Annotated in this window: 188 protein-coding genes, 2 tRNA genes and 4 pseudogenes (2 of these 194 running past the window's edge); 74 read left to right on the top strand and 120 right to left on the bottom strand. The window is 68.7% G+C overall.

Features of this window, described 5'->3' with window-relative positions; genetic code table 11:
• Positions 1 to 528 carry the 3' portion of a demethylmenaquinone methyltransferase gene (locus HW274_RS10215; RefSeq protein WP_075254326.1) on the top strand. 198 nt of this gene lie to the left of the window's left edge, so the window shows 528 of its 726 coding nt (coding positions 199-726); its start codon lies off the left edge, out of view; the stop codon is at positions 526 to 528.
• Between the two features lie 34 nt (positions 529 to 562).
• A complete protein-coding gene (locus HW274_RS10220) occupies positions 563 to 1,924 on the top strand; it encodes an isochorismate synthase MenF (RefSeq protein WP_075254327.1) in 1,362 nt (453 codons plus the stop codon).
• A gap of 23 nt (positions 1,925 to 1,947) precedes the next feature.
• On the opposite strand, the gene HW274_RS10225 is transcribed toward HW274_RS10220, so the two are convergent.
• The 3 genes from HW274_RS10225 to HW274_RS10235 all read right to left on the bottom strand — a co-directional run bounded on the left by HW274_RS10225 (position 1,948) and on the right by HW274_RS10235 (position 6,854).
• The gene (locus HW274_RS10225; RefSeq protein WP_185988735.1) at positions 1,948 to 3,648 is read right to left on the bottom strand and encodes a S1C family serine protease; all 1,701 of its coding nucleotides are present in this window, start codon (positions 3,646 to 3,648) and stop codon (positions 1,948 to 1,950) included.
• A gap of 211 nt (positions 3,649 to 3,859) precedes the next feature.
• Positions 3,860 to 5,629, bottom strand: a complete 1,770-nt coding sequence (gene menD, locus HW274_RS10230) for a 2-succinyl-5-enolpyruvyl-6-hydroxy-3-cyclohexene-1-carboxylic-acid synthase (protein WP_075254328.1) — start codon at positions 5,627 to 5,629, stop codon at positions 3,860 to 3,862.
• Between the two features lie 124 nt (positions 5,630 to 5,753).
• Positions 5,754 to 6,854 carry an o-succinylbenzoate synthase gene (locus tag HW274_RS10235; protein WP_185988736.1) on the bottom strand — a complete coding sequence of 367 codons (1,101 nt, stop codon included), beginning with the start codon at positions 6,852 to 6,854 and terminating at the stop codon, positions 5,754 to 5,756.
• 215 nt (positions 6,855 to 7,069) lie between these two features.
• Here HW274_RS10235 and HW274_RS10240 point away from each other — a divergent pair, with 215 nt between their 5' ends.
• Positions 7,070 to 7,642: a hypothetical protein gene (locus tag HW274_RS10240; protein WP_256692480.1), complete on the top strand. Its 573-nt coding sequence runs from the start codon at positions 7,070 to 7,072 to the stop codon at positions 7,640 to 7,642.
• A gap of 102 nt (positions 7,643 to 7,744) precedes the next feature.
• The gene (locus tag HW274_RS10245; protein WP_185988737.1) at positions 7,745 to 8,329 is read left to right on the top strand and encodes a hypothetical protein; all 585 of its coding nucleotides are present in this window, start codon (positions 7,745 to 7,747) and stop codon (positions 8,327 to 8,329) included.
• Between the two features lie 282 nt (positions 8,330 to 8,611).
• Here the strand turns inward: HW274_RS10245 and HW274_RS10250 are convergent, their stop codons facing one another.
• The 3 genes from HW274_RS10250 to HW274_RS10260 all read right to left on the bottom strand — a co-directional run bounded on the left by HW274_RS10250 (position 8,612) and on the right by HW274_RS10260 (position 11,661).
• Positions 8,612 to 9,487: a glycine betaine ABC transporter substrate-binding protein gene (locus HW274_RS10250; protein WP_075254332.1), complete on the bottom strand. Its 876-nt coding sequence runs from the start codon at positions 9,485 to 9,487 to the stop codon at positions 8,612 to 8,614.
• A gap of 66 nt (positions 9,488 to 9,553) precedes the next feature.
• Positions 9,554 to 10,432, bottom strand: coding sequence for a proline/glycine betaine ABC transporter permease (locus HW274_RS10255; RefSeq protein ID WP_075254333.1), 879 nt, complete (start codon positions 10,430 to 10,432; stop codon positions 9,554 to 9,556).
• Complete coding sequence (locus tag HW274_RS10260) at positions 10,432 to 11,661, bottom strand: glycine betaine/L-proline ABC transporter ATP-binding protein (protein WP_075254334.1); 1,230 nt, start codon at positions 11,659 to 11,661, stop codon at positions 10,432 to 10,434. Before HW274_RS10260 ends, HW274_RS10255 begins: the two co-directional genes overlap by 1 nt.
• 645 nt (positions 11,662 to 12,306) lie before the next feature.
• Here HW274_RS10260 and HW274_RS10265 point away from each other — a divergent pair.
• The 8 genes from HW274_RS10265 (at position 12,307) to HW274_RS10300 (ending at position 22,777) form a co-directional block, all read left to right on the top strand.
• A complete protein-coding gene (locus tag HW274_RS10265) occupies positions 12,307 to 13,518 on the top strand; it encodes an ROK family transcriptional regulator (protein WP_256692481.1) in 1,212 nt (403 codons plus the stop codon).
• Positions 13,519 to 13,615: 97 nt separating this feature from the next.
• The gene (gnpA, locus tag HW274_RS10270; RefSeq protein ID WP_075254335.1) at positions 13,616 to 15,826 is read left to right on the top strand and encodes a 1,3-beta-galactosyl-N-acetylhexosamine phosphorylase; all 2,211 of its coding nucleotides are present in this window, start codon (positions 13,616 to 13,618) and stop codon (positions 15,824 to 15,826) included.
• Positions 15,827 to 15,971: 145 nt separating this feature from the next.
• A complete protein-coding gene (locus HW274_RS10275; protein ID WP_081376237.1) occupies positions 15,972 to 17,264 on the top strand; it encodes an extracellular solute-binding protein in 1,293 nt (430 codons plus the stop codon).
• A 66-nt stretch (positions 17,265 to 17,330) separates the two neighbouring features.
• Positions 17,331 to 18,284, top strand: a complete 954-nt coding sequence (locus tag HW274_RS10280; RefSeq protein ID WP_003787199.1) for a carbohydrate ABC transporter permease — start codon at positions 17,331 to 17,333, stop codon at positions 18,282 to 18,284.
• The gene (locus tag HW274_RS10285) at positions 18,281 to 19,144 is read left to right on the top strand and encodes a carbohydrate ABC transporter permease (protein ID WP_075254337.1); all 864 of its coding nucleotides are present in this window, start codon (positions 18,281 to 18,283) and stop codon (positions 19,142 to 19,144) included. Before HW274_RS10280 ends, HW274_RS10285 begins: the two co-directional genes overlap by 4 nt.
• Positions 19,145 to 19,228: 84 nt before the next feature.
• On the top strand, positions 19,229 to 20,647 hold the full coding sequence (locus HW274_RS10290; protein WP_075254338.1) for a phosphoglucomutase/phosphomannomutase family protein: 1,419 nt from the start codon (positions 19,229 to 19,231) through the stop codon (positions 20,645 to 20,647).
• Positions 20,648 to 20,669: 22 nt separating this feature from the next.
• A complete protein-coding gene (locus HW274_RS10295; RefSeq protein ID WP_075254339.1) occupies positions 20,670 to 21,515 on the top strand; it encodes a nucleotidyltransferase family protein in 846 nt (281 codons plus the stop codon).
• Positions 21,512 to 22,777, top strand: a complete 1,266-nt coding sequence (locus HW274_RS10300; protein ID WP_256692482.1) for a galactokinase family protein — start codon at positions 21,512 to 21,514, stop codon at positions 22,775 to 22,777. The genes HW274_RS10295 and HW274_RS10300 overlap by 4 nt, the downstream gene beginning before the upstream one ends.
• A gap of 15 nt (positions 22,778 to 22,792) precedes the next feature.
• On the opposite strand, the gene HW274_RS10305 is transcribed toward HW274_RS10300, so the two are convergent.
• Complete coding sequence (locus tag HW274_RS10305) at positions 22,793 to 24,136, bottom strand: arginine deiminase family protein (protein ID WP_075254341.1); 1,344 nt, start codon at positions 24,134 to 24,136, stop codon at positions 22,793 to 22,795.
• A 195-nt stretch (positions 24,137 to 24,331) separates the two neighbouring features.
• Between HW274_RS10305 and HW274_RS10310 the strand changes: the two genes are divergently transcribed.
• The 4 genes from HW274_RS10310 (at position 24,332) to HW274_RS10325 (ending at position 27,649) form a co-directional block, all read left to right on the top strand.
• The gene (locus tag HW274_RS10310) at positions 24,332 to 24,526 is read left to right on the top strand and encodes a hypothetical protein (protein ID WP_075254342.1); all 195 of its coding nucleotides are present in this window, start codon (positions 24,332 to 24,334) and stop codon (positions 24,524 to 24,526) included.
• Positions 24,527 to 25,120: 594 nt separating this feature from the next.
• A complete protein-coding gene (locus tag HW274_RS12850; RefSeq protein ID WP_260679060.1) occupies positions 25,121 to 25,840 on the top strand; it encodes a hypothetical protein in 720 nt (239 codons plus the stop codon).
• A complete protein-coding gene (locus HW274_RS10320) occupies positions 25,833 to 26,504 on the top strand; it encodes a response regulator transcription factor (RefSeq protein ID WP_003787214.1) in 672 nt (223 codons plus the stop codon). The genes HW274_RS12850 and HW274_RS10320 overlap by 8 nt, the downstream gene beginning before the upstream one ends.
• A gap of 65 nt (positions 26,505 to 26,569) precedes the next feature.
• Positions 26,570 to 27,649 carry a 1,4-dihydroxy-2-naphthoyl-CoA synthase gene (locus HW274_RS10325; RefSeq protein ID WP_075254344.1) on the top strand — a complete coding sequence of 360 codons (1,080 nt, stop codon included), beginning with the start codon at positions 26,570 to 26,572 and terminating at the stop codon, positions 27,647 to 27,649.
• 384 nt (positions 27,650 to 28,033) lie between these two features.
• On the opposite strand, the gene HW274_RS10330 is transcribed toward HW274_RS10325, so the two are convergent.
• The 3 genes from HW274_RS10330 to HW274_RS10340 are packed head-to-tail and all read right to left on the bottom strand — an operon-like array spanning position 28,034 to position 31,356.
• Positions 28,034 to 28,981, bottom strand: a complete 948-nt coding sequence (locus tag HW274_RS10330; RefSeq protein WP_075254345.1) for an anti-sigma factor — start codon at positions 28,979 to 28,981, stop codon at positions 28,034 to 28,036.
• Positions 28,978 to 29,610: a sigma-70 family RNA polymerase sigma factor gene (locus tag HW274_RS10335; protein ID WP_081376238.1), complete on the bottom strand. Its 633-nt coding sequence runs from the start codon at positions 29,608 to 29,610 to the stop codon at positions 28,978 to 28,980. The genes HW274_RS10330 and HW274_RS10335 overlap by 4 nt, the downstream gene beginning before the upstream one ends.
• A gap of 39 nt (positions 29,611 to 29,649) precedes the next feature.
• Positions 29,650 to 31,356, bottom strand: a complete 1,707-nt coding sequence (locus HW274_RS10340; RefSeq protein ID WP_075254346.1) for a cytochrome c biogenesis protein CcdA — start codon at positions 31,354 to 31,356, stop codon at positions 29,650 to 29,652.
• Between the two features lie 224 nt (positions 31,357 to 31,580).
• Here HW274_RS10340 and HW274_RS10345 point away from each other — a divergent pair, with 224 nt between their 5' ends.
• The 3 genes and pseudogenes from HW274_RS10345 to HW274_RS10350 all read left to right on the top strand — a co-directional run bounded on the left by HW274_RS10345 (position 31,581) and on the right by HW274_RS10350 (position 33,398).
• Positions 31,581 to 32,114 (top strand): hypothetical protein, encoded by a 534-nt coding sequence (locus tag HW274_RS10345; protein WP_075254347.1) that lies wholly within the window; start codon positions 31,581 to 31,583, stop codon positions 32,112 to 32,114.
• A 246-nt stretch (positions 32,115 to 32,360) separates the two neighbouring features.
• Positions 32,361 to 32,531, top strand: a pseudogene (locus HW274_RS12855) (DUF1440 domain-containing protein); the annotation flags it as partial.
• Between the two features lie 105 nt (positions 32,532 to 32,636).
• A complete protein-coding gene (locus HW274_RS10350) occupies positions 32,637 to 33,398 on the top strand; it encodes an SDR family oxidoreductase (protein ID WP_075254348.1) in 762 nt (253 codons plus the stop codon).
• Positions 33,399 to 33,445: 47 nt separating this feature from the next.
• Here HW274_RS10350 and HW274_RS10355 read toward each other — a convergent pair whose 3' ends face one another.
• Positions 33,446 to 34,201 (bottom strand): hypothetical protein, encoded by a 756-nt coding sequence (locus tag HW274_RS10355; protein ID WP_260679061.1) that lies wholly within the window; start codon positions 34,199 to 34,201, stop codon positions 33,446 to 33,448.
• Between the two features lie 45 nt (positions 34,202 to 34,246).
• Complete coding sequence (locus HW274_RS10360) at positions 34,247 to 35,227, bottom strand: 1,4-dihydroxy-2-naphthoate polyprenyltransferase (protein ID WP_185988739.1); 981 nt, start codon at positions 35,225 to 35,227, stop codon at positions 34,247 to 34,249.
• A gap of 177 nt (positions 35,228 to 35,404) precedes the next feature.
• Between HW274_RS10360 and HW274_RS10365 the strand changes: the two genes are divergently transcribed.
• Together HW274_RS10365 and HW274_RS10370 are read left to right on the top strand one after the other, a co-directional pair.
• Entirely contained in the window at positions 35,405 to 36,466 is a 1,062-nt protein-coding gene (locus tag HW274_RS10365) for an ADP-ribosylglycohydrolase family protein (RefSeq protein WP_075254351.1), read from the top strand.
• On the top strand, positions 36,463 to 37,395 hold the full coding sequence (locus HW274_RS10370) for a PfkB family carbohydrate kinase (protein WP_075254352.1): 933 nt from the start codon (positions 36,463 to 36,465) through the stop codon (positions 37,393 to 37,395). The genes HW274_RS10365 and HW274_RS10370 overlap by 4 nt, the downstream gene beginning before the upstream one ends.
• On the opposite strand, the gene HW274_RS10375 is transcribed toward HW274_RS10370, so the two are convergent.
• A complete protein-coding gene (locus tag HW274_RS10375) occupies positions 37,379 to 38,740 on the bottom strand; it encodes an AMP-binding protein (RefSeq protein WP_185988740.1) in 1,362 nt (453 codons plus the stop codon). The genes HW274_RS10370 and HW274_RS10375 overlap by 17 nt on opposite strands.
• Positions 38,741 to 38,848: 108 nt before the next feature.
• Between HW274_RS10375 and HW274_RS10380 the strand changes: the two genes are divergently transcribed.
• On the top strand, positions 38,849 to 39,292 hold the full coding sequence (locus HW274_RS10380; protein WP_075254354.1) for a PLD nuclease N-terminal domain-containing protein: 444 nt from the start codon (positions 38,849 to 38,851) through the stop codon (positions 39,290 to 39,292).
• Positions 39,293 to 39,338: 46 nt separating this feature from the next.
• Here the strand turns inward: HW274_RS10380 and HW274_RS10385 are convergent, their stop codons facing one another.
• Both HW274_RS10385 and HW274_RS10390 read right to left on the bottom strand, forming a co-directional pair.
• Positions 39,339 to 40,109, bottom strand: a complete 771-nt coding sequence (locus tag HW274_RS10385) for a hypothetical protein (protein ID WP_260679062.1) — start codon at positions 40,107 to 40,109, stop codon at positions 39,339 to 39,341.
• Positions 40,106 to 40,828 carry a histidine phosphatase family protein gene (locus tag HW274_RS10390; RefSeq protein ID WP_185988741.1) on the bottom strand — a complete coding sequence of 241 codons (723 nt, stop codon included), beginning with the start codon at positions 40,826 to 40,828 and terminating at the stop codon, positions 40,106 to 40,108. The genes HW274_RS10385 and HW274_RS10390 overlap by 4 nt, the downstream gene beginning before the upstream one ends.
• Before the next feature lie 60 nt (positions 40,829 to 40,888).
• Here HW274_RS10390 and dapD point away from each other — a divergent pair, with 60 nt between their 5' ends.
• The 4 genes from dapD (at position 40,889) to HW274_RS10410 (ending at position 45,543) form a co-directional block, all read left to right on the top strand.
• Positions 40,889 to 41,872, top strand: a complete 984-nt coding sequence (dapD, locus tag HW274_RS10395; RefSeq protein ID WP_075405026.1) for a 2,3,4,5-tetrahydropyridine-2,6-dicarboxylate N-succinyltransferase — start codon at positions 40,889 to 40,891, stop codon at positions 41,870 to 41,872.
• A 181-nt stretch (positions 41,873 to 42,053) separates the two neighbouring features.
• Positions 42,054 to 42,833 (top strand): succinate dehydrogenase cytochrome b subunit, encoded by a 780-nt coding sequence (locus HW274_RS10400; RefSeq protein WP_185988742.1) that lies wholly within the window; start codon positions 42,054 to 42,056, stop codon positions 42,831 to 42,833.
• Entirely contained in the window at positions 42,830 to 44,791 is a 1,962-nt protein-coding gene (locus HW274_RS10405; RefSeq protein ID WP_185988743.1) for a fumarate reductase/succinate dehydrogenase flavoprotein subunit, read from the top strand. The genes HW274_RS10400 and HW274_RS10405 overlap by 4 nt, the downstream gene beginning before the upstream one ends.
• Positions 44,788 to 45,543: a succinate dehydrogenase/fumarate reductase iron-sulfur subunit gene (locus HW274_RS10410; protein ID WP_185988744.1), complete on the top strand. Its 756-nt coding sequence runs from the start codon at positions 44,788 to 44,790 to the stop codon at positions 45,541 to 45,543. Before HW274_RS10405 ends, HW274_RS10410 begins: the two co-directional genes overlap by 4 nt.
• A gap of 125 nt (positions 45,544 to 45,668) precedes the next feature.
• Here HW274_RS10410 and HW274_RS10415 read toward each other — a convergent pair whose 3' ends face one another.
• Together HW274_RS10415 and HW274_RS10420 are read right to left on the bottom strand one after the other, a co-directional pair.
• Positions 45,669 to 46,496: a class I SAM-dependent methyltransferase gene (locus HW274_RS10415; RefSeq protein ID WP_185988745.1), complete on the bottom strand. Its 828-nt coding sequence runs from the start codon at positions 46,494 to 46,496 to the stop codon at positions 45,669 to 45,671.
• A gap of 172 nt (positions 46,497 to 46,668) precedes the next feature.
• Entirely contained in the window at positions 46,669 to 47,028 is a 360-nt protein-coding gene (locus tag HW274_RS10420; RefSeq protein ID WP_185988746.1) for a MerR family transcriptional regulator, read from the bottom strand.
• 104 nt (positions 47,029 to 47,132) lie between these two features.
• Between HW274_RS10420 and HW274_RS10425 the strand changes: the two genes are divergently transcribed.
• Positions 47,133 to 48,287 (top strand): MFS transporter, encoded by a 1,155-nt coding sequence (locus HW274_RS10425; protein WP_260679064.1) that lies wholly within the window; start codon positions 47,133 to 47,135, stop codon positions 48,285 to 48,287.
• 10 nt (positions 48,288 to 48,297) lie between these two features.
• Here HW274_RS10425 and HW274_RS10430 read toward each other — a convergent pair whose 3' ends face one another.
• Together HW274_RS10430 and HW274_RS12935 are read right to left on the bottom strand one after the other, a co-directional pair.
• Positions 48,298 to 48,948 carry a YafY family protein gene (locus tag HW274_RS10430; protein ID WP_260679229.1) on the bottom strand — a complete coding sequence of 217 codons (651 nt, stop codon included), beginning with the start codon at positions 48,946 to 48,948 and terminating at the stop codon, positions 48,298 to 48,300.
• 180 nt (positions 48,949 to 49,128) lie between these two features.
• Positions 49,129 to 49,254, bottom strand: a pseudogene (locus tag HW274_RS12935) (DeoR family transcriptional regulator); the annotation flags it as partial.
• Between the two features lie 80 nt (positions 49,255 to 49,334).
• Here HW274_RS12935 and HW274_RS10435 point away from each other — a divergent pair.
• Positions 49,335 to 49,736: a VOC family protein gene (locus HW274_RS10435; RefSeq protein WP_185988748.1), complete on the top strand. Its 402-nt coding sequence runs from the start codon at positions 49,335 to 49,337 to the stop codon at positions 49,734 to 49,736.
• Positions 49,737 to 49,792: 56 nt separating this feature from the next.
• On the top strand, positions 49,793 to 50,641 hold the full coding sequence (locus HW274_RS10440) for a VOC family protein (protein WP_185988749.1): 849 nt from the start codon (positions 49,793 to 49,795) through the stop codon (positions 50,639 to 50,641).
• Positions 50,642 to 50,870: 229 nt separating this feature from the next.
• Here HW274_RS10440 and HW274_RS10445 read toward each other — a convergent pair whose 3' ends face one another.
• The 18 genes from HW274_RS10445 to HW274_RS10530 all read right to left on the bottom strand — a co-directional run bounded on the left by HW274_RS10445 (position 50,871) and on the right by HW274_RS10530 (position 75,946).
• Positions 50,871 to 52,292 carry a citrate synthase gene (locus tag HW274_RS10445; protein ID WP_144020825.1) on the bottom strand — a complete coding sequence of 474 codons (1,422 nt, stop codon included), beginning with the start codon at positions 52,290 to 52,292 and terminating at the stop codon, positions 50,871 to 50,873.
• 248 nt (positions 52,293 to 52,540) lie between these two features.
• A complete protein-coding gene (gene dapC / locus HW274_RS10450; protein ID WP_185988750.1) occupies positions 52,541 to 53,749 on the bottom strand; it encodes a succinyldiaminopimelate transaminase in 1,209 nt (402 codons plus the stop codon).
• A gap of 54 nt (positions 53,750 to 53,803) precedes the next feature.
• Positions 53,804 to 54,154 carry a ferredoxin gene (gene fdxA, locus HW274_RS10455; protein ID WP_009394099.1) on the bottom strand — a complete coding sequence of 117 codons (351 nt, stop codon included), beginning with the start codon at positions 54,152 to 54,154 and terminating at the stop codon, positions 53,804 to 53,806.
• Positions 54,155 to 54,440: 286 nt separating this feature from the next.
• On the bottom strand, positions 54,441 to 57,005 hold the full coding sequence (locus HW274_RS10460; RefSeq protein WP_075254364.1) for a VanW family protein: 2,565 nt from the start codon (positions 57,003 to 57,005) through the stop codon (positions 54,441 to 54,443).
• A 15-nt stretch (positions 57,006 to 57,020) separates the two neighbouring features.
• Positions 57,021 to 58,943: a translational GTPase TypA gene (typA, locus tag HW274_RS10465; protein ID WP_075254365.1), complete on the bottom strand. Its 1,923-nt coding sequence runs from the start codon at positions 58,941 to 58,943 to the stop codon at positions 57,021 to 57,023.
• Positions 58,944 to 59,151: 208 nt separating this feature from the next.
• The gene (locus HW274_RS10470) at positions 59,152 to 60,354 is read right to left on the bottom strand and encodes an MFS transporter (RefSeq protein ID WP_075254366.1); all 1,203 of its coding nucleotides are present in this window, start codon (positions 60,352 to 60,354) and stop codon (positions 59,152 to 59,154) included.
• Between the two features lie 74 nt (positions 60,355 to 60,428).
• Positions 60,429 to 61,136, bottom strand: coding sequence for a hypothetical protein (locus HW274_RS10475; protein ID WP_081376241.1), 708 nt, complete (start codon positions 61,134 to 61,136; stop codon positions 60,429 to 60,431).
• 61 nt (positions 61,137 to 61,197) lie between these two features.
• Entirely contained in the window at positions 61,198 to 62,865 is a 1,668-nt protein-coding gene (locus HW274_RS10480) for an ABC transporter family substrate-binding protein (RefSeq protein ID WP_075254367.1), read from the bottom strand.
• Between the two features lie 106 nt (positions 62,866 to 62,971).
• Positions 62,972 to 65,179, bottom strand: a complete 2,208-nt coding sequence (locus HW274_RS10485) for an ABC transporter ATP-binding protein (protein ID WP_075254368.1) — start codon at positions 65,177 to 65,179, stop codon at positions 62,972 to 62,974.
• Entirely contained in the window at positions 65,176 to 66,162 is a 987-nt protein-coding gene (locus HW274_RS10490) for an ABC transporter permease (protein ID WP_009747860.1), read from the bottom strand. Before HW274_RS10490 ends, HW274_RS10485 begins: the two co-directional genes overlap by 4 nt.
• A 30-nt stretch (positions 66,163 to 66,192) precedes the next feature.
• Positions 66,193 to 67,152 carry an ABC transporter permease gene (locus tag HW274_RS10495; protein WP_009747777.1) on the bottom strand — a complete coding sequence of 320 codons (960 nt, stop codon included), beginning with the start codon at positions 67,150 to 67,152 and terminating at the stop codon, positions 66,193 to 66,195.
• Between the two features lie 240 nt (positions 67,153 to 67,392).
• Positions 67,393 to 69,285 (bottom strand): ABC transporter ATP-binding protein, encoded by a 1,893-nt coding sequence (locus HW274_RS10500; RefSeq protein WP_075254369.1) that lies wholly within the window; start codon positions 69,283 to 69,285, stop codon positions 67,393 to 67,395.
• On the bottom strand, positions 69,282 to 70,241 hold the full coding sequence (locus HW274_RS10505) for an ABC transporter permease (protein WP_075254370.1): 960 nt from the start codon (positions 70,239 to 70,241) through the stop codon (positions 69,282 to 69,284). The genes HW274_RS10500 and HW274_RS10505 overlap by 4 nt, the downstream gene beginning before the upstream one ends.
• Positions 70,234 to 71,163, bottom strand: coding sequence for an ABC transporter permease (locus HW274_RS10510; RefSeq protein WP_003787289.1), 930 nt, complete (start codon positions 71,161 to 71,163; stop codon positions 70,234 to 70,236). Before HW274_RS10510 ends, HW274_RS10505 begins: the two co-directional genes overlap by 8 nt.
• Before the next feature lie 17 nt (positions 71,164 to 71,180).
• Positions 71,181 to 72,806 carry an ABC transporter substrate-binding protein gene (locus HW274_RS10515; protein ID WP_185988751.1) on the bottom strand — a complete coding sequence of 542 codons (1,626 nt, stop codon included), beginning with the start codon at positions 72,804 to 72,806 and terminating at the stop codon, positions 71,181 to 71,183.
• Positions 72,807 to 72,970: 164 nt separating this feature from the next.
• Complete coding sequence (locus tag HW274_RS10520; protein WP_185988752.1) at positions 72,971 to 74,086, bottom strand: LLM class flavin-dependent oxidoreductase; 1,116 nt, start codon at positions 74,084 to 74,086, stop codon at positions 72,971 to 72,973.
• Between the two features lie 115 nt (positions 74,087 to 74,201).
• Positions 74,202 to 74,789, bottom strand: coding sequence for a biotin transporter BioY (locus HW274_RS10525; RefSeq protein WP_185988753.1), 588 nt, complete (start codon positions 74,787 to 74,789; stop codon positions 74,202 to 74,204).
• 131 nt (positions 74,790 to 74,920) lie between these two features.
• Positions 74,921 to 75,946 (bottom strand): alpha/beta hydrolase, encoded by a 1,026-nt coding sequence (locus tag HW274_RS10530; RefSeq protein WP_185988754.1) that lies wholly within the window; start codon positions 75,944 to 75,946, stop codon positions 74,921 to 74,923.
• Positions 75,947 to 76,334: 388 nt separating this feature from the next.
• Here HW274_RS10530 and HW274_RS10535 point away from each other — a divergent pair, with 388 nt between their 5' ends.
• Positions 76,335 to 76,901 carry an NUDIX domain-containing protein gene (locus HW274_RS10535; RefSeq protein WP_185988755.1) on the top strand — a complete coding sequence of 189 codons (567 nt, stop codon included), beginning with the start codon at positions 76,335 to 76,337 and terminating at the stop codon, positions 76,899 to 76,901.
• A gap of 2 nt (positions 76,902 to 76,903) precedes the next feature.
• Here the strand turns inward: HW274_RS10535 and HW274_RS10540 are convergent, their stop codons facing one another.
• Positions 76,904 to 77,869: a patatin family protein gene (locus HW274_RS10540; protein WP_075405637.1), complete on the bottom strand. Its 966-nt coding sequence runs from the start codon at positions 77,867 to 77,869 to the stop codon at positions 76,904 to 76,906.
• 89 nt (positions 77,870 to 77,958) lie between these two features.
• Between HW274_RS10540 and HW274_RS10545 the strand changes: the two genes are divergently transcribed.
• The 3 genes from HW274_RS10545 to HW274_RS10555 all read left to right on the top strand — a co-directional run bounded on the left by HW274_RS10545 (position 77,959) and on the right by HW274_RS10555 (position 80,878).
• Positions 77,959 to 79,065 (top strand): NADH:flavin oxidoreductase/NADH oxidase, encoded by a 1,107-nt coding sequence (locus HW274_RS10545; protein WP_185988756.1) that lies wholly within the window; start codon positions 77,959 to 77,961, stop codon positions 79,063 to 79,065.
• 138 nt (positions 79,066 to 79,203) lie between these two features.
• A complete protein-coding gene (locus HW274_RS10550) occupies positions 79,204 to 79,539 on the top strand; it encodes a helix-turn-helix domain-containing protein (protein ID WP_185988757.1) in 336 nt (111 codons plus the stop codon).
• 298 nt (positions 79,540 to 79,837) lie between these two features.
• Positions 79,838 to 80,878 (top strand): zinc-binding alcohol dehydrogenase family protein, encoded by a 1,041-nt coding sequence (locus HW274_RS10555; protein WP_185988758.1) that lies wholly within the window; start codon positions 79,838 to 79,840, stop codon positions 80,876 to 80,878.
• A gap of 49 nt (positions 80,879 to 80,927) precedes the next feature.
• Here the strand turns inward: HW274_RS10555 and HW274_RS10560 are convergent, their stop codons facing one another.
• Together HW274_RS10560 and HW274_RS10565 are read right to left on the bottom strand one after the other, a co-directional pair.
• Positions 80,928 to 81,383: a YchJ family protein gene (locus tag HW274_RS10560; RefSeq protein WP_185988759.1), complete on the bottom strand. Its 456-nt coding sequence runs from the start codon at positions 81,381 to 81,383 to the stop codon at positions 80,928 to 80,930.
• A gap of 2 nt (positions 81,384 to 81,385) precedes the next feature.
• Positions 81,386 to 82,744, bottom strand: a complete 1,359-nt coding sequence (locus HW274_RS10565; protein WP_185988760.1) for a M18 family aminopeptidase — start codon at positions 82,742 to 82,744, stop codon at positions 81,386 to 81,388.
• Between the two features lie 79 nt (positions 82,745 to 82,823).
• Here HW274_RS10565 and HW274_RS10570 point away from each other — a divergent pair, with 79 nt between their 5' ends.
• On the top strand, positions 82,824 to 83,477 hold the full coding sequence (locus HW274_RS10570) for an HAD-IA family hydrolase (protein WP_075255315.1): 654 nt from the start codon (positions 82,824 to 82,826) through the stop codon (positions 83,475 to 83,477).
• 96 nt (positions 83,478 to 83,573) lie between these two features.
• Complete coding sequence (locus HW274_RS10575; RefSeq protein ID WP_075255316.1) at positions 83,574 to 84,137, top strand: GtrA family protein; 564 nt, start codon at positions 83,574 to 83,576, stop codon at positions 84,135 to 84,137.
• 258 nt (positions 84,138 to 84,395) lie between these two features.
• Here HW274_RS10575 and HW274_RS10580 read toward each other — a convergent pair whose 3' ends face one another.
• Positions 84,396 to 85,208, bottom strand: coding sequence for a peptidyl-tRNA hydrolase (locus tag HW274_RS10580; protein ID WP_256692579.1), 813 nt, complete (start codon positions 85,206 to 85,208; stop codon positions 84,396 to 84,398).
• A 289-nt stretch (positions 85,209 to 85,497) separates the two neighbouring features.
• Between HW274_RS10580 and HW274_RS10585 the strand changes: the two genes are divergently transcribed.
• Positions 85,498 to 86,787, top strand: coding sequence for a M48 family metallopeptidase (locus HW274_RS10585; RefSeq protein WP_075255317.1), 1,290 nt, complete (start codon positions 85,498 to 85,500; stop codon positions 86,785 to 86,787).
• A gap of 25 nt (positions 86,788 to 86,812) precedes the next feature.
• On the opposite strand, the gene HW274_RS10590 is transcribed toward HW274_RS10585, so the two are convergent.
• From HW274_RS10590 to HW274_RS10655, 14 genes are all read right to left on the bottom strand, one after another.
• A complete protein-coding gene (locus HW274_RS10590; RefSeq protein WP_075255318.1) occupies positions 86,813 to 88,171 on the bottom strand; it encodes a PAS domain-containing protein in 1,359 nt (452 codons plus the stop codon).
• Between the two features lie 584 nt (positions 88,172 to 88,755).
• Positions 88,756 to 89,736, bottom strand: a complete 981-nt coding sequence (locus HW274_RS10595) for an arsenic resistance protein (protein WP_185988761.1) — start codon at positions 89,734 to 89,736, stop codon at positions 88,756 to 88,758.
• Between the two features lie 48 nt (positions 89,737 to 89,784).
• Positions 89,785 to 90,609, bottom strand: a complete 825-nt coding sequence (locus HW274_RS10600; protein WP_185988762.1) for an LLM class flavin-dependent oxidoreductase — start codon at positions 90,607 to 90,609, stop codon at positions 89,785 to 89,787.
• Positions 90,610 to 90,637: 28 nt separating this feature from the next.
• Entirely contained in the window at positions 90,638 to 92,542 is a 1,905-nt protein-coding gene (locus tag HW274_RS10605) for a cation-translocating P-type ATPase (RefSeq protein ID WP_003780583.1), read from the bottom strand.
• On the bottom strand, positions 92,539 to 92,907 hold the full coding sequence (locus HW274_RS10610) for a helix-turn-helix transcriptional regulator (protein ID WP_003780589.1): 369 nt from the start codon (positions 92,905 to 92,907) through the stop codon (positions 92,539 to 92,541). The genes HW274_RS10605 and HW274_RS10610 overlap by 4 nt, the downstream gene beginning before the upstream one ends.
• A gap of 88 nt (positions 92,908 to 92,995) precedes the next feature.
• Positions 92,996 to 93,451 carry a hypothetical protein gene (locus HW274_RS10615; RefSeq protein WP_260679065.1) on the bottom strand — a complete coding sequence of 152 codons (456 nt, stop codon included), beginning with the start codon at positions 93,449 to 93,451 and terminating at the stop codon, positions 92,996 to 92,998.
• A gap of 37 nt (positions 93,452 to 93,488) precedes the next feature.
• Positions 93,489 to 94,775: a relaxase/mobilization nuclease domain-containing protein gene (locus HW274_RS10620; RefSeq protein WP_075255362.1), complete on the bottom strand. Its 1,287-nt coding sequence runs from the start codon at positions 94,773 to 94,775 to the stop codon at positions 93,489 to 93,491.
• Entirely contained in the window at positions 94,772 to 94,987 is a 216-nt protein-coding gene (locus HW274_RS12865; RefSeq protein WP_009407148.1) for a hypothetical protein, read from the bottom strand. The genes HW274_RS10620 and HW274_RS12865 overlap by 4 nt, the downstream gene beginning before the upstream one ends.
• 278 nt (positions 94,988 to 95,265) lie before the next feature.
• Positions 95,266 to 96,435, bottom strand: coding sequence for a Rep family protein (locus HW274_RS10630; protein WP_256692590.1), 1,170 nt, complete (start codon positions 96,433 to 96,435; stop codon positions 95,266 to 95,268).
• 65 nt (positions 96,436 to 96,500) lie between these two features.
• Positions 96,501 to 96,716, bottom strand: a complete 216-nt coding sequence (locus tag HW274_RS10635) for a hypothetical protein (RefSeq protein WP_060957359.1) — start codon at positions 96,714 to 96,716, stop codon at positions 96,501 to 96,503.
• Positions 96,716 to 96,928, bottom strand: coding sequence for a hypothetical protein (locus HW274_RS10640; RefSeq protein WP_003780572.1), 213 nt, complete (start codon positions 96,926 to 96,928; stop codon positions 96,716 to 96,718). Before HW274_RS10640 ends, HW274_RS10635 begins: the two co-directional genes overlap by 1 nt.
• A gap of 181 nt (positions 96,929 to 97,109) precedes the next feature.
• Positions 97,110 to 97,559, bottom strand: a complete 450-nt coding sequence (locus HW274_RS10645; RefSeq protein WP_260679066.1) for a hypothetical protein — start codon at positions 97,557 to 97,559, stop codon at positions 97,110 to 97,112.
• A gap of 48 nt (positions 97,560 to 97,607) precedes the next feature.
• A complete protein-coding gene (locus tag HW274_RS10650) occupies positions 97,608 to 98,675 on the bottom strand; it encodes an LLM class flavin-dependent oxidoreductase (protein WP_185988763.1) in 1,068 nt (355 codons plus the stop codon).
• Between the two features lie 83 nt (positions 98,676 to 98,758).
• On the bottom strand, positions 98,759 to 99,253 hold the full coding sequence (locus tag HW274_RS10655) for an isoprenylcysteine carboxylmethyltransferase family protein (protein ID WP_185988764.1): 495 nt from the start codon (positions 99,251 to 99,253) through the stop codon (positions 98,759 to 98,761).
• 252 nt (positions 99,254 to 99,505) lie between these two features.
• Here HW274_RS10655 and HW274_RS10660 point away from each other — a divergent pair, with 252 nt between their 5' ends.
• Positions 99,506 to 101,710: a hypothetical protein gene (locus HW274_RS10660; RefSeq protein ID WP_185988765.1), complete on the top strand. Its 2,205-nt coding sequence runs from the start codon at positions 99,506 to 99,508 to the stop codon at positions 101,708 to 101,710.
• Between the two features lie 28 nt (positions 101,711 to 101,738).
• Here HW274_RS10660 and HW274_RS10665 read toward each other — a convergent pair whose 3' ends face one another.
• The 4 genes from HW274_RS10665 to HW274_RS10680 all read right to left on the bottom strand — a co-directional run bounded on the left by HW274_RS10665 (position 101,739) and on the right by HW274_RS10680 (position 108,451).
• Complete coding sequence (locus tag HW274_RS10665; protein ID WP_075253727.1) at positions 101,739 to 103,460, bottom strand: MDR family MFS transporter; 1,722 nt, start codon at positions 103,458 to 103,460, stop codon at positions 101,739 to 101,741.
• Between the two features lie 59 nt (positions 103,461 to 103,519).
• A complete protein-coding gene (locus HW274_RS10670) occupies positions 103,520 to 104,314 on the bottom strand; it encodes a TetR/AcrR family transcriptional regulator (RefSeq protein WP_260679067.1) in 795 nt (264 codons plus the stop codon).
• A 386-nt stretch (positions 104,315 to 104,700) separates the two neighbouring features.
• Complete coding sequence (locus tag HW274_RS10675) at positions 104,701 to 105,150, bottom strand: RpiB/LacA/LacB family sugar-phosphate isomerase (RefSeq protein ID WP_185988766.1); 450 nt, start codon at positions 105,148 to 105,150, stop codon at positions 104,701 to 104,703.
• A 409-nt stretch (positions 105,151 to 105,559) separates the two neighbouring features.
• Positions 105,560 to 108,451 carry an AAA domain-containing protein gene (locus tag HW274_RS10680; protein ID WP_185988767.1) on the bottom strand — a complete coding sequence of 964 codons (2,892 nt, stop codon included), beginning with the start codon at positions 108,449 to 108,451 and terminating at the stop codon, positions 105,560 to 105,562.
• Between the two features lie 797 nt (positions 108,452 to 109,248).
• Between HW274_RS10680 and HW274_RS10685 the strand changes: the two genes are divergently transcribed.
• Both HW274_RS10685 and HW274_RS10690 read left to right on the top strand, forming a co-directional pair.
• Positions 109,249 to 110,214, top strand: coding sequence for an alpha/beta fold hydrolase (locus HW274_RS10685; protein ID WP_185988768.1), 966 nt, complete (start codon positions 109,249 to 109,251; stop codon positions 110,212 to 110,214).
• Positions 110,215 to 110,400: 186 nt separating this feature from the next.
• Entirely contained in the window at positions 110,401 to 111,471 is a 1,071-nt protein-coding gene (locus HW274_RS10690) for an alpha/beta hydrolase (RefSeq protein WP_185988769.1), read from the top strand.
• A gap of 24 nt (positions 111,472 to 111,495) precedes the next feature.
• On the opposite strand, the gene HW274_RS10695 is transcribed toward HW274_RS10690, so the two are convergent.
• The 4 genes from HW274_RS10695 to HW274_RS10710 all read right to left on the bottom strand — a co-directional run bounded on the left by HW274_RS10695 (position 111,496) and on the right by HW274_RS10710 (position 117,578).
• Positions 111,496 to 112,143, bottom strand: a complete 648-nt coding sequence (locus tag HW274_RS10695) for a response regulator transcription factor (protein WP_185988770.1) — start codon at positions 112,141 to 112,143, stop codon at positions 111,496 to 111,498.
• The gene (locus HW274_RS10700; RefSeq protein WP_185988771.1) at positions 112,140 to 113,393 is read right to left on the bottom strand and encodes a sensor histidine kinase; all 1,254 of its coding nucleotides are present in this window, start codon (positions 113,391 to 113,393) and stop codon (positions 112,140 to 112,142) included. The genes HW274_RS10695 and HW274_RS10700 overlap by 4 nt, the downstream gene beginning before the upstream one ends.
• A gap of 42 nt (positions 113,394 to 113,435) precedes the next feature.
• Positions 113,436 to 115,412 (bottom strand): serine hydrolase, encoded by a 1,977-nt coding sequence (locus HW274_RS10705; RefSeq protein ID WP_260679068.1) that lies wholly within the window; start codon positions 115,410 to 115,412, stop codon positions 113,436 to 113,438.
• A gap of 174 nt (positions 115,413 to 115,586) precedes the next feature.
• On the bottom strand, positions 115,587 to 117,578 hold the full coding sequence (locus tag HW274_RS10710) for a hypothetical protein (protein WP_185988773.1): 1,992 nt from the start codon (positions 117,576 to 117,578) through the stop codon (positions 115,587 to 115,589).
• Between the two features lie 412 nt (positions 117,579 to 117,990).
• Here HW274_RS10710 and HW274_RS10715 point away from each other — a divergent pair, with 412 nt between their 5' ends.
• Both HW274_RS10715 and HW274_RS10720 read left to right on the top strand, forming a co-directional pair.
• Positions 117,991 to 120,549 carry a bifunctional lysylphosphatidylglycerol flippase/synthetase MprF gene (locus HW274_RS10715; protein WP_185988774.1) on the top strand — a complete coding sequence of 853 codons (2,559 nt, stop codon included), beginning with the start codon at positions 117,991 to 117,993 and terminating at the stop codon, positions 120,547 to 120,549.
• Positions 120,542 to 122,008, top strand: coding sequence for an alpha/beta hydrolase family protein (locus HW274_RS10720; protein ID WP_081376191.1), 1,467 nt, complete (start codon positions 120,542 to 120,544; stop codon positions 122,006 to 122,008). Before HW274_RS10715 ends, HW274_RS10720 begins: the two co-directional genes overlap by 8 nt.
• Positions 122,009 to 122,066: 58 nt before the next feature.
• Here HW274_RS10720 and ppdK read toward each other — a convergent pair whose 3' ends face one another.
• From ppdK to HW274_RS10755, 8 genes are all read right to left on the bottom strand, one after another.
• Positions 122,067 to 124,772, bottom strand: coding sequence for a pyruvate, phosphate dikinase (ppdK, locus tag HW274_RS10725; RefSeq protein WP_185988775.1), 2,706 nt, complete (start codon positions 124,770 to 124,772; stop codon positions 122,067 to 122,069).
• Positions 124,773 to 124,911: 139 nt separating this feature from the next.
• Positions 124,912 to 125,037, bottom strand: coding sequence for a hypothetical protein (locus tag HW274_RS12870; protein ID WP_256692432.1), 126 nt, complete (start codon positions 125,035 to 125,037; stop codon positions 124,912 to 124,914).
• Between the two features lie 382 nt (positions 125,038 to 125,419).
• A complete protein-coding gene (locus HW274_RS10730) occupies positions 125,420 to 125,866 on the bottom strand; it encodes a universal stress protein (protein ID WP_185988776.1) in 447 nt (148 codons plus the stop codon).
• Between the two features lie 28 nt (positions 125,867 to 125,894).
• Positions 125,895 to 127,307 (bottom strand): MFS transporter, encoded by a 1,413-nt coding sequence (locus HW274_RS10735; RefSeq protein WP_009234308.1) that lies wholly within the window; start codon positions 127,305 to 127,307, stop codon positions 125,895 to 125,897.
• A 202-nt stretch (positions 127,308 to 127,509) separates the two neighbouring features.
• Entirely contained in the window at positions 127,510 to 128,619 is a 1,110-nt protein-coding gene (locus HW274_RS10740; RefSeq protein WP_003785357.1) for a putative glycoside hydrolase, read from the bottom strand.
• A complete protein-coding gene (gene pelF, locus HW274_RS10745; protein ID WP_185988777.1) occupies positions 128,616 to 131,204 on the bottom strand; it encodes a GT4 family glycosyltransferase PelF in 2,589 nt (862 codons plus the stop codon). The genes HW274_RS10740 and pelF overlap by 4 nt, the downstream gene beginning before the upstream one ends.
• A complete protein-coding gene (locus HW274_RS10750; RefSeq protein WP_185988778.1) occupies positions 131,201 to 132,649 on the bottom strand; it encodes a hypothetical protein in 1,449 nt (482 codons plus the stop codon). The genes pelF and HW274_RS10750 overlap by 4 nt, the downstream gene beginning before the upstream one ends.
• Before the next feature lie 587 nt (positions 132,650 to 133,236).
• Positions 133,237 to 135,837 carry an ATP-dependent Clp protease ATP-binding subunit gene (locus HW274_RS10755; protein WP_075404880.1) on the bottom strand — a complete coding sequence of 867 codons (2,601 nt, stop codon included), beginning with the start codon at positions 135,835 to 135,837 and terminating at the stop codon, positions 133,237 to 133,239.
• A gap of 267 nt (positions 135,838 to 136,104) precedes the next feature.
• On the opposite strand from HW274_RS10755, the gene HW274_RS10760 reads away from it, so the two are divergent.
• The gene (locus HW274_RS10760) at positions 136,105 to 136,458 is read left to right on the top strand and encodes a DUF6054 family protein (protein WP_075255276.1); all 354 of its coding nucleotides are present in this window, start codon (positions 136,105 to 136,107) and stop codon (positions 136,456 to 136,458) included.
• Between the two features lie 173 nt (positions 136,459 to 136,631).
• Here the strand turns inward: HW274_RS10760 and HW274_RS10765 are convergent, their stop codons facing one another.
• Positions 136,632 to 136,832 (bottom strand): response regulator transcription factor, encoded by a 201-nt coding sequence (locus HW274_RS10765; protein WP_185988779.1) that lies wholly within the window; start codon positions 136,830 to 136,832, stop codon positions 136,632 to 136,634.
• Positions 136,833 to 136,983: 151 nt separating this feature from the next.
• Between HW274_RS10765 and HW274_RS10770 the strand changes: the two genes are divergently transcribed.
• The gene (locus HW274_RS10770) at positions 136,984 to 139,152 is read left to right on the top strand and encodes an MFS transporter (protein ID WP_260679071.1); all 2,169 of its coding nucleotides are present in this window, start codon (positions 136,984 to 136,986) and stop codon (positions 139,150 to 139,152) included.
• 68 nt (positions 139,153 to 139,220) lie between these two features.
• Positions 139,221 to 140,366: a hypothetical protein gene (locus HW274_RS10775; RefSeq protein WP_256692571.1), complete on the top strand. Its 1,146-nt coding sequence runs from the start codon at positions 139,221 to 139,223 to the stop codon at positions 140,364 to 140,366.
• A 105-nt stretch (positions 140,367 to 140,471) separates the two neighbouring features.
• On the opposite strand, the gene HW274_RS10780 is transcribed toward HW274_RS10775, so the two are convergent.
• Both HW274_RS10780 and HW274_RS10785 read right to left on the bottom strand, forming a co-directional pair.
• Entirely contained in the window at positions 140,472 to 141,455 is a 984-nt protein-coding gene (locus tag HW274_RS10780; RefSeq protein WP_075255272.1) for a ribokinase, read from the bottom strand.
• A gap of 52 nt (positions 141,456 to 141,507) precedes the next feature.
• Positions 141,508 to 142,425, bottom strand: a complete 918-nt coding sequence (locus HW274_RS10785; RefSeq protein WP_075255271.1) for a LysR family transcriptional regulator — start codon at positions 142,423 to 142,425, stop codon at positions 141,508 to 141,510.
• 82 nt (positions 142,426 to 142,507) lie between these two features.
• On the opposite strand from HW274_RS10785, the gene HW274_RS10790 reads away from it, so the two are divergent.
• Together HW274_RS10790 and HW274_RS10795 are read left to right on the top strand one after the other, a co-directional pair.
• On the top strand, positions 142,508 to 143,533 hold the full coding sequence (locus HW274_RS10790) for a threonine/serine dehydratase (protein WP_185988781.1): 1,026 nt from the start codon (positions 142,508 to 142,510) through the stop codon (positions 143,531 to 143,533).
• Positions 143,534 to 143,962: 429 nt separating this feature from the next.
• Positions 143,963 to 144,799, top strand: coding sequence for a DUF559 domain-containing protein (locus HW274_RS10795; protein WP_075255269.1), 837 nt, complete (start codon positions 143,963 to 143,965; stop codon positions 144,797 to 144,799).
• Positions 144,800 to 144,974: 175 nt separating this feature from the next.
• Here the strand turns inward: HW274_RS10795 and HW274_RS10800 are convergent, their stop codons facing one another.
• The 6 genes from HW274_RS10800 to HW274_RS10825 all read right to left on the bottom strand — a co-directional run bounded on the left by HW274_RS10800 (position 144,975) and on the right by HW274_RS10825 (position 149,956).
• A complete protein-coding gene (locus HW274_RS10800) occupies positions 144,975 to 145,481 on the bottom strand; it encodes a DUF3995 domain-containing protein (RefSeq protein ID WP_075255268.1) in 507 nt (168 codons plus the stop codon).
• 24 nt (positions 145,482 to 145,505) lie between these two features.
• Positions 145,506 to 145,934, bottom strand: coding sequence for a D-aminoacyl-tRNA deacylase (gene dtd, locus HW274_RS10805; protein ID WP_185988782.1), 429 nt, complete (start codon positions 145,932 to 145,934; stop codon positions 145,506 to 145,508).
• Positions 145,934 to 146,323 (bottom strand): DUF2516 family protein, encoded by a 390-nt coding sequence (locus HW274_RS10810; RefSeq protein ID WP_075255266.1) that lies wholly within the window; start codon positions 146,321 to 146,323, stop codon positions 145,934 to 145,936. The genes dtd and HW274_RS10810 overlap by 1 nt, the downstream gene beginning before the upstream one ends.
• 169 nt (positions 146,324 to 146,492) lie before the next feature.
• Positions 146,493 to 147,728 (bottom strand): folate-binding protein YgfZ, encoded by a 1,236-nt coding sequence (locus HW274_RS10815; RefSeq protein WP_075255265.1) that lies wholly within the window; start codon positions 147,726 to 147,728, stop codon positions 146,493 to 146,495.
• A complete protein-coding gene (locus HW274_RS10820) occupies positions 147,728 to 148,516 on the bottom strand; it encodes an FABP family protein (protein WP_185988783.1) in 789 nt (262 codons plus the stop codon). Before HW274_RS10820 ends, HW274_RS10815 begins: the two co-directional genes overlap by 1 nt.
• 303 nt (positions 148,517 to 148,819) lie before the next feature.
• On the bottom strand, positions 148,820 to 149,956 hold the full coding sequence (locus HW274_RS10825) for a hypothetical protein (protein WP_185988784.1): 1,137 nt from the start codon (positions 149,954 to 149,956) through the stop codon (positions 148,820 to 148,822).
• A gap of 207 nt (positions 149,957 to 150,163) precedes the next feature.
• On the opposite strand from HW274_RS10825, the gene HW274_RS10830 reads away from it, so the two are divergent.
• The gene (locus HW274_RS10830) at positions 150,164 to 150,835 is read left to right on the top strand and encodes a response regulator transcription factor (RefSeq protein ID WP_075254279.1); all 672 of its coding nucleotides are present in this window, start codon (positions 150,164 to 150,166) and stop codon (positions 150,833 to 150,835) included.
• 232 nt (positions 150,836 to 151,067) lie between these two features.
• On the opposite strand, the gene pstB is transcribed toward HW274_RS10830, so the two are convergent.
• The 7 genes from pstB to HW274_RS10865 all read right to left on the bottom strand — a co-directional run bounded on the left by pstB (position 151,068) and on the right by HW274_RS10865 (position 160,524).
• A complete protein-coding gene (gene pstB, locus HW274_RS10835) occupies positions 151,068 to 151,847 on the bottom strand; it encodes a phosphate ABC transporter ATP-binding protein PstB (RefSeq protein ID WP_185988785.1) in 780 nt (259 codons plus the stop codon).
• Between the two features lie 80 nt (positions 151,848 to 151,927).
• On the bottom strand, positions 151,928 to 153,157 hold the full coding sequence (gene pstA / locus HW274_RS10840; RefSeq protein ID WP_185988786.1) for a phosphate ABC transporter permease PstA: 1,230 nt from the start codon (positions 153,155 to 153,157) through the stop codon (positions 151,928 to 151,930).
• 1 nt (position 153,158) lies between these two features.
• Positions 153,159 to 154,178, bottom strand: a complete 1,020-nt coding sequence (pstC, locus tag HW274_RS10845) for a phosphate ABC transporter permease subunit PstC (protein ID WP_185988787.1) — start codon at positions 154,176 to 154,178, stop codon at positions 153,159 to 153,161.
• Between the two features lie 95 nt (positions 154,179 to 154,273).
• On the bottom strand, positions 154,274 to 155,347 hold the full coding sequence (pstS, locus tag HW274_RS10850; RefSeq protein ID WP_075254281.1) for a phosphate ABC transporter substrate-binding protein PstS: 1,074 nt from the start codon (positions 155,345 to 155,347) through the stop codon (positions 154,274 to 154,276).
• Positions 155,348 to 155,548: 201 nt separating this feature from the next.
• The gene (locus tag HW274_RS10855) at positions 155,549 to 156,577 is read right to left on the bottom strand and encodes an NUDIX hydrolase (RefSeq protein ID WP_185988788.1); all 1,029 of its coding nucleotides are present in this window, start codon (positions 156,575 to 156,577) and stop codon (positions 155,549 to 155,551) included.
• Between the two features lie 12 nt (positions 156,578 to 156,589).
• Complete coding sequence (locus HW274_RS10860) at positions 156,590 to 159,523, bottom strand: RNA degradosome polyphosphate kinase (protein WP_185988789.1); 2,934 nt, start codon at positions 159,521 to 159,523, stop codon at positions 156,590 to 156,592.
• A 338-nt stretch (positions 159,524 to 159,861) separates the two neighbouring features.
• Entirely contained in the window at positions 159,862 to 160,524 is a 663-nt protein-coding gene (locus HW274_RS10865) for a hypothetical protein (protein ID WP_185988790.1), read from the bottom strand.
• A gap of 187 nt (positions 160,525 to 160,711) precedes the next feature.
• Here HW274_RS10865 and HW274_RS10870 point away from each other — a divergent pair.
• Positions 160,712 to 160,788 (top strand) — tRNA-Lys (locus HW274_RS10870).
• 937 nt (positions 160,789 to 161,725) lie between these two features.
• On the opposite strand, the pseudogene HW274_RS10875 reads toward HW274_RS10870, so the two are convergent.
• Positions 161,726 to 162,787 (bottom strand): annotated as a pseudogene (locus HW274_RS10875) (recombinase family protein); the annotation flags it as partial.
• Between the two features lie 999 nt (positions 162,788 to 163,786).
• On the opposite strand from HW274_RS10875, the gene HW274_RS10880 reads away from it, so the two are divergent.
• The 5 genes from HW274_RS10880 (at position 163,787) to HW274_RS10900 (ending at position 169,281) form a co-directional block, all read left to right on the top strand.
• Positions 163,787 to 165,874: an ATP-binding protein gene (locus tag HW274_RS10880; RefSeq protein WP_185988791.1), complete on the top strand. Its 2,088-nt coding sequence runs from the start codon at positions 163,787 to 163,789 to the stop codon at positions 165,872 to 165,874.
• Complete coding sequence (locus tag HW274_RS10885; RefSeq protein ID WP_185988792.1) at positions 165,874 to 166,854, top strand: hypothetical protein; 981 nt, start codon at positions 165,874 to 165,876, stop codon at positions 166,852 to 166,854. Before HW274_RS10880 ends, HW274_RS10885 begins: the two co-directional genes overlap by 1 nt.
• Positions 166,851 to 167,393, top strand: coding sequence for a class IV adenylate cyclase (gene cyaB, locus HW274_RS10890; protein WP_185988793.1), 543 nt, complete (start codon positions 166,851 to 166,853; stop codon positions 167,391 to 167,393). The genes HW274_RS10885 and cyaB overlap by 4 nt, the downstream gene beginning before the upstream one ends.
• 130 nt (positions 167,394 to 167,523) lie before the next feature.
• Positions 167,524 to 168,816, top strand: a complete 1,293-nt coding sequence (locus HW274_RS10895; RefSeq protein ID WP_185988794.1) for a Shedu immune nuclease family protein — start codon at positions 167,524 to 167,526, stop codon at positions 168,814 to 168,816.
• 108 nt (positions 168,817 to 168,924) lie between these two features.
• A complete protein-coding gene (locus tag HW274_RS10900; RefSeq protein ID WP_185988795.1) occupies positions 168,925 to 169,281 on the top strand; it encodes a DUF6907 domain-containing protein in 357 nt (118 codons plus the stop codon).
• Positions 169,282 to 169,300: 19 nt separating this feature from the next.
• Here HW274_RS10900 and HW274_RS10905 read toward each other — a convergent pair whose 3' ends face one another.
• From HW274_RS10905 to HW274_RS10920, 4 genes are all read right to left on the bottom strand, one after another.
• Positions 169,301 to 170,014: a helix-turn-helix domain-containing protein gene (locus HW274_RS10905; protein ID WP_185988796.1), complete on the bottom strand. Its 714-nt coding sequence runs from the start codon at positions 170,012 to 170,014 to the stop codon at positions 169,301 to 169,303.
• A gap of 295 nt (positions 170,015 to 170,309) precedes the next feature.
• The gene (locus tag HW274_RS10910; protein WP_260679073.1) at positions 170,310 to 171,557 is read right to left on the bottom strand and encodes a DUF4041 domain-containing protein; all 1,248 of its coding nucleotides are present in this window, start codon (positions 171,555 to 171,557) and stop codon (positions 170,310 to 170,312) included.
• Between the two features lie 262 nt (positions 171,558 to 171,819).
• Complete coding sequence (locus HW274_RS10915) at positions 171,820 to 172,674, bottom strand: hypothetical protein (protein WP_075255300.1); 855 nt, start codon at positions 172,672 to 172,674, stop codon at positions 171,820 to 171,822.
• A gap of 234 nt (positions 172,675 to 172,908) precedes the next feature.
• Positions 172,909 to 174,477, bottom strand: a complete 1,569-nt coding sequence (locus HW274_RS10920; protein ID WP_185988797.1) for a DEAD/DEAH box helicase — start codon at positions 174,475 to 174,477, stop codon at positions 172,909 to 172,911.
• 341 nt (positions 174,478 to 174,818) lie between these two features.
• Between HW274_RS10920 and HW274_RS10925 the strand changes: the two genes are divergently transcribed.
• Positions 174,819 to 175,184, top strand: a complete 366-nt coding sequence (locus tag HW274_RS10925) for a VOC family protein (protein WP_075255288.1) — start codon at positions 174,819 to 174,821, stop codon at positions 175,182 to 175,184.
• A gap of 64 nt (positions 175,185 to 175,248) precedes the next feature.
• Here the strand turns inward: HW274_RS10925 and HW274_RS10930 are convergent, their stop codons facing one another.
• Positions 175,249 to 176,193: a DMT family transporter gene (locus HW274_RS10930; protein ID WP_185988798.1), complete on the bottom strand. Its 945-nt coding sequence runs from the start codon at positions 176,191 to 176,193 to the stop codon at positions 175,249 to 175,251.
• A gap of 90 nt (positions 176,194 to 176,283) precedes the next feature.
• Positions 176,284 to 177,111: a polyprenyl diphosphate synthase gene (uppS, locus tag HW274_RS10935; RefSeq protein ID WP_075255290.1), complete on the bottom strand. Its 828-nt coding sequence runs from the start codon at positions 177,109 to 177,111 to the stop codon at positions 176,284 to 176,286.
• Between the two features lie 366 nt (positions 177,112 to 177,477).
• Here uppS and HW274_RS10940 point away from each other — a divergent pair, with 366 nt between their 5' ends.
• The 6 genes from HW274_RS10940 to HW274_RS10965 all read left to right on the top strand — a co-directional run bounded on the left by HW274_RS10940 (position 177,478) and on the right by HW274_RS10965 (position 181,951).
• Positions 177,478 to 178,188, top strand: a complete 711-nt coding sequence (locus HW274_RS10940; protein WP_075255291.1) for a hemolysin III family protein — start codon at positions 177,478 to 177,480, stop codon at positions 178,186 to 178,188.
• Positions 178,189 to 178,536: 348 nt separating this feature from the next.
• The gene (locus HW274_RS10945; protein ID WP_185988799.1) at positions 178,537 to 179,022 is read left to right on the top strand and encodes a transcription elongation factor GreA; all 486 of its coding nucleotides are present in this window, start codon (positions 178,537 to 178,539) and stop codon (positions 179,020 to 179,022) included.
• 155 nt (positions 179,023 to 179,177) lie between these two features.
• Positions 179,178 to 179,648 (top strand): hypothetical protein, encoded by a 471-nt coding sequence (locus HW274_RS10950; protein ID WP_075255292.1) that lies wholly within the window; start codon positions 179,178 to 179,180, stop codon positions 179,646 to 179,648.
• 148 nt (positions 179,649 to 179,796) lie between these two features.
• Positions 179,797 to 180,261, top strand: a complete 465-nt coding sequence (locus HW274_RS10955; protein ID WP_256692576.1) for a hypothetical protein — start codon at positions 179,797 to 179,799, stop codon at positions 180,259 to 180,261.
• 92 nt (positions 180,262 to 180,353) lie between these two features.
• Positions 180,354 to 181,070 (top strand): peptide-methionine (S)-S-oxide reductase MsrA, encoded by a 717-nt coding sequence (msrA, locus tag HW274_RS10960; RefSeq protein ID WP_075255294.1) that lies wholly within the window; start codon positions 180,354 to 180,356, stop codon positions 181,068 to 181,070.
• A 152-nt stretch (positions 181,071 to 181,222) separates the two neighbouring features.
• Positions 181,223 to 181,951, top strand: a complete 729-nt coding sequence (locus HW274_RS10965; protein WP_075255295.1) for a hypothetical protein — start codon at positions 181,223 to 181,225, stop codon at positions 181,949 to 181,951.
• A gap of 126 nt (positions 181,952 to 182,077) precedes the next feature.
• On the opposite strand, the gene HW274_RS10970 is transcribed toward HW274_RS10965, so the two are convergent.
• The 3 genes from HW274_RS10970 to ilvA form a co-directional block, all read right to left on the bottom strand.
• Complete coding sequence (locus tag HW274_RS10970) at positions 182,078 to 183,937, bottom strand: ABC-ATPase domain-containing protein (protein ID WP_185988800.1); 1,860 nt, start codon at positions 183,935 to 183,937, stop codon at positions 182,078 to 182,080.
• 145 nt (positions 183,938 to 184,082) lie between these two features.
• Positions 184,083 to 184,637, bottom strand: a complete 555-nt coding sequence (locus HW274_RS10975; RefSeq protein ID WP_003787469.1) for an NADPH-dependent FMN reductase — start codon at positions 184,635 to 184,637, stop codon at positions 184,083 to 184,085.
• A gap of 207 nt (positions 184,638 to 184,844) precedes the next feature.
• Positions 184,845 to 186,410 (bottom strand): threonine ammonia-lyase, biosynthetic, encoded by a 1,566-nt coding sequence (gene ilvA / locus HW274_RS10980; RefSeq protein ID WP_075255297.1) that lies wholly within the window; start codon positions 186,408 to 186,410, stop codon positions 184,845 to 184,847.
• Positions 186,411 to 186,558: 148 nt separating this feature from the next.
• On the opposite strand from ilvA, the gene HW274_RS10985 reads away from it, so the two are divergent.
• The 3 genes from HW274_RS10985 (at position 186,559) to HW274_RS10995 (ending at position 187,928) form a co-directional block, all read left to right on the top strand.
• A complete protein-coding gene (locus HW274_RS10985) occupies positions 186,559 to 186,918 on the top strand; it encodes a type II toxin-antitoxin system RelE/ParE family toxin (RefSeq protein ID WP_313902157.1) in 360 nt (119 codons plus the stop codon).
• Positions 186,915 to 187,238: a helix-turn-helix transcriptional regulator gene (locus HW274_RS10990; RefSeq protein ID WP_003787474.1), complete on the top strand. Its 324-nt coding sequence runs from the start codon at positions 186,915 to 186,917 to the stop codon at positions 187,236 to 187,238. Before HW274_RS10985 ends, HW274_RS10990 begins: the two co-directional genes overlap by 4 nt.
• A 156-nt stretch (positions 187,239 to 187,394) precedes the next feature.
• On the top strand, positions 187,395 to 187,928 hold the full coding sequence (locus tag HW274_RS10995) for a DUF4242 domain-containing protein (RefSeq protein ID WP_009407354.1): 534 nt from the start codon (positions 187,395 to 187,397) through the stop codon (positions 187,926 to 187,928).
• A gap of 169 nt (positions 187,929 to 188,097) precedes the next feature.
• On the opposite strand, the gene HW274_RS11000 is transcribed toward HW274_RS10995, so the two are convergent.
• The 8 genes from HW274_RS11000 to HW274_RS11035 all read right to left on the bottom strand — a co-directional run bounded on the left by HW274_RS11000 (position 188,098) and on the right by HW274_RS11035 (position 198,013).
• On the bottom strand, positions 188,098 to 189,843 hold the full coding sequence (locus tag HW274_RS11000) for an ABC transporter permease subunit (RefSeq protein ID WP_256692577.1): 1,746 nt from the start codon (positions 189,841 to 189,843) through the stop codon (positions 188,098 to 188,100).
• On the bottom strand, positions 189,840 to 191,396 hold the full coding sequence (locus tag HW274_RS11005) for an ABC transporter substrate-binding protein (protein WP_185988801.1): 1,557 nt from the start codon (positions 191,394 to 191,396) through the stop codon (positions 189,840 to 189,842). The genes HW274_RS11000 and HW274_RS11005 overlap by 4 nt, the downstream gene beginning before the upstream one ends.
• 62 nt (positions 191,397 to 191,458) lie before the next feature.
• The gene (locus tag HW274_RS11010; protein WP_185988802.1) at positions 191,459 to 192,487 is read right to left on the bottom strand and encodes an ABC transporter ATP-binding protein; all 1,029 of its coding nucleotides are present in this window, start codon (positions 192,485 to 192,487) and stop codon (positions 191,459 to 191,461) included.
• Entirely contained in the window at positions 192,484 to 193,335 is an 852-nt protein-coding gene (locus HW274_RS11015; RefSeq protein WP_185988803.1) for an ATP-binding cassette domain-containing protein, read from the bottom strand. Before HW274_RS11015 ends, HW274_RS11010 begins: the two co-directional genes overlap by 4 nt.
• 82 nt (positions 193,336 to 193,417) lie before the next feature.
• Complete coding sequence (ilvD, locus tag HW274_RS11020; RefSeq protein ID WP_185988804.1) at positions 193,418 to 195,304, bottom strand: dihydroxy-acid dehydratase; 1,887 nt, start codon at positions 195,302 to 195,304, stop codon at positions 193,418 to 193,420.
• Between the two features lie 247 nt (positions 195,305 to 195,551).
• Complete coding sequence (locus HW274_RS11025) at positions 195,552 to 196,064, bottom strand: DUF2992 family protein (protein WP_313902158.1); 513 nt, start codon at positions 196,062 to 196,064, stop codon at positions 195,552 to 195,554.
• 355 nt (positions 196,065 to 196,419) lie between these two features.
• Positions 196,420 to 196,827, bottom strand: a complete 408-nt coding sequence (locus HW274_RS11030) for an FKBP-type peptidyl-prolyl cis-trans isomerase (protein WP_101559796.1) — start codon at positions 196,825 to 196,827, stop codon at positions 196,420 to 196,422.
• Between the two features lie 211 nt (positions 196,828 to 197,038).
• Positions 197,039 to 198,013 (bottom strand): Bax inhibitor-1/YccA family protein, encoded by a 975-nt coding sequence (locus HW274_RS11035; RefSeq protein WP_185988805.1) that lies wholly within the window; start codon positions 198,011 to 198,013, stop codon positions 197,039 to 197,041.
• Between the two features lie 434 nt (positions 198,014 to 198,447).
• On the opposite strand from HW274_RS11035, the gene HW274_RS11040 reads away from it, so the two are divergent.
• From HW274_RS11040 to HW274_RS11055, 4 genes are all read left to right on the top strand, one after another.
• Positions 198,448 to 199,419, top strand: coding sequence for an ABC transporter ATP-binding protein (locus HW274_RS11040; protein ID WP_185988806.1), 972 nt, complete (start codon positions 198,448 to 198,450; stop codon positions 199,417 to 199,419).
• Positions 199,420 to 199,486: 67 nt separating this feature from the next.
• Positions 199,487 to 200,389, top strand: coding sequence for an ABC transporter permease subunit (locus tag HW274_RS11045; RefSeq protein WP_185988807.1), 903 nt, complete (start codon positions 199,487 to 199,489; stop codon positions 200,387 to 200,389).
• 38 nt (positions 200,390 to 200,427) lie between these two features.
• The gene (locus tag HW274_RS11050; RefSeq protein WP_396027376.1) at positions 200,428 to 202,323 is read left to right on the top strand and encodes a histidine kinase; all 1,896 of its coding nucleotides are present in this window, start codon (positions 200,428 to 200,430) and stop codon (positions 202,321 to 202,323) included.
• A complete protein-coding gene (locus HW274_RS11055; protein ID WP_185988808.1) occupies positions 202,305 to 203,042 on the top strand; it encodes a response regulator transcription factor in 738 nt (245 codons plus the stop codon). The genes HW274_RS11050 and HW274_RS11055 overlap by 19 nt, the downstream gene beginning before the upstream one ends.
• Positions 203,043 to 203,053: 11 nt before the next feature.
• Here HW274_RS11055 and pth read toward each other — a convergent pair whose 3' ends face one another.
• The 3 genes from pth to HW274_RS11070 form a co-directional block, all read right to left on the bottom strand.
• Complete coding sequence (gene pth / locus HW274_RS11060; protein ID WP_185988809.1) at positions 203,054 to 203,656, bottom strand: aminoacyl-tRNA hydrolase; 603 nt, start codon at positions 203,654 to 203,656, stop codon at positions 203,054 to 203,056.
• A gap of 90 nt (positions 203,657 to 203,746) precedes the next feature.
• Complete coding sequence (locus tag HW274_RS11065) at positions 203,747 to 204,358, bottom strand: 50S ribosomal protein L25/general stress protein Ctc (RefSeq protein ID WP_075404923.1); 612 nt, start codon at positions 204,356 to 204,358, stop codon at positions 203,747 to 203,749.
• 326 nt (positions 204,359 to 204,684) lie between these two features.
• Complete coding sequence (locus HW274_RS11070; protein WP_185988810.1) at positions 204,685 to 205,272, bottom strand: hypothetical protein; 588 nt, start codon at positions 205,270 to 205,272, stop codon at positions 204,685 to 204,687.
• Positions 205,273 to 205,532: 260 nt separating this feature from the next.
• Here HW274_RS11070 and HW274_RS11075 point away from each other — a divergent pair, with 260 nt between their 5' ends.
• Positions 205,533 to 206,030, top strand: a complete 498-nt coding sequence (locus HW274_RS11075; RefSeq protein ID WP_185988811.1) for an NTP pyrophosphohydrolase — start codon at positions 205,533 to 205,535, stop codon at positions 206,028 to 206,030.
• Between the two features lie 101 nt (positions 206,031 to 206,131).
• Here the strand turns inward: HW274_RS11075 and HW274_RS11080 are convergent, their stop codons facing one another.
• The 8 genes from HW274_RS11080 to HW274_RS11115 form a co-directional block, all read right to left on the bottom strand.
• Complete coding sequence (locus tag HW274_RS11080; protein ID WP_185988812.1) at positions 206,132 to 207,001, bottom strand: type I 3-dehydroquinate dehydratase; 870 nt, start codon at positions 206,999 to 207,001, stop codon at positions 206,132 to 206,134.
• A complete protein-coding gene (locus HW274_RS11085; RefSeq protein WP_185988813.1) occupies positions 206,998 to 208,017 on the bottom strand; it encodes an exopolyphosphatase in 1,020 nt (339 codons plus the stop codon). The genes HW274_RS11080 and HW274_RS11085 overlap by 4 nt, the downstream gene beginning before the upstream one ends.
• Positions 208,018 to 208,072: 55 nt before the next feature.
• On the bottom strand, positions 208,073 to 208,588 hold the full coding sequence (locus HW274_RS11090) for a DUF501 domain-containing protein (protein WP_185988814.1): 516 nt from the start codon (positions 208,586 to 208,588) through the stop codon (positions 208,073 to 208,075).
• Complete coding sequence (locus HW274_RS11095) at positions 208,585 to 209,277, bottom strand: septum formation initiator family protein (RefSeq protein WP_185988815.1); 693 nt, start codon at positions 209,275 to 209,277, stop codon at positions 208,585 to 208,587. Before HW274_RS11095 ends, HW274_RS11090 begins: the two co-directional genes overlap by 4 nt.
• Before the next feature lie 232 nt (positions 209,278 to 209,509).
• The gene (eno, locus tag HW274_RS11100; RefSeq protein ID WP_009407666.1) at positions 209,510 to 210,796 is read right to left on the bottom strand and encodes a phosphopyruvate hydratase; all 1,287 of its coding nucleotides are present in this window, start codon (positions 210,794 to 210,796) and stop codon (positions 209,510 to 209,512) included.
• Positions 210,797 to 211,006: 210 nt separating this feature from the next.
• Positions 211,007 to 211,876 carry a hypothetical protein gene (locus tag HW274_RS11105; RefSeq protein WP_260679074.1) on the bottom strand — a complete coding sequence of 290 codons (870 nt, stop codon included), beginning with the start codon at positions 211,874 to 211,876 and terminating at the stop codon, positions 211,007 to 211,009.
• A 115-nt stretch (positions 211,877 to 211,991) separates the two neighbouring features.
• Positions 211,992 to 215,747, bottom strand: a complete 3,756-nt coding sequence (mfd, locus tag HW274_RS11110) for a transcription-repair coupling factor (protein WP_185988816.1) — start codon at positions 215,745 to 215,747, stop codon at positions 211,992 to 211,994.
• Between the two features lie 10 nt (positions 215,748 to 215,757).
• A complete protein-coding gene (locus HW274_RS11115) occupies positions 215,758 to 217,131 on the bottom strand; it encodes a hypothetical protein (RefSeq protein ID WP_185988817.1) in 1,374 nt (457 codons plus the stop codon).
• Positions 217,132 to 217,644: 513 nt separating this feature from the next.
• Here HW274_RS11115 and HW274_RS11120 point away from each other — a divergent pair.
• Complete coding sequence (locus tag HW274_RS11120) at positions 217,645 to 219,888, top strand: chain-length determining protein (protein WP_260679075.1); 2,244 nt, start codon at positions 217,645 to 217,647, stop codon at positions 219,886 to 219,888.
• Positions 219,889 to 220,001: 113 nt separating this feature from the next.
• Here HW274_RS11120 and HW274_RS11125 read toward each other — a convergent pair whose 3' ends face one another.
• From HW274_RS11125 to HW274_RS11140, 4 genes are all read right to left on the bottom strand, one after another.
• Entirely contained in the window at positions 220,002 to 221,912 is a 1,911-nt protein-coding gene (locus tag HW274_RS11125) for a hypothetical protein (protein WP_075254902.1), read from the bottom strand.
• Positions 221,913 to 222,329: 417 nt separating this feature from the next.
• Entirely contained in the window at positions 222,330 to 223,322 is a 993-nt protein-coding gene (locus HW274_RS11130) for a ribose-phosphate diphosphokinase (RefSeq protein WP_075254901.1), read from the bottom strand.
• 146 nt (positions 223,323 to 223,468) lie between these two features.
• On the bottom strand, positions 223,469 to 224,461 hold the full coding sequence (locus HW274_RS11135) for a bifunctional N-acetylglucosamine-1-phosphate uridyltransferase/glucosamine-1-phosphate acetyltransferase (protein ID WP_144020845.1): 993 nt from the start codon (positions 224,459 to 224,461) through the stop codon (positions 223,469 to 223,471).
• A gap of 192 nt (positions 224,462 to 224,653) precedes the next feature.
• Positions 224,654 to 224,725, bottom strand: a tRNA-Gln gene (locus tag HW274_RS11140).
• Positions 224,726 to 224,945: 220 nt separating this feature from the next.
• Here HW274_RS11140 and HW274_RS11145 point away from each other — a divergent pair.
• From HW274_RS11145 to HW274_RS11165, 5 genes and pseudogenes are all read left to right on the top strand, one after another.
• Positions 224,946 to 226,166 (top strand): acyltransferase, encoded by a 1,221-nt coding sequence (locus HW274_RS11145; protein WP_075254900.1) that lies wholly within the window; start codon positions 224,946 to 224,948, stop codon positions 226,164 to 226,166.
• A 4-nt stretch (positions 226,167 to 226,170) separates the two neighbouring features.
• On the top strand, positions 226,171 to 226,953 hold the full coding sequence (locus HW274_RS11150) for a TetR/AcrR family transcriptional regulator (protein ID WP_185988819.1): 783 nt from the start codon (positions 226,171 to 226,173) through the stop codon (positions 226,951 to 226,953).
• Positions 226,954 to 227,195: 242 nt separating this feature from the next.
• The gene (locus HW274_RS11155; RefSeq protein ID WP_075254898.1) at positions 227,196 to 227,855 is read left to right on the top strand and encodes a YveK family protein; all 660 of its coding nucleotides are present in this window, start codon (positions 227,196 to 227,198) and stop codon (positions 227,853 to 227,855) included.
• Between the two features lie 114 nt (positions 227,856 to 227,969).
• Complete coding sequence (locus tag HW274_RS11160; protein WP_075254897.1) at positions 227,970 to 229,283, top strand: hypothetical protein; 1,314 nt, start codon at positions 227,970 to 227,972, stop codon at positions 229,281 to 229,283.
• 253 nt (positions 229,284 to 229,536) lie between these two features.
• Positions 229,537 to 230,686: pseudogene (locus HW274_RS11165) on the top strand (IS110 family transposase); it runs 71 nt beyond the window's last position.

Below are 230,686 nucleotides of genomic sequence, written 5' to 3' on the forward strand. Positions count from 1 at the left end.
GGCACCTCCTCGGTGGAGTACGGCGCCGACGGCGCCGAGGTCGTGGCCTGCGACTTCTCCACCGGCATGGTGGCCGAGGGCAAGCGCCGCCACCCCGAGATCGCCTTCGTGGCCGGGGACGCCACGGCGTTGCCCTTCGCCGACGAGAGCTTCGACGTCGTCACCATCTCCTACGGGCTGCGCAACGTGCAGGACACGGCCCGGGCACTGTCGGAGATGCGCCGGGTGACGGTGCCGGGCGGGCGGATCGTCATCGCGGAGTTCTCCACCCCGGTCTGGCCGGCCTTCCGCCGCCTGTACCGCTTCTACCTGGGCAGCGCCCTGCCGGCCGCCGCCCGCCTGGTCTCCTCCAACACCGAGGCCTACGACTACCTGGGCGAGTCGATCCTGGCCTGGCCGGACCAGCGCGAGCTGGCCGGCCTCATGCAGGAGGCCGGCTGGCGGGGCGTGGGCTACAAGAACCTCTCCGGCGGGATCGTCGCGGTTCACCGGGCCACGCGGCCCGTGCCCGTCCGAGGCGATCAGTGAGAACCGGCCTGAGCAGCGGCCTGGGACCGACGTCGTGAGGGCCGAGCACTGCCGGGTCGCGCCGCCACGCCTGTCCTTCCGCACCCACGAGCTGCCCGAGGGCGCACTGGAGGGGCTCGCGCTCATCGACCTGCTGGTAGGCCGCGAGGATGTCAGCTCCTGGGTGCACGAGGGGCACGGACTCATCGGCCTGGGCCGCGCCCTGGTGATCGAGGCCCACGGGGCGGATCGCATCGAGGCGCTGCGGGCCGCGTGGCGGGCCGTCGTCGGCGCGGCCTGGTGGCGCGATGCACTGGTCCGCCCCGGGACCGGGCCGGTGGCGCTGGGTGCGATCACCTTCTCCCCCAGCTCCGAGCAGTCCTCGGTCCTGGTGGTTCCCGAAGTCCTCGTCGGGTGCGACGACTCCGGCGCCTGGCTGACGACCGTGGTGTCCGGGGCTGACGACGGGAGCGAGCCGGAGCACCCGGATCCCGAGATGCTCCTGGGGGCGATGACGGCGCAGGCCCGCGCGGCGGCTGACCGGGCGCCAGCCGGCGACGACGGGGAATCCGGCGGGACCACCGCCGTTGAGGCCGGGGCGCTCAGCGAGGAGCAGTGGTGCCGGGCGGTCTGCGCCACGCAGGAGCGGATGCGTGCGGGGCAGGCCCGCAAGGTGGTCCTGGCCCGCGACGTACTGGCCTACCCGGCCGCGCCGCTGCCCACCGGAACAGTGCTGCAGCACCTGGCCCGCGACTACCCCTCCACCTGGGTCTTCGCCGTCGACCAGATGGTGGGGGCCAGCCCTGAGCTGCTGCTGCGCCTGCGGGATCGGCGCCTCATGAGCAGGGTGCTGGCCGGTACGGCCCGCCGGCACGCCGGCGAGGACGCCCTGGCGACCGCGCGTCTGGCGTCCTGGCTGGAAGGCTCTGAGAAGAACAACCGGGAGCACGAGCTGGCGCGGGACTCGGCGATCACGGCGCTGGATCCGCTGTGCTCGGTGGTGGAGGCCCCGGCCCGTTTCGTCCTGACGCTGCCGAATGTGCTGCACCTGGCCAGCGACGTCACCGGGGTGGTCGCCGGGGACACCGGGGCGCTGGCGCTGGTGGACGCGCTGCACCCGACGGCGGCCGTGTGCGGGACGCCGACTCAGGCTGCGGCGCGCCTCATCGAGGAGGCCGAATCCATGGACCGGGGGCGTTACGCCGGCCCCGTGGGCTGGGTGGACTGGCACGGCGAGGGCGAGTGGTGCATTGCGCTGCGCAGCGCCCAGCTGCCCGAGGCAGGCCCCGGACCACGGTCCCCCGCCAGAGTGTTCGGAGGCGGCGGCATCATGCCGGACTCCGAGCCGGTCGACGAGCTGGCGGAGACGACCGCCAAGATGCGCCCCATGCTGGGGGCGCTCGGCGTGCGTCTCTGAGACGACTCTGGGCGGCTATCGCGTCAGGAATCCTTGCGCTCGGCCAGGGTCACATCGATGTCCTGCTTCTTGGAGTCGCGGATGATCGTGAGCTTGACCTTGTCGTTGGCGGAGTACTGGCGCACGTAGCCGGTGAGAGCCGACCCCTGGGCGGTGGTCTTGCCATCGATGGCGATGACGACGTCGTTCGTCTTCAGGCCGGCCTTGTCAGCCGGCGAGCCGCTTTCGACCGAGGTGATCTTGGCGCCGCCGCGCTTCTCGCCGTCGGCCGTGGCGCCAGCCGTGTCGAGGGTGACTCCCAGGTAGGCGTGCGTGGCCGTCCCGGACTTGATGAGCTGCTTGGCGACCTTATCCGCCAGCTTGACGGGAATGGCGAAACCGATGCCGATGCTCCCCGAGCCTCCCTCGCTGCTGGAGCGGCTCATGGTGGCGATGGAGCTGGTGATCCCAATGACCTGCCCCTTCTCGTCGAAGAGGGGGCCGCCGGAGTTGCCGGGGTTGATGGCGGCGTCGATCTGGATGGCGTTGGTGTAGACCGCGGAGCCACTCGATCCGTCCTCGCTCTGGGAGTTGACGACGGGCCGGTCGAGGGCGGAGATGATTCCGGTGGTGACGGTCGAGGACAGGCCCAGCGGGTTACCGATCGCCATGACGTCCTGCCCCGTGGCCAGCTTGTCGGAGTCACCGAGCTGGGCGACCGTGAGGTTGTCGGGGGCGTCCTTGAGCTGGATGACCGCCAGGTCGGTGGCGGGATCGGTACCGGTGGTCTCAGCGTCATAGACGCGGCCGTCAGCCAACGTCACCTGGATCTTGGAAGCGCCCGCCACCACGTGGTTGTTCGTGATGATGTGCCCCTCCTTGTCGAAGATGACTCCGGAGCCCAGGGCCTCGCCCTTGTCCGTGGCGACGGCGATGGAGACGACGGCGTTGGACACGGCGGCCGAGACGGCCTCCCAGTCGGGGGCCTGGCCGGCGCTGTTGACGGTCTTGGTCGTGCTCCCGGTGGCAATGGCGGTGGGCGCCGTCGAGGAGTGCGATGAGGCGTGTCCACCGCGAGCATCCATGTACCTGACCGCGGTCACAGCCCCACCGGCCCCCAGCAGGGAGGCGACCAGCACGGAGGCGACCAGGGCGAACCAGCCCGGCCCCCGCCGGCGCCTCGTGGTGCCGCTGTCAGCGCCTGTGGCCTTCGAGGCCGCATAGAAGGACTCCCCGGTGGGAGCGCCGGCCGGCGCGTAGCCACCGGGCGTCGTCGGGACGCTCATGTAGGGCGAGCCGACATGTGTCTGCTGCCCCTGGTAGGGCTGCTGGGCGGATGAGTAGCTGGACGGCGCCGCCTGCTGCACCTGAGGAGCGGGGTACTGGCCCTGAGGCTGTTGCTGCGGCTGGTAGGACGGCTGCTGGGGCTGGTACTGCCCCTGGGCGGGCTGCGCGTAGAGCGACGCGGACTGCTCCGCGGGAAGCTGCGAGGTGGGCGGCTCGGCGGGCAGCTGCGAGGTGGGCGGCTCGGGATGGGAGGCGTCGGCGGTGTAGGCCTGGGAGAGATCCGCGTAGCCACCGTGGTCCTCGATCGCGCTCGCGCCCTCGCTACCGGAGGCCGCCGTTGCCGGGCTGGCCTGGCTGCTGGCGGACCAGGAGTCGACACCGGAGTGAGCGCTGTCTGCCGCTGCCTCGGGCTCAGTGGGCCGGTATGCCTCCGGGTTCGTCTCGTCGTATCCGCTCATCTGTGCTCCTCCTCGGGCGTGTCGCCCTCTCAGATCCACGGGTAGCCAACACCAGGGCTCTGTGCCGTTTCCGATGATTCCCTGAGGCTGCGCTGTGGATCGTGTAACCGTTGTATCGCAGCGGGCTGAGAGTCCGGCGGTGGGCTCGGGGTGAGCCGGGTCCACCGCCGCGGGTCCTATCCCGCTGGCTGCCGTCCATCTCTATCGTCGTTCATGTTGTCACGGTGTGAGGACCGTGCCTTGTGGTCTCCCAGACGACGACGCTCACGCCGTCGACCGGTTCAGCCAGGAGTCCCCGGAGGGCCTCGACATCATCGGGGACATGGACGCGGGCCCCCAGGGCTGCGGCCAGCGCAGCGATATCCGCCCGCTGAGGGGCGGTGAAGAGCCGTTCGAACCGACCCGCTGGCGTGGTGCGGGCGTACTCGAGGTGGGAGAAGATCGCGCCCCCGCCGTCGTCGACGACGATCACCTGCAGGTCGGCCTCCTCCTCGCGCACGCCCCGGTTCAAGGACATGGCGTCGTGGAGGAAGGCGAGGTCACCCATGACGGCGCGAACCGGTTCCCCTGAGGCCATCCACAGTCCGATCCCGGTGGCGATGGTGCCGTCGATGCCCGCCAGGCCGCGGTTCGCGACCGCCTTCGGGGCGGCGGCGCCGGGCTGGGCGAGTCGGTCCAGGCGCCGCACCGTCATGGACGAGCCCAGCAGGAGGGTGGGGGCGCCGGGGGCCTGGCTGGCCTCCCACACGGCCCGAGCCAGGGCGTCGCCGCTGCTGGAGCGGTCCGGTTCGGGAAGATCCGCCACGGCCCTACGCCAGGAGTCGGTCCAGGCCGCGTCGGCGCTCTCCAGGCCCAGGGAGGCGACTAGACGGGCCGAGCGGAGGGCGGCGTCGTCTGGCTGGTGATCGGGACCATCCATGGGGACGACCCGTCGAGCCCGCCCGGAGACGTCGGTCCACCGGGCGCACTCGGTCAGGACGGTGACGTTGAGGTCCTCGCGCCCCAGTAGCGCGGTGATGGAGCGGCTGAGGCTGGGGTGGCCCAGAACGAGGAGGTGCTCGGCCTGCTGCGCGAGCGCGCGGCCCGCAGGGGTGCCCAGCAGCTCGGCGTAACGACTCAGGGCCTGCGGGCCGCTGCGGGCCTGGGAGGTGGGTTCGGCCAGGAGTGGCCAGTTGAGGTGCTCGGCCAGAGACCTGGCCATGGAGCCGACGGCGGGGTGGGCGGTGTCACCGGCAACGACGATCCCCCTCCCCTGCGCGGAGGAGCCACTGCCGGCCGGCCGGCCGGCACCGGCCTCCGGGGCGCAGGCCGGTACTGCTGCCGGGGCAGCCGTCGCAGCTGGCGGGGAGGGCGGCGCCGGAGCGAGCGGCACCGCATCCTCCGCTGTGTCCTCCGCTGCGCCCTCCACTGCGCCCTCCGCTGTCAGGGGCGGACGGAAGCGGGCGTTGATCTGTGCCGGCCCGGGATCCCGACTGAGGGTCCCGGTGGCGGCGGCGACGGCGCGGCGCACCTGCCCTGCGATGGCGGCGTCGGCCGCGTGGCCCCCGAGGTCGGCGGCCAAGTCGGCTGGCAGGTCCACACCCAGGCGCAGGGCCGGTACGAAGAGCTTGGTCTGCTCGGTGGTCTGGCTGGCGCCGGTGCCGACCAGCTCGTGGGGCCGGTCGGCGCTGATGACGAGCAGGGGGATACCGGCGGCGTCGGCCTCGCTGACGGCCGGGTGAAGGTTGGAGACGGCCGTACCCGAGGTGGTCACGACGGCGGCGCAGCGGCTGTGCCCGTTCAGGGCGTGGGCGCGGGCGACCCCCAGGGCGATGAAGCCGGCACTGCGCTCATCCAGCACGACGCGCAGCCGTAGGCGCCCGGCGTCGGCGGCGTCGGCCAGGGCCTCCGCCAGCGGGGCGCTGCGCGATCCCGGGCACAGGACGACCTCGCGCACGCCCTCGGCCAGGAGGGCCGCCACGAGGCTGCGCGCGTCGGCCATGGCGGGCGGGAGCTGCGGGCGCTCCGGGGAATCGGTCACAGGGGCGAGGATACGAGAGCGCATCGCCGGTACTGCGCTGCGATTGGTCACAGTACGGTGAGCCCTGCGCACGGCGGGGGTGGGGCTACAGCGGCAGCCCGGCCACGGCCCGGCTGGGGTCGCGGGCCTCGCGCTGGCGGCGGGCGTGCAGGGCGCTGGCCAGGTGCAGCAGGCGCGTCTGCCAGTGCTTGGTGAGGTAGGGCCCGGCCTTGACCTCGTTCAGAAGGCGTTCGGAGACGGGGGCGGCGGCGTCCAGACGCAGGGTCCCGTTATTGGGGTGAACGCTGGGCTCGGCGACGTCCTGGGTCAGCAGGCGCGTGGTCCCCAGGCCGCAGGCGTGACTGAGGGAGGGCAGGCTGAAGGCGAGGGTGGCTCCGGCCATGATACCCACGGAGGTGTCCAGGGCGGAGGAGACGACCGCGGGCAGTCCGAGGCGTTCGGCCATGTCCAGGGCCCGGTGCACCCCGCCCAGCGGGGCCACCTTGAGGATGGCGACGTCGGCGGCGCGCCGGTGGACGATCTCCAGTGGGTTGGCCGACAGCCGGATCGACTCGTCGGCGGCGATGGGCACGTCGACGGCGCGGCGCAGGTCGGCCAGGTCGTAGACGGTGGCGCAGGGCTGTTCGGCGTACTCCAGCCCTCCGGCGGCTCGGTCCATGAGGGGCAGGTTCTCGCGGGCGGTGTCCAGGTCCCAGGCGCCGTTGACGTCGATACGCATCTTGCCGGAACGCCCCAGGGCCGAGCGGACCGCCTCGAGGCGCTCCAGGTCCGCCGAGCGCTTGTCACTGCTGCCGCTGACCTTGACCTTGGCGGTCCTGGCACCCGAGGCCCGCACCAGATCGGAGGCGTCCTGGGCGCCGACCTCGGGGACGGTCACGTTGACGGAGATGGTCTCCCGGTAGCGGGGAAGAAGGGAGTTTCCCAGGGCCTGACACAGTCCGGAGGCGAGCCAGGGCGCGCTGGCCTCCAACCCGTAGTCCCAGAAGGGCGCGACCTCGCCCCAGCCCCCGGGGCCGTGGAGCAGGACGCCGTCGCGGCGGGTGATGCCGCGAAACGGCGTCGTCAGAGGAATGTCCCAGACGACCGCGCGGTCGATGCGATCCAGCAGTCCGGTGGAGTCCTGAGCATGAAGAGAGGCGATGTCGATCTCGCCGTTGGCATGCTGATGGTCCGGACTCACGGGCACAGAATACGCACGATCTTCAATCAAGACGACGAAACCGGGACAAGGGTGGCGGGGCCCACCTCGGCAAACATCCACAGGGCTGCGCACCGGACTGTCCGGCGCCGTCTCGCGCCCCTGTGCCGGCGTCGAGCGCGGCCGTGAGCGCAGGCCCCTGTCCGCAGGCCTTTGTAGAATGGCTCGTGCGGTTGAATTCGCGATCACACCGAGGGGAAGCCATGAACGAGGGCAGCACGGGGGCGGGGGACGCAGGGCGCCGTCATTGGAAGCCCGTCACGCCCGTCTCCGCGATGGTTGTGGGCCGCCTGGTTCTCGGGCTGCCCGGCGCCGTCGGCCTGACGGTCATCGTGCTGGTCTGGTCGGCGCTGACCCGCGCCGGGCTGGGTTTCGGCAGGGCGTGCTTGTTCTCCGTGGTGGCGGTGGCGATTCGCGAGCTCATCGACGCCTCGGCCCACCGGCTCATCATGCGGGCCTGGCGCTCGAGGGATCCGCACGGCCTGCTGCTGACGATCATCGCCGCGACCTGCCCCGCGGTCGCGGGATTCCTGGCCGCTCGCCTCCTCGCCCTGGCGTCGACGACGGCGCTGACGGTTCTCACGTGGCTGCCGTTCATGGCCTTCGTCGCTCTCATTGAGAGGCCGTGGGACGCCTCGCTCGGATACGACGCCCTCCAGGAGCGCATCCATCAGCCCCAGCCGATCCCGCCGGAGTACGTCACCGCCGACTTCCGCGACGCCCGCAAGCACCTGCCCCAGCTCCGCCGCATCGCACTGACCCACGCGGCGCTGTAGCCGTCAGACGGACCCCGACAGCCCTCAACTGCGACGACGATCACAGGCTTGCTAGGGTGAGAGAGCGTCATCTGTGAGCTTGTAGCGTCGGGGGAAGGGCATATGAGCACACGCAACGTCACCAGCACACCAGACCGCCCCTGGAAGCCGGCCGTCCCCCTGTCAGCGGTGATTGGGGGAAGAGTCTTCCTGGGAGTCCTCGAGTCACTCGCTGTCGGAGTCGTGCTGGCCATCTGGTCCGCCCTCACTCGCGCCGGACTCACCTACGACCAAATCTCAGGATTCGCCATTCTGGCGACCGCGGTGAGAGAAACACTCGACGCAGCATCAATGCGCCTGACCATGCGCATCCGACGCACCAACGACATGAGCACGGCGCAACGGATCCTGTCCGCCCTCATCTGCCCGGCCATTTGCGGAGCAGCGGCGGCCATGGTCTTCGCACCGCACCGTCTCACTCACCTGACGCTGCTGACCTGGGCGATCTTCCTGCTCATCTCCTGCGCAGTGGATCGGCCATGGAAGACACCGATGTCCTATGAGGAGATGAAGGAACGCGGCCGCCACACCCGACTGATGACGCGGGAGCACTTCGCCGAGGAGATCGCCGATGGCCGGATGACCTTCCGCCCCATCGACGACGAGGGCTACTACCTCGACGAGGACGGTAACCGCATCGAGGACTGAGAGCCCCCGCTCGCGGTCGCTGCGCCCAGAGCGCGAGTCGCGGCGGCGCCGGTCCTGGCCGGGGACATTCCACGCGCGCGGGTGCGATTTCTTCCGACCGGGGACGTCCTGCGCGCGCGGGGACCGGATTGTGGTCCCCGACGGCGTCGAATGCCCCCGGCTGGAGCAGGCCGCACCCGGCCGCGTGGAATGTCCCTGTCGGTGGGCCCACCCCGTACTGGCCGGCGGGCCCGACCGCACCGCCTGGCGGACACCCCACCCAAACCCTTCGACTCTCCGGCGTCAGGACTTCTTGAAGTCGTACTGCGGGTGCTTCTTCGACCAGGCGATGGCGGCCTCATCTTCCCGGCCCTCGCCGTAGGTGTTGACGACGAGGTCCTCGAGGCTGCCGTAGGTGGCCTCATCCATCTTGATGGAGCCCAGCCACTTCGCGATCTCCGGGTAGTCCTGCACGAAGCCCTCGCGCCCCAGGAAGTGAAGCCCCTCCCCCTTACCGAGCGCGCCCTTGGGATCCTTCAGGTCCCGCATGCCATAGGTGGTGTTCGCCCAGAAGGGGTGCCACAGGGTCACGACGATCTCCTGCTTGGCATCGACGGCCTTCTTGAGCTCGGCCAGCATCCCGGTGGTGGAGGAGGTCAGGAACTTCATGTCCCCCAAACCGTAGGCTGGGATCACGTCCTCCTGAGACACCTTGGTCAGACCCGCACCCGGCTCGATACCGATGATCTTGTTGCCGATCTGCGAGGCGTGTGGCTTGATGTCCTCGATCGACTGCATGGAGGAGTAGTCCGGGACGGACCAGCACAGCTGGGCCGAGTCGTAGTAGGTCCCCAGATCCTCGATGTAGGTGCGGTACTTGTCCATGTAGCTCTTCTGGGTGACGTCCGGCCACGCAGAGGGGAAGAGGTCGACCGCCCCCTGGCTGAGGCCCGCATACAGCGGTCCGGCCTCACTGAGATCCATGAGCTTGATCTGGTAGCCGGCCTTCTCCAGCTGGGTCTTGATCAGGTGGGTCATGGACAGCCCATCGCTCCATGACGGAAGAAACCCGAGACGGAGCCGCTTGCCCCCGCCCGAACCCTTACCGCAGGCGGACAGGGCGCCCGACGCCGCCAGAGAGGCCAGAGCGGCGGTGAAGGTGCGGCGGGAGGTCTGCATGGTGTTCCTTCGATACGTGCCCGACGCCGGTGAGGGCGAAGTGGAAAAGCGTCGTCGAGTCATGGGTCACCGCTTCTTGATGAGTGAGAGCAGCGAGCCCTTCTCCCGCGGCGCCCCGAGGGCCGCGGTCACCCGGTCCAGGTAGATCGCCAGGAACACGATGGACAGACCCGCCTCGGTGCCCTTGGCGATGTCGATCGTCGCGAGCGCCTTGACGACCTCCTTCCCCAGGCCGTCGGCACCGACCATGCCCGCGATAACAGCCATCGACAGGGCCAGCATGATGACCTGATTGACGCCCGCCATGATGGTGGGGACGGCCAGGGGCAGCTGGATGCCCCGCAGGATCTGCCAGTCGGTGGCGCCGAAGGAACGCCCCGCCTCCACGGTCTCCTTGTCCACCTGCTTGATGCCCAGCTCGGTCATGCGCACCCCGGGGGGCATCGCGAAGATGAGCGTGGCGAACATCCCGGGCACCACCCCGATGGAGAAGAACAGGACCGAGGGGATGAGGTAGACGAAGGCCGGCATCGTCTGCATGAGGTCGAGGACCGGACGGATCAGGACGCTGACGTACTTGTTGCGGGCGGCCCAGATTCCCAGGGGGATGGCGAAGATGAGGGCGGTCAGGGTCGCCAGGGTCACCAGGACCAGCGTCTCCATCGCGTTGACCCACTGCCCCAGGGAGATGATGACGAGGAAGGTGATGGCAGTCCCCACCGCCAGCCTCCACGACTTCGCCATCCAGGCGATGAGGACGAAGACCACCACCATGAGCAGCGGGGGAACAGCCAGGAGCAGGTCCACGAGGTTGTCGTTGACCAGGGTTCCGGCCCGGGAGATCGCGCTGAGGAAGCCATGGAGGTGGACCTGGATCCACTCAATGAGGACCTCGACCGCCGAGCCCAGGGGAATCTTGGGAAGAGGAGTGTGTACGGGAATCATCAGGCGTCGGCTCCTTCGGCCTCGGTGGTCTCACTGGCCTCGCCGGCCTCCTGGTTCTGCTCACTGATGGCGGCCAGCAGGGTGACGCGCGGGATGACGCCGGAGATCCGTCCGTCGTCGTCGACGACGACGATGGGGGCGGCGTGCTGCGCGGCGTGGGCGAACAGCTCGTTGACGGGGGTCGAGTGCGACACGACCGGCATCTCGTGGATCGTGGACAGCGGCAGCGCGTCGGAGCCCTCCTTGACCGCCCGGGCGACGTCGTCCTCCCAGACATAGCCGAAGGGCGTGCGGTCGCGGTTCTGGACGAGCAGCCACGGCGGCTGGTTCTCCCGCAGGAGCTTGTGGGCGGCGCGGGGGCTGCGGTCCGAACCCAGGACCGCGTACGGGGGCTCCGCGATGGAGCCGGCCGTCAGGACCCGGGTGCGGTCGACGTCGGCCACGAACCGGGAGACATAGTCGGAGGCGGGGTCGCGCAGGATCTCCTCGGCGGTGCCGACCTGCTCGACGCGGCCGTCGCGCATCATGGCGATGCGGTCCCCTAGGCGCATGGCCTCGTTGAGGTCGTGGGTGATGAAAAGGATCGTCTTGCCGAGCTTGCCCTGCAGGTCGATGAGCTGGTCCTGCATCTCCCGGCGGATGAGCGGGTCGAGCGCGGAGAAGGCCTCGTCCATGAGCAGGATGTCGGTCTCGGCGGCCAGGGCCCGGGCCAGGCCGACCCGCTGACGCATACCGCCCGAGAGCTCACCGGGCTTGTAGCCGCCCCAGCCCTCCAGGCCCACCAGGGACAGGGCCTCCTCGGCCCGGCGCTCGCGCTCGGAGCGATTCACGCCCTGGATCTCCAGGCCGTAGGCGGCGTTCTCCCCCACCGTCCGGTGCGGCAGGAGGGCGAAGTTCTGGAAGACCATGGAGACGCGCTCACGACGCAGCTCGCGCAGCTTCGACTTCGAGACGTGCGCCAGGTCCTCCCCGTAGAGGGTCATGCTGCCGGCCGTGATGGGCAGCAGACCGTTGACCATGCGGATGAGGGTGGACTTCCCGGAACCCGACAGACCCATGACCACGAAGATCTCGCCCTTGTCAACGTCGAAGGTGGTGTCGATGACGGCGGCGGTCTGCCCTGACTTCCTCAGCTGGTCCCGCGTCCTGCCGGCCTTGAGCTTCTTGACGCCGTCGGACGGTCTCCGCCCGAAGACCTTGTAGACATGGTTGGCCTCAATGACTTTCACTGCACTCCTCACGATCTAGCTCCTAGCCTGGCCGCGAGGGTCCGGAAGACGAGTTGTGAGAGCCGCGTCCGGACCCAGCGACGACGGCAAGCCCGTTTTATAGTCCTGCGCAGTGTTCGAGTGGTCAATTTGAGTAGGCGCAGAATCCCGCGATTTCAGGGGACCTCAGGCCTTGACACGCCCGTGGGCGTGTCCAGTGCCACGCCCGCAGAACGGGGCAGGACCCGCCTGCCGCACGCGGCCCGATACCACCGTCCACAAGCACCGAGAATGCTTGAAATCATCACGAACATCGAACCTTCCCCGATGTCCCACACAGCACGCACACAAACGCGTCACATAACCAACAACGTCCGCACACGCAACTGGAACTCCGCAGAGCCCTGAGGTGTGATAATAGTCATATTTACTTCGCAGGCTTACTCCGTCCCTCAGCGGAACAAACATGGCACGCACCCAAACCCCCTCCCCTCTCGTCTGGAATCACTACGCTGAGGGGCACGCCCGCGGTCCGCAGGACCAACCGGGACACCGATGGAGGAGGGAACTGACGTGCCGGCTGCAGGATGGATCCCGGCAGGCGGTCCAGACCTCTGGGGAACCCTCGGGGGCCCGGGCACACACAGACCCAAGGCCCACGCCGACGTGCGCATCTCGAACATGTCGCTCATCCTGCGCCACCTCCAGATGAGTCCCGCCCTGTCGCGCACACGCCTGGCGCGCGAGACGGGGCTGTCCAAGGCGACGGTCTCGACCCTCGTGGCCGAGCTGTGCGCCCGGGGCCTGCTCACCGAGGAGGAGCCGGATCTGTCCGGCAACGTCGGCAGACCGAGCACGGGCCTGCGCCCGGCCCCCCGTACAGCGGCCGGCATCGGCCTGGAGATCAGCGGGGCATCGCTGCTCCTGTCCGTCACGGACCTGACCGGAGAGGTCATCGCGCGCCACTGCGAGCTCGTCGCCGACACCGGCCACAACCCTGACACGATGATCGAGCATGTGGCGGCCATGTTGTCCCAGGCCCTGGAGCAACTGACGCAGCAGGGGACGACAGTGCCGGGCATCGTCCTGGCCCAGCCCGGGATCATCGACTACGCCGACAACACCGTGCGCTACTCCTCCACCCTGGAGTGGCACGACGTCGCCGTGGCGGACCGGGTCCGCGACGCGGTCTCCCGCCGCATCGGCCGTGGCCGGAGCGTCCCCGCCATCACACTGGAGAACGACGCCAAGCTCGCCGCACTGGCCACCTATGAGCGCTACGCGCAGGACGGGGTGCGCAACCTGCTCTACCTGTCGGGAGGTGAGGGGATCGGCGCCGGCATCATCTCCGACGGCCACCTCCTGCGCGGCTGGCTGGGCCTGACCGGCGAGGTCGGCCACATGCCCGTGGAGCCCGATGGCCTGGAGTGCCGGTGCGGGCGGCGTGGCTGCTGGGAGACCCGCTCCGGACTGCAGGCCCTGACCTCGGCCTACCCGCCGGGCGACGCGGCGCGTGACGAGACGACCTCCCTGGATGAGCGCATCGAGCTCCTGCGCCGGCGCTTCGACGCCGGGGACGCCGAGCTCACCCGGAGGCTGGAGCTCTCCCAGCGGGCGCTCGCGCGCGCCCTGGCGATCCTCACGGACGTCCTCAACCCTGAGGTGATCGTGCTGTCGGGGTACCTGGCCACCTTCGCCGACGTGTTCGTCCCCCCCACCGCCTCCGCCCTGAGGGATCGGCTGCTGGACCAGCGCGCCGCCGTGAGGCTGGAAACCTCCCACCTGGGCCAGTGGGCCTCGTCCTACGGGGCGGCCCTGGTGGCGCTGGAGTCCGTGCTCGACAACCCCACCCTGGTGGATCTCAGACCCGCATCCTAGGTGCCACCAGGCATATCGACCGCCTCGCCAGTGGCGGACGGGCGCCGCATGCTGTAGTTTGTTCGGAGTTCAGACTATTCAGCCCGAAGGAGTGCTGATGTCTCTCCAGACCCAGCCCGCGGCGCCGCTCCCCTCTCAGGCGGGGGGACGCCTCACCCTGCCGATCCAGACCGGCATGGATGAGGAGGTCCGCCGCCTCATCGCCCGCCTGGGCGCCGACGCCGTGCGGAACTCCGATGGCACCGAGCTGCCCGGCATCGTCTCGGAGCTGGCCACCAAGGTCTACTCCACCTACTTCGTGGGCCGCGGCGACAACGCCTGGGCCGACGCCCACCCCGATGAGGCCACCCGGATCTTCCTCATGTCCGACCGGGTCGCCGCCACTGCCGACGGCCCCGTGAGCATCGACCTGCTGGCCTCCTGGTTCGCCGACCAGGTCCGCCCCGACACCGCCTGCGACGTGACGCGCTGGTGGCAGGCCCACGACCGCACCACCGGCCAGGAGCTGCCCGCCACCGCGTGGAGCATCGAGGCCGACGGACGTACGGTCACCGTGCACGAGGCCCTCGCCGGGCACGTCTACACCGTCAGCTTCCTGGCGATCCAGACCTGGGACCCCACCCAGATGTACAACTACCTCACCAACGGTTGGGACGAGGACCCCACGCGAGTCAAGGACAAGCCCTTCGACGTGCGCCACGAGGCCACGTGGTCTCACGTGCGCGCCCACCTGAGCGCCTGGCTCACGGAGCACCCCGAGGTGGACGTGGTCCGCTTCACCACCTTCTTCTACCACTTCACCCTCGTCTACGGCGCCGACGCCACCGAGCGCTTCGTCGACTGGTTCGGCTACTCCGCCTCGGTGAGCGTCCCCGCCCTGGAGGCCTTCGAGGAGGAGTACGGCTACCGCCTGACCGCGGAGGACTTCGTCGACGCCGGCTACTACAACTCCCCCTTCCGGGTCCCCACCCGCGCCTTCCGCGACTGGATCGACTTCCAGCAGCGCTTCGTGTGCTCCCGGGTGCGCGAGCTGACCGACGCCGTCCACGCCCAGGGCAAGGAGGCGATGATGTTCCTGGGCGACAACTGGATCGGCACCGAGCCCTATGGCGAGCACTTCGCCACCACCGGTCTGGACGCCGTCGTCGGCTCGGTCGGATCGGGGGCGACCTGCCGGATGATCGCCGACATCCCGCACGTGCGCTACACCGAGGGCCGGTTCCTGCCGTACTTCTTCCCCGATGTCTTCCACCCGGGGGGCGATCCCGTCTCCGAGGCCAACCGCAGCTGGCTGGAGGCCCGGCGCGCCATCGTGCGCTCCCCCCTGGACCGGATCGGCTACGGCGGTTACCTGTCCCTGGCCGTCGAGCACCCCGACTTCATCGACCGCGTCGAGCAGATCGTCTCGGAGTTCCGCTCCATCCACGAGCGCTCCGCGGGGCTGCGTCCGCTGACCCCCGGTTTCAAGGTCGCGGTCGTCAACTCCTGGGGCCGTCTGCGCTCCTGGATGACGCATATGGTCGCGCACGCCCTGTGGTACCGCCAGACCTACACCTACCTGGGGGTCCTCGAGGCGCTGTCGGGGCTGCCGGTGGACGTGGAGTTCCTGTCCTTCGACGACGTGCGCGCCGGCCTGGCCCCGGACGTCAAGGTCCTCATCTGCGTCGGCGCCGAGGGGACCGCCTTCTCCGGGGGCGAGCAGTGGGCGGATGCGGAGCTGGTGGCCGCAGTCAGCTCCTTCGTGGCCGACGGCGGCGGCCTCATCGGGGTGGGGGCTCCCAGCGCCCGCCCCGCCCACGGGGTCACCTTCCAGCTCGCCGACGTCCTGGGAGTGGACCGGGAGATCGGCTGGGGCCTGAGCACGCGCCGTCGTGCTCCCGAGGTGGAGGAGCACTTCATCACCCGGGACCTGACCGGCGGCCTCGACGACGGCGAGGGCACCCCCGACGTCGTCGTCACCAGTCCCGCCACCCGGGTGCTCGACGCCGCGGACGGCCAGGTCCGCCTCGCGGTCCACGAGCTGGGGAGGGGCCGGGCGGTCTACGCCACCGGGCTGCCCTACAGCGCCCAGAACTCCCGGCTGCTGCACCGGGCCATCTTCTGGGCCGCGGGACGCCAGGAGGAGTTCTCCGCCTGGGTGGCCCTCGACCCCCGGGTGGAGGTGGCCGCCTACCCCGATGGCCGCACCACCCTCGTCATCAACAACTCCCTGGAGCCCGTCACCACGACGGTGCCGACGCCCCAGGGCCCCCGGACGGTCCGTCTGGAGGAAGGAGGGCACCAGTGGCTCACCGCTGCCTCGCAGTGAGCACCCCCGTTCCATATCCACGCTCCACTCACAGGCGCGCGCCCACAACACCGACAGCGCCGACAGCTCTCTGTCACCGCCCCGCCGCGCCCCCGCTCCTTCCGGCAGACGCCGGGCCTTTTCAATGACGAAGAAGGAAACTCCCATGAAGAAACACGCACTGGCCGCCTCGCTGCTCGCCTTCGCGATGCTCGCCGCGGGCTGCTCGGCCACGACCGGTTCATCCGGCTCGGCCTCCTCCGGCGGCGTCATCCACTACCTGCACCGTCTGCCCGACGGCGAGGGGATGACGAAGGTCAACGACATCGTGGCCCGCTGGAACGCCGCGCACCCCGACATGAAGGTCGAGGCCACCAAGTTCGACGGCAAGGCCGCGGACATGAACGTCAAGCTGGAGAACGACGTGAAGGCCGGAACCGGCCCCTGCCTGGCCCAGGTCGGCTACGCCGAGATCCCCAAGCTCTATACCTCCGGCCTTCTCACCGACGTCTCCGCCCAGGCCGAGAAGTACAAGGAGCACTTCTCCGAGGGGTCGATGTCGCTGATGACCGTGGGCAAGACCGTCGTCGGTCTGCCGCAGGACTCCGGCCCGCTGGTCTACTTCTACAACAAGGCAGCCTTCGACCAGCTCGGGCTGAAGGTGCCCACGACGAGCGCCGAGCTGGCCGAGGTCGCCAAGAAGGCGGCCGAGCAGGGCAAGTACGCCCTGGCCTTCGAGCCCGACGAGGCCCCCAACACCCTGGCGGGCCAGGCGGCCGCGGCCAATGCCCAGTGGTTCAGCGCTGAGAACGACAAGTGGAAGGTCAACGTCTCCAGCCCCGAGACCGCCAAGGTCTCCTCCTTCTGGCAGGGGGTCCTGGACTCCAAGACGGCCCTCGTGGCCAACCGCTGGGACGACTCCTTCGGCAAGGCGCTGGTCGACCAGCAGCTCATCGGCACCATCGGGGCCGCCTGGGAGGGCGCTCTCCTGGCCGACACCATGAAGGACTCCCCCAATGCCGGGTCCTGGGCGGTCGCCCAGCTGCCCGCCTTCGGCGACAAGGCCATGTCCGGTCCCGACGGCGGCTCGGGCGTGGCCGTCCTCAAGGGCTGCTCCAACCCCGAGGGGGCCATGGCCTTCAACGACTGGTTCAACACCCAGGTCGACGACCTGGCCACCCAGGGACTGGTCCTGACCGCGAAGGCCCCGGTGAAGACCCCGCAGACCATCTCCACCTTCTTCGGGGGGCAGGACGTCTACGCCGAGTTCACCAAGGCCAACGCGGCCGTGAACTCCAAGTTCGGCTTCATGCCGACCTGGCCCTCCCTGGCCGACCCCATGACCAAGGCCGCCGAGGCGGCCGGGAAGGGGACCGGCAAGGTCGATGAGATCTTCCAGGCGGCCCAGAAGACCTCGGTCAGCTCCCTGAAGGACGCCAACCTGCCCGTCGCCGAGTAGGCGGTCGAGCACAGCCCACCTGCAGACACAGGCAGCCACCGGCACCACGATCGAAGTGAGAGCATCATGAGCACGACGACAACGACCACGGGCGCATCCGCCATCCGCACCACCTCGCTGCGAAAGCGTAGGGAGGCTCGGGCGGGCATCGGGTTCGTGGCCCCGTTCCTGGCCATGTTCGCCGTCGTCTTCCTCATTCCGATCGTGGTGTCGGTCTACCGGTCCTTCTTCCGCGACGTCGCCTCCGGCTCGGACCTCTACGGCGGCGGGGAGAAGGTGAGCACCTTCGTGGGCCTGGACAACTACGTCCAGGCGGCGGGACAGCCCGCCTTCTGGAAGGGGCTGGGGAGGGTCCTGCTGTTCGGCGTGGTCCAGGTCCCGGTCATGATCCTGGCGGCCCTCGCCCTGGCGCTGGTGCTCGACTCCCTCCTGGTGAAGCGGGTGACGGTCTTCCGCCTGGGCTTCTTCCTGCCCTACGCGATCCCCGGGATCGTGGCCGCGATCATGTGGCTCTACATGTACAACCCCAGCTTCTCCCCCATTAATGAGCTGCTGGGGCTGGTGGGTCTCAAGGTGGACTTCTTCGGTCGCAGCATCATCCTGTGGTCGATGGCCAACATCACGACGTGGACCTTCACCGGGTACAACATGCTCATCTTCCTGGCGGCGCTGCAGTCCGTGCCCCGCGAGCTCTACGAGGCCGCCCGCATCGACGGGGCCACCGGCTGGCAGATCGTCCGGCGCATCAAGATCCCCATGGTTCGTTCCGCCTCGCTGCTGGCGGTCCTGCTCTCCATCATCGGGACGGTGCAGCTGTTCAACGAGCCCACTGTTCTCTACAGCCAGAACCAGTGGATGGGGCTGGACTACACGCCAATGATGATGGCCTACAACTCGATGACCGGTGCGCTCTCACCGTCCGGCTCGGGGCCGGCCTCGGCGATCTCCGTCCTCATCGCCCTGGTGGCCGGCGTCCTGGCCGCCCTCTACGCCCTCGTGCAGAACAGGATCGACAAGTGAAGCCCACCGACACTCCTCGCTCGCTGCGCCCGTCGGTGCCCGCACGGGCTATGACCATCGCGGTCCTGGTCATCGTCCTGGCCTACATGCTCGGCCCGGTCTACTGGCTCATCGTCTCCTCCACCAAGTCCAACTCCGACCTGCTGACCACCTCCGGGTGGTGGTTCTCCGGACACAACAGCTTCTCCACCAACTACAGCGCGCTCATGAGCTGGACCCAGGGGCTCTTCTGGCGCTGGATCCTCAACTCCCTGCTCTACTCGAGCGTCGCCGGGGTGCTGGGCACGCTCCTGTCGGTGGCCGCCGGCTACGGCCTGGCGAAGTTCGAGTTCGCGGGCCGGGGCGCCGTCCAGGTCGTCATCCTCTCCGGGCTGCTCATGCCCATCGCGCTGCTGACCATCCCGCTGTACCTGGTCCTCGACGCCGTGCACCTGACCAACACCGTCTGGTCGATCATCCTGCCGTGCTCGGTCAGCCCCTTCGGGGTCTTCCTGGGACGCGTCTACGCCGACTCCTCAGTGCCCAACGAGATCATCGACTCCGCCCGCATCGACGGGGCCAGCGAGGTCCGCATCTTCTTCACCATCGTGCTGCGGCTGCTCGCACCGGCGATGGTGACCATCTTCCTGTTCATCTTCGTGGCCACCTGGAACAACTTCTTCCTACCGCTGATGACCATCAACTCCGCCGAGCTCAAGCCCGTCACCCTGGGGCTCTACGGCATGTCGACCTACTTCAACCCCCAGTACGGGGCGCTCCTCCAGGGCGCTCTCCTGGGCGTCATCCCCCTGATCGTGCTGTTCCTGGGCCTGCAGCGCTTCTGGCAGTCCGGCCTGGCGGCCGGCGCCGTCAAGGGCTGAGCCCCAGCAGCGCCCTCCCTTACCACACCCCTATCCACCTCGCCGCCCCGTCCCGGGCAACGGCGCCTCCGCAGAGGAACCCCCATGATCCACTTCGGCACCGGCGGCTGGAGAGCCGTGATCGGCGATGAGTTCACCCGCGCCAATGTCAGGCTCCTGACCCAGGGGCTGGCCCACCGCATCCTGAAGGAGGGCACGGCCGAACAGGGCGTCGTCATCGGCTACGACCGGCGCTTCCTGTCCGACACCGCCGCCTGGTGGGCCATTGAGGTGCTCGTCGGCAACGGCATCCGGGTCACCCTCATCGACCGCCCCTCCCCGACCCCCACCACCATGTGGACGGTGCGCCGCCTGGGGTCCGCCTACGGGATGGCCGTGACCGCCTCCCACAACCCGGCCCTGTACAACGGCATCAAGATCTTCCTGCCCGGCGGCCGCGACGCCGACCAGGCGGTCACTGACGAGCTCACCGCCTCCCTGCGGGGCCTGACCGACGCGGACGTGCGCAGCGTCGAGCCACATGAGGCCCGCTCCAGCGAGCTCGTCACCATCCAGCGCTCCATCAACTGGTACCTGGACGCCATCATCGACAAGCTCGACACCGAGACCATCCGCCACGCCCACATGCACATCGTGCTGGACCCGATGTTCGGGGTCTCCGAGACGAGCCTGCAGACGATCCTGCTGACCGCCCGCTGCCAGGTGGACGTCATCCACGACCGCCACGACCCCCTGTTCGGGGGCCGCATGCCCTCACCCACAGAGGGGACCGTCACCACCCTGCGCAACGCCGTCGTCGATTCCGGTGCGGACCTGGGCATCGCCACCGACGGGGACGCGGACCGACTGGGCATCATCGACGACACCGGCGCCTACCTCACCCCCAACCAGGTCCTGGTCCTGCTCTACGACTACCTGCTGACCCGCAAGGGCTGGTCGGGGCCGGCCGTGCGCAACATGTCCACCACCCACCTGCTGGACCGGGTCGCGGCCGCCCACGGGCAGGTCTGTTACGAGGTGCCCGTGGGCTTCAAGTGGATCAGCGCCAAGATGGCCGAGACCGGGGCCGTCATCGGGGGCGAGTCCTCCGGGGGCCTGACCGTGCGCGGTCACATCCCCGGCAAGGACGGGGTCTACGCCGGCTCCCTGCTGGTGGAGGCGGTGGCGGCCTCGGGCAAGCGGCTCTCCGAGCTCTACGCCGACATCGTGGCCCGGTACGGTGAGCTCGTCATGGTGGAGAACGCCTACGGCTTCACCGCCGAGCGGCGTACTGAGCTTCAGGAGCGCATCTTCGGCGCCCACGACCTGCCCGCCTTCACCCCCGACGTCGAGCGCGTCTCCTGGGAGGACGGCTGCAAGGTCTACTTCACCTGCGGCGGCTGGGTGACGATCCGCTTCTCGGGGACCGAGCCGCTCCTGCGGGTCTTCGCCGAGATGCCCACCGGTGACGAGGCCCGGGCCACCGCGGCCGCCGTCGCGAGCCACTACGGCCTGGATGCCTGAGACGGGCAGGAGGAAGGAACTCATGACAGACGCGATCACTGACACGACGGTGGGCGGCGCGGTGGAGCGCACCCGTGTCGCCGTCGTCCTGGCCAGGGGCCTGGGCACACGCATGCGGGCGAGCAGCCCGGCCGGCTCCGGCCTGACCTCCCGGCAGGCCACGGCCGCGGCCAGCGGCTACAAGGCCCTCATGCCCATCGGCGAGCACCGGCTCATCGACTACAGCCTCTCAGCCCTGGTCGACGCCGGGATCGAGCGGGCCGTCCTGGTCGTGGGGCCCGAGCACGAGGACTTCCGCCGCCACATCGACTCCCTGGAGCTCACCCGGCTCACGATCGACCTGGCCGTCCAGGTCAGCCCCTTGGGGACGGCCGACGCCGTCCTGTCCGCCGAGGCGGCCGTGGACGGGGAGCCCTTCCTCATGGTCAACGGGGACAACTACTACCCCCGTCAGGTGCTGCGCGACCTGGCCCGCCACCGGGGCAACGCCCTGGCCGGCTTCGACCGTGCCACCCTGGTGGCCGAGTCCAACATCCCCGCCGAGCGGATCGCCGCCTTCGCCCTCGTGCGCGCCCGCGACGGGGCGCTGGAGGAGATCGTGGAAAAGCCCCCAACGGAGGTGGTTCAGGCCGCCGGGCCCCACGCCCCGGTGTCGATGAACGCCTTCCGGTTCACCCCGGAGATCTTCGCCGCCTGCCGCCGCATCACCCCCTCGCCGCGCGGCGAGCTGGAGATCGTCGACGCCGTGCGCGCCCTGCCCGGTCCGGTCTCGGTCCTCCCTGCGACCGGCGGGGTCCTGGACCTGTCGCGGCGCGAGGACATCGCCGAGGTCGAGGCCCGCCTGTCCGGGACGGAGGTGTCGCTGTGAGCCGGGGGACGCAGGGGGCGTTGAGTGAGGCGTTCGAGGAGACCGCCTGGCGGGTGCCCGGGCGCGTCGAGGTGCTGGGCAAGCACACCGACTACGCCGGCGGCTCGGTCCTGGTCGGCGCCGTCGACCGGGCGATCACGGCACGGTCGCGCCGCGTGGCGGGGCCGCCGGGGTCCCTGACCGCCACCACGGACTGCGGTGATCCGGTCACCCTGCGCGCCGGGGTGGACCCGGGCCTGGAGCCGGGCCACTGGGGCCGCTACCTTCAGACCGTGCTGGACCGCCTCACCCTCAACTTCGGGGCGGGAGCCGCGGCCCACCTGACCCTCTCCTCGGACCTGCCGCCGGCCTCCGGGATGAGCTCGTCCTCCGCGCTGGTGTGCGCCACGGCCCTGGCCCTGGCCTCCCTCAACGGCTGGGACGAGGATCCCCGGTGGGTCGAGTCGATGCCCGACCGGCTGTCCCTGGCCGGATACCTCGCCGCCGTGGAGGGCGGACGGGCGTGGCGGGACCTGCCGGGGACCAGCGGGGTGGGCACCCGCGGCGGGAGCGAGGACCACACCGGCATGCTGTGCGGCGCCCAGGACCGGCTGCTCCTGGCCGGATTCGACCCGATGCGCATCGAACAGACCATCTCCTTCCCCACCCAGTGGGCGCTCGTCGTCGGCGTGAGCGGGGTGCTGGCCCACAAGACCGGTGCGGCCCTGGAGGACTACAACCGCGGGCCGAGCACCGTCCAGGCGGTGCTGGCCAGGTGGAATGAGACCACCGGACGCACTGACGCCTCCCTGGCTGGCGCGGTCAGGCACCTGGTCGGGGAGGCCACCGGCGAGCAGGCGGCCGGCGCCCCGGCCCTGAAGGAGCTGCTGGGGCTGTGCGAGCCCGGCTACGAGAGGCAGCGCATCGAGCAGTTCCTCATCGAGTCCCTCGTCCTGGTTCCCGCCGGTGCCCGGATGATCGCCGCGGCCGACCCGGGCGTGGGTGAGGTCCTCCGGCGCTCCCAGGAGCTGGCCGACCGCGTCCTGGGCAACCAGGTGCCGCAGACCCGGCTCATGGTGTCGTTGGCCCGCCAGGCGGGCGCCATCGGCGCCTCCTCCTTCGGCGCCGGGTGGGGCGGGTCGGTGTACGCCCTGGTGCGGGCCGACGACGCCGAGGCCTTCGCCGCGCAGTGGCTCGGGGCCTACCGGGACCGCGAGCCGGGCGCGGAGCAGGCCGCGGTGATCGTTACCAGGCCGGGCCCGGGGGCCTGCCGGCTGCTCTGAGCGCCCTGGCCGGCCTCACACCGCGTCGCGGGTGACGGGGCAGGTCATGCAGTGCGAGCCGCCGCGGCCGCGCACGAGCTCGACGCCGGGGGTCTCGACGACCTCGATGCCAGCCTTGCGCAGGGCGTCGTTGGCGCGCTGGTTGTGGGCGTAGCCGATGACGCGCCCGGGGGCCAGGGCCACGACGTTGCAGGAGTCCCGGGCGAGCTCGCGCAGGGCCTCGGCCTCGTCGGAGGCGCCGGGGCTGATGACGCGGAAGGAGTCGATGCCGGCGGCCCGGGCGAGGACCGCATCCATCTGAGAGCCGTCGTGGACCGTCACCTGGAGGGAGCGTCCAGCCGCTGCGGGCTCGATCTCCACGGTGGTGACCTCGGTGAAGCCGGGGAAGCGCAGGTAGGTGTCGGGGCTGACCATTGTCATGAGGGTGTCCAGGTGCATGACGGCCTCGAGCTGGGTGTAGAAGGCGGCGTCGGGCATGTGGACGCCGATGACCCGGTCGGCCACGCCGGAGGCGAAGAGCTGGGAGGCCAGGCGCTCCACGCCGGCGGCGGTGGAGCGGTGGGTCAGGCCCATGACGAGGGTCCGGTTGCCCAGGATCTGGAAGTCGCCGCCCTCGATGGTCGAGGCGGCCGAGACCCGCCCCACCTCGCGCCACAGGCGGGCGTCCGGGGTATCGGAGCCGGTGAGCTCGGCCAGGCGCGGGCCGAAGGCCGGGTGGTAGCGGTAGACGGCCTCGTAGCCGATGGCCTCACGACGGCGCGGCTCCAGGGCCATGGAGTTGACCGAGACCCCGCCGTAGAGCCAGGCCGACGCGTCGCGGGTGAAGAGCAGGTTGGGCAGAGGGGTGACGACGAACGGCCCCTCCAGGGTGGACAGGTAGGTGGAGGAGAACAGATCGCGCCCGTCGGAGGAGCTGAGGCGCTCGCGCAGCTCGGTGCGGGTGATGCCGCTCAGGAGCACCTCGGCGAGGTCGGCCTCGGACAGGGACTGGAAGTAGTCGATGAGCAGCTCGGAGGCGGAGACGCCGACGACATCGGGGCCGACGGCCTCGTCCAGGACCAGCCGGCGGGCCTCGGGGACGGCCAGGACCTCGGTGAACAGCTCGCGGAAGTCGTGGACAATGACGCCCTCGGAGCGCAGGATCGCGGTGAAGGCGTCGTGCTCGGCCTGGGCCCGGGGGATGTTGAGGGCGTCGTCGAAGAGCAGGGAGTCGGCGTTGATGGGGGTCAGGCGGGCGATCTCCCCACCGGGACGGTGGACGATCACCTCGCGCAAGGCGCCGGTCTCGGAGTCGATTCGCCCCCCGCCCTCGGCCACGGGAACGGAGGGACGGCTGGCGGTCGCACCGGTCTGTGTCATGGGCCCAGAGTAGTCGGAGGTCAGGGGCGTCTCAGCCCGGTTACGAGGAATGGTCCGCGCCACCGCCGTCGCCCACCATCGGCCGGTTTTGTTGAGCGGAGAATCAACCGGGCCGGCGAAGAACGCACTTGGCGCAAACCACAGGAATGGTAAGATAAATTGTTCATAACACCCCCTGAGACAGGAGTTCCCTCCATGAAATCCGTTGTCCGCATCTCTCTTGTCGCCCTCCTCCTGGCGGGCTTCGCCGCGCCGGCCAGCGCCGCGCCGACCACCACCCCCGCACGACACGACGATTCAGCAGGCGCCTTCCTGAGGCCCCGTCCCGACTGGTGCATCTTCCCCCCCAGTGCTTGGTGCGACTGGAAGACGAACCGCTGGTACTCCTGATAACTTCACGCGCTGTCACCCCTAAGCTCACCCCTTAGGGGTGACAGCATTTTTCCACCGCCAAGTACTCGAGATAAACCCTCAGCACTCACCTCAAGGACCATGCAGAACGATAGCTTCCTATCACGACTCTGGATGCGACACCAGAGGTTTTTGCCGCGACTGAGGAGAGCTATCCTCATTTCAGTAATAGCCTCCCTCATTCTCCTAGACACTTACACTTACCTCACTTTAAGAGCCAATATAAGCTCTATCATTATTGGGGAAATCTTTCAGATACTCTCATTCTTTCCATATGTCTACGCAAAAGATCGACGACTCGGGATATTCACTTTTTCCACCACACTCCTCATCGTCTTCTACGCATCAGCATCACAGCTATCATGGGCATGGATTCTCACATACGCCATAGTTGCTGATCTCATAGCGGTCAGGAAGCCCAAGCTCGCTCTTGTCCAACTCTCCGTATTCTTTCTGGCGCAGCTCATTGCAGGAATCCCCCTCCTTCCCGTAACGGTCTGGACATTATTCTGGGGAACTCTGTCCGCCTCCCTCGGAATCCTGATCCGCAACACCAAAGACCGCCTGGAGGAGATGCAGCGGGAGGCGGAGCGCTCCAGGGAGATTGCTGCCGAGCTCATTCAACAGCTGCGCCGCGACATCGCCGACAGTCTCCATGACGACCTGGCCGCCGACCTCACCCGCATGCTCATCATCTCCCGCTCCATCAGGCTCCCCCATGGCGATGACCGAGACCGTGTCCTCGACCTGCAGGACCGGACTCAGCAGGCCCTCGCCCACCTGCGCCTGCTCATTCACAACCTCGCCGTCTCGCAGGGGCCACCCAAGGAGGAGCCCACCCTGCAGGAGATCGTCGACTCCAGCGCCTCCACGCTGGCGCAGCGCGAGATCGTCCTGGACGCCGACCTCGACGGCATCGAGAGGATTCCGGCGCTGCACCGTTCCGAGCTCGGCCGGCTCCTGGTCGCCTTCATCCGCGAGAACACCCTCAACGCCCTCAAGTACAACTTCCCCCACGATCTTGTCTCCCTCGTCGTGGAGCAGGAGCGGGACACCCTTTTCATCAGCTTCAGCTCACCCTGGCATGATCAGAAGGTGCCTGAGGAGATGCACGGAGGGTACGGATTATGGGCCCTCCAGGACCGGTTCGAGAATGCCGGAGGTTCCTTGGGCTCGAACCGGATCGGAGCCTCCTGGACCGTTCTCGCCAGTCTTCCCTGGAACGAGATCGCCACACCAACCACTACTGCGAGATCCCTCATGTCGTCACCGGACGGAGCCGCTTATGCCTAGCCACACCCTGCGTTCCCTGCGAGTCCTCATCGTCGATGACGACCCGCTCATTCGCACCACCTTCGCCGAACAGCTCGACTCGCAGCGGGCCATTACCGTCGTCGCCGCCGCCTCCGGCGGACGCCAGGCCATCAGCCTGCTCATGACCGGGCAGCAGCCCATCGACGTCGTCCTGCTGGACAGCGACATGCCGGATATGGATGGCGCCCAGACCGCGAGAGCGATCTATGAGCGCTTCCCCCGGATGCCCATTGTCATGTTCACCGTCTTCAGTCGTGACGAGATGCTCGCCGAGGCCCTGGCCGAGGGCGTCAACGGCTTCATCACCAAGGACGAGAGCACCGAGAACGTCGCTGCGGCGCTGCTGCGTGCCAGCCGTGGTGAGCCTGTCATGTCCTCGCGCCCTACGAAGATGCTCGTCAGCGCCTACCAGTCCGAGCAGAAGCGCGCCACCGCGGAGGCCCGCATCCAGGAGCTGGTCAACGAGCTGCCACCCCGCCTGAGAGACATCTACACCTGCCTCCTGGAGGGGCTGACCAACCGGCGCATCGCCCGCAAGCTCGGCATCTCTGAGAACACCGTGCGCATCTACGTCTCCGAGGTCCTCCACCGCCTCGGCCACACCTCGCGCACCGAGCTCATCGCCGCAGCCCTGGGGAACTAGGGGCGACGGCGACCGCTTCCGGCGCCCTGGGGCGGGACGAGCCCTGGCGGCCCTACGCTGAGACCATGAACGCCTCCACCGCTCACCCGTTGCCGCGCCGAGTCTCAGAGATCTTCTCCCCCGCCCGCTGGCGGGAGGTGCCCGGTTTCCCCCACGCCGAGGCCGGCACGGAGCCCTCCCAGCAGCAGGCACAGGCCCTCACGGACATCACCTACCACAGGGGCTGCGTCCGGGACGAGCACGGCACCTGGCTCCGGGACCTGCCGGTGGTCAGGGTGGCCTTCAACCGGCCCGAGGTCCGTAATGCCTTCCGCCCCCGCACCGTCGATGAGCTCTACCGGGTCCTGGACCACGCGCGCATGAGCGGCGACGTCGGCGCCGTCATCCTCACCGGCAACGGCCCCTCGCCGCGCGACGGCGGCTGGGCCTTCTCCTCCGGCGGCGACCAGCGCATCCGCGGCCGGGACGGCTACCGCTACGAGCGGGAGGCCTCGCCGCAGTCCCCAACGGCTGCCGGCGAGCCTGAGGACCGCGCCTACAGCCACGAGGCCGACGTTGCCGCCGCCCAGGCCCGCCTCGACACCGCACGGGCCGGCCGGCTCCACATCCTGGAGGTTCAGCGCCTCATCCGCACCATGCCCAAGGCCGTCATCGCCGCCGTCCCGGGCTGGGCCGCCGGCGGCGGTCACAGCCTCAACGTCGTGTGCGACCTGTCGCTGGCCTCGATCGAGCACGCGCGCTTCAAGCAGACTGACGCCGATGTCGGCAGCTTCGACGCCGGCTACGGCTCCGCGCTCCTGGCCCGGCAGGTCGGGGACAAGCGGGCCCGTGAGATCTTCTTCCTGGCCCGCACCTACGATGCCATCACCGCCGAGCGCTGGGGCGTCGTCAATGAGGCGGTCCCCCACGCCGAGCTCGAGGAACGGGCCCTGGAGTACGCGGCCACCGTGGCGGGCAAGTCCCCGCAGGCCATCCGCATGCTCAAGCTCGCCTTCAACCTGGCCGACGACGGCCTGGCCGGCCAGCAGGTCTTCGCCGGTGAGGCCACTCGTCTGGCCTATATGACCGACGAGGCCGTGGAGGGGCGCGATGCATTCCTCCAGCGCCGTACTCCCGACTGGTCGCCCTTCCCGTACTACTTCTGACCCGGAGCCGCCATCGCGACCACATATGAGGGGCCAGGCGCAATATGTCGAGGGCATTCAGAATCGTGGCGAGAATTGTGGCGAGTATCGAAATGAAGAATACGATCTCAATGGGGATCACACCTTCGAGATTCTCCACTGATTCCCACCGGAGTCGGAAATAGAAGTGCGCATTGGTGTCCGCTCACCGCCGCCATAACCACCCTCGTCGCCGGCCACATCCGCCCAACCTCAGGAAACCGCGGAATGACGGGAAATCACCCGAGAGGTACTGACGTCCATCAGCATCAGGGTCAGCACCTCGAGAGTGACCTTACTGTTATATACATCACGATTCAGGTGCTCGTGTCGCCCCGGCGCACCGCGCCCCACCCCGGTCCACCGCTAGGCGGAGTCTCCGGTGGGAGCGGCCGAGGACGCGGGGCTCGGCGAACCGGTGGCGGCGCCGGACCGGCCGGCGTCCTCACTCACTCGCAGGGTGACCAGGGGCGGCGTCGTCGGCTGGGCCGACCCTCCGGCCGGCTCCATGGTGATGACGATCTGCTGGCCGGGCTTGGGCATGACGTCCAGGAAGGAGAAGCCGGCCCCGTCACGGGGGTCGTAGACGCCCAGTGAGGTGGTCGTCTCCCCCTCCTTGAGCCAGACCTGGAGGCTGCGCCCACTGGCGGACTCCTTCATGGCAGCCGGGAGGGTCAGCGCGGTCATGCTCATGTCCCGGGACCAGGTGAGGGTCGCGACGTGCCCGTCGGGCATCGTGTCGGTGACCCGCTGGACGTCCTGGGCCTGGTTGAGGTGGGCGTAGTGCTGGGTCGATGCCATGGAGCTCGCCATGGAGTCCATGGCCTCATCGACCGCGCCCCTCACGCTCCAGCGCCCCACACCGATGCCGACACCGAGCAGGACCACGGCCGCGGCCGCCCGCAGCAGGCCGGTGCGCCAGGCCGAGCGGCGACGGCGGTGCGCATCGAGGCTGAGGACCTCAGAGCCCACCAAGTCGCCATCACCGTCGCCGTTACTGTCACGGTCACTGCCACTGTTACTGCCGCCGACAGCGTCGCGGTCGCCGGCTTCCTCCTCCACGGTGCCGGCGACCTGGTCTGCGCGTTCCGTCTGGGGCTCGCGTGCAATGGTCTCCAGAAGGGAGGCGCGGATCGCTGCCGGCGGGTCCACGGGCCGCAGTGCGGCCCCTAGCAGGGCGGCCGTCTCCGAGTCGAGCTCGTCGTCGAAGCGCTCGAGATCGTCTCCACTCTGCGCCCCGTCGAGCCCCTCGGTGCCCTGCAGATCGGCCTCGCCGTTGATGGCGTCCTCGTGAGTGTCGTCGCGGTCGCTCATGACTGCACCCCCAGCTCTCGTCGTAACCGTGCCATTCCGTCCCTGATGCGGGTTTTGACCGTTCCCAGCGGCGTGCCCGTGCGGCGGGCGATCTCGCGGTGGGTCAGGCCCGTGAAGTAGGCCAGCTCAATGGTGGAGCGGTAGGGCTCCCCCACCGCCTCGAGCGCCCGGTGCACCTGCTCGCCCACGAGTCTGTCCTCGACCTGCTGAACCGTCTGGTCGACGTCGGGCATGTAGTCACGCCAGCGGCTCTCCCGCTCCCGGGAGGACTGGGAGGAGCGGACCCGGTCGATGGCCCGGCGCCTGGCCATGGTCACCAGCCAGGCCCGGACGCTGCCCCGCGCCGGGGAATAGGAGCCGGCCGTGCGCCACACCTCGAGGAAGACCTCCTGGAGAACCTCCTCGCTCTGGGCGCGATCAACGACGATCTGGAGGATCAGCGCGAATAGCCGAGAGGACCAGGCGTCGTAGATGCGGGCGAAGGCGTCGGCGTCACCGTCGGCCACCTGCGCGATCCACTCTCCCTCTGAGCCGGCGCAACTGCTGCGTGTCACAGGGGAATGGTAGGCCAGACCGCAGGCGGAGACGGTGCGCGCCCCGGTCCGCGCCTCCAGCGTCGCCAGGCTCATCGCACCGTCTCCTGAGTCATGTCCGCTCTCACCGCCGGGTCACCCGAAGGTGAAGGAGTAGAGCTGCAGTCCGGGCGAGGCCTCCAGCTCGAGCTCGCCCGATCCCACCTCCTCGCTGTGGACCAGCTCCATCCCATTGGGCACGCCGGAGACGTGGGTGGTGCGGGTCTTCCCGTTGACCGTCCAGGTCAGGTCCCCCTCGCCGGAGACGACGAGGTTGACCTGCTTACCTCGGTAGGACAGGCGCAGGCGGCCCTTGCCCTCGGTCGGGGTGATGTACTGCGGCTCCACTGTCCACGTGCCGTCCAGGGCGAAGGTGTCGGCCTGGAGCCGGGAGGGGAAGGAGAAGGTGTGCTGCCCCTTGTCGAGGGTTCCCTGGGCGAAGCCGGAGGCCCGGTCCGAGCCCAGGTAGGTCTCGGGGGTGCGGGGGCTGTTCGTGCCGGCGTCGTCCTTCGCCTCGGAGAAGACGGGGGCGGGGAGGGTCACCTTCGGGTTGGCCTGCATGAGCAACTCGCGGACGAGCTTCTCCGTGGCCGCCTCCCCGCCTTCTCCGACATGGGTCTGACGGACGTTGCCCTGGGCATCGGCCAGGTAGTGGGCGGGCCAGTAGTGGTTGTCGAAGTTGGTCCAGGTGGTCAGGTTGGAGTCGACGGCCACGGGGTAGGTGATGCCGAGGCGCTTGACGCCGCCACGCACGTTGTCCACCTCCTTCTCGAAGGCGTACTCCGGGGAGTGGACGCCGATCACCTGCAGGCCGGAGGCGGCGTAGGTCTCGTAGAGCTTCTCGATGCCGGGGACCGAGCGCTGGCAGTTGATGCACGAGTAGGCGAAGAAGTCGACCAGGGTGACCTTGCCGGCGCGACTCTGCTGGGTCAGGGGCTGGTCGCCGGGCGTGTTGATCCAGGCCACTGCGCCGTCGATGGCGGGCAGGGGGCCGCAGTCACCGAGAGTGGCGGCTCCGGGGCGGCAGGGGCCGGAGGAGGAGTCACCGTGGAGGAGGTCATCGGTGCGGGCCTGAAGGGAGGCGGTGTAGTCGGGCAGGCGGCGCTGGAGAGCGGCCGGGGCGTCCAGGACCAGGGCCACGGCCAGCCCGAGCATGACGACGCCGGCGGTGACGCGGATGGCGCGCTGGCGGGTGCGGAAGGCTTGAATCCTCTCCGTGATACCGCGTCCGGCCAGGGCGAAGGCCAGCAGCGGGATCGCTGTGCCAACGGCGAAGGACACGGCCAGGGCGACGGTATCGGCGCCAATCCTCCCGGTGGCTCCCGCGACAGCGACGGCCGCCAGGACCGGGCCCGCGCAGGGCACGTACGCAGCACCCAGGACCAGGCCCAGAAGGAAGCCGTTGGAGGGGTTCTTCGAGCCGCCGAAGCGCTGGAAGCGCGCGAAGGGGCGCTCGAGGATCTCCATGACCTTCGGGACCATCATGCCCAGGCCGATCAGGGCGAGCATGACGATGCCGATCCAGCGGATGAGGTCCTGCGGCAGGTGGAGCAGGCTCAGCACGGTCGATCCGAGGAGCGTAAAGACCGTGAAACTGACCACAAGGCCGGTTACCACGAGGTAGGGGTGGAAGCGGGAGGCGAAGCCGCCGTCGCCCCCCTTGTCATCGCCGCCATCACCGCGTGCGCCCTGTGCTCCTGCGGAGAGGAGGATGACGGGGAGCACGGGAAGAACGCACGGGGAGATACCCGTGATGAGCCCTCCCAGCAGCCCGATGACCACCAGACTCGAGACGGTTGTCACGATACTTCACCCTTTCGGTCAGTTTCTTGTTGCTAGTCTCGAAAGAGGTTCGGAGCCATCGGCAACGGGGATTGTCGAACAACCACATAGCCGTCTATGACGATCATCACTCGTGACGGGCGTCGTCGGGTTCTTCCTCGAGCTCCATGGACGACGGCGTTCCGGACCCGCAAGAGCGGGCCATCCCGCTCTGACATTGCACCAGCAACCGCATAGGAGAACTCATGCGATTCACCGCTACACGTGCCAAGACCCTCGCCACCTCGCTCCTCATCGTGACCGCCGGCCTCGGTCTGGCGGCCTGCTCGGGTTCCAGCTCGAGTGACTCGACCACTCCCGCCACGAAGCAGACCGCGGGCAAGACCAGCGACGGCGGTGTTGCCACGCCCAGCGCTGACAGCAAGATGACCGGTGGCGCCACCGGTGGAAGCGCCCAGCCCACTGCTCCCCAGGGTCAGCAGCCCGGCGGTGACACCCAGCAGGGTGGCCAGCAGCCCGGTCAGCAGGGCGGTGCGGACAGCAGCGCAGGCACCCAGCAGGGTGGTCAGCAGCCCGGCGGTGACAACCAGCAGGGCGGCCAGCAGGGCCAGCAGCAGGGCGGCGACAACCAGCAGGGTGGCCAGCAGCAGGGCGGTTCCCTTCAGGGCGACAACCAGCAGGGAGGCCAGCAGCCCGGTCAGCAGCAGGGTGGCCAGCAGGGTGGTGCGGACAGCAGCGCCGGTGCCCAGCAGGGTGGCCAGCAGGGCGGCGGCAACTGAGCCGGTAGACCTGCGTTATCCGTCTGGCGAGGGCCTCGTAGCAGCAATGGCTGCGGCGAGGCCCTCGCCGGCTTTTCTCCACGGTTCGACGTCGGCCGTACCACGGCGCAACAGAGGCGAGCGAGGGGATCCTGACGACGTTGCGGCCCGGCTGCCTCCCGTGCCAGGCTTCCGGGAGGCCGGGCCGGTGGACAACGGACGACTAAGACACCGTTCGATCTGCAAGCCGTCCACCGGCCCGGTCTCTCACTCTTCCCGTGGGTCGCCGGTGGACAGACCTGGGCGGAGCACTTCTCCGAGGCACTGGGGCACGTCATCTGGTTGTGGTCGATCGAGCTCGTGCGCCGGGACGTGCGCAACCGCATCACCCACCAGCCCGACCCGTGGGTTCCGCTCGACGCCGAACCGGCCCGCTGAGCCCCCAGGACCCGACTCGTCTCTCGTAGCGTGGGCCGCACCGCACACAGCGGTGCAGCCCACGCTGTTTGGCTATCACCCGCCCGATCACGAGGAGGAGCCCCCATGGTCACGCTCATCACCGGAGCATCGTCGGGAATCGGTGAGGAGTTCTCCCGCCGCTACGCAGCCAAGAAGCACGAGCTTGTCCTGGTGGCCCGCCGGCAGGACAAGCTTGACGCCTTGGCTGAAGAGCTCCGAAAGGAGCACGGCGTGGAGGTCACCACCATCTCCCTGGACCTGTCCGAGCCGGACGCCGCCCAACGGCTGTGGAACGAGACCAACCGCAGAGGTCTGCACATTGACGTCCTGGTCAACAACGCCGGCTTCGGCACTGGGAAGGACGTCGCCGACGACGCCCCCGAGCGCCTGGAACAGGAGGTGCGCCTCAACTGTCTTGCGGTGGTGGGTCTGACGGCCAGGTACCTGCCGGCCATGCGCAAGCGCGGGAGCGGCACGATCATCAACATCTCCTCCGCCGCAGCCTTCCAACCGATGCCCCACATGGCCGTCTACGGGGCCACCAAGGCCTTCGTGCTCTCTTTCACTGAGGCGCTCTGGCGAGAGACGAGGAGGGACGGCATCCGTGTCCTGGCCGTGTGCCCCGGCTCCACAGACACCCCGTTCTTCCAGGTCGCCGACGAGGGCACGGTCGTCGGCAGGCTCCGTTCCACGCGCCAGGTCCTCGATACGACGATGCGAGCCCTGAGAGGGAGCGGGCCCAGCGTTGTCGACGGGCTGGGGAACGCCGTCGTCGCACGATTCCTCACCCGTGTCCTTCCTCAGCGGGCGCTCCTGGCAGCAGTGGACCGGGTGTTCCGTCACTAGGAGGGCTCCGGCTCCGACCGCCGGCACCCGGAGACTTGAGGTCCGGGCTACCAGGGAAGAAAGCCCGGGTAGGACTCGAAGGGGTAGAGGCGCCTGGGCAGGTACTGCTTCTGCTCCGCCCACTCGATGAGGGCGCGCCAATCGCGGGCGATACGCTCCTGAGCCTCCTGACGCCGGTCGTCAGGTCGAGACAGGCGCACGAATCCGGGGATGATCGTCGAAGTTCTGTCCAACCGCCAGAACGTGCCCTGCTTGTCGAATGCCTTGATCAGCGCCATGCGGTCCCTCGGCGGGAGACCCGCCAGCGGATCAGGGCGATCCCCCTGTACCGCCCCGGCCCCAACGAACCTGGCCCACTCCTCCATGGTCGTCAGATGCAACGCCAGATTGTGAGTATCGGGAGGTGTGAAGCCGTGGATGTCATAGGGCGCCTCCTGAAGGTCCACACGCGCCGTCTCGCGAAAGGCCACCCAGGGGATGTCCTTGCGCCACCACCAGCATCCGATGAACCGGAAGATGTGCACGCCCGAGGCGTTGAACACGGTGAAGCTCAGCAGCCGGATCCCCATGAGAGAGGCCACGAGCAGGGCCCCCAACACAAAGGCCCAGATCCCGTTTCCGTCGGGCACCCCCACCAGCTCCAGAAGCACTCCGATAGTGATTCCCACGACAGCCGCCAGAGGCGGGCCCGCAACGAGATGCAGCAGGACGTACCCCGGGTTGCGCAGTGCGGTGAAGATGAGGAATCGCCGCTCGATCCAGCGGGACGGAACCAGCGCCCAGTCGATGTACTTCGTTGACACCCTGAGATCTCCCCGCATGAGATCAACGCTCTCCAGAACCCGGGCTCACAGGGTGATGATGACGGTGGCGGCGGCGAAGACGACGCCGTAGGCCAGCTCCAGCAGGCCGGCGTCACGCAGGGAGGCAATAAGATCGCGCCCCCGGGCGCCGGAGCGCACTGGCGCGGTGGCCCGCCGCACCAGTGGCAGGAGCAGGAGCGGCGCCGCCAGCGCGATGACCAGGGTCAGCAGCGGGCTGATGTGCCCGCCGCCGTCGACGGGGCTGGCCGAACCGGTCTCGCGCGCCCACACCAGGGCGACGGCCCCCAGCAGCAGAGGCACGTGAAGCATGAGGGAGAAGGCGCGCCGGGCGCCCCCCTCCCCCAGGCGGACCGCCAGGGTCATCTTGCCGTGGGCGGGATCAGTATCGATGTCGCGCAGGTTGTTGACCATGAGCAGGGAGCAGGCGAGCAGGCCGATCCCGCAGGCCGAGGGCCACAGCCACCCCGGCACCGTGCCGGCCTGGACGTAGGTGGTGCCCACCGTGGCCACCAGGCCGAAGAAGACGAAGACGAAGACCTCCCCCAGGCCGGCGTAGCCGTAGGGGTGGGAGCCTCCGGTGTAGAACCAGGCGGCCGCGATCGCCGCGGCCCCGACGGCGAGCAGCCACCACTGGCCGCTGAGGACCACGAGTGCCAGGCCCAGGAGGGCTCCAATCCCGAAGCAGCCGAAGGCGGCGAGCTTGACGGTGCGGGGGGCGACCTGCCCGGAGGCGGTCAGGCGCGGCGGCCCGGTGCGATCGTCGTCGGTGCCGCGCACGCCGTCGGAGTAGTCATTGGCCAGGTTGCAGCCGATCTGCAGCGCCAGGGCCACGCCCGCGGCCAGCAGGCTCCGCAGCACCGAGAGCTCCCCCATCGCGGCGGCCGCCCCGGCGCCCAGGATGACGGGGGCGACGGCGGCCGGCAGGGTGCGCAGTCGCACCACCTCCCCCCAGCTGGTGGCACGGGGGCCGCTGTCCTGCGGGTGCTCGCCGTTCTCGCCGCTCACGGCTTCCTCCGATCCTCTCGCAGTCCTCTAGGGTAGGCGGCAGTGACCCTACCAGCGCCGTGGCCCTCACCGGTGCGAGCGCCTGAGCCACACTCGGCCGATGAGGCAGCCGGCACCGCGATCACCACAAGGACCTCCGTGAGACACCCCGATCCCCGCCCTCGCACTCCTTCACCCATGCCTGCGCCCGTGGTGGCTGAGCCCCCGGCACGCGAACGCGCCCTGGGAGCGCTGACCGGGCTGGCCCTCGGCGACGCGCTGGGGATGCCCACTCAGTCGATGAGTCCGGCACGGATCCGCCGGTGCTACGGCACGATCACCGGGCTGCGCGACGCCGTCGCCGAGCAGCCCATTGCCCCCTCAGTGCCTGCGGGCAGCATCACGGATGACACCGAGCAGGCTCTCATCCTGGCTGGTCTCCTCATCGACGGTGGCGGCCGCATCGACCCCCACCAGCTCGCCGATGCCCTCCTGCGCTGGGAGGACGATATGCGCGCTCGCGGGTCCCTGGATCTGCTGGGGCCCTCCACCAAGCTCGCTCTGGAGCGGGTGCGCGCCGGGGCGGACCCGCACTGCACCGGCGGACAGGGCACCACCAACGGCGCCGCGATGCGGGTGGCCCCGGTGGGCATCGCCTTCTCCCTGAGCGCCGACGGCGACGCGCTGGCCCGGGCTGTTCGGGCCTCCTGCCTGGTCACCCACGACACCCGGCAGGGCTTCGAGGCCGCTGGGCTCCTCGCCGCGGCGGTCAGCGCGGCCATCGACGGCGTTGACGCGGCGGGGGCGTTGGAGGCGGCGCTGGACTTCGTGGCCGCCCACCCCGAGGCGGGCCACTGGACGGAGAAGGCCTCCGTTGCCGCCCGCACCCGCCTGGCCCTGGAGACGAGTCGTGACCTGCACGGGGAGGCCCTGGCCGAGCATCTGCGCACCTACGTCGGAACGTCGGTGGAGTCGGCAGAGTCGGTCCCCTGCGCGCTGGTGATCGTGCGGGAGTTCGCGCAGCGGCCCCTGGACGGGCTGTGCTTCGCCGCTGAGCTCGGGGGAGATACTGACACCATTGCCGCGATGGCCGGTGCGGTCCTGGGGGCGAGTGCACCCCATCTTCTTCCCGTCGAGCTGGTCGATCGGGTGCTGGAGCGCTCCGGCCTGCGGCTCGAGCCGGTCTGTGAGGCGCTGCTGGCGCTGCGCGGCGGCAGCGGGCACTGTCAGCAAGACGCTCCGGAGCAGAGGCGGCCATGATGGGACGGGTCATTCACACCGGTCAGGTCGTCATTGACCTGACCTTGCGCATCGAGGCGATTCCCGAGCCCGGCGGGGATGTGTTCGCCGACGAGTCCTCCATGGCCGTCGGCGGTGGTTTCAACGTGCTGGCCGCTGCCCGCCGGATGGGGGTCGAGACCCTGTACGCCGGGCCGCTGGGCGAGGGGCCCTTCGCCCAGGTGGCCCGGCGGGCACTGGAGGAGATCGGGGTGAATCATGTCGGCCCGGTCGCACCCGGCGACCAGGGCTACTGCGTGGCCATGACCGATGCGAGGGCTGAGCGCACCTTCATCTCCACCTGCGGGGCAGAGACTCGTGGCCCGGTGGATGCCTTCGACCACCTGGAGGTGAGCGGCGACGACGTCGTCTACCTCTCCGGCTACTCCCTGGCCGATGATGCCTCCAGGACGGCGCTGGAGCGGTTGGCCGGGAGACTGACCGAAGCCCGAGCGGGGTGCACGGCACTGTTCGACGTCTCCCCCATGGTTGGTTCGGTCCCCATGAGCTCGCTGGAGCGCCTCAGTGCGCTGGGGCCCGTCTGGTCGCTCAATGAGCGTGAGGCCGGGCTGCTCGCCGACCGCCTGGAGTTGCGGGTGGAGGCCGGTGACCACTCCGGCGTCTGCGAGGCGCTGTCGGGTCGGCTCGGCACGGTGCTGGTGCGGGGCGGGGAGCAGGGCTCCTGGTTCTCCGACGGTGGCGCGGCGTGCCATACCCCAAGCATCCCGGTGACGCCGGTGGACACCAACGGGGCCGGTGACGCGCACTCCGGTGTCCTGGCCGCGGCCCTTGCCCGGGGCGTCGACCTGAGGACGGCGCTGCGCTGGGCGAATGTGGCCGGCGCCTTGACCACGACGCACTTCGGCCCGGCCACCTGCCCGAGTGAGGCGGAGATCAGGGCTCTGGCGTAAGGGGCTCCGAGGTCACGTCTGTCGTGGTCGTGGCGAGGAGCCGGGCGACCTCACGCCGGTCGACCTTCCCGCTGGGGCGCAGTGGCAGGGCCTCCAGGACGACGACCCGTTTGGGGGCGTGGGCGCCGTCCAGCCGGGCGCGGGCGGCCTCGCGCAGGGCGGCGCCGTCCAGCCGCTTCGGGCCGCCCGGCTGCCGGCCCGGTTCAAGCACGACAGCGGCGACGACGGTGCTTCCCCACTGCTCGTCGGGCAGGCCGACGACGCAGGCCTCGGCCACGCCGTCGATACCGGTGAGGGCCTCCTCCACGTGGCGGGGCTCGACCTTGACGCCCCCGGTGATGATGACGTCGTCCAGGCGGCCCAGGACCTCCAGGCGCCCGTCGGGGTGCAGCCGGCCGCGGTCGGAGGTGGCCAGGACCCGCCTGGCGCCACTGCGATGGAAGCCCTCGCTGGCGCTGAGGTTGCGGCCGGGGGTGTGGAGGTAGTCCTCGGCCAGGACCGGACCGGAGATGAGGATGCGGCCGGCACCCTCGGCGTCGGGGGCCTGGATGGCGATCTCGACCCCCTCCAGGGGGCGGCCGCTGTAGACGCAGCCCCCGCCGGTCTCGCTCATGCCGTAGGTGGTGACCACGGTGACGCCCGCCCCGCGGGCCCGGGCCAGCAGCGCGGGGTCGGCGGCGGCGCCGCCCAGGAGGACGGCGTCGGCTCCTGCCAGGGCCCGGCGGGCCTGCGGGTCCTGCAGGACGCGCACCAGCTGGGTGGGGACCAGGGAGACGTAGAGCCGGGAGACGGCCGCCCCGGTGGACCGGCGCGCCGAGCGCAGGGCCTCCGCGAGCGCCGTCGGGCTGAATCCAGCGCTCGTGTCGACCACGACGGGCTCGGTTCCTGCCTCCAGGGAGCGGATGAGGATCTGCAGGCCGGCGACGTGGTGGGCCGGCAGGGGCAGGAGCCAGGTTCCCGGGCCGCCGAGGCGTGCGTGGGTGGCGCGGGCGGAGGCCATGAGGGCGGCAGTGCTCATGGCGATGAGTCGGCCGGTGCCGGTGGTGGAGCCCGACGTGCGCAGGATGAGGTCGGTGCGTGCGGGGACGCGGGTGATGCGGCGGGCCAGGTCTGACCGGACCTGCCCCTCGTCCTCCCCGGGGGCGATGGGGACGAGCAGCGGCTGTGGCGAACCCGTCCGGCCCTCCCCGCCCTCGGCGGCGAGGGCGGGGCGACCATCGCGGCCATCGCGGGTGGGGAGCAGGCCGCGCAGGGCCAGGCGCTCGGCGAGGGCGGTGCGCAGGGCGGCGACGTCGTCGGGGGCGGTTCCGCCGGTCAGAAGGCGGAGGGCGGGCGGGGCGGGCACCCCAAGATCGTGCCACGGCCCGGGCCGGCTGGGGATGAGGCGGGGCACCGAGAGGGGTCGAGCAGGTGGGGGGTCTGCGGGGCTCTCCGGCTCGGTTAGGGTTGGCCCATGCGTATCGTCCTCATCGTCCTGGTGTTCGCTCTGACGCTGTACGCCCTGTTGGACTGCGCACGCACGCCGGATGAGAGCATGCCGGCGCGGATGCCGAAGTACCTGTGGATCACTCTGGTCGTGCTGTTCCCGACCATCGGCCCGATAGCCTGGATCATCTTCTCGCGGGTCAAGGCCGCTGAGGAGCGCGGCGGCTACGTCGAGCCCACCGTGTGGTCCTCCAAGGAGGGCACGACCTTCCGTCGTCCGCAGCGCCCCCGGCCCATGGCGCCCGACGACGACCCGGAGTTCCTCAGGGACCTGGAGCAGGACATCCGCCGTCGCAAGCACCACCCGCAAGAGCCCGCAGGCGGTCACGGCGCCAGTAACGACGGAGCTGACGAGGATCCTGAGGCCGGCGAGACGGGCGGGACCGACCGCTCCGGGACCGACTCACACTGACCAGCACTGACCGGGTGCACGCCGGCCCGGCCTCGGCGCTCCGGCCTCAGGGCAGGGCGGGGCGGGCCTGGGGCCAGGGGGTGGTGTCGACGTCGTAGCCGTGGGCGGCGGCGTGGATGAGCCAGTCGCCGGGGATCCAGGTGCGCCCGACGAGCTGGGGGTGCTCGGGCATGTAGCGCACCGACCACAGGATGAGGACGAGCTCGGCCCACTGGGCCCGGATCTTCAGGCGCACCGAGCCGGAGGCGTTGGCGGCGGCGATGACGATCTCACCGGTGGCGGTGAGCTGGACCTCCTGGATGTCGGCGTAGGAGATGGGCATGACGCCCTCCCCCGTGCCCAGGTAGATGCCGTGGGTGGACACAGTCAGGCGGGCGCCGGCCAGGTGGCGCCACCTCTCGACGGCGTCGGCCTCGGCGGCGCGTCGGCGCCGGTGGTTGAGGTAGGCCTGTCCGCCGAAGAAGGCGGCCGTCAGGGCCAGGCCGACGGGGCCGCCGGCCAGGAAGAAGCCCCGGGAGGGGTTGTAGGTGACGTCCCCGCGCCGCCACATGAGCAGCTCGGCGTCGCAGGTGGCCAGCATGACCTCCCCGGATCCCAGGGCTGGGCGCACGGGGTCGATGGTCGGTGAGACCGGGTTGGGGCGGCGGCCCTGGCGGGTGGCGGTCAGGACGGCGGCGGTGTGCCACCACACGAAGTCCTGTCCGGTCCAGGGGCGGCGCGGGGCGGGGCGGGCGCGGCCGGGGCGGCTGACCTCACCGGTCGGGCCGGTGCGCACGACCTCGCCGCCGAGTGGACGCGAGGGCGGCTGCTGGGTCACCGGGCCGCCTCGGCGTGCCCGGCGGGGCTGGTGGGGCCGACGGGGCTGACACTGCCCGCGGTCTGGGCGGAGGAGGTGCCGGGCACCATGTCGCGGGCCTGGCGCAGCAGGTCACCGGCCGGCTCCCAGTAGGCCAGCCCCACCAGGGTGCTGTCCTCGAAGGTCAGGGAGGTCAGGGAGGCCAGGGCGCACTGGCGGCGGCGCGGGTCGTGGGCCAGGGGGCGGCCCTCCAGGAAGAGGCGCAGCGACCAGATGGGCAGCTGGTGGGAGACGAGGAGCGCTTCGTGGCCCTCGGCGAGGTCGAGTGCGGAGACGACGGCGCCGCGCATGCGTTCGACGATCTCCCGGTAGGGCTCGCCCCAGGAGGGGCGCAGCGGGTTGACGTAGCTGGACCAGTAGGTGGGGTGGGCCAGGATCCAGCGGTTGCGATTGACGGCCATACCCTCGAAGGAGTTGCCGGCCTCGATGAGTCGGGGATCCGTCGTCGGCGCCAGACCGAAGGCGGCAGCGGTGGGGGCACCGGTCTCCCGGGCCCGCTCCAGGGGTGAGGTGATGACCCGGGTGATGTCGTGCCCGGAGGCGGACAGGACGTCGGCGACCTGCTGGGCCATCTGGTGCCCCAGGGTGGACAGGTGGTACCCGGGCAGACGGCCGTAGAGGATGCCCCCGGGGTTGTGCACCTCGCCGTGCCGCATGAGGTGGATCGTCGTGCGCGCCATGCGGTGATTCTCGCACGCCCACCGGCAACGGTCAGCCACCGGGGACCGTAGGGTGTTCCCATGACGACTCGCAGTGCATGGGGTCTCGGCCTGGCGACCGTGACCGACGACGGCAACACTCTCGACGTGTGGTACCCCCGACCGGTTCTCGGCGACGAGCCCGAGGACGGGCACGCCGACCTCCTGGCCTCCCTGAGCGCCATGGAGCGGCGCGATGAGGCCCGCGGCGTCCACACCACCGTGGTGCGCACCTGGGCCGACCTCGACGACGCCCCCCAGACCGTAGCCGGCGCCTACCTGCGCTTGCACACGCTGTCCCACCGCCTGGTCCGGCCCAACACCGTCAACCTGGACGGGATCTTCTCCCGCCTGCCCAACGTGGTGTGGACCTCCGCCGGCCCCTGTCGCGCCGAGGACTTCGAGACCACCCGCATGCGCCTGCGCGCCGCCGTGGGGCGCCCCGTCCAGGTGCACTCGGTGGACAAGTTCCCCCGCATGACCGACTACGTACTGCCCTCGGGGGTGCGCATCGGCAACGGCGCGAACGTGCGCCTGGGCGCCTACCTGTCCGAGGGCACCACGGTCATGCACTCCGGCTTCGTCAACTACAACGCCGGGACATTGGGACGCTCCATGGTCGAGGGCCGCATCTCCCAAGGGGTCGTCATCGGTGACGGCTCCGACGTCGGCGGCGGCGCCTCCACGATGGGCATGCTCTCCGGCGGCGGGCGCCAGCGCGTGGCCCTGGGCGAGCACTGCCTGCTGGGGGCGAACTCGGGGCTCGGGATCCCGCTGGGTGACGACTGCGTCGTCGAAGCCGGTCTGTACCTGACGGCCGGAACGAGGGTCTCCCTCATGCCGCAGGGCGGCGTGGTGCCCGGCAACCTCGGCCTGTTCAAGGAGCCACGTGTGGTTCCGGCCCGAGAGCTGGCCGGCGCCTCCAACGTCCTGTTCCGCCGCAACTCCCAGTCCGGTGCCGTCGAGGCCCTGGCCCGCGGCGGCAAGAGCATCGAGCTGGGCTCACCCCAGCACCCCGGCCAGTAGGGCTCTCCTCCGCCTACTCCCCCGCCGCCGCGCTTCTCGTACCGGCCGTCTCCCGCCTCAGCCGCGGGAGGCGGCCGGTCGCGTCGAACGCCCCCGAAGAACAAGGCGCACTCCCCACACCAGCACCACAGTGTTCGTTATCATAGTGATGGGTTGTTCTACGCAATGGAGGGGAGGGCAGATGGCTGCGACATCCACGGCCGCCCGTGTCCCCGAGGCTGCTCAGCCTGTTGGCGACGCGCTTCCTCCCCGGCGCAGGCGCCGCACCCCCGTGTGGGCCTCACAGCGCGCCCTCAAGGTGACGATGGCGATCACCGGCACGATCATGGCCCTGTTCGTCGTGGTCCACATGGTCGGCAACCTCAAGGTTCTCGCGGGCCCGCAGGCCTTCAACGGCTACGCCGCCTGGCTGCGGCAGGTCGCCTACCCGCTCCTGCCGCACGAGGGGCTCCTGTGGGCGATGCGCCTGGCCCTGGTGGCCTGCGTCGTGGCGCACGTCGCGGCGGGAATCGCGCTGTGGCGACGGGCGAGGAGCGCTCGCGGGGCCTTCCGGCGCCGGGCCCTGCCCGCCCGCACCATCGGCGCCCGCTCCATGCTGGCGACCGGCGTCCTCATCGGGGCCTTCGTCCTCATCCACGTCCTCGACCTGACCGTCGGCCGCCTCATCGCTCCTGAGGACTTTCAGGCACCGACGACGTCGAACGGCGAGCTGCAGGTCAGCGCCTACCACAACCTCGTGGCGAGCCTGTCGCGCCCCGGCATGGCGGTCTTCTACAGCCTGGTCATGCTGGCGCTCTCCCTCCATCTGGCGCAGGGCCTGTGGAACGTGGTCATCGACCTGGGCGGCACCGGCCCCAGACTGCGCAAGGCCTGCCGCGCCCTCGCCCTGGCCGTGGCCCTGGCCGTCGCCGTCGTCAACGGCCTGCTGCCCGTCCTCATCTGCACGGGGGTGATCGGATGAGCGCGAGTGTGCCGGGCGCCGTCGGCGGCCTGTACGACGTCGGCGAGGACCTGGATGCGCACCTGCCGGACTGCCCGCCCGAGCATGCCTGGGAGCGCCGGCGCGACGAGTACCGCCTGGTCAATCCCGCCAACCGCCGCAGGCTGACCGTCATCGTGGTGGGCACCGGACTGGCCGGCGCCGGAGCGGCCGCGACCCTGGGACGCCTGGGCTACCGGGTGGAGTGCTTCAGCCTGCACGACGCCCCGCGCCGCGCCCACTCGGTGGCCGCCCAGGGCGGGATCAACGCCGCCCGGGCCCGCAAGGTCGACGGCGACTCCCTGGCGCGCTTCGTCAAGGACACCGTCAAGGGCGGGGACTACCGGGGGCGGGAGGCCGACGTCGTGCGCCTGGGACTGGAGTCCGGCCGGGTCATCGACCACATGGAGGCGATCGGGGCGCCCTTCGCCCGCGAGTACGGCGGCCAGCTCGCCACCCGATCCTTCGGCGGGGTGCAGGTCTCACGCACCTACTACACGCGCGGACAGACCGGCCAGCAGCTGGAGATCGCCTGCGCCCAGGCCCTCCAGGAGCAGGTCGCCGCCGGGAGCGTCCGCATGCACACCCGCACCGAGATGCTCGACCTCATCGTGGCCGACTCCCGCGCACAGGGCATCGTCACCCGGGACCTGCTCTCCGGCGAAGTACGGGCCCACACCGCGCACGCCGTCGTGCTGGCCACCGGCGGCTACGGCAGCGTCTACCACTACTCGACCCTGGCCATGGCCTCCAACGCCACCGCCACCTGGCGCGCCCACCGGCGCGGGGCGGCCTTCGCCTCGGCCTGCATGGTGCAGTTCCACCCCACGGCGCTGCCGGTGAGCTCCCACTGGCAGTCCAAGACGACGCTCATGAGCGAGTCGCTGCGCAACGACGGGCGCATCTGGGTGCCCGTGCGCCCCGGGGACGAGCGGGCCCCGAACGAGATCCCCGAGGACGAGCGCGACTACTACCTGGAGCGCAAGTACCCGGCCTTCGGCAACCTCACCCCGCGCGACGTCGCCTCGCGCAACGCCCGCGAGCAGATCGAGTCCGGCCGCGGCGTCGGGCCGCTGCGCAACTCGGTCTACCTCGACTTCCGCGACGCGCTGGAGCGGCTGGGCAAGGAGACCATCGCCTCGCGCTACGGCAACCTGTTCGAGATGTACCTCGACGCCACCGGGGAGGACCCTTACGAGGTGCCCATGCGCATCGCCCCGGGCGCCCACTTCACGATGGGCGGGCTGTGGGTGGACTTCGACCAGATGTCCACCATCCCGGGACTGTTCGTGGGTGGGGAGGCCTCGAACAACTACCACGGCGCCAACCGCCTGGGGGCGAACTCGCTGCTGAGCGCCAGCGTGGACGGCTGGTTCGTGCTTCCGCTGGCCGTGCCGAACTACCTGGCCGGGCTGGTGGGCAGTAGGCCCCTGAGCCCCGAGGCTCCGGAGGTGCTTCGGGCCGTGGCCGACACCCGCGAGCGCATTGAGGCGCTCATGGCGGTGGGCGGGACCCACCGTCCGGTGTGGTTCCACCGCCGACTGGGCGAGATCCTCTACACCGGCTGCGGGGTCAGCCGCTCCGAGGCGGGGCTGCTGCACGCTCTGGAGGAGGTGCGCGCCCTGCGCGAGGAGTTCTGGGCCGATGTCACCGTGGTCGGTGGCCAGGCGCGCCTCAACCAGGAGCTGGAGAAGGCGCTGCGGGTCGCCGACTTCCTGGAGCTGGCGGAGATCATGGTCCTCGACGCCCTGGACCGGCGCGAGTCCGCCGGCGCCCACTTCCGCGAGGAGTACGCGACGCAGGGCGGCGAGGCCCAGCGCAATGACGAGACCTGGTGCTCGGTATCGGCCTGGCAGACCGGGGACGACGGCGGGCACACGCGCCGCACGGAGCCACTGAGCTTCTCGCTGGTGGCCATGCAGGTGAGGGACTACCGATGAGGATCGAGCTGGAGATCTGGCGGCAGGACGGGCCTCGGGCACGGGGCTTCTTCGAGAGTCACGTGGTGGAGGACGCCGAGCCGCAGATGAGTCTGCTCGAGCTGCTCGACCGCCTCAACGACCAGATCATCGAGGCCGGCGGCGAGCCGGTGGTCTTCGAGTCCGACTGCCGGGAGGGGGTGTGCGGGGCCTGCGGCTTCCTCGTCAACGGGGTGCCGCACGGGCCGCTGGACACGACCCCGGCCTGCCGTCAGCACCTGCGGGCCTTCCCCGGAGTGAGGCGCTTCCGGCTGGAGCCGTGGAGGTCCGCGGCATTCCCGGTCATCCGGGACCTGGTGGTGGACCGCACGGCGCTCGACGAGCTCATCCGGGCGGGCGGAACCGTGGACGTGGCCGCGGGGACCGCGCCGGATGCCGACGACGTCGCCCAGGGGCACCTGCAGGCGGAGCGGGCCCTGGACTTCGCCGCCTGCATCGGCTGCGGGGCCTGTGTGGCGGCCTGCCCGAACGGGGCGGCGGCGCTCTTCGCGGGGGCGAAGCTGGCGCACCTGTCGCTCATGCCGCAGGGGCGTATCGAACGGGGGCGCCGGGCTCGGGCGATGACGCGGGAGCTCGATGCGCTCTTCGGGCCGTGCTCGGAGTACGGCGAGTGCGTGCCAGCGTGCCCGGCCGGCATCCCGATCGAGGCGATCGCGCTGCTCAACCGGGAGGTGCTGCGCGCCGGTCTGCGCGGGGCGATCCGCGACGACTAGGGCCCGTTGCACAGTAGGGACGCATCCGCGAGTTCGTACCTTAGGGCGCGCGTTCGCACCCTTGACCCCTCGAACGCGCGAGCTAAGGTACGACCGCGACGTCGACGACCGGCGAGAAGCGGGGCTCAGGACTCGGGCTTGTGGGCCACGAGGGCGATGCCGACCATGTCCTTCTCGTAGCGCTTGAAGGTGGCGGCCATCTCCTGGACACGCTGGCGCAGCGCCTTGTCGGCGGCAACGTTGCGGGCGATCCGCAGAAAGCCGCCCAGTCCCTCGTCGCGGATATTGCGGCCGACCTTGAGCAGGGCCATGGGGGCGGTGTCGACCCAGTCGACGACGAGTCCGGCCCCCTCCATGAGCTCCTTCCAGGCGGCCGCCGTCATGGGGCGGGCGTTGACGTGGATGGAGCGGGCCAGGTCGCGGCGCAGCTGGGTGTAGTAGTCCTCGTCGATGTCGTCGGGGGTGACGCCGAGCTCGTGGATGGCGTAGCGCCCGCCGGGGCGCAGGACGCGGGCTGCCTCGGCGACGATGGCGGCCTTGCCCTTGTCCCCCTGCATGGTGAGCATGGCCTCGCCGACAACGACGTCGGCGCTGGCCTCGTCCAGGCCAGTGTCGGCGGCCTCGCCCTGGCGGACGGTGCCGAGGTTCCCAACGACGGCGGCCACGCGCCGGGCGGCGTCGGGGTCGCGGTCGATGGCCGTGTAGGAGGCGGGGTGATCCTTGATGATCTCGGCAGCGGTGCGCCCCAGGCCCGGGGCGAGCTCGACGACGTCGGCACCGGCGAGGCCTGCGTGGCTGAGCATGGCGGCGGACAGGGCGGCGCCACCGGGGCGCAGGACGCGCTTGCCGGCGCGGGCCAGGACCCAGTGGCCGGGGGCTGAAGCGATGGGGCGGTCGGAGTGAGGCAGCGGAAGATCGGCGGAGGCGGTGGAGGCAGCGGACTTCTTGCTCATAAGGCCAGCCTAACCGTAGTGGTTCTGCCACGGACAGAGCCAGACATCGATGACTCTACGACGCGAGCAGGGCTCCCGGACGGCTCAGGCCTCAGAAGATAAACGCCAGCGTGGCAGCCAAGTTCGGCTCGCGCCCATCGAGTAAGACACCAGCACGCAGCTATAAGGCGGGCTAGGCAGATGCGACGTCTTGAAGGTTGTCGAGGAGGCTCCTGATGACCTCGGCGCCGCTCGCGAGCGCGTCAATCTGTTCTTCGACGTCGCGGAGCCGACGGCGCAGCTCGGGCGCGACCGAGGGGCATGCCCGCAACGCACCGCTTTCTGTGGCACATGGCAGCACCGTCCTGATGAGCGAGATGGGCAAGCCAGCGCGGGACAGCGCGACGATCTGGCGGGCAGCGAGAACCTCTCCAGCACCGTAGTCACGATAGCCGTTGTCACGACGCACGGGCGCCAGCAGCCCCTCAGCCTCGTAGTAGCGCAGCATCCGTGGACTGGTCCCAGCATGCCGGGCAGCTTCGGTGATGCGCATACGCCCCTCTTCGATCAACTTACTGGACCGCGCCAGCGTCTCTTGACATTGACATCACTGTCAAGGCTTAGCGTTGAGGCGCTCTCAACGGACTGGAGGACGTTATGGACCGAAAACTTTCACTACTCGGGTTCGCGGTCATGTTCCTGATCGGCTCGGACACCTTCGTCGTCGCGCCACTGCTGCCGTCACTGGCCAAGGCATTCGATGTGTCGACGACGCAGAGTGGCTGGCTGGTCAGCGTCTATGCGATCGGGTACGCGCTCACCGGGCTGCTGTCCGGGCCGATCTCGGACCGAGGTAACCGCAGGATCATTCTTACACTTGGGATGGTGGTCTTCGCGTTGGCAACAGCCGCCTGCGCAGTCTCCCCAGGATTCTGGACGATGTTCATCTTCCGTTTCATCACTGGCGGCGCGGCGGCCATCGCCGCACCGCAAGTGTGGGCAATGATCCCCACCCTCGTCGGCCCGGATCAGCAACATGTTCTGCGCGTCATGGGATATACAACCGCCGGACTGTCCATCGCTCAGGTTGTCGGGGTCCCTCTCGGAAGTCTCCTCGCAATCATCGACTGGCGCATCATCTTCCCCATTATCGGGGTCTGCTCGTTGGGGCTGACAGTCACGCTCTGGTACCAGATCCCTGATCTCCATCCCACCGCGGCAGCTAAGAAAGTGCCGTACCTGACCCTGCTCCACGCACCACAAGCCTTCACACGATTCCTGTCCTACCTCGCGTACACGCTGGCATTCTTCACCGTATTTACCTACGCACCGACCTGGTTGGAGGACGGTCTGGGCACCTCGAAAGTCACAGTGGCGCTCATCGTCCTTGCTGGCGGGATCGGTAACACGATCGGCAGCCTTTTCGGCGTCCGCCTGACCGGCCGTATGACCCCTGTCCGAGCCATCTACCTGAGCGCCGTAGTGATGGGCATCGCCTACCTGGTACTCGCCGCCTCCCCAGCTCCGATCGTTGTGGGACTGGTATTCCTGCCTCTCTTCGCCTGCGGAGGCGCAATGCTCAGCGTCCGTATGCTCCACCTGCAGCAACTTGACAGCACAGCACGCGGTACCATCTCCACCCTCACCAGCACGGTAATGTACCTCGGCACAACGGTGGCAGGGCTTATCGGCGGTCCACTTCTCACTCTCACCGACAACTTCGCCGCTATCGGCATCACCGCATTCTTACTGAGCACCGTCAGCGCACTGATGATCCGTCCAAGCCATCTCAGAACTGAGGTCGATGTCTGACACCGATTCATCATCGTGCAGAACCGTGATGCGCAACCAGTTCTGAGCCGATACGGGCGAGTTCAGACCGCAGGCAAGGTGGTGACAAGACGTCGATGCGGTCACCCCACCCCGCAAGCCTCTCAGCCAATCCGACTAGCATGTGGGCGCGAACTTCAACAACGCTCACGTCACCCTCCTCAAGGAGAGTGAAATACCTTCCGAACTGATAACGCAGCACAGGAATGATCGACGAGTGCACCCGCAGCACCGCAGCAACCCCAGACCGCTTTCCCTCAATGACGTCCGCTTGAGCATCCCAGTAGGCGGCGACATCGAAATTTTTCGGAGGGTCGAACACTTCATTCGTCACGACCACCTCCTCAAACCGCGATACTCGATATATCCGCATCCCACATTCACCATCAGCGATGAGGTACCAGACACCTACCTTATTCACCAGCCCCAGGGGAAGCAGACGCCGAACACTACACTCCCCATTTTTTGACTGATAGGAGGCAACCACCACTCGGTGCTGGGCGACGACATCACAAAGTTGACTTAGGCCCGACGTTGCATCAGCCGCCAACTCACCCCAGGCAACACGGTCATCATGAACTGCCGTCATCAACCGTTCAGCCTCATCACGCAGAGAAGATGGTAAGGCCTGGATAAGCTTCATCGTGGGCACCCGAGTTTCTGGGTCCTTCAGTGCCGCCGTTCCTAGCATCCGCGACAGCGCTCGCGCCTCGCCCGCAGACATACCAGTCAGATCAGTTCGAGCACCTCCAACAAGGCGCCAGCCACCACCTCGCCCCGGCTGTGAGTAGACCGGGATTCCCGCCGTCGAGAGGGCTTCGAGGTCTCGTCTGGCAGTAGCTGGCGAGATCTCGAGCTCCGCGGCCACCTGGGAGGCAGTCATCCTCCCACGCGATTGGAGGAGCAACAGGAGGACGATCAGACGGTCTGCACGCACACTAAAGATCATCTCAGACAATGGTGCGCACCGGATGAGCACTTTCAGTTCTAGGTTGGGTGCCACAAGGCATCTCACCGAAAGGACACGCCATGACCATCCTGCAAGGACTCACCACGATGGTTCTTACCGCTGATGACGTCAACGCCGCCTCTCACTGGTACGCAGACCTGCTGGGCATCACTCCGTATTACCGCAGTCCACAAACCGGCCCTTGTGCCTACACCGAGTTCCGCATCGGTCCGGACGAGGACGAACTGGGCATCATGGATCGCTCCTTCATGACACCGTCCCCGGGTTCGACAACATCACCCATCACCTACTGGCACACCGACAATATTCACACAACGTTCACCACCCTCGTCACACACGGGGCACATGCTCATACGCCGATCACCGAGCGCGGGGGCGGATTCACAACAGCATCTATCGTCGATCCGTTCGGGAACACGGTCGGCATCATGCACAGTCCTCACTGGAGGGCGCGCCACTAGAGATGGGGGCCACAACACTTCAGCGGCCCCAACGCATGTCGCGATACGGTGTCCACATGGCTCAGCTCATCACTCCCGCCATCTGGTGCAACGGCAACGCCGACGAGGCCGCCCAGTTCTACGCCGACATCTTCCGCGAGGCCCGCGTCGTCGAGCAGGCACCTGGGCTCGCGGCCACGGTCAGCATCCATGGCTTCCGTCTCTCGCTCATCAACGGCGGCGACCAGTACGCCCCGAACCCGTCGATCAGCTGCATCCTGAACTTCGACCCGCTCCTGTTCGGTGGCGAGGACCAGGCCCGGGCCTACCTCGATGAACTCCACGAGCACCTGTCCACCGGCGGTGTGCTCATGGAACTGGGCGAGTACCCCTTCTCGCCGCGCTACGCCTGGGTTCGCGACCGCTTCGGCATGACCTGGCAGCTCATGCTCACCGACCCGGCCGGCGAGCCGCGCCCCTTCATCCTGCCCTCCTTCATGTTCGGCGGCCCCAACCACGCCAACGCCGAGGAGGCCACCGAGGCCTGGATCAACCTGTTCGACGACGCCCATCGCGGGGCCCTGTACCGCTACGAGGAGGGCGGGCCGATGGAGGCGGGAACGGTGATGTTCACCGACTTCACGCTGCGCGGCATCTGGATGACGGCCAGGGACTCGGGGGCCTCCCAGGACCTCACCTTCACTCCCGGGGTCTCCATGATCGTCTCCTGCCGGGACCAGGAGGAGATCGACCGCTACTGGGCGGGGCTGTCGGCCGTGCCCGAGGCCGAGCACTGCGGCTGGTGCGTCGACCGCTGGGGCGTCTCCTGGCAGGTCGTCCCCCACAACATCGCCGAGCTCATGGCCGACGCCGCCACACGCGACAAGCTCCTGCACATGGGCAAGATCGACCTGGCCGACCTGTAGGCGAGGAGACGCGCTGGACGGCCCAACGCCCTGATCGACGACGTACTTCTGCGTCGGGGACGTACTTCTCCCCCAAACCACTGAGGTCCGCCCGCAGTGGTTTGGGGGAGAACGCAGTCCTCGTCGGGAAAGTACGTTCCCGAACCGCACCGCCCGGCCACAGACAACCGGCCACAGACAATCAGCCCTGGGTAACCGGCGTGGCCCGTGAGCCTCAGAGCCTCGTGATTCAGACCCTGGTGACGCGGTCGAGGCTGGCGACGCCTGCGCGGGTGGCCGGGTACTGTCCGTCGTCGTGCTTGCGGCGATGCATGGCCACGTAGTGGCGCTCGGTGGAGCCGTCGTAGACCTGGCGGGGCCGCCCGATGCGCTTGGCCGGGTCGGCGATCATCTCGCGGTACTGGGCGATCCAGCCCGGCAGGCGCCCCAGGGCGAACAGGGGCGTGAACATCTTCGTGGGGAAGCCCATGGCCTGGTAGATGAGGCCGGTGTAGAAGTCGACGTTCGGGTAGAGGCTGCGCGAGACGAAGTACTCGTCGCGCAGCGCCGTCTCCTCCAGCTCCATGGCGATCTCGAGCTTGCGGTCGCCGTCGTCGGAGCCCAGGCGGGTCAGGACGTCGTGGGCGGTCTCCTTGACGATGGCGGCGCGCGGGTCGTAGTTCTTGTAGACCCGGTGGCCGAAGCCCATGAGCCGCACGCCGTCCTCCTTGTCCTTGACCTTGCGGACGAACTCGGCTGTGGTCATTCCCGAGCTCTGGATGGTGTCCAGCATCCGTAGGACCGCCTCGTTGGCGCCTCCGTGCAGCGGCCCGGACAGGGCGCCCACGCCCGCGGCCACGGAGGCGTACATGTTGGCGTCGGCTGAGCCCACGAGGCGCACGGTGGAGGTCGAGCAGTTCTGCTCGTGGTCGGCGTGCAGGATGAGCAGCATGTCCAGGGCCCGCACCACGGCCGGGTCGATGTCGTAGGACTGGTAGGGCATGCCGAAGGTCAGGCGGATGAAGTCCTCGACGTAGGAGCGCTGCGGGTCGGGGTAGAGCAGCGGCAGGCCGATGGCGCGCCGGGCGATGTAGCTGATCATCGTGGGCATCTTGGCCAGCAGCAGCACGGTGGCGAGCTCGCGCTCGTAGGGGTCGTGCGGGTTGAGGGTGTCCTCGTAGTAGGTGGCCAGGCCCGCGATCCCGGCCTGGAGGATCGCCATCGGGTGGCCCGACGAGGGGAAGGAAGTGAAGAAGCCGCGGAAGTCCTCATGCAGGAGCCGGTGGCGCGAGATGCGCCGCTCCATGCGTGCGAAGGACTCGCGGTCGGGCAGATCGCCGTTGATGAGGAGGTAGGCGACCTCCAGGAAGGTCGAGGACTTGGCCAGCTCCTCGATCGGGTAGCCGCGGTAACGCAGGATCCCGGCCGCGCCGTCGATGTAGGTGATCTGCGAGGTGCACGACGCCGTGTTGGTGAAGCCCGGGTCGAGCGTCACCACGCCGGTAGAGCCCAGCAGCTTGGACACGCCCAGGCCGTCAGCGCCGTCGGTCGCCGGGGTGCGCGGCAGCTCGAGGTTGGTGCCGTCAACAGCCAACAGGCCAGGACCACCGACGGCGCTGGGCCGGCTCTGGTCGGGCTGCTCAGCCGCGGCGGGGGTGGGGGTGCTCGTCATCATGCCTCCTGGGGCTCAGGGCCGCACGCATCGCGACGGCGAGACCTGGACCCACGGGGTTCCGGCGGGCCCAGCGACCACTGTACGGGGTGCGCCGTCACAGCGTTGTTTCATGGGCTCATCACGGGCCACCGGATCGGCCGATCAGGCCGGATCAGCCCGCCGGAGGCAGCAGCCGGACACCCATCCGCGCTTGATAAACTAATCAAGGCGCTGGTCAGCGGCTGATTCGGCTGGCTGTTCCGACCTCAGCCGGCGAAGAGGGCAGCGGCCTCAGGCGAGCGCAGGCGCGCGGCGGCGGCAGCCACTCGCTCGTCAGTGTCGGTCAGGCTCATGCGCACCCGCCCGGCTCCGGCCTCACCGTAGAAGTCGCCGGGGGCCACGACGATCCCCAGCTCGGCGAAGGCCCCCACGAGCTCGTAGGCGCTCATCGACTCGGGCCCCCGGAGCCACAGGTACAGGCCCGCCACGGAGGCCGGGTCGCTGACGAGCCCGGCGGCAGCGGTCGCCTCGACGAGCACCTCGCGGCGCTCCCGGTAGACCTCCTTCTGCACCTCCATGTGCGCCTCGTCGCCGAGGGCGGCCACGAGGGCCGCCTGCACCGGAGTCGGCATGAGCATGCCGGTGTGCTTGCGCACCTCGGTGACGGCGCCCACGAGCCGCGCGTCGCCGGCGAGGAAGGCCGTCCGGTAGCCGGCCAGGTTGGACTGCTTGGACAGCGAGTACAGCGCGAGCAGGCCGCTTCGGCCCTCGGCTCCCCCGACCCGGGGGTCCAGGAGGCTCGGGATCGGTTGGGCGTCCCACGGCGCCTCCCAACCGAGCTCGGCGTAGCACTCGTCGGAGATGACGACAGCGCCCCGCGCCCGGGCCCAGGCGACGATCCGGGCCAGCTGCTCGGCGTCCAGGACGTGCCCGTCGGGGTTGCCGGGGCTGTTGAGCCAGACGACGGCCACGGGCGCGTCCTCGGCGATGCCCCAGGTGGCGGGGTCGGCGTCGGTGTCCACCGGGACGGGGGTGGCCCCCACGAGGCGCGCACCGACGTCGTAGGTGGGGTAGGCGGCTCGAGGGTGCAGAACGAGGTCGCCGGGACGCACCCCCAGGTGCAGCGGCAGGAGGGCCACGGACTCCTTGGAGCCAATGGTGGGGATGACCTCGTCATCGCCCAAGCCGACTACGCCCCGACGTCGTTCCATCCACTCGGTGATGGCGGCTCTCACCACGGGGGCGCCGACCGCCGTCGGGTAGCCGGGGGCGTTGGCAGCCGAGAACAGGGCGTTGCGGGCGATCTCGGGGGTGGGGTCGACGGGGGTGCCCACCGCGAGGTCGACGACGCCGTCCGGGTGCTGGGCGGCCCGCTCCCGGTAGGGGGTCAGCGAGTCCCAGGGGAAGTCGGGCAGGGCGAGTCGGCGGGGCAGGTGGAGGCTGGGGAAGGTCTCAGGTGTCGCACTGGTGGTCACGGGCCCAGATTCTTCCTCACGGGCCGGGGGCGTCTCCACCCCCGGCCCGCCGGCTCAGTAGCCGTTGGCCTCTTTCCACTCCTCGTTCTGCGGGGGCAGAGCGGCGATCATGGGGTCGTCGTAGTCCAGCGCGCCGGTCCTCTGGGCGCCGCCGGGCGAGCCGAGTCCCTTGAGCTCGAAGAAGTCGATGTTGGCGCGGGTGTAGTCCTCCCACTCCTCGGGAACATCGTCCTCGTAGAAGATCGCCTCCGTGGGGCAGACGGGCTCGCAGGCACCGCAGTCGACGCACTCGTCGGCGTTGATGTAGAGGCTGCGTTCACCCTCGTAGATGCAGTCGACGGGACACTCGTCGACGCAGGCACGGTCCTTGACGTCGACGCAGGGCTGGGCAATGACGTACGTCATGGCAGCAGTGTCCTTTCTTCTCAGGGGAATCCTCCCGCGCGGGTGAGCGGGGTCGGGCCAAGTATGGTCCCCCAGTGCCCGCCGGCCCAAGAGGTGAGAGAGTGGCCGTCAGCACGCCGAAAACTCAGGGTTGCCATACCTTGATTACGTTACTGCCGCGGCGCGAATGTCACAGGTAACACCGACGTCGGAGCGCCGAGAAAGGCCTCAGTGTCCATGGCGCTGACATCAACCCCGCACCGGCGCTGCACCCCGGCAGGGCTCCAGGCTGCCGGGGCGCCCCGTCTCAGGAGCAGACGATGTCGTTGTCGGCGGCGTACTGGGTGGTGAGCACGTCGTCGGGCAGGGCCTTGCCGTCGTGCTTGCGGGTGCGGGTGACGGTGATGTCGAAGCCGGGGTTGCCACCCGAGTAGGGCTCGCAGCCGGGGCCGGACTTGCGCTCGGTGGACACCGGGCGGAAGTTGAACCGGTCTGAGGAGGTGATCGACACGTCGTAGTACTTCGTGGACCACATCCGCACGTGGATCTGCTCACCGTCCAGCCAGGCCTGGACCAGCACCGCGTGGGACGTGGAGTTGGTGAACTTCACGTCGAGCTTGCCGGTCCACAAGGTGGCCTCGCGCCCGGCCGGGTAGCGGTCGAAGTAGTACTGGTGGGCGTGGTGCTCGGTGTCGTCCATGCCGGCCTCGAAGCCGGCGTTGAAGACGGTGGTGGCCACCTGGCTCAGCCCGCCGCCCAGGGAGTCGACGTGCTGCCCGTTGGAGATGACTCCGGCGTCGGCGAAGCCATGCTCGTAGTCGACCTCGCCGAGGGTCTTCTCCAGGGAGAAGACCTCGCCGGGCTTGACGACGGTGCCGTTGACGAGCTCGGCCCCGCGGGTGAGGTTCTGGGTGCGCGGCGCGTCCCCGGCGTTGTACGGGGTGGCGAACTCGCCGATCGCCTCGCTGATACCCCACTCGTTCTGCGGCGTCTTCACCGTCGGCTCGGACACGACCATCGGCAGGGTCACGGTCCGGCCGGCGACGTCGGTGGCGGAGGTGCCGGCCTTGAGCAGGCTCGCGGACAGGGCCGCGGTGTCGATGGTCTTCCCCTGAGCGGCGGGGACGTACTGGGGACGCGCCCCGGGGGCGCCGGTGGCGGAGCCGTCGATCTTCCAAGTCGCGTTCTGGGCGGGAGTCTCGACCTGGCCGACCCTGGCGACGATGGCGTCGCGCAGCGCGGTCGGGTCGAAGGTGGCGCTCAAGGTGCCGCCCTCGGAGGAGATCTTCAGCATCTCAGCGGTGTCCTGCGGGGAGAAGGCCGCGGCCGTGCCAGGGTTCTTGCTCTGCGCGCCAGCGTCGGCCGTGTTCACGGTCAGTCCGCTGGAGAGCAGCGGCGTGAGGGTACCGTCAACGAACTCGGAGGCCTCCTCGTCGGTGATGGCGGGGGTCGCGGTGCCCTCGGCCATGGCCAGGGTCTTCTTCCCCAGGGGCCAAGTGCCGCCGATCTGCTTGAGAGAGGCCTCGACGTCGAGTCCGATGCCGTTGCTCGCGGGTGTGGTGACCGGCTTGGTGCCATCGAGGGTCACGGTCGCCGAGACCGCACCATTGGCCATCGTGTCGACCCGGTCCTCCAGGGCGCCGCGCAGCGCGGTGGAATCGACCCGGATGACGGCGTCAGTGTGCTGACCGCCGAGGCGCTGAGCCAGGGTGAGGGGGTTGAGGGTGAATCCGGTGAGCTTCTTGACCGAGGCGTCGGTGTCGACCGAGATTCCCGACTTGGCGGGCACGAGCTCGGAGCTGCCCTGCCCGACGGTGAGGGTGACGGGCTGGGCGAGCTGGTCGCCGACGCCCTTGCCGATGCGCTCGTGGGCCTTCTTGGGGCTCAGGCCGGAGACATCGACGCCGGAGACGGTGGTGCCCGAGGCGATGTGCTGGGTGGTCCACCAGGCGATGCCGCCCCAGGCCAGCAGCAGGGCCGCGGCACCAGCGGCGCAGGCGGCGGGGACGAGGCGCCGACGGAGCGAGCCGCGTGATCCGCCAGCCGCACCATTGGTCTTCTTCGCGACCCCCTGGGCCTTGGTGGGCTTGTGCGTCGTCGCGGCCGCGGCGAGGGTCTCGGGGACGGCGGCGGGGGCGGCGTTGTCCCCCACCGGATCGGCATCGCCCTCGATGGGCTCAGCGGCTCGGGCGGCGTCGACGGCGGGCGTGATCTGCTCGGGCGCCGAGGGCGACGCCCCGGACAGGCTCTTCGGTGTGATCGACGGCGGCATGTCGCCGGAATCGGGGCTCCATGCGGTGCTCCGCCGGGTCTCACCAGCCGCATCGGCGCCGGCCGACTCATAGGGCGAGAGGGCCTCGGCAGGGGTGGCGGCCTCGTCGACAATGCGCGTCGATGCCGGCGTCGCCACCGGTTCGGCGGCTTCAGTGGCGGGAGCCTTCTCCTCAGGCTGCTCGACGGCGGCCGGAGCCGACTCAGGCTCCTCGGAGTGCTCGGCGGACTCGGCCAGCTCACCAGGCGCAGCAAACTGGACCGGCTCGGCCGCCTCCGCGGGCTTCACGGCCTCGACAGCCTCGGCGGGATCCCTCTCCTGGGCCTCGGCGCCGGGCTCCTCGTCCGGATCGTCCTGGGACTCCTCGTCGAGGTTGAGGGTCGGGGTGTCATCGGCGTCTCCGCCCTCAGCGGATTCAGCCGCGGCCGACCTGCCCTCAGGCTGCTCGGCGGCGGGAACCTCCCTAGCCTCCTCGGCCGCTGCAGCATCCTCGGCCTGCTCGGCGGACTCGGCCGGCACAGCAGCCTCAACGGGCTCGACGACGTCGGCTGCGGCCTCGCCGGCGGCGGGCTTCTCCCCACGGTTGACGGACTGGCTCATGGGCGGCGGTTCCTCTCAGGCCTCGGCACGACGACGACGGGCGTTCTCGCGGAAACGCTCCTGGGAGTTGAGGATGACCTTGCGGATGCGCACGGCCTCCGGGGTGACCTCGACGCACTCGTCGTCGGCGGCGAACTCGAGGGCCTCCTCCAGAGTGAGGCGGCGCGGCGGCACAAGGGCCTCGAAGGTGTCCGCGGTCGAGGAGCGCATGTTGGTCTGCTGCTTCTCACGGACCACGTTGACGTCCATGTCCTCACCGCGGGGGTTCTCCCCCACGACCTGCCCCTCGTAGGTCTCCTGGGTGGGCTCGACGAAGAAGCTGCCGCGGTCCTGCAGACGGATGAGCGCGTAGGCGGTCACGGCCCCGGCGCGGTCGGAGACGAGGGAGCCGGTGGTGCGCGAGACGATCTTCCCGGCCCAGGGGGCGTAGCCCTCGGCGATGGAGGAGGCGATGCCGGTGCCGCGGGTCTCGGTGAGGAACTGGGTGCGGAAGCCGATGAGGCCGCGGGCCGGCACGAGGAACTCCATGCGGATCCAGCCGGTGCCGTGGTTGGTCATGGTCTCCATCTGGCCCTTGCGAGCGGCCATGAGCTGGGTGACGGCGCCCAGGTACTCCTCGGGGACGTCGATGGTCATGCGCTCGATGGGCTCGTGGCGCTTGCCGTCGATGGTGCGGGTGACCACCTGGGGCTTGCCAACGGTCAGCTCGAATCCCTCACGGCGCATCTGCTCCACGAGGATCGCCAGCGCCAGCTCGCCGCGCCCCTGGACCTCCCAGGCGTCGGGCCGGGTGGTGGGCAGGACCCGCAGGGATACGTTGCCGATGAGCTCGCGGTCCAGGCGGTCCTTGACCTGGCGGGCGGTGACCTTGGCGCCCTTGGTGCGCCCGGCCATCGGGGAGGTGTTGATGCCGATGGTCATGGCGATGGCCGGGTCGTCCACGGTGATGAGCGGCAGGGGGCGGGGGTCCTCGGGGTCGACGAGGGACTCGCCGATGGTGATGTCCTCGATCCCGGCGACGGCGACGATGTCGCCGGCGTGCGCCTCCTCTGCGGGCTTGCGGTCCAGCCCCTCGGTGACGAGGAGCTCGGAGACGCGGGCGGAGGCCAGCGAGCCGTCGTGGCGGGCCCAGGCCACCGTCTGCCCCTTGCGCAGGGTGCCGTTGTGGATGCGCAGCAGCGCCAGGCGCCCCAGGAAGGGGGAGGCGTCCAGGTTGGTGACGTGGGCCTGCAGGGGGGCGCCCTCCTCGTAGGAGGGGCCGGGGATCCGCTCGATGATGGTGCGGAAGAGCGGCTCGAGGTTGTCATTGGCCGGCAGCTCGCCGTCGGCCGGGGCCTCGGTGTCGGCGCGGCGGGCCTTCGCGGAGGCGTAGATGACGGGCACGTCCAGGACGGCGTCGAGGTCGATGTCGGGGTGCTCGTCGGCCAGGTCGCTGGCCAGGGACAGCAGCAGGTCGGTGGACTCGCCGACGACCTCGTCGAGCCGGGAGTCGGGGCGGTCCACCTTGTTGACCACGAGGATGACCGGCAGGTTCGCAGCCAGGGCCTTGCGCAGCACGAAGCGGGTCTGGGGCAGGGGCCCCTCGGAGGCGTCGACGAGGAGGACGACGCCGTCGACCATGGACAGCCCGCGCTCGACCTCACCGCCGAAGTCGGCGTGACCGGGGGTGTCGATGACGTTGATGACGATGCCCTCGGGGCAGCCGGCGGCCGCGGCCGAGGGACCCGAGTAGTGGACTGCCGTGTTCTTGGCGAGGATCGTGATGCCCTTCTCGCGCTCCAGCTCGCCGGAGTCCATGACGCGCTCGCCGGTGGTCTCCTCGGTGGCCCGGGCCCCGAAGGCCCCCGCCTCCCAGAGCATGGCGTCGACAAGAGTGGTCTTGCCGTGGTCGACGTGGGCGACAATGGCGACGTTGCGCAGGTCCTGGCGCACGCTCATAGGGGGCACTTCTTCCGGTGGGAGGACGCCGCGGGTCAGGCACCGCTCAGGCACCGACCACAGGGCACGAAACAGAGAAAGACTAGAGGACGCCGGTCGCGACCTGCCATGGCCGGGCCAACACCCGGCATGTGCCGCCCCTCACCTCGACCACTCAGGCACCGGCAGCATCAACCGCCTTGCGGAGCCGCGAACCACGAGCTGCCGATCATTCCGCAGCCGATTCGACGTCCTCCACCTCCGGAGAAACGGCATACGCCCACAGGCACCCGAGCAGCACCACGACGCATACCCCAGCGGTCATCAGTACCCCCGTACCCTGCCCCAGCCACACCGCAAGGGCAGGAACAGCCACATAGCCAAGCGGTGCGACGCCATCCCCGGCTAGGTAGTCCAAGGCGAACATAGAAGGCAGTGCGTCACGCTCGACTCGAGACTGAAGAAATGTCTCCCAAGCCACACTCGTCGACGCAATCACGACACTTGATGCAAAGAGGGACACCGCGACCAGCCAAAGAGGCGCACCGAGCACCACACTGACCGGAACCGGAACGAAGCTGAGAAGCGCAACCAGGCAGAGCACTGGGCGCGACAAGCGGGATGGCATACGAACCAAGGACCCCACGATTCCACCGACCGCAAACAAGGACTCGCTGACACCGATGAACCATAACGCCTGATACTCATCGCGCAGCACGACGGGGAATAGCGTCATGTAACTTCCCCACACAGTAAAGTGCCACACCCCGGAGGCGACCAGCACAACGAGAACACCTCGGGAACGTGCAGCGGCCTGCAGTCCCCGCTTCAGCGCGGTCACACGATCCGCACCACCCGTTCTACGCCCCTTCGGCAGGCGGCTCTGGGAGAGCAGGCACACGAGCATCAGTAGGGATACCAGCCACCAAGCATCTGAAACACCTCGCCATGACTGCACCAGCGCAATAGCTCCAGGGCCGGCGACCGCGCACAGGCCGGCGACGACAGCCCTGGCAGAATTCATCCGATCCAGCAGATCCGACCGCACGAGGTCTGCGACATAGGACCCCATCGTTGGATACATGATCGATGCGACAAATTCCAAGGTGAATGACACAGTGACGTACACGCCGAGGCCAACCGAGCCGGTATGACTGAGCATCGCGATCCCGCTACAGATGACGATCCATGCAGCTGCCGCACCGCCGAACATGGTCTTGGGGCTGACGTGGACCAGCATCTGCGGAGCCAGCAACGCACCCAGGATGCCCGGCAGCGCCCCCACGCCGAGAACCAGCCCGACACCGGAGGCGCTGTAACCCTCCGATGCGACAGCTATCGCCAGCAGTACTGGAACTGCCGAGTTCGCCAGAACATACAGGCCTCGCGACACAAGAAACTCAACGACGTAGTCCTCCGCCATCAGCTTCATTCGACTACCCCTCCCCCGCACTCCCAGCGCGTACTAGTCCCTCTCGCCATCTATCAGAGCAGTGGTAGGTCACCTCACAGCAGCACGGTCACGGCCGCGAGCGCGACGGCGAGCAGTCCGGCGGCGGCGACGACCGGGCGGTTGAGGCTACTGGTCACGCCGGCGGCCTCACCGGGCACCGTATCGCCTGCGGCCCGAGCAAGAAGGCTGCGCACCTGCTCGGCGTAGGCCTCAATGAGCGTTCCGGTGTCACCGGTGTCGAGGTTGGTGCGGTGAGTCCCCTCCCCCACCAGGTAGTCCGGGCGCACCGCCGGGGCCGGCTCGGTGTCCCGCAGGCCGTCGCGCCGCTCCTGCTGCTCGCGCAGCTCCTGGCGGCGCCGGAAGGACTCGGCCATGCCGCCGCGGCGGGGAGCGGCCGAGGCCCGCACCTCGACGTCGTCACGGGTGACGACCGACAGCCCCCAACGGGTGCGGCACATCTCGACCTCGTCCCAGCCCAGCACGTGAGTGCGCCAGGCGTTGCGGATGGTGAGGGCCCGCGGGGCCAGGGTGATCTGCGGGGCCCACCACAGCAGCCAGGTGAGAAAGGTGAGCAGCCCCGCCCAGGCCAGGGTGCGCAGCCCGTGGGCAGCACCGTCGGCCAGGCCGATCGTCAGGGACATCCCTGCCGCGGCCAGGCCGATGAGGACGGTGCCCAGGCGGGCCGGCAGGGAGCGGATGACGACGGTCGGCATGACCGGAGGCACAGTGGTGGTCACGGTGGTGGGCACGTCTTCTTGCACGGGCGCATCATGCCGCACCGGCTCGCGTCCGTCGTCATCCGCTCCGGTTGAGGGCACCGGCTCAGCTCTTGACGTAGCCGATGCTCTCGGGCCGGAAGGAGGCCAGCCCCTGGGCGCCGAAGTTGCGCAGCGTCTTGGGCACGGCGGTCAGCTGCATGCGCTGGTAGATCGGGATATTGAAGACGTTCTCCCACAGAATCTTGTCGAGCTCGTTGGCGAGCTTGTTGCGCTCGGAGCCGTCGGGGGTCGAGCCGATCTTGGCGACGTACTGGTCGACCTCGGGAACGGACAGTCCGGTGTAGTTGGACTGGCTGGTCGAGGCGTAGTACTGGCCCACGTTGGCCAGGGGGTACTGGGTGTTCTCGGTGGTGAAGGCCGTCAGCGCGTAGTTCTTCTTGTTGAGGTACTCCGGGAAGTACTTGTCGATCTCGACCGTGGAGACACTGAGCTTGATGCCGATCTCGCCCAGCTGCTTCTGAAGGAGGTTGGCCTCGTTGGTGGCCACCGGCGCGTTGGAGGGGATGGTCATCACCAGCTCGAGCTTCGTGCCGTCCTTGGCACGCACGCCGTCGGATCCGGCCACCCAGCCCGCGCCGTCGAGCAGCTTCTTGGCGGCCTCGACGTCGTGGCCCCAGCTGGTGGAGTTGTCCTGGTAGCCCTCCTGGACAGGCAGGAAGAAGCGGTTGCCCATGAGCGTCTTCTTGGCGTCCACGGGCAGGCCCGCCAGGTCGGAGGCGGCGATGGCCTCACGGTCGCAGGCCCGGGTGATGGCCTGACGCACGGCCTTGTCCGCCAGGGGGCCGGAGGAGGCGTTGAACATGATGTGGCGCCACTGCAGGCCGGTGTTCTGGCGGACCTCGGCGTCGTCACGGCCACTGGCCTGCTGGTAGACGTCGGCGGAGAAGATGTAGTCCAGGACGTCGATCTCCTTGTTGGCGAAGGCCTGTCCCATGGCCGAGTCGTCCAGGACGTGCAGGGTGACGGTCTCGAGCTTGGGGGCGGCCCCCCACCACTTGTCGTTGCGCTCCAGGGTGATGACCTGCTTGGACTCGTCGTAGCTCTTGATCTTGAAGGGGCCGGCGAAGTAGTCGTTGTTGAACTTGGTGGCGCCGGCCATCGACTCGTTGAAGGTCTTGGCGTCGGCCATGAGCTCCCTGGGGGTGATGCCGGCCAGGGCATTGGACCAGTCGGGATAGATCGAGTTGAAGGTGACCTTCGCGGTCTGCTTGTCCACGATCTCGACCTTCTCGACCTTGTCGATTCCCTCGACGGAGGCCCAGGAGTAGCTGGGGTCCTTGACGTGGTCGAAGAACACCTTGATGTCCTCGGAGTCCCACTTGCGTCCGTTGCCCCAGGTGGCCTTCTCGTTGACGGCCACGGTGACCACGGTCTTGCCACCGGCCTCCGCTGCCTCGAGCTTGGTGAGGAAGTCGGGGTTCGGCGTCGCCTTGCCGTCCTCGGCCCAGTCGACGACGTAGGGGGCGACGAACTTCATGACCAGCCGTGTGTCGACGACGTTGCCGTCCACGGTCGCGACGTTCCAGTTCGCCGGCGCCGTGGCGATGCCGAAGCGCAGCGTGCCCCCGTCCTGGAGCTCGTCGGGGGCGGCGGTGGGCACGCCGGCGGTGGAGCCCGAGGAGCCGGAGCCGTTCTTGGCGCAGGCGGCCAGGGCGGTCAGGACGGCCGCGGAGGCCGTCGTGGCAAGGAACATGCGACGGTTGAGCTTCATGGGAATCTCCGTTCACTAAGGGCGCCGTCAGCGGCGCACGGTGGTGGGCAGGATCGGTGGACTGGATCGGTGGACAGTGCGATGGGAGGACTCGGGGCGAGGGACCTCAGAAGACCGCGGTGCGCTCGGGGTAGTAGCAGGCGACGTCGTGGTCCTCGCCCTGGGATCGGAACTCCGGCATGGCTCCCAGGCAGGCCGAGCGCTCGTCGTCGGTGAGTCCTGAGGCGAACTTCGGGCAGCGGGTGCGGAAGCGGCAACCCGAGGGCGGGTTGGCGGGGCTGGGCATGTCGCCCTCCAGGACGATGCGGCTGCGGCCGCGCTCCTTGGCCGGGTCCGGGATGGGGATCGCCGAGAGCAGGGCCTGGGTGTAGGGGTGGGCCGGGGCCTCGAAGATGGTGTCGACGTCGCCGATCTCCACGATCCGCCCCAGGTACATGACGGCGACGCGGTCGGCGATGTGGCGCACCACTGACAGGTCGTGGGCCACGAAGAGGTAGCTCAGCCCCATGGTGGCGCGCAGCTCGTCGAGCAGGTTGATGACACCGGCCTGGATGGACACGTCCAGGGCGGAGACCGGCTCGTCGAGGACCAGGAGGCTGGGTTCGAGGGCCAGGGCGCGGGCGATGCCGACACGCTGACGCTGCCCGCCGGAGAAGTTGCGCGGGTAGCGGTTTGCGTGGCTGGGCTCGAGCCCGACGAGCCTCATGAGCTCCTCGATGCGCGGCCCGATATCGGCCTTCTTCCACCCGTTGGCCCGCAGCGGCTCGGCGATGATGTCGAAGATCGGCAGGCGCGGGTCCAGAGAGGCCATGGGGTCCTGGAAGACGATCTGCAGGTCGCGGCGCACCTGGCGGCGCTGGGCCCGCCCCAGATCGGCCGTGTCCTTGCCCAAGACCACGATCGTGCCCTCCTGGGGCCCCTGGAGGGAGAGGACCTCCATGAGGGTGGTGGTCTTGCCGCATCCGGACTCGCCGACCAGGGCCAGGGTCTCGCCCCGGCGGACGTCGAAGGAGACGCCGTCGACGGCGTGGACGGTGCCCACGCGTCTTTTGAAGACGGCGCCCTTCATGAGGGGGAACTCCTTGACGAGGTCGGCGACGCGCAGCACCTCGGGGCGCTCGGCGTGCGGCAGGCTCATGGTCTCGGGAGTCTTGAGAGCCGGCACGGGATAGATGTGGGAGTAGTCGAGCTGGTCCCGCTCGATCTCGTCTCGGCGGCGGCAGGCCGAGTACTGGGAGCCGGAGCCGGCCTCCTGGCCGTCGGTCCCGTCGCGCTCCACGAGGGCGAGCTCCGGCTCCTCCTGGGCGCACTCGGCCTGGGCCATGGGGCAGCGGGGGATGAAGGGGCACCCTCGGGGCAGCTCGAGCAGGGAGGGCGGGTTGCCCTCCAGGGTGGCCAGGGCCGAGTCCTTGCGCGCGTCCAGACGGGGCAGGGAGCCGAGCAGGCCGATCGTGTAGGGCATGCGCGAGCGGTAGAAGATGTCGTCGACGTCGCCGGTCTCCACGATGCGCCCGGCGTACATGACGGCCACCCGGTCGGCCATGCCGGCCACGACCCCCAGGTCGTGGGTAATCATGATGACGCCGGCACCGGTCTCCTTCTGGGCGGTGCGCAGCACATCGAGGATCTGGGCCTGGATGGTGACGTCGAGAGCCGTGGTGGGCTCGTCGGCGATGATGAGATCGGGGTCGTTGGCGATCGCGATGGCAATGACGGCCCGCTGGCGCATGCCGCCGGAGAACTCGTGGGGGTAGGCCTTGGCACGCACCTGCGGGTTGGGGATGCCCACCAGGTCGAGCAGCTCGATGGCGCGCTTGTGGGCGTCCGCCTCGCTCATCCCGGGCTGGTGGATCCGCAGGGCCTCGACGATCTGGGCACCGACCGTGTACACGGGGGTCAGGGCGCTGAGCGGGTCCTGGAAGACCATGGCGACCTGGGAGCCGCGGATGCGGGACATGTAGCCGTCGGGCCGCCCCAGCAGCTCGGTGCCGTGGAGGCGCACCGAGCCGGTGACCTCGGCGGACTCGTCCAGCAGCCCCATGACCGCCGTCGAGGTGACGGACTTGCCCGAGCCGGACTCGCCGACCAGGGCCAGCACCTCACCGCGGGCGACGGACAGGTTGACTCCGCGCACGGCGTTGACGCGCCCGTCCTCGGAGGGGAAGGAGACCTTCAGGTCGGTGACCTCCAGCAGCGGGGCGGTGCTGGTGGGGTCCGGCAGCGCGTCGTCGCCTCTGCGGGCGTCGACGGCGGGCACGGCCGCGGCACTCTTCGCGGCCTCGGCGGACGTACGGGTGCTGCTCGTGGGGCTCATGCCTTGCCTCCTGACTTGGACGAGGGATCGATGGCATCGCGCAGGCCGTCACCCATGACGTTGACGCACAGGAGCATGAGGACAAGCACGGCGGCCGGAGCCAGGAAGATCCAGGGGTAGGTGGTCGCGGAGCGCTGCCCCTCGGCAATGAGGGTGCCCAGGGAGGTGTTGGGCGACTGGACCCCGAAACCGAAGTAGGACAACGTCGTCTCGCTGATGACGGCGTAGGCCACGTTGATGGTGGCGTCCACGATGAGCAGGGAGGCGATGTTGGGCAGGATGTGCCGGGCGATGATGACGGGACTGGGCACGTTCATGAAGCGGGCGGCATTGACGTACTCCAGGTTCTTCACGCTCAGGGTCAGGGAGCGCACCACGCGGGCCGTGAGCATCCACCCGAAGCCGGCCAGCAGGATGATGAACAGCGCGATGGAGCCCTTGGCGGCTCCGGCCCGCTGGGAGAGGATCGCGATGATGAGGAAGGAGGGCACCACCAGGAGCAGGTCGGTGGCCCACAGAGCGATCTTCTCCCACCAGCCGCCGAAGTAGGCGGCCGAGGATCCGATGACGGCGGCGATGCCCGTCTGGAGCAGGGCGACGAAGACGCCGATCATCATGGACTTGCGGGTGCCCTCCACGACCATCGCGTAGACGTCGCGGCCGCCCTGGGTGGTGCCGAACCAGTGATCGGCACTGGGGGCCTGCAGGAAGGCGGAGGAGTCGACGTCGGTGAAGGTCCAGTGGGTCGCGGCGTCACCGAGGAGCGCGAAGAGCACCATGAGCAGGAAGCCGATCGCGCCGACGACGGCCCCCTTGTTGCGCCAGAAGCGCCGGGTGATGATCTGCCTGCGGGTCAGACGCCGGGAGTCCCTGGGGGTCTCCTTGGTGATGTCGCCCAGGTCCTCGGGGCTCAGCGGGGCCTCCCCGCCCTGCTCGACGGCGGCGTAGCCGCCCACCGTCATCTGCTTGCCGATGGAGGCCATCCCGTTGGGTTCAGCATTGCGCGCCATGGGTCAGCTCACCCTCACTCTCGGGTCGACGATCGCCACGAAGACATCGGACAGGAGCGCGCCGGTGAGGGTGCACAGCCCGGAGAAGGCGACCACGGCCGTCACTCCGTTGATGTCCATGCCGGAGATCGCGCTGATGGAGTACTCGCCCATGCCGTGCCAGCCGTAGACCCGCTCGGTGATGGCGGCACCGGTGAACAGGGTGGCCAGGGCGAAGGCGAAGTAGGTGGCCATGGGGATGAGCGCGGTGCGCAGCGCGTGGCGGGTCAGTGCCTTGCGCTTGATGAGGCCCTTGGCGCGGGCGGTGCGCACGTAGTCGGCGCCCAGGGTGTCGAGCATGAGGTTGCGCTGGAAGCGGGAGTAGGAGGCGATACCGCCCAGCGACATCGACAGGGTGGGAAGCAGCAGGTGCTGGAGGCGACCGAGGGCGCCCTCCCCCTCACCGGTGAACTCGAAGATCTGGAAGCCGGAGCTGCGGTTGATCTGGACGGCCAGGACCTGCAGGAGGATCGCGATGACCATGGCGGGGGTGGAGATGATAATCATGGAGATCAGGGAGGTCACGCGGTCGGAGAAGCGGTACTGGCGCGTGGCGGTCCAGGCCCCCAGGGCCACTCCCCCGACCATGCCGATGGCGGCACCCAGGAAGACCAGCCGCACCGAGACGAAGATCTTGGTGCCGATGAGGGTGTTGATGAGCTCACCCTTGGGGGTGCGCCCCCAGTCCCAGTGGAAGAGCACGTTGCGCAGCCAGGTGACGTAGCGGTCCCACACGGGCAGGTCGTGACTGATGTTGTACTTCACGAGGTTGGCGTGAATGGCGTCCCAGTTGAGGGAAGGATCCTGACGGTTCCACAGGGCCGAGGGATCCAGGGAGGCCGAGGCCAGTAGATAGGCCAACGATGTGGCGATGAACAGCAGGACCGCGTAGTTCGCGATCCGGCGCGCCAGGTACGGGAGCATGCGTTCTCCTCCTTCGGACAACCCACCGGTACGTGGAACACCGGCCTGTGGCACGAGCACCTGACAGCCGTGAAGGTGACACCGTGTACGAACAAATGAACGGGGTCACAATACCCGTTGAGTGAAACTCAATGGATACATTTCCAGCATTCAGGAAATGCCCGACTGGTCGATATTGGAGGGGAAATGAAACACGGCGGTGGATTGAAAGTCCACCGCCGCGTCATCAGATGTCCATCCTCAGCTCTCGGATTTCGGGGGAACCTCATCGCCGTAGAGGTCGATGCCGGCTCCGGGGACGGCCCGGATGAGCTCGCGGGTGTAGTCCTGGCGCGGGTTGGCGAAGAGCTCGTCGGCCGCCCCGGACTCCACGATGCGCCCGTGCTCCATGACGACGACGTCGTCGGCGATCTGGCGCACGACGGCCAGGTCGTGGGTGATGAACAGGTAGGTCAGCTCCAGCTCGGACTGCAGGTCGGACAGCAGGCGCAGAATCTGGGCCTGGACCAGCACGTCCAGGGCGGAGACCGCCTCGTCGAGGACGACGACCTGCGGCTTGAGGGCGAGGGCCCGGGCGATGGCGACGCGCTGGCGCTGACCGCCGGAGAGCTCGTGGGGGTAGCGGCGCATGACCGAGCGCGGCAGGGAGACCATGTCGAGCAGCTCGGCGACGCGCGCCTCGCGCTCCTTGGCGGTGCCGATCCCGTGGACCCGCAGCGGTTCCTCGACGACGCGAAAGATCGAGTACATCGGGTCCAGGGAGCCGTAGGGGTTCTGGAAGACCGGCTGCATGATGCGCCGCAGGGCGAAGAGCTCCTTGGACCCCAGGGTGGACAGGTCCACCCCGTCGTGGAACACCTTGCCGGAGGTGGGGTCGATGAGATTCAGAATGATGTTGGCGACCGTGGACTTGCCCGAGCCGGACTCGCCCACGAGCGCCGTCGTCGTGCCCTTGCGGATACCGAAGCTGACGTCGTCGACGGCGGTGAGGGTCTTGTCCCCACCCTTGGCGCCGCGCACCTCGAAGACCTTGGTGAGGTGCTCCACGCGCAGGATCTCCTCGGTGGCGCTCGATCCCAGGCTGGCGCCCAGGAGCTCGTCGTCGGTGACCTGGATGCCGCGGGCGTGGGCGGACTCGATGCGCCGGGAGGCCAGGGAGGGGGCGGCCTTGACCAGGCGCTGGGTGTAGGGGTGGCGGGGGTCCTGGAGCACCTCGAGGCTGGGGCCGGACTCGACGACCCGGCCGCGGTGCATGACGACGATGTGCTCGGCCCTCTCGGCGGCCAGCCCCAGGTCGTGGGTGATGAAGAGCATCGCGGTGCCCAGCTCGCGCACGAGGGTCTGGAGGTGGTCGAGGATGCGTCGCTGGACGGTGACGTCCAGGGCGCTGGTGGGCTCGTCGGCGATGAGCAGGTCGGGGCGGGCCGCCAGGCCGATGGCGATGAGGGCGCGCTGGCGCATGCCGCCGGAGAACTCGTGGGGGTACTGCTTGGCCCGCCGGGAGGCCTCGGGCAGGCCGGCCTGCTCCAGCAGGAGGGCCACCTGCTCGTCAACATCGATGCGCCCGCCGGTCGAGGTGGCCGCCTTCTGGGCGCCATCGGCGTGCCCAATGCGCCCGGCGTGCCCCGCATGTTCGGCATGTTCAGCCATGAGGTGGGCGAGGCGGTCGTCGGCGACGCCGGCCAGGCCGTTGGCCCGCAGCGCCTCCTTGACCTGGAAGCCGATGGACCACACCGGGTTGAGGTTGGACATGGGGTCCTGAGGCACCAGGCCGATGGAGGAGCCGCGCAGGGCGGTGAGATCCTGGGTGCCCAGGTGGGTGATGTCACGGCCCTGGAAGCGGATCGTGCCGCCGGTGACTCGACCGGTTCCGGGCAGCAGCCCGATGACGGCATGGGCCAGGGTGGACTTTCCCGAGCCCGACTCCCCCACGATGGCGACCGACTGGCCGGGGTAGAGGGTCAGGTTCGCCTTGCGCACGGCCGGGACGAGCCCGGTCGAGGAGCGGAAGGCGACCTCCAGGTCGCTGATCTCCAGGAGGGGATCGCTCTCGGTCTTCCAGGAGGCCGCGGGGGCGAAGGTCTTGTCGGAGGCGCCTGAGGCGGTGGCGGTGGATGCGTTGGAGGGTGTCACTTGCGGGCCTTCGGGTCCAGGGCGTCGCGGACGACGTCGCCGAGCATGATGAAGCCGAGCACGGTCAGGGCCAGTGCGCCGGCGGGGAAGAGCAGGACGCTGGGGTGGCTGTTGAGGGCGTCCTTGGCGGCCGCGATGTCCGCTCCCCAGGAGACCACCGAGGAGGGCAGCCCGATGCCCAGGAAGCTCAAGGTGGCCTCCGAGACGATGAAGACGCCGAGCTCGACGGTGGCGGTCACGATGATGGGGGCGGCGGCGTTGGGCATGACGTGGCGCAGCAGCATGGCCATGCGTCCTGAGCCCAGCGCCCGCGAGGCGGTCACGTAGTCCTCGTTCTTGACGCTCATGACCGAGCCTCGCGTGATGCGGGCGATCTGGGGCCAGCCGAACAGGGCCAGGACCAGGATGACGGTGAGGATCGAGCGGTCGTTGCGGAACATCTGCATGACGACGATGGCCGCCAGGACGAAGGGCACGGCGAAGAAGATGTCGGTGACGCGCGAGAGCAGCGCATCGAAGAACCCGCCGAAGAACCCGGCCAGGGCCCCGACGGCCGAGCCGACGAGAACCACGACGAGGGTGGTGAAGATGCCCACGCTCACCGAGGCCCGAGCCCCGTGAACGGTGCGGGCGAAGATGTCGCAGCCCTGGATGTCGAATCCGAAGGGGTGGCCCCAGGAGGGCCCCTGGTAGGAGTTGACCAGCGTGCAGTAGCCGGGGTCGCGCGGGGCGATGAGCCCGGGGACCAGGGAGAAGGCCACGGCCACGGCGATGAGCACCGAGGCCGCCCAGAAGATGGGCCGACTGCACAGCTGCCTCCAGGCGTCGACCCAGACGGAGGCCGGGGCGGACTCGTCGGCGACGGCGTCGACGGCACCCAGGCCGATCTCGTCGTCGGCGATGACGAAGCGCTCCTGGCCCGGGCGGATAGTGGGGGACGTGGTGTTCTCAGGCATAGCGGATCCTCGGGTCCAGGGCGGCGTAGAGCAGGTCCACCAGGAGGTTGGAGACGATGAAGACGAGCACGAGCACGGTCGTGAAGGACACGACCATGGGGCCGTCACCACGAATGATGGCGGAGTAGAGGGTGCCACCCACGCCCTTGATGTTGAAGATGCCCTCGGTGACGATGGCGCCTCCCATGAGGGCCCCCAGGTCCGCGCCCAGGAAGGTGACAACCGGGACCAAGGAGTTGCGCAGGACGTGGACGATCATGACGCGAGCCCCACTCAGGCCCTTGGCCCGGGCGGTGCGCACGTGGTCGGCGGTGAGGTTCTCAGCCACCTCGGTGCGGGTCAGGCGCAGCACGTAGGCGAAGGAGACGGCGCCCAGCACGACCGCGGGCATGAGGAGCTCGGTGAAACCGGGGCTCTCACCGGCGGTCACAGGCAGCCAGCCCAGCCGCACCCCGACGATGAACTGCAGGACGAAGCCGATGACGAAGGTGGGCACGGCGATGACCACCAGGGAGAGCACCAGGACAGTGGCGTCGAACCAGCCGCCCTTCCTCACCCCGGCGATGAGGCCGAAGCCGATACCTGCGATGGCCTCGAAGGCCAGGGCCATGAGGGAGAGCTTGATGGTGATCGGATAGGCCCGCACCAGCACGTCGAGGACGGACTCGGTCCCCCGCAGCGACTGGCCCAGATCCAGGGTGAACAGTCCCTTGAGGTAGAGCAGGTACTGGACGATGAAGGGCTTGTCGAGGTGGTAGCTGGCCTTGATCTGGTCGATCACCTCGGGGCTGAGCGAGCGCTGGCCCCCGAGCGCGGCGATCGGGTCGCCCGGCAGGGCGAAGACCATGGCGTAGATGAGCAGCGTGGCACCGAAGAACACCGGGACCATCTGCAGCAGCCTGCGTGCGACGTAGCGAAGCATGTCTCCTTCTTCCTCCCTCAGAACTTGGAGATGGCCTCGGCCTTGGCCCACAGGCGTCTGGCCTCGTCCGGGTCGTAGGTGAGGACCTCGTTACCCGGGACATCCGGCGTCCAGCCCACAACGGTGGGGGCGGTGAAGTCCTTGGCGGGCGTGCGGGTGCCGTAGTAGAGCTTGTCGCAGATGAGCTTGCGGTCGATGGCCCGGCAGATGGCGGCACGGCGGGCGCGTCCCTCCTCGTCCATCTTCCAGTGCTCGTGGGTGACGTCGATGGCGAGTCCCTGGAAGTATGCGGCCGGCTTGTTGATGGCGCGCTCGCCCAGCTGCTTCTGGAAGATCGGCAGGAAGGAGTCGGGGATGGAGTCGGCGATGTCGATGGCATCGGCGAGCAGGTCGTTGTAGACCGAGTCGTAGCTCGTGTACAGCTTGAAGGTGATGCCCTTGTTCGCCACCGTGCGCCCGCCGGCGTAGGCGGGGTTGGGCTCCAGGACCATCCGGCTGTCGTGGTCCCAGGAGACGAGCCGGTAGGGGCCGTTGCCCACGGGCTTGTTGCCGTAGGCCTTGATGTCCTTGAAGGCGGATTCCGGCATCGGGTAGTAGGCGTAGTGGCCCAGGCTGATCTTGAAGTCCGACGCCGGGGCGTTCAGCTCGACCGTGAAGGTGAGGTCATCGACCTTGGTCAGCCCGGTCAGCTCGGAGTCCTCGTCGTAGGAGAAGCCCTTGATCCGCTCGAAGAAGGAGGAGCCGAGCTGGGCGTTGGACAGCAGAGCGCCGAACTTCCAGGCCTTGATAAAGGAGTCGGCGGTCACCGGGCTGCCGTCGGAGAAGGTCCAGCCCGGTTTGAGAGTGATCGTGAAGTGCTGGTTGTCCGTGGTCTCGATGGAGGAGGCCACTTCGTTGATGACGTTACCGTCCTTGTCGTAGCGGATCAGACCGGCATAGATCAGGTCGAGGACCCGCCCACCACCGAACTCGTTAGTGTTGGTGGGCAGCAGCGAGTTCTGGGGCTCGGTGTTGTTGGCCAGGATGACGCCGCCGTTGGCGCTGGAGCGGGCCTCCTCGTAGACCGGGATGGCCCTCCAGTCGAAGTCGACGTTGGAGGCGTTGCGGGAGTAGCCGCCGAAGCCGTTCTGGTACCACAGCGGGATGCCGGGCAGGTCGGCGAAGAGCTGGGACTGGGCCTGGCGGAAATAGCCGTAGGCGGTCTGGGGGTCGGTGGCGGCCGCCGCCTGGGCCAGGAGGTCGTCGAAGGTCTTCGAGGAGTACTGGTAGTCGTTGGCGCTGGCGCCGGTCTGGAAGGTGGCGTTGAGGAAGTTCTCCAGCGAGGGATAGTCGGCCGACCAGCCGTTACGGAAGGCGCCCAGAAGGGTGTGCTTGGTGATGGCCGAGCGCATCTCGGAGAACTGGGCCACCGGCAGGGGCTCCATGGTGATGCCCAGGACGTTGGACACCGAGTGGCACACGGCCTCGGCCCAGGTCTTGTGGGGGCCGTCGGAGTTGTAGGCCAGGGTCAGCTTGCCGCTGCCGCTGCCCAGCCCGCCTCCTTCCGAACCCGATCCGCGCGAGCATCCTGAGACCAGGAGCAGGCCGAAGGCGGCCGCGCCGAGCCCGAAGCCACGGCGCGACACTGTCAGGACGTTGTTCATGCGACCTCCATGGGGCATGGAACCGACGGGGATTCGTCACTGGGACAGAGGGTTGCCGGCGCACTGAGGGGCTCAGGCGCCGCCCACAGGCGGGCATACTACGCCCGCCATGGAAACAGGACCGTCACGTAGCACGGGAGTCAAACCGTGAGATACCAGCGCATTCAGGCGTTCCAGGCCTGGGCGAGCAGCTCGTAGGAACGGCGCCGCAGGGCCGGGTCGTGGGCGTAGGTGACCACGAGGATCTCGTCGAGGTCCCACCGGGCGGCCTGCTCACGCAGGCGGGCGGCGACGTCATCGGCCGTGCCCACGAAGGACAGGGACATGGCCGCCTCGACGGCGTCCTCCCGGCCGGGCGCGTAGGCGCGCCAGGCCTGGGGGTCCTGGCTGGGCGGGTCCAGCGGCCCGGGCCGGTTGCCGACGATGCGGGCGGCGGCGGCCATGGCGGTGCTGAACAGCAGGCGGGCCTCCTCCTGGCTGGGGGCCACCATGACGTTGACGGCGGCTGCGACCCGGGGGACATCCGGCGCGCCCTGAGGGCCGGGAGCATCTTCGGTACGGGACTCCAGGACGGAGCGGTAGGTGGCGATCGCCGCCTCGGCCTGGACCGGGGCGAAGTGCGAGGCCACGGCGAAGGGAAGTCCGAGCCGGCCGGCCACGCGGGCGCCGTTGACCGAGGAGCCGAGTACCCACACGGTCGGGCGGGTGCCCTCCCCGGGGATGGCCCGCACGCGGGGGCCGCCGGGCTCAGGGGCGTGGAGGGCGTCGTCGGGATTGCCGGGGGAGCCCAGGAGGAGGGATCCGGGGACCCGTTCCGGCACGGGCTCGTCACCGAGGTAGGTGAGGATCTCCAGGATCTCCTCGGCGAAGCGGCCCGGTTCGGATGCCCGCCGGCGCAGTGCGGCGGCCGTGCGCCGGTCGGTGCCTGGGGCCCGCCCCAGTCCCAGGTCGACCCGGCCGGGGTAGAGGGTGGCCAGGGTGCCGATCTGCTCGGCGACGACGAGCGGGGCGTGGTTGGGCAGCATGATCCCGCCGGAGGCGACGCCCAGGCGCTCGGTGGCGGCCAGGACCTGCCCCATGAGGACGATGGTCGCCGAGGACAGGTAGGTGGTGGAGCCGTGATGCTCGGCCAACCAGTAGCGCTCGTAGCCGGCGGCGTCGGCGGTACGAGCGAGGGCGACCATGTCGGTGAGGGCGTCGGTGCGGCTGCATCCGGCGCTGACGGGGACCATGTCCATGACGGACAGGACGGGTACGGCCCGCCTTTCGGGCTGACTCATACAGGCACTTTAACCCGCGCCGACCACCCGGAAGCGGGCCTTGAGACCCGAGTGCCCCGCCGAGCACAGAGCCCGACGGGGCACGGGGAGGGTCAGACCCCTACGATCAGGGCGGTCAGCGAAGGCGGCTGCGCGCGGGCAGCAGGCCGGTGGCGACCACGGACTTGAGGATGTCTCCCACGATGAAGGGCACCAGGCCCAGATACAAGGTCGTACCCCAGCCGGCGCCAGTGGCGACCTTGAGCCAGATGAGGCCCGGGATGTAGACCGAGGCCGAGGCCAGCAGCATGAGGGCGACGCCGGTGGCGACCCGGGCGGCCGTGGAGCCGGAGTGGCGCGACCACACGGTGGCGGCGCGTCCGGCGATGGCGGCGATGAGGATGTAGCCGACGACGTACCCGAAGGTGACGACGGTGCCACCGCTCCAGCCGGCCAGAACCGGAGCCCCGACAGCGGCCAGGGCACCAAGGAGCAGCGCGGACAGGGCGCCGCGGCGCGAGCCGAGCACCGCACCGACACCCAGGGCCGCGAAGGTTCCCATGGAGATCGGCACCGGAGTGAAGGGCAGGGGGATCGTGATCTGACCGATGAGGATCAGGGCGAGCGTGCCGGCCAGGACCAGCCCGGCGTCACGAACGTAGGCGAGCGCGGAACTGTGAGTGAGGCTGCCGGCGATTGACGTGGAGGAGGGTTTGGTGACCATGGCTCCACCCTACGGGGATCGCCGAGATGACGAACGACCGGTTCCCACCGAAGAGCCACCACGCAACTTGTAGGATTCCTACAAGGATGACGCGGTTAACCGCCTTGAAACCCGCGATTACCCGTTGGTTCTCACAGTTCGGGCAGGTGTCCGTCGATCCAGGTGAGGATGTCGCCGGTGACCTGGTCCCGGTTGGTCTCGTTGAGCAGCTCGTGGCGCCCGCCCGGGTAGAGGATGACGCAGACCTCCCGCACGCCGGCGCGGCGGTAGAGGGTGGCGGACCGCTGGACGCCCCGCCCCATGGCGCCGACCGGGTCCCGGTCACCGGAGGCCAGGAGCATGGGCAGCTGGGCAGGCACGGCCGCGGCGTGGGAGGCCGTGTTGACGGCCCTTCCTCCCGTGACGAGGTCGCGGAAGAAGCTGGCGGTGCACACGAATCCGCACCAGGGGTCGGCGACATAGCGGTCGACCTCGTGAACGTCCCGGCTGATCCAGTCGGCCTCGGTGCGGTTGGGGGCGAAGTGGCGCTGGTAGGGGCCGAAGGCGAGCGCGTTGAGCAGCCGGGAGGGGCGGCGCGGGCCGCGCAGCCGGGACTCACCGGCGCAGATCGCGGCGGCGGGGCGGGTCAGCGCACCGGTTCCTGAACCGGTCCCCAGCAGGATGAGGCCGGCCAGCTCACCGCCACGGCGCGCAGCCAGGTCGCGAGCCAGGAAGGAGCCCCAGGAGTGACCCATGAGGAAGACCGGCACATCGGGCCAGGCCCGCCGGGCTGCGTCCAGCACGGTGCCCATGTCCGCCACGACCCTCTCCCAGCCGTCCTTCTCGGCGACGAAGCCGAAGCCCCCCGGGGCAGCGGTGGCCCCGTGGCCGCGGTGGTCGCCGGCCAGGACCGCATAGCCCTCCTCCACAGCGGAGGCGGCGAAGCGGGCGTAGCGCGAGGCGTGCTCGGCCATGCCGTGGGCGATGACGATGATGCCCCGGGGGCGGGCGGCGCCGGGTACCTGCGGGCGCGTAGCGGCCGGGGTGCGCGCTGGGGCGCCGGCCTCGGGGGCGTCGGCCACCAGGAGGGAGCCGTCGATGAGCCACTCGGGGAGCCAGATGTGCACGACCAGACGCGTTCCGTCGTCGGCTGTGAGCCGAGTAAGGCTGGTCTGCATCGGGTCCTCCTCAGGCAGCGTCGTCAATCGACGTCAACGGGGCGTCGGTCGGGCTCAGGTCGGCATCGGTCATCATTGATCGTGTCGACGACTGGCGGTCGGCGGCGACGTCGGGTCCGCGGGCTGGGTTCGAGATCTCCCGTCACCCCAGGGTGGATCCTAGTTGTCCGACGTCGAGCCGGCAGCGTTACCGTCGAGGTGATTCTCAGATGCCCCAGGACGGGCACACTGTGAAGCTGCCGCAGACGGCCACTGATGACTGACTGCACCGGAGCATCGCCTACATTCCTGATGGTTTCATGAGTCCCCGTCTCCCGTATCCCGACCGCTCTCCGCATATCCCCCGCCCATCCGGCTCCGCTCCGGCACCTGGTCTACGGTGGTCGCCATGGCCGCCCACTCCTTCACCCTCGTTCCCGCCGCCTACGTCTACCTCCTGCGCCCCGATCCGGGTTCCATGAGCGGGAAAGCCGGGGCGGCGAGCAGCGCGACCCAGGTGCTCCTCCAGCTGCGGCGGAACACCGGATACATGGACGGGCACTGGGCCTGCGGCGCCTCGGGGCACGTCGAGGCCGCAGAGAGCGTCCTGGAGACGGCTGTGCGCGAGACCGACGAGGAGCTGGGGATCGGCGTCGAGGCGACGGACCTCGACGCGCTGACGGCGATGCACCGCACCAATGACCTGGGCGGCGCGGCCCTGGAGCAGCGCATCGACCTGTTCTTCACGCTGCGGACCTGGGCGGGCACGCCGGCCGTGCGTGAGCCGGCCAAGAACGCGGGTCTGCGTTGGTTCTCACTGACCGACCTGCCCGAGGCGGTCCCGCCGCACGAGCGCCACGTCCTGGAGCTGCTGGCCGCCTCCCTCGACGGCGGTAGGCCGGTGCCCCCGATCATCACCTTCGGCTTCGATGAGGGCCAGGACATCGCCCGTTACGGCGTCGCCCTGCCGCACTGAGCTCAGCTCGCCAGGAAGGCCTCGATGGCGGGCAGCTCGCGGCGGGCCTGGGCCAGTCCGGCCTCGAAGGCGGTGACGATGCGGTCATAGCGCAGCTCGCCGTTGGCGATGGGCATGCGCTCGGGTCGGAAGAGGTAGACGCGCCCCTGGCTGCGCAGGTGCTCCAGCTCCTCGACGGTGCGGTTGTAGTTCTCGGGGCGGTCGATGATGGCCTGGACCAGGGCCGGGTAGCGGGGGTAGAGCCGCTGGAGGATCTCGATCTCGTGGCGTCGCATGGGCGGTTTGCGGTAGCCCTCGGGGCGGGTCATGACCACGAGCAGCTTGTCGTAGCCGTCGGCACGGGCGGCGTCGATGGCGAAGCCGCCGGTGGGTCCGACGGCGCCATCCACGTAGGGGGCGCCGTCGACCTCGACCATGGGCATGAGCACCGGCATCGACGACGACGCCCGGGCCCGCACCAGCAGGTCGCCCATGGTGGGCATGTCCTCCAGGCCCCAGTAGACCTCCTCGCCGGTGTCGCAGCGGAAGGCGCCCAGGCGCACCGTGGCGGGCGAGGCGGCGAAGGTCTCCCAGTCGAAGGGGATGGACTCGTCGGGGGCGGAGGTGTGCAGGTAGATGTGCTCGGAGTTGAAGTAGCCCTTGCCGGTCACGAAGCTGCCCCAGCCGCCGGCCTGGGGGTCGGTGGTCAGTCCCAGGTAGGCCTCGCGGGTGCGCCAGGTGTCCCGGGAGACGAAGTTGCAGGTGTTGGTGCAGCCCGCTGAGATGCCCCCGACCCAGGGGAAGGACAGCCCTGCCTCCAGCATGACGCGCACGAGGCCGGCCGTGTAGGCCCCGCGCATGCCGCCGCTCTCGAAGACGAGGGCGACGTCGTCGGGGCCGTGGGTGACGGGAGCGGGCCGGTGGTTGGGGTCGGAGACGGGGACGGGCCGTTGAACAGGGTCGGTGACGGGGACAGGACGCGAGATCACGCCCGGGAGCCTATGGGGTCCATGGGGGTCATCGCACGGGTGATTCCCGCCCCATGTCGGCCAAGCGGTCGGGAGAGTAGCGTGAGGCCATGAGCACCTCCAGCGCGCTACGCATTCTTGAGCCAATGACCATGCGCGGGCTCACCGCCCGCAACCGCCTGTGGCTGCCGCCGATGTGCATGTACACGGTCGAAGCGCAGGACGGCGTCGTCACCGACTGGCACGTGGTTCACTACGCCAGCCGCGCGGTGGGCGGTTTCGGCACGGTCATCGTGGAGGCCACGGCGGTCACCCCGGAGGGGCGCCTGTCCCCCAACGACCTGGGGCTGTGGTCGGATGAGCAGGTCGCCGGCCAGCGCCGCCTGGTGGAGGCGATTCACGCCGGCGGGGCTCTGGCGGGTATCCAGATCGGGCACGGCGGACGCAAGTCGGGGACCCCTCCGTGGCGCCCCAAGGTGGAGGGCGCACGCACCGGCACCCTGGAGGGCTGGGAGCTGCTGGCCCCCAGCGCGATCCCCTTCCCCCATCACGCGGTTCCCAGCGAGCTGGACGAGGCCGGGATCGGTCGGATCGTGGAGGCCTTCGCGGCGGCCGCGCGGCGCGCCGTCGAGGCCGGCTACGACGTCGTCGAGATCCACGGCGCCCACGGCTACCTCATCCACGAGTTCCGCTCCGCCCTGTCCAACCAGCGCACCGACTCCTACGGCGGAAGCGTGGAGAACCGGCAGCGCTTCCCGCTCGAGGTGGTGCGGGCCGTGCGCGAGGCCATCGGGTCGCAGACGGTGCTCGACATCCGCCTGTCGGCCTCGGACTGGGCCGAGGGCGGCGTCACCGGCGGGGAGACCGCCGCTTTCAGCCGCGAGCTGGTGGAGGCCGGCGTTGACGTCCTGCACGTCTCCAGCGGCGGGAACGTCCCGGCCGCGGTGCCGGTGGGACCCGGTTACCAGCTGCCGCTGGCCCAGCAAGTCAAGCAGGCCGTCGCCGGTAGCGACGTCCCGGTGGTGGGTGTGGGTCTCATCGAGGAGGCGGCCCAGGCCGAGCAGGCACTCATCTCCGGGCAGGCCGACGCGATCGCCGTGGGCCGGGCCGCCCTGCGCGACCCCTACCTGCCGCTGCGCTGGGCGGCCGACCTGGGGGTCCGCTCCTGGGACGAGGCCCCCTGGCCCATCCAGTACTGGCGCGGCACCTGGAGCTGAGCGAGTCCTCGGTCTGCCCTCCACCAGTACTATCTCCTGGGAAGTCCTCAGTCGCATGCGACGTATCCATCTTCTGGAGGTAGAGCCTTGGGCAGCAGCGATTCGACGGTTCCCAGCACGCAGAGGCACCGCGGGGACGTGTACTCCTCGCAGTGCCCGTGCCGCGATCTTCTGGACGTCGTGGCCAACAAGTGGTCTGCGCTGGCCATCGGCGCACTGGCCGAGGGACCGTTGCGCTTCGGGGAGCTGCAACGGCGCCTTCAAGGAATCTCGCCGAAGGTACTGACCGCTACGCTGCGCCGGTTGGAGGACCACGGACTCGTGCACCGCGAGGTGATCCCGGAGGTTCCTCTTCACGTGGAGTACTCCCTGACGGAGGTCGGCCGGAGCGCCGTCGAACCGGTATTCGCGCTTCGGGAATGGGCCGAGTCCCGATACGCGCATGCGCTGACTCACGCGAGGTCGACGACGTAGGTCGCGTGTCGACGTGAAGACGACTCCCAGAGCAATGCCCCGGGGAATCGCCACTGCGCACAGTTCGTCGGGAATGCACCTGAGCCCTCGGCATCGGACTCTAGGGTGCCGAGGGCCTACGGCGCGCCCACGAGTCCCTGGGCATTCGGACGTCGTCACGGCTGACACACCAGCACCCCACTATCTTCCTGATAGTAGGGGTCATTGCGGGTAACCACTTTCTTCTGATTACGGTCTGTGCTCGTTGACGGTGCACTTCCGTCGAACCTGGCACAAGCCGATGAGCAAGGAGCTATCGATGCCCTCAAGCAGCCCCGACACCCAACGCACCATGACCGCTGTCGTCACTCGATCCGGTGGCTCCGTGGACATCCCGGATGTCCTGGTCGATGCCACCGTCCCCGCCCCGGCGGCTCCCACTGGCCACGACATCCTCGTGGAGGTCAAGGCACTGTCCGTCAACCCCGTTGACGTCAAAGTGCGCGCCGCCCTCAACCATGCCGGCGGTGAGGAACGCATCCTGGGATGGGATGCAGCGGGGACAGTCATCGCGGTCGGCGAGCAGACCACTCTCTTCCAGCCCGGCGATGACGTCTACTACGCCGGAGCACTGGAGCGTCCCGGCTCCTACGGACAGCTGCAGCTCGTGGACGAACGCATCGTTGGACCGAAGCCGAGCTCGTTGGACTATGCAAGTGCGGCGGCACTGCCCCTGACCTCGCTCACCGCGTGGGAGGCTCTTTTCGACAAGCTCCACCTGAGCAGCGACTCCGCAGGCGCGATCCTCGTGCTGGGAGCCGCAGGAGGGGTGGGCTCCATGGTGATCCAACTGACCAAGGCCCTCACTGATGTCTCCGTCATCGCCACTGCCTCACGTGAGGAGTCCCGCGACTGGGTCCGGTCGCTGGGTGCCGACGCAGTGGTGGACCACTTCGCCGAGGACCTCGCGCAGCAGGTTCTCGCCATCGCACCGGACGGCGTCGACTACGTCTTCACCCCGCAGAGCCGAGGGCGCGTGCCGCTGCTGACCACGGTGGTTCGTCCTTTCGGGGAGATCGTCGCCATCGACGACGAGCGGGACCTGGACCTGTACGCGCTCAAGGACAAGGCCATCTCATGGCATTGGGAGTTCATGTTCGCCCGCCCCAGGCACGGCTACGACCTCATCACCCAGCACCACATCCTCTCCACCGTCGCCGAGCTCATCGACAGTGGAAGGATCCGTGGCACTGCGTCCCAGACGCTCACGCCTCGCAATGCTGCACAGATACGGGCAGCTCACCGCCTCATCGAGAGCGGGCGCACGGTGGGAAAGATCGTTGTGACCGACGCCGGCTGAGTCGACCGAATCGAAACCGAAGCGGGCCCCGATCGCCATACGCAGCGGGCTATCCGACGGCGTCGAGGTAGAGCCAGCGGCCGGCGCGGCGGGTGAAGCGAGAGCGCTCACGCAGGGCGTCGTCCACCACTCCCCCGCGCCCGTCGCCGCTGCGGTAGGTGGCGGTGAACTCCACGATGCCGGTCTCGTCGTCCGCCCCGCCGTCGACGGTCTCATGGATGGTCAGTCCCGTCCACCGGGTCCCGGGGTGGCAGTAGGGCCCCTCGGGGCGGGTGCGCGGGTGCCAGGTGCGGAAGAGATAGTCCTCGTCGCCGACGACGAAGGCCGTGTAGCGCGAGCGCATGAGGGCCTGGGCGGTGGGCGCCGGGGCGCCGTCGTGGAGCGGCTCGCAGCACTGGGCGTAAGTGCGTCCGCTGCCGCAGGGGCAGAGGTCGGCGCCGTGCACGCCGGCGGCGCGGATCGGCGAGTCCGACCGGCCCCTGCGGCCGGCTCGCTTCCCCACCACGCTCAGGCCCCCTGCCAGTAGGCGTGCAGGGCCTGGGCGAGCCAGGGGCCGTCCTTGACGCCGCCCATCTCGCGGGCCGAGTGCATGCTCAGCAGGGGCACGCCGACGTCGACCGTGGTGATGCCGAGGCGGGTGGCGGTGATGGGGCCGATGGTGGAGCCGCAGGGCACGGCGTTGTTGGAGACGAAGTTCTGACTGGGCACGCCCTCCGCGGCACAGGCTCGCGTCCAGATCGCGGCGCCCGCGGCGTCGGTGGCGTAGCGCTGCTGGGCGTTGATCTTGAGCAGGGGTCCGTGGTTGACGAGCGGTTGGACGGCCGGGTCGTGCAGGTGGGCGTAGGCGGGGTGGACGGAGTGCCCGGCGTCGGCGCTCACGCAGGTCGAGCGGGCCAGGAGGGCCTCGAGGCCGTCACCGCTGACGCCCAGGACCCGGGCCAGGCGCCGCAGGAGCGTCTCGAGGAAGGGGCCGCCCGCCCCGGAGCGCGTGTCCGAGCCGACCTCCTCGTGGTCGAAGGCGACCAGGATGACGGGCTCATCGGGCTCAACCCGCTCGGCCGCGAGCGCCTCGAGGGCGACCAGTCCGGCGTGGACGGAGGAGAGGTTGTCCAGGCGGGAGGAGGCCAGGAACTCGCCGTCGCGGCCGAAGCGGGCGGGCGCCTGAGTGGGGTAGGTCAGGACGTCGTGGCCGGCGAGCTCGGCCGGGTCGATGCCGGCGATCTCGCACAGGTGGGTCTCGACGGCGTCGGGGGCGGCGTCGGGTCCGGCCAGCGACCACAGGGGCAGCAGGTGGGTCTGGCGGTCCAGGTGGAGGGTGTCGTTGACGCTGCGGTCCAGGTGCGGGGCGATCTCGGCCACGCGGGCGATGGGGCCGGTGCGCACGAGGTGGACGGCGCCGTCACGGGTGGTCAGGCGTCCGGCCAGGCCCAGCTCGCGGTCGAGGAAGGAGGCGAGCAGGGGGCCGCCGTAGACCTCGGCGTTGATGAGCTGCCAGCCGGAGCGGACGAGGGCGGCGGCGGGCTTGAGCTTGAGGGCCGGGGAGTCGGTGTGGGCACCGACGATGCGCAGGCCCGCCCCCGGGTTGAGCGCCTCGGGAAGCGCCCAGGCGGCGATGGCACCGTCGCGGATGAGGTAGCCGCGCCGCGGCAGGCCCTCCTCCCAGGTGACGGTCTCGTCGGCGCGGGTGAAGCCGGCCGTCTCCAGGCGGCGGGCGACCTCGGCGGCGGCGTGGTAGGAGCTGGGCGAGGCGGTGACGAAGTCGATGAGCGAGGCGGTGTAGGCGTCGTCGTCGCGCAGGATCGCGGCGGCGCCAGCGGCGAGGGCACTGGAACGGGGGCTGGGCGGGGCGCTGGCGGCATCAGTCATGACCCCAGTCTTCCACCGGTGCGCCCTGACCGACCGTCCTCCCAAGAGAACCCACCGTGAGGTAGGGCAGAATCGGGGTGTGAGCATCTCTCAGCCGGTTATCCCGCCCGCCTCGTCCACACCCGTGCGCGCCGTCCTGCTCGATGCCGACGGCGTCCTGCAGCTCATCGGCACCCCGTGGGGCGAGGCGCTGACCCGCGGCGGCGGACCCGCCTTCGCCCAGGCCATGATCGACGGTGAGACCGACGCCCTGACAGGTCGGGAGACCCTCACCGAGCTGCTGGAGCGGGTGGTGAAGAGCCTGGGGCTGGAGCTGCGCGCATCGGACCTGTTGGAGATGTGGCACCGGGCCACGCCCGACCCCGTGGCCTGGCAGCTGGTGAGGGACCTGCGCGAGGCGGGTTACACCACGGTCCTGGCCACCAATCAGCAGTGGGAGCGTCGGGCCTGGATGCGCGAGCAGCTGGGCTATGACGGCCTGTGCGACATCGACGGCTACTCCTGCACGCTGGGGGTGGCCAAGCCGGATACCGCCTATTTCCACCGGCTGCTGGAGCTCGCAGGGGTGGAGGCGGACCAGGCCCTGTTCGTCGATGACAGCGCCACCAACATCGCCGCGGCCCACGAGGTGGGCTTGCGCACTATCCACCACCCGGCCGACGCCGGCGGCGAGCTCCTGCACCGCGAGGTCGCCCAGGCCCTGACGCCGGCCGCCTCTGCGCCGCAAGGATGACCCAGCGGGCCACTGTTCCTCCTTTCGGAACTTGCCCATCCGGCGCGGTCGGGGAAGACTCCCCCTGACAGAAGCCATCACAGGGAAGGACACCTCATGGCAGGAACCGCGACGGACGACCGGACCCCCGGGACCACCACCGCTGAAGGGGCTGCGTCCACCGTCGAGTCCTCCGCCTCCACGACCCGCCGCGCCCCGGAGGTCTTCCTGCGCCTCATCACGGCAATCCACTCCGTCCTGCCGGGCTTCGTGCGCCGTCGGCTGCCGGTGACCTTCATCGGCTACGCGATCATCAACGGCTCCGCCTTCCTCCTGGACATCACCTGCCTGTGGGTGTTCTACAACCACCTCCACTGGTTCTACCCGGTGGCGGTCACGGTCGGCTACGCCATCGCGGCCGTCTACTCCTTCCTGCTCAACCGGTGGTTGAACTTCCAGGCCCACGGACACGTCGTCCAGCAGGGGGCGGGCTACATGGCCGGGGTCGTCAGCCAGTACGTCATCTTCATCCTGGGCCTGTCCTCGCTGCTGCACTGGTTCGGGGTCAACGCCGAGCTGGCGCGCGTCATCTCGGCCTGCTGCGAGGGCATCTACCTCTACGTGTTCATCCGGCTGTGGGTGTTCCGCGGGGTGCCGGAGCCCGAGAAGCAGCCCCAGTAGATACCCGATCGGGGGCGTACTTCTTCGACGACGACTGCGTTGTCCTCCAGATGACTGGGGTCTGGCCTCAGTCATCTGGAGGAGAAGTACGTTCTGGGCGGGAAACGCAGTTCCCGATTCAGGGTGCCACGGCTCCTGAGACGCTCGTCCGGGTGGGAGTCCGGGGACCGGCCGCCCTGGCGGCGATGGCGGGCTGATGGAGGATACCTGGCGGGTCGCCGGTGCCCCTGCGCGAAGGGACACGCAGGCGCCGCACCCTCACCAGAAGGCGCGGGTCGTCTCGGTGGGGCCGTCGAGCTCGGTGAAGCCGGCGTCGGTGACGCTGACGGGCCGGGTGGTGGTCTCCCACTGCTCCCGGCTGGGCACGACGACGCGCACCCGGTAGCCGTCGTCGGCCCAGGCCCGCCTCAGGGCGGGCGGCATGGCGCTGCTCTCCCAGGCCAGCTGGGCGGCGTGGCCGCACTGGGCGGCCAGCTTGCCCGAGGTCATCTCGTGCAGGGGGGTCACCTCGATCGTCACGAGGGCCCCGGTGGATGCCGACGCCGCCGTGAGCGCGATCTGCGCGGCCGCAGCCGGGTCCTGGGCGACGCGCGCGGTGATCTCAGCGGGCGGCGGGGGCAGCTCGTCACCGGGCGGGAAGTGGGTGCCCTCCACCTGGGTCTTGGCCAGGGCCCCGGGCAGGGGGCGCACCGGCCCGGGCACGAAGGCGCGGGCGGCCGCCTGCCCCCAGCCGGCCGGGCCGTCCTGGGTGACAGTGACGCCGTCGATGTCCTGGACCTCCTCCCAGCGCTTGCCGCGGGCCCGACGCACAAGCTTGCGGATGCGCCCGTCGCGCCAGTAGTCGACGGCCGGGTTCCACGGTCCACCGGGGGCGGCGGCGGGCGAGGCCAGGAGGGAGACGACGGCGCGGGCGGCCGCCTCGGCGACGTCGATCCTCCGGGGCGGGTGGACCTTGTCGTAGCGCACGGCGATCTGCATGCCCCAGGGCACGGCGTGGTCCGGGTTCCCGGACAAGGAGGGCAGGGGCTGCGACGACGAGAACGGCGAGGACGGCGAGGCGGAGTGCGGCACGGACAGGAGCCTACGGGGTCGCGATCGGCGGCGTCGGATTCCGCCTGCTCCCGACCCCTGCGGGACAGCTGGTGCCGCAGGGACGTTCGAGGGGGACGTTCAAAGGCACGATTGAGCGCCACCTTTTCCTGCCAGACGGCTGATACGCCACAGGCGAAGATCCTCCTGGGGCAGGAGATGAATCCAGCGGCGAGTCGTTTAGGTTGCCGTCATGCCACCAGATGTTCCACCCACCGTCCCCGGTTCCCTCGGCTCGACGCCGCCAGCCGTGCCGCCCTCGCGCCCCCGGATGTTCAACGGCGCGACTGTTCACGGCTTCAGGGGAATCCGCACGCTGCGTCACCCCGCCGAGATCCCGCTCCTGGTTGCGACCAGCATGGCGACTGCACTGGCCTACCTGTCGTGGATCGCCCTGGTGATCTGGCTGGTCGCCGTGCCTGAACCGACCGGCCTGGGGGCTCAGGTTCGCGACTTCTTCCTCAGCCAGGAGAACAGCGGCGCACAGTTCCTCCTGCTGGTGCCCCTCATCCCGATCATCCTGTGGGTGGCGCGCGCGATGCTGTACGCCAAGCTCCGCGCGACCGCGGTCCAGATGAGTCCCACCCAGTTCCCGGAGGGCTATCGGATGGTTGTCGAGGCGGCCCAGCAGTTCGGCCTGCGCCGGGTCCCCGATGCCTACGTGACCATGGGCAACGGTCAGATCAACGCCTTCGCGGCCGGCCACGGCTACCGGCGTTTCGTGGTCGTCCACTCCGACATGTTCGAGATCGGTGGCCGGGCCCGCGACCCTGAGGCGCTGCGCTTCGTGATCGGGCACGAGGTCGGGCACCTCGCCGCGGGCCACATCTCCATGCTGCGCCTGCTGTTCGTCACCCTCGGCCTCAACGTCCCGCTTCTGGGCAAAGCGCTGGTTCGGGCCCAGGAGTACACGGCGGACAACCACGGCTACACCTACGCGCCTGCGGGCGTGCCCGGGGTCGTGGGGGTGCTCTCCGGCGGCAAGTACCTGGGTGCCGAGGTCAACACCCACGCCCTGGCGGATCGCGCCACGCGGGAGAAGGGACTGTGGCTCCACATGACCGTCTGGCGGTCCACGCACCCGGTCATCACCTGGCGTGCCCACGCCCTGCGCGACCGCACCCGCCCGGGGCGGATCATGATCCGTCCGCCGGAGTTCACGGCGTGGTTCCCGCCGCCGGCTCCCAGCGGCAGCGGGCCGTCCGGTTCGTGGCCGACGCCGGAGCAGATGCTCGCGGTGCTGGACTCCACCTCCTCGGCCGTGCCCAGCGAGGAGCAGTTCGGTCGCTACCCCGGTGTGGTCTATGAGGTCCCTCGCGATGAGCTGCGCTGGGCCTCCCCCGTTCCCGTGCCCGTTCCGGTGGCAGCCGCGTCTGTCGGACAGGGCGCCCTCTCAGCACCCCCGAGCGCGGCCGGTTCCACCGGGCCGCAGCAACCCGGCCCCTACGGGTATGCCTCACCGGCAAGCCCCGTGCAGGACCGACACGTGGACTACCCGGGGGCGACGCCCACTGAGGCAACGGCTCAGGACACCCCGCGCTCCGAGACCGACTCCTACTGAGCCCGGTCGGGCGGGGCGAGCCCTTTCAGTTCGGGGCGACAGCTCCGGCCGCCGTCGTGAAGGAGTCCAGGGCCTCCCCCAGCTCCGCGAAGTTGTCGGCGACCTGAGTGGCTTGGCAGCGGGCGGCGAGGTCGTCGAGCTCGGCCAGGCGACGCCCCACGGACTCGACCACGCCGGAGGCGGCACTGGAGAGCTCTGCGGCCGTGGCGGGCAGCTCCGGGTCGCTCGACGCGGCCGAACCGGTCCACAGCATGAGGAGCTGGTTCGGGATCGTCATCATGCGGCTGGCCTCGCCGATGTAGGCGACCGCCTGGGCTGCGAGGGCGCGGTGGGCCTGAGCCTGACGCTCCATCTCGGCGATGCCCTCACGCAACGACTCGATGAGGTCGGGGATGGCCTGCGCCGAGTACTGCGGGTCTCCGACGCCGTCGATGAGCTCGACGGTGAACAGGGAGGTGATGGTGGTGTGCAGACGGGCCAGGGCGATGCGGAAGCGGGTGCGGGCGCCGTTGGTGTCGAGCTGGGCCAGGGTGTCGACGAGCCTCGCCACGAGGGGGCTGACCAGAACCTGCATCTGGGTCCACAGGTCCAGCAGGTCGGCCAGGGGCTTGACCCTGGGGTCGGAGCGGTCCAGGGCGGCGATGTGCTCGACACTCAGGCGAGGGTCCTCCAGGGTCCGGGTCAGTCCCTTCCCCGCGGCCTTGAGTGAGGCGGAGAGCTCGGCGAGCTGCTGCTGACCGGACATCCACGAGTCGAGCCCGGCGGCGATCCTGGTGACCGAGTCGAGCATGACGCGCAGGTCCCCGGTGGCGTCGGGGCGCACCGGGATGCCGTCGGAGAGCTCCTCACGACGCGCCACCTCCGCCGGCAGGGCCGTGTTCTGGAACTCCTCGTAGGAGGACAGGCCCGCTCCGGCCAGCATCTCGGCGATGCGGCCCAGCCCCTCCTCGGCCGCCGCCCGGCGGTTGGCCCCGCCATCGATGGCCTGGTCCTCTGTGGCGCGGGCGTCGCGGTAGATGGCACAGGCGGTGTCGAACAGGTCGGAGCACACCGGTCGGGTGCGCACCGAGAGGTAGCCGCCGTCGGACAGCGGGGTGACGGTGGCGAAGACGTCGTACTCGCTGCCGTCGGCGGCGAGGTTGCGCACGTAGGCGGCGAAGGGGCTGCCGGCCTTGAGGGTGTCCCACATGGCCTTGAAGGCACCACCGGGCATCTCCGGGTGGCGAATGATGTTGTGCGGGGCGCCGGAGAGCTCATCACGCCGGTAGCGCGAGAGCTCGATGAAGACGTTGTTCGAGTGGCGGATGACACCACGCGCGTCTGTGGTGGAGAAGAAGAGCTGGTCAACACCCACCTCATGAACGGCTCCGGTGACCTGCGGCATAGGCAACTGCTCCTTGGAGAGATCGGGGGCTGGCGGCATCCGGCGCCCTGAGCCGGACAACCACCACCTTCCGCCCGTTGATTAACGGTTGGACGGCTGAACAATACATGGCACTTCGGGGACAACACCCGAGGGGAATCAACACAAAAGGATTGCCTATATGTTTAAAATGCGTCAGAAATTAACATTATTTTCCCTCTTGAGAATAGAGTTTCTCCAGCCTCGGAAAAACGAAACAAATTCCGCAACTAGATTCCCAGAATATTCTCAGGTACATTGAAGTGCTCCCTCAGGAGCAGTGGGTTACATAGTGACCGCCGCCGGACGGAACTGGTCGCGAGGGTTGGGGAGCCCAATGACCGATCGGATTTCGAGGCCGCCCGAGTTGATAGGGAGCTCGGCGCGAGCCGCTCTGGCGAAGGAGGGTTGATTCTCCTCTGGAATATGGGATCCAGGGGCGATGCCACCCTCAACGACAGGGGCCTGTGGGGCTCGGAGCAGTCCGAGACCCACAGGCCACGTCGTTCTTCTGCATCATTGACATCAATGCATCATCATTGCATCGGTTTCTTCCCCACACTCCCCTATCGAATAAGGCGGGGAAGCAGACGGACACCGATTGCCATGACGACGAGCTCCACCAACGTCTGAGCCACCACCACAATCGGCGCCATCCCCATGGAATCGGGCAGCGCGAGAGCCAACGGCAGAACCACCAACGAGTTACGGGTGGTCCCGGAGAAGGCGAGAGCCAGGCGCTCCTGGCGTCCCTGGTGAGCCATGCGCCCGGCGACATCTCCCACAGCCGGCATCACCAGAGCGAAAGCCACGAAGAGGGGAACAACCCGGGCGACGACGTCGGGCCGGGAGGCGACGTGGGGAACCTGGGAGGCGACGACGAGCAGCAGGGTCGCCATCATGAGTGGAACCATGAGCGCCGTCGCCGCTGAAGCGAGCCGGTCGGCGGACCGGACCCGGGGTGCGGCGCGCCGTGTGAGGATCGATAGCCCCATGGGCAGTGCAATCATGAGGACGAAGGCCTGCGCGAAAGGCCGCCAGCTGATACCGCCGCCCTGAGCCCCGGGTGAGCCGGCAGCGAGGGCCAGCCACAGCGGCAAGACGAGGGCCTGGAGGAGCATGAGCACCGGAGATGCCGCCAGGATGCGTGACCATGCGCCGCCGGCCAGTCGGGTGAAGACCATGACGTAGTCGACGCAGGGCGCCAGGAGCACCAGGAGGGTGCCGACCAGGAGCCCCGACTCATCGGCGACCAGTCGGGACAGAGGCAGGACCACCGCCGGCACCACGAGGAAGTTGACCGCCACAAGCGCCGCCATGAACCGGGCATCGGCGAAGGCGGCCCGCAGGCGATGGAAGGGGACACCGAGAAAGGTCGTGTACAGCAGCGCGACCAGCACCGGGGAGACAGCCGCCTCCAGAAGGCTGCTGGCTGCGGGAGCCGCCAGCCCCAGGACGGCGCCGGCCACGAGCGCACCCAGGTACAGGACCACCTGGTGGTGCTCCATCCACGCGACCACCGGGGCCTGATCGCCTGCGCCCTCCATGACGGAACCGTATCGCGACCAGACGGGACGGTGACCGCTGCCGGAGGTCTACACCTCCAGGGAATAGCCCGTCACCGGTCCGGCGGTATTGGGCTGCCACCCCAGTGCCGGGGCGACATGCTCGGCGAAGGCCTGCAAGATGTGGAGGTTGAAGTCGACGCCGAGCTGGCTGGGAATGGTGAGCATGAGGGTGTCGGCGGCATGGAGCGCCTCGTCCCGGGCGAGCTGCTCGATGAGGACGTCGGGCTCGGCGGCGTAGGTGCGCCCGAAGGTCGACTGCAGGCCGTCGATGACGCCGATCTGGTCGTGGGAGTCCTCGCCGCGCAGCGCGAAGAACTTCCGGTCGACCTCGGAGACGATCGGGAAGATGGAGCGCGAGACGCTCACGCGCGGGGTCCAGTTGTGGCCGGCCTCCTTCCACGCCTCGCGGTAGCGGCGGATCTGCTCGGCCTGAAGGTGGGAGAAGCCCTCGCCAGTGGCCTCGGTCAGGAGGGTCGAGCTCATGAGGTTCAGACCCTGGCGGGCGGTCCACTCGGCGGTCTCCCGCGAGCCGGCGCCCCACCACAGGCGGCGGTCCACGCCGGGGGCGTGCGGCTCGATACGCAGGCGGGAGCTGGCGCCGGGTGCCATGCCACCGCTGGTGTCGAGGTCCGCCTGCGGGACGCCCCGGACGGCGTCGAGGAACTGGGCGGTGTGGGCGTGGGCGACGTCAGCCCCGCGCGGGTCGACGCCGCCGGTGTAGCCGAAGGCCTCCCAGCCGCGGCGGGCCTGCTCCGGCGAGCCGCGGGAGATGCCAATGGCAATGCGCTGGTCGGTGAGCAGGTCGAGGGCGGCAACCTCCTCAGCCAGGTAGAGCGGGTTCTCATAGCGCATGTCTGAGTTATGGCGTTGGACGGAACACCTATTGCTTGCGGGCACGCGCAGCCCGCAGTCCGTTGGCGATGACGACGACTTCGGCGACCTCGTGCACGAGGACGACCGCTGCCAGGCCGAGCACGCCGGTGATCGCCAGCGGCAGCAGCACAGTGATGATCGCCAAGGACAGCACGATGTTCTGGTTGATGATCCTGCCGCCGCGGCGGGCGTGGCGCAGAGCCTGCGGGATGAGGCCGAGGTCGTGGCCGGTGAAGGCGACGTCGGCGGACTCGATCGCGGCGTCGGAGCCGGTCGCGCCCATCGCGATGCCCACGGTCGCCCCGGCCAGGGCGGGCGCGTCGTTGATGCCGTCGCCGATCATCGCGGTCGGCGACGTCTCCGAGAACCCGGCGACGATGCGAGCCTTGTCCTCGGGACGCAGCTCGGCGTGCACGTCGCCGATCCCGGCCAGCTTCGCCAGCGCAGCAGCGGTGCGGGAGTTGTCGCCGGTGAGCATGCTCACCTCGACGCCCTGGTCGCGCAGGGTCCGCACGACCTCGGGGACCTCGGGGCGCAGCTCGTCGCGGACGCCGATCGCCCCGGCCAGGAAGCCGTCGACGGTGACGAGCACGCAGGTCTGCCCCTCGGCCTCCAGGTCCTCGACCCGGGCCTTGAGCGGACCGGCGTCGATCCAGCGCGGACTGCCCACCGCCACCCTGCGGCCGTCGACCAGGCCACCGATGCCGTGCCCGGCCTCCTCGGCCACGTCCTGCGCGGCGGGGGTTCCCCGGCCCGCGGCGGCGATGGCGGCGGCGAGTGGGTGCGTCGAGTGCTGCTCCACGGCGGCAGCCCAAGCAAGCACCTGCGCATCGTCGAACCCATGGGCGGCGACGATGGCGGTTACCTCGGGCCGGTTGCGGGTCAGAGTGCCGGTCTTGTCCACGGCCAGGTGCCGGATGCCGCCGAGGCGCTCGAAGGCGGCCCCGCTCTTGATGACGACGCCGAACTTGGTCGCCGCGCCGATCGCGGAGACCACGGTGACGGGCACCGCGATCGCCAGCGCGCAGGGGCTGGCCGCGACGAGGACGACCAGGGCGCGGGTGATCCAGGTCTCCGGGTCGCCGAGCAGGGACCCGAGCACGCCGACGAGGACGGCGAGGACCATCACGCCGGGCACCAGCGGGCGGGCGATCCGGTCAGCGATCCGGGCTCGGTCGCCCTTCTCGGCCTGGGCCTGCTCTACCAGCTCCACGATCGTGGTCAGCGAGTTGTCGGTGCCCGCGGCGGTCGCCTCGACCTCCAGCACGCCGGCGCTGTTGATCGCGCCCGCCGACACCGCTTCTCCGGGCGCGACCTCGACCGGGATCGATTCACCGGTGATCGCCGAAGTGTCCAGGCTCGACCGGCCCGAGCGGACCAGCCCATCGGTCGCGACCCGCTCGCCAGGGCGGACCAGCAGCACGTCGCCGACGGCGATCTCCCTGGCCGGGACCGAGGCGGAGGTCCCGTCGCGCAGCACGGTCGCGGTCTCCGGCACGAGCTTCAGCAGCGCGCGCAGCCCGCCGCGGGCGCGGTCCATCGCCTTGTCCTCCAGGGCCTCGGCGATCGAGTAGAGGAACGCCAGCGCGGCCGCCTCCTCGACGTAGCCGAGGATCACCGCGCCCACGGCGCTGATCGTCATCAGCAGCGCGATCCCGAGCTTGCGCTTCACAACGAGATTCCGGATCGCACCGGGCACGAACGTGTACGCGCCCAGCAGCAGGCCCGCCCAGAACGCGACCAGCGCCGCGATGTGCAGCCCCGACCACTCCAGCGCCAGGCCGGTGCCGAACGCGACGCCGGAGAGGATCGGCACGACCAGGCCGGGATCACGCCACCACGGGCGCTCTGCCTCCTCTGCCTCGTCCGCGGGGCTGGTCGTCGGCTCGTCGCAGCCGCAGGCGGCGCTCACGAGGCGTCCCCCGAACTGCTCGCGGCGCAGCAGCCCGGCACCGAGCAGGCCGGGTCGATGCACGGCGCGCTCTCGTCCACGGCGAGGGTCACATCGACCAGTGCCGTCAGCGCCGCGGCCAGGTGCGGGTCGGCGATCTCGTAGCGAGTCTGGCGGCCCTCGGGCTCGGCGACCACGATCCCGCAGTCGCGCAGGCAGGTCAGGTGGTTGGACACGTTCGAGCGGGTCAGCCCCAGCTCGCGCGAGAGCACCGCGGGGTGGCTCGGGCTGTCGAGCAGGGACATCAGGATGCGGGAGCGCGTCGGGTCGGCCATGGCCCGGCCGAGCCGGTTCATGACGTCAAGACGCGAAGCAATGGTCAGCATGCACTGAACTATACAGCAGCCGCTGACCTAATGTCCAGTTGTCGCGGCTGCCGCACGCGCTGCGCGCGCTTGCCCTCGTGAGGCGTGATCACCTCTTGCGCCAGCGGGGCCACTTCGGCATCCCGCGGCCCTTCCAGGTCTCCACGAGACCCGCAACCCAGCGGACGGACGCGAAGAGCCCGTAGCCGGCCCCGGCGAGGCCAGCGCCGACCACGAGCCACCGGCCGATGCCGAGCCACACGCTCCCGTCCACGTCCAGCGCCCACTGAACACCCGTGATGAGCCCGGCGATGCCCATCCAGAGACCGGCGACGATCACGGCCACCGGCAGGAGAACGAGGCACATCGCGGCGGCGGCGGACCAGAGCTGTCGCGCCTCCAGCTTCGCCGTCGCGGCGATGATCCGCTCCGCCCGCGCGTTCGAGGCGTCGAGGCTCGCGGTCATCGTGGCCGAAGCCTCCCCGGCGACCTGCTCGACAGCCTTCTCGACCCGTTCCTCGGTGCGCTTCTCGATCCGCTGGACCGCGCCGCCGACCTGGCTCACGAGCTTCTGGTTCGCTGTGACCTGCGCCTTCAGACCCTCAATCGCCGAGGCCGTAGCCGCGCGATTCTTCTGCGCCTCCGCGACCAAGCTCCGCGACGCGGCGTTCAAGCTCTCGCCGTTGAGACTCTGCGCGAACTCGCCGAGCGTGCTCGCGATCTCGTTCTGCCTGCTCTCGATACTCGCGATCCTCGCGGACACGTCGCTGGAGGGCGAGGAGGTCGACGCCGGGGCCGTGATCCGCTCCAGCCGCCTCGTCGTCTCCTCGTCCATGACCTTCACGAACCCCGCGAGCTTCTTCTGCTGTTCGGTCAGCGTGGCGATCCTCGTGTTCTGCGCCTCGACGGCGGCGAGGATCGAGGTCAACAGCTCCATCGTCTCCGGACTGCCGAGCTGCTGCTGCGACTGCTCGGGCTCGTTCTGCTGCTTCAGCCTGTCGAGCGCTGCGCTCATGTTCCTTCTCCTTCTGCTGCTGGTGGTAGTCGAAGAACGCCTGCGCGCCCTCCGGGGTGAAGTCCGCCGAGAGGGCGCTCGCGCGCTTGCGGCGCTCGGCGCGGCCGGACTCGCCGCGGCGATCCTCGATGTAGAGCGTCCAGGTCTCTTGCCCGGCGCGCTTGCCCTTCTTGCTGACGGGGCTGTGCAACCGCATCCGCGGCACCCGCTCCCCGTCATCGCCGAGCCGCTGGTTCTGCTCCTCGATCACCGAGACCAGACCGGCCTTGTCCACCGCCCGGGGATCGGCCAGCGCCGCGCTCATCCGGTCGCCCATCTCGCGGTCGAGCGATCCCTCGGCGAAGTCCTCGCGGCGCAGCTCCCAGTCCTTCGGTGCGTGCTCCAGCCGCTTCACGACCGAGAGCCCGTGTTCTCGCATCAGCTGGTCGTTCGCCGACTGGACGCCCCGCTGATTCCCGGCCTTGCGGTCGTGGAACGTGCGATAGTCCGAGAGCGCCTTCCCCGTCCGGTTGTTGTGGTTGATGACCAAGATGTGGTTGTGCGGCTTCTTGCCCCGCCCATCCACATGACTGACTACGAGGCAGTCGGAATCCGGGTGCATCTTCTTCGCGAGCTGATAACCGAGATCATTCACCCGCTGCACGTCCTCCGGACTCTTCGGGTCGAACTCCTCGTCGCTGAACGACTGGCGGTAATGCACCGCCTCGACCTCGCGCGTCGTGTTCTGCGTGAGCGACCGAGCGCGCGCCGAGAACGCGCCGGGGCCTCCCGGCACATCGCACGTGATCGCGATGCCCCGCTCGTCCTCCTTGCCACGGATATAGCGCTCCGTGTCGGCGGCGCTGGCGCTCGCGCTGTAGTGCGTGGTGCTCATGAGGCCGCCCGATCCCCGAGCAGGGCGCGGACCTCGCGCAGCAACTCGATCAGCTCGGGCACCTCCGCCGACAGCGCCACTGACTCACCAGCCCGCGCCCGGCGGTCGAGGTCGTTGACGTTGATCGCCAGCGGGCGAATCTGCGCGGCTAGCTCGCGAGCATCCGCCGACGCCTGCACCCGCGCCTCGACCCCGAGCAGGTGCGCGGCCACGGCGGCGTCCAACTCCTCGCTCCGAGAGGCGTGGAGGGCATCCCGGACGACGGTCCGCACCCACGTGCTCGGAGCCAGCCCGAGCCGCTTCGCACGAGTGCGAAGCGCCGCGAGCGTCTCCTCTCCGAAGTCGGTATCGAGCTTCGCGCGGCCCCCTCGACCCCCTGGAAGAGCGCATCGCGTTCGGTGCTCATGCGGCACCTCCGATCAGCGCCAGCGGCACGTCAGGGCTCCGCACCGCGAGCCCGCCCAGCAGCTCAGCAACCGCGCCCTCAGCGTCATGTTCCGCCGAGGTCTCCGGACCGTAGGTCAGTTCCCGCGACCCGACGTTCTGGTGACTGGTCCAACGCCTCGTCCACGTTGCCCTTCTGGCGGGCGTAGTAGAAGAACTCGACAGGCTCGATCGTCGCCGTGATGACGATAAGGCGCGGGGCCACCTCGCCCTTGTTCTTGTACCGAGCCTTCGCAGGCGAGGCGTTGTACGGATCAAGCAGCAGCAGCCAGTCGTTCGCATCCATCGCCGAGGCCCGCAGATCGTCCAGCAGCAGCACCTCCTCGCCTCGCCAGTCATCAAGCGGGTTCCCCGTCGCGGCCCGGTAGACCTGCCACCGCTCGCCGTGCGCGTTCACCGCGTTGATCGCCTCGGTGATGAAGTCCGTGGCGAACCGGGTCTTGCCGATCCCGGCATCCCCATGGACGAACACCACGTGCGTCGAGAACTCACCGGCGCGGAGCTTCGCCGCCGCCCGGTATGCGCGGCGCTGGCCGTAGGCCGACAGCGCGTCGTCGATCTCCCGCTGATGCCGCAAGTAGATGTCGAACAGCTCGTCCGTGAGCATGATCTGATCCCGCGTGAACTCGCCCTGGAGCACGCGCTCGCGCATGTCCTCGAAGTTCTCGGCGACGACCTTCTTCTTCACGTGCGCGCGCCCCTTGAGCCAGGTCTCCCGACGCTGGGCGTCGATCCCGAGGTAGTCAGGCCCACGCACCGTAGCGACCTCCGAAGGCGCGTATTGGTGCTTGTCCGCGTACTTCACGTGCGTCAGATACGACAGCATGTTGTCGTAGGCGTACCGCCCGCGGCCCGGCTTCTCGACGTACTGGGGCTCGACGCCGATGCCGAACGCGAGCCGATCCAGCGGTGCGCTCTTCGCACGGCTGGCGAACTTGATGACCGCGTGCAGGTGATCGGGCTTCGGCTCGATCACCAGAGCCTTCTCCATGTCGCTCCAGACCTCGCGCTCGTCCTTGTCATGCACGATGCCGTAGGCCTCGACGACCTCGCAGCCGGTGGCCTCGAGCCGCTGCACCACGTAGGCGAGGATCGCTTCGGCTCCCTGCTGGAGCAGCGCGGCCCCGTTCGGGTCCTCGGCAGCCCAGGTCCAGTACGACGGATCGAGGTACTGCGTGAGCCCGATGCTCGTCGGGTTGTTCTCCTGCTTAGCCACGGCGACCACCCCCGCCGCGGACAGCGCGGAGGGCCTCAGAGAGAGTGCGGCGCCTAAATGACCCCCTATTGACCCCCAAATGAGACCCAAAATGATCCCACGAGGCCACGCGACGGAGCGCGGGCGTCGGCGACGGCGACGGCGATCTCGACGGACTCCTCCAGCACGGAGCGGAGCACGCCGAGGTCGTAGAGACGTGCCTCGGACTCGGCGAGGGAGGGGTCGCCCTGTCGCCAGCGGAAGCCGTTCACGTGGTCGAAGGCGGCGGAGTTGGCGCTCATCAGTGACCACCGCCCATCACGGCGGCGACCGCGGCGCGCTGTCGCGGGGTCAGGGGCGTGCGAGCCAGGCGTTCACCGGCCAGACGACCAGCAGCACGAGCGGCGGCGATGACGGGATCAAGGCCGTCTGCCTGCGGAGAAGGAGTGGAGCCCTGATCGAGGCCAGGGCGGTCGAGCGCGGATGCGCGGGGAACGTCGATAACGACAGACATCGGAAGTCCTCAGACATGAGTATCTTCCGGTTCCCCGCCACGGTAATTGGGCTGTTTGACCGGCTACTCATCCGGGAGCAGAACCCCGCGCTTCTAAGTCGCGGCCCCGGTGGGATCTTCTTGTCTGCAACCATTCTCCCACGAGTCGACTCACCATTGCAATGACGAGTCGACTCATGAGTCAGTCGCGACGCGGCTCTATCCGAATCAGGTCGGGGTCGAATTTCACGTGACCGGGCGTGATGGGCTCGATGGTCACCGTCACCAGCTCGTCCACGAGCATCCGGCGGCGGTCCACGTCCAACACCTTCCACTTCGCCTCGACCACCTCGCGGCGCTCCGCGGTGCCGACCGGCTCCTCGACGTCCGCGAGCAGCTTCGCCGCCGCCGACACCGAACGGTCGAGCAGCTCCGCGTCGATCTCGTCGATGCGGGCCTTCACGTCGTTGATCGCTGCCGTTATCTCCAGGACCGGCTGATGGATGTCGCGCAGCAGCGGGCTCAGCTCCTTCACCCGATCGACCAGGGCGTTCCGCTCCGTCAGCAGCTCCTCGCGATCCGGCCCATCGTCCTCCTGTGGCATCACGAGGTCGTGCACGACCACCGGGGCCTGATCGTCTGCGCCCTCCATGACGGAACCGTATCGCGACCAGACGGGACGGTGACCGCTGCCGGAGGTCTACACCTCCAGGGAGTAGCCCGTCACCGGTCCGGCGGTGTTGGGCTGCCAACCCAGTGCCGGGGCGACATGCTCTGCGAAGGCCTGCAGGATGTGGAGGTTGAAGTCGACGCCGAGCTGGCTGGGAATGGTGAGCATGAGGGTGTCGGCGGCATGGAGCGCCTCGTCGCGGGCGAGCTGCTCGATGAGGACGTCGGGCTCGGCGGCGTAGGTGCGCCCGAAGGTCGACTGCAGGCCGTCGATGACGCCGATCTGGTCGTGGGAGTCCTCGCCGCGCAGCGCGAAGAACTTCCGGTCGACCTCGGAGACGATCGGGAAGATGGAGCGCGAGACGCTCACACGTGGGGTCCAGTTGTGGCCGGCCTCCTTCCACGCCTCGCGGTAGCGGCGGATCTGCTCGGCCTGAAGGTGGGAGAAGCCCTCGCCAGTGGCCTCGGTCAGGAGGGTCGAGCTCATGAGGTTCAGACCCTGGCGGGCGGTCCACTCGGCGGTCTCCCGCGAGCCGGCGCCCCACCACAGGCGGCGGTCCACGCCGGGGGCGTGCGGCTCGATACGCAGGCGGGAGCTGGCGCCGGGTGCCATGCCACCGCTGGTGTCGAGGTCCGCCTGCGGGACGCCCCGGACGGCGTCGAGGAACTGGGCGGTGTGGGCGTGGGCGACGTCGGCTCCGCGCGGGTCGACGCCGCCGGTGTAGCCGAAGGCCTCCCAGCCACGGAGGGCCTGCTCCGGCGAGCCGCGGGAGATGCCGATGGCGATGCGCTGGTCGGTGAGCAGGTCGAGGGCAGCGACCTCCTCAGCCAGGTAGAGCGGGTTCTCATAGCGCATGTCGATGACGCCGGTGCCGACCTCGATGCGCCGGGTAAGGGCGCCGGCCGCGGAGAGCAGCGGGATGGGGGCGGCGGCCTGGCGGGCGTAGTGGTGGACGCGCCAGTAGGCGCCGTTGACGCCGATCTCGTCAGCGCCGACGGCGATCTCGACGGCCTCCTTGAGCGCCTGGCCAGCGTCGGGGTCGCCAGGGCCGCGACCGTGTCCATAGTGTCCGAAGCTGAGAAACCCGAATGCTTTCATACAACCTTCAACTACGCGCTCCGTCGGATCATTCCGGCCGACCGCGCGATTCAGGTCACCCCACCCTCATGCGCCGCACACCCTCAGCGCCGGCAGCGCGCCTGACAGTACCCTCGAGCGCACGGCACACCCAGCCAGCGGGGAACGGCCTCCTTGTAGTCGAGGTAGTCCTGCCCGAACCTCTCCTCCAGAGCCTTCTCCTCGGCCGGGATCTGGTGGCGGTCGATGAGCCAGACGAAGCCGGCCAGCGGGATCAACGCGGACGGGCTCCTGCGCGCGATCGCGTGCGAGAGCAGCAGGCCCGTCAGGCCCAGGTACATGGGATTGCGCGTCAGCCGGTTGGGGCCGTCCACAACGAGGTGCTGGGCCCGCTCGACCCTCACTGGGTCGACCGTGGTGCGGTGGCGAAGAAAGTTACCCGCACTTCCGGCAAGCAGGCACAGCGAGCCTCCGACGACGGCGGTGGCCGCCGCCACCGACGCGGGCGTCACTGTCCGACCACGAGCCATGGCGCCCTGCGCCGCGCCCGCCATCGCCAGCAGCACTGCCGGGGGCGGTCGCCTGATGATCTGTTCCATCACCAGGCCATCCTCTCATCCGCAGAGCCCGGCGGCGCACCAGACTCGACCCACGAGAACGCTCAGGACCACCAGAGCACCTCGACCAGCATCCTCACAGTGATTTATCGATCAACTTCACGGTTGGTTTCGCCACCCGTCATCTCTCCCCCGGTGAACAATGGCCAGGCGGTTCCATCCGCTCCGACGGGCTCAGCCCGTCGGACGGCGGCACGCACAGTCCCCTTCCTCCGACACAAGGCGAGAACAGCGATGAAGCAGTCAGCCAGGACAACCATCCTCACCCTGTGGGGCGCACTCGCCACCGCCCTTGCCCTGTCCCTGTCCATCACCGCACCCGCCGTCGCCCTCGACCCGGGAGGCCGGGAGGAGGCCCTGCCCACTACGCCGCCACCCGACCCCAGCGTGCCGAGCATCGGAACCACCGTCCTGAGTGACGGCACCCCCGTCGGCATCGTCGTGGCCGGCGGCAACGGCGGCCTGCTGCACGTCGTGGACCTCAATACCCGCACGCTGAGGTCGCGCGAGCGGCTCGTCCCGGAGAACACCGACGTGCAGCCCTGGGAGTTCGCCACGTTGTCGAACCGGCACGTCATGCTCGCCAGCGGCGGCGGACAGCTCTTCGAGATCGATCCGGACGCCCCCGAGGGACAGAAAGCCACGAATCTGAGCGATCCGTCCCGGCCCGGCTACGAACAGGTCGCCGCCTACAGCACGTTCCTCTGGGACGTCGCCGTCGACGAGCACGACCGGGTCTATGTGGCCACGCAGAGCAATCACGGCGGCCACATCCTGCGATACGACCCCTCCGCCAACCAGGGACGGGGCCAGTGGACCGACCTGCTGCCGGGAGGAGTTCAGGCAGGAGAGAGCGACGTGCGCAGCCTCGCTTACGACAACGGGTTCCTCTACGCCGGGACAGGTACGAAGAACCCCTCCATCGTCCGGATCAACACCTCCACCAACGCCGCCACCAAGCTGGCGGTGCCCAGTCACGTCACCGCCGGCCTCTCCCACCTCGAACGGCTGCAGGTCAAGGCCGGCAACCTGTACGTCGGCACGAATGTCCCGGGCGGCGTCCGGCCGACCTGCGGGGGAACCTGCGTCCTGGACCCGGCCACCGGGGCGCAGAAGATGAAGGACGGCAAGGCGCTTGAGGTGGACACCTGGTCCAGCCAGGTCGTCACCCGCCCCGGCGAGGCTGAGAAGGTCTACTACACCGTCCAGAGCCACAACACACCGACGCTCCAGGAGTACGACCCACGGACCAACACCTCACGGACGCTGGCCCAAGGACTGGTCTCCACGGCCAGGCCGAGCCAGTCGAGCTGGGCGACGCACGAGCACTTCATCTCAGCGGGCAAGGACGACGCCAGCATCGCCATCGTCCACGCCTCCGACGGCAGCGCGACAGGCCTTCCCCAGGACGCGAACGGAGGCAACGCGATCCAGGGGTCACCTCGCGACATCCAGTCCCTGACGGCAGTCCCCGGCGGAGACCTCTACGCCTCCTGGTACATGACCGCCCCGATGCTCCTTCGCACCACCCCCAACGCGCAGGTGGACAAGACGCAGTACAGCCTGCCCCAGGCGCCGCTGGGTCAGGTCGAGGGCTTTGGGCACAGCAGCAAGTGGTTCGTCACGGGCATCTACCCCAGTGGCGAGCTGGTCAGGTACGAGATGGGGGCCTCCGGGCCGATGCTGGAGAATCACCAGTCGGTGAGGATCACGCCTGATGCCCGCCAGGCGCGGCCGTACGCCATCGTGCCGATCAATGACGACGAGTTCGCCGTCGGTGCCTCGCCCAAGAACAAGCCCGGCTCCGGGGCGCTGTCCATCTACGACGCCGCGCACAACAAGATCGATACCTACCCGCTGGACACGATCAGCTATGCGGATCCGTCGCTGAGGGGCTTGTTGAGCGACCGCCGGCCGCTGTCGATCGTCCACCACCAGGGCAAGCTGTACGTGGGGACCAGTGCGAGCGGCAACGGCATGAACCCCGACCAGACGGAGGCGAGCGCGCCCAGGCTCTTCGAGTTCGACCTGAAGACGCGGAAGGTGACCCGCGTGATGACGCCGTTCAAGGACCAGCGTTCCATCACGGCCCTGACCCTGGGCAGCGACGGCACCGTGTACGGGACCACCGGCATGCACGTCTTCGCCATGAGCCCGGCCGACTTCACGATCGGACGCAGCCGGGCGCTGACCAGGCAGGGCTACGCCGACGCCAACCGCAGTCAGCTGATAGAGCGTGACGGCGTGCTCTACGGGATCATGGCGGGGCGCCTGCGAGCCCTGAGCACGTCCCTGCAGGATGAGGGCACCGTCATCGCCGACTTCGCCACCACCCCTCAAGGAAAGGTCTACGTCAACTCCCTGACCCTCGGCGCCGACGGCAGTCTCTACTACGCGCGGGGAAGCAGGATCTACCGCTACCGGTTCCCGGCGGGCTGAGGCGGGCGCCCGGCCACCGGGCCGCCCATCACTCTGCGTCAGCCGCCATCGCCGGCTCCGTCGATTCCCGCTCCGCCTGCTGCGGCGCCGAGTCCGGGTCCTGTGGCGCCATCGGCCCACTGAGCTCATCCTCGGCCTCGGCCTCAGCCTCAGCGACCTGCTCCATGGCCGTCTTCTGGGACAGGGGCACCTCGGGCAGGAAGAGGGCGACGACGGAGGTCGCCACGAACAGCGGGATCATCCAGCCGAAGATCGGCAGGAGGGCGTCGGCGTAGGAGCCGGCCACGGCGTCGTGCAGGGCGTCGGGCAGCTGGTTGACCAGGGTGGGCGTGAGCGAGGAGGTGTCGGCGTCCTTGAACTGGGCCAGTTCCCCCAGGACGGCCGGGTCCGCACTGCGGGCCAGCGCCCCGATCCGATCAGTGAGGTTGGAGGTCAGGCCGGAGGAGAAGGCGGCGCCGATGAGCGAGGCACCCAGGGAGACGCCGACCTCGCGGAAGAAGTTGTTGCCGCTGGTGGCCGTGCCCAAGTGCTTGGCCGGGAGGGCGTTCTGCACCACGGTGACCAGGAGCTGGAAGAACAGCCCGATGCCCGCCCCCATGAGGAAGGTGGCCGCGGAGATCTGCCAGACGGGCGACGTCGTCGACAGGCGGGAGAGCCAGAAGGCGGCGCCGGCGGCGACCAGGGGCCCCGCCACCGGGTAGATCTTGTAGCGGTCGGTGCGTGAGACGAGCACGCCGGAGAGGATCGAGGAGACGAGCATCCCGATGGTGATGGGCACCAGGAGCAGGCCGGAGGTGGTGGCCGAGTAGCCGTAGACCATCTGGAGGTAGGTGGGCAGGTAGCTCAGCACACCGATCATGCCGCCCATCGCGAGCATGCCGACGAGCGTGGAGACGATGAAGGTGCGGCTGGTGAGGATCGTCCAGGGCAGGATGGGGTCGGTGGCGCGCGTCTCGACGAAGCCGAACAGCCCCCAGCAGACCAGGCCGACCACGCCCAGGCCGATGATGACCGGGCTGGTCCACTCGTACTGGTTGCCGCCCCAGGTGGCCATGAGGACGATGGCGATGGCGCCGGCGTTCATGAGTCCGAGCCCCCACCAGTCGATGGGGCTGGTCAGGCGGCTGCTGGGCAGGCGCAGCACCAGGAAGATGGCGATGAAGGCCAGGACGCCCAGCGGCAGGTTGATCCAGAAGGTCCAGCGCCAGGAGACCGAGTCGGTGAGCCAGCCGCCGATGATGGGCCCCAGGATGGAGGCGATGCCGAACATGGCTCCCATGGGGGCCATGTAGGTGCCGCGCACGCGCGGCGGGATGAGGTCGCCGGTGATCGCCTGGGAGGAGATCATGAGGCCGCCGCCGCCCAGCCCCTGGATGAAGCGGTAGATGATGAGCTGGGTCATGGAGTCGGCGGTGCCGCACAGGGCCGAGCCGATCAGGAACAGGGCGATGGCCACCAGGAAGAGGTTCTTGCGCCCCACGAGGTCGCCGAGCTTGCCGTAGACCGGCATGGCCACGGTGATGGCCAGGGTGTAGGCGGTCAGGATCCAGGCCATGTGGGCGGCGCCGCCGAGATCGCCCACGATGGTGGGCAGGGCCGTGCCGACGATCGTCTGGTCCATGGCAGACAGGAACATGACGATCAGGAGCGAGGCGTAGACCGCCCAGAAGCGGCGGTCGGGGTGGAACTCCGCCCCCGGTTCGTGGAGGGCGGTGCCGGCGGAGGCCGGCGTCGAAGTGCGTTGAGTCATCAGTGTGGCCTTGTCGATTGAGGGCGAAGGATGGAAAAGGATGGAAACAGTTGGTTCAGTCAGGTGCGAGAAGAACGAGGCGGGCCGCCCGCATGGCTAGGCGGCGAGCTCGACGGTGTCGGGTCACCGGCAGCGGTGGCGGCTGAGGCATCGGAGCGCGGCGGGGTGACCACCTCGGAGATCGCCTCAACCATGGTGCGGACGGCATCGACTAAGGGGACCTGGGAGCACTGGCCTGAGACCTCGACGGTCGAAGGGCCCTCGGAGGCCCTGGCGGGCTCGGTGAGCTCGGTGCTCTCGGTGCGCGCCGCCATCTCGCGGCGCTCCTCCCAGGGGTGGGAGCGCCCGCACCACAGGTCCAGGGAGCTGCGCTGAATAGCCATGGCCAGGGCGACGACGGCGCGGGTGCGCGGGTCGTCGGACTCGGCTCCCAGGCGGCGGCCGGCGGCCTCCGTCAAGGACTGGGCGACGATGCGCAGCCGCTCGTGGACGGCGCGCTCCACCTCGGGGTTGTCCCGCACGACCTCCGGGAAGGACAGAAGCCAGCCGCGCTCGGACTCGACGGACTCGGCACCGGAGGCGAGCAGGACTCCAAGGTCCTCCAGGAGGCTTCCAGAGCCGTTGACGAAGGCCTCGACAACCTCGGGTGCCGGTGGCTCCAGGCCGACGACGAGGAGGTCGGCCTTGGAGGCGAAGTGGTTGAAGACAGTGCGCCGGGAGACTCCGGCGAGGGCGGCGACATCATCGACCGTCATCGCGGCGTAGCCGCGCTCCCGGGTCAGGGTGAGCGCGGCGGCGCGGATGGCGGCGCGGGTGCGTTGCGCCTGGGTGGCGCGCAGGTCGGTTCCGGTCACGCCACCATCTTGCACTCAGTGCAGACTTGCACTCAATGCAAGTTTGCGCGAGGTTCCTCACGCAGGTCGTCGCGGCGCCACGCGCAGCGCGACCCCACGCGCAGCGCGACCGGCCACGATGTGCTGGGCGGTGTCCAAATCGGATACAAAGGCTCGCCCCAGTTCGGACGCGCAGAAAGAAACCGCGTGATTCCGCGGTTCAGTCAGCGACTATGCCGAACCTTGGACTCGTTTGTATCCGATTTGGACACGGTTGCCTCTTGCAGCACCTGGGCGGCTCTCAGGCACTCCCGTAGACAGCGACCTCGATGAGGTTCCGATAGGGGCCACGCATGTAGAGGCTGCGGACAGCGCCATGGGCACCCGTCTGCTCGACGGGGCAGCCGTCAGGAGTGGAGACGCGCCTCGTAGGCGGCGATCTCGCCGACCTTGGGGCCGTAGCTGCTGGTGGGGTCGTGGCGCAGGTCGAGCCAGATGTCGATGAGCGCCCAGGCGGCGGGGGCCGCGATGACGTTCTGCCCCATGCACAGAATCTGGGCGTCGTAGTTCTCCACCGAGCCGCGCACGGTGAGCAGGTCGTGTGCGGTCGCCGCGCGCACCCCCGGCACCTTGTTGGCCGCGATGGCCGTTCCCACGCCGGTGCCACAGATGAGAAGCCCTCGGTCGACCCGCCCCTCGGCGACTGCCCGGGCGACCTGGAAGGAGACCTCCGGGTAGGTGATCTCCGGTGTGGACAGGTCGAGGACGTCGCTCACGCGCCCGTCCTCGACCAGTCGTTCCTCAAGAGCGTCCTTCAGAAGGGCTCCATTGCCCGGGGCACCGATGGCGATTCGCATGCGCTCAGTCTCTCAGGCCTCGCCGCCCAAGGCGAGCCCTCAGTGCCTCCCAACGATTCAAGGACTCCCGCCATCACGGTGAAGGAGCCTGACTCATCCAGGAAGCACGACGCCCGATGCTCTCATCGAGAGTGCCTCCGGCGATCAAGCAAAGGTACGCGTTACCGAGGACCGGATGAGAGGCGTGTAAGCGATCGAACTACCCTCACAGATCTTCATCTTTCGACCCCGAAGCGCAGCACTTTCCACTCCTACTCAAAGATAACGCCCTCCGCACCCACAACACGAGAGTATAAGTCGACGGCCGTATTCAGGAAATACCGCCGGCATGAGATCTTCGATACTGATCGCACGCAGCCAATTTACCCCTCCATCAATACAGAGCGCGCTCAGCACCTGCAACCAAAACTCAGTGCCGTCGCTCCTCCAGCATCAGAACCCGATCAAGCCTATCTCTCACCTTCGATTCAATGTTGCTGTCATTGGTTCTCAGAACAAGCATGTCAGCGCCATAGATACCAACTATCTGCGCTTTCAATTCATCTCGCACCTGCTGCTCAGGGCTGTCTTCATGAAACCTTGTCCCATTGACCTCAACCGCAAGCAGCATTCGCCTACTTACCTTGTGATATACGGCAAAATCGATGGCCGACACAGAACAGGCAAACTTTTTCTGTCGCTCATTCAACCTGTCAAGGTTGGGGAGCAAGTCACGAAGCCTCACTTGCGAAACTACCTCCAGAAGCCCATAAGCAGGCTCAGCAAGAATGTCATTCAGAAGAGTCCACACGATGTTCTCGGACTTGTACCTACTATCTCCATGAACCCGCGAAGCAAATTCGTTTAGTCGTTCAGAGTATTCTTTATAGAGGAGGTCAAACACCGAGAGCACCCCACTCTCAGTCACTTGACTTGGATTCTGAAACCTAACATAGTCGATGAGCGCTTTGATAATCTTGCTTCGAGGAACCTCATCATGATTGGTTACCAGAATAAACTTCTCCTTAGCCCGAGAAACGGCTACGTTGACCATTCTCGGATCGTCGACGAACCTCAACTTCATATGACCAACGCGAGATTCGTCAACAACCGTACTGAGAATCATCGCCTTAGCCCCGCGTCCCTGAAATTTATGTATCGTCTCACTCTTAACGCTCGTCTCAAGGAGGTCATCTGTACTGTAAATCGCCTCGCCGAGCCTGTCCGCCTGAAGCCTGTAGGGAGTTGCGATGCCTAACATGTAGTCGCTTCCCGATTCTTCACCTCCGAGCAATCCCCTAAAGTCTACACCTTCAACGACGCCACCCATGAGCTCCTCGACAGTATCGATCTCCCGTTGACTGTACGTGCCTTTAGCGAGAGCCCGATGCAAAGTTCGCATGTGATTTCCTGGCGGCGTCTTGCGAACCATCAAGGTGGGCCATGGATCATCCGAACTTTTGGCCTTCATGGCTATCAGCTCACTGTTGTAGAACATTTTATTGCAGAACTCGATGATCTCAGGTGCGCAGCGGTAGTGCTCACGCAGCATCGTTCGAGGAAGTATTTGCCCGTAGAGCTCGGTGACGGATGAGAGAATCGAGTGCTCAGTAACATCGTATACGGGATGCGGAGGGGGAATCGCAGCGTCCTTCAGTCTTTGGTCAATAATCGGTCCGAGCTGCTTAAGATCCCCCACTACCACAACATTTCTCGCCTTGCTCATTGCCAAAACAGCTGCATGCAAGTTCACCTGAGTCGCCTCGTCAATAATCACCCAGTCTAGAAGATGCCTTTCCGGCAGGTTTCTTCGAATCGAATGGCAGGTCGTAAGCACCACCGGATACTCTGATAGAAACTCCGACGTTCGTTTCTGTATCGTGTTTTCCTTTTTATCGAATTTAGGACGCACGCTATTTAAGTAGCGTTGACGCAGAACAAGATCCAAAAGCGAGCGAGAAGCCTTCTGATACTGGGCTCTCACTTCCTCGGAACCACGATTGCCGACCTCACTCCGCCAACGTCTCTCTTCTTGTTTTAACTCCTCAATCCGTTTGGCATAGAATGCCCTTTCCAAACCAAGGATAGTATCGGCGTCGCTCGCATCCACGCCCTTCGTTCTGCCGTACTTGAAGTACCTGCGAACACGTGGAATGACCCCCTTAATGCCTTCAGGAAGATCCGGGCACACAGTAGTTTCAGCCAAATAGTCAAGGATACGCCGAGAACTCTTTCGTAGTAGAGGCAGCTCACTTAAATCAGGGAGAATGCTACTTTCGGCTCGACGCTCCAGATGAGCGGCTTCCAAGGAGTATTCTTCGATCTTACTTCGCACCTTAGCAAGCTCTCGGGAGGATTTCCAGACTCCAAGCAGCCGCTCCTCCATGTGCTTCAAGTAATCCATCTCCTGACTTCCAGAAGACTGCACGGAACCGTTCACAGACGCGTAGCTCAACCAACGAGCGATACCACGTGCACGAGCCTCTTGTTCGGCGATGAAGGAGGTGACACATTTGTCATTTCCCACCCGAGCTGCCACAAATCCATACCCGGCTTCATCAAGTTTGTCCTTGACATTCTCAACGGCAGCGTTACCGAAAGACAGGACTCCGACCGTCGCCCCAGGACTCATCAGAATGTTAGCGATGATATTCAGTATGGTCTCCGTTTTTCCAGTCCCGGGAGGTCCATCAATAACACTGACTCGATGAGAAAGCGCTCTCTCTACCGCTACCTTCTGATCCTCGTTGCTCTGAAACGGTAGAATTACTGGTGACGGAGTTTCCGATACTTGAAAGTTGACTCCCTCCATGTATGCAGACAACGCACTGCCCGGATGGGCGTACTTAATCGACTCAAATGCTGGACGAGTTGGATCATCGGCAGCCAGCATGCGTGCGGTTTCTTTCCAGTACTCAAAGACGCCAGCGCCGCCTCCCGTGGATGCGGACGATACTAGCAGTGTGAGGTCGTCAGGACGATACAGATAGCTTGCCCCTATCACCATGTTGTCGCGATAGAATCGAACTATGGAATACGACCCATCGTAGACATCGGTGAAAGTTGCAATTGCCAGCGGCGGGCGCCACACCTCTCCTCTTGCCTTAATCCGCTCGGTCGGTCTTAGAGCACGAAAACCTGTGACCCTTTTAAGGAAGCGTGCTTTTGGGTGTCGATATCCAAAAGCGCCACCATCTCTGAACTGACCCCTAATGTAACCACTCTCGGGATTACTCCACTTTATGGACTCCGTCCTATCTAATAATACGTCTGCATTATTGTATTTGGGAATCAGGACGCGAAATTCATTACCATCAATCATAGGTCCCCCCTAACACAGGCTCTAGAATGTCTTTACGTTACCCACAGCAGGAGCCTTGCAGCATGCGCTTGACGACCGATCTGAAAGTTCGGGAATACGCACATATCTAGAGGTGATGTTTGTAGGAACCATCAATTTTCCGAACTCAATCCTTCCGGTCACCCACTTCAGATGCAGACCCCCGCTTCATAGATATAGTTCCTCATTCAATGACAGGGTGCGGGCGAAAGACCTCGCTCAAGACTGACTCGATGAGTCGCAGTCAGATCTCACTGGCGGTGGGAAGGACAGACACGGCATGGCGCAGCCGATGAACAGGAACGCCCGCAGTGATGGTGGCGGCGCGTATGAACTCGCCCGCGCCGGAGCCAACGAAGGTGCCCCAGCACGGCGCCTGCCTACCGCTCGACGACGTCGTAGGGGTTGTCTGCGCAGGTCACTGCAGGCTCGGTGGGAGAAGCTCCCGCCCCTGGCTCAGGCGGCCAGGAGGTCGTAGGCAGTCATGGCGCAGACGCCCAGGAGGAGGATGCCAAAGGCAGTCGCCGGGGGCGATGCCGAGGCCCGTTTCGTCAGCGGCCCACCGAGTAGCCCTCCCACCATTGATGTGCCGCCGCAACTGCACCCCACCCGCCTCACTTCGACAGAAACTTCAGAAATGACGCGGCTCCGGGTCGTTTGTGAAGTTTTGGTTGGTGAGTGAGAGTTCGGTCGTGACGCCCTCCCAGCGGGCGGTGCCATCATGGGGGCGTGAACGCAACGAGTGCACACACGCCGCCGGAGGCCTGAGGGGGTCTGCCATGAGACGCGCACTGCTCGCCGCGGGACTCCTCGGCGCCGGGATCGTCATCTGCGGCGCGGCTCAGGCCCTCGGTCTCAGCCGCGCCCGCGCCGCAGCCCGCGCACGGCTGCTCGCCCTTCCGGTGCGAAGGATGGCCCTCAGTCACGGCGAGGTCGCCTACGTCGACTGTGGGCCACAGCCGTCGGGAGGAGGCTACGGCAGCGGCCCCGACTCCGGCTCCGGCTGCGAGACGATCCTGTCGGTTCACGGGCTGTACGGCGGATACGACCAGGCGCTCGACAGCGTCGGGAGCCTGTCCGAGCACTGCCGGGTCATCGCGCCGTCGCGCTTCGGCTATCCCGGCAGCGCCGTGCGAGGCGACGGCTCGCCGGCTGACCAGGCCGCCGTCTTCGCCGAGATGCTCGACCGTCTGGGGATCGAACGGGTATTCGTCCTGGGAGCGTCGGCCGGCGGCACCCCCGCCATCCGCTTCGCCCTGGACCACCCCGAGCGCGTCTCAGGACTCATTCTCTTGAGCTCGGCCGCGCCCTGGCCGTCCCGGCCCGCGACGCCGCCTGGGCGCATGGGGCCGCCGGCGATCATGAATCATGACTGGATCATGTGGCTGCTCTCGCCATTCTTCGGCCCCGTCCTGGGCATGGATCCCCGGACCATCCACGGCATGCTCCCTCTGTCCGAACGCAGGACAGGGGCGGACATCGACGCCTCGATCACCAACCGGGACATGGCGGTGCACTTCGAGGACTATCCGATCGAGGAGCTCAAGCCACCCGTCCTGCTCCTGCACGCCCGGGACGACCGAGTAGCGCCCTTCGCTCCCCCGGCGGGGCACGTGCAGTCCTCCATGCACCGCTACCTGGAGCTGACGACGGCGATCTTCCCCACCGGCGGCCACCTCATCACCGGCCACGGCCGCCAGCTCGAGGAGACGATCCTCCGCTTCATCGGCCAGCACGCCGGCTGACACCGGTCGCCTCACCGGCCCCCACCTTGCTGGCCCCGCTGCACCCCACCCCGCCTCACCGACCCCGCCTCACTTCGACCGAAACTTCACAAACGACGCGGCTCCGGGTCGTTTGTGAAGTTCTGGTTGGTGAGTGAGAGTTCCGTCGCGGCACCCCCTCACGGCGAGCGGTGCCATCATGGGGGCGTGAACGCAACGACCGAGCACGCGCCGGTGGACGCCTGGGGGCCGGACTTCCTGGGTCCGGGCTTCGAGGCCCGCACCCTGGAGCTGCTGCCCGACGACGAGGACGACGGCGCCGTCGCCACCCTGGTGCGCCACCTGCCGGCCCTTGACCCCGGCGCCCTGCCGGGCACCCCCACCACCCCCACCTTCATCTACCTCTACCTGCACGGCTGGAACGACTATTTCTTCCAGACCCACCTGGCCCGCGAGATCTCCCGCCTGGGCGGGGCCTTCTATGCCCTGGACCTGCGCCGCTACGGCCGCTCCTGGCGCGAGGGCCAGATGCTGGGCTGGTGCACCTCGCTGGCCGAGTACGACGAGGACCTGGGACGGGCCCTGTCGGCCATCCGCGCCGATCAGGGTTGGGAGACCGAGCTCGTCCTGTCGGGTCACTCCACGGGCGGGCTCATCGCCTCCCTGTGGGCCGACCGCCACCCGGGGGCCCTGCGCGCCCTGGTCCTGAATTCCGCCTGGCTCTCGCTCCAGGGCTCCGAACTCGTGCGCACCGTCGGCGACCCGGTTCTGCGCACCCTGGCGCTGCGCGACCCGCGCATGTCGATCCTCGACGGCTGGGTCGACCCGGCGCGAGTCTTCTCCATCACCGACGGCTGGCTCCCCGAGCGCGACGGCGAGCTGCCCGATCCCGCCTGGGCCGACGACCCCTACGTGACCGGCTGGGACATCAACCCCGCCTGGTCGATCAAGCCCTCCGCGCCCGTACGTGTCGGCTGGCTCCAGGCCGTCATGGAGGGCCACAACCGCGTCACCCAGGGCCTGGACATCCGCTGCCCGGTGCTGTCCATGGGCGCGGCCTCCACCCGGCTCGGAGTGACCTGGACTCCGGAGTCACGCAGCGCGGACACGATCATCGACGCCGACGCCACCGCCCGCCGCGCCGTCATGCTCGGCAAGCTGGTGACCATCGCCCGCTTCCCCGGCGGCGTCCATGACCTCACTCTGTCCGAGCCGCCCGTGCGCGAACAGGTCTTCTCCGCCATGCGCCGCTGGATGGCCGCCTACGTGCTGCGCTGATCCGGTCCGACGACGGCCGGCACCTCAGACCAGCCCGTTGCGGAAGGCCCACACGACGGCCTGGACCCGGTCGCGGGCGCCGATCTTGGGCAGGATCCGCGTCAGGTGCGACTTGACCGTGCTGGTCTCGACGATGAGCTCGGCGGCGATCTCCGCGTTCGACATGCCGCTGGCCAGGAGCTGGACGACCTCGCGCTCCCGCTCGGTGAGCACACCGAGCGCCTCCCGGTTCTCGACCCGGCCCTGGCGGCGGGCGAACTCGGCGATCACCCGGCGGGTGACGCTCTGGTCCACCAGGCCGTAGCCGGAGGCCAGGCGGCGCACGGCATCGACCAGCTCCTCGGGCTCGCAGTCCTTGAGGATGAAGCCGTCCGCCCCGGCCTCCAGCGCGCCGAAGACGTCGGCGTCCATGTCGAAGGTAGTGACGACCAGGACCGCCGGGCCGCTGTCCTGGCGTTCGGCGACGATCTGGCGCGTGGACGTCAGGCCGTCCCCCTCGGACATCCGCAGGTCCATGCACACGACGTCGGGCCGGGTCGCGCGCACCACGCGCACCGCCTCCCTGCCGCCGGAGGCCTCGCCCACCACCGTGATGTCCTCGTTCTCCTCCAGCAGGATACGGAAACCGGCGCGAATCACCGCCTGGTCATCCACCAGCACCACCCCGATCACGCGTCCTCCTCCCGGGCCAACGGCAGGACCAACCGTACCCGCCAGCCGCCGCCCTCCACCGGGCCGGCGTGGAGAGAGCTGCCAACGGCGTCGGCCCGTTCCCGCATGACCGTCAGGCCCGTACCGCCACCACCGGGGTCGGTCGGCAGTCGGCGGGCCGGGCCGTTGAGCACGCTCAGCTCAAGGGCGGCCTCCAGACGTCTCACCTCCACCGTGATCGGGGCTCCCGGAGCGTGCTGCAGGGCGTTGCTGATCGCCTGCTGCGCCACCCGGAAGACGGCGGTGTCGGCCCGCTGCGACAGGACCGGTATGCACGCGGCGGTATCTCTGGAGGGCGCACCGCTGGAGGTGCTGCGGGTGGTCGCACCACCCGGCTCGTCACCCAGAAGGCCATCGTCGAACAGGTCAATGTCGACGCCGAGCGCCCGGGTGGAGGCCACCAACTCGGGCAGGTCGCGCAGTCCGGGTGTGGACTCCTCGACCTCCTCGTCACTGCGCAGCAGGCCCACCACGGAGCGGAGCCCGGAAAGGGTCTCCTTGGCCTGTCGGCGCAGCTGCTGAGCCGCGTCCCTGGCCGTCTGCGGGTCGCGGTCGATCAGTCGCTCGAGCGCGGCCGCCTGCACGACGATCCCGGCCAGGTGATGGGCGGCGACGTCGTGCAGCTCGCCGGCCAGGCGGCGGCGCTCCTGGATGAGGGCCACCTCCAGCTGCCGGCCGTGCTCGCGCCTGAGGAGCTCCTGACGGGAGTGCTCGTACCTGCGGCTGCTGGCCAGCGCCGCCCCGCCCAGCATCGGTAGCAGGCAGGCCGCCAGGTTCACCAGCACTCTTGTCATGGCCAGCTCCCACTGATTGGGCGGGTCTCGCCAGTTGTCGACCGCCGAGTAGGCCAGGGACAGCGCGGTCAGGGCAGCCGCCGTTCGGCGCAGAGGAAACCGCATCCCCATGCCGAAGGACACCACGAGCTGGCCGTAGCCGCTGGCGACGTAAGTTGCCGGAAGCAACAGCAATGTCACCGCCTCCGCCGACCAGACCAGCGCCTGGCAGACCAGGGGGCGACTGCGCCACAGCACAAGCGCCAATCCCTCGGCCGCAAGCGGAACAGCCGTCGCGGCGAACCACGGCCAAAGGTGAGCCGGCACCGAGCTACTCGCGAGAAGCACCGCCGTTGGCTGGACCACCGCGAAAGCGAGGGCCAGCAGCACATCGTTGCGCCGGATCGAGACCGGGCTGGTGGGATCGGACAGGCTCATGGTTGCATTGTCATCGACGGACACCGACCTCGACGTCCCCGGTCACAGTCCGAGCCTGGGTACCAGGGCGTTGCCGGCCCAGGCCCACCAGGCCAGTGCCACCAGTGCCGTCAGGAGAACGGACGACATGGTGATCCTCCGCCAGCCCGCCCGGCGCCTCAGGGACATCACGAGGTCGACGGCTGCAGGGATGACGGCCACCACCCCCAGGGCCTGAAGGACCTGGGCGCATCGTGCCACCGGGATCAGCCAGGTGAAGGAACCGTCGGTAAAAGTCGTTGAATTAGCCATAATGACGAGCAGCAGCCCGATCCAGGTGAACTGGGCGGCCAGCGCCACGGCCCCGCCGCCCCGCGCCACTCGAGTCAGCCACGACGCCGGAGCGCCGACCTCCTGGCCCCGCTTGAGGGCCCGACGTCGTCGCAGCGCCCCGATCGGCCAGGCCACCGTGGCCACCAGCAGCAGGACCAGGCAGATGCCGAACACGGGAGCAAGCGCCTGCTGAACCGGCGTGGTAGGAAGCAGGGTGTAAGCCGGTCCCGGACTCAGGCTGACGACCTTGCCGTCCTCAACCTGCGCGGCAATGACCCCGGCACCGTCGACCTGGCGCCAGACCCACGGCTCGACCTCAACATACGGAGATTTATTAGGCACGAGATCTCCGTTGAAAATGAGTTTCCCGTCACCCGCATGCTCAATCGTCGCCGAGCCAAGAACAGGTACCCAGGCTGTCGGGAAGGTGGCCCAGAAGCTTCTGCTAACCACATAGGAGCCGGCTACCTGACGGGCGCGGTCGGCGGAGTCCTTACTACCGGATGCCTTGACCGCGTCTCCGGGGAAGTAGCGGTCGGCGAAGCCCTGAGCCAGGTCCTCACGCAGGCTGCTCGACGACTCGTTGCCCTGACCGTTGTAGGAAATGAAGATGCCGGTGTTCTCCTCGGGGTAGAGCTCGAACTTGGAGTGCCAGCCCGACGTAAGGTCGCCGCTGTGCTCGACGATACGCCGGCCGTTACGAATAAGCTCGAAGTAGCCCAGACCCATCTCCCCGGCCTTGGCGCGGTTGCCGAGCCGCTCCTCCCCCAGCCCAGGAGACCACATCTGCTCCCAGGTCTCCTCACGCAACAGCTTCGGCGAGCGACTCAGCTGAGCGTTCATGAAGGCGGCGAAGTCCGGGGCCGAGACAGTCAGCGAACCGGCAGGGAAGTCACCCATGAGCTCGAAGGGAACCTCCTCACCCGTGGACGTATAGCCGGGGCCCAGCAAGTCGGCCATATCCTTGGGCAGGGGCTGCTCATAGGTGGAGGAGGTCATGCCCGCCGGCTCCAGGACGTGCTCACGCACATAGGTCTCAAAAGGCTGACCACTCACCCGCTGCACAATGTAGCCGGCCAGGGCCATGCCGTAGTTGGAGTAGGCCGGGGTAGTGCCCGGCGCGAAGACCTGAGCCGGCGGATCATTCTTGACGTAGGCCTCCAGGTCCGTCGTCGGGACAACTTTCCACCTCTCCTCGAAGCCCGCCGAGTGGGTCAGCAAATGGCGCAGAGTCAGAGGCTCATCGAAACGCCGCTCAATCTCGAAGTCCAGGTAGGCGCTGATATCGGCATCGAGATCCACCTTGCCCTGCTCCACCAGCTGCATCGCCGAGATGGAGGTCGGGATCTTGGAGATCGAGGCCACCCGGAACAGGGACTTCTGCGGGTCCACGGCCACCGGATTCCCACCCGAAGCACCCGTATCGGACCACCCATAACCGCGGGTGGTCACCACCTGACCGTCCTTGACCACGGTCACCACGGCGCCGGGGATGTCTCCGTTCTTGAGGGCATCGGGCAGCTTCCCATCCAACCAGGCGTTGACGTCCTCGGCCGTCAGCTGATGCTCCCCGGACGGAGGCTCACGCCGCGGCAGGCCAGCCGACGACGACGTCGAGCCGCAGGCAGCCAGTAGGGACAACGAGGCCAACAGGACCAGCACAACCAGGGCCTTGGCTCTGCGCATCACGTTGCGCGTCGCGTTCATAGTCATCTCCCCGGCCCGCGTGATCGGGAAAGCCGCGAGCCGCCTCCAGCCTCGCGGCATCGGGCGGCTCTCCTCTACGGGCGGAGGATGTCAGGGCGTTTACGACCTACGACGTAAGGGGACCAACCACACGGACGAGCCGACCGGACAGCCAGGATCGGGGCCAGGGGGATTTCAGAAGCCGCGGTCGGCCAGGTCGTCGCGCAGGTCCCCCAGGTGGGCGCCGTGCACCCCTACGCGCCACACGCGCCAGCCGTCGGCGTCGGTGACGGCCTGGGCGGCGTTGGCGGCCGACGTCGGGTCGGTGAAGGAGCGCCCGTCGGACAGGGTGATGACCCCCTCCACCGACAGGATCGCCTCGTGGTAGATGCCTCGGCGCAGCCGCTGCCAGACGATCTGGGTCGGTTTGCCCAGCGAGGCCGCCACGGCCGCCAGCTCCGCAGTCTCCTGGACCTGGAGGGACTTGGAGGGGTCGCCGCCCAGCGCCTCGGCCACCGGGTCGAGCCCGTCGGCCGAGCCGCGCAGCGGCTCCCAGGACACGAGGGGCACCGCACCGGTGGGCGCCTCTGTGCGGGACTCGTTGGGGGCGACCGTGGACCAGGCCTGCGCGGCGGGCGCAGCCGAGGAGGCGTCGGGCTGAGAGTGCGCCGCCCGCGAGCGCCGTCCCATGCGGGTGCGCGAACCGGCCGGGCTCGGGGCTTCGCCGGCCGAGGCCGCTGAACCACTCCCCCCGGACAGGCTGCTCCCGCCGAGGATGTCCACGCCTCCGGCCAGGGCGGCGACAGCCCGCTCCTCGGCGCTGGATCCATCGGTGGAGTCGGGTCCGCCCGGGTGACCGGCCTCGGCGACGGCGGGCTCCTCGTCCAGGTCGACGACGGCGGGAACAGTCACGGTGTCACCGCTGAGGATGTCGGCCAGGTCCTGACCGACGCTGCTGGCACTGCCGGCGGCGACGTGGTGACCGGCGGCATGGTCGGGGTGGCTGGAGTCGCCGGGGCCGGCCGCGGACTCGGCGGCGGGCGCCTGAGGGGCGCCGTCGGAGCTTTCCGAGCCCGGCTCGGGCCGGCTCTTCGAGACCTCCGGCTCAGCCTCGGCACGGTGCTCAGCCTTGTGCTCAGCCTCGTGCTCGGCCTCGGCACCGCGGTCGGCATCGGTCACGGAGCCATCGGCGGCGTCACCAGGGGCGTCGTCGACGGGACCGTCAAGGGCGTCGGCAGCCCCCTCATCCGGTTCGGGCACGGCCTGCTCGGCAGGCTGGGCGCCGCCGGCCTCCTCGGGGTCCTCGGACGGGGCCTCGTCCCCGCCCTGGGCCGAGAGGGTATGCACCTGGGGCTGCTCGGCGGTGACGGCCACCGGTTCGAACAGCTCGGAGAGCGCATCGGCGGCACCCGTCGCGGCGAAGGCTCCCGCCGGGATCGCGGCACTGGCATCATCAACGCCCCCGGCCTCGGGAGCGGTCACCGGTTCGGCGGACATGACGATCTCGATGGGGCCGGTGACCGGACTCATGTGCTCGGCCTGCTCAGTGGCGTCCATGCCCCGTGAACCGTTCGAGCCGGAGGAGGCGGAACCGGCCAGGGCTGGGCGGGGCGCGCGGGCCACGAGCAGCGGTCCCCCGGCGGCCACGTCCATCCCGGAGATCTTCTCCACCACGACGACGATGCGGGACTCGTCCACGATGCGCACGTCCACCTCGTGGATCTCCAGCCCGGAGGAGGCCAGCACTCCCAGACCTCCGACGACGTCGGGCTCCAGGGAGGCGCTCAGGATCGTCAGCCTCGGCCCGGCCTCGACCTGGGCGGGCATCGCCTCGCGGAACTCGTTCCAGTCCTGGCTGAAGGCCCCCAGCCCGCCGGCGTACCTGCTGGCGATCTCACGGCGGCCCGCGGTGGCGGCCTGGGTCAGACGCGACATGGCGGCCAGCAGCCCCGTGGAGTCGACTCTCTCCAGGACCTCGACGACGACGACCTGCCCGGTGGCGTCCAGGGCAGTCAGGCTCGCCCCGGTCTCGAGCTCCTCCCATGACAGGGGGAAGAGCGGGCGGCGCAGGACATCGACGATCTGACGCTGGATGGCGACCAGACTGTGAGACAGTGTGATGGCATCAGCGGAGCGACCCAGGCGCACGGGCAGGAGGTGGTTGCCGTCGAGCTCGTACATGGCCATGGATGGGGCCGCCTTTCCTCGTCGTCCTGCTCCGCGATGGCCCCCAGCACAGGTGAGCACGCGCGTGGACGGCTCACAGTCGAGTCACCCACGAACACAGTGCCCAGCCATCCTGTCACGACCGCCAGCACACGGCAGACTATCTCATGACGGCAACGAGGGGCGGGCCGTCACCCCATCACATCAGCCCACTCACAGGGAGAAAACCGCGAGAACACGGCTAGATCGAGGTTATCTCCTAGGGTTATCCCCGATTCTTGGAGAGACCGGTCTCATGGTCGCATCCACCTGGAGGTGGATGAGGATGCCCGGGAAGTGGATAAGAATGTCGGCTGGTCGGCTCCCGGCGGGGAGCCCCGACCATCCCCTATCGCATCACCAGCCTCCCATCACCTACCGCTGAGGAGCGTTCATGCCGTCGGCCTCGTCCACCACATCTCCCCCGGACGCATCCGAGCTCGCGCCCTCGCCGGTGCCCTCCTCCACCCCATCGCCCGCACCATCGCCGTCATCGGCGCCGGCGGCCCCCGCGTCTGAGCCCTCGCACCTGAGCGCCTACGCGCACCGAGCCTGGCGGGCCACGCGCGCCTGGCTGGCCCCGGCGCCGGCCGCGACCACCGGTGCCGCACTGACTCTCATCATCGGCATCCTCCTGCTGCCCTGGGGACCCCGGGGACAGATCGTCCTGTCCGCCTACATCCACCAGCCCCAGCGGGTGTGGACCCTACTGACCGCCTGGGCGGTCCCCGGCCACCTGCTGCCGGTGACCGGAAGCCTCGTGCTGCTGTCCATCGGCGTGCTGCTGGAGCGGCTCCTGGGCACGCGACGGTGGCTGGCCACCGCCGTCGTCTCCTGCGCCGGAGGCATCGTCCTGGCCCAGGCGCTCTACCCCCTCATCGGCCGCGTGTGGGACGCCTGGTCCCCCTACCTCATCCACGCCCCGATTCAGGGCATCAGCCTGCCCATCGCCGGCCTGGTGGCGGCCTCCACCAGCGTCATGCGCCCGTCCTGGCGACGGCGCACGCGCCTGGCTGCCTTCGCCGTCCTCATCGTCTCGGCCGCCGTGACCGGAACCGTGGGCGCCCTGGCCCGCCTGGGAGCCGGCGTCATCGGCCTCATCATGGGCATCATCCTGGAGCGCGGGCAGCAGACGGCCCCCTCCCAGGAGCTGCCCCGGCGCGTGGAGCGCGAGCTCGTGGCCTTCCTGGTGGCCTGCTGGGCCGTGAGCTGCGCCCTGGCGGTCGTGAGTAACGCCGCCGGCCCCCTGGCTGACGCCCGCTACGGGCTGACCCCCGCCATCCTGCCCAAGGACGCCGTCATCTACCCCGTCGAGCAGCTCCTGATGTGCATGCCGGCGCTCCTGCAGCTGGTCCTGGCCGACGGCCTGCGCCGAGGGCGTCGCTCAGCGGTCTGCGGCACCATCGCCCTGCAAGTATTCCTGGGGGCGTGCGCGGCCCTGTTCGCCCTGGTGGAGAAGATCGGCGAGCAGGAGGCCGAGTCCGGTCCCACCACGACCCAGCTCCTGCACAGCTGGCTGCGCTCGGGGCACCTGCTGGTGCCGCTGCTGCTCAACATCGTGGTCATCAGCCTGGTGGTGTGGACCAGGAGGCGCTTCACCCTGGGATCGCGCCCCGGCGTCATTCGCCGCGCCGTCGTCGCCTGGATCCTGACCCTCCTGGGCGGGGCGGCCCTGACCGTCGCCGGGGGCCTGCTCATGTCTCATGACTTCACCCCCTACGCGACCTGGCCCGCCCTGCTGGAGACCTACGTGTCCTACCTGCTGCCCATCAGCACCGGCGGCATCATGAGCCTGATCGTCGAGCCCCTGACCCCCCTGGCCTACCTGCTCACCGCGTGGGTTCCGGTCCTAGTGTGGCTTCTGACGATCCTGTGGGTGTGGCTGGCCCAGTCCGCTCCCGCCCGCACCCGGATCTCCGACCGCGAGGAGCTCGTCGAGCTGGTGCGCAGTCGCGGCGCCGGGACCCTGGGGTGGATGCTCACCTGGCAGGGCAACGAGGCCTGGGTCAACGAGGCGGGCACGGCCGGCTTCTCCTACCGGCCCAGCCGCGACGTCGCCCTGACGGTCGGGGACCCCGCCGCCGACGACGCCGACGTGGCCCAGGCGGTGCGCGACTTCGCCGACTTCGCCACCGACGCCGGACTCATCCCGGCCCTGTACTCGGTGCACGCCCCGGCGATGGAGGCCGCCCGTGCCATGGGCTGGACGATCATGCAGGTGGCTGAGGAGGCCGTCCTGGACCTGCCGGACCTGGCCTTCCGCGGCAAGGCCTATCAGGACGTGCGCACCGCCCTCAACCACGCCAACAAGGAGGGCATCGAGGCGGTGTGGACCACCTTCCGCGACTGCCCGGCCGGCCGGCGCGACCAGATCCGGGCCATCTCGCAGGCCTGGGCCAGTGACAAGCCGCTGCCGGAGATGGGCTTCACCCTGGGCGGTCTGGCCGAGCTCGACGACGCCGAGACGCGCCTGCTGCTGGCCGTGGACGCCGAGGGCACCGTCCAGGGCGTCACCTCCTGGCTGCCGGTCTACCGCGACGGGCGCGTCATCGGCCTGACCCTGGACTTCATGCGACGCCGCGAGGGCGGCTTCCGCCCCGTCATGGAGTACCTCATCGGGCGCGCCGCCCAGGACGCTCAGGCCGAGGGGCTGGAGATCCTATCCCTGTCCGGGGCACCACTGTCGCGCTCCGCACCGGCCGACGGCGATGCCTCCTCACGCTTCGACCCACTCCTGAACCTGTTGGCCTCCGTGCTAGAGCCGGCCTACGGGTTCGGCTCCCTGCACGCCTACAAGCGCAAGTTCAAGCCGCGCTCCGTGCCCATGTACCTGGCGGTTCCCGACGTGGTGGACCTGCCCACGGTCGGGATCGCCATCGCCCGGGCCTACCTGCCTGGTCTCAAGCCCTCCCAGACGGCGCGCTTCGCCCATGTGCTGATGAACCGTGACTGAGATCAGCGGTGCTGGCGCGCCCACCGCCGACGCCGCCACTGCCAGCAGCACTGCCGAGGCGCAGGCGTCGGGCGGCGTCGTGGGCGCTCTCAAGGCCGTCCACATCCTCCAGCCCTGGCTGGGGGCGGTCTGCGTGGTCGTGGCCACGGTGGTCATCGCCTGGCTGTGGTGGCGGCGCACCCGCTACCTGCCCTGGCATCGCCAGCTCGTCGTGCCCGCTGTGGCAGCAGTGAGCGCGGTGACCTTCTGGCTGGCCGTGGACGTCATCTGGCATCCCGTCGCCGACGGCGTCGGCTGGTTCGTGTGGACCTGGGTGGGCGTCATCGGCCTCGTCATCGCCCAGCTGGTCACCGGCAACCGCACCGAGGGACGTCACCGGGCGGTGCGTTCACGCAACCGCCGCCTGGTGCGCGCCACGGAGTCCGCCTCCAGCCTCGTGGCCGTGGTGGCCTCCTCCCTGCTGGCCATCAACACCTTCTTCGCCTCCTACCCCACCCTGGCGTCGGTCCTGGGCTACGGGGTGGCGACCACGCCGCTCAACCGTCTGCAGGGCGCCGCGGCCCGGTCACCGGCACCCGTGCGCGGCGGCGGGACGCTGGAGGAGACCTGGAGGCCTCCGTCGGACATGCCCGCCCACGGTGAGGCGGTCACCGCCGACATCCCGGCCGGTGACCAGTCCGGAACGAAGGGCTTCACGCCGAGAGGGGCCTTCATCTACCTGCCGCCGGCCTACCTGGGCTCACAGCGCCCGGCCCTGCCGGTCCTCGTCCTGCTCACCGGGCAGCCGGGAAGCCCGTCGGACTGGTTCGAGCTCGGGAACCTGAAGGACACGATGGACGCCTACGCGGCCGCCCACCACGGCCTGGCCCCGGTAGTCGTCGTCGCCGACCTCCTGGGCAGCCCGTATACCAATCCCCTGTGCTCCGACACCGAGGCCGGCGGCAAGGTGGCCACCTACCTGGAGAAGGACGTCCCGGCCTGGATCAGGGCGAACCTGCAGGTCGACGACGACCCCGCCCACTGGGCGGTGGCCGGCCTGTCCAACGGGGGCACCTGCGCGATGCAGGTCGTCACCCGCTCACCGGGCGTCTACCGCACCTTCCTGGCGATCAGCGCCGAGGAGCACCCCTCACTGGGCAGCGTGGAGCGCACCATCTCCCAGGGCTTCGGAGGAGACCGTGCCGCCTACGAGGCCAACGACCCGCTCTCCCTAATGTCCTCCGCCCCACCCGGCCGCTACGACGGCATCGCCGGCATCGTGTCGGTGGGCCGCCAGGACACCAGCTACCGCGGGGCCGTGCCCGTCCTGGCCGAGGCCGCCACGAGGGCCGGGATGACGGTGAGCACCCGCGAGTACGACGGCGCCCACACCTGGGCCGTGTGGGGGCCGGCGCTGGCCGACCAGCTCGACTGGCTGGGCGGGCGCCTGGGTATCGCCTCGCCGTCGCCGGCCTCCTGATCCCAGCCCGACCCCCACGGCGCTGTTGGTCCGCGGGCCGCGCTACCCGGTTACCCGGTCACTCAGCCTTGTCCGCGACGGCCGCGCGCCCGGCCTCCAGGCGGGCCACCGGCACCCGGAAGGGCGAGCAAGAGACGTAGTTCAGGCCCACCCGGTGGAAGAAGCCGATGGACTCGGGGTCTCCGCCGTGCTCGCCGCACACGCCCATCTTCATCGTCGGCTTGGTGGAGCGGCCGCCCTCGACGCCCAGGCGCACCATGCCGCCCACGCCGTCGGTGTCGATGGTCTCGAAGGGGGAGACCCCGAAGATGCCGTCGTCGGTGTAGTGGCCCACGAAGGAGCCCTCGACGTCGTCGCGTGAGAAGCCCCAGGTGGTCTGGGTCAGGTCGTTGGTGCCGAAGGAGAAGAAGTCGGCCTCCTCGGCGACGTGGGCGGCGGTGACGGCAGCGCGCGGCAGCTCGATCATGCAGCCCACCGGGAAGTCGAGGGCGTAGCCGGAGGCCTGGGAGACCTCCTGCAGCACGTGCTCCACGCGCTCGCGCGCCAGCTGGAGCTCACGCACCGACCCGATGAGCGGGATCATGATCTCAGGGTGCGGGTCGCCCCCGGCCTTGAGGCGCTCGACGGCGGCCTCGGCAATAGCGCGCACCTGGAGCTCGATGAGGCCCGGCATGGTCAGCAGCAGGCGGACCCCGCGCAGGCCGAGCATCGGGTTGGCCTCGTGGCTCTTGCGCACCACGGCCAGGAGCTCCTCGTCGGCCGGGTCCAGCTCGCCGCGCTCGCGGTCCACGGCCACCTTGACGCTCAGCTCGGTCAGGTCCGGCAGGAACTCGTGCAGCGGCGGGTCGATGAGGCGCACCGTCATGGGCTTGCCGTTCATCGTCTCGAACATCTGGATGAAGTCGCCCTTCTGCAGCGGCAGGAGGGCGGCCAGGGCGGCCTCGCGCTCGGCGTCGGAGGAGGCCAGGATGAGGTTCTGGACGAACTGCTTGCGCTCGCCCAGGAACATGTGCTCGGTGCGGCACAGACCCACGCCCTGGGCGCCGCGGTGGATGGCGTGGCGGGCGTCGTCGGGGGTGTCGGCGTTGGCACGTACCTCCAGGCGGCGGACCTCATCGGCGTGGCGCATGAGGCGGTCCACGGCGGTGACGAGCTCACGGGTGTCGTCGTCGCCGGCCGCCTTGAGAGCCTCGTCCAGGCCGCGGCGCAGGTAGGTCATGACCGGGGAGTCGACGACGCCGACCTCACCGAGGAAGACCTCGCCGGTAGTGCCGTCGATGGCGATGATGTCCTCACTGGTGAGGACATCATCGCGCCCCGCGATGCGCAGGGTCTTGGCGGCGGAGTCGACCTCGAGGGCCTCGGCGCCGCACACGCAGGTCTTGCCCATGCCGCGGGCGACGACGGCGGCATGGCTGGTCTTGCCGCCGCGGGCCGTGAGCACGCCGGCGGCCGCGACCATGCCGGGCAGGTCGTCGGGGTTGGTCTCGCGGCGCACGAGGATGACGGAGTCGCCCTTCTCGGCACGGGAGACGGCCTCGTCGTTGTCGAAGGCGATGTAGCCCACGGCGGCGCCCGGGGAGGCGGGCATGGCGCGGGTGAGCAGGTCGCGGCCGGAGTCGTCGTCGAACTGGGGGAACATCAGCTGGGTGAGCTGCTCGCCGGTGACGCGCGTGAGGGCCTCGTCCATGGTGATGAGCTTTTCGTCCACGAGCTGGGTGGCCACGCGGAAGGCGGCCGCGGCGGTGCGCTTGCCCACGCGGGTCTGGAGCATCCATAGCTTGCCGCGCTCGATGGTGAACTCGATGTCGCACAGGTCGCGGTAGTGGGTCTCCAGGCGGCGCATGATGGAGCGCAGCTCGTCGTAGGAGGCCTTGTCCAGGCGCTCGAGATCCGCCAGGGACAGGGTGTTGCGGATGCCGGCGACGACGTCCTCGCCCTGGGCGTTGACCAGGTAGTCGCCGTAGACGCCGGTGCGCCCGGTGGAGGGGTCGCGGGTGAAGCACACGCCGGTGCCGGAGGTCTCCCCCATGTTGCCGAACACCATGGTGCACACGTTGACCGCGGTGCCCAGGTCGTGCGGGATCTTCTCGCGGCGGCGGTAGATGTGGGCGCGCTCGGTGTTCCAGGAGCGGAAGACGGCCTCGGTGGCCATGTCCAGCTGGGAGCGGGGGTCCTGCGGGAAGTCGATGCCCGCGTGCTCCTTGACGATGGCCTTGTACTCCTCCACCAGCTCCTGGAGGGCGTCCACGGGGAGCTCGTAGTCCATGGAGACGCCCCGCGCATCCTTCTTGGCCTCCAGGGCGTCGGAGAAGTGGTCGCCGTCGATGTCCAGGACGGTCTTGCCGAACATCTGGATGAGGCGGCGGTAGGAGTCCCAGGCGAAGCGCTCGTCGGAGCTGGCGGCGGCCAGGCCCTTGACGGAGACGTCGTTGAGGCCGATGTTGAGGACGGTCTCCATCATGCCGGGCATGGAGAACTTGGCGCCGCTTCGCACCGAGACGAGCAGGGGGTCCTCGGCGGCGCCGAGCTCGCGCCCCAGCTCCTCCTCGACTCCACGCAGAGCGGTAGTGACCTGGACCGAGAGCTCCTCAGGGACCTCGCCGCTGGCCAGGTAGGCGCGACAGGCGTCGGTGGTGATGGTGAAGCCGGGGGGAACGGGGAGAGCCAGCCGGGTCATCTCCGCCAGGTTCGCTCCCTTGCCACCCAGGAGATCCTTCTGGTCCTTGTCACCCTCGCTGAAGCGGTACACGTACTTGGGCATCCTTGCCTCTTTCGGTTCTTGTGGAACTAGGGACTCCGTGCACGCGCAGGCGCACGCGAAGCACTCTATGTGACTTCGGTCCCATGTTGCAGGTGACTCATCCAGCCGCGAACAGGGCTGCGCCGGCCGGCCCTAGGGCTTAATGGCGCAGCGCCAACAGGCCGGTGTGTCCCGGCAGGGTGATGCGGGTGGACAGGGGCTCGCCGTCGGGCGCCCCGGTGGGGCCGGGCAGGACCAGGCCGGCGGGCAGCTCCAGCGTCGCCATGCGCCCAGCCCGACCCCACGTATCACAGGAGTTACGACAACTGCTCAAAACGGGTTCTTCGTGTCGTGGGGATGGGGTTGTGCGGGGCTTTCCTCGTCGGGGTCTCGGGGTACGTGGTCGTACGCGATCCCACCCGGTCGTACGTAAAACCGCGCGGTCGTACCTTAGAGCCCCTCTAAGGTACGACCGCGCGACGCCGAGTACGACCGCGCAGGACCCCGAGACGCCGAACCACCGGCACCCGCTCACCCCGACCACGCCCTCACACACGAAGAACCTCAAAACATAGCGGCGGATGCCCGCCACACTTCCGCGTGGCGGGCATCCGCCGCCGGTCCGATCGCGCAGGATCCGACGCGTGCGTCCGACGTCTATCCGGCGACTAGGGAACGACGACGAGGACGTCGCACTTCGACTTGCGGAGCACCTGGACGGAGACGGCTCCGAAGATGCGGCCGAACAGCGAATCGACGCCTTTGGATCCGACGATGACGAGGTCCGCCTCGGTCTCCAAGGCGACGAGAGTGACGGCATCGACCGCCGTGCCCTCGACGACGACGCCCTGGGCGAGGGCGACGCCGCGCTCAACGGCGGTATCACGCGCCTTCTCGACGACGGCGTAGGCCTGGTCCTCGATGAGCCCGACCCGCACATCGGCGACGGGGGCGGACTCGTTGATGCGAGCCTTGTCCCGCGCCGAGACGGGGTCGAAGCCGGCGACGAGGAGAAGAGCGGCGTCGCACAGGCGAGCCATCTCGCAGGCGCGATCGATGACGTGGGTGTTCGCCTCGACATCGCCGACTCCGGCGACAATGGTGGTATAGGTCACGGATGACATCCTTTCGTGGGGCACCCGGTCAGGCCACGGCAGTCTCAGTGGCGGACACGGCGGCGGCGCGCACCCGCGGGTCCGCGTCCTTGACGGTGTCGATCCACTCGATGAGCAGACCGGCGATGACGAGGAAGACTGCGACGAAGAGCATGGCGTTGACCGGGTGATCGCCGAGCAGGTGCTTGTAAATGGGACCGAAGGTGAGGGTCTGGATGAACTGGGGGATGACGATCATCATATTGATAACGCCCATGTAGACGCCTCGGCGCTCCTTGCGGATCATCTCAATGGCCATGATGTAGGGTACGCCCGTAATAGAAGCCCAGGCCACACCAATGCCGATCATGGGCAGGTAGAGGACCGCGGTGTGGCCGGGGCTGCCGATGCGGGTGAGCAGGACCAGGCAGACGGCGGCGAGGCACAGCGCCGCGGTGTGGACGTGCTTGGGGCCGATGCGGTTGGACAGTCGCGCCAGGAAGAGGGCGACGACCGTGCAGGAGACGTAGTAGGCGACCATGAGCCCGGTGGCGAAGCCGGAGGCGTTGTTGAAGGCCTCGGTCTTGGCGTACCCCGGGTCGGACAGGTTCACGCCGAAGTAGGTGACGGCGCACATGAGGCCCAGGTACTGCCAGAAGACGTTCATGGCGTACCACTGGAAGAGGTAGACCAGGGCCATCTTCTTCAGGCCGCGGGGCATCTCGACGATGGCGACGCCGATGTCCTTGACGAAGCCGAAGGGGCCCTCCTCCCGCTTCTTGCGCTCGAGCTCGACCAAGCCCTCCGGCGTGGGCGGCAGCTCCTTGGTGGAGAGCACCGAGATGAGCACCGAGCCGATGGAGCACACCGAGCCCACCATGAAGGCGCCGAAGACCCAGTAGGGGATGCCGGCGGCGGTGGCGCCCGCCAGGGTCTTCTCCAGAACGACGAGGGTCCCGGCGGCCAGGGCCGAGCCGGCGCCGATGAACAGGGACTGGGCGAGGAAGCCCTTGGCGAGCTGCTTGGAGGGCAGGCGGTCGCCGATGAAGGCCCGGTAGGGCTCCATGGCCGTGTTGTTCGAGGCGTCCAGCAGCCACAGGCACAGCACCGCCATCCACACGGCGGTGACGAAGGGCATGAGGAACAGGAACACGGAGCAGCCGACGGCCCCGATCAGGAAGAAGGGCTTACGGCGTCCCCACTTCTCGCTCCAGGTCCGGTCCGAGAGCGCCCCGATGAGCGGTTGGATGAGCAGGCCGGTGACGGGTCCGGCCAGATTGAGGATGGGGATCTCATCAGCGGAAGCCCCGAGGAACTGGTAGATGGGCGACATGGCGTTCTGCTGCATGCCGAAGGAGTACTGGATGCCGAAGAATCCGACGTTCATCAGCAGGATCTGAGCAGTGCTCATCATGGGCTTGTGCGCGATGTCCGCCGCGCTATTCTGGGAAGTCTGTGCCATAGGTCATCCTTGTCCTGGGCCCTGTGGAACTCTGTCGACGCCGCCCGAGACGGACGCCGCACTTCCTGCCCGAGAGAACGCTGTACGGGACGGCGGGGATCTCAGGAAGTCAAGCAGGTCAATGATCCACCCAACATGACTAACGTTTGACAGGTCTTTAGTCCCATTATCGGATCTCGCACAAGCCGGACCGGGTCATGACTCAGGCACGCAGGGCAATCATCCCACGATGCGCACTGAGGCGCACCTCCAGAGCCAGCGCCTCACCGTCCGGGTCCCCGGTGGGCCCCGGTGACCTGAGGCCCGCCGGGAGACGCACGGTGCCGCCTCCCTCCTCGCCGAGCGCGACGGCGGCCACTCCGCCCTCGAACTCGCGCACCCAGGCGCCCGAGGTCCTCCGGGGCCGTCCCAGCGGGCGCCCCAGGTCGGCGTCGAGGGCGGGGAACCAGGGAGTGCGCGAGTAGTCGTCGTGACCGGTGGCCGTGTAGGCGCCCTCCCCTCCCCCGAAGACCCAGAAGGCCGCCAGCCCGTAGAGGCCGGGGGACGTGCGGGCACCGGACATGGAGCCGCCGCCCCCGCCGTCGGGCGTGCGCACGATGGACAGGCCCGGCCCTCGCAGCTCGTGAATCTGGGCCAGGGCCGTGGCCTCATCGAAGAGGTGATGGTCCCCCCAGCCCAGCCAGCACTCGTCGAAGCCACCACCCCAGGCCGAGTGGCGCTCCCAGCGGCCGGGTTCCCGGCGGGCCTCGGCCACGTTCGGGATGAGGATCTTGCCGACGCCGTTGAGGCCGGCACCGGCCTGGTCCACGAAGATGTTCAGCTCGGCGCGCAGGGCGGCGGTGTCGGCGATTCCGTCCAGGGGGAGGTCCAGGCCGTAGTAGTCGTCGAAGACGTCGTTGTCCGCCATGACGCCGTCGAAGGCGGTCTCAGCGGTGGCCTGGCAGACCTCCTCCACCCAGCGGGCGCGGTAGTCGGGGTCCCACACACGGGCCTGGAAGTGGCCGGGGTAGGTGTTCCACTCGACCAGGTCGCCGTTGTCACGCCTGGCGAGCCAACCGCGGCGGAGGGCCTCGCGGTAGGACAGCCCGGAGGCGCGCATGGAGTCCGGCTCGAAGTCCCGCGTGGAGGACAGGCACCGGTAGGCCAGGACCGTCATGTCCGGTCGCGCCTCCTTGAGGCGGGCGGCCGCCTCGGTCTCCCAGGGCTGGAGGATCGCCGCCCGGTAGTGGGCGATGGCGAAGTCCAGCTCCCCGGGCTCGAGCGGGTTGCCGTAACGGATCCAGGCTCCGACGCCGCCGGTGCTGCTCCTCATGCTCCTCCTTGGTCGGCGCGGGCGCCGGTCTGCTCACCGGCGCCGCCCTGACGGTAGATCTTGTTGTAGGAGGCGTTGACCTTGACCAGGTCGTAGGCCGCCTCCACGCGACCGCGGGCGTTGAGGCTCAGACGCTCGTAGAGATCGACGTCGCTGATGACCTCCTGGACCTTGTCCGCCATGACGGTGGGGTCGCCGGGCTCGATGATGATGCCGCAGGGGTCCCAGGTCTGCCCGTCGTCGGTGACGATCATGTCCTCGACGACGGAGCGCACGGCGCCGACGTCGGTGCTCACCGTGGGGATACCGGCCCCCATGGTCTCCAGGGAGACGACCGGCAGGCCCTCGTTGTAGCTGGGCAGGACGAACAGGTCGAACTCGGGCAGGAGCTCGCGGACCTTGACGGTGCCGCGCACGGTGATGACGCTCTCCAGGCCCTGCTCGACGATGCGCGTCAGGCACTGCTCGAAGTAGGAGGGCATGTGCTCGGTGGGACCGCACACGTCCAGGTGGATGTTCAGGCCCCGGTCCACCATGAGGCGCACCGAGTCGATCATGTCCAGCAGCCCCTTGATGGGCACGACACGGGCGATGTACACCAGCTTCCACAGGTGCTTGTCCGCGCCCTCCTTCTTGATCTCCTCGATGGCGGCCAGGCGCGCGGCGTAGGAGGCGTCGAACTCCGAGGTGACGATGCCGTTGGGGATGACGATGGCGCGCCCGGAGTCACCGCCGAGCTCATTGGCCTCGGTGATGGCCCGAGGGTAGAGGTAGGTGGAGGCGTAGGCGTAGGGGTAGCACAGGCGCCCCATCTCCAGCCACCAGGCCATCCACATGCGTTCGCGGCCGGTGACGTCGAAGGTGCGGTAGTCGGTGAGCCTGACGTTGAGGTCCAGCCGGCGTTCCAGGAGGGTGTTGACGGTGTCGCGCACGTAGAGGTTGTGCTCGGTCAGCAGCACCTTGGTGCCGTGCTCGCGGGCGGCGTTGACGCCCAGCAGCATGGCGTAGCCGGTGGTGTGGGCGTGGTAGACCTGGGCGCGCGGGACCGGTTCGGCCAGGACCGCGTAGGCCAGGGAGAAGAAGTCGCGCAGGCACCAGAAGATGTCGGTCATCGACATCCCCAGGTCCGGCATCATGTCGTGATAGGCCTCCATGAACTCGCGCGTGCCCAGGATCGCCCAGACCGGGTAGCGGCGCGAGGCGCTCAGGCCCTCGCTGATGAGGTCCCACAGCGGCTCGGTCTGACCGTCCTGGGCCAGGGCGAGCAGGGCCCCCAGGATGCGCCGGGACAGCTCGCGGCGCTGGCGGCGGTTCATACGCAGGTCGCGCGGGCGGGCGCGCAGGAAGTCCTCCTGGTGCTCCTCCATGGACAGGTAGAGGACCTTCACCCAGGCGACGTTGTCCGGCATGCCGTACAGGTCCTTGAGGGGCGAGTGGGAGTCCCAGGTGATGTGGATGATCCCGAAGGTGAGGTCCGGGTTGCCGGTGATGATGTCGTGGACCACCGCGGAGACCCCGCCCTTGAGGTAGGGGTAGGTGGACTCCATGACGATGGCGACGTCGACGTCCACGTACACGCCGTCCTCGGGGACGCCGTCGGGCAGGACCTGCTCATCGGCCTCGGGCTCGGGCTCCTCGGGGGGCGGGAGCAGCTCGGCCGCGCCGGCGGGGGTCTCCTCGTCCTCGGTCTCCTCCTGGGCGGCCTGCTGCTGGGACAGGGGGATGGCGGCGGCGTGGGAGGCGGCCGAGGCCACGGACTCCCAGGCGATGGCGGTGGGTGCGGGGGGCTGCTGGGCCTCGGGCTGGTCGGGCTGTGGGAGGACGGACTCCTGCGGCGCCGGCTCCGCGGAGGCCGAGGACTTCAGCCTGTTCGACTCCTGCGGGGCCGGCCCGGCGGGGGCCGAGGACCCGCCGTCCACCGGAGGCACGGAGGGCTCAGAGGGCGCTCCGGCTGCGGCGGCGTCGGAGGTCGAGGCGGCGGGGGCGGCGTCGGAGGTCGAGGCGGCGGGGGCGGCAGGGGCTTCGGCGTCAACGAGTGGCGGCGACGCGGCGGAGCGGGGGGCGGCCGGCTCCACCGGCGAGGACGCCGAGGCGCCCGAGGCAGCCGGTGCGGCCGAGCTCACGGCACCGAAGATCGGGGAGTCCAGGGCGTCGGGGCTCTGCGGGGAGGTCGGCTCCGGGCTCTTGGGGCGGGGCTGGACCACTCCGTAGCCGGCCGGCGCCGGGGTCTGGACGACGCCGTAGATCGGCGCGGCTGGGATCTCAGGAGCCGGGACCTCAGGAGTGGAGGCCGAGGCCGCAGCCGAGTCGGCAACCGGTTCGGTGGCGGGAGGGTCGGTGGAAGGAACGGCGGGCGACTCGGCGGAGGGGGTGGCGGCCGAGGGCCCGCTCAGGGCGCCGCCGGTGGTGACGACGACGCCGTATCCGTCGGGGCCTACCTTGATCCTGGGGCCGGCCTCCTCGCCCCGGTCGCCGATGCCGGGGGCGTCGTCGGGACTGGGCATCGGAGCGTAGCCGCCGGCGGGAGCCGAGTAACGCAGCGGAAGGCTCTCCAGGCGGGCGCGGAAGGAGGATGACGAGCTCACCAGGACATGGCCTTTCCCCAGAAGAACGAGTACTCGGGTGCGGCCCACCGCTTGCGGTAGAGCAACAGCCCCAGCGCGCACAGCAGCAGGTCGACGCCGGCCAGCGGCAGGTAGGCGGCGGCGTCGGCCACCTTGAGCAGCACGGCCGCGGCGATCGCCACGTGGATGCCCGACAGGAGCAGGGCGGTGGTCGAGTCACCGATGTGGTCGATCTCGTAGCTCAGGAGCGTCAGCACCGTGAACAGGGTCGAGGCGAGGCACACCTCGAGGACCAGTGGGACCTGCTCGGTGGACATGAGCGCCATGGAGCACACGACGACGATGACGCCGGCGACCCCCACGATGCAGGCGCGGATGAGGCTGGCGTCCAGCAGCCGACGCAGCGTGCGTCCGCGCTCGCGCAGGCTGGCCATGCCCTCACGCTTGAGAACCGTCTGGAACAGGGCGATCTCGGTGTTGACCCGGGGTGCGGTGACCGCGAAGTAGTAGCAGTAGGCGACGACGGCGGGCTGGAGGCACAGGTAGACCAGCGCCACGTCGAAGTCGCGACCGGCGCCCAGGAAGAGGAAGAACTTGTCCGACCACAGCACTCCTCCCAGGATCGCACCGCGCAGCATGTCCTGCACGAGGATACCGGTGGCGACCCCGCGGGGCCGCAGGATCTTTCCCAGAGAGCGCCCCATGGACAGGAGCTGGCTGAGGGCTCCCACCAGCGGGGGCAGGTACCACCAGGTCGGCTCGGCGACGAGTGCGACGGCGTAGCAGAGCCAGCCCACCGACCACAGGCGGCGGCGTCCGGCGACGTCGGCGACGATGAGCGACTGGACAAAGACGACGTGCAGGAGGAGCAGGGCGGTGTGGACGCCCAGGACGTGCAGGTTCCAGCCGGTCACGGCGGCCACGACGAGGATCTCCAGCGCCGTGGGCAGGAGCGCCCACAGGAACAGCGCCGGCCAGATGGAGCAGTAGCGTTCCAGGACCGCCCGCGGGCCGCGGCCGATGGAGTCGCCCAGGAGCCGGTAGACGGGGGTGCCGATGATCTGGCTGAGCCAGGGCACGGCCACTGACACGCTCAGGACGATGACCGGCAGGCCGATGCCGCTCACCGTGCTGGCGGCCATCTTCTGGGAGACGACGGGGAAGCTCAGGCCCAGCAGGATCGCGGGGGACATGCCCAGGAGCATCGCCGCACCCCAGTGCCAGCGGGCCCCCGGGGCGATGCCGCCGCGCTTGAGCGCGCGGGTGGGCGGCGCCGTGACCAGCCCCAGGCTGATGAGGGCCGTGAGGACCAGAACGCCGACGGTGACCTGCTTCGGCCAGCCGACCCATGGCAGCACCGCCGCCACCACGCCGAGGACGCTCAGGGTCGCAGCAGCGTTAGCGGTCCGCAGGCGCGGAAAACGGTGCTGGTGGAAATGTCGCGGTTCGTATCTGAGTTGGGTCATGGGAGTAGCGGCACCAAGAATGCGTGAGCACGCACGGGCGATCCGAGCCGGACATTCCGGCGCCGCGATCGAGGGATGTCGCGGCAGTCTGAATGAGGGCGGACAGGTACGGACAGTGAGGACGAAGAGGCGCGAAGACGGTTGGGACAGCCCCGCGCGAAGCGGGGTGACGACACCGATCGGCCATGTCCGAGGGACGACTTTCGACGGATCGTCACTCCACTGTATCGGGCATAGGACTGACATGAGACGGCCAAGCCAAACTCTCAGAATGTTCTCTTAGTGCATTCAGGCGTCACTCACTTTTCATGTGCTTGCTTCGCAGCACAGCCAGCCGTGAGGCCCGTGCATATTCACAGCCTCGAACTGCACCCCGCACACTCCTGCGTCCACGATCATGGTTGTCACCTGGAAAAATGAGCACGGAGGCAAGGCGGCCCCACCACCTCCTCCGCGGTGCGCGGCAACGCGCCTTGCAGCTTGAGGGCCCCAATGTGCGGCGATGACGATGGGCCACAACCCCAGTGGGGTTGCGGCCCATCGTATGGAACTGATAAGGGGACCGGACCGGGCGGGACCCGGCGAGGTCAGCGCCCGGGCTCGGCGGCCGGCGAGGCGCCGCCGCCGCGACTCATGGGCGGGGTGGAGATGCGCAGCGGACTGGAGGCCCCTCCCCCACCGCCGGCCGCGGCGTCCTCGGCCTCACGCAGTGCGGCTACCTCGGCCTCACCCTGCTCCCAGGGTTCGCCGCGGAAGATGAACTCGCCCAGGATGGACTCGCCCTCGGCGTCGACGATGACCTTCTGACCACGCTCGAGCTCGCCGAAGAGGATCTTCTCGCTCAGGGCGTCCTCGATGTCGCGCTGGATGGCGCGGCGCAGCGGACGGGCGCCGAGCACCGGGTCGAAGCCGCGCTCGGCCAGGAGGTCCTTGGCGGCCTCGGTCAGCTCGATGGTCATCTGCTGCTCGGCCAGGCGCCTGTCGAGGCGCACGATCATGAGGTCGACGATCTGGCGCACCTCCTCCTTGGTCAGCTGCGGGAAGACGATGAGGTCGTCGACGCGGTTGAGGAACTCGGGCCGGAACTGCTGCTTGAGCTCGCGGTTGACGTGTGCCTTCATCTCCTCGTAGTCCATGGCGCCGGACTCGGTGGACTGGAAGCCGGTGGCCACCGACTTGCCGATGTCCTTGGAGCCGAGGTTGGTGGTCATGATGATGACGGTGTTCTTGAAGTCGACCACGCGGCCCTGGGCGTCGGAGAGGTGGCCGTCCTCCAGGATCTGCAGCAGGGAGTTGAAGATGTCCGGGTGGGCCTTCTCAACCTCGTCGAACAGGACCACGGAGAAGGGCCGACGGCGCACCTTCTCGGTGAGCTGGCCGCCCTCGTCGTAGCCGACGTAGCCGGGAGGGGCGCCGAAGAGCCGCGAGACCGTGTGCTTCTCGGCGAACTCGGACATGTCGAGCTGGATGAGGGCGTCCTCGTCGTCGAACAGGAACTCCGCCAGGGCCTTGGCCAGCTCGGTCTTTCCGACGCCGGTGGGGCCGGCGAAGATGAAGGAGCCACCGGGGCGCTTGGGGTCCTTCAGGCCGGCACGGGTGCGGCGGATCGACTTCGACAGGGCCTCGATGGCCTTATTCTGGCCGATGATGCGCTTGTGGAGCTCGGCCTCCATGTTGAGGAGCTTGGCGGACTCGGCCTCGGTCAGCTTGACCACCGGAATGCCGGTGGACATGGCCAGAACCTCGGCGATGAGCGCCTCGTCGACCTCGGCGACCTGGTCGAGGTCGCCGGACTTCCAGGCCTTCTCCTTGGCGGCGCGCTCGTCGGCCAGGCGGCGCTCGTCGTCGCGCAGGGAGGCGGCGCGCTCGAAGTCCTGGTCGTCGATGGCGGACTCCTTCTCCCGCTTGACCTGGGCGATCTGCTCGTCGATCTCGCGCAGCTCGGGCGGAGCCGTCATACGGCGGATGCGCAGGCGGGCGCCGGCCTCGTCGACTAGGTCGATGGCCTTGTCCGGCAGGAAGCGGTCGTTGATGTAGCGGTCGGCGAGCTTGGCGGCGGCCTCGATGGCCTCATCGGTGATGACGATGCGGTGGAAGGCCTCGTAGCGGTCGCGCAGGCCAGTGAGGATCCCGATGGTCTCCTCGATGCTGGGCTGGTCGACGGTCACCGGCTGGAAGCGGCGCTCCAGGGCGGCGTCCTTCTCGATCTTGCGGTACTCGTCCAGGGTGGTGGCCCCGATGGTCTGGAGCTCGCCGCGGGCCAGCATGGGCTTGAGGATGGAGGCGGCGTCGACGGCGCCCTCGGCGGCGCCGGCACCGACGAGGGTGTGGATCTCATCGATGAACAGGACGATGTCGCCGCGGGTGCGCACCTCCTTGAGGACCTTCTTGAGGCGCTCCTCGAAGTCACCGCGGTAGCGCGAGCCGGCCACGAGCGAGCCCATGTCCAGGGAGTAGAGCTGCTTGTCGCGCAGGGTCTCGGGGACGTCGCCGTGGACGATGGCCTGGCTCAGGCCCTCGACGACGGCGGTCTTGCCCACGCCCGGCTCCCCGATGAGGACGGGGTTGTTCTTGGTGCGCCGGGAGAGGACCTGCATGACCCTCTCCATCTCCTTCTTGCGGCCGATGACCGGGTCCAGCTTGCCCTCGCGGGCGGCGGCGGTGAGGTTGCGGCCGAACTGGTCCAGGATGGCGCTGCCCGAGGGCGTGCCCTCCTTGGAAGGGCCGCCGGCGTTGACGGTCTCCTTGCCCTCGTAGCCGGAGAGCATCTGCATGACGGTCTGGCGCACGCTGGACAGGTCCCCGCCGAGGTTGGTCAGGACCTGGGCGGCCACGCCCTCGCCCTCGCGCAGGAGGCCGAGGAGCAGGTGCTCGGTGCCGATGTAGTTGTGGCCGAGCTGGAGGGCCTCGCGCATGGAGAGCTCGAAGACCTTCTTGCCGCGCGGCGTGAAGGGGATGTGACCGGTGGGGGCGGACTGCCCCTCGCCGATGATCTCAATGACCTGGCTGCGCACGGCGTCCAGGGAGATGTCCATGGACTCCAGGGCCTTGGCAGCCACTCCCTCGCCCTCGTGGATGAGGCCGAGAAGGAGGTGCTCGGTGCCGATGTAGTTGTGGTTCAAGGCCCGCGCCTCGTCCTGCGCGAGCACGACGACGCGTCGGGCGCGGTCGGTAAAGCGTTCAAACATCAGTAATTCCTCCTCGGCACGCGCTCAGTGCGGGACCGCTCGTCCGGTGGTGGCGAGGGATGTCGCAGCGCCGCGGAGAGATGGCGCTGAGAGCACGTGCTGACAAGGCTAACCAGGCCGACGCCCGGGCCATGCCCCTGTTCGCGGTAGGCGTGAGTAAGCCTTGAGTCGGGTCGGCTCAAGATGCGGAGCCGCACGCTTGGGCGCACGCACATACCCTGGTGGACACGGAGACAGTTCCAGCGAGGACAAGGAAGGAAAGTACCCATGGCAACGACCACTCGGACCGTCGTCGGACAGCTCAGTGAGGTGGTCCCGTTCCTTGAGGCCGGAGTACTGGGCCGATCCCGCTCGGCCTCTGCAGAGGCCGCTGTGGACCTGGGGACCTCCGCCGGAGGTATAGCGGTCAGAGGTTACGAACGCTTCAGCATGATGGGGAACAACCGTGTGGGAATGTCCGTCACCGCTATCCAGGACGGGCCCTACGTCCACATCGTCGGGATCACTCTGGGTGGCAGTCAGGCGGTGTTCCTCAAGCTCAACACCATCGGCGAGGAGGAGTTCCTGGCCACCCTCAACTCCACGATCTCCCAGTGGGAGGAGGAACACCCCGGCGGGTGAGGGAGCACCTCGCCAACCAGCCCGCCCCGGCCGAACAGAGTTCCTGCTCTCGCCCCGCCACAGTCGCAGGGCAGGTCTCGCGTTCACGCCCTCTGCCCCTCGAACGCGCGCCCTCAGGTACGAACTCGCGGGGTCGCGGCCGAAGTGAAGAGCCCGGGACGCAGCGACGCGGCTCAGTCCAGCTCGAGCAGGCCACGGCGCAGCGCCTCGGTGACGGCGGCCGTGCGCGAGTCGACACCGAACTTGGCGTAGGCGCGCAGCAGATGGGTCTTGACGGTGGCCTCGGTGATGTAGAGCTCGGCACCGATCTGGCTGTTGGACAGTCCGCGTGAAGCCACCTGGAGCACCTGCCTCTCACGTGGGGACAGAGTCACCGGCGCCTCTGTCCAGAGCGTCGCCGCACTGGGAGCGACCGACGCAACACCAGTAGTCCAGCCCGCTGGAGTGCTCCACCTGGCCCGTCCATCCGAGTGATGGCCTCGCAAACACCTGACATAGTCACGGATGGGTCATCACAATAGGCTCATGCCTCCCACGCCCGATACCGACGACAACGGCACCGATCAGCCCGGCATCGATCCCGGCAACCAGCCAGGCGCAACCACCTTCAGCGACGAGAGCTCGAAAGAGCCGGACACGGGGGAAACCGAGGACAGCGCCGACCACGATGCCACTGAGGCCAGCCAGGCCGCGACCGACACCGGCGACAGCGAGGGCGAACCCTTCCCACCGCGCGGTGTCCTCACCCTGCGCGCCCTGCGCTGGGGCGGACTCATCGGCGGCGTCGTGTTCGCAGTGACCACTCTGGTGCTGCGCCGGGGGCTCGTTGGTACTGGCGACCTGATCCCGGACAAGGTCTCAGCACTGACAATCTGCATGATCGTCGGAGGGATACTGGCCTGGCCGTCCCTCACCTTAAGGGACAAGAAGCGCCCCGCCCTGGTGACGATCCTGACCACGATCATGGCGGCCCTGGGCCTGATGACCTCAGCATCCCTGATACTGGCGTGGTGGGACACCTACCAGGAGACAGGATTCTCCGTCCTGTTCCTCCTTACCCTGACTGGAGTGGCGCTCTCAGCCACGCTCTTCCTGAGCATCGGACCACTCCTGCACTACCTGCGCAGCACCGCGGTAGGTAGCAGCGATCCCGATGACCCGAGCCGCTGGGCTCCTCTCCAGCGCAAGACGGGAGAGAAGACCGACAAGGGACTCCCCCGGTACGAGCGCGTTCGGGTACCTCGCCGCACGCGCAGATACCTCGCGGCCCTGGTCATTGCCCCAGCACTGACACTTGGTTCCGTCATCGCGGGAACATGGGCACTCATTAACCCGGTCCACCATGTCATCGCCAAGGCCACCGCCGACGTCTCACTGGCGCCACCCACGTCGCTGGCGCCGAAGGCCTCCTGGAGTAAGGAGATATCCTCCACTGAGCTGACCACCGCCGCGGGCGCCGGCGGCCCCATTTTCCTCAACGACGACGGCATCATGGCGCTCAACTCCAAGGACGGCAGCGTCCTGTGGAGCTACGAGCGCAAGCACGCCACATTCGCCCCCAACAGCTACTCCGACAGCCCTAGACTCATCACCAGTCCTGACAGGAAGTACGTGGCCACTCGAATCAAGTTACCCAGATTCGTTGCATCTCCTCAAGAGGGCGAAGCCGCTATCACCCTGGTCTTCGATTCTCTGACCGGCAGAATCGTCTTCGAGCATCAGAGTACCGCCGGCGATCTTCAGCTGACCGATTCCGCAGTCCTCGACGAGGATACTGCCTTCTCACTGACCGACAGGGCCAAGATGTGGACTCTCCCGGAGAGGTCCGGCATGTACTACTCCGGTCCTGCCGGACACGCCTCATTCATCCTGGAGTACGACGAGGACCACACTGCCGAAGTTACCCCGTCCGGAGTGAAGAAGGCGGCAATAACCATTACGGTCTGCCCTCAGAACGATCCCACCGCCGAGGTCGAAGTTCAACAAATCCTGTCAGAATTTACCTTCGAGGAAGGGGTCGTCAACAATTTCAGTTCCTTCATCGAAGGCTGGGGTGCCCGCTACACCGGCGAGACCGATTCGCCGGGGCACCCTGTGGCTGAGGTGATCAGCCTGGATGCACTAGCCAAGGTCGACGGCGCCGACACCACGACCTTTCCCTTAGGAGCGACCTCGGGGATCAATACGGAGGCATCACGCCTCTCAGACAGCATCGTCACCTACCCCGTTATCACTGCGGATGCAGCTTTCAAGCGTCCCCACGAAAATACACGGGCCGCGGCAGTCTTCGACCCCTCCACTCGCACAGTCACCCCGGCGTCACAGGATCGGAGCCTCGCCAGTGCGCGCACTGGGATCGTTGAAGTATCAGCCAACGACGGCTCCACCTTCGCGACACTCGTCATTCGTCCCAGTGACGACTCACCCGGCACCACCATCCCCATCACACCTGGTTCCACATTCCAGTCACCCCGAGAACTGGCAGACTACTTCAACATACCGGCCCAGCCGCTATTCTCCAGAGGCGTCGACTCCTATAGACGAGTAAAGGCCATACGGACGCCTGGCGCCACCATCGTTACCCTCAACACAACTAGCATAGGTTACGGACACTGCAGTGCCGGAGCAAAGAATGACGGCCAGAGATGCCGAGACACCTATCGGATCTTCGGAGTCGCAGGAGGACAGAAATGAGAGTCGCACATCCTCTGAGTCCCCGCACGTCCTCCATGCTCCGGCGACTGTCAGCACTCACCGCAACTGTGACGCTCGCGCTCACCATCGGTTCATGCAGCATTGGGGAGGACACTCAAAGACTCGTCGTCTCCTCCCTCAATGAGCAGAAAGCAGATGCTGCCAACCCTAAGGATTCAAGTGGCAACATGGACAATAGACCATTGTCAACCGCCAGTGGCGTCGTCACCATGAACACATCATACGTAGCCGGAAGGATAGGCTTCACTTCCGGAGGACTGACGACCACCGTGGTGAGTCGAGATCCTTCCACCGATAAGTTCCAGTGGGCGGTTTCCATCAAGCCCGAAGTCGCCGACCAAGAGAGAACCGAATACAGAAATAGCGCCCAAAATCCGCTTCACAAACACACAGGACGGTCATCGACGGGAAGCACTGTCGTCAGTCCTGACGGACACCATCTGTCATTGATCCTCCTTCCCACCGAGCAGCAGGCAGGAGAGACGGCAGCCGATCAACGCACGCATATCGTTGCCCTTGACACCAAGACTGGCAAGACGGTCAGGGACGTCACGGTCTCCGGGATCATCCTGGGGCAGGCCCTCACCAACAGTACCCTCGCCGTCGAGACCGCTCAGAACTACTTCCCGGCCGGCTCCGGGAAGGGAACCATCACCATCTTCTCCCTGACAGACACGAGCGCTCAGCCCTCCTCCTTCCCTACCGACAAGTGGCTGGTGGGAGCCACCCGGGAGAACCTCATGCTCGCACCCGACCTTCTTCCGGACGACTGCTTCGATAGATGCTGGCTGACGACCATCTCCCTCACCAGCATCGATGGGTCCACGACCGAGAGTGTCTCCGGAGCTACTGCGGTCTACCCCGGCGGCTGGATCCGCCGGTTCGCAAACCCCAAAGCAGCCAGCGATTTTCAGCAACGCTCGAAGGCGGCATCAGAGGACGAGCGGAAGTCACTCAGTCCCTCCCGGGAGGCAGTTGAACAGCAACTCGTCAATCCCAGCATCAAGAAGACAATCGACATCACCGGAAAAACCGTTCTTGAACGCGGCGTATCCACCGGCCCCGGACTGCTCGTCAAACAGGACGTCCCCAACGGGAAGGGCTCCACGGAGTCCAAGCCCGCCTTCTGGCTCAGCGCCGCCGATGACGGCCACCCGCACACCGAGAACCTCGAGCGGTTCGAGAACAACTGACGCGGGTCGGCAGCCCGTGTCCTCACTCCTCCCTGAGGCTCCACAGGCCTCTGCAGCCGCCGCGAGCCGCCGCGGGGCTCTCTCACCTCACTCGTCGAGCCGTGCTTATCCGAAGTGCTGCTCGACTGCGGCGATGTCCCCGTAGGAGGCCTGCGCCCCCACAGAAGTCGTCGCGAAGGCGGAGACGGCTGAAGCCGCACCTGCCGCCTCCTTGAGCCCGGCGCCTGCGGCGAGCGCCGCCAGCAGCGTGCCCAGGAAGGAGTCACCAGCACCGGTGGTGTCCACGACGTCAGCCGGGAAAGGATCGACCGGGGTGATCTCCTCCCCCTCGATCACCATCGACCCACGGCCCCCCAGAGTCACCACCGCGGACGGGATCCCCATGGCGGCCAACCGCCTCGCGCAATCGCCCCAGTCCGTGGCGTCGTCGGCCCGGTCACCCTCCGGCTCGGCCACGGCGTCGCTCGCACCCGGCTTCAGCATGTCGGCGAGCTCATGCTCATTGACGACCAGGACGTCAATGGCCTCCAGGAGCCCGGCGGACAGCACAGGGTGGAACGGGGAGTTGTTGAAGACCACGCGGGTGCCGGCGTCATGGGCGATGCGGGCCGCGGCCTCCACGGCGTCGGGGCTGACCTCCATGCACAGCCCCAGCACGCGGGCCTCGCCAATGACATCCTGGTGCTGCTGCGCCGTCGAGACATCCACTGTCCCGTTCGCACCGGGAGACACCACGATGGTGTTGTCCCCCGCGGAGTCCACGGTGATGATGGCGGTGCCGGTGGCCACGTCCTCGCGTTGAACCGCAGAGGTGTCCACGCCGGCGCGCTGGAGGGACTCGATGAGCAGGTCGCCGTGACCGTCCGCCCCGACAACCCCAATCATCCTCACGTGAGCGCCGAGAAGACCGGCCTGAACCGCCTGGTTAGCGGACTTGCCTCCCGGCAGGATCACCAGGTCCTCCCCGCTGATCGTCTCACCGGGCTTGGGAAAGCGCTCCGTTCGGACCGTCAGGTCAGCATTGAGGGACCCGAAGACGGCAACCTCGCCGGATACGTCACCCAGAACAGCTCGCACACCAGCTCCCATGTCCGTTCCTCTCTGTGTTGCAGCGCGGACGCACGTCCCATCACACCACACCTCACTGTGAGGCAGCACTCCTACCGGTCCTGACCGCCGGGCGGCGCAGGCTCGTGCGGCGAGCCGCTGTCCGGCAGGCCTCCACCAGGACGTCGATGGCCAGCGGGCGGGGCTGCTCGGCGCGGGTGACCACCTCGACGCGCCGCTGCTCACGGGCAAGCGGCCGCACCTGGACCCCCTCGTGCCGGTAGGCGCTCAGCGCCATCCCGGGTAGCAGGGCCGCCCCCACCCTGGCGGCGACGAGCGCCTGCACGGCCACGTAGTCGTCGGAGGCGTAGGCGGTCTCGGGCGTGAAGCCGTTGGCCCGCCCCACGGCGAGGAGCTCCTCGCGGCAGCGCGCACAGCCGGTCACCCACCGGCACTGGGCGCCGTCGGCGATGCGCGTGATGCCGCCGGGGTGGGTGACGAGGTAGAGGACGTCGTCGAGCAGGTGCTCGGCCTGAAGGCCCTCGCCGGCGTCGTCGTCGACGTAGGAGAAGGACAGGGCCGCGTCGACCCGCCCGCGCCGCAGCGCGTCGAGGGCCTCGGGCGGCTCGGCGTCGACGAGCTCGACCTCCAGGCCCGGGTACTGCCGGCCGACGACGTCGAGCACCCCCGGCACCAGGGAGGCCACCGCGGAGGGGAAGGCGGCCAGGCGCACGCGCCCCGTCTCCGCGCGGGCCATGGAGACGACCTCACGCTCGGTACGCTCCAGCAGGTCGAGGACCTCCTGGCCCCGCACCGCCAGCGCCCGCCCCTCCTCGGTGAGCCGCACGCCGCGCCCAGCCCGCGTCAGCAGGACTGCGCCGGTCGCGCGAGACAGGGCGGCGAGCTGGTGGGAGACGGTGGACTGGCTGAACCCCAGGGAATCGGCGGCGGCCGAGACGGTGCTGAGGCGGGAGAGCTCCACGAGGGCCCGCAGCTGCTGCACATCGATCACACCACCAAGTATGTCCTGTATCGATGGGTATTCGTCAAAAGATTCATTGGACCGATACTCCGACTGTCCGCATCATGAAACCATGACCGTCACCGACACCCTGCCCCAGGCTCCCGCCGCCACCCAGTCCGGCCTCGACTTCGACGCCGTCCTGCGCACCTACGAGGCCGTCTCGCGGGTCCTGCCCGAGACTCCCGCCTGGTCCTACCCGCTGCTCAACGCCGCGGCCGGGGTGGAGGTCACGGTTAAGCACGAGAACGTCCAGCCCACCGGCGCCTTCAAGGTCCGCGGCGGGGTGGCGCTCATGGCGGCGCTCAGCCCCGAGGAGCGGCGCCGCGGCGTCGTGACCGCCTCCACCGGCAACCACGCACAGTCCCTGGCCTGGGCCGGAGCCCGCAGCGAGGTCCCCGTGACCGTCGTCGTCCCGCTGGGCGCGCCGGCCCGCAAGGTGGCCGCGGTGCGCGCGCTGGGGGCTCGGGTCGTCGTGGAGGGGGAGACGATGTGCGAGTCGCTGGCCCACGCCGAGGCCCTCGCCCTGAGCGAGGGGATGCGCATGGTCTCTCCAGGGGACGAGCCGGCCATCGTGCTCGGGCACGCCACCGTCTACCTCGAGCTCTTCCGCCGCCACCCGGGCCTGGAAACCGTCTACGCGCCGGTCGGCTCGGGCTCCGGGGCCGCCGGTGCCTGCCTCGTGCGCGACGTCCTGGCCCCCGGGTGCCGGGTCATCGGCGTCCAGTCCAGCGCCGCGCCGGCCGCGCACCGCGCCTGGACCTCCGGGGAGCCGGCCACCGTCCACAGCCGCACGCGCGTGGCGGGGCTGGCCGTTGGGGCGAGCTTCGCCCTCACCCAGTCGGTGCTGGGCCGCAGCCTCAACGACTTCATCCTGGTCGACGACGAGGCGATCCAGGGCGCCGTCGGCCTCCTGGCAACCCACGCCCACACCCTGGCTGAGGGCGCCGGGGCTGCGAGCCTGGCCGGGCTCATGGCCGACCCCACCCGCCAGGCACCCTGCGCGATCGTCTGCACCGGCGGCAACGCCGACGACCACGAGCTCGCCGGCATCTCCGCCGGCTCAGGCGTCGGCACCGACGCGACCCTCAACTGCTGACGCCGTCCACCCCATACGTAATGGCCGGTTGGGTAATACTCCCCGTTGAGCCGGGGACGCCGGCCGAGTGACACTCGGTTGAGGGCCGGGGAGCGCAGTCGGGGGCGCATACCCGGCCCTCTCCTCTGCCCCAGCGGCGCCGACCGGCCCAACCGGGGCGCGCCGCCACAAGCGCTCTTGCGTCACCCCACCACGGCCCCTCCCGCGGCCACGAGTGTCCACAGAAATGACATTAGCCCGCACAAGCCACCCGCCCACCACCTAGAACCGCGGAATCACGCGGTTTTCAAGCCAGCACCAACCTTGTCGGGCATCCAATGTCATTTCTGTGGACGTCAAGCAGGAGACGCGGCTCGTCAACGCCGGAAGTTATCCACAGGGACCAGCCACTTCCTAGCGCCTCAGCTCCGGCAGTCCAAGAATTGTCTCATGGACGACAATGTGCTGACCCGCATCGGCGACGCGCTTGGCGCCGTTGCACAGGCTGATCTACATCTGAACCGCACCGGGCGCCGCCGCCTCCAGGCCCTGGTAGACGCGGGCGAGCTCAAACGGTACCCGCACGGAATCGTAGCGCTGCCCGGCACCGACCGACGCATCCTCATCGCCCGCCTCCACCGAGGTCTTATCACCTGCGAGCATGCAGCCGCCTACTACGGCCTTCCGCTCCCTTCTCCACCGCGCAGTGTCCATGTTCTGACTCCGCAAGGACGTCGATTACCTCCGTTATGGGGTGAGCACAGACACGAGACTCGTGGGCGTTCCGTCCTTCGGCTGGAAGACTTCCCGGTTGTCTCCCTCACCCGCTGCATCGCCGATCTCCTGTGCTGCGCAGAAGAGTGGACGGCTCTGGTCGCCGCCGACACCGCCCTGCATCGGGGCAGAACGACTCGCCAGCAGGTATCCGCATATCTGCGCGGTCCTCGCCGTGTTCTTGGCCGGAATCGCCTGAAGCGCACCAGCGATCGCGCTCGCAGCCCACTGGAGACCCTGGCTAGAGTTCAGCTGCAGGACGCTGGAATAGATGTTTCCGACGGCATGGTCATCTCAGACGTTGGAGAAGTGGACCTGGTGGTGGCCGGGTGGCTTGTCATCGAGCTGGACGGCTACGAGTTCCATTCCGACCGTTGGTCCTTCCAGCACGACCGGGAACGCGATCGCGAACTGGTCCGGCAGGGTTATACACCCATCCGCTTCACGTCCAACAATGTGCGTTCAGGGAGGATCGTCACCGATGTCCAACGGATTCTCTCCACCCACCCATAGGCGATGCATGGAATCGACCTACCTCGCCCGGCCACGCCCAATGTCCACAGAAATGACATTGGATGCCCGACAAGGTTGGTGCTGGCTTGAAGACCGCGTGATTCCGTGGTTCTAGGTGGTGGGCGGGTGGCTTGTGCGGGCTAATGTCATTTCTGTGGACACTTGCCGCGGGAAGTCAGCGTCCAGCAGGTCCTGCATGCACGGCGGAGGCCGCCGCCGCGGGCCGGCTCCAGCGCAGGTAGGCGACCGTCGCGGCCAGCACCAGGATCCCGCCCACCCAGAAATGAGGCATCCACAGAACCAGGCGCCACCAGCCATAGCGGGAGAGCGGCTCCCCCGACAAGATCGTCGGGATCGCAGGCACCGAGCCGGCAATCCCGTAGGCGATGAGCATGGCTCCCGAGACCCAGCCGAAGGCCAGGCGCATCCAGCGCGGCACCCTGATGACGTCCGGGCGCAGGAGGGAGAAGCCGAAGACGACGAACCCCAGCTTCACCAGCCCGGAGACGAACACGACCACGACGAACCAGGTGGGTCGCTCTTGGGCAAGCCGCAGCCCCTCACCCTGAAGGACCGTGTCGACGAGCCACGGGGAGCCCAGCGCCCAGGACACGCTGATACAGCCGAAGACGGCCCACCACAGCATCATGGCGACCACCACAGCCCGCGAGCGCCCCGTCATCTCAGCGGTCCCCGACCGTCCGGCCTACTCGGCCTCGATCAGGATCGTCACCGGGCCGTCGGCCTCCATGTCGATCTTCATGTCGGCGCCGAAGCGGCCGGTGGCCACCTCCAGGCCACGCCCGCGCAGGTCCTCGACCACCGCCTCCACCAGGGGCTCGGCCACCTCGCCGGGGGCCGCCTTGTTCCAGGTGGGGCGCCGGCCCTTGCGGGTGTCGGCGTACAGGGTGAACTGGGAGACGACGAGCACGGGCGCGCTGGCGTCGGTCACCGAGAGCTCGCCCTCCAGGAGCCGCAGGTCCGCGATCTTGCGGGCCACCGTGGCCACCTGGGTGGGGCCGTCGTCGTGCGTGGCGCCCACGAGGACCATGAGGCCAGGGCGGGTGATCTCGCCGACCACCTCGCCGTCGACCCTGACCGCCGCGCGGTTGACTCGCTGAATGACGGCGCGCATCAGCGACCAGCGCTCCTGCCGCGCCCATCGCGCCCCGGCCGGCGCTGCGAGGCCCGCCCCGGGATGCGGATCGAGGAGCGCACCCGCACCGGTGCCAGCGCCTGCAGGGCGGGGCGAACATCCACCAGGTAGACGGCACTGGCCACGACGCCCAGCAGGCCGAACATCGAGGCGGCCCCGAGCAGGCCGACCACTGCCGTGCCCACCGCGTTGACCAGGTTCCAGAATCGCTTGGTGTTCTTGCCGGCCGCTGCGTAGTGCTCGGCGGGTCGCATCAGGGAATCAATCAGCGCCCAGACCCCCATGACGAAGGAGACGGCCTGGGCAGCGATCCAGCTCCACCTGACCGCCTCGGAGAGAAAGAATGACACAGCATAAAGGACGCTCACGCGCCCCAGGCTACCGGTCGCCGGTCACCGATCCCAGACAGGCTGCCACGCCCAGCGAGAAAAGTGCTGGCCTCACGTGGCGGCTGCCAGTCGCTCCATCCGCCTCGGGTCACCAGCCCTCTAGCAGCCGTCCCGGGAGCGCCCGGGATCCGGCGGACGACCGGACGGCTCAGAGCCGCAAGCCCTTGCGCAGCTCGGCGCCGGGACGCTCGGCCGGACTGGCCTGGGCGCGCCCCTCGGGGGAGACCAACACCTCCTGGGCGGCGTCGACCCTCCCGACGGGGATGGTCTCGCCAGTGGCCTCGTCGACCTCGGTGATCTCCACGGTCAGCTGCTCGCCCGCGGGCACGGCGCGACGCAGCAGGGCCAGGGCGATGGGGCCGAGCTCGTGGTGGCGCGCCACGGAGGTCACGGCACCCACGGCCCGCTCCCCCATGCGCACACTCGCCCCCGGCTGGGGCAGGTCGCCGACGAGCCCGTCAAGCTGGAGCACGGTGAGGCGGCGCGGAGGCCGGCCCAGGTTGAGGGTGCGCGCAATCGTCTCCTGGCCCGGGTAGCAGCCCTTCGTCAGGTGCACGGCCGTGCGCAGCCAGTCCAGCTCGTGCGGGATCGCGCGGGCGTCGGCCTCGCGGGCCCAGCGAGGACGGCCGGCCTCAATGCGCAGCGCCTCCCAGGCCAGGGCACCAGCCAGGCGCCGCCCCTCCCCGGCGGCCAAGAAAGCCCCCACCACAGCATTCACGCTCTGTGCGGGCACCAGGACGAAACCGGCCCGGTAGCCCTGGCCAGGATGCGACCAGTCCGCCCCGACGTCGTAGCTCGTGCCGCCGTCGACGACGCCCGGCCACGAATCGCGCCACAGACCGATGAGCGAGCCCTGAGGCTCGGCAGCGGTTTGGTCAGCGTCAGCCTGGGCGTCGGGGGCATCCGGCGCCGTGTCGCGCGCCGCCTGGGCCAGGGCATCGAGGCCCTCCCCCAGGGCGCCCAGCGCCATGACGTCGGGCCGTCCAGTCACCTCGACGCGCAGCATGAAGCGCATGGAGTCCAGGAAGGTCGCCAGCGCCTCACCGTTGCCGGCCTCCGTGACGAGCCAGAGCGTGCGGCCGTCGTCGAGGGCGGCGAGCGCATGGGTGATGTGGCCCTGGGCGTCGAGGAGCAGCGTCTCGGCGCCACCGTCGCCGGGCTCCAGGCCGGTGAGCACCTGACTGGACAGCGTGGTCAGCCAGCTCAGGCGGTCCGGCCCAGTGACGGTGACGACGTCGCGCGCCAGGGCGCAGACCGCGCGCCCCTCGGCCAGGGCGGCCTGCTCGCGGCCGGGGTCGCCGAGGTGGGCGGGGACGGCCTGGTCGGGGTCCTCCGGGGCGGAGGCGACAGCGCCGGGGCGGTTCAGCAGCGGGGAGGGGCGCATCAGGCGGTCGGCTCGGCGTCGTCGGAGGCGGGAGCGGAGGAGGTGGAGGACTCGCCCTCCGGCTCAGCCGGGTCGAGGGCGGAGCCGGGCTGGGCGGCGGGGTCATCTGCGTCCTCGACGCGGCCGAGGCGGCCCGAGGCGTAAGTGGTCACCTCGCTCCGACCGAAGGCGGCCATGTCCTGGGTCCACATGAGGTCGCCGCCCACGAGCCCGAACATGCGGGTCATCTCCTCCACGGGGACGGCAGTGCGGGCCCGGCCCACGGCTTGGGTGCCGACCTGGGCGCGCGGCCCCTGGATCCAGCCCTCCCAGACGGCGACGTGGCCGGCGGGGTCGGCCGAGACGAGCTCGAGCTGGGTGATGGGGATGAGCGGACCGCCGGAGCCCTTGGTGTCGGCGGCGTTGGTGGTGTCAGAGGTGTCAGTGCCGTCCTCGGCGGGCTCAGTGGCGGCGGTGTCGGTCTCGGCGGCGTCGGGTTGCTCCTGGCCGACGGGCCGCCAGTAGGTGGTCTCGGTGGACCAGATCTGAGCGGGGGCGAGGAGGGAGGCGCCCTGGAGGCCGGGCATCTCGAAGTCGAGGTTCTTGGAGCGGGTGGCGTCGACCGTCCAGATAGTGGTGGTCTGGCGCAGGTAGGGGCCGCCGTCGTGGTCGAAGGTCATCTCCTGGTAGACGGCCTGCTCGGGCACGGTCTCGCCGTAGGTGAGGATGCCGTAGCCGCGCCAGGTGCCGGTCAGCCAGGCCAGCGGGTAGAGCTCGGGGGCCAGGTCGTCAGGAAGCGTGAATGCCATGCCCGCAGCCTACGACGTCACCCCGGGCCGCATCACGCGCGCCGCCCGTCCCGGCCGCGCAGATCCGCCGGCGCCCTGAGCCTCCGGCGCGCTCTGGAGCCGCAGATCCGGGCAGGATCGGCACCGCAGTGTCCAAAATGGATACAAAGGCGGTGAGGAGCACTGAGGGCGCCAGACGAAACCGCATGATTCTGCGGTTCCTTCGCGTGACCGCGGAGCTTCGGAGTCTCTTTGTCACCGATTTGGACATTCGGGCGCCGTGACGCGGCGTTCGCAGGGCCTCGCGGGGCCGGTCGGCCGCCCTCAGCCGGCGATGAAGCCGCCCAGGAGGCGGGCGATGGCGTAGACCGGTACGCCGACCGACAGGATCGGCACGAGCGCGGAGGCCACCGCCGCCCGCCCGCCGGGCACCCAGCGGTGGGTCCAGAGGACGCGGTTGCCCGAGGCCATGAGGACCCCAGCCACGAAGCCGACAGCCACGCAGGCCACGGCGCTCTGCAGGGCCGCGGTCGCACTGATGTGGGACAGGCCGAAGAAACCGGCCGAGGCCAGCACGTAGCCGGCAGCCCCGGCGAACAGGGCCGGAACCGTGACGGTGAGGGCCTCCAGCATCCGGGCGCGCACGTTGAGGACCGTCAGGACGGCACCAACGAACAGCGCCAGGCAGGTGGGCACGACGATGGCCGGGTCGGCCAGTCCCGGCTCCAGGGCGCACCAGGCCGAGCCGGAGACCGCCACGAGGCAGCCGGCCACCGTTGAGGACAGATCCTCGACCAGGTTGTGCCGGCCGTCGCGGCGCAGCATCTGGCCGACGAAGGCCAGCAGGATCGAGAAGGCCATGACCAGGCCGGCCACCCCCATGTCGTCGAGGAGGTAGACGCTGGCGGCGGCCGACAGCCCACTGATCGTCATGACGATCGTGCCGCCCAGGTCGTGCCGGGCGCGCACGAGCGCGGGCCAGCCCTGTGCGGCGGCCGGCACCAGGACGGCCACGAGGGCCAGCCTCACCCAGCCGGGCAGCACCGATCCGACCGCCAGCAGCAGCGGCACCACGCCCGCGAAGGCGAGCCGAGTCCAGGCCGGGTCCACCAGGCCCGGTTCCTTAGGACGGTTGGAGGCGCGACGGGTGGCATAGCCCAGGTCCTCGGTGAAGTCGATGCCATTGCCTGAGTCCGCCGAGCGGGCCGCCTCTGGAGCGTCGGAGGAGTCGGCCGGCTCACCAACGGCATCCGAGCCGGTCGGGTGCACGGCTGCCTGCAACCCGGCGGGCTCGGCCGAGGCGTGGGAGTCGCTCACGCCGATGACGCTGGCCCAGTCCGACGCGCCACCGGCGGCCGTCGGAACGGCTGCGGCACGGGAGTCATGGCGCGAGCCGCGGGAGGCTCTGCGGGTGCGCGCGGCCGGTTGGGCTCGTCGGTGGTGGGTAGTCACAGCACGCATCGTCCCACACCCGGGCGGCCGCAGGGCCCACTGTGACCTCACTGCGGCCCCGCCCCGCACTCCTTGCGGACGGTCACTATCCGGACAGTCGTTGCCCCAGGAGATTCCGCCTGCGACCAGGTGTGGTTGACTTGTCCCAACAGTATCGCCGCTGCTCAGTTCGACTGCGCCGGCGGTTCCTGGTCGCGAGCCACGGAAGGAGCAGCCATGCGGATCATCATGTTCACTCGTGAGAGTGACGCCACTGATGTTCTGCCGGCGACCGCTTTCCTCGACTCCCCGGTGGAGTGCCTCCCCCCGATGCCCTCCTCCTACGCGGAGGTGGACAGCGCCGACGTCGTCATGATCGACGCCCGCGGGGACCTGACCCGCGCCCGCGCCCTGTGCCAGCTCTTCACCGGCCCCATGGACTGCCCGCCCATCATCCTCATTGTGGAGGAGGGCGGCGCCGCCGCGGTGCAGATCGACTGGGGCGCCGCCGACTTCGTCATGGCCGGCGCCAAGCCCGCCGAGCTGTCGGCCCGGCTGCGGCTGCTGCGCGCCCACGTCCCGGTCGTGGACGAGGCCGACGACGACCGCATCGACGTGGGCGACCTCGTTATTGACGTCACCGCCTACACGGCCCGACTGCGCGGCACGATCCTGGACCTGACCTACAAGGAGTTCGAGCTGCTGAAGTTCCTGGCCGCCAACCAGGGGCGGGTCCTGACCCGTGACGCGCTCCTGCACGAGGTGTGGGGCGAGGACTACATCGGCGGCTCGCGCACGGTGGACGTGCACATCCGTCGCCTGCGCGCCAAGCTGGGCACCGAGCACGACAACCTCATCGGCACGGTGCGCAACGTCGGCTACCGCCTGGACGCCCCCGAGGACGCCTGAGCACGCCGGCCCGGGCAGACTGGGAAGGCCCGGGCAGACCCCCGGCCAGGAGCAGCCCAGACGTCTCCCCGACCGCCGGTAGGATTCACTGGGTGGACACCGCCGCAGCCCGTAGCCTGGCCCTGTAGACTCGTGGACGGCGTCGGGCCGTGACGGGCCCCGGGCTCCAACTCAAGCCGCCGCGAGCGGCATTCGCGCCGACTGGCGCTCTCCGGCCCGACGTCCTCATTCCTCAGCCGAAGCGGCCGGAGATGTAGTCCTCAGTGGCCTGCTGGCTGGGGGCGGAGAAGATCTTGTCGGTGGAGTCGTACTCGACGAGGTGGCCCGGCTTGCCGGTGGCCTCCAGATTGAAGAAGCCGGTCATGTCGCTCACGCGCGAGGCCTGCTGCATGTTGTGGGTGACGATGACGATCGTGTAGTCCGTCTTGAGCTCGGAGATGAGGTCCTCGATGGCGAGCGTGGAGATGGGGTCCAGGGCGGAACAGGGCTCGTCCATGAGCAGGACGGCGGGCTTGACCGCGATGGCGCGGGCGATGCACAGGCGCTGCTGCTGGCCGCCGGACAGGCCCAGGCCCGGCCGGTCCAGCCGGTCCTTGACCTCGTCCCACAGGTTGGCCCCGCGCAGAGAGGCCTCCACCAGGTCGTCGGCGTCGGACTTCTTGATGCGCCGGTTGTTGAGGCGCACGCCGGCCAGGACGTTCTCGGCAATGGACATGGTGGGGAAGGGGTTGGGCCGCTGGAAGACCATGCCGATGGCGCGGCGCACCTGGACGGCATCGACGCCGGGGCCGTAGAGGTTGACGCCATCGACGATGACCTGACCCTCGACGCGGGCACCGGGGATGGTCTCGTGCATGCGGTTGAGGGTGCGCAGGAAGGTGGACTTCCCGCAGCCGGAGGGGCCGATGAGAGCGGTGACGGACTTGGGCTCGATGACGACGTTGGCGTCCTTCACGGCCAGGAAGTCGCCGTAGTAGATGTTCTCGCCGATGACGTCGATGCGCTTGGACACGTCGGTTCCTTTACCTGAGGTGGACTGCTGAGGGCTCTGGGGTCGCTGCGGGCGCGGTGGTCCCGGCGGCTCGGGCCGGGCTAGCGCCGGCCGCCCTTGGGGCTGAAGCACTTGGAGATGAGGCGGGCCGCGAGGTTGAGCAGCATGACCAGGATGATGAGGGTCAGCGCCCCGGCCCAGGCGCGCTCCATGGCGGCGGCCTCCCCGCGGGAGTACTGGTCGTAGACGAGCACCGGCAGGGTGGACATGGAGCCGTCCAGCGGGTTGGTGTTGGTGCGGATCGTCAGGCCCACGGTGATGAGCAGCGGGGCGGTCTCGCCGATGACCCGGGCGATGGCGATCATGACGGAGGTGGTGATGCCGGCCACCGCGGTGCGCAGCACGACCTTGACGATGGTGAGCCACTTGGGCACGCCCAGCGCGTAGGAGGCCTCGCGCAGATGGGAGGGGACGAGCTTGAGCATCTCCTCCACGCCACGGATGACCACCGGCGTCATGAGGACGCTCAAGGCGACGGCCCCGATGATGCCGGCCTGGTAGCGCGGGCCGGCCGCGATGAGGAAGATCGAGTAGGCGAACAGCCCGGCCACGATGGAGGGGATGCCGGTCATGACGTCGACGAGGAAGGTGATGACCCGGGCGATCCAGCCGCCGTTGTACTCCACGAGGAAGACGGCGGTGAACAGTCCCAGGGGCACCGAGATGAGGGTGGCGATCCCGGTGATCTGAAGGGTGCCGACGATGCCGTGGTAGAAGCCACCGTTGGAGGCGTCGGCGCCACGCATGTTCGTGGTCAGGAAGTCGTAGCCGAAGCGGGCCGAGCCGCCGGACAGGACCATCCACACCAGGGAGACCAGGGGCACCATGACGACGGCGAAGGACAGGTAGATGAGGAGGGTCACCAGGGTGTTGCGGCCCCAGCGCTCGCCCTCGCGCACCCAGGAGACGGCGGTGGCGCCCACCACCCACACCAGGGCGGTCAGGGCGACGACGGCGGCGATGCTCCACCCGGCCAGCAGGCCGATCCCACCGACGACGACGAAGGCGGCTCCCAGCGCCGCCCAGATGAACCAGTCGGGCAGGCGGTAGGAGGTCAGGGGCACGCCCTCGATGGTGGGCGGGTCGGCCAGGGGGTCGACGGGGGCGGCCGGGGCCTCGGCGGCCGCGAGCGCGGCCTTGAGGGACTTGGGCGCGGGGGCGCCGGTCTCGCCTGCGGAACCGGTACCGGTACCGGCTGCCGAGTCGGGGCGGGAGGCCGCGCCGTCGGAGGCGGCGCCGGCGGTGGGCTCGGGGGTGTTCGTGGGTGTCATGTCAGCTGGCTCCTGAGAACTCGGAGCGGCGCGCGATGATCCACCGCGCCAGGGAGTTGACCGCGAAGGTGATGATGAACAGAACCAGGCCGGTGGCGATGAGCACGTTGACGCTCAATCCGTAGGCCTCGCGGAACTGCGAGGCGATGTTGGCGGCGATGGTCTGGTGCTGGCCGGCCTGGAGGATACGCAGGTTCAGCCCCATGCCGGGCGAGAGGATCATGAGGACGGCCATGGTCTCTCCCAGGGCGCGCCCGAGCCCCAGCATGGAGGCGGAGATGATGCCGGAGCGGCCGAAGGGCAGGACGGCCTGGCGGATCATCTCGTATCGGGTGGCGCCCAGGGCCAGGGAGGCCTCCTCCTGGAGGGTGGGCGTCTGGAGGAAGATCTCGCGGATGGTGGCGGTGATGATCGGCAGGATCATGACGGCCAGGACCAGGGAGGCGGTGGTGATGTTCTTGGCCGGGGCCGTGTAGTCGGCGAACAGCGGGATGAAGCCGAGGTGCTCGGTGAGCCAGGTGTTGATGGGGTCGAGCAGGGGCACCAGCCACAGGAAGCCCCACAGGCCGAAGACCACGGAGGGGATCGCGGCCAGCAGGTCCACCATGTAGCCCAGGGCCTGGGCCAGGCGGCGCGGGGCGAAGTGGGAGATGAACAGGGCCACCCCGATGCTCAGCGGCACCGCAACACCCAGGGCGATGGTCGAGGACAGCAGCGTGCCGAAGACGAGCGGGGCCACGTAGCCCCACAGGCTGCGGTCACGCATGAAGGAGACCGACTCCAGGGTCTCGCGCGAGGCCGTCAGGGCGGGCAGCGCCTCCCGGATGAGGAAGGCGGCCACGAGGGCGAGCACCACCATGATGAAGGTGCCGGCGCCGAAGGACAGGCCGGTGAAGATGCGGTTGCCGGTCTGCCCGGGGGCCTTGCCGGGCTGGATGATGGCGTCGTCGGCGCTGCTGGAGGCGGTCGCGGCTCCCGCTGGGGGCGGCGGCGACGACGGCGGTGCGGTGGTGCTGGCCACGGCTGACCCTCCTCGGGGTGTCTGGGGTGGCGGCTGGGCGGGTGGGTGCTGGTTGGTCATGTGGTTGGGTGCGGCGTCGGGCCGGCCGGGCGGCCTCAGGCGGCGATCTTGTCGATGGCGGCGTTGATCTTCTCGCGCATCTCGCGGGTGATGGGGGCGCAGCCGGTGGCCTTGGTGGAGGCGTCCTGCCCCCGGGTGGAGGCGGCGAAGCGCAGGTATGCCTTGACGACGGCGGCGATCCGGGCGTCGTCGTAGCGCAGGCGGGCGGCGAGGTAGGAGACCAGGACGATGGGGTAGGCGCCCACGGCATCGTGGCTGGGCTGGTAGAGCAGGCGGGTCTCGTCGGCCTCGGAGCCCAGGGTGGCGGCATCGAGGGCGGCGGCCGCGGCCTTGGCGGAGACGGGCACGTAGGCCCCGTTGGAGCCGACGGCGACGGTGCCCAGGGTGGCGGGGACCTTGGAGGCGTCGGCGTAGCCGATGGTGCCGGTGGCCGCGGAGACGGTCTGGATCATGCCGGCGGTGCCGTCGCCGGACTGGCCGCCGCGCAGCGGCCAGGTCTCCTCTGGCTCGTGGGGCCAGGCCTTGGGGGCGACGGTGGCCAGGTAGGTGGTCAGGGCCTTGGTGGTGCCGGAGTCGTCGGAGCGGCCCACGACGATGATCCGCAGGTCGGGCAGGGTGGCGCCGGGGTTGAGGGCGGTCAGGGCGGGGTCGTTCCAGCGGGTGATGGCGCCGGAGAGGACCTTGGCGAGGACCTCGCCGGTCATGTTGACGTGGGACTCGCCGGTGAAGCCGGGCAGGTTGTAGGCCACGGCGATCGGGGAGATGTAGAGGGGCAGCTCGACGGCGCCGCCGATCCGGCTGATCTCGTCGGCGGTCATGGGGGTGTCGGTGCCGGCGAAGTCGACGGCGCCCTCGACGAGCTTGGTGCGCCCGGCCCCGGAGCCGCCGCCGGCGTAGTCGACGGTGGCGCGCAGATTGGCGCCCATGAAGGTGTTCATCCAGGCGTCCTGCGCGTCGGACTGGGAGGTGGCGCCCGCGCCGCGGATCTCCCCCACCAGGTCGCTGGAGGCGTTGGGGTCGGCGGCGCCGGCGTCGCGTCCGCAGGCGGTCAGCGCGGTCAGGGTGGCCACGCTCAGGGCGCCCAGGGCGCCGCGACGGGTCAGGAGCACGGGCTCTCCTCGCTCAGTCAGAGGGGGTCGGGGTCCAGTCGGATACCGGGTGATTGTCAGGCAGCGGTCACGATAGGCGCCCCGGATGAAGGTTCCGGGTGACCAGGGTAAACAGTTGGTAAACACTCCCTATGAGGACCGTCACCAGGGGGTCCGGTGCCCCGGCCGGCGGTTCGGCCGGTGCGCAGACCGGTGGTCCGGTCAGCGGCCTTCGGACAGGACGGGGCGCTGCTTCTCGATGGCGACGGCGCGGATCTTGCCGCGGGGGCGGCGGGCCATGTGGACCACGAGGATCTCGCCGGTCTTGAGCCAGGGGTCCCGGTCGGGCACGGAGCGCAGGAGTCGGCCGGGGGCGTACTGGGAGACGACCTCCATGATCGTGGGCAGGACGGGGCGGTGGGTGCACAGCGCCGTCGGCTCCTCGCGCACGCGCAGGACCTTCTTGACCACGGAGCGCACCCCCTTGGGGCTCTCCGCGTGGGCCATCTCGGTCAGCGCCCCGGCCGTCTCCAGGTCCAGGCCCGCGGCCGCGGCGTAGGGGGCGACCGTGTCCACGCAGCGCTTCCAGGGGCTGGTGAGGACGCGCCCCACCCCGTAGGCGGCCAGGATCGGGACGAGGGCGCGGGCCCGGGTCTCGCCCTGGTCGTGGGTCAGGGGGCGGGTGGCCTCGTCGGTCTCCTTGTCCCGCTCCTTGGGGCGGTTCCACACGGAGCGCTTGACGGCGCGACCGTGGCGCACGAGGACCAGGGTCCAGGTGTCGAGCTTGCCGTCCTCCCACAGGTCGACGAGCTCGCCGAGCAGGTCCCGGTCGTAGGAGTAGGTCAGGCGCTTGCGGGCCTGGCCCACGCGCAGCCACTCGACGGCGTCGATCTCCTTGGCCGAGGCGGGCTTGACGGCGCAGCGGGCGGCGACGGCGGCCGAGGCCTCGGGGGCGACGCGGGCGGCCCAGTAGTGGACCTCCTTGCGCGAGCCGTCGGCGATCTTGTAGTGCACGCGGCTGAGGGGCTGGCCCAGGATGACCTGGACGCCGGTCTCCTCGGCGACCTCTCGCACGGCGCAGGTGCGCACCGACTCGCAGGGCTCGACCTTGCCCTTAGGGATGGACCAGTCGTCGTAGCGGGGTCGGTGGACCAGGAGCACCTCGAGGTGCTTGCCGTTCTCACGCCACACGAGGGCGCCGGCCGCCTTCACGGTCTCGCGCGATCGGTTCTTCTTGCTGGACGGGCTCATGGCACGGCCGTCTCAGTGCCGGCCCTTGACGCGCGAGCGCGCCCGGGCCATGAGGCTGTCCTGGATGTCCTCGAGGCGGTTGCCCTCGGCGTCAAGGAGGTGACGCTCCCAGGAGCCGTCGGGCTGGAGGTGCCAGGAGGCGACGTCGTCGGAGGCGCAGTGGGTGACCAGCCACTCGAGGTCCTCGACCATGGCGGGGTCGGTGATGCGCACCAGGGCCTCGACGCGGCGGTCGAGGTTGCGGTGCATGAGGTCGGCCGAGCCGATGAACAGCTCGGTCTGGCCACCGCCGGCGAAGGCGTAGATGCGCGAGTGCTCCAGGAAGCGCCCCAGGATCGAGCGGACGCGAATGTTCTCGCTGAGGCCCTCGACGCCGGCGCGCAGGCCGCAGATGCCGCGCACCACGATGTCGACCGGCACCCCGGCGCGCGAAGCGCGGTAGAGGGCGTCGATGACGGTCTCATCGACGATGGAGTTGACCTTGATGCGAATCCAGGCGGGCAAGCCGGCCTTGCGGTTGGCGATCTCCTGCTCGATATGCTCCACGAGCCCGTCGCGCAGGCCGCGGGGGGCCACGAGCAGGCGGCGGAAGCGGGCGCGCGGGGCATAGCCGGAGAGCTGGTTGAACAGGGTGGTCAGGTCCTGGGCGACGTCGCGGTCGCAGGTCAGCAGCCCCAGATCCTCGTAGCCGCGGGCGGTCTTGGGGTGGTAGTTGCCGGTGCCGACGTGGCAGTAGCGGCGCAGGCCGTCGGACTCCTGGCGCACCACGAGCAGCAGCTTGCAGTGCGTCTTGAGGCCGACCATTCCGTAGACGACGTGGACACCGGCGCGCTCGAGCTTGCGGGCCCAGGAGATGTTGGCCTCCTCGTCGAAACGGGCCTTGATCTCCACGATGGCCACGACCTGCTTGCCGGCCTCGGCAGCCTCGATGAGGGCGTCCACGATCGGGGAGTCGCCGGAGGTGCGGTAGAGGGTCTGCTTGATGGCCAGGACCTTGGGGTCGGCGGCCGCCTGGGCCACGAACTCCTGGACGGAGGTGGAGAAGGAGTCGTAAGGGTGGTGCAGCAGGACATCGTGCTCGCGCATGGCGGCGAAGACGTCCGGCGCGGAGGAGGACTCGTAGGCGGCCAGGCCCGCGGCCGTCACCGGCACGAAGCGCGGGTACTTCAGGTCGGGGATGTCCAAGTCATGGAGCTGGTTGAGGCAGGTCAGGTCCAGGGGCGCAGGGAGCTCGAAGACGTCGTCGCCCTTGAGGCCCAGGGCGCGCACCAGGTAGCGGCGGGTGAAGGAGGAGATGGTGTCCTCCACCTCCAGGCGCACGCAGTCGCCGAAGCGGCGCCGCTCGAGCTCCTTCTCCATGGCCTTGAGAAGGTTCTCGGCGTCGTCCTCCTCCACCTCGAGGTCCTCGTTGCGGGTGACCCGGAAGAGATGGTGCTCCAGGATGTCCATGCCCGGGAAGAGGTGGTCGAGGTGCTGGCCGATGACGATCTCAATGGGGATGACGGCGCAGCCGGCGGCCTTGTCCGCGGCGTCGAGCTCGCGGCCCGGGACCTGGATGAGGCGCGGCAGGGAGTCGGGCACCTTGATGCGGGCGAAGTGCTCCTTGCCGCTGCGCGGGTTGCGCAGGATGACGGCGAGGTTGAGGGACAGGCCCGAGATGTAGGGGAAGGGGTGGGAGGGGTCGACCGCCAGCGGGGTGAGGACCGGGTAAATCTGGTGGCGGAAGTAGCGGGTCAGGCGCTCCTGCTGGTCGGAGTTGAGCTCATCCCAGCCCAGGATCTTCACGTTGCGCTCGGCCAGGGCCGGGCGGATGTCCTCCTGGAAGAGGGCGGCCTGGCGGGCAGTGAGCTCCTTGGTGCGGCTGGTGACCTGGGCCAGGACCTGGTGGGCGTCCAGGCCGGAGGCGCGAACCGGCGTGATGCCGGCCTTGATGCGGCGCATGAGCCCGGCGACACGCACCATGTAGAACTCGTCCAGGTTGGAAGAGAAGATCGACAGGAACCAGGCGCGCTCCAGCAAGGGCAGGGTGTGGTCCTCGGCCTGCTCCAGGACGCGCTCGTTGAAGTCCAGCCAGGTCAGCTCCCGGTCGATGAAGCGGTCCTTGAAGGACTCCAGGGGCGGCAGAAGGTCCTCGGGGTCCACCTGGGCGGCGTCAGCGGAGGCGGCCGAGGCCGCCGCGTCGGCGGAGTCGGCACCGGCCGTGTCAGCCGCGCTCAGTGAGGAGGATGCGGAGGGGGCGATGGCGGAGCCGGCGGAGGGGCCCGCGCTGGGAGCACTGGCGGGAGCAGACAGGCCCCGGCCCCCCGGCACCACGGCGGCCGGCGCCGTCTGAGCCTCAGCGGCCGACGGGGCCGAGTGCGAACTGGCGGAGGTGATGGAGGAGGGGGCGATGGCGGGGGTCGCGGTGCCGATAGGGCCGGGGGCGGGGGCCGCCTCGCCGTCGACGATGTCGTCGAAGTCCTCGTCCTCGTACTGGGGGCCGGAGTCGTCGGCGAAGTCGCGCGGGTCGGCGACCTCGATGACGTGCTCCTCCTCGACCGTCTCCCCTGCACCCTCAAGGTCGTCGGGGTTGGTGGAGTCGGCCAGGTCGGAGGCTTCTTCCGGGGTCTGTGGGCGCTCGGGGACCTCCTGCCCCACGGGGGTCTCGTCGCCGGTGGAGGAGCCGCCAGGGGCAGTCGGGGCGGCGTCGGGCTCGCCCTGGGCGTCGGGGCTGGCAACCTCGGCGGAGACGGCCGGACCGTCGGTGCTCGCAGCCTCGGGCGAGACCGCCGACTCGGCGGCCTCCGTGGCTTCGGCGGCTTCGACAGTTTCGACAGTTTCGACAGCCTCGGGCGCCTCGGCGTCGTCGACCACCTGCTCGGGCTCCTGGGGGCTGGCGTGACGCATCCACCCGCCCAGGAAGCGGGAGAGCGGGGTGGGGGCGGAGTGAGGCGCGTCGTTGGTCATGGCCACATGGTCCCACGTCCGGGCGGCCTTGTGGGGCGGAGGTCCGCCCCAGTTCGGCGATGATACGAGGCGCCGCCGCTCACGCCCGCTCTTTGGGACTCACGGGTGGTAGGCGCCCCCGCTGGGCGCTCCCCCCACGTCTCGTCCAACGAAGCGCGCATGATCTCGCCAATGATGCCGGTCGTGTCCAAATCGGAGACAAAGGAGCTTGCGCACTCTTCACGCCTTCAACAGAACCGCGGAATCATGCGGTTCCGATCTACCTACACATGTCTGCTTCAGGCCTTTGTTTCCGATTTGGACATTCCTCGTCCGGATCGCCCCTGCGCAAGGGCCTCTCAGTCGAGGAGTCCGGCGGCGGCGCGGCGGGCGGCGTCGGTGAGCTCGTCGGCGGTGGCCAGGAGGGCGGAGTCGCGGCGGGTGACGCGGTCGGCGAGCTCGTCGGTGTCGTCCTCGATCCACACGGGGTTGGAGCCGGCTGCCAGGGCGCGCAGGAATCCGGCAGTGGCGCTCAGCAGTGGGGCGATCTCGGTGACGGAGCCCTCGACGCTGCCGGCCAGGACAGCGTCGAGACGCTCGCGCAGGTCGGTGGGGGAAGGTGCGGGGCGCGCCTCGCTAAGGGCGGACTCGAGGCGGGCGTTCGTGGTGTCGTCGGCCTCGGTGAGGTCGATGACGGTGGCGTAGCGGCGGGCGACGAGCTCGGGGTCGCGGCGGATCCACTCGCGCACGAGGAAGAGGCGCCACAGGGTGCCGGGCAGGGTGGTGGCCGGGGAGTCGGCCCACAGCTCGGCGATGTCGTCGATGCCGTTGGTGGCGACCGCGGCGACGATGCCGGAGCGGGTGATGGGGTCGTCCTCGGTCTCGGTGCCGGGGAAGCCGCCGATGAGGGCCTGGGCGGCGCGGTGGGCGAGTTCGGAGGCGACGGCGGTGTCGGTGCTGCCCTCGATCTGTTCGGCGGCCTCGGGGTCGAGTCGGGCGGGGCGGTGGAACTGGCGGGCCATGGGGACTCCTCACGCGGTGCGGGCGCGCCGGCGACGACGCACGGCCCCATTGTCTCGCGGGAGCGTGGGCGCTCCCCCACCGGTTCACTTCCGGCCGACGGCGAGGCCGGTTCGACACCGCGGTCGGTTGTCCGGCTATGCTGGCCCCTGCCGATGGCGTCTGGACTCTGCTTCCGGCCGTCGGCACGCCCCCTTAGCTCAGTTGGTCAGAGCTGCGGACTTTTAATCCGAAGGTCGTGGGTTCGAGCCCCACAGGGGGTACCAATACCCTCGTATACGAACAACAGCCAAGCGGAACGGCCTCATGGGGCAGGTTATGGCGAGGGCTGTGCTTGTTGGCGGGGATGGGTGTGTTTTGCTGGTGCGGCTGTGCGCCAGTTTTTTGCTTGTTGAGCCGGGTGGCATCTCGCTCGGCGGCTCTCCGGAGAGCAGGGCTGGCCAGATAGGTGAAGGGGAAGCGGAGACAAGCGGTCAGGGCTGTCCCGTTGCTGCCGCTTGTCATTCGCGGAAGAGGCGGCGGCGAGCACACCATCGCAGCACGCTCCGTCGTCATATCATCGTCGCCACCATCCTCGGGCACACTCCATACAGCCAATTCATCACTCATACACGGACTGGCGACGTCAGTATGCTGCCGCTCTGCTCGATCGCTCACCTGGCCCACATCATCGGCTGCATTGCTGCTGTCGCTTTGTGAGGGCGACGTGCCTGGCATGATGATCGTGCCGTCGTCATCAACACGCGGATTAACCAAGATGTGCTCGAAGAACACCTGGTTAAGCAGCTTCTTCAGATGAGCGGGAGCGGCACTGTAGAGGCGCGAACAGTCCTGCATGAGGTCAAGCACCGCCTCCATAACGCGTCGAGTTGCCGTCACATCTGCTCGGTAGACGGCTAGTTGGCGTTTAATACGCTCCAGCTCGGCCGTCAGCTGGGCCTGTTCTTCCTTGAGCAAGTCCAGTGGCACAGCACCTTCGTAGTGGGCGTGCAGCAGCCTACGGCGCTTGTCCTCGATGTTGGTGCGCCGGGTGGTCAGGGAACGCACCTCTCTGTCTTTCTCCCCTTCGATTTGCGCCAGCTCGCCCTGGAGATAGCACTCCACCTTGGCTCGATCCTCAGTCGTCAACTGGATACGTTGGTACAGCGCTGCCACCAACTCCTCCACCTCGTCAATAAGCACCGCCTTGAAGGTACAGTCGTGCACCCGGTGCCGTCTGGCACAGACGAAGTACGGATACACCACACCCTTACTGTTCTTGGCTCGCTGGACGAGTAACCGCGCTCCGCACACACCACACATCGCCGTGCTTTTAAGGAAGTGGTTGTGTGTGCGCTGCCGCTCACCCGTGCGCCGCGAAGCGAACACCTGCTGCACGGTTTGCCACGTCTGGCTGTCCACCAGTGGCTCGTGCGCACCGACATAGTCCACCCCTTGAAAGGAGATAACCCCTTTATAGTAGGGCAGATGCAAGATGTTCTGCAGTCTGGTCGCCGTGATCGGCTTGGCTGGTCGCGCTGGCGACGGCGCTGTCGTCAGCCCCAACTCTGCCAAATGCTCCGCTAGCTGTCGCACTGTCCAGCTACCCGTCGCATACTCCGTGAAAGCCAGCCTCACCAGCGGCGCCCGCTCCTCATCCAGCTCAACCGTCCGAACCTCTCTCCCATGCTCATCTCTGGCGCGTACATTCACATACCCCAGCGGCGCCTTACCCAGTGTCCCACCGTTCCTCGCTTTCTCGCCCATCCCCTTGATGACCTCATTGGCTAGGTTACGGGAGTAGAACTCAGCGATGCTGCTCATAATGCCGTGCAGCAGCATCCCACCAGGCGTCTGGTCGATGTTCTCCGACGTCGACACCAACCGCACACCCGCCTCCTCAAACGCCCGGTTGATCTCCACATCGTCCGCCCTATTACGAGCTAACCGATCTAACTTATGGACAATGACATAGTCAATCCCACCATCTTCCTTAAGGTACGCCAGCATCTTCTGCAGCTCAGGCCGGTTCGCACTACGAGCCGACTCACCACGATCAGCGAACTCCTTAACCACCAGCGCTCCCATCGACTGGGCCTTGCGCTTATTCGCCTCCCGCTGGGCCGGGAGGGAGAAGCCCTCCTCCGACCCACCACGCTGAGCCTGCTCACGGGTAGAGACGCGGATGTATGAGACGGCCCGCTTGGGAGTCAATTGCGCCGCCATAGCCGCAAACGGGTCAGCCCCAACTGCCGCTACACCGCCTTGTGTTGATCCTGCTTCCATACACTCAATCCTCCTTTCACTTACCCATTTGTCCAGACATACCAGCCACAACGACCAGCATCTCTTTCCATTGACGCTCAGAATGCCCGCAAAGTCCAGTGCGAAGTTGGGCGAAGCGAAGGGACACAGGGGTGAGGAGCGCACAGGAGAGGCTGCGAAGTACGGTGCGAGCGTGGTGCACCGCTGGCTGGAACGGCCTGCCTACATACCTACTGCCTGCGCAGAGCGATGGCAGACCCGACTCGGAGTGCAACGCGGACAGTATGGAGAGCCTTGCTGGTTCGGCTATTACTCCAGCAGGGGCGGAACCATCAGATGGCTGTGGTGACAGGCGGTGTGGCCAGCAGAGTAGGTGACGTACCGGGCGACAGTGGTACCACCTGGACGCGCAGCCAGCAGAGGAGGGGATCCCGAGAGGGGCTACCAGTCGCCGCCACAAAGCAGCACCAAGCCGCCAGACAGCGCCGAAAGGTATGAATGGTTGAGTGCAGCGATGCGTCTGGCGGGGCGTCTGGCGGGGCGTCTCAGGAAGAGGAAAGCACTGGATGTGAGGATGAGGGTCTACCTATGCAGCAAGCAGCGACAAGCCCAACATATGCCTCCAAAACGAAAGTTTTGGTTATCATCTCAACGTAACTCATGGTACAATATAAATAAATCCGCATGAGCGAAGTAGTTGCAGTATTAACCAGTGACGAGTTGGAGGCTGCGATGCTAGTGTCTGAGTTGACCTGCTTACCCCCTAACTGGCGCCATGCGAGTAGTGAGGAGATAAATAGGACGCTATCTCGTGCGAGCTCACAGCAAAATAGGTTTAGTGCTCTGCGCAGTTGGCATGTGAATCGACTTCGTAGAGGAGCTAGCCACCTCAAGTGTTTTTCCCCTGAAAAGAAACAAGTTACGCATATTGCAACAGCTGCGAGCGTCAGAAACGAGCGGCGATTGAAACATGTAGCCGTGTCAGCACTAGCAATACATGAGATGAGGAGCGATATCACCATGACCGTGACGATCACGGATGACGATACACATCTGCAAGAGTTGATTGGCATTGCGGGTTTGGCTACTCGCACTTTAAAGAGAGAGAAAAGATCGCTTGGCGATTATATTGGTGAGCGAGACGGTCGTAAAATTGTTCTAAAATACGAAGGAGCGTCGATTGATCCTGGTGACGCTACGGATCATATGACCTCCACAGCGTTCTTTCTATCAAGGCTTCAACGATCCGCTAGTGTTGTACCTGACAGATTGTCGAGCACGCTCGACTTCGGAGGCAAGGCAACCCTCCAAGAGTTGTCGACAACGCTAGAGTCTGACTTTAATCACCTTTACGAATCAATTCGCAGAAGTAATACAAGCACAACTAGCTCACGCGAATTATATGAAGGAATGGGACTGCTTGGAGAGAAGTCCGCTGGCAACCCCCAGTACAGCGCTTCGCTTCATTTGCGAGGGTTAACTTCTGCACTTAACGTACAAGCTGATCCAACGGCATTTTTGAATGGTTGTAAGCTGGCGACGGTGCTTGCTCACGATCTCGCGCGGCGAGGCTACTATACGGCAGCAGCGAAAGACGAACCACTTGACGACGAGGTGTCACTGATTATCGAGGGGAAAGTGAATTGGTATGTAACTTACCTTATGGTGGATGCCTTATCGTCGTGGGTGTCTGTATGTCGCAAGGACATCTTGAATGAATCGCCTGAAGCAATTCAAGCGATCGAAACTGCATCGCTATCTCTTAAGACAGCATACGAAAAGTCCATGATTGGACTATCTCGAATGCTCGCACTGCATTCAGCATCTCATGACAAAGACTTCGATGCACTCGATCTTTCTTCTTGTTTATCGGTTCTTTTGAAGTCATCCAGTGCTGATACACTGCTGGATATCCAATCAACGGCGATAACACGTCGCGCCATTGAAATACTTACGAAAGAATTTGTGCACACCGATGGGACATTCTCTCCGAAGAGCCCACCTCTCGTTGATCAAGCACATACGCAGATGTTTGTATCGTCAGCAGAGGTTGCAGAACTTTTGCTTGACGCGGGGAAGGATTTGCTTTCTATCAATGACATTATGGCTCTTTCTACTACAACTAAGTTAGTATGTGAACGATCGAGAGGTCATCGCGGTTGGGGACAGGAAGGGGCGGGATCTTCGACGCGAGCATCTGCATTTGACGCCTGTAGTTCGGCTGCATTTTTGATGAATTTTATTGACGCATGGGAACGTCTCCGTGCAGAATCGGTTGGCAGATCTTTGGGCCTGGGGCTTGCTCCATCAATCAACTCGACGTTTCCACTTCCTAATGCCATCCGGGAGAAGATTACAAGCAAAACTATTGAACCGATTAAAGAAGGACGGCGCGATCTAGCTTCAATGTCGCTTCTCCTCTACGGCCCTCCCGGTACCGCAAAGACGACCATTGCGAAACGAGTTGCCGCAGAGCTTGGTTGGCCGCTGCTGGCACTTGATCCATCGAAGTTAATGTCGTCTGGAGTTGACGGTATCGCAGTCGAGGCAGACTCCCTATTCACATTGCTTCCTGGACTAAGAGATGTTGTTGTTTTATTTGATGAGTTTGAAGGCGTTTTTCTGAAGAGGGCAAATAGTGCCACTGATATGAGCCGATTCTTGACGACGTCGATGCTGCCTAGACTTCATGAGTTGCGTGATGCCAGGCGAATTGTCTTTATCATCGCGACCAATGATAGGAATGCGATAGATCCTGCCGCATATCGGCCAGGTCGGATTGATGAGCACATTGAAGTCGAAGCACCTGATGTGCATGTTGCTGGTGACATCACTCGCACCATAGCAAATGATGTTGTTCCGCTCTCTGGCTCGACACCTAAGTGGAAAGAATTCTGGAAAAACCTTATTGAAGACAAGGAAGTCTCGACAAGAATTGATGGGCTCACGCCAGCATATCTCAACAAATGGGTGCGAACTGTTGCTATACAGTTCCAAGAGCAGGGGTATACTGTTAAAAATGCAATAGAAGAGCTGGATCTGCTTTCGAAGCGACATGAGCAAGAGTTGGAGCAATTTAAGAACAATAGCAGTAAAGGAGGTGAATAATGATGACTCGAACAGGAAGTGTTAGCAAGGCGTTGAGTGCCTTACATAAAGACGTCGGCTCTGTTACTACACTAGACAGTGCCGAGAGCCTTCCGTTGGTTCGGCCTGCTACTACAACAGTATATACTGCTTTCGATGGTGATGACTTCTATTTTACGTCGGCGATGGCGGAACATGCCTCATCTCACGACCGGATCGCGATCAACCCAGAGGCATGCTTGGGGTACAAATCAGCCGTCGATTCACTCATCCTAAAAAAGAATGTTCTTCTTTTCGACGTATCCCTGCTGGAAAAGGCTGATGAGCTGTGGGTGTATACGAGGCAATCTCCGATGTCGCCAGACTGGACGCGCCTCGCCGAAGGTGTCATCATCGAAATAATTTGGTATATACGTCGCTGCCACGATAGGCGGATTACGCCGAGGCTGTCCTTTGTTGATATGAATGCCGTTTCTATTGGCCTTGATCCAGACCCCGTCCCTGTTGATATATCGCTCAACCGTCTTCTCAAAGACGTGAAGTCCGATGCCCCTGAAGCATGGTCGGTTGTGAGCGAGTATCGAGACGGCGGAGCGAAGCCAGTTGCAGTTCCGATCTACGCCTTGCAAGATGCGAAGAATTCTTTTTGGGTACGGGAGTGGTTGATTAATGAAGGCTATGCACCAATCGTCCCGACACTCGCTTTCGAGTCAAGTGCACCCAGCAGACTAACGGTACTAGCTGAAGGCTGGGTTTGGGCGCTGCACAACGCAGATGTGGTCGTAGAGTTTTCTCAGATGAATGGAAATCGCTCTCATCTCCTCGATTACCTTCGAATGCTCTGCACATCGCATGGCATCAAGACAAAACAGGTAGACTGGACGCGGGTTCGGGCACCAAAGGCCATCCAAGGTGCAGACTGGCCTATTACGTCGAGTGAACGCGCCCTCCTGGCGGACACAGCCGCAAGCCAACCAACTGAACGAGAGGCACTCGCATGATCGAGGTAGAGAAGAAGTATCGGCTTCCGGCCGATGCGCAAGATATTATTGAGCGAACTGGGGAGCTTTACTCCTTATCCAAAGCAGTTCGACAAGCTGATCTTGTCTATCTCAATGGGATTTCGTCCTTCAAGGACTTCACGCCAGGCGATCCAGTACTTCGCTGCCGTAGCGTGGATGACGCTGTCACCTTTACAGTGAAACGGAAGCTGCCCGAAGGTGGTGTCTGGGAAGTGGAGTTGCCGGTTAATGATGCTGGGGCTGATCGCGTCGAAGACTTCATTGCCTGCCTTGGCTGGAACCTTGTCACTCGTGTCGTTAAGACACGGCGCTCTACTCAGATCGACGGCATTACGGTTGTTGTTGATGATGTCGAAGGGCTGGGGCAGTTTGTGGAGCTTGAAGTGCTGGTTGCTACTACAGAAGAAGTTGAGCATACACTAAGCAGCATTTATCGGCTGTGCACAAAACTTGGCATCTCAGAAGAGTGGGAGGAGATGCGAAAGTATGATGAGCTCTTGGCGATTGAATCAGTTTAAGTGCCGGTTGACGTGCTTCGAGTTATAACGTTGACGATTGGCTAGACGCTACTTTTCGTTCATACGTACTGGCCACGTCTTTGGTTTTGTAGCGCTCAAAGTTTGTGTTTTTTAAAAAGAAGTGATTAACGTGACACGTGAACGTAGGAAAAAGAGGGCTGCAAAGAAGGCTGCCGAGTTTCCTATAGTTTCTGACAATGAGAGAAAAGAAGCTGTCTATATGGAGGAGAGGAGGGTTGGGCACCTCTATGTGAGCAAAAGGTTTCCCTACCATTCTCGGACGCCAGATAGCATGTACAATGGCGAGCCAGCGCGCCTTGTGTATGAAGTTTTCGACACTTTAGGGTCGACGATTGCCGACTGCGTTTATCATACCACAGTATGGCCTGTCCGCTCCCAGCGAAAAGGTCGAATTCAGGTAAAGTTGGTTGTTGCGCATAAAGGTGACCATGTGAGAGAAGTGCATATTCAGGAGGTTGTCAATAACCGTAAAGACAAATATGTGAATAACATCTTGTCGCTTGAGGGTGACGACGCGTTGGCGCTTTGTCGGCTCTTTCAGTCTCTTCAAGGGATCCCCATGAGTGATGATGTCGATTTCATGAGGTTGGATATCGACAGCGCTCGTGAACTAGTTGCTGCGTCTGCAAAGTTGCCTGGCATTAGCTTAGATCCAGAGGCTGTGCGTGTACTAGTGGAAAGTGACGCTCTGGCGACTGACGTAGTGGCAGTCGCGGGACGTAAAAAAGTCGTCGAGCATTTTGAGGGGTTGCTATCTGATAGAGAATACTTCGAAACAGAAAAGGCGCGTTTGGGTAAAAATGGAGATGAAGCTGTTTGGCAGCGCTTGTTTGAAAGCAATCCTTGGATTCTTGGTGTCGGCCTAGGTCAGCACTTGCTTACTTCGTGGAATGATAGCAAACTTGAACAGGTAGTTTCAGGGAGTTCCATAGCGAGTAAAGGAAAACGCGTTGATGCGCTGATGAGAACTTCGGGTGCTGTGCGTTCGATGGTGTTTGTAGAAATAAAAAAGCCGGAAACAAGCTTACTTTCGGGGAAAGCAGCGGGGTATCGCCCTGGAGTCTGGCAAATTTCGAATGAGTTGTCGGGCGGCGTAAGTCAGGTGCAGGCAACAGTGGCTGCTGCAATGAAGGAAGTTGGAGAGCGTCTTGAGTCGAAACAAAACGGCTACGACATGCCTGGAGACTGGACGTACTTATTTCAACCACGTGCTTTTTTGGTGATAGGCTCACTTGAGCAACTTAGAAGTGAAAGTGGCGGGCATCATCTGGATAAAATACGCTCATTTGAGTTATATAGAAGAAATCTCACTTCTCCAGAGGTTGTTACGTTCGATGAGCTTCTGGAGCGTGCTAAGTGGATTGTTGGAGTATCTGAGAAAGGCTCGGATGTTGCTGAGTAGGTAGATTTGTTCTCCCTCAGCCCTCCCCCTTCCATCTGGTTCGTCCCTCCGCTTCACTCTCCCCCTAACAGCCCCACCACACACAAAAGGGCAAGGAAGGGGAGACTAATGGCAACACCAGCAGACCACGCCGAGGAGAACAAGACACCACCAACCACCGCCTGCCCAGCCTGGTGCGTCGGCCACGACACCGACGCGCCAGATACAGCAGACGACCACGTCCACGAAGCCGCCCCATTCCTCGTGCCCTGCATCGCCCTAGAACGCACCACCGATGAGACTGGCACCATCCACTATCACCCCACCGCCACCGAACTCACCCTAGTGCGCTACCAGTACCCACAGGACAGTGACACCTGGCTCTACATCGGCGATGGCTCCCGCGCTCACGGCCTCGACATCACCCTAGAGAGTGCCCGTCGGCTCTTGAGTGCGCTAGCGCGGTATGTGGAAGATGAGGGGTGAGGGGGTGGCGGAATGAAGCTTACCGGCGAGTCTGGTCGCTATCTGCTGCACGCAAGTAGGCCAGCACCGTCTTGACGTTGACGCCAAACTGCCTGCCGATCGCAGCCGCCGATACTCCCCGTGCGTGCAGCTCTACCGCCTGCGCCTTCTGCTCGTCCGTCATGCCTGCCCGGCGTCGTGGTAGCCCGCGCCGCCGACGGATTCCATAAACCACATCTTTGCTGATGCCGAAGCGCTCACAGATCGTGCGGACTGGCAAGCCATCCTGGTATAGCCGCGCCACCTCATCTCGCTCGGCTGCGGTAAGGTGATGCTGGCGCTGCATGATGGTGCGTGCAACAGCGTTGGCGTCCGTCTTTGCGCGGATAGGGCTGGGGGCGGGTTTCGCAAGGCCATTGTTGCTTGGTGGTTCACTGTCTCCACTAGCAGATAGTTTCAGCGAGTCGCCCGTCACAGAGTGAGGCGACGGGGCAGGGCACTGTCTAGCTCTGGCCTCAACCGGCTCTGCCGTCTGATTGGCCAGGGTGTTGCCCTTCGTCGGTGCCTCGTCAAATGATGATTGGCGTGCTGTGGACGGCGTGGCCTGCACCGCATCTTCGTCGGTCAGCCGCTCCCCCGCACGAGCCAGCACATCAGCCCGCAGCGCGAGTAATGTTTCTAGTTTGTTCTCATTGATCTCGCGGAGGTGTACCCCGCCGGCCTCGGCCCCACCAGGGACCGGGGTCTTTTTCATACCCGGGGCGCCGGCAGCGGCGCTAGCCTGCTGCTCTGTCCCTCGGTGAACTCAGATGGCACTAATCCAGGTGGGGAGGACACCTTGACCAGCGGGAACGGGAGAGAACGCTCGTGTCGAGCCGGGCTCGATCGATGCCAGCCCAGATGGCCGGATACGAGCACAGCTCACGCAGCCACGGCGACAACCCGGCCCCGAGGCCCGCACCACACGGATCGCAGACTGCCCCAAAGACCCATAACTGACGACTAAGGCACAACCCCGACAGCACAAGGACATACCCCTCAGCCTCCCCCTAAACTTGGTCTCCTCCACCGGTAGCGACACCACCATTCTCCGATTCCGCTATCTGAAGGCTTAGGCGATACTGCTCCGCCTCCGGCTCCTCAGTGAATTCCAAGAGATTCCCAGCCACCTCCGAGAGTACATTACGCACCTCAGCGGGAGAGGCATAAAAGAACTCTCGACGGGTGTTGACGCGATTCACCCGCCTATGCGAGAACCTTCGATGCAGATCAGCCTCCACTGTGACCGCATCCTCAGAGAAGAACAACGCATGGACATCAAACCCGAACGGAACGGAAGCATCTCCAAGCTCCCGGACGCGATCCATCGGCTCAAGTCGACGTGTCATGCCAATCTTAACCATTCGATCACCGAACGCCCCAACATTGGAGATAACATAAACATATCCTGCGCGAATATTGGCAGCACGAAAGTCAACTTTCTCGATCTCCCTATCAAGCCCCTCAAGCTGCGACCTAATTTCCTCCGCCTCATCCACTCGCCCCTTCTCCACAAGAGATTGAAGCACGTGCTGATAGTGCTCACGCTCCTTGTCGAGTTTCGATCGACGCTGAGCGAGCTCCTGCTGAGCCTTGCGCTCTTCACGCAGCCTCGCCCTCTCCTCCCGCTCTGCCTCCTTTTCGGCCTTTTTAGCATTCTGATACCTGAGAGATAAATCGAGCTCCTCAAGACGAAGCGTATGGTACCTGCCATCTATCCTCAGGTTGATGAGAGCCCCAAGACGTTCCACCTGGTCGCGAGCGCGCTCCAGTCGCTTACGAGCCGATTCACCATTGCCAGCCTTAACGGTGAGGACGCAATTCTCAACCTCTGCATTATAGGCACGTAGCATCATTTTCGACATATCGGCAACGAACTTACGCCCTTTACTGGCCGAGTTATTGAAAGTGAAGTTGTCGGCCGCCCTGATCGCAGACTTGTTTCTAATCATTTCTTTGACCTGAGAGCGCACATCCGACAGGAGTCCCCCAAGCTCCAGAGAAGACTCAGCAGGATGCTTATAGTTCGTTAACCCACTGTCGACCATCACGGCAGCATCTGAAAGATGCATATCAAGCTGCGCGAGCTGCCGCCTACGATCATCAATTGCAATGGCTACTTCGCGAGCATTACGCTCAAGAACACGAAGATTCTCCTCAGCCGAAGTTGCCTGCCGAGCAAGCTCCAACTTCTGCCGCTCCAGAGCGGCCTGTAGCTCAACCTGCTCAAACCGCATCTGCGCAGCAACTTCTTGCATTTTTACGATATCCCCACCTCCAGCCCGATCAAGCAGTGTCCGGAGTTCCCCAATTGACGCTAGAGCCGCGTTATACTGTTGTTCTCCAACACTGAGCCGCTGTTCGAGAGTTTGAATCCTCCGTTTTTTGTCCCCAAACACAATAAGACCTCTTTGTCCACAGGGAAAATAGGGCAAAACGAAGACTACTACTTCAATCTATCGACAACGTCAGTATAGAGATCACAGTTAGGCAACTCTTGCAGTCCAATCTTCTAAGCAGTCATTTTCCGCTTGCGGCGGCGTCGAGCACGCGCTCGACGTAGCTCCCGAACTTCTCGGTGATGCTGCCGTGGTCGTCGTCGGGCCATTCGCTCCAGATATGGCCGAAGCCCGCCGAGCGGTAGTAGGCCAGGCTGTTTCGGGCGTGCCCGCTGCCATCGAATCCGTCGAGGCTGTTGGCGGGCACATCACGCGTCCCGGTCACCCAGTTCAGCCAGAGCCGTTCCTTAGCGCCTGAGGAGAACGCCGCTTGCTCCTCAGGCGCGTCGCCGCCCCCGAAGAGCAGGAAGCCCCCGCCCGCCATGCGCTCGGCGTAGGCCGGGAAGAACCACTGGCTGATGAATTCCGAGCCGCCGGAGTAGCCCACGAGCCAGACCCGATCCATGGTGGCGCCGCACTCGGCAACCACGTAGTCGAGCGCCTGCTCCAGGTAGCGGACCTTGCCGTCCTGGTCCTCCATCCACCAGGTTCCGTCGTCTCCGGGAGCGCGCACCGAGACCACGTCGTACCCGCGAGCGCTCGCCGCCTCGACGACTCCCCCGGCGCCGGCCAGGCCGCCGCGGGACCTCTCGTCCTGATCCTGGTTCCCCTGGCTGTGAAAGGACTGCCCGTCGCCGTCGAGGTAGACGACCAGTCCGACCGGCGCTCCCGTCGTCGCGTAGAAGATGCAGTCGGAGGTCTCGTCCTCATCGTCGGTGTAGGAGAACGCGGCAGGAACCGACAGGTCTCCCGACGTCGGCCGCAGGCTCGGCGCAGCGCCGGCCCCGCGCGAGCGCAGGTACGGCGGCGGAGTCGAGTGCGTTGCCGCTCGCTGCGGCCCCCGAGAAGCGCAGCCGGCCAGGATGAGGCCCGCCATCGCGCCGGTCAGGGCTCGCCGCGAGAGGTGCGCCGCCACGCTGTCCACCCACCTTCCCGATCGCCATCAGCCACTCGACGGTAGCACCGGCACCCCGGATCCGCTCGGCCGGAGCGAGGGCTGAACCGCCGCACCGCAGGCGTCACCCACCGACACAGACATGGGGCGCGCAACTCGTGACGCGACATCGTCAATGCCCAGGACCTGACACTGAATGCCGCCTCGCACGATGTCTCAGGCGGGAGCGCCCTGACTGGCCTGACCTCCCTTGGCTCCGCGACCGCGGCCTCGACGTCCACGGGAGCCTCCGCTGCGGCCGCCCCGGCCGGAGGGCTGCCCGGCTCCCTGCTCGCCGTTTCCGCCACGTCGTTTCAGACTGCGCCCACCGTTCCCAGCGTTCCCGCCGCGCGCACCGCGCGCTCCCCCGCTACGACCTCCCCGGCCGCCCTGACCGCCCCGGCCGGACCGGCCGCGCGCCGCCTCCCCGTGACCGTGGCCCGGACGCCCGGTGGAGGCCCGCCCGCTGGGGCTGCCGCCCTTGATGGCCACACCCTCGGGCATGTCCTCCAGCGCGACGGCCTCGGCGACCTGCCCCACGAGGGCGGACACAGCGTCGTCGTCGGGCCGGATGCGCTCGATGTCCGCGCGAATCCGCGCCTTCTTGAGCAGGACCTGCACATCGTGCTTCTGCTCGGGCAGGACCAGCGTGATGACGCTCCCGGCGGCCCCGGCGCGCGCGGTGCGGCCCGAGCGGTGCAGGTAGGCCTTGTGCTCGGCGGGCGGGTCGACGTGGACCACGAGCTCGACGCCTGAGACGTCGATGCCCCGGGCGGCGATGTCGGTGGCGACCATGACGTGCACCTGCCCCGTGGAGAAGGCCCGCATGGCGCGCTCGCGGGCGTTCTGGCTCATGTTGCCCTGCAGCTCGACCGCCGGGATCCCGGCCTGGACGAGCTTGCGGGCCAGGCGCCGGGCGAGGTGCTTGGTGCGGGTGAACAGGATGCGCTGCCCCTGCCCGGAGGCCAGGCGCCGCACAATGCCGTCCTTGGCGGTCTTGTCCGCGACCATCCACACGCGGTGGGTCATGGCGTCCACGGGCGAGGTCGAGGGGTCCACGGAGTGCTGCAGCGGGTCGTGGAGGAACTCCTTGACCAGGGTGTCCACGCCGTTGTCCAGGGTGGCGGAGAACAGCAGGCGCTGGCCGCGCTGCGGGGTGGCGCGCAGGATGCGGCGGACGTTGGGCAGGAAGCCGAGGTCGGCCATATGGTCGGCCTCGTCCAGGACGGTGATCTCGACCTCGTCGAGGCTGACGAGTCCCTGCCCCATGAGGTCCAGGAGCCGGCCGGGGCAGGCGACGACGACGTCGACCCCTGCCTTGAGGGCCTTCTCCTGGGGCTTGGCGGAGACCCCGCCGAAGATGGTGGTGACGTCCATGTCAACGACGCGAGCCAGGGGCTCGATGACCTCGGCGATCTGGAGGGCGAGCTCACGGGTGGGGGCCAGAACCAGGCCGATGGGGTGGCCGGGGCGGGCCTTGTCCTGCTGCGCCAGGCGCTGGACCAGCGGCAGGCTGAAGGCCAGGGTCTTTCCCGAGCCGGTGCGGCCGCGGCCGAGCACGTCGCGCCCGGCGAGGGTGTCGGGCAGGGTGGCGGCCTGGATGGGGAAGGGTGCGGTGAAGCCGCGGGCGTCGAGGTCGGCGGCGAGGTCTGAGTCCACGCCGAGCTCGGCGAAGGTGGCCTCACCCGCGGCCGGGGTCTTCCCGGAGGCGAAGCGGCGTGAGGCGGAGGTGCGGTGTGCGGCCACGAGGATCCTGTCGTTTGGGACCGCGAGCACGCCGGCGCGTGTCGCTGGCAGCGTGCGCGTCGGTGCGTGAGGTGCCGGCGTACGCGGCTCGACGGCGCGAGGCGTCGGTGAGTCGACGAGCACCGGGGCCGGGGCACCAGCCAGGCCGGGCGGCGCCCGGACCAGAGATCCATCCTGCCCTAGATCCCGGCAAGCACCAAGGATCCCGCTTGCCAGAGCATCTCTCAGCCGACTGTTTCGAACCAACACGTATGTCTCATCTCATATATGACATGAGACGTCATGTTTGATCTCCAGTATCGGACGAGTCCTACTAGAAATTCGTGAAAGGAGACCACGCCATGCCTGCACCAAACCTGTTCCTGATCTACGTCACTGACGTCGAGCGAGCCACCGAGTTCTACAGCGACTTATTCGACATCCACCCCGTTATGACCACTCCCCGTTACGTGGCTTTTGAAATCGCCCCCGGCGTACTCTTCTCACTGTGGAGCGGAGCCGCGGATGCGATCAGCGCTGCCACCTCACGAACCAGCGAGGTTGGATTGATGATTCCAGCATCAAAGGAATCAGTGGATGCCGTCTACAAGGAATGGGTAGCAAAAGGTGTCACAGTTGTTGAAGAACCCCACAACGATGTCTTTGGCCGAACCTTCATGATCTCCGACCCCGATGGCAACCTCATCCGCGTCTCCCCGGTGGACTGACATGCTCTGAGACATGCGGGTGCGCACATGCTGGGCGCACCCGCTCTCGGGTTGCCTACGCGCCTCAGCGGCACTCCGGGTGCCGCGGGCGTGGCGCGCGGCCGTCCGCGCTGGCCAGGGCAACGGCTACCGATACCAGCACGAGGCCTGCGACCTCCCAGCCGCTGGGCAGCTGGCCCAGCACCACCGCTCCCACCAGCATCGACGTCGCCGGCATGAGCGAGGACAGGAGCGCGAAGGTATCCGCCCCGAGCCGTCTGAGCACCACTTGATCGAGCCCGTAGGGCACCGCGGTCGACAGCAGTCCGACCCCCAGCGCCATCGCTGACGCCCTCATCGACGTCAGGGCAGCGGCCGCCGTGCCGACGGCAAAGGGAGCGTAGACCAGCGCGCCGAACACCATGCCCGCAGCGAGCGAGTCGATTCCGGCCCCGGCCGAGGCCACTCGCCGCCCCAGAAGGATGTAGCCCGCCCAGGCCGTACCGGCTGCCAGCGCGAGCACGACCCCCGTCCTCTGACCGGACTCACACAGGTCGACGCCGAGCCCGGAGATGCACACGACTCCCAGGAGCGCCAGCACCGCGGCCAACCGCGGTCGCCACCCGAGCCCTGTGACGGCGGCGACGGCGACCGGCCCGAGGAACTCCAGGGAGACGACCGTTCCCAGCGGAAGCAGTGAGATCGCCGCGTAGAAGATGACGTTCATGGTGGCGGTGGCCGCCCCGAAGGCGGCCGCCAGCGCCAGAGCCCGATGCGTCCAGCTCCGGCGCCACGGGCGTCGGAGCGCCAGGAGCACGACGGCGCCCACCACCAGGCGCCACCAGGCCACCGTCGTCGAGGGCATGAGCGAGAACAGTGAGACGGCCAGGCCCGCACCGAGATACTGGGAGAAGGCGGAGGCGACGAAGACCAGCGGCGCCGGGACCCTTCCCGCCGCCGCACTGCCCGCACCACCTGCGCCTGCACTGCTGCTCGGGCTGCGGGACGGGTGGGATTCACCGCTCGTCACACCCGTATTGTCACCTGCGCTGCGGCTTCTTCAGACGCTCCCTCCGCGGTTTCGGTGCAGCGCGCCCGGCGCGGAGGGCAGCCGGCCCGGCTACCTACCCAGGCGCCGCTCTCGGCTGGCGAAGTCGCGCAGCGCCCGCAGGAAGTCCACGCGCCGGAAGGCCGGCCAGTTGACCTCGCAGAAGTAGTACTCGGAGTGCACCGACTGCCACAGCAGGAACCCGGAGAGCCGCTGCTCACCCGAGGTGCGGATGACCAGGTCGGGGTCGGGTTGGCCCTTGGTGTAGAGGTGCTCGGTGATGTCCTCCTCGCTGAGCGAGGCGGCCACCTCCTCCAAGCTCGCTCCTGCGGCGGCCCGCTCGCGCAGCAGCTCGCGCACGGCGTCGGCGATCTCCTGACGGCCCCCGTAGCCGACGGCGATGTTGACCTGCATGCGCCGGTCCTCGGCTTCTGCGGTCTCGACGGCCTCATCCGCCGGCCCGTCCGACCCAGAGGCCTCCGCGCTTGACGGCCGGGAGCGGACGACGGCGGTGCGCAGGCGCTCGGCCAGTGGCTCGGGCAGGAGGTCGACGGCGCCCACGAGGCGCAGGCTCCAGCGGTCGGTCTCTGCGAGCTCGTCGACGGCGTGGGCGATGATGTCCAGCAGGGGCGAGAGCTCGGCCGGGTCGCGGGAGAGGTTGTCGGTGCTCAGCAGCCATAGGGTGACGACCTGGACCCCCATCTGCTCGGCCCACCCGAGGAACTCCTCGATCTTGTCCGCGCCGCGCTTGTGGCCCTGCGCGGCCCCGAAGCCCATGGACTTGGCCCAGCGGCGGTTGCCATCGAGGATGACACCCACGTGGTGGGGCACCGTGGCCGGGTCGATGCGCGCAGCCAGCCGGCGCTCGTAGATGTCGTAGAGGAGGTTGTCGCCTGCCATGCCGTTTTCCTCGGGGCTCCTCGGTGGGGTTGCTGGGGGACGGGGCCCGACGGCTCGGGGCCACCTCCAACGCTATCGTGCAAGGCCCCTCCTGCGCTGGACGAGCCGGTTAACAGCCGGGTCAAATCCGGCCATCAGGTTCGCCCAGGGTTGCCGGGGCACAACGGAGGCGTGCCAGGCGGCCGGGCCGCACTGGCGCTGGCAACGGCGGCCGTGGAAGCTGCCGCCGTACGCCACCGTGCCTGCCGCGTCACATCACCGTCCGGATTGCTACCACCACAACCTACGCTCACGTAACCTACGGAGTCGTAAGGTTCAGCATCGACCCGTTCCCACCCCACACCACCTAGAAGGACGCCCACACCCATGTCACCGACATCGCCCTCGACGTCGCAGGCCCCGCGCCGCTCCGCGTCCATGAGCGCCAAGGGCGTCATCGCCTCCGTCAAGCCGAGGCTGCGCGGATGGATCCACGCCGGTACCGCACCGCTGGCCCTGGCGGCCTGCATCGTGCTGACGGTGCTGGCGCCGGGAGCGGGCCTGAAGTGGGCCTGCGCCGTCTACCTGACGTGCTCGCTGCTGCTGTTCGCCAACTCCGGCGTCTACCACATCGGCACCGGGCACTGGCCCGCGAAGGTCGCGGCCACGCTGCGGCGGATCGACCACGCGAACATCTACCTGCTCATCGCCGGCACCTACACTCCCCTGTCGGCGGCGCTGCTGCCGACGCGTACGGCCACCCTGGTCCTGGGGATCGTGTGGGCGGGGGCCGCGATCGGCACGGCCACGAACCTGTTGTGGATGCACGCCCCGCGCTGGTTCACCACCGCCCTCTACATCATCCTGGGCTGGGTGGCGATCTGGTTCCTGCCGCAGTTCTGGCGGGAGGGCGGCCCCGCGATCGTGTGGCTGCTGGTGGCCGGCGGCGTGACCTACACGCTGGGCGCCGTGGTCTATGCCCGCAAGACTCCCGACCCATCGCCGCGCTGGTTCGGCTTCCACGAGATCTTCCACGTGTGCACCGTGGCCGCGTGGGCCTGCCAGTGCGTGGCCTGCTTCCTGGCGGTTCTGCGCTAACGGGGACGTCAGGCTGCGGTGGCCGACCGGCCGAGAGGCGGCCACTGAGGCTGCTGGGACCGGTGGGCGGCCCGCCACGCCGTCGAGCCGGTTGCTTTGTCCACCTCTCTCCCAACCCCTGCGGCGACGTTGATCAGGCGGGCCGGCACGGATTCGCCCACCCCGGCGCCCGGCCGCAGCCCCAGAATATTCCAGCACCTTTCGCCAACCGCACAGCATTCCCTCAGGCTGCGGCGTAGACTCGCGCTTCAAACCCGGTCGGCCCTGCGAGGAGCCACCGGGTGTCGTCGTCGCCAGGCAACCCGACCGGCTGCCAAGCGACCATCACCAGTCATCCAAGGAGGATCCATGTCCGAGCAGTCACAGGGCACCTGGCTCACCCAGGAGGCCTACGACCGGCTGGCCGCCGAACTCGAGCACCGCAAGACGACCGAGCGCAAGGAGATCGCCCAGCGCGTGGAGGCGGCCCGCCAGGAGGGTGACCTGCGGGAGAACGCCGGCTACCACGCCGCCCGCGAGGAGGCGGGGCTCAACGAGGCGCGCATCATCCAGCTCGAGGAGACCCTGGAGAACGCCCAGATCGGCGAGGCGGCCAACGACGGCTCGGTCTCGGCCGGCACCATCGTCACCGCGAAGGTGGCCGGAAAGGAGCAGGTCTTCGCCCTGGGCGGCCAGGAGATCACCGAGGACGTGCCCGACGGCGTCAAGGTCTTCTCCCCCGACGCTCCGCTGGGGCAGGCCCTCATGGGGCACCGCGCGGGCGACACCGTCTCCTACGAGGCCCCCAACGGCCGGAAGATCCAGGCCGAGATCGTCAAGGTCGAGCGGGTCTGAGCCTCTTTTCCGCTCCCCTTCCACCGAGCCGGGCGTTTTTCGCGCAGCCCCTCCGAATTTCCGTCGGGCACCGCGAGAAATGCCCGGCTCAGATCCTAAGGAACCCAAGAAAACAACCACCCCCTGAGATTCTGAGATGACACAAGGAGAGTTCTATGGGTTATGCAATGTATTTCTACAGATTCAGCGATGGACGCAGCATCGGAGGCAACAAGCAGGGGTTGTGGAACTTTCTTGAGCGCCGAGGATTAAGTCTTCAGCGCAGCCCACACTCCAGCGACACGACACACCTGGTGAACGCCGACGGTTCGGTACTATTATTCGCCGACGGCTACCCACGAGATCTCATCCTCTCCGACCCCTCCATTCACGACTCAGAGCTGAGCGCTTTCATTGCACACGCCCATCTCAGCGATGACGAGTGCGAACTACTCTACGACCTGTGCGTCTCGACGAACTTCCTCCTCGTTCACGTGGACGCACCCCTACTATTCGTCATCCCAGACGGGAATCACCGGATCGACCAACTGCCGCAAGAGGTAAGGGATGACGCAGACCGAGGTGAGATTGAGATTGTTGTGGCCAACAGCTGGCATGAAATGCAAGCCGCATTAAAGTACGAGTAACGCGCATTCTGTAAAAACGAGGACTCCAGCCACGGACGGGATGTATCTAATGGGCTTTTCTCTCTATCTGTACAAGATCAACGGAGATCGACTCGTCGACCCGGATCGCGACGGCGTGCAAAAGTTCTTGCGACGGCGTCGAATGCACATGAAGGTCTTCCCGCCCTCCAGCGCAGACCGGTCATCATCCGCGACGCTGCTCAACGAGGACGGAACCGACATCGATGTCGATGGGCTCCAGGACTTCCACTTCTCCAATGTGCTCGAGGAGGATGAGGCGATGACGGCGGGGACCGGGCACGCCCACCTCACTGCCGGTGAGTGCGACTTCATCTTTGATCTGTGCATCTCGGCGGGCTTCATGATCGTCAACCCTCAGGGAGGCCCCAGCTTCATCGTCCCGCACGGGAACCACACGGCCGAGAATCTGCGAGCCATCACGCAAGATATGAGCGCCGAGGATCAGGAGCAGGACATCGTAGCCGTCAACAGCGGTGAGGAGCTTCAGGCGCTACTCACCGGCGGGTTCCAGAACTTCCTCGACTGGCGCGAGAGGGCCTTCACCCAGCTGGGGCTGAACAGCCCCGGTTCGGAGTCCTCACCGAGCGCCTGACCGACACCCGCACCCGCCCCTCCACCCCGGCTGTTCCTCGCGGTCAGTGAAGCGCGGGTGGGAATAGGGGGCGGGCGCAGTAGCGTGTCCTCATGTTCAACGCCTTTCACCACTCGCTCAGCGGATCGGCGCCGGCCGGCCGCGAGACGCCGGTCCTGCCCGACCCCGGAGACCACCCGGTGCTGGGGACTGCCCTGGACGGGCCGTGGCCCGAGGGCAGTCGGGTCATCTACCTGGCGGCCGGCTGCTTCTGGGGGGTGGAGCGGATCCTGTGGCACCAGGACGGCGTCGTCTCGACGTCGGTGGGCTACATGGGCGGCCAGACGCCCAACCCCACGTACCAGGAGGTGTGCACCGGGTCGACCGGTCACGCCGAGACGGTGCGCGTCGTCTACGACCCTGCCGTCTGCGGCGAGGGCGGGGAGACCCTGCTCAAGACATTCTGGGAGAACCACGACTCCACGCACCTGAATCGCCACGGCAACGACGTCGGCACCCAGTACCGCTCGGCGGTGTGGACGACGACGCCGGCCCAGCGCGAGGCGGCCGTGCGGATCCGCGAGGTATTCCAGGGCGAGCTGACTCGCCTGGGCCTGGGCACCTGCGTCACCACCATCGAGGACGCCGCGGACGCGCCGGCTCAGTTCGGCGGCCCCTACTACCTGGCCGAGGACTACCACCAGGCCTATCTGCACAAGAACCCCAGCGGCTACTGCAACCACGGCCCCAACGGCGTGACCTGCCCGGCCGGCCTGACGGACCTTCCCGCCCAGACCGACATCCTGGCCCCCGAAGACGCCCCAGCCTGAGGGCACGACCTCAGCCATTGACGGGTCAATCACCAGCGTTCTCACACGTTGCCTTGAGATGCTGTCCTCCGGCCGCTGGCCAGCACTCCCACCTGCGAGCGCCCGCGACTTCCTGACCTGTTTCCCTGCGCACCACAGGAGGCTCAACCCCTATGAGCAGCCAGCAGACTCGTACCCCGTCGGACCGGTCTCCGACGGGGGCGGAGCCGGAGGCCCACTGGTCTGAGGACACAGACTTCCAGTGGCGCGCCGCAACCGAGCTGCTCATTGCCATGGGGGTCCCGCGCTCCACTGCCCGCCTCACCGGCAACCTGCGCACCTCCGTCGCGCACTTGGAGGAGGTCGACGCGCACCTGCCCCGCGATGGCAAGCCCCTGCCGGAAGCTGACCGCCTCACCCGCAACAACGCCGTCGACGACGTCGCCCGCGCCATCCTGCCGCTGGCGCACGCCACCCTGGAGCGGATCCGGGCCGAGGAGCTGCGCACCGAGGTCGTCGGCGTCGACTACGACGCCCTGTGCGACGCCGTCGAGCAGCTCGAGGCCACCTACCGGGCCGGCTGGTGGCGCGCGGCCGAGAGAGAGGGCGCCGACTTCTTCCTGCGTGAGGTCGAGGCCCTCAACCGTCTCAACGTTCCGGCGGTGCGTGCCAACTGGCGTGACGCCGGCAAGATCGCGGGCATCCTGCGCAAGATGCCCGTCTCGACGCTGCGGCGCGTGGCTCGCACGAGCAACCCCATGGCGCTGCGGCTCATGGTGCTGTTCAACCTCCAGGCCGGCTACCGCGACGGCAGCTTCGACAAGACCATCTCCATCCCCCGCCTCATCCACACCCGCACCAGCGAGTACCGCGCCGAGTACCGAGCCGGCTCAGCCGCTTAGCGCGAACCACGCAGCCCCTGCCAGCCCACTCCTCACCAACAAAAACTTCAGAATCGACGCGGCTCCAGGTCGATTCTGAAGATTCGGTCGAACTGTGTGGGAGGGAGGCAGTTGGGGCTCGCCTCGTCAGTCCTCGTCCGTCCGACCGGCCAGTTCCAGCCTGCGGTAGCGGCTGACGGCCGCGGCGACGTCGACCATGCGGGGGCGTACGAGGAAGGCGGGTCGCTCGCGCTCGTCGGTCAGGGCGTCCAGGCCCTCCTCATCAAGCAGGGCCTCGAGGTCGTCCAGGCACTCGCGCAGTGGGGAGACCCCGTCGAAGCGCTGCTCCAGCAGGGCGCGCAGGGCGTAGGCGATGGCCTCGGCCTGACCCGGGTCGGTGACGCCGCCGACGTCGGAGATGTCGATGTCCTCCCGGTCCAGGACGAGGGTGGAGGTGCTGTGGGCACGGGTGCGCACCGGTCCCCGGCGGGTGCGCGGCGGGGCGGGCTCGGGGACGCGCTGGCGCGGCTCAGCGAAGTCCTCCAGGCTGGTCAGGGGCCGGGGCTGGTCGGCGACGACGCGGCGGGCCTGCTCGGTGACGTCGCGCAGGTGGTAGGCGTCCATGAGCAGGACCCGGTCGGCCACGTCCAGGTAGTCCCCGGAGCCGCCCATGACCATGACCGTGGAGACGCCCCGCCGGCGGAACAGCGCGGTGATGCGGTCCACCAGGGGCGTGATGGGCTCGCGCTCGGCGGCCACGAGCTCGCGCATGCGCGAGTCGCGGATGAGCAGGTTCGTGGCGGAGGTGTCCTCGTCCAGCAGCAGCGTCGTGGCGCCGGCTTCGACGGCCTCGATGATGGAGGCGGCCTGGGAGGTGGATCCCGAGGCGTTGCGGGTGGTGAAGGAGGCGGTGTCGCGCCCGGCCGGCAGGTGGGAGATGAAGGGGGTCAGGTCGACGCCGGTCACGGCGCGCCCGTCGGCGGCCCGCACTTTGACGGCGTCGGGGACCGTGGCGACGAGCTCGCGCCCGTCCCCGGGCACGTGCGGGTAGACACCGCGCTCGATGGCGCTCAGCAGCGTGGACTTGCCGTGGTAGCCGCCTCCGACGATGACGTTGACGCCCGCCTCGACAACGGTGCCGCGCACCGTCCCTGCGTGCGGGAGCTCCACCGTGGCGGCCATGGAGTCGGGGGCCTGGAGGGGGACGCCGCCGTCCAGGGGATCGTCGCTCACCCCGGAGCGGCGCGGCAGGACGGAGCCGTCGGCGAGGAAGGCCACCCAGCCGTTGCGGGCCACCGTCGCAGTCAGAGCGCGGTGGTCCTCAAGGGTGGCGACGTGGCGCACGAGCCGGTCGCCCCGCTCGCCGGTGAGGTCCATGGCCTCCTCCAGCTCGCGCACGAGGTCGCGCCCCACGATCCGGGAGGCCTCGTGGCCCTGGATGGAGCGGCCCTGGGCGGGCAGGGCCAGGCGGGCGCGGATCTCCAGGGTCCAGCCGGTCCTCTCCTTCTTCTCCTCGGGGCGCAGGATGATGCTGGAGCGCTGCAGGATCTCCTGGCCCGGGGAGGCGATGGACAGTGCCGTGCCGCGGAAGCCCGCGTGCAGCTCGCGGGTGAGGAAGTCGCCCACGGCCAGGCGGCGGTCTGCATCGGCCAGCAGGTCGGCCTCATCGAGCAGCTCCAGGCCGTGCAGGTCGGTGGGCACGTCCACGTGGATGCGCGTGGGCGGGGCGTAGGGGTCGGACTGGACGCGGTCGATGTGCAGGAACCAGCCGGCGGGCGCCCGGTAGCGTCCGACGATCGCCTTGTAGGCGGCGTAGGAACGTCCGTCGAGGGCGTGGAGGTGGCCGACGAGGTCCGCCAGGAGGCCGTCGCAGGGCTCGTCGTCGTAGACGCGGCGCGAGCGGCCGCGCTCGCCATCCCGGCTGCCGGAGCCTCCCCGGTAGCCGCGGTCGCCGTATCCGCCCCTGTCGTCCCGGCGGGAACCGTCTCGCTCGCTGCGCTCAGTCATGGGGGAAACCCTACCCACCCACCGAAACACGTCCCGGCACCCCTGGCACGAACGACGTCGCCGCCGGGGCACCCGCAGGTGCCGCCGACGGCGACGCGATGGACTGGCGTCCTCCGGCTCAGTCGAACGGCCGAGCTCGGAGTGCTCAGCGCAGGGAGGCCAGGGCGTCGGAGTGGGCGACGACGTCGCGCACCATGGCCGGGACCTCGGCGTCGTGGAAGGCGGCCGGCGAGAAGGCGCCGTCGGCGAAGTCGGTGTTGAGCGACAGGAACACGTTGGAGGCCACAACGGTGGCGCCCATGCCCTGGAGGATCTGCTGGAGGTGGCTGACGGCGCGGATGCCGACGCTGTAGGAGTAGCCGACCACGCCCACGCCCTTGTTGGCCACGGCTCCGGGCTGGAGGAAGTCGATGGCGTTCTTCAGCGCGCCGGGGATGGAGAAGTTGTACTCGGGGGTGACGAAGATCAGCGCGTCGAAGGACTTCAGGGCCTCATCGAAGGCGGCGCCGGCCGGGTCGCTGGGAACGGCCATGCGCGGGGGGATCTCCTCGGCGAACAGGGGCAGGTTGAAGGAGGCGATGTCGACGATCTCGGCCTCAACGCCCTCGATCTCGTTGGCCTGGTCGACCACCCACTGGGCGATGGTGCCACCCACGCGGTTGGGGCGGACGGAACCGACGACGACGGCAAGACGGGTCATGTTTCTCTCCTGGTCGAGATGAGCCGGGGCGGGGTGTCAGCGTCAGGCGAAGACTCCGATGGCGCACCCGGCCGCGACAATTGATTTACCAACAACCTTATGGGAGTTTCGACAGAACGAACTCCCCCTTATTGCATGATACCGGCCACAACGCCCCCGTGCTCGCCTTTTCGGCGAGGGCGGATGGAGCCGCGAACTCGTCACGGACTATCGGGCCAGGAAGAAGCGGAAGGCGGGGTCGGCGGTCTCCTCGTTGTAGGAGTAGCCGAGGCGGTCCATGTGCTCGGTCAGCTCGACGTCGTCGGGCCCGGCCGCGAAGGCGCACAGGATGCGGCCGTAGTCGGCGCCATCGGTGCGGTAGTGGAACAGGGTGATGTTCCAGCGAGTGCCCAGCACCTGAAGGAAGTGGGCCAGAGCCCCGGGCGACTCAGGGAAGAGGAAGGAGAAGAGGCGCTCGGGCACTCCCGGGGTGGCACGTCCGCCGATCATGGAGCGCACGTGGACCTTGGCGAGCTCGTCGTCGGTGAGGTCGATGACGTCGTAGCCGGCCTCCTCCAGGTCCGCCACGATCTCGGCGCGCTCCTGGCGCCGGGCGATGCGCACGCCCACGAAGATGCGGGCGGGGTCGGCCTCGGCACGAGCCGCGGAGAGCCGGTAGTTGAACTCGGTGACCGAACGGGCTCCCAGGACCGAGGCGAAGCGCAGGAAGGAGCCCTGCTCCTCGGGGATGGTGACCCCGAGGATGGCCTCGCGCTGCTCACCGATCTCGCTGCGCTCGGAGATGTAGCGCAGCTGGTGGAAGTTGAGGTTGGCGCCGGACAGGATGAAAGCGAGGCGCTCGCCGGACAGGTGGTGCTCGGCGACGTAGCGCTTGAGCCCCGCCAGGGCCAGGGCGCCGGAGGGCTCGGAGATGGCGCGCACGTCGTCGAAGATGTCGCGCACGGCGGCGGAGGTCTCGTCGGAGGAGACGGTGACAACGTCATCGAGCAGGGCCCGGCACATGCGGAAGGTCTCCTCGCCGATGCGGCGCACGGCCACCCCTTCGGCGAACAGGCCCACGTGGTGCAGGGTGATGGGCTCCCCGCCCAGCAGGGCGGCCTTGAGGCAGGCCGACTCCTCGTGCTCGACGCCGATGACCTTGATCCCGGGCATGAGCTGCTTGATGAGGACGGCGACGCCGGCGGCCAGCCCGCCGCCTCCCACGGGTACGAAGACGCGGTCGAGGTGGGCGTCCTGCTGGATGAGCTCCAGGCCGATGGTGCCCTGGCCGGCGATGACGCGGGGGTCGTCGAAGGGGGCGATGTAGGACAGGCCCTCAGCCTCGGCCAGGCGGGTGGCCTCGGCCTTGGCGGCGTCGAAGTTATCCCCGTGGAGGCGGACCTCACCGCCCAGGGCGCGAACGGCGTCGACCTTGATCTGAGGGGTGACGGTGGGCATGACGATGATGGCGCTCATCCCCAGCAGGGCGGCGGAGCGGGCCACGCCCTGGGCGTGGTTGCCGGCCGAGGCGGTGACGACGCCGCGCTCGCGCTCGGCCGGGTTCAAGGAGCGCATGGCGTTGTAGGCGCCGCGAATCTTGAAGGAGTGGACGGTCTGAAGGTCCTCACGCTTGACCTCAACGGTGTTGCCCAGGCGGGCCGACAGGGCCGGCATCTCCTGCAGGGGCGTGTGCTCGGCCGCCTCGTAGACGGGGGCCTTGAGGATCTCCCGCAGGTAGCGGGCGCTGTCCCAGGCCGGGGTTCCGTTGCTGCTGACGCTGTCGAGCTCATTCACAAGTGACAGCGTAACGGGCAAGGCGCCACCCGGCTCAAGCCGGTGGTGGCGCGCGCTGATCGCGATGCCGCGGCATCTCCGAGGCAGGTGTCATCGCCAGAACAGGCATCCTCTAGAGAGGATATCATCTTGATGATATAGTCATGGCGTGAGTGTGAAGTGGTCGATTGAGTTCTCCGAGGAGGTGCGCATCTGGTATGCGGGACTGACTCCCGCCGGCAAGGCCTCGACAGACCGGGTCCTCGAACGGCTTGCCCTGCAGGGCAATATGCTCCGCATGCCACACTCCCGACCACTCGGTGACGGGTTACATGAACTGCGGTTCTCCTGCGAGAACGTCAACCGCCGCATCACGTACGTGTTCGACCCGGACCGCCGAGTCGTCACTCTCACGACGTTCCGCAAGCAACGTCAGAACGAGCGAACCGAGGTCCTGCGCGCCAGACGAGCGCAAGCCGCTCACGAGGCCAGTCGGCACGCTGAAGAGAAGAACGGGAGAAGATCATGAGCACCGCCACAAACAGCTCCACCGTCACCACCTCGTGGGAGCAGATCAGGCAGGAGTCGCTGGCCGCCATGACCGAGGCCGAGCGAGCCGAGTACAACCGGGCCGCCATCGAGACCGAGGCCCGCCTCCAACTTGCCGAACTGGTTTACAACGCACGTGCGGCCGCAGGAATCTCCCAGACAGAACTGGCCCGACGCGCAGGAACACGTCAGTCCGTCATCTCTGCGATTGAAAACGGCGCTCAAGCGCCCGGTGGCGTCATGCTCGCACGTATCGCTCACGCCCTCGGTGGAACTCTCGGGATTCACGTCGCCGCCTAATACAGACGTCATGCTCCCACCTCCTCATCGGGTCTCACGATGCTGCGCCATACGATGTGTCCGCAGAGCGAGCAGGTCATCAGTTCACCGGAGCCGGCGGGAATAATTCGGCTGGACCGCAAGGTTGGTATGCACACCCTACGGAAAGGAGCCGCCATGTCGCTCCAGCTCTTCGAGCTCGTCCCCACCACCCCGTCGCGCGAGGCCGCCGAGGCCCTCATCGCGCAGGTCTCCCAGGCTGTTGAGGCCGCCGGTGCCTCCGTCCTGGAGTCGCAGGTCACCGCCAGTCACGAGCGCATCTTCACCATCGTCGAGCTCGGCTCCGACGACGTCGCCGCCCTGACCGAGGCCGTCCGGTCCGCTGCGGCCGACGCCGAGGTCACCGGCCCCGACGAGGTCCGCCTCGTGGGCGCCGAGCTGGAGGACGTGCGCGCCCTGGCCCGCAAGGCCGACTACCTCGTGGAGTGGGACATCCCCGAGGAGATCTCCATGGAGACCTACCTGGCGCGCAAGAAGGCCAACTCCCCCAAGTACGCCCAGGTGCCGGAGGTGAGCTTCCTGCGCACCTACGTGCGTGAGGACACGGTCAAGTGCCTGTGCTTCTACGACGCCCCCGATGAGGAGGCCGTGGTGCGCGCCCGCGAGGCCGTCTCCACCCCGATCGACCGCCTCCACGCCCTGGAGGGCTGAGGTCCCGGTTCGCTGATGAGGCGGGCACCAACCCATCGCGCGGTTGGCGCCCGCCTCGTTGTCTGTGTCCGACGGCGCAGCCCCCTCGCGCCCGGCCTGGGCCGGGCCGGAGCCAGGCCGCTGCCACCGGGCCCTCAACGTCTCAGCGGCTCCAGCGGTCCCTGCGGTCTCAGCGCCGCATGCTGCGGGAGGCGGCGACGGACGTGATCGACAGGACCACGAGGGCGGCGGCGGGCGTGGCCACGGCCCAGGGGGCCCGTTCGATGTAGGGCAGCGCGTCGGACAGGACCAGTCCCCACTCCGGTGCGGGGCTCTGGGCGCCCAGGCCGAGGAACCCCAGGGCGGCCAGGGCCAGGGCCTTGCCGGGGAGCCTCAGTGCCGCGTGGCGTGCCAGCGGGCCGACGACGGCGGGCAGGACCCGGGTGAGGGTGATCCGCACGCGCCCCTCCCCCAGGACCGGGGCGAGGAGGACGTCGGGGCGCTGCCGGTTCTCGGCGACGAGCCCGGCGGCGTGGGAGGCCAGGGGCGCCCAGCCGACGCCGGCCACGGCGACGGCGGCGCCCGTGGCGCTGGGCCCGGAGACGCCGGCGACGATGAGCCCGGCCAGGATCGGCGGGGCGGCGTTGGCGACCTCGATGAAGCCCGTGGCCGCCCGCGGCGCCAGCCCCACCAGGATGGCGATGACGAAGCACACCACCGTGACGATGACGGCGCCGCTCACAGTGGACACGGCCCCGTGAGCCACCCGTGCCAGCACGTCGCGCCCGAGCGAGTCGGCGCCCAGTGGGAGGGCGGCGCTGGGCTGTGCGAGCTTGTCCGCGACGACGGCGTAGGGGTCGCGCCGGATCCCGACGGCCACCATGAGGGCCAGCAGGGCGGCACCGCTGACGGCGATAACGCGGGCAGCCCGCCCCGGGTGCTCCACCGGAGGCGGTGCTGTGAGTCCGCCCGCCCCAGCGGCCCGCCCCATGAGGAGGCGTCGGACCGCTCCGGCGATGACGCCGGTGGTCAGCGCAAGGGCGAGCAGCAGCAGGATCTGGGCCTGGAGGGCCGGCACGTCCTGGGCGGAGGCGGCGTCCAGGAGCTCGCGCCCCAGCCCCGGGATGGCGAAGATCTTCTCCACGGCGACCGCGCCGCCGGTCAGGGCGACGACGACGAGCGCCACCTGCCCGGTCAGTGGTGCCAGGGCCCGCCGCAGGACGGCTCCGGCCAGGGGTCGGCCGCTGATGCCGGCGGTGGACCAGGTGGCCACCCAACGTTCGGAGAAGGCGGCGGTGACGGCGTCGGAGACGAGTCCGCCGAGGTAGCCGCCGGTGGGCAGGCCCAGGCTGAGGGCCGGCATGATGACCTTCTCGGGGCTGCCCCACCCGAAAGGCGGCAGGATCCTGAGGTAGACGGCCAGGACGAGCATGAGGATCGGGGCCAGGAGGTACTCGGGCAGGGAGATGAGGATCGCGGAGGCGGCGCCGCCGCGGGGCCGGGGGCGCCCTCGCAGCCCGTCGCGCAGGGCGGGTAGGACCAGGGCTGCGGCCACAATGACTCCAACACCGAGCGCGGCGGCCATGAGGCTCAGGGAGACTCCGAAGGCGTCCACGGCGTCCGGGCCGACGTCGGCCCCCGAGACCCAGGAGCGGCCCAGGTCGCCGCGGGCCACTCCGGCCAGCCAGTGCCCGATGACGTGGAGGGGGCCGCCGTCGATCCCGATGCTCGTGCGGATGGAGTCCAGGATCTCCGGTGTGGGCTCCCGGTCGGAGGAGGTGGCGCGCAGGATCGTCAGGGCCGGGTCCTTGCCGGAGAGCCACGGCAGCATGCCCACCAGGCCGACGAGGCAGGCCAGGGCGAGCAGGCGCGAGATGCCGGTGACGAGGTCGCCCGTGCGCAGGCGTCCGGCGACCCGGGTGAGCACGCCGTTCACTTCTTCACGGTCGTGGTCGAGGTGATGAGGGCGCGCTCGTTGGGGTCGCGCTCAGCGCCGGTGACGCCGGCGGCCTCGCCCTGGATGACACGCTCGTGGGCGAGCGGGATGGCGGCGCCGGTCACGAGGATGGCCTGCTCGGCGGCCATGATGGCCTTGCGGCGCTCGTCGCCGGGTTCCGCGGCGCCGGCCTTGGAGATGGCGGCGTCGACCGTCTCGTCGTGCAGGCCGCTCATGGAGTAGGAGCCGGAGGAGGAGAAGTCGGCGGTCATGTAGGCGACGGCGTCGCCGGAGTCCAGGACGGTGGAGCGCGACACGAGGACGGCGTGGAACTTTCCGGCCAGGGCCTCGGACTCGATCTGGTTGTACTCGCGCACGTCCTGGGTGACCTTGAAACCGGCGGCCTCGAGCTGCTGAGCCAGGAGGGGGACCATCTCGCCGAGCTCGGGGCGGTCGGTGTAGGAGGCCAGGGTGATGGCGGTGCCGGCAGGGACGGTCCCGGCGGTGGTGGCGCCGGGGACCTTGCCGGTGGCGGCTGCGCCCGTGGCTCCGGGGTAGGTCTCCTTCTTCCAGGCGCGCAGCTCGGCGGCCCAGGGCACGGCCGGCCCCAGGAGTCCGACGGGTAAGTCGGCGTGCCCCTCGAAGACGGTCTTGATGAGGGCGGCGGGGTCGACGGCGTTGCGGGCGGCGGCGCGCAGGGCGGGGTCGGCGAAGGGGTCGGAGCGGGTGTTGAGGTAGAGGGTGGAGGTGCGCGGGGTGGCTATCTCGTGGAGAAGGTTCTTGTCGATGTTGCCGACCTGGGCGATGGGGACGGCTTCGACGATGTCGGCGGTGTCGGTGCGCAGGGCGTTGGCGCGGGCGGCGCCGTCGGGAACGTAGGTGACGTCGATGCCGGGGGCGGTGGCCTTCGTGCCCCAGTACGTGTCGTTGCGCTCCAGGGTGGCGCCGGAGGAGCCGTTGGCCTGCTTGAGGATGAAGGCGCCGGTGCCGTGGCCGACGGGGTCGATGGCACCGTCGGCGGAGCCGGGGTAGGCGGCCGGGGACAGGATGACGAGCTGGGGGCTGGACAGGCGCTGCGGCAGGAGGGGGTCGGGGGCCGCGGTGGTCAGGAGGAGGTCCTTGCCGTCGGCCTTCGCGGTGAGCTTGACTCCGTCCAGGACGCGCGGTGGCTTGGCGGCAGTGGCGGCGAAGGTGAGGGCGGCGGCCGCGTTCTCGGCGCTCAGGGCGGTGCCGTCGTGGAAGGTGACGCCCTCGCGCAGGGTGAGGCGCCAGGTGGTCTCGCCCTCGCGCTTCCAGGCGGTGGCGAGCAGCTCCTGGGCGTCGCCGTCGGCGTTGAGCGTGGTGAGACTCTCGGCGCAGGACCAGCGGACGAGCTTGGAGCCGTCGTTGGTGAGCGGGTTGAGCTTGCTCTCGGGGGCGTGGAACATGGCCAGGCGGATGCGGCCGTCGCCCGAGGAGCTGCGCGAGCAGGAGGCGATGGCGGCGGCGCCGGCTCCGACGCCGAGGGCGGCGAGGATCTGGCGGCGGGTGACGGCGGAGGCGGGCGTGGACATGGATGCTCCTTCGGGCCTGGGTCGGGGTGTCAGCTGTCGGGGGGTCATCGGTCGGGAGGTCGTCAGTCGGTGGCGGTCGGCAGGGTGGGGACGGCGTCGCGCAGGGCGCGGGTGGCCGGGTGGGTGGGGCGCGTGAGGAGGCGGCGCATGGGGGCGTCCTCGACGATGGCGCCGCCGTCCATGACCAGGGCCCGCTGGCAGACGCGGGCGACGGCGGCCAGGTCGTGCGATACCACCAGCAGGGCTGGGGCGGGCACGGCGCAGTAGCCAGCTGGGGCGGGCACGGCGCAGTAGCCAGCTGGGGCGGGCACGGCGCAGTAGCCAGCTGGGGCGGGCACGGCGCCGGACATAGCCGGGGCGGGCACGGCGCCAGACGCAGCTGGGGCGGGCTCCGGCTCACCACTCGCGCCGACCTTCGCAGCGGGCTCCTCCTCATCGCTCATGGCGGCCTTGGCAGCGGGCGCTCCCTCACCGCTCGTGTCGGCGTCGGGGTCGGCCTCGATGGCGGCGAGCAGGTCGAGGGTCTGGCGGCGCAGGGCGGGGTCGAGCCCGGAGACCGGCTCGTCGAGCAGGAGGTAGCGCGGGGACAGGGCCAGGGCCCTGGCGATGGAGACTCGCTGCGCCTGGCCCCCGGAGATCTCGTGGGGCCGGCTCTCCCAGATCTCGCGGCGAATCTCGAGGCTCTCCAGGATCTTCCGGGCTCGACTGGTGGCCTCCTCGCGGTCGCGCACCACCCCCAGGGTACGCAGCGGGGTGGCCACCTGCGCCAGCACCGAGCGGCGCGGGTGGAGGGTGGCGGCGGCGTCCTGGGGCACGTACTGCACCGCCCGCCGGAAGGCCCGCAGCGCCCGGGCTCCGCCTCGGCGCACGGGGCGGCCGTCGAGCAGGATCTCGCCGGCGTCCTCCGGGCCCGGGGAGTCGAGCAGCAGCAGGGCACGCAGCAGCGTCGTCTTGCCGCATCCTGAGCGTCCGATGAGGGCCACGTTCTCCCCCAGCTCCAGGCGCAGATCCACGCCGCGCAGCACCTCTCGCCGCTCGCCGCCCGCCCCCGGGTGGGAGCGCCTCAGTCCACGGGTCTCAAGCCCGCTCATGCGGCGGCTCCCGCTGCGGCCAGGGCCCCGTCGATGGTCTCCTCGGCGCCGGCCTCGCACATGGCGGCCGTGACCGGGTGCTCGGGGCGGGTCAGGACGGGGCGGGTCTCCCCCGACTCGATGATGGCGCCGTCGTGGAGGACGGCGATGTTCTCGCAGATGGCGGCGGCGGGCAGGTCGTGGGTGATGAGGAGCAGGGCGGGGGCCTGGGGCAGGCTGGTCAGGGAGCTCAGGAGCCTGAGGATCTCGGCGCGGGCGACGACGTCGAGGGCGGTGGTGGGCTCGTCGGCGATGATGAGGGCCGGTTCGGCGGCCAGGGCCAGGGCCAGGCTGACGCGTTGGCGCTGACCTCCGGAGAGGCGCCCGGGGACGCGGTCGGCGAAGGACTCGTCGAGTCCGACGGCATAGAGGTAGTCGGTGGCGCGCCGGCGGGCCTCGTCCCGGCTGCGTCCGGCGGTCTGGGAGGCCAGCGCGATCTGGCGGCCGACCGCGATGAGCGGGTGCAGGGCGGTGGAGTGATCCTGTGCGACGAGCGCGATCCGGCTGCCCCGGGGGCGGCGGGCGGCGGGCAGCCCCAGCAGGTTGACGCCGCCGTCCTCGCCTCCCGCTGCGGAGCTCGCGCGCGGGTCGCTGCCTGTGTCGGCGTCGTCGGGCTCAACGGTCAGGAAACCGGCGGCCTCCAGGGAGGCCGGGAGGGTGCCCGCGAGCGCGGCGCAGGTGAGGGACTTGCCCGCTCCGGAGGCGCCGACCAGGGCGGTCCGGCTGGCGGGGGCGAGGCGGAGGGCGACGCCGTTGACCAGCGTCGTGCCGCCCGAGCGCACCACCAGCGATCTGAGAACGATTGTCACACGCAAACCCTAGGTGCGAGTGACAACGATTTTCAAATATGCAGTTGGTCAACCCCGGGTCGCCCCTGACGACCCCTGAGGGCTACTTGATCCCGAGGCGCTTGAGGTCGCGCACGGCGCCCAGGTCGGCGCTGGTGGCGAGCATGGCGTAGGCGCGCAGCGCCGCGGAGACCTTGCGGGGGCGGTCCGCGTGCGGGGTCCAGGCGGCCTCGCCGCGGGCCTCCTCCTCGGCGCGGCGGCGCTCGATCTCCTCCTCGCTCAGGCGCACGGAGATGGCGCGGCGCGGGATGTCGATGTCGATGATGTCGCCGCTGCGCACCAGGCCGATGAGCCCGCCGGCCGCCGCCTCCGGGGAGACGTGGCCGATGCTCAGCCCGGAGGTGCCCCCGGAGAAGCGCCCGTCGGTGAGCAGGGCACACTCCTTGCCCAGGTGCATGGACTTGATGTAGGTGGTCGGGTAGAGCATCTCCTGCATGCCGGGGCCGCCGCGCGGCCCCTCGTGGCTGATGATGACGACGTCGCCGGACTTCACCTGCTTGCCGAGGATCCCGGCGACGGCGTCCTCCTGGGACTCGAAGACGACGGCGGGCCCGGAGAAGGTCAGGATCGACTCGTCCACGCCGGCGGTCTTGACGATGCAGCCCTTCTCGGCAATGTTGCCGAAGAGGACGGCCAGGCCGCCGTCGGCGGAGTAGGCGTGCTCGATGTCGCGGATGCAGCCGGCGGCGCGGTCGGTGTCGAGGGACTCCCAGCGAGAGGCCTGGGAGAACATCTCGGTGGTGCGCACGCCGGCGGGAGCGGCGAGGTAGCCGGTGCGGATCTCCTCGCTGACCTGGGAGCCGGGGACGCCGTCGGGGCCGGGGCGGGCGATGTCGTAGGCGGCGAGCTCCTCACCCAGGGTGGTGCCCAGGACGTTGGGGGTGGTGGTCTCCAGCAGGCCTCCGCGATCGAGCTCGCCGAGGATGCCGATGATGCCGCCGGCGCGGTGGACGTCCTCGATGTGATAGAGGTTCGTCGAGGGTGCGACCTTGGCCAGGTGGGGGACCTTGCGCGAGAGGCGGTCGATGTCGGCCATGGTGAAGTCGACCTCGGCCTCCTGGGCGGCGGCCAGCAGGTGCAGGACGGTGTTGGTGGAGCCGCCCATGGCGATGTCCAGGCTCATGGCGTTCTCGAAGGCGGCCTTGGTGGCGATGGAGCGCGGCAGGACGGAGGCGTCGTCGTGCTCGTAGTAGGCCCGGGTGATCTCGACGATCTGGTGGCCGACACGCTTGAAGAGCTCGCCGCGGTCGGCGTGGGTGGCCAGCAGGGTGCCGTTCATGGGCAGGGCCAGGCCGAGGGCCTCAGTGAGGCAGTTCATGGAGTTGGCGGTGAACATGCCCGAGCAGGAGCCGCAGGTGGGGCAGGCCAGGCGCTCGATGGCGCTGATGGTCTCGTCGGCCACGGTGGGGTCGGCGGCGTCCATCATGGCGTCGATGAGGTCGAGCTTGCGGGTGGTGCCGTCGGCGGCGGTCATCTTGCCCGACTCCATGGGGCCGCCAGAGATGAAGATGGCCGGGATGTTGAGGCGCATGGCAGCCATGAGCATGCCCGGGGTGATCTTGTCGCAGTTGGAGATGCACACGAGGGCGTCGGCGCAGTGGGCGCTGACCATGTACTCCACGGAGTCGGCGATGAGGTCGCGGCTGGGCAGGGAGTAGAGCATGCCGTCGTGTCCCATGGCGATGCCGTCGTCGACGGCGATCGTGTTGAACTCCTTGGCCAGGCCCCCGGCGGCCTCGATCTCGGTGGCCACGAGGCGCCCGACGTCGCGCAGGCCCACGTGCCCCGGGACGAACTGGGTGAAGGAGTTCGCGATGGCGATGATCGGTTTGCCGAAGTCGGAGTCCTTGACGCCGGTGGCGCGCCACAGTGCACGGGCGCCCGCCATGTTGCGGCCGTGGGTGGAGGTGGCGCTGCGGTACTGCGGCATGAGCGATTCCTTCTCGGGCAGACGGACTGGAACGGCGTCGTAAGGAGCCGGCCTCAGGGGGTGGCCAGCGCTTCACGACGCCGTGTTGCCATAGCGTAGCCCTCGTTGGCTTCGAGCGCCGCTTCGCTTCCTGTCCCTGAGACGCGCTGAAACACTCCAAGGCCGCCCCGGCGCGATCTCGGGCCGTCGTCCCGTTCCCGAGGAGGGCCGCGCTCACCGCCGCGATTTGCGGAACGCCGGACTTGCGTCACTGGCCGCGGTGACGGCGCTTGGCCCGCTGACGACGGCGCGCCCAGTCCTCGTCCGCCTTCTGTCGACGCCGCCGGCTCCGGTCACGGGAGGCACGGGTCGCGGTCTCCTCACGGGCAGCGGCCAGGGCAGCCTGCGCAGCGGTGGACGGACGCGCCCGGGCAGCCTCCTTGGCGGCCTGCCGGGCGGCGCGCTTGGGGTTGGGGCGAGAGGCCGACGACGAGCCCACCGGTCTGGACGCCGGTGCCGGAGGACAAGCAGCGGCTCGGTCGATGAGGGCCCCGCCGTGAGTCAGGAGGAAGTCGTAGAGCTCGACGTCGCTGGGTTCGGCCCCGAAGACGTGCCGCGCCGCCCGCACGGTGCCGCCTTTGTCATTCGCCTCGGCCCCACGACGACGTTCGTGGACCTCAAGAACACCGACCCAGAAGCGGCCGTCGAAGAAGAGGGTGAACTGGGCTGAGATGCTGGCGGGGACACCGGCCTGGTTGTCTGAGGCGGGCATATTCGGCATGGAGGCTCCTGCGGGTGCGAGTGATCGCACCCGGTGCAGCAGGAGTCCCCGTGACGGCCGATGACCGGCTTCCCCGAGGTGACGAACGCCTGGTTGTTGCTCGCCCACGACAAGATCGGGGCGGGTCCGGGGTCTGCGGCCCCGACGGCGTCATCCGGACTTCCTCCGGACCGTGCAGTTCGTGCTACCGGGTGTGGCGCGAGCGCGCCGCCCCCAGGCTAGCGCAGTGAACGCCGCCCCGGGGGCACCGCATGCAGACGCGCGTTCGCACTGCAAGGCTCCAGGACGCACTGTCAGGGTGCGGTCCTGGGCGCCTGCCGTGCGAACGCGCGGTCAGCGGCTGAGCGAGGTCTGCTCACATGACGCCGAGGATCTCCGTGACGAAGACGAGGGTGTCGCCGCCGCGGATGCCGGCCTGCGGGACGCCGCGGTCGCCGTAGCCGAGCTCGGAGGGGATGGACAGCAGCAGGCGCGAGCCGACGCGCTGGCCCACGAGGCCGTCGTCCCAGCCGCGGATGACCATGCCGACGCCGACCTGGAAGTTCAGCGGCTGGCCGCGGTCGTAGGAGTTGTCGAAGACGTCGCCGCCCCAGATCTGGCCCAGGTAGTTGGCCACAATCGTGTCGCCGGCCTCGATCACCTGGCCGTCGCCGGCGTCGAGCACCTGGACCTGGAGCCCCTCGGGGGCCTCGGTCCCGGGGAAGGTGAGCGTGGGCTTCGTGCCCTTGGCGCCCTCGACGGAGGGCATGTTGGTGTTAATCATGCGGCGAGCCTACGTGAGGCCCCCGGTTGGACGCCGCAGCGGGCCTCGGCCCAGCGCGAACCCGGCGAGCGGGCCGCGCAGCACCGGGGCGGGAACGGGAGCGAGACCGCCGAGCACGCGGCTGGGGCCGGGACGCATCAGCTGCGTCCCGGCCCCAGCCGAGGTGGTGGCGTCAGGTCGGACCGGACGAACCGGGCCCGACCCCTCGCTCTCAGTCGCGGAAGTAGCTCAGCAGGCGGAGGAACTCCACGTAGAGCCACACGAGGGTGACGACCAGACCGAAGGCCCCCGCCCAGGCGTAGCGCTGAGGCAGCCCGTTGCGGACCCCGTTCTCAATGGACTCGAAGTCGATCGCCAGGAAGAAGGAGGCCAGGATGACCGCCAGGATTCCCAGCGGGACTCCCAGCGGGATCCCCATGATGGTCAGGGAGCGCAGGCCCCAGGCGCCAGTGGTCATGCCGGTCATCATGAGGGCGAAGTTGATGAGGCTGAAGATCATGTAGCCGAAGGTGGCCACGACCACGACTCGACGGAACCTGCCCTGGACCCGGAAGCCGCCGAAGGAGTAGGCCGCCAGCATGGCACCGAAGGTGGCCAGCGTCGCGAGCACGGCCTGGACGACGATCCCCTCGTAGCGGGCCTCCATGATGCCGGAGAAGCCACCCAGCAGCAGTCCCTCGAAGGCCGCGTAGGCCAGGATGAGGGCCGGGGAGGGCTCCCGCTTGAAACTGTTGACCAGGCCCAGGACAAAGGCACCGATGGCACCGGCGAACACCGCCATGGCACCCAGAGCGAAAGTCGCCTCATTGGTCACCAGGTTCCAGCACAGGGCGCCCGTGGCCAGGATGACGGCGAACATACCGGCGGTGCGGATGATGACGTCGTCGTAGGTCATGCGGCGCATGTCCGCGTTGGTGGCCGACGGCGCCTGGTACTGGGCCTCCAGACCGGCCATCTGCTCGGGACTCACCTGGCCGTAACCGGCCGTCTGCTGACCGTACTGGTTGGCGTACTGATTACCGTACTGACCGTACTGCTGGCCGTAGCCGGCGGCCTGCTGGCCGTACTGGCCGGCCTGGTAGCCGGGCATCGTGGGGTAGCCGTTGGGCGTCTGAGCCGGGGCGGCCCCGGGCGCATGGCCGCCTTCCTGGAAGGCGGTGCTTCGGCTGAAGAAGGGGTTGGACATGTTCCTCTCATCCTCTCTGAGGGGGCTGGGACCGTCGGCCCGGAGAGGCCGCCGCTCGCAGTCCGGTCCGGCCGTCGAGGACCGGCACCCGAAACTGCGCATATTATGCGCAGCCCCCGCACGGTCAGGGGAACCCTTTTCCCTCACAACGTAGCCATCTGGGGAGAGATCCCCACTGCGCGTCGGACGCCGTCGACTCCTCAGTGGCCTCCGGCGGCTCGCATCGACCGATCGGTTCTCATCCTCCAGGAGGACCCCCTCCCCCTGACGGACCCGCCCCGGCCGGCCCCGGGTTCCTCACCTCGGCCGATTCACCGACGACGGCGCCTTCCTAGGCTGGAGCCATCCGGTTGCTCCGTGGGAGCAGCCCCTTGGAAGAACCACGGCGAACCACCCACCCCCTGGCCAGAGGCCCACGTCGAAGAGAGAACATCATGATCGAGGCAGTCAATCTCACCAAGCGTTATGGCAAGAAGACGGCGGTGGACAACATCTCCTTCACCGTCGAGCCCGGCACTGTCACCGGCTTCCTGGGCCCCAACGGGGCGGGCAAGTCCACCACGATGCGCATGATTATGGGCCTGGACAAGCCCACCAGCGGCAAGGTCACGATCAACGGGCGCCCCTACCGGCAGCTGTCGGCCCCCCTGTGCGAGGTCGGTGCCCTGCTGGACGCCAAGGGCCTGCACGGCTCGCGCAGCGCCCGCAGTCACCTGCGCCAGCTGGCCGCCTCCAACGGCATCCCCGCCAAGCGGGTCGACGAGGTCCTGGACATCACCGGCCTGACCTCGGTGGCCAAGAAGCGCATCAAGGGCTTCTCCCTGGGCATGGGCCAGCGCCTGGGCATCGCGGCGGCCCTGCTGGGCGACCCCGGTGTGCTCCTGTTCGACGAGCCCGTCAACGGCCTGGACCCCGAGGGCGTCAAGTGGGTGCGAGAGACCTGCCGCCGTCTGGCCGGCGAGGGCCGCACCGTGTTCATCTCCTCCCACCTCATGAGCGAGATGGCCCAGACCGCCGACCACCTCCTGGTCATCGGCCGCGGCCGGATCCTGACGGCCGGCCCAGTCAACGACGTCATCGCCTCGGCCACCACCGACCGGGTGCGCGTGGCCTCCCCCCAGGCCACCCAGCTCGCCGAGCTCATGGCCTCCCGCAACCTGGCCGCCCGGCCCGTGGCCCCCAACGTCCTGGAGACCACCGCGACCACCGCCGCCACCATCGGCGAGCTGGCCGCCCAGGGCGGCATCGTCCTGCACGAGCTCACCACCATCCGCGCCAGCCTCGAAGAGGCCTACATGACTCTGACCAGCGACTCCGTGGAGTACCGCACCGACCCCGCCTCCCAGGCCCAGATGCAGCAGGCCCAGGTGCGCCAGGCCGTGCCGCAGGGCTCCGCCCGGGGCTGAGGCCCGCACGCCAGCGCGCCAAGCCCGCCATCAGAAGCTCCATCCGTCTCACTCCAGAAGGCCAGCCATGAGTACTCACAGCCCCGCACACGCCTCCGCCGCCCCTGCACACCCCGCCCCGACGCGCACCGCCGTCGGGACCGCCCCCGCAGGCCCAGCCCCGCGCCCAGCCGGCCCACACATTCAGGGCCGCCAGACCCTCCTGCGCTCCGTGCGCGCCGAGTGGATCAAGCTCTGGTCCCTGCGCTCGACCTGGATCACCTCCTTCATCGCCATCGCCCTGACCGTCCTGTTCGGCGCCGGTATCGCCATCGCGTCCGGGCAGCGGCCGGAGGGCCAGGAGTCGGCCAAGGACCTCATCACCACCGGTCTGGCATTCGGGCAGATCGTCGTCTCGGTCCTGGGAGCCCTCGTCATCACCGGGGAGTACGCCTCCGGTCAGATCCGCTCCTCCCTGGCCGCCGTCCCCAGGCGCGGGCATCTCCTCCTGGCCAAGGCCGTGGTCCTGGCCATCGTCTCCTTCCTTCTGGGAAGCCTGTCCGTCTTCCTGTCCTGGGCGATCTCCAAGCCCTTCCTCGGCGAGCACGCCGGCTCCCTCACCGACGCGCACTACGCCGGCTACATCTGGGGCTCAGGCCTGGTCTTCGCCGGCATCGCGCTGATGACCCTGGGCATCGGCTTCCTGCTGCGCTCCACCGCCGGCGCCATCACCGTCGTCGTCTCCCTCCTGTTCGTCATCCTGCTGCCGCTTCAGCTCGCGGCCGGTCAGTGGAACTGGGTCAACAAGATCATCGAATGCCTGCCGATCTCCGTCTCCTCGGCTGTGTCCAACCCCTTGCCGGAGGCCGCCCAGTCGAGCGCTGAGGGAGCCCAGTTCCTCACCCACGGCCAGTCCATCGCGGTCTTCGCCGCCTGGGCGCTCATCCCGCTCATCGCCGCCTGGTTCGTCTTCTCCCGGCGTGACGCCTGAGCGGGCGACTCCCCCGCCGTCAGCCGGAGGCGAAGCCCATGTCAGCCCCCGCGTCCTCTCACCAGGCCTCCGGTCCCTCCTCTCCCCACGAGGACCCCGGCGCCCCGCCTGTCTCTTCGGCAGCCGACGCCCCCGGCTGTACAGCCGCATCGGTCGAGAAGAGCCGGGCGGGCGCCGGGCTGCCCGCGGCCCTGACCGACCCCACGGTCCTGCGCAGCCTCATCCGTTCCCTGCCTGCGACGCCCTCCACCGAACCGGCATTCCCCACCTCCGACAACGACAGGAACAGTCCCCGTCGTCGGGACCGAGCCCCTCAGCCGCACAAGTCGACGTCGATCACGACCCCCTGGAATGACACACTGAACCCTATGTCCAGCCAGCTGCCAGTCCCTCAGCCCGGCCGTTCAGCCACCGACACGCCCGCGGACGACGACCTGGAGCCCCAGCCCGAGCCCCGGGGCCCGCTGCGCACGATCAGCCAGTGGTACCACCGCCATCCGACGATCGCCGATATCTCCATCGCTGCCGGCATCGTCGCCTACACCCTCATCATGGGCGTCACGCTTCTCCTGCGGCCGAGCAACCCGGTGAAGGCCTACCCCATCCTGCCCCTGGCATTGATCGCGATCGCGCTGATGGGGACCGCGCTGTCGTTTCGCAGACGCTGCCCTGTGTGGAGCTGGACTGCGATACTCCTGATCCCGGAGATCTATCAGTTCGCAGTCCTGCGAGTCTTCCACCTCACTGCGGAGCAGCTGCTGTACGCGGCCGTCGGCGTCAGTGGCATGGGGCTGATATCAGTCCCCATCGGCTTGGGAACGGTCACCTCGCACCGCCGGCCGGCTGTTGCATGGACCGCGGGGACGGTCTCCCTAGTGGTGCTCGTGCTGGACGTCATCCTGACAAATCCTGGCCTGACACTTGAGGAGATCCTGCGCAACACCGCCATTATCCTTCTCCTGCTCCTGGTCAGCATCCTGGTCGGTTTCAACGCCCGCTCCGCCCGGCTGCGGCTCAAGGCCATGGAGCTCCGCTCGGCCCGCATGGCCCTGGCCAGCGAGCAGGCGGTGCTGCTGGCGGCCGCCGAGGAGCGCAGTCGCATCGCCCGGGAGATGCACGACGTCGTCGCCCACTCCCTGGCCGTCATGATTACGATGGCCGACGGCGCCGCCGCCATCGTGGAGCGCGATCCGGCCACGGCCAAGCAGGCCATGGAGACCCTGGCCGAGGCCGGACGCAGTGCCCTGGCCGACACTCGCCGCCTGGTGGGGGTCCTGCGGGAGGACCCCTCGGTGGCAGCAGAACAGGCCCCGCAGTCCCCGGAGCCGCCTGCACCCTCGGGGGAATCGCCGTCGTCGGCCCGCCAGCACGAGGTCCGCGACCTGCCGGTGCCCGAGTTCGCCCCCCTGGGGACGGTGACACCGGTCGAGCCCAGCGTCCCCATCGCCAACCTGCGCCAGCAGGCCACCGACGGCGCGGGCGACCGCTCCCGCGGAGACCTGCCCCTGGCCCCCTCCCCCGAGCAGGCTGACATCACCGAGCTCGTCAAACGCTTCGTGGCGGCGGGGGTGCCGGTCACCTACCGGTGGGTGGGTGCGGCGCTCCCAGCGGACAAGGCCCTCCAGCTCACCGTGTTCCGCATCGCCCAGGAGGCCCTGACCAACGTGCTGCGCTACGCACCGACGACACCGGCCGTCAGCGTCGACGTCGAGCGGCACATTGGCACCGTGGTCCTCACCGTGGACAACGAGGCCGCCCCCGGCACGCGCCCGATGCACGGATCCGGAAAGGGGCTGATCGGCATGCGGGAACGCGCTTCGGTCTATGGTGGGACCGTACAGGCCGGCCCGACGCCCACGGGTTGGCGAGTCCGCGCGGTCCTGCGCTGGGACGAGCATGACGAAGGGACTTTCTCATGGCAGACGCCCCTGTGAGCAGCGGTGATCCTCTCCAGCCCGACGAGCCTGAGCGCCCCGGCGAGGTCCGCGGCCCGGTCAGCGTCGTGCTCGCCGACGACCAGGCGCTCATGCGCATGGGCTTCCGCATGGTGCTGGAGGCCGAGGAGGACATCACCGTCGTCGGCGAGGCCTCCGACGGCACCTCCGCCCTGGCCCAGGCCAAAGCCCTGAATCCCGACGTCATCCTCATGGACGTGCGCATGCCGGGTATGAACGGCATCGAGGCCACCGAGCGCATTGCCCAGGAATGCCCGGGCACGCGCGTGCTCATCCTGACCACCTTCGACCTGGACGAGTACGCCTTCGCCGGGCTGCGCGCCGGGGCCTCCGGCTTCCTGCTCAAGGACACCCGGCCCACCGAGCTCGCCGAGGCGATCCGCACCGTGGCCTCCGGGGAGGCGGTCGTCTCGCCGCGCATCACCCAGCGGATGCTGGAGATGTTCGCCGGCTCGCTGCCGAGCTCGGAGGCGCCGGCCCAGTCCTCCTCGGATCCGCGGATCGATTCACTGACCCCGCGCGAGAAGGAGATCCTCGTGCTCATGAGTCAGGGCATGTCGAACGCGGAGATCGCCGCGCACCTGGTCGTCTCGGCCACCACCGTCAAGACCCACGTGGGCAACGTGCTCGCCAAGCTCGACGTGCGAGACCGGGTCCAGGCCGTCGTCGTCGCCTACGAGACCGGCCTTATGGCCTGAGGGCCTGGCCCTCAGCGGGGGGCGTGGAGGCGCTGCTGGGCGTCGTCGAAGCCAGCCGTGACGACCTGTTCAACGGCGTCGGCGGCCTGCTCCAGGGTGACGCCGAGGTCGGCGCGCTCACGGCCGGGGAAGTCGGACAGGACGAAGTCGGAGGGGTCCTGGCGGCCCGGCGGGCGGCCGATGCCTACGCGCAGGCGCGCGTAGTCCTTGGTGGAGACGGACTTGCTGATGGAGCGCAGGCCGTTGTGACCGCCTTCGCCGCCGCCGCGCTTGAGGCGCAGCTCGTGGGCGGGCAGGTCGAGCTCGTCGTGGATGACGAGCAGGCGGCTGGCGGGGTCGATCCCGTAGTAGGAGACGAGCCCGGCCACGGGGCCGCCGGAGAGGTTCATGAGCACCGAGGGCTCGGCCAGGATGACGCGGGGGCCGGGGGCTCCGCCGGGCATCATGCCCAGCCTGCCCTCAGCCACGCGGGCACGAGCCTTCTTGTGCTGGGAGAACCGGGACCCGGTGCGCTCGGCCAGGACGTCGAGCACCATGTAGCCGACGTTGTGGCGGTTGCGGGCGTACCGGGTCCCGGGGTTCCCCAGCCCGACGACGAGCCAGGCCTCACTCATGCGCCCCGCCCCGGGGTGAGCCCGGCACGGGTGGTGCGGGAGGCGCCTGCCGGCGCGTCGTCATGGCTGGACATGTCAGTCACGCGCGATTCACTCGGCCTCGGCCTCGGCGTCGCCCTCAGCGGGGGCGGCCTCGGGGACCTCGGAGGCGACGGCGTGCTCGTTGGCCACGTTGACCACGGCGGTCTCGGCGTCGGAGACGGCCTCGACGCCCTTGGGCAGGGCGATGTCGGCAAGGGTCAGGACGGTGCCGGCGGCGACACCGGTGACATCGACCTCGATGGCCTCGGGCACGGAGACGGCCGGGGCGGAGACCATGACGGTGGCGGCCTCGATCATGTGGATGGTGCCGGGGGCGGCCTCACCGATGACGGTGACCGGGACCTCGACGTCGACGCGCTCGTTGCGGTCCACCAGGAGGAAGTCGACGTGCTGCACGCCGGGGCGGATGGGGTGGCGCTGCACGTCCTTGGCCAGGGCCAGGAGGGTCTCGCCGCCGGCGATGTCCAGCTCGACCAGGGCGTTGTCGTTGCTGCGCAGGGCCAGGCGGGTGGCGTGCTCCTCGAGCAGGAGGTGACGGGGCTCGGTGCCGTGGCCGTAGACGACGGCGGGGACCTGGCCGGCGCGGCGGGCCTGGCGGGCCGAGCCCTTGCCGAACTCGGTGCGGTCCTGGGCCTTGAGGGTGATGGCGTTGTTGGCCATGTGGCTCTCCTTGCGGATGAGGCGGGGCCCGGTGCCCCGCGGCTGATGGTGGTCCGGCTGGGCGCGACGACGCGCAGTACCGCCAGGTACCACCACGTCGATCACGGATGCGCGCCATGCTGGCGCGTCCCTCGCCGGGGCAACGTGGGCAAGACTACGGCATGGGCGGGGCGCGCGAACAGTTGCGCAGCCGGTGAGGCGCCCCACCTGGCGGGGCAGGCGGGCTGGCGGGCCAGGCGCAGGCAACGAGCCCCGCAAGGCCGGCCCGGCTCGCGCGGTCGATCCTTAGGTCGCGCGGGCCGCAGGCCTGCGGCCGCTCAGCCGCGTCACGTATGCCATTCCGTCGCGGTGAAGATCAGGAGGTTGGCGTCAGCGCAGATGGCGACCTGCTCGGTGTCAAAGGAGGACGACTCGAAACGACTCGGGTCATCCTGCATCATGTGCTCGATGTCGAGGATCGCATCGGCCTTCTCCTTCGGGACCGTGGTGAAGACCTTTCCCTCGGGGACGTACTGGCGCAGGCCGGGGTAGATCCCCGGGAGCGGATCGGCTTTCCCACTCGATGCCTCAGCGAGGGCCCGGGTGCTGGCGGGATCGAGGGTCATCACTCCGTGTATCCATATCGGGCGGTCCTGCGGGGGCAGAATCTCGCGTTTCTCCTGCCAGTACTGCATGACCCAGTGGGCTGAGGAGATGGTGACGCCCGGCATGCGTCTGTCGAGGCGTCCCAGGTCGGTGCGGATCTCCAGCGTCACGGGGACGTACTCGGTGAAGCTCGCGAAACGGCCATCCGACGTCGGCGTCGCACTCGGCCGCGACTGGTCCTCCTGCGCTGGGGCGCATCCACCCATGGCCAGTGCCGCCCCGCCGGCGAGCCCCATGCCGACGACGCCGCGCCGCCCGTGCTCGGCCATGCCCGCCCTCCTTCGCTCCCGCTCCCGCCTGCGACCAGGCCCGTCGCAAGACACCGCGGGTGCAGCGAAGACTACTCGCGGCGCGTAGCCGGAGTCCCGCGCTCAGGGCGATACGGAGGCGGGCACTTGTCCCCATATCCGGGCCATGTGGGCACTCAACGGGTGAGGAACTGAGATCATCCACGGGACAGCGGCCCCGAGCCCGCCAGCGCTTCACAGTGCTGGCAGCACTCCAGCACCCGACTATCGGAAGGCAGATCATGAGGTACTTCGCCGAGTACATCGTCGGCAGGAACGGTCCCATCGACGTCTTCCTGCAGCCCCAGACCCCGCGGCTCGTCGCCGATGAGGTCGCCCGCAAGCTCACCTCGCCCGCCTACCTGGACGGCGCGCGGCACTTCGCCATCGTGGTGTGGGCGCTGCCCGACGGAATGACGCACATCGACGAGGTTCCGGAGTCCTCCCCGGCGTGGGCCACCTTCATCCAGTGCGGCGGCTCGGCGGCCGCCATGAGCGTTGAGATCCGCGTGACTCATGAGGACGACTCCTACGAGCACTACGCCGTGGCCCGCGAGCCCGTCGCCGACCCCGGAGCGTGGACCACGATCACCTGGGACAACGGGGGTCCCGAGCCCTTCTCGCTGCGTCTGCACCCTGAGGAGGTCTTCACCGGCGAGCAGGCAGCCCCCGTCTTCCGCACCTACATCGAGGACGGGGCCCTTCCACCCGCAGAGCTCCTGCGCAGGCTCGATGTCTAGCCATCGCCGGCTCCGCGCGTTCGTACCGTAGGTGCCGGGATCGTACTCTTACCCCTCGACAGCGCGACCTACCCTACGAACTCGCGGGTGCGGACCATCGTTCAGGCCCGCAGGAGCTCCAGGCAGCGGCGCACGTCCTGGATCGGGAGCTGGCCGGGTGCGGATACCCGGGCCTGTCCCTGCTCGTCGGGGACGACGGCGAAGGTCAGCGCCGACCCGAAGGCCGGCGCCACACGGCTGACCGCCCCGAGCGCCCCCATGGACATGGCGGCCACGGGCACCCCCAGGCCGGTGCCCTCCCCCGCCCCCGCCGTGGCCCGCGCGCACACGCCCAGGAGGCGGGCAACATCATCGACACTGGTGGGCCACACGGCGATCTTGGCCAGGTCCGCGCCCTCGCGGGCCATGCGGGCCATGACCTCCTCGAGGACCTCATCGGCGGGGGTGGCCTCGAAGTCGTGGAAGGAGGCGACGACGTCGATGCCCAGTGCGTGGGCCTGCGCGCAGACCTGAGGCAGGCATCCGCGCTGAACCTCGACGTCGATGGCGGCCGGGCGGCGCTCGGGCGCCCAGTCGGCGAGCCCGTCGAGGACGGAGCGCAGAAAGGCGCCGTAGGCGGTGTCGTCCAGCTGGGCCCGGCCCCCCTCGGCGGCGGTGCGGCAGGTGAGCAGCACCGGAGCTCCGGCATCAGCGCCGTCGGTGGCGTCGATGGCCTCCCCCAGTCCCCACAGGCACTCCAGGACCTGGGCGGCGGCCGTGGCCGCATCCAGTAGGTCGGGGGCGGCCAGGGCACAGGCCTCCTCGAGTAAGTCCACGCGCAGCTCGAGGACGTCGGCACCGGCGTCGACGGCGCTGCGGGCCTGGGTCCGCGCCTGGGCGAGGCTCGGCCCGGTCAGGGAGACGGCCACCGCGGGCAGGCCGCCGGGGCCGGGGATGCTGCGCCCACCCCAGGTCAGCGACGTCGCTCTCACACCCCAGCCCCTTCAACTGGCCCCGGCTCGGGCACGAGCGACAGGGCGATGCCGTCGAGGATGTCGTAGAGGCTGGTGGTGACCCGCGCCAGCGGGCGCCCGGCGGCGGCGGTCCGCTCCACGACGCGGGTGACGACCTCGCTCCACACGAGGGCGCCGGCGGCGATGACGTCGCGGCGGCCGGGAGCCAGGTAGCCCCAGGAGGCGCGCTGCTCAGGCGTGGAGTGGATGATCGCCTCGCAGGAGGCCAGGACCGCCTGCGGGCTCAGCTGAGCACCGTTCAGGGCCTGCGGGTCGAAGGCCTGAAGGTTCAGGGCGTGGGCGGTGACGGTGGTGATGGTGCCGGCCAGGCCGACCAGCCGCCCCGGGGCGGACAGGTCGACGACCCGCTCGGCTTCATCGAGCAGGCCGCGTACCTCGGCCCGGGCAGCGGCCTCGGGGGTGACGCCGTCCGCCAGGAATCGCTCGGTGATGCGCACGCTGCCGGTGTCCAGGCTGATGGCGGCGCAGGGCTCATCCACGCCCAGGACCAGCTCGGTGGAGCCGCCCCCGAGGTCGACGACGAGCCGCGGCGACGCCCCGTACTCCCCCGGCCCCGGCGTGCCCTCGTCTTCACCGGCGCCCAGGAGCGAGCCGGTGAAGGACAGGCGGGCCTCCTCCTGGCCGCTGACGACCTCGGGCTCGATGCCCAGCAGGCTCCTGACCCCGGCCACGAAGTCCTCGCGGTTGCGGGCGTCGCGGGTGGCGGAGGTGGCCACGAAGCGCCGCACGTCGCCCCCGGGGGCGACGCCCAGCTCGGTGCAGTCGGCGGCGTAGGAGGCCACGGCGGCCAGAGTGCGCTCCAGGGCCTCGGGGTCGAGCAGGCCGGTGCGGTCCACGTCCTGGCCCAGGCGCACGATCTCGTTACGCCGGCGCAGCACCTCCAGGCGGGGACGCCCGGAGTCGTCGCGGTCGGCCTCGGCGATGAGGAGGCGGATGGTGTTGGTGCCGCAGTCGATTGCGGCGACGCGGGTCATGGTGGCGGCCTCCTGGGCTCGGTCGGGAAGGGAAGGAGCAGGGCGTCCCTGCCGCTCAGCAGGAGCAGCGCTCAGGATCCCACAGTCCGCGCTCGCGCAGGGCCTCCAGCGTGCGGTCACCGATGGGGTTGACGCCGGCTCCGGCGGCCAGGGTGTGCCCGAGCAGGGCGTGGAGGCACTTGACGCGCGTGGGCATTCCGCCGGCGGAGATCCCCTCGATCTCGGGGACTTGCCCGAGCTCGGCGCGACGGGCCAGGTAGTCGGTGTGGGCGGCGGCGTAGGCGGCGGCCAGCTCGGCGTCGTCGGCCAGCGCGGCGTTGAAGGTCTCCATGAGGTGCTCGGCCTCCAGGGTGGAGCAGCCCTTCACGGCGGCCGGGTGGGTGAGGTAGTAGCTGGTCGGGAAGGGGGTGCCGTCGTCGAGGCGCGGGGCGGTGCGCACCACGGTGGGGCGCCCGCACACGCAGCGGGCTGCGATGGCGACGACTCCGCGCGGCACCCGCCCCAGCTGCTCGGCCAGGGCCTCGAGGTCGGCCGACGACACCGGCTCCTGCGTCTGGGGCGTGGGGCTCACGGGGTCTCCTTCGTCTGCGGGGTGACGGCCGGTTTCGGCGTGGTCTTGGGCGGATCCGACGGCGCCTGGTTGGGTTCCCCGGTCGGCAGCTCCTTCTGGGCGGGGTTGAGGGTCTTGCTGTCCGCCCCACCCTTCGTCCCTGCCGGCGCGGTGCCGTTGGTCTGGCCGGCGGCCCGCGAGGAGTCCCGGAGCTTCTCGTACCAGGGGGCATCCGGGGATCCCGGGGTGGCCCCGCCGCTGGCCTCGCTCTCCTTCATGGAGTCGGCACCGACGACGACGTAGCTGGTGTCTCCGGGCATGACGTAGCCGAGGCGCTCACGGACCTGGGAGCGCACGTAGGTGTCGTCCTTCCACTGGGCCAGCTCGTTCTCCAGGGTGGTGGAGGTGTCGGAGGCCTCCTTGATCCTGTCGACGACGGCGTCGTACTGGGCCTGCTGGGACAGGTAGGCGCGCAGGGAGGTGAAGATGACGACGAAGGCCAGCAGGCACACGACTGCCAGGATGACGACCCGGGGAGGCAGGGTCCGCTCGGGCACCGCCGTCGGCAGGCCCCGCTGCCGGGAGCCGGACGAGCCGGAGCCCGACGCGGCCGCGGAGGCCGCCCGCTCGGCCGGTACCTGGCGGGGCCGGGCGCCGCCGGCGACGCGGCGCGTCCCGGACTGGCTGGAGGAGGGGCGGCGTGGAGTCATACCGGCATCCTGCCTCACCAGGGCACAGGACACAGCGCACGCCACCGGGCGCGTTGCTCACGCTTCGGTCATGGCCCGCCGTACCGGGCGCGCATACAGCACTGCCATAGATGACGCTTCGGGGCAGACGGAAGAACCCGTCTGCCCCGAAGCGGTGGGGTGCGTCGTCGTCGAGTCGCGGCTGAGGCGCCGCGTCAGTCAGCGGCTCGACGTCGGCTGGTCGCCGTCAGGCTCAGGCCTGGAAGCGGGGGAAGGCGCCGGCGCCGGCGTAGACCGCGGCGTCGCCGAGGGCCTCCTCGATGCGCAGGAGCTGGTTGTACTTGTTGACGCGCTCGCCGCGGGCGGGGGCGCCGGTCTTGATCTGGCCGGAGTTGGTGGCCACGGCCAGGTCGGCGATGGTGACGTCCTCGGTCTCACCGGAGCGGTGGGAGGTCATGGACTTGTAGCCGGCGCGGTGGGCCATCTCCACGGCCTCGAGGGTCTCGGTCAGGGAGCCGATCTGGTTGACCTTGACCAGCAGGGCGTTGGCGGCGCCGAGCTTGATGCCCTTGGCGAGGCGCTCGGGGTTGGTGACGAAGAAGTCGTCGCCGACGAGCTGGACCCTGTCGCCGATCTTGTCGGTCAGGGCCTTCCAGTCGTCCCACTCGTCCTCGGAGAGCGGGTCCTCGATGGAGACGATCGGGAAGTCGGTGATGAGCTTCTCGTAGTAGTCGACCATGAAGGCGTTGTCGCGGGCCTCGCCCTCGAACTGGTAGGTCTTGGTCTTCTCGTCGAAGAACTCCGAGGAGGCGACGTCCATGGCCAGGGCCACGTCCTTGCCGGGCTTGTAGCCGGCCTTCTCGATGGCCTCGACGATGAGCTCGAGGGCCTCACGGTTGGAGTCGAGGTTGGGGGCGAAGCCGCCCTCGTCGCCCAGGCCGGTGGATAGGCCGCGGTCCTTCACGACCGCCTTGAGGGCGTGGTAGACCTCGGCACCCATGCGCAGGGCCTCACGGAAGGTGGGGGCGCCGATGGGGGCGATCATGAACTCCTGGATGTCCACGTTGGAGTCGGCGTGGGAACCGCCGTTGAGGATGTTCATCATGGGCACGGGCAGGACGTGGGCGTTGGGGCCGCCGACGTACTGGAACAGGTCCAGGCCGGCGGACTCGGCGGAGGCCTGGGCGGCGGCCAGGGAGACGCCGAGGATGGCGTTGGCGCCGAGCTTGCCCTTGTTGGGGGTGCCGTCGAGCTCGATCATGAGCTGGTCGAGGCCACGCTGGTCGGCGGCGTCGAAGCCGATGATCTCGGGGGCGATGATGTCGTTGACGTTGTCGACGGCCTTCTCCACGCCCTTGCCGCCGTAGCGGCCCTTGTCGCCGTCGCGCAGCTCAACGGCCTCGAAGGCACCGGTGGAGGCGCCCGAGGGGACGGCGGCGCGAGCGGAAGCACCGTCCTCCAGGAGGATCTCGACCTCGAGGGTCGGGTTGCCACGGGAGTCGAGGATCTCGCGGGCGTGAACATTCTCGATGAGGGCCACTTGGTGCTCCTTGCTGAGGGGATCGTGATGCGGTCGTCGGCGTCGGGCACGCTCGCGCGCGACTGCCGAATGCAAGACCAGCCTAGCGGGCCCGTCATCGCACTACGAGGGCCATGGTCCTGAGGATTGCACAGTGTTCACGCCCGGCGAGAAAGACTGGACGACGGCGGTCCCTCGGTTCCGCCGTCGTCCTGGGGGCTCTGTACGGCCCTACTGGCCGCTGGTCTCGGGCTGCTCGGCGCCCTGGCCGCCCTCGCCCGCAGCACCGTCACCCTGACCGGTCTGGCCCTGCCCGTCGGTCTGGCCGGAGTCGGCGGGCTGCTGACCGCCCTGCTGAGGAACCTGTTGCTGAGGCTGCTGCTGTTGCTGCGGGGCCTGCTGCTGGCCGCCACCCTGCTGCTGGGGAGCCTGTTGCTGGCCGCCCTGCTGCGGGGCTTGCTGTTGTGGGTCCTGCTGCTGTTGCTGGGGTGCCTGCTGCAGGCCGCCTCCGAAGGGGTTGTTGCCGGCTTCCAGACGGGGATCGGTCTGGGTCAACCAGGTCTGAGCCTTATTCGAGTAGCGCGGGGAGATGTCACCGTCCAACGTGCCGCGCACCTTGTCCAGATCGGCGAGCGCGACCTTCCCCTGCTGCCCGGCCTGCTCCGGGTGCTGAGAAAGCTGCTGGAAGTGCCCGGACAGCACAGTCGCCCGCAGGTAGGTGAGCGTTTCCGGCTTGCGGGGCTCGAAGCCCACCTGCTTCTTGACCATCTCCACGATCTGCGCATCGGTGACGGTCAGTCCGTGGGCCTGGCCGACCTCTGTCAGGTAGGGCGCCTCAACGAGGAGACCAGCGATCTGAGGGCGATTCACGCCCTGACGCTCCAGGTTCTCCCAACCGAGTGCGGAGTCGAGCTCCTTGACCACGACGTCGACGTCCTTCTCACTGACGACCACGGAGTGGCGGGCCCCGTCCAGGCCGGTGTAGTGCATGTCGGCCACCTGCCCGGGGTGGTCGGAGCAGCCGGCGAGCGCCCCGACGGCGAGGAGGAGTGCAGCGCTGGCGGCAAGGACGCGCGTGCGTGCGGCAAGGCTTCGGGTCACGGTCTGCTCCTGGAAGGGGGACGACGCCGGAGGGCGACATGGTGTCACAACATTTCTGCCCCCGACCCTACCGTTCCGCCTGCGACGACGCACGCAGCTGGTCCGCCGCCCACCGTCAGCGGCGTTTGCGGTAGGTGGTGGCCTCGGTCTCGTAGGAGGTGTCGCCCTGGACGACGGCGCGCAGGAGCACCTCGGCCCACCGCACGACCTCCTCGCCGGACAGGGCCGCCCCACCCATGCGGTTGGTGCCCGGCGCGGGCACCACGATGGTGCGCGTGGCCGGCTTCAGCACGGTCCCCGGGTAGAGGCGGGTGACCTTCATGCGCGCCGACTCGGGCAGGTCCACCGGGGCGAAGCGCACCGACTTGCCCTGGGCGACGATCTCGCGCACCCCCAGCTCGGCGGCCAGGGCCCGCAGGCGTGCCAGCGCCGCCAGGCGGGCGGTCGCCTCCGGCACCGGCCCGTAGCGGTCGGCCAACTCCTCCAGGACGTCGTCGACCTGCTCTCCCGAGCGCGCCGCCGCGAACTTGGTGTAGGCCTCCAGGCGCAGACGCTCGTGGGGTATGTAGTCCTCGGGGACGGTGGCGTCCACGGGCAGCTCGATGCGCAGCTCGACGTCCTCCTCGTCGCCCTCCTCGAAGCCGATCACGTCAGCGCCGGCCTTCCCGGAGCGGGCCAGGGCCTTCTTGTAGGCGGCCACGGCCTCGGAGACCATGCGCACGTACAAATCGAAGCCGACCCCGGCGATGTGCCCGGACTGCTCGCCGCCGAGCAGGTTGCCCGAGCCGCGAATCTCCAGGTCCTTCATGGCCACCTGCATCCCGGCCCCCAGGTCGGTGTTGGTGGCGATGGTGCGCAGGCGCTCCAGGGCCGTCTCGGTCAGCGGCTTGTCCGAGGGGTAGAGGAAGTAGGCGTAGGCCCGCTCCCGGCCGCGCCCCACGCGCCCGCGCAACTGGTGGAGCTGGGACAGGCCCATGCGGTCGGCGCGGTCCACGATGAGGGTGTTGGCGTTGGACACGTCCAGCCCGGTCTCCACAATCGTGGTGCACACGAGCACGTCGGTCTCCTTGCGCCAGAAGGAGTCGATGACGGCCTCGAGCTGGTGCTCGTTCATCTGCCCGTGGGCGGTGGCCACGCGCGCCTCGGGGACCAGCTCGGCCAGGCGCGCGGCGGTGGCGTCAATGTCCTCGACCCGGTTGTGGACGAAGAACACCTGCCCCTCACGCAGCAGCTCACGGCGGATCGCGGCGGAGACCTGCTTGGTCTCGTAGGCGCCCACGTAGGTCAGGATCGGGTGGCGGTCCTCGGGCGGGGTCGCCAGGGTGGACATCTCGCGCAGGCCGGTGACCGCCATCTCCAGGGTCCGCGGGATCGGGGTAGCGGACATGGACAGGACGTCCACGTTGGTGCGCAGCGCCTTGAGGGTCTCCTTGTGCTCCACCCCGAAGCGCTGCTCCTCATCGATGATGACCAGGCCCAGGTCCTTGAACTTCACCTGGCCGGTGATGAGGCGGTGGGTGCCGACGACGACGTCGACGCTCCCCTTCTCCAGACCCTCAAGGATCTTGGCGGACTCGGCGGCGTCCTGGAAGCGGGACAGGGCCGCCACGGTCACCGGGAAGCCGGCGTAGCGCTCGGTGAAGGTCTCGGCGTGCTGGCTCACCAGCAGCGTGGTGGGCACCAGGACCGCGACCTGCTTGCCGTCCTGAACGGCCTTGAAGGCGGCGCGCACGGCGATCTCGGTCTTGCCGTAGCCGACGTCGCCGCACACGAGCCGATCCATCGGCTGGGCCTTCTCCATGTCGGCCTTGACCTCGTCGATGGTGGAGAGCTGGTCGGGGGTCTCGGTGTAGGGGAAGGCCTCCTCCAGCTCGGTCTGCCAGGGGGTGTCGGGGCTGAAGGCGTGGCCGGTGGTGGCGGCGCGGGCGGCGTAGAGGCGCACGAGCTCGCCGGCGATCTCGCGCACGGCCTTGCGGGCCTTGGACTTGGTCTTGGCCCAGTCGGCGCCGCCCATCTTGCTCAGGGCGGGGCTGTCGCCGCCGACGTACTTGGTGACCTGGTCCAGGGCGTCGGTGGGCACCAGGAGGCGGTCGCCGGGCTGGCCGCGCTTGGAGGGCGCGTACTCGATGACGAGGTACTCGCGGGTGGCCGAGGAGCGGGGACCGCCCACGGTGCGCCGGCTCAGCTCGATGAAGCGCCCCACCCCGTGCTGGGCGTGGACCACGAGGTCCCCGGCGTGCAGGGACAGGGGGTCCACGGAGCGGCGGGCGCGACGGGCCGGCAGGCTGCGGCGCTCGCGGGGGCCGGCACCGGCCCGCCCGGTGAGGTCGGACTCGGCGATGAGGGCCAGGCGCAGGCCCTCGGCGAGGAAGCCGTGGCCGGCGCTGGCCTGGGTGACGCGCACGACGCCGTCGCCGGGGCCCGCCGTCGGGGCGCCGGCCGACCCACCGGCGTCGCTCTCGTCGGCGACGGCGGCCGGGTCGGGGGCCCAGTCGCTGTCGCGGCCGAGCTCGCCGACCTCGGAGAGCTGGTCGACGATGCGGGCGGGGACGTCGCCGTCGCCCAGGAGCTGGGCCATGCGCCGGCCGGGTCCGGGCCCGTCGGTGGCCACGACGACGGTCCAGCCCTGGCGGGCCAGCCGGCCCAAGTCGGCCACGGCCCGCTCGAGCTCGCCGCGGTAGGTGTGGGGGTCGCTGAGGTCCAGGCGGGTGGTCTCGGGGCCTGCGGCCAGGGCGGTGAAGGACCACCAGCCTCGGTTGGAGGACAGGGCCAGGGCCCGGGCCTCGGCCAGGTGGGCGAAGGCGGCGGCGGACAGGTCGACGGGGACTGTGCCGCCGGAGGCCGCCGAGGTCCAGGCGGCGGCGAGGAACTCGGTGGTGGTGGCGGTCAGGTCCTCGGCGCGCTTGCGCACCCGCTCGGGCTCCAGCAGCACCGTGAGCCGGTCACCGACGAGGTCCAGCAGTGGGACCATCTTCTCAACCAGCACCGGGGCGAGGGACTCCATGCCCTCCACGGCGATGCCCTGGCTGATCTTCTCCAGCATGTCGGCGGCGCCGGGGACGGCGTCGGCCAGGGCGGCGGCGCGCTCGCGCACCGCGTCGGTGAGGACCAGCTCGCGGCAGGCGGTGGCAGTGACAGCGCCCAGCGTCTCGATGGTGCGCTGGTCGGCGACGGCGAAGGAGGAGACCTCGTCGATCTCGTCGCCAAAGAAGTCCACGCGCACGGGCCGGGGCTCGGAGGGCGGGAAGACGTCGAGGATGCCACCACGCACGGCGTACTCGCCGCGGGACTCGACCATGTCGACACGCGTGTAGGCGGCGGCCTCCAGGCGGCGGGCCGTCTCCTCCAGACCGACGGTCAGACCGGGGGCCAGCTGGACGGGCTCGAGCTCACCGAGGCCGGCGATGACGGGGGCCAGCAGGGCGCGCACGGGGACGATGAGGACGCGGATCGCCCCGCCCTCCTCAGGGTGGGCCAGGCGGCGCAGGACCGACAGGCGCTGGGCGACGGTGTCGGCGCGCGGCGAGAGGCGCTCGTGAGGCAGGGTCTCCCAGGCGGGCATGACGGCGACGTCCTGCGCCGGCAGGTAGCTGCGCAGCGCCAGGGCAGTCTCCTCGGCCTCGCGGCCGGTGGCGGTGACGACCAGCAGGGGCGTGCCGGAGGCCTCGGCGGAGCCGGCCGCCGGTACGTCGCCGCCGGCGACCCGTTGGACGCCCTCCTCGCCCAGGGCCATGGCTGCCAGGACGGCGGGTCGGGCGCCCGGCGCCACCACGAGGCTGCGGTCGGTACGCGAGCGGGAGGAGGCGGCGCGAACGGTGCGGGCGATATCGGCGTCGGCGAGCAGCGGAGGCAGGAGCGCAGTCAGGAGCACGACCGCGAGTCTAGTGACTCCCCGTCCCGGAACCACCGGTGGGCCGGGCCGGTCGGCCGGTGAAGGCCCGGCGGACCCAGTCCCCGCTGCGGACCTGGTTCCATGGGTTGGCGTGCCCGGCGACGACGCCCACGCCCCCACCCGTGGTCTTGTTGCGGCTCTCCAGCAGGACGGAGACCTGCGCCGAGGCGGCCATGCCGGCGATGAGCCACACAACGGTGCCGATCTGGGTGATGAAGGCGACCGTTCCGTAGGCCGGGATGAGGCTGAGCAGAGCGATCTGCGCGGGGTTGGAGCGCTGGACGACGGCCCTGAAGCCGTAGACCAACAGCCCCACCATGACGAGCACCACAGGCATCCACCCGAAGCGCAGCGCGGTCAGGAGCAAGTGGTTGTCGATGGAGCTGTAGCCGCCCCAGGCCACCGAGTCCCCCACTTTCTGGTAGGCAGAGGACAGTCCCAGCGGCTTGAGCTGACGCACCAGGACGAGGATGTCGCCACGGTAGCCGGCCGAGTCCTCCTGCTCGCGGCCGGCCGAGTCGAAGACGCCCAGGACATAGGGCAGCAGCACGCTGCCCACACCGACCAGCACCATAAGGAAGCTCATCCGCCACAGGGCGGGGATATTGATGTGCACCTGCATGAGGCTGAGGATGACGGCGATGACGGCGCAGGCGATCGCCGAGCGGGAGAAGGTCGGGATGGTCGCCCCCAGGACGAGGGCGCCGGCCGCGATCCGGTAGCCGGGCCTCCACCGCGCGGCCAGGATGAGCGGGATCCCGGCCGCCAGGCACACCCCCAGGGCGATGGGGTGGCCGAAGGCCCCCTCGACGCGGGTGAAGCTGCCCCGGGCCAGGGGCGGGGCCCACTCCTCGTAGAGGTTGTTGTCGATGGCGATGTAGCTGAAGGGATTGATGGTGGTGAGGGCCTCGAACAGCGCCAGCACGGCCACCACGATCCACACGATGGCCAGGACCTCCGCCACTCGCCGCAGCCCGAGCCGCTCCACGAGCAGCCGTCCGGCGAGGTAGGCGGGCAGGGCACCGAAGACGACGTCGGACAGGACGTAGTTGAGCGGCGAGCCCGCGGCGACGGACAGGCCCACCAGGCACCAGGCGGTGGCGACCATGAAGTCACCGCTGGTCAGCCGCCACGAGAAGCCGGGCAGGAGGGCGAGGACCACCAGGAAGCAGGCCAGGGTGGCCGGAGGCACATTGGGCTCGAAGGGGATCATCACCCACACCGGCACGAAACCGATGGCGCCCATGACCAGTGCTGCCCCGGCGATGGGGCGGCGGTGGATGCGGTCGGCCACAAAGATGAGGACCGCCAGGGCGACGCCCACCATAGGGAGGACGATGAACAGGGTCCTGACGAAGGACATCGTTCCTCCCTTGTTGTGTCATGACCTCGGTGATGTCACGGCGGTCGAGTCGGTGGTCGGTAGGTGGTCGATAGGTGGCTTGTCGGCGGCCGGCTGGCGCGGCCCCGAGCCGCCCCACAGAACCGCTGTGAGAAATGCCCGGGAAGATGCTGGGAGGGCCTCGCCGATCCTGACCAAGGTCAGGACCGACCGGAAGAAATCCGTCGACGTCGTCCCGATTGGGCCGACCCCGACGTCTTCTTCACTGTGGGGACGGGGGCCCTCAAGACCCTCACCCATCACACGATTCCAATGAAAGACTCACCACATCACCCGCTCCCCCACGTCCGAGGATTCCAGGCGTAGCCGGGGGCGCAGCGAAGGCTACTACAGTCACCGAGACCTGAGCGTGATCTTACAGTTAGGGTTGGGCCGTAGCCTTTCAGCATCCGCCGGGCCACACGGCCCACGGTGCCCGACGGGCCGCCGGAATCGACCAGATCCAGATCTTCCCCAGACCAGATGAGGAGCAGCGTGCAGCCGTCGCAGATCCTTCACGCCATCCGCAGGAACCTAGTCGCCTGCCTCGTCATCCTGCTCGTATGCATCCTGGCCGGGCTGGGAGTAGCCCTGTCGACGACGCCGGTGGCCATGGCCACCACGACTCTGGGCATCCAGCCCAAGTCCAAGGAGACCCCCTCCTTCTCCACCCAGGCCAAGGACCTCATGCCGACCCTCGTGGAGCTCTCCACGAGCCCGAAGGTCCTCGAGCCGGCGGCAGCCAACCTCAACATGGAGACCACCGACCTGTCGGACGCACTGACGGTCACCAACCCGCCCGAGACCCTGGTCCTGTCCATCACCGCCAAGGCCGGCAGCAAGCAGAAGGCCGTCGACATGGCCCAGGCGACGGCCGACTCGCTCAACAAGGAGCTCACCTCCGGCGAGCTGCTGGGCAAGCAGGCCCTGGGCATGACGACGAGCACCACCTCGCCCGCCACGACGGCCAACACCACCATGGAGCGACCCGGCGCCCGGGCCGCGGCGATCTCCGGACTGCTGCTGGGGCTTCTGGCCTCCGTCTCCTACGCGATGTTCCGTCACCGGCGCGACAGCGGCCACGGCGCCGACAGAGGCGCAGAGATCCGCCCCGGGCGCACCGCGGCCACGCTGAGCGCCCTGAGGCAGAAGACCTCGGACCTGCTGCGACCGAGCCAGCCGCCCGCGCAGCCTCAGGTGCAGGCACAGCCGCCCTACCAGTATCAGCAGCTCCCGGCCCAGTCTCCGGTCCCGGCCTCCCCCGAGGCCTCCGTCATCCCGGCCCCCGGCGCCATGGCCCCGCAGGCAGCCCCCGCCTCGATGCCGTCCCCCGCTTCCGCGCCCATGCTGCCGGGCTCGACGTCGGCCCCAGTACCGGCCTCTCAGCCGACGGCGTCATCAGCACCGGCCCCGACCTTCCCGGCCCCGCAGTCGCCCGAGTCACCCCAGCAGACGACCGCGATGCCCGCGATCTCCGACTCCGCGAACCCGGCCGCCCAGCCGGTGCCCTCCGCCCAGGAGCCGGTGCCCGCGCCAGCGCCGATGCCGTCCCCTGCCTCCCCGATGCCGACGTACTCCCCCGCCTCGCAGAGCCCCGTCTCCATGAGCGCGGCGCCGCTGTCGTCACCGTCGGCGGCCTCCGTCTCCGCTCAGTCCTCGGCACAGCCCTCCGTCCAGCCCTCCGCCCCGGACCCGGCACACAGCTTCACCTCCGGCATCACCTCCGCCATGCAGCGCCAGCAGGCCGACCTGCCCGCCCCAGGCGCCTCGTCCGAGACCATCTCGGCCGGGACCGTCTCGTCCCAGTCGGCCTCCGAGGCCAGCGCCTCTTACAGGCACGCGCCGTTGCCCCCTCCGCTGCCCACCCCCGCCGACCTAACGGTGCCGGCCTCTCCGTCGATCGCTGTGCAGCCCTACACGGCCGCCCCGACTTCCGGGAGCCACCGTTTCCCGGGCGCACCCGACGGCCCCACTCGGCGCAGCACCGCCCTGCCCACCGGACAGACCGTCTCAGGCTCCTCAGCCTCCCCGGCCTCCTCCGCCCCCTCGGCGGGACCGTCCTACCAGTACCCGCCGGCTCCGACGTCGGCCCCGGCACCAGTCACCTCGTCTGCCGGCTCCCCTGCCTCCGCCACGCCGGCCACCGGGCGCCGGCGCGTCTCAGCGCCAACGTCGAGCTCCGCGCCGAGCACGCCCGTCCGACGGCGCATCACCTCGCCCTCGGCGGATCGCTCGGTGTCATCGGCCGGCTGGCAGGACGCCTCCGCCCTGCCGACGACGACGGGCAGACGCCGGGCCCAACCGACCTCCTCGGCCCCCGAGCCCCCGGCCGCCGCCGAGGTCTCGCGCGTCGCGGTGCGCACGCAGGACTCGGCCTCCGAGACCGACTCCCCCTCCCCTTCGACGTCGATGCGTCAGCAGGCGCCCTCGCGCCGGCAGACCCTGGCTCGACGCCGGCGGATGTCCAAGCCGCGGCTGACTCTCGTGACGCCGCTGTCCGAGGAGTCCTCCATCGAGCAGACCCACCATCTCACGCCGGTGTCGGCGTCAACCGGTGGACGCCACCGCAGTCCTGATCGGCCGGACGCCCCGCCTCCGCCTCCGCCGCCGTCGATCCAGCCCGGCCAGCAGATGGCTTCGGCGTCGTCGGCCTCCTCGGCCCGGCACACGGCCTCCGCCTCGGCTGCCTCTGCGGCCTCGGCCGGTCGCCGCAGGCAACCGACGCGCCGCTCCTGGTAAGCCGGCTGCCAGCACCAGCGTCATCCAGGGCGGGTCCGATGCTCGAAGCATCGGACCCGCCCTTCATGTACTCACCGAGCCGCTACAGGCCAGGACCCGCCGGGCCGGAGCGCTCAGTTGTCGTCCTCCTCATCGGCAGCCTGGTCCTCGTCGGCAGCCTGCTGGTTGCAGCCCTGGTCCGCGTTCTTGGCGGCGTCCTTCGCCTCAGCGGCGGGCTTGGCCTTCTTGTCCTTCTCCTTGTTGTTCTGCGCCGTCTTAGGGACCGTGAGACTCGGGATCTGGGCGGTGATGGTGTTGCCGCTGGGGTCGGAGACCACCAGGCGGTAGGTATGATCGCCGGGCGAGCAGGTGGTGTCCTCCAGGCTGTGGCTCTTGAGGGCCCAGCGGGTGTCGCTGATCTTCTCGGTGGCCACCGGCGCGGTTTCGTCATCCCGGTAGAGGCTGTAGGTCAGGGTCGGGTCGTCGCGGTCCCAGGTGGCGTTGAACCCCACCCTCACTGAGCCCGAGGTCGTCACCTCCGCCTTGGCGGCCAGGGTCTCGGCCTTGCCCTCGGGGGGCAGCGTGGGCTGGCCCGCGCGCTTGGGATAGCGCACGATCCCCTGCTGGACCTTGCCATCGGCCTCGATGAACTCGCCCACCATGAGGATGTAGGAGTCGGTGACGTCGACCTTGTAGGCGGCCTGGGACGTCTTCGTGAACTTCCCCGCCTCCAGGTCCGGGTACCAGCCGATGATCGTGGGGCTCTTGAGACCCGAGGTCGACCAGTCCTGGTACCCGTCGGCCACCCCCTGGTGGCGGATGGTGATGTCGGGGCTGTTTGTGAAGGCCATGGCCCGCACGTACAGGGGGTGCTGACCGTCCTTGCGTACCTCAGGCATGTTGGGGAACCCGTAGATGGTCTCGCAGGAGTGGGCGTGCCCCACCGTGTAGACGGTGTCCTTGGTGGGGGCGATCCCGTAGGTGTCCCCGTGGCAGGGCTCGAGCCAGATCAGGTTACCGTTCCAGTCGGCCTTGAAGCTGCCTTCGAGGTTGGCCTCGTCGAGGCGTCCGACGGCGGAGTAGGCGGTGCCGTAGAAACCGTCCTCGTCGACGGCGATGTCGAAAATGGCGGCCTTCTCACCGGCCGTGCGCACGGTGTCGTTGACCGGCATGGGCAGCACCTCACCGGTGGAGGCGCTCAGCAGCGCCATCCCGTATCCGGGCTTGCTCGAGCCGTTGACCGTGGAGAAGGATCCGCCGATGACGACCTTGGAATGGTCCGGGGAGACCTCGATCGCGTAGACCTGGGCGTTGGGGCCCTCGGCGGAGGCGGTCCAGTCCAGGAGCTCACCGGTGGAGGCCTTGAGGGCGGCCAGGCGGCTCCGCTTCTGTTTGTTCACCGTGGTGAAGTAGCCCCCGACGTAGAGGGTGTCTCCGGCCACCGCGATGTCCTTGACGGTGGTGCTGAACACGGGCTGGAATGAGGAGATGAGGGTGCCGTGCCCGTGGGAGATGTCGAAGGCGGCCAAACGGCTGTGCCACTCGTTGTCGACCTTGTCGAACTCCCCGGCGACGTAGAGGGTCTTGCCGTCCTCGGAGAGGGCCAGGCTTCGTCCCGCGCCGTTGAGGGCGGGGGCGAAGTCCTCGATGAGCTTCCCGGTGTTGAGGTCGTAGGCCAGGATGTTGGAGCGCGGGACCTCTTGCTGTCCGGCACGGGCCCCGGCCGGACGGGCGTTGTTGAAGTTGCCGACGACGTAGACCACGTCGCCGACAACGAGCTGCCCCCAGGCGACGCCGTCGATCTGCACCGTGGGCAGGGGTGCGGCCGTGTAGGTGGGCTCCCGGGAGGACTGGCCGGAGGGGTCGGTACCAGCGGCAGCGGCGGCCTCGTTGTTACCGCCGTCGCCAGGGTCGTCTCCGTCGGCATCGGCCTCCTGAGCCGTGGCCACCGGGGCGGCGGGGGTCAGGACAACCATCGAGGCGAGCAGGAGCGGCAGGAGGGAGACGATGATGGCAAGACGAGGGACAGTGGAGAGACGGCGCACGGGAACCTCCGGTACATATGGCGAGCAACGCGCAAGCGGATCACAGATCATCGCTGGTACCGGGACGGATGAGGCCCACATGAGTCACCGGATGAATGTCTGCGATAACGATTAATGTAACTGGTAGCGCTTGTTAGTTCGGGGAGCGCATCCGACCATGCGGAACACGAAGAGGCAACGAAAGGAACACAGTTCGATGACGGCGCCACGCTACGTGACCACAAGGTCGGTTTGCAACGAAATCGTTATCTGAAGGTTACTGCACACCCCGAGCGCGACTCGCCGTCATGGGGAGCCCACCCCATGACAAATGCCCTCGCCGGGCCCGGTAAGGGGCCCGGCGAGGGCGGGAGCGCGGCGGCCGGAGCCGGCGCGCTGTGGCTCATGAGGGTCCGGCGAGGAGCGGCCCCGACGGCCTCAGTCGCCGACGACGCCGACGGTGTCGAAGAGCTCCGCCACCGAGCCGTCGTCGAAGACGGCCTTGATGGCGCGCGCCAGCAGCGGCGCGATCGGCAGAACCGTCAGCTGCTCGAAGCGCTTGCCGGCGGGGATCGGCAGGGTGTCGGTGACGATGACCTCGCGGGCCCCGCAGGTGGAGAGCCGGTCCACGGCCGGCCCGGAGAGCACCCCGTGGGTCGCGGCGACGATGACGTCCTTGGCCCCGGAGTCCAGGAGCACCTGGACGGCCTTGGCGATGGTGCCGCCGGTGTCGATCATGTCATCGACCAGGACGCAGGAGCGTCCCTCGACGTCGCCGACGACGCGGTTGGCCACCGACTCGTTGGGGCGGGTGACGTCGCGGGTCTTGTGGACGAAGGCCAGCGGGGTGCCGCCGAGCTGGTTGGCCCAGCGCTCGGCCACCCGGATGCGGCCGGCGTCGGGAGAGACGACGGCGGCGTTGGCCGGGTCGACGCGGGTGCGCACGTAGTCCACGAGTACCGGCTGGGCCCACAGGTGGTCCCAGGGGCCGTCGAAGAAGCCCTGCTCCTGGGAGGTGTGCAGGTCCACGCTCATGAGGCGGTCGGCGCCGGCGGTCTTGTAGAGGTCGGCCACGAGGCGGGCGCTGATGGGCTCGCGTCCCAGGTGCTTCTTGTCCTGACGGGCGTAGGGGAAGAAGGGGGCGACCACGGTGATGCGCTTGGCGGAGGCGCGCTTGAGGGCGTCAACCATGATGAGCTGCTCCATGAGCCAGTCGTTGACACGGTCGCCGTGGGACTGGACGACGAACACGTCGCAGCCGCGCACCGACTCGTTGAAGCGGACGTAGGTCTCCCCATTGGCGAAGTCGTAGGCCGTGGAGGACAGCACCTCGGTGCCGAGCTCGCTGGCCACGTCTCGGGCGAGCTCGGGATGGGCGCGTCCGGAGACGACGACCAGCCGTTTCTCACCCTTGGTAATGATGCCCGTCATGACGTGGTTCCCTTCTCACGGCCGGTGCGGCCCTCGATGTGACTGTTGGAGACGGAGGTGAAGGTCAGTGATCGCTCCGGCCGGCACGTCCGGCACGCCCCGTACGGCCGGGCCGGTCGGGGCCGAAGCTGCGCTGCGCTCATGCGTCAGGCCTGAGCGGCGTCGGCGTCGAGCTGGCTGAAGGGGGCCACGACGCAGCCGGCCGGGATGACGGCGTCGGTGAGGATCGCGTAGGCGCCCACGCGGGCGCCCTGGCCGATCCGGGTGGTTCCGCGCACGAGGACCCCCTGCTCGAGGGTGACGTCCTGGGCGAGCTCGGCGGTGACGTCCACCCAGGTGGAGGCCGGGTCGACGACGCCGACGCCCTGGGCCATCCAGTCGGCCAGGACGCGGCGGTTGAGCTCGGCGCCAAGCTCGGCGAGCTGGGCGCGGTCGTTGCAGCCCTCGACGAGCCAGTGGTCGGTGGCGACCAGCGCGCTGGTGGACCGTCCGGCCCGGTGGGCGTGGGCGACGACGTCGGTGAGGTAGACCTCGCCCTGATCGTTGTCCGTGCCTAGGGTCTCCAGGGCGGTGCGCAGGTGGGCGGCGTCGAAGACGTAGACGCCGGCGTTGATCTCGCGGATGGCGCGCTGGGCCTCGCTGGCGTCGCGCTGCTCGACGACGGCCGAGACGGTGCCGTCGGCCTCACGCACGACGCGCCCGTAGCCGGTGGGGTCCTCGAGCTCGGTGGTCAGCAGGGTGACGGCATCCCCGCGCTCATGGTGCTGAGCCAGGAGCTCCTTCAGGGTGGCGGTGTCCAGCAGCGGGACGTCCCCGCTGGTGACGACGACGGGGCCATCCAGGTCCTCGGGCAGGGCGGCCAGCCCGCAGGCGACGGCCCGCCCGGTGCCGGGCACCTCGTCCTGGTCGGCCGGGACGGCGTCGGGGGCGACCTCGGCGAGGTGGGCGATGACGGCGTCGCGCTCGTGACGCACAACGACGACGAGGTGCTGGGGCTCCAGCCCCCGGGCCGCGGTAACGGCGTGGTCCAACAGGCTGCGACCGCCGATCCGGTGCAGGACCTTGGGGGTGACCGATCGCATACGAGTTCCCTTGCCTGCGGCCATGACGATGACGGCGGCGGGTGCGGTTGGCGTCACGTGTCCTCTTCTCACAGGTTCGCGCCCGGGCTCCCGACGTCTCCGGCCGCGACCGGGCGGAGGCCGGGGACGGACTCCAACGGTTTCTGAAATCAGGTACGGATGGACGGTTGGCGCGTATCCCACCGGCGATTGGGTGACCGCCGTCGGGCGTGAGAGCGAGGGAACCCCAACGCCGCTCATGCTACGCCGCTCCGCCCCCAGGATTCGAACCCGGGCCTCAAGGCTCCAAAGGCCTGCGTGCTGCCGCTACACCAGGGCGGAAGGACACATCCCGACCCGGGCCCGACGGCGAGGGGCGAGACGCCGGGACAGTCTCTCATGTCCCGGTCGCGCTCGGCACCTTACGCGGCGGTTCAGCGCGCCCCGGTCACACCCGGTCGCGTCCCAATCGTGTTCAGCACCGGGTCTCCCACCTGTGCGGGGCGTATGCCACACTCCCCGGGCTTCGCGGTCGGCCAGGAGGACAGGGCAGGATGGGGGCATGTCCAGTTCCCCCTCCGCTCCCCCTCCCTCCTCCGGCAAGCCGGCAGCGGTGCGACTCATCGAGCTCGACGGGCTGCGCGGGCTGGCCGCCGTCGTCGTGCTCATCCACCACGCCCTGGAGACCGTCCCCGCGTTGGCGGAGGTCGGGGCGCGGCCCGGCACCGTACCCACCGGGGTCCTCAACCAGATCCTCACCAAGAGCCCTCTCCACCTGCTGTGGGCGGGCCATGAGGCCGTCCTCATCTTCTTCGTCCTGTCCGGTGTGGCCCTGACCTACCCGGTGGCCCGCCGCCACGCCCAGGGGCGGCGCTTCGACTGGGTCGACTACGGCCCGAGGCGCTTCGTGCGCCTGTGGCTGCCGGCGGCGGCCTCCACCACTTTCGCGGTCATCGCGATGCTGCTCGTGCCGCGCTCGGAGGATCCGGCGCTGGGTCACTGGATGACCGTCACCCACCCCGTGGGGCTCGGGGCGCGCCAGATGCTCATGGAGTACCTGCTCATCCCCAAGCATGCCTACCGCAACACCGTCCTGTGGTCGCTGCACGCCGAGGCGATCTTCTCCTTCGTGCTGCCCCTGATGATCCTCGGGGTGGCTCTGTGCGCCCGCTGGCGGTTCTCCTGGCTGCCGGTGGTGGCGGCCCTGGCGGTCCCCGTCATCACCGCCAGCCCCGGCTCGGGCAGCTACCTGCCGGTCTTCACCGTCGGCGCGGTGATGGGCTGGGCCTGGGGGCACAACCCCGCCCCGGTCCCCGAGCGTCCCCGCCCCTGGGCGACGGCGCAGGCCCTGGTGTGCCTGCTGCTCATCACCCTGGCCTGGTGGCCGGGGATGGAGAGCCACATGGCTCAGCGTCTGGCCAACGCGGTCACCCTGGCGGCGGCGGCCTACCTGGTCTACCTCGTGGTGCGGGCCGGGGCGCTGCGCGGCCTGCTGCGCTCGCGCACCGTGCAGTACCTGGGGCTCATGTCCTTCTCCCTCTATCTGGTGCACGAGCCGGTCGTGGTCTCGCTGCGGCTGCTGACGCACTCAATCTCGCCGTGGTGGGTGCTCATCCTGGCCCCGTTGGTCTCGGCGCCGCTGACCTGGCTGTTCCAGCGCTACATCGAGGCCCCCAGCCACCGGCTGGCCCGCCGCACCGGGGCCCTGGCCTCGGCGCGCTTCGCCCAGTGGTCCGAGCGCCGTCGCTCCGCCCGGCCGGCCGACCGCAGCAGCGGGGTCTAGGGCCATGGCGGCCAAGCGCACCCGTATGAGCGCCAGCGAGCGGCGCGAGCAGCTCATCGCCGTGGCCCGCGGACTGTTCGCCGAGCGCGGCTTCGACGCCACAAGCGTGGAGGAGGTGGCGGCCCGCGCCCAGGTGTCCAAACCGGTGGTCTACGAGCACTTCGGCGGTAAGGAGGGCCTGTACGCCGTCGTCGTCGACCGGGAGATCACGACGATCTCAGCCGCGATCTCCTCGGCGATTGCGGACCCGGCCGCGGGCGCCGCGGAGGCACCGGAGACCGGGCGGCGCGCGACGGAAGGGCCTGACGTCTCCGGCTCGGCCTCACGGGTCGCCGAGCGGGCCGCCCTGGCCCTGCTGACCTATATCGAGGACTCCCCCGACGGCTTCCGCATCCTCTCGGCCGGCTCGGACCGCGCCGCCGGCACCTACTCCACACTGCTGGCCGACGTCGCCATCGAGGTCTCCGGGATCCTCGCCTCGCAGTTCGCCGCCCACGACCTCGACCCGCGCACGGCCCCGTTGTACGCCCAGATGCTGGTGGGTATCGTGGCCATGCCGGCTCAGTGGTGGTTGGAGAACCGCTCGATGAGCAAGGAGGAGGTGGCCGCTCACATGGTCAACCTCGCCTGGAACGGCCTGCGCGGCCTGAAGGCCGAGCCCACGCTCCACTCCGGGCCTGCAGACAACTCACACGGCTCCGAGGGCGCCTCGGGGGCGGAGACCGACTCGCGCACCGAGGGCTCCGTCCACCGCCACAGCGCCACCGAGTCCTCCAACGCGCCCTGAGCGCCGCCCCGGAGTCACTCGTACCCGCGTCGTCGTTGGTGTTGCTGCACCTGGCGGAAGCCCGTCGCATTCGTCACTACCCGATCGGTCGATCGTCCTGCGAGTGCCAGCAATCCTCAAACCCCAACGACCCGACGAGTTCTGAAAAGTGCCCGGGAAGGAGGTGAGTCACTTCCCGCGCCCGGCTCTCGCCCCAAACGGCGCGCTATTCTGTTGCTCCCGCAATCACCGAAACGGAACCCATGGACCCGGAAACCCTCATCATCGCGCTGCGCAAGAACGCAGTCCTGGTGGTCATGCACGTTGTGCTGGGCACCATCATCGGCACTGTCTTCGGCCTGTTGACGCCGGCGCAGTACACCTCCACCGCCAATGCGAATCTGGGTGTGGAGAACAGTGAGGCCAACCTCCCCAACACCTTCAACTACCTGACCTCCATCATGCCGACGCTGGTGGAGATCGGGACCTCGGAGAGCACCTTCGCGGAGGTCTCCAAGGACACGGGGATCAGTCAGGACGAGCTGCGCAAGTCCGTCTCGGTGACAAGCAAGACCGGCACCACCCTGGTGGAGATCCGAGCCACCAGCACGGATCCCCAGCGCGCCCACAGGATCGCCGAGGCCGAGCTGACCGCCCTGGACTCGGTGGCCCGCGACCTGTCCAGCTCGGGGCAGGCGGGAAACACCACCGCGACGCTCAAGGTGGTCGACTCCCCCACGACCCCCTCCGCCCCCTCGAGCCTGTCGGCCATGTCGACCGCGCTGATCGGGACCGCCATCGGGCTGGCCGCCGGTGCCATCGTGGCGATCCTGCTGTACTTCCTGAGTCAGAAGAACCCGCAGGACAAGGTCGAGGACCCGCTGCTCATCATCGGGCGTCGTCGCTCTCGGGAAGACGCCTGACCGGCCGTGGCCCAGACATGGTCGCAGGGCACCTCCCACCAGGACTCGCGGACGCCGTCGGACGCTGATCCTGAATCGAGCCGCGAACCGGGGACGACATGGCGGCGGCTGGAGATGGCGATCGCCGTCGTCCTGCTGGTCTGCGTAGGTGTGCGCCGCGAGCTGGCGGCAGCCCTGAGCGTCGGGGACTGTGTCGCACTCGCCTCGGTCCCCATCACCTGGACGGCCGTGCGCAAGGCGCGCCGCTTCTCGCTGCTGCTCGTGCTGTCCATCCTGGCGTCGGGCACGGCCTACATCATGTCCCTGCTGGCCGAGAGCAGCTTCGTCGTCGAGGCCTGGGCCCGCCGGGTCACCACCTTGAGCCTGCTGGCGGTGCCCTGCGCGGTAGCCGTCTTCGTGTGGGGGGCCCGCCGGCTGGGCGCGAGGCGCGCAGCCCTGGCGGTCGGCTTCGGCATGTTCCTGGACGCGCTGCCCCTGCTGCAGACCAGCTCCAACCCGTGGAAGTTCGGGATCGGTGCGGCGGTGACGATCATGGTCCTCAGCCTCGTGGCCGACCAGCGCCGGCTGGTGCAGATCGTGGCCCTGCTGGTGCTCAGCGGCGTCTTCCTCGTCTCCGACTCGCGCTCCACCCTGGCCTTCCTGGCCATCATCCTGGGCACGGTCATCTGGCAGGCCCTGGCGTCCTGGGCCCGATGGCACGTGCCCACTCCCCGGCGCCTAGCGATCTCCCAGATCCTCGTTCTGGCGGTCGTGGGGATCGTGGCGATGGTCGGGGTGGTCATGGCCTCGGAGTCCGGGACCCTGGGCGAGGACGCCCAGAACCGGACCATCGCCCAGTCCTCCAGCTCGGCGGGCCTGCTCCTGTCCGCCCGCCCCGAGCTGGGAGCCTCCTGGGCACTGTTCCAGAACCGGCCCTGGGGGTACGGAGCCGGCGTCAAGCCCCGTTTCGAGGACCTGTGGGTGGCCAAGCAAGGGATGGCCGCCCTGGGCTACGACCCGGAGAACGGTTACGTCGAGAACTTCATGTTCGGCGGCCGCATCGAGCTGCACTCGGGCCTCATGGACATGTGGGCGGCGGCCTCGATCCCGGGCGGCCTGTTGCTGCTGCTCATTGCGGGAATGGCGCTGGCGGCGATGATGCGCGACCTGGGGCGCCTCAAGGCCACTCCCTGGCTGTTCTTCGCAGCCCTGACCGTGGTGCAGAACGTCTTCGTGGGGCCCTGGACGGTGCTACCCGCCTACCTTCCGATCGTGCTGGGGGCCGCCGTTCTGCAACCTCCCCTGCGCGAGGCCGCCCAGCTGGGCGCCGACGACGAGCCGGCCACCCCGCCGCGGGACGCGCTCTCCAGCTCCGCTGTAGCGCCCGCATCAGAGCCCGCCCCCGACGTCGAGCGCCGCCCAGCCGTCGAAACCTCACTCAGGGACTGACCTCGAGCCCGACCCGCCCGTTACCTTGTTGGTGGTCCCGGGTGGTCCGGGGCTGGGCCAGCTGCTGTGGGCATGATGTCTTGCCCCTGTCCGTAGATGATCCGGGGGGCGAAAGTCACCTGCGGCAGCCGGGCGCTGGTGACCGCTGATAAGGGGAACGGCCCGCAGTGTGTGAGGTCTTTCGCAGGCGTGGGTGCGGGACCTGTCGTCCACCGGCTGGCCCTGCACCCATGCAGCGAGAGGCGGCACGAAGATGGATATCGAGGACATAGCAGTCTTCATCGGCACCGGGCGTCGGCAAGGAGCGAGCACTGGGCCACTGCCCTGAGCCGGGACGGGCGGAAGGTCTTCGACAGGGCCCTGCCCGACGAAGAGGAGCGCCTGCGTGCTCTGTACAAGAAGCTGGCCGATCACGGGAGCCTGCTGGTGGTGGTCGATCAGCCTGCCACCATCGGGGCCCTGGCCGTGGCGGTGGCTCAGGACATGGGAATCACCGTGGGCTACCTGCCCGGACTGTCGATGCGACGCATCGCCGACCTGACACCGGGCAGCGCCAAGACCGACGCCAAGGACGCTGCCGTCATCGCCGGCGCGGCCAGGACCATGCCCCACACCCTGAGAGCCATCAACGCCTCGGATGAGGACGCCGCAGCGCTGAGCATGCTGACTGGATTCGACCTGGACCTGGCCCGCCAGGTCAACCAGAGCGCCAACCGGATCCGGGGCCAGTCGTTCACCCAGATCCACCCCACCCTCGAGGCCGTGGTAGGGCCCTGGCTGGAGCACGACGCCGTCCTGGAGGCCCGTCGCCGCCTGGCCCACTCCAGCCGACCTGAAGCGAGCGGGCAAGGCAAGGATTGACGCCAGGCTCAAGAAGCACGGGTGCAGGCGGCACGCCACCTGGGCCGGCCAGATCGTCTCGGCCCTGGAGCGCCAGAGCGTGGTGGTCGCCGGCACCGACGCCGCCGCAGTGGTGCTGCCCCACCTGGCTAGGCAGCTTATCGCCCTGCACGCTCAGCGGGCCGATGTCGCCACCTAGGCCAGTGACCCTGGTGGAGGCCCACCCTCTTTACCAGGTCCTGACCACACGTGCCCGGGATCAGGGGTCCCGGCCGCCGCCATCCTTGCTGGCCGAGACCCTGGGCAAGACCTTCAATACCGGAGCCCAGCTGGCCTCCTACGCCGGGCTCGCTCCCGTCACACGCCGCTCCGGCTCATCGATCCGTGGCGAGCACGTCTCCCACGGCGGCAACAAGAGGCTCAAGCGCGCCATGTTCACCTCCGCCTTCGCCTCCCTGCGCTCCGACCCCGTCTCCCGGGCCTACTACCAGCGCAAACGAGACCAAGGCAAACCGCCTTGGGCCAGGCCGTTCTCGCCCTGGCCCACCGCCGCATCCTGACCC

It is taken from the genome of Actinomyces sp. oral taxon 169, assembly GCF_013394715.1.
Lineage (GTDB): Bacteria > Actinomycetota > Actinomycetes > Actinomycetales > Actinomycetaceae > Actinomyces.

Coding starts and splice junctions, on each gene's coding strand:
- HW274_RS10225 (WP_185988735.1), bottom strand. CDS start 3,648: ATGAGCGGATACGACGAGACGAACCCGGAGGCATACCGGCCCACTGAG.
- menD (WP_075254328.1), bottom strand. CDS start 5,629: ATGGCCGACGCGCGCAGCCTCGTGGCGGCCCTCCTGGCCGAGGGCGTG.
- HW274_RS10240 (WP_256692480.1), top strand. CDS start 7,070: ATGAACGAGGGCAGCACGGGGGCGGGGGACGCAGGGCGCCGTCATTGG.
- HW274_RS10245 (WP_185988737.1), top strand. CDS start 7,745: ATGAGCACACGCAACGTCACCAGCACACCAGACCGCCCCTGGAAGCCG.
- HW274_RS10250 (WP_075254332.1), bottom strand. CDS start 9,487: ATGCAGACCTCCCGCCGCACCTTCACCGCCGCTCTGGCCTCTCTGGCG.
- HW274_RS10255 (WP_075254333.1), bottom strand. CDS start 10,432: ATGATTCCCGTACACACTCCTCTTCCCAAGATTCCCCTGGGCTCGGCG.
- gnpA (WP_075254335.1), top strand. CDS start 13,616: ATGTCTCTCCAGACCCAGCCCGCGGCGCCGCTCCCCTCTCAGGCGGGG.
- HW274_RS10275 (WP_081376237.1), top strand. CDS start 15,972: ATGAAGAAACACGCACTGGCCGCCTCGCTGCTCGCCTTCGCGATGCTC.
- HW274_RS10280 (WP_003787199.1), top strand. CDS start 17,331: ATGAGCACGACGACAACGACCACGGGCGCATCCGCCATCCGCACCACC.
- HW274_RS10290 (WP_075254338.1), top strand. CDS start 19,229: ATGATCCACTTCGGCACCGGCGGCTGGAGAGCCGTGATCGGCGATGAG.
- HW274_RS10295 (WP_075254339.1), top strand. CDS start 20,670: ATGACAGACGCGATCACTGACACGACGGTGGGCGGCGCGGTGGAGCGC.
- HW274_RS10305 (WP_075254341.1), bottom strand. CDS start 24,136: ATGACACAGACCGGTGCGACCGCCAGCCGTCCCTCCGTTCCCGTGGCC.
- HW274_RS10310 (WP_075254342.1), top strand. CDS start 24,332: ATGAAATCCGTTGTCCGCATCTCTCTTGTCGCCCTCCTCCTGGCGGGC.
- HW274_RS12850 (WP_260679060.1), top strand. CDS start 25,121: ATGCAGCGGGAGGCGGAGCGCTCCAGGGAGATTGCTGCCGAGCTCATT.
- HW274_RS10320 (WP_003787214.1), top strand. CDS start 25,833: ATGCCTAGCCACACCCTGCGTTCCCTGCGAGTCCTCATCGTCGATGAC.
- HW274_RS10325 (WP_075254344.1), top strand. CDS start 26,570: ATGAACGCCTCCACCGCTCACCCGTTGCCGCGCCGAGTCTCAGAGATC.
- HW274_RS10330 (WP_075254345.1), bottom strand. CDS start 28,981: ATGAGCGACCGCGACGACACTCACGAGGACGCCATCAACGGCGAGGCC.
- HW274_RS10335 (WP_081376238.1), bottom strand. CDS start 29,610: ATGAGCCTGGCGACGCTGGAGGCGCGGACCGGGGCGCGCACCGTCTCC.
- HW274_RS10345 (WP_075254347.1), top strand. CDS start 31,581: ATGCGATTCACCGCTACACGTGCCAAGACCCTCGCCACCTCGCTCCTC.
- HW274_RS10350 (WP_075254348.1), top strand. CDS start 32,637: ATGGTCACGCTCATCACCGGAGCATCGTCGGGAATCGGTGAGGAGTTC.
- HW274_RS10365 (WP_075254351.1), top strand. CDS start 35,405: ATGCCTGCGCCCGTGGTGGCTGAGCCCCCGGCACGCGAACGCGCCCTG.
- HW274_RS10370 (WP_075254352.1), top strand. CDS start 36,463: ATGATGGGACGGGTCATTCACACCGGTCAGGTCGTCATTGACCTGACC.
- HW274_RS10380 (WP_075254354.1), top strand. CDS start 38,849: ATGCGTATCGTCCTCATCGTCCTGGTGTTCGCTCTGACGCTGTACGCC.
- HW274_RS10390 (WP_185988741.1), bottom strand. CDS start 40,828: ATGGCGCGCACGACGATCCACCTCATGCGGCACGGCGAGGTGCACAAC.
- dapD (WP_075405026.1), top strand. CDS start 40,889: ATGACGACTCGCAGTGCATGGGGTCTCGGCCTGGCGACCGTGACCGAC.
- HW274_RS10400 (WP_185988742.1), top strand. CDS start 42,054: ATGGCTGCGACATCCACGGCCGCCCGTGTCCCCGAGGCTGCTCAGCCT.
- HW274_RS10405 (WP_185988743.1), top strand. CDS start 42,830: ATGAGCGCGAGTGTGCCGGGCGCCGTCGGCGGCCTGTACGACGTCGGC.
- HW274_RS10410 (WP_185988744.1), top strand. CDS start 44,788: ATGAGGATCGAGCTGGAGATCTGGCGGCAGGACGGGCCTCGGGCACGG.
- HW274_RS10415 (WP_185988745.1), bottom strand. CDS start 46,496: ATGAGCAAGAAGTCCGCTGCCTCCACCGCCTCCGCCGATCTTCCGCTG.
- HW274_RS10420 (WP_185988746.1), bottom strand. CDS start 47,028: ATGCGCATCACCGAAGCTGCCCGGCATGCTGGGACCAGTCCACGGATG.
- HW274_RS10425 (WP_260679064.1), top strand. CDS start 47,133: ATGGACCGAAAACTTTCACTACTCGGGTTCGCGGTCATGTTCCTGATC.
- HW274_RS10430 (WP_260679229.1), bottom strand. CDS start 48,948: ATGAAGCTTATCCAGGCCTTACCATCTTCTCTGCGTGATGAGGCTGAA.
- HW274_RS10435 (WP_185988748.1), top strand. CDS start 49,335: ATGACCATCCTGCAAGGACTCACCACGATGGTTCTTACCGCTGATGAC.
- HW274_RS10440 (WP_185988749.1), top strand. CDS start 49,793: ATGGCTCAGCTCATCACTCCCGCCATCTGGTGCAACGGCAACGCCGAC.
- HW274_RS10445 (WP_144020825.1), bottom strand. CDS start 52,292: ATGACGAGCACCCCCACCCCCGCCGCGGCTGAGCAGCCCGACCAGAGC.
- fdxA (WP_009394099.1), bottom strand. CDS start 54,154: ATGACGTACGTCATTGCCCAGCCCTGCGTCGACGTCAAGGACCGTGCC.
- HW274_RS10460 (WP_075254364.1), bottom strand. CDS start 57,005: ATGAGCCAGTCCGTCAACCGTGGGGAGAAGCCCGCCGCCGGCGAGGCC.
- typA (WP_075254365.1), bottom strand. CDS start 58,943: ATGAGCGTGCGCCAGGACCTGCGCAACGTCGCCATTGTCGCCCACGTC.
- HW274_RS10470 (WP_075254366.1), bottom strand. CDS start 60,354: ATGAAGCTGATGGCGGAGGACTACGTCGTTGAGTTTCTTGTGTCGCGA.
- HW274_RS10480 (WP_075254367.1), bottom strand. CDS start 62,865: ATGAAGCTCAACCGTCGCATGTTCCTTGCCACGACGGCCTCCGCGGCC.
- HW274_RS10485 (WP_075254368.1), bottom strand. CDS start 65,179: ATGAGCCCCACGAGCAGCACCCGTACGTCCGCCGAGGCCGCGAAGAGT.
- HW274_RS10490 (WP_009747860.1), bottom strand. CDS start 66,162: ATGGCCTCCATCGGCAAGCAGATGACGGTGGGCGGCTACGCCGCCGTC.
- HW274_RS10495 (WP_009747777.1), bottom strand. CDS start 67,152: ATGCTCCCGTACCTGGCGCGCCGGATCGCGAACTACGCGGTCCTGCTG.
- HW274_RS10505 (WP_075254370.1), bottom strand. CDS start 70,241: ATGCCTGAGAACACCACGTCCCCCACTATCCGCCCGGGCCAGGAGCGC.
- HW274_RS10510 (WP_003787289.1), bottom strand. CDS start 71,163: ATGCTTCGCTACGTCGCACGCAGGCTGCTGCAGATGGTCCCGGTGTTC.
- HW274_RS10515 (WP_185988751.1), bottom strand. CDS start 72,806: ATGAACAACGTCCTGACAGTGTCGCGCCGTGGCTTCGGGCTCGGCGCG.
- HW274_RS10520 (WP_185988752.1), bottom strand. CDS start 74,086: ATGAGTCAGCCCGAAAGGCGGGCCGTACCCGTCCTGTCCGTCATGGAC.
- HW274_RS10525 (WP_185988753.1), bottom strand. CDS start 74,789: ATGGTCACCAAACCCTCCTCCACGTCAATCGCCGGCAGCCTCACTCAC.
- HW274_RS10530 (WP_185988754.1), bottom strand. CDS start 75,946: ATGCAGACCAGCCTTACTCGGCTCACAGCCGACGACGGAACGCGTCTG.
- HW274_RS10535 (WP_185988755.1), top strand. CDS start 76,335: ATGGCCGCCCACTCCTTCACCCTCGTTCCCGCCGCCTACGTCTACCTC.
- HW274_RS10545 (WP_185988756.1), top strand. CDS start 77,959: ATGAGCACCTCCAGCGCGCTACGCATTCTTGAGCCAATGACCATGCGC.
- HW274_RS10555 (WP_185988758.1), top strand. CDS start 79,838: ATGCCCTCAAGCAGCCCCGACACCCAACGCACCATGACCGCTGTCGTC.
- HW274_RS10565 (WP_185988760.1), bottom strand. CDS start 82,744: ATGACTGATGCCGCCAGCGCCCCGCCCAGCCCCCGTTCCAGTGCCCTC.
- HW274_RS10575 (WP_075255316.1), top strand. CDS start 83,574: ATGGCAGGAACCGCGACGGACGACCGGACCCCCGGGACCACCACCGCT.
- HW274_RS10585 (WP_075255317.1), top strand. CDS start 85,498: ATGTTCAACGGCGCGACTGTTCACGGCTTCAGGGGAATCCGCACGCTG.
- HW274_RS10590 (WP_075255318.1), bottom strand. CDS start 88,171: ATGCCGCAGGTCACCGGAGCCGTTCATGAGGTGGGTGTTGACCAGCTC.
- HW274_RS10595 (WP_185988761.1), bottom strand. CDS start 89,736: ATGGAGGGCGCAGGCGATCAGGCCCCGGTGGTCGCGTGGATGGAGCAC.
- HW274_RS10600 (WP_185988762.1), bottom strand. CDS start 90,609: ATGCGCTATGAGAACCCGCTCTACCTGGCTGAGGAGGTTGCCGCCCTC.
- HW274_RS10610 (WP_003780589.1), bottom strand. CDS start 92,907: ATGCTGACCATTGCTTCGCGTCTTGACGTCATGAACCGGCTCGGCCGG.
- HW274_RS10620 (WP_075255362.1), bottom strand. CDS start 94,775: ATGAGCACCACGCACTACAGCGCGAGCGCCAGCGCCGCCGACACGGAG.
- HW274_RS10635 (WP_060957359.1), bottom strand. CDS start 96,716: ATGAGCGCCAACTCCGCCGCCTTCGACCACGTGAACGGCTTCCGCTGG.
- HW274_RS10640 (WP_003780572.1), bottom strand. CDS start 96,928: ATGTCTGTCGTTATCGACGTTCCCCGCGCATCCGCGCTCGACCGCCCT.
- HW274_RS10645 (WP_260679066.1), bottom strand. CDS start 97,559: ATGGAGGGCGCAGACGATCAGGCCCCGGTGGTCGTGCACGACCTCGTG.
- HW274_RS10650 (WP_185988763.1), bottom strand. CDS start 98,675: ATGAAAGCATTCGGGTTTCTCAGCTTCGGACACTATGGACACGGTCGC.
- HW274_RS10655 (WP_185988764.1), bottom strand. CDS start 99,253: ATGGAACAGATCATCAGGCGACCGCCCCCGGCAGTGCTGCTGGCGATG.
- HW274_RS10660 (WP_185988765.1), top strand. CDS start 99,506: ATGAAGCAGTCAGCCAGGACAACCATCCTCACCCTGTGGGGCGCACTC.
- HW274_RS10665 (WP_075253727.1), bottom strand. CDS start 103,460: ATGACTCAACGCACTTCGACGCCGGCCTCCGCCGGCACCGCCCTCCAC.
- HW274_RS10675 (WP_185988766.1), bottom strand. CDS start 105,150: ATGCGAATCGCCATCGGTGCCCCGGGCAATGGAGCCCTTCTGAAGGAC.
- HW274_RS10680 (WP_185988767.1), bottom strand. CDS start 108,451: ATGATTGATGGTAATGAATTTCGCGTCCTGATTCCCAAATACAATAAT.
- HW274_RS10685 (WP_185988768.1), top strand. CDS start 109,249: ATGAGACGCGCACTGCTCGCCGCGGGACTCCTCGGCGCCGGGATCGTC.
- HW274_RS10700 (WP_185988771.1), bottom strand. CDS start 113,393: ATGAGCCTGTCCGATCCCACCAGCCCGGTCTCGATCCGGCGCAACGAT.
- HW274_RS10705 (WP_260679068.1), bottom strand. CDS start 115,412: ATGAACGCGACGCGCAACGTGATGCGCAGAGCCAAGGCCCTGGTTGTG.
- HW274_RS10710 (WP_185988773.1), bottom strand. CDS start 117,578: ATGGCCATGTACGAGCTCGACGGCAACCACCTCCTGCCCGTGCGCCTG.
- HW274_RS10715 (WP_185988774.1), top strand. CDS start 117,991: ATGCCGTCGGCCTCGTCCACCACATCTCCCCCGGACGCATCCGAGCTC.
- ppdK (WP_185988775.1), bottom strand. CDS start 124,772: ATGCCCAAGTACGTGTACCGCTTCAGCGAGGGTGACAAGGACCAGAAG.
- HW274_RS12870 (WP_256692432.1), bottom strand. CDS start 125,037: ATGGCGACGCTGGAGCTGCCCGCCGGCCTGGTCCTGCCCGGCCCCACC.
- HW274_RS10735 (WP_009234308.1), bottom strand. CDS start 127,307: ATGGCACAGACTTCCCAGAATAGCGCGGCGGACATCGCGCACAAGCCC.
- HW274_RS10740 (WP_003785357.1), bottom strand. CDS start 128,619: ATGAGGAGCAGCACCGGCGGCGTCGGAGCCTGGATCCGTTACGGCAAC.
- HW274_RS10750 (WP_185988778.1), bottom strand. CDS start 132,649: ATGACCCAACTCAGATACGAACCGCGACATTTCCACCAGCACCGTTTT.
- HW274_RS10755 (WP_075404880.1), bottom strand. CDS start 135,837: ATGTTTGAACGCTTTACCGACCGCGCCCGACGCGTCGTCGTGCTCGCG.
- HW274_RS10760 (WP_075255276.1), top strand. CDS start 136,105: ATGGCAACGACCACTCGGACCGTCGTCGGACAGCTCAGTGAGGTGGTC.
- HW274_RS10770 (WP_260679071.1), top strand. CDS start 136,984: ATGCCTCCCACGCCCGATACCGACGACAACGGCACCGATCAGCCCGGC.
- HW274_RS10780 (WP_075255272.1), bottom strand. CDS start 141,455: ATGGGAGCTGGTGTGCGAGCTGTTCTGGGTGACGTATCCGGCGAGGTT.
- HW274_RS10790 (WP_185988781.1), top strand. CDS start 142,508: ATGACCGTCACCGACACCCTGCCCCAGGCTCCCGCCGCCACCCAGTCC.
- HW274_RS10795 (WP_075255269.1), top strand. CDS start 143,963: ATGGACGACAATGTGCTGACCCGCATCGGCGACGCGCTTGGCGCCGTT.
- HW274_RS10800 (WP_075255268.1), bottom strand. CDS start 145,481: ATGACGGGGCGCTCGCGGGCTGTGGTGGTCGCCATGATGCTGTGGTGG.
- dtd (WP_185988782.1), bottom strand. CDS start 145,934: ATGCGCGCCGTCATTCAGCGAGTCAACCGCGCGGCGGTCAGGGTCGAC.
- HW274_RS10815 (WP_075255265.1), bottom strand. CDS start 147,728: ATGCGCCCCTCCCCGCTGCTGAACCGCCCCGGCGCTGTCGCCTCCGCC.
- HW274_RS10820 (WP_185988783.1), bottom strand. CDS start 148,516: ATGGCATTCACGCTTCCTGACGACCTGGCCCCCGAGCTCTACCCGCTG.
- HW274_RS10825 (WP_185988784.1), bottom strand. CDS start 149,956: ATGCGTGCTGTGACTACCCACCACCGACGAGCCCAACCGGCCGCGCGC.
- HW274_RS10830 (WP_075254279.1), top strand. CDS start 150,164: ATGCGGATCATCATGTTCACTCGTGAGAGTGACGCCACTGATGTTCTG.
- pstA (WP_185988786.1), bottom strand. CDS start 153,157: ATGACACCCACGAACACCCCCGAGCCCACCGCCGGCGCCGCCTCCGAC.
- HW274_RS10855 (WP_185988788.1), bottom strand. CDS start 156,577: ATGAGCCCGTCCAGCAAGAAGAACCGATCGCGCGAGACCGTGAAGGCG.
- HW274_RS10860 (WP_185988789.1), bottom strand. CDS start 159,523: ATGACCAACGACGCGCCTCACTCCGCCCCCACCCCGCTCTCCCGCTTC.
- HW274_RS10865 (WP_185988790.1), bottom strand. CDS start 160,524: ATGGCCCGCCAGTTCCACCGCCCCGCCCGACTCGACCCCGAGGCCGCC.
- HW274_RS10880 (WP_185988791.1), top strand. CDS start 163,787: ATGACCGTGACGATCACGGATGACGATACACATCTGCAAGAGTTGATT.
- HW274_RS10885 (WP_185988792.1), top strand. CDS start 165,874: ATGATGACTCGAACAGGAAGTGTTAGCAAGGCGTTGAGTGCCTTACAT.
- cyaB (WP_185988793.1), top strand. CDS start 166,851: ATGATCGAGGTAGAGAAGAAGTATCGGCTTCCGGCCGATGCGCAAGAT.
- HW274_RS10900 (WP_185988795.1), top strand. CDS start 168,925: ATGGCAACACCAGCAGACCACGCCGAGGAGAACAAGACACCACCAACC.
- HW274_RS10905 (WP_185988796.1), bottom strand. CDS start 170,014: ATGAAAAAGACCCCGGTCCCTGGTGGGGCCGAGGCCGGCGGGGTACAC.
- HW274_RS10910 (WP_260679073.1), bottom strand. CDS start 171,557: ATGCAAGAAGTTGCTGCGCAGATGCGGTTTGAGCAGGTTGAGCTACAG.
- HW274_RS10915 (WP_075255300.1), bottom strand. CDS start 172,674: ATGGCGGGCCTCATCCTGGCCGGCTGCGCTTCTCGGGGGCCGCAGCGA.
- HW274_RS10925 (WP_075255288.1), top strand. CDS start 174,819: ATGCCTGCACCAAACCTGTTCCTGATCTACGTCACTGACGTCGAGCGA.
- uppS (WP_075255290.1), bottom strand. CDS start 177,111: ATGGCAGGCGACAACCTCCTCTACGACATCTACGAGCGCCGGCTGGCT.
- HW274_RS10940 (WP_075255291.1), top strand. CDS start 177,478: ATGTCACCGACATCGCCCTCGACGTCGCAGGCCCCGCGCCGCTCCGCG.
- HW274_RS10945 (WP_185988799.1), top strand. CDS start 178,537: ATGTCCGAGCAGTCACAGGGCACCTGGCTCACCCAGGAGGCCTACGAC.
- HW274_RS10950 (WP_075255292.1), top strand. CDS start 179,178: ATGGGTTATGCAATGTATTTCTACAGATTCAGCGATGGACGCAGCATC.
- HW274_RS10955 (WP_256692576.1), top strand. CDS start 179,797: ATGAAGGTCTTCCCGCCCTCCAGCGCAGACCGGTCATCATCCGCGACG.
- msrA (WP_075255294.1), top strand. CDS start 180,354: ATGTTCAACGCCTTTCACCACTCGCTCAGCGGATCGGCGCCGGCCGGC.
- HW274_RS10965 (WP_075255295.1), top strand. CDS start 181,223: ATGAGCAGCCAGCAGACTCGTACCCCGTCGGACCGGTCTCCGACGGGG.
- HW274_RS10970 (WP_185988800.1), bottom strand. CDS start 183,937: ATGACTGAGCGCAGCGAGCGAGACGGTTCCCGCCGGGACGACAGGGGC.
- HW274_RS10975 (WP_003787469.1), bottom strand. CDS start 184,637: ATGACCCGTCTTGCCGTCGTCGTCGGTTCCGTCCGCCCCAACCGCGTG.
- HW274_RS10990 (WP_003787474.1), top strand. CDS start 186,915: ATGAGCACCGCCACAAACAGCTCCACCGTCACCACCTCGTGGGAGCAG.
- HW274_RS10995 (WP_009407354.1), top strand. CDS start 187,395: ATGTCGCTCCAGCTCTTCGAGCTCGTCCCCACCACCCCGTCGCGCGAG.
- HW274_RS11005 (WP_185988801.1), bottom strand. CDS start 191,396: ATGTCCACGCCCGCCTCCGCCGTCACCCGCCGCCAGATCCTCGCCGCC.
- HW274_RS11010 (WP_185988802.1), bottom strand. CDS start 192,487: ATGAGCGGGCTTGAGACCCGTGGACTGAGGCGCTCCCACCCGGGGGCG.
- ilvD (WP_185988804.1), bottom strand. CDS start 195,304: ATGCCGCAGTACCGCAGCGCCACCTCCACCCACGGCCGCAACATGGCG.
- HW274_RS11025 (WP_313902158.1), bottom strand. CDS start 196,064: ATGCCGAATATGCCCGCCTCAGACAACCAGGCCGGTGTCCCCGCCAGC.
- HW274_RS11030 (WP_101559796.1), bottom strand. CDS start 196,827: ATGATTAACACCAACATGCCCTCCGTCGAGGGCGCCAAGGGCACGAAG.
- HW274_RS11035 (WP_185988805.1), bottom strand. CDS start 198,013: ATGTCCAACCCCTTCTTCAGCCGAAGCACCGCCTTCCAGGAAGGCGGC.
- HW274_RS11040 (WP_185988806.1), top strand. CDS start 198,448: ATGATCGAGGCAGTCAATCTCACCAAGCGTTATGGCAAGAAGACGGCG.
- HW274_RS11045 (WP_185988807.1), top strand. CDS start 199,487: ATGAGTACTCACAGCCCCGCACACGCCTCCGCCGCCCCTGCACACCCC.
- HW274_RS11050 (WP_396027376.1), top strand. CDS start 200,428: ATGTCAGCCCCCGCGTCCTCTCACCAGGCCTCCGGTCCCTCCTCTCCC.
- HW274_RS11055 (WP_185988808.1), top strand. CDS start 202,305: ATGGCAGACGCCCCTGTGAGCAGCGGTGATCCTCTCCAGCCCGACGAG.
- pth (WP_185988809.1), bottom strand. CDS start 203,656: ATGAGTGAGGCCTGGCTCGTCGTCGGGCTGGGGAACCCCGGGACCCGG.
- HW274_RS11065 (WP_075404923.1), bottom strand. CDS start 204,358: ATGGCCAACAACGCCATCACCCTCAAGGCCCAGGACCGCACCGAGTTC.
- HW274_RS11070 (WP_185988810.1), bottom strand. CDS start 205,272: ATGGCCGAGCACGGGCGGCGCGGCGTCGTCGGCATGGGGCTCGCCGGC.
- HW274_RS11075 (WP_185988811.1), top strand. CDS start 205,533: ATGAGGTACTTCGCCGAGTACATCGTCGGCAGGAACGGTCCCATCGAC.
- HW274_RS11085 (WP_185988813.1), bottom strand. CDS start 208,017: ATGACCCGCGTCGCCGCAATCGACTGCGGCACCAACACCATCCGCCTC.
- HW274_RS11095 (WP_185988815.1), bottom strand. CDS start 209,277: ATGACTCCACGCCGCCCCTCCTCCAGCCAGTCCGGGACGCGCCGCGTC.
- HW274_RS11115 (WP_185988817.1), bottom strand. CDS start 217,131: ATGTCCTTCGTCAGGACCCTGTTCATCGTCCTCCCTATGGTGGGCGTC.
- HW274_RS11130 (WP_075254901.1), bottom strand. CDS start 223,322: ATGACGGGCATCATTACCAAGGGTGAGAAACGGCTGGTCGTCGTCTCC.
- HW274_RS11145 (WP_075254900.1), top strand. CDS start 224,946: ATGTCCAGTTCCCCCTCCGCTCCCCCTCCCTCCTCCGGCAAGCCGGCA.
- HW274_RS11150 (WP_185988819.1), top strand. CDS start 226,171: ATGGCGGCCAAGCGCACCCGTATGAGCGCCAGCGAGCGGCGCGAGCAG.
- HW274_RS11155 (WP_075254898.1), top strand. CDS start 227,196: ATGGACCCGGAAACCCTCATCATCGCGCTGCGCAAGAACGCAGTCCTG.
- HW274_RS11160 (WP_075254897.1), top strand. CDS start 227,970: ATGGCGATCGCCGTCGTCCTGCTGGTCTGCGTAGGTGTGCGCCGCGAG.